This is a genomic window from Thioclava sp. F1Mire-8, from assembly GCF_002213165.1.
Classification (GTDB): Bacteria; Pseudomonadota; Alphaproteobacteria; order Rhodobacterales; family Rhodobacteraceae; genus Thioclava; species Thioclava nitratireducens.
Genome location: NZ_NBNY01000002.1, coordinates 387603 through 601085, shown reverse-complemented (window position 1 = coordinate 601085; position 213483 = coordinate 387603). Strand labels below are relative to the sequence as shown.

The window sequence follows — 213483 nt, the reverse complement described above, 5'->3', positions numbered from 1 at the left end:
ACGACGATGGAGACCGCGCGCATGGCCGACCTGCGCAACATCTACTCCGAGAAGGACGTCAGGAAGGCGGGCTTCGACGATTACGTTGCGGTCGGGCGGTAAGGAAGCGGCCGCGCCGGGATCGGCCCCGGGGAGGGGGCTCTGCCCCCGCCCTTCGGCCCCCGGGATATTTCTCCCAAGAGGAAGGGAAGGCCGCCTAGGCCACCTGCCCCGCCGCCCAGCCGGACGCCCAGGCCCACTGGAAGTTGTAGCCACCGAGCCAGCCGGTGACATCGACCACCTCGCCGATGAAATAGAGCCCTCGCACCTGCTTGGCTTCCATCGTCTTCGCGTGGAGCGCATCGGTGGACACGCCGCCCAGCGTGACCTCCGCCGTGCGATAGCCTTCCGACCCCACGGGCCGCACCTGCCAGCGATGAATCTGATCGTCGAGCTTGGCCAGATCCTTGTTCGATTGCTCGGCCAGCCGCCCCTTGAGCTTTGCCTCCGCCACCACAAATTGCGCGAGCTTCTCCGGCAGATGCCGCGCAAGCGCATTGTGCAGCGCCTGCCGGCCCGCCGCGTCGCGCTGCTCAGCCAGCGCCGCCGCGATGTCATCGCCTGGCGCGAGATCGACCCTGAGCGTGTCGCCCTCGCGCCAATAGCTGGATATCTGCAGGATTGCAGGGCCGGACAGCCCGCGATGGGTGAACAGCAGATCCTCGGCGAAATGCGTCTTGCCGAGCCGCAGATCGACGGGCCGCGCGAGGCCGGACAGCGGCGCGGTGCGCGCGAGATCCTGCTCGGCGAAGGTCAGGGGCACCAGAGCGGGGCGCGTCTCGACGATCTCGAGGCCGAAGCGCTGCGCGATCTCGTAGCCGAGGCTCGACGCCCCCATCTTCGGGATCGACTTGCCGCCCGTCGCCACAATCACCGAAGCCGCGCGGATCGGGCCTTGCGAGGTCGTCACAAGGAAACCGTCGCCCTCGCGCTCCACCCGCTCGATCGAGGTCTCGAGCGACAGCTCGCCCCCTGCCGCACGCAGATCGCGCAGCAGCAGGTCGATGATCTGCGTAGCCTTCCCGTCGCAGAACAGCTGGCCGAGATGTTTCTCGTGCCACGCGATCCCTGCCGCATCCAACCGCGCAATGAAATCCGCAGGCGTATAGCGCGACAGCGCCGAGAGAGCGAAGCGGGGATTGCGCGACAGGAAGCGTTCGGTCGCATTCTGCCGGGTCAGTAGCCGGTTGGTGAAGTTGCACCGCCCGCCGCCGGAGATTCGAATCTTCTCGCCCGGGCGCCGTGCGTGGTCGAGCACGCGCACCGACCGCCCGCGCCGCGCCGCCTCGATCCCGGCCATCAGCCCGGCAGCGCCCGCGCCGAGTATCACAACATCGCATTTTTCCATGCCGCCTCGCTTGCCGTAGCGGCGCATGACGCGCAATCGAAATTTGTCGGATTTTCCTCTTGAAGCCCCGCGCGAGCTTGGCTAGATAGCCCCCAAGTTGGGGCGTAGCCAAGTGGTAAGGCACCGGTTTTTGGTACCGCGCACCGTAGGTTCGAATCCTACCGCCCCAGCCACTCTCCTTTTTTTATAGCGAAACCAGCTAATTGCGGACCGGATCAGATTCGCGAACGTAACACTTTGGGGATCACGTTCCCGGACTATCAGGGCATTCATCCTCGTCGAGTCGAAGGATCGCTTTCGCCCACTCTACAGCCGCAAGCTCGGCCTCCATCTCCGCCATCTCTCGCTCAGCGCGCAGGAAAATCGGAAGATGGACTCGATGTTGTAGAAAGAGCGCAGCATGCGCCTCAGGCCATCCAACGTTACTCGGTCGTTCATTAGACTTCTCCTCTAACGAAAAGAGCGACGCCCTGAGGGCACGCCCTATGGATGCGGCCGCAAGGGACGGGCGATCAAGCAGAGCGCAGAACCTCACCCGCCCAAATTTCCCGGCAGCAATCGGGCATGACGCCCGCAGCCCCCAACGACACGAGCCGAACGTGAGGGCTCTCACTTCTGTTGCCCGCGCCAAGGGCTCGGTCGTTTTTGGGCGAGAGCAGACATTCGCTGCATTGACGGTGCTCATCTCAGGTCGATACTCGCCACGAAGTCCATGGCCAGCACTCAACCGAAGCTTGTCGCACTATCCAATAATGCCCTTTGTTTAAGCGCTCACGCTTTCCCTCACTTCTTCAGCTTCGCCTGTTCGAGGGACCAGTATTCCATGTCGAACAGCTCGCGCTCGGAAATCGGAGCGAAGCGCCCGAACTCTTCCGCCGCGTTCACGATACGCGCCGTCTGCTCCAGCAGATCGCCTGCGATGCGCGCCGCTTTCTCGTTCGCACCGACTGCAAAAAGCCCCTCGCCTGGCACAAGCACCGCGCGCGGCGCAGGATCGAGCATGGTCTTCGGCTCGGAAGCATGGGGCGCGTTGCGCTCGAAATAGGACTGATAGCGATCGGCGTAACCCGCGAGCTTACGCTCGATCGCCGCGACATCGTCCCCGACCTCCACGATCAGCGGGAAGGGTTTGATACGTATCACGTGGTCCGGGGTCGCTGTGCCACGCATTGCCAGCTCCGACAAATCCTCGCGCGAGAGATAGCGCCGGATCGCAGGTGTCGTGCGGAAGTCTACCACGGGCTCGGCGCCAAGCGCTCCCTGCGCGGCGAGGGCCCGGGTCAGCGCGGAGGCCAGATCATCGGGGACCGGCGCGTCATTGGACTGCGGACCCTCCACAGTGATCCCTTGCGACGCGAGAAACGCTTCGGCGGCGCTAACGAACTCGATCGTCAGCTCATAGCTCTCGCGCGCGGTCTCGGCGAAGGTGAACAGCCCGTGCTTCTCGAGCCAGAGGCCTTCCACATGCGGGTCGCGAGCAAGCGCATCCTTGCACGCATGGCTGAGCGCGTAGCCGGGCATGACGTAGGGCACGAAGCCGACCCGACCGTCATAGAGATCGCGCACCACCGTCTCCATGTTCTCTTGATCGGCCAGCGCGAGGATCGCCGTTGCATGGCAATGATCGACGAATGCCTGCGGCATATAGGCGTGCAGCAGCGCCTCTACCGAAGGATTCGGCGCGGTCGGGTCGAGCAGCTGGCTGCGCAGGAACGCCACCATCTCTTCGTCCGACATATACGGGATGGACCGCGTCTCCAGCAGCGGCTCCAATCGCATCGCCGGGAGGCCCGGCGCTGCGATATCGCCGAGGTCCCACCCCGACCCCTTCACATGAATGATCGCTCCGCCCGGCGCATCGGGAATCTTGACCGACGTATTACCACCGCCATGCAGCACCAGTTCGGGGTTCTGTCCGATCAGACGCGAGCTATAGACGCGCAGCCCCAGTGCCGCGGGTTGGCCTGCCGCTTCAGCAGCCTCAGCGAATGAATGGGCGTCGGCGTCGTTCCAGCGCGATTGCATGGGAGGCTCCTTTTTCAACATGTTTGCGAGGGCGCGTCGCCGCGCCCCCGCCAGGTGAGATCACGGGGGATCAGAAATCAAAGTTGTCGATATTATCCTTGGTGAACACGGTACGTTCGGGCAGCAAAACGATGCCGTTATCCTTGGCTTCATAATCGTAGCCCTGCACCGAGTTGGGCGAGACCTTCACTTCGCCGATGCCGGGCACATCCATCGTGTCACCGACCTGAAGCGGCCCGTTCTTGAGCACGTGATCGGCGACCGCCACCGAGATCGCACCCTGCTGGGTCACGTCCCACAGGCCGAAGCGCGCAACCGTTCCGCGCTTCACATAGGGGCGCATCACGTTGGGTGTCGAGAAGCCCACGATCGTCACTTTGCCAGCCTTGTCCAGATTTTCGGCAGCTTGGGCTGCGGCGGGAAGCGCGTTGGCATCGGGCGCGATGATCGCGTCGAGATCGGGATAGGCGCTGAGGATGCCCTCTGCGGTCTGAAGCGATTTCTGCGCGTCGTTATAGCCGTACTGCGTGGTCACGATTTCCCAGCCCGGATGCTCCTTCGCGATCTTCTCCTTCGCGGCCGCGACCCAAGCGTTCTGGTCGGTCACGGTCGGCGAGGAATAGAAGAAGGCGACCTTGGCCTTGTCCTTGCCGTTCAGCCCGTCGGATGCCATGTCCACCAGCATGCCGCCCAACTGCGCGGGCGTGCCCTGGTTGATGTAGTAGGAGCGGCAATCCGGGTTCACATCCGAGTCCCAGGTCATCACCAGCACGTCGCGCGCCATCGCTTGCTTGAGCGCCGGGCAAAGGCCATCGGGCGAGACCGAGGCGAGGATCACCGCCTTGTAGCCCTGATTGACGAAGTTGTTCACGAACTGCACCTGCCCTGACACGCTGGGTTCGGTCGGCCCGTCATAAGTGACGTTGTCGCCAAGCTTCTTGCCCATGTCGACAGCGCCCTTGCCGCCCGACGTGAAGTAGCCCACCCCGACAAGCTTCGGGATGAAGGCGATGTCCTCGGCCGCGGCCGAATTGGCCATCAGCATCCCTGCCGCAAGGGTGCCCATCACCCATTTGGTCGATTTACGCATTTCAGTTCTCCTCCTCTGAACTCTCTGGACGCGTCATTCTGACGGACGCGGCCGCACCGGAATGAACTCGCGCAGCAAGGACGCCCCGTGGCGCATTGCGACGACGACAACCAGCAGCGCTCCGGACAACGCGCTGGAAACCTGACTGGGAACACCGCTCATCTGCAGGCCCTGCTGCAGGTAACCGATGATGAAAGTGGCGATGATGGTGCCGATGACCGAGCCCTGACCGCCATAGATCGAGGCGCCTCCGAGAACGGCGGCGGTGATCGCGGGCAGCAGCGTCGCCTTGCCCAGATCGACCCGCGCCGAGCCGAAATAGGCCGACAGCAGCAGCCCCGCGAGCGCGGCGGCAAGCCCGGTAATGACATAGGTCAGCAGCTGCACCCGAGCGACGGGCATGCCCGCGTGGCGCGCGGCGGATTCGTTTTGGCCGATCTGGAACACCAGCCGGCCGAAGCGCGTGACGTGCAGCAGAACAAGCATCACGAGGGAGAAGGCGAGGAACACGAAAAGCGGCATCGGCAGGCCGAGGATCATCTGGTAGCCAAGCCCGGTGAAAGCCGCCGGGAAGCCGCCGATGCCGTCATAGCCGTTCGCGCCGACGATGCCGGAGAGCACCGTTGCCGCGCCCGAGAACATATAGAGCGCGCCAAGCGTCACCACGAGCGGTTGCAGCCGCGTGAGCCGGATGATCGTCGCGTTCAGCAGCCCCGCGAGCGCACCCGTCGCGAAGCCCACCGCAAGCGAAACCGGAAGCGGCATCCCGAAGAAATTGGCAATCCCGAAAGTGATCGCACAGAGCCCGACAGTGGAGGCGAAGCTCACGTCGATCCCGCCAGCGATGATGACGAGCGTCAGCGGCACCGCGACGATCCCGACATGCACGAAATCCGAGGTGCCATAGAGCAGCGAACTCAACTTGAGGAAGCGCGGGTTGATGGCGCCGAACACCACAAGCTCAAGGACCAGAAGCCCGAGCAACAGGACCTCCCAGCGCATCACGAGACGCTTCATGCCGCTTCCTCCAGATCACGGGTTTTGGGTGGGGGCGTTTCGCCTCGGCGGTAACGCGCCGCGCGGTCGCGCGCTTCCAGCGCGATCCGCAGTCGACCGTCGATCAGCAGCACGGCGAGCAGCATCGCTCCGCCGATGAGGTCGTTCCAGTAGGCCGGGATCTTGAGGAAGACGAGCGCGGTGTCGATCGAGGTGAAGAAGATCACGCCGATCACAACCCCGGCAACCGATCCGACGCCGCCGAGCAGGCTGATCCCGCCCAGCACGAGCGCCGCGATCGCGCGCAGTTCCATCCCCGAGCCAGCCTGATTGGGAACGAAGCCGATCTGCGCCGCAAAGGCGATACCCGCGATGGCATACATCGCGCCCGCCCAGACAAAGGCGAGAAACTCGATCCGGCGCACCGGCAGGCCCAGATGGCGCGCTGCCTCGCGGTTGTCACCTACCGCGAAGATCCAGCGCCCGCGCCGGGTGCGCAGCACCAACCAGACCGCCGCGATCAGCGCGAGCGCTACGACACCCACCGCCGACAGCCCAAGGAAGCCCTTGCCGGAGAGGTCTTTTACCCCTTGCGGCAGTTCCTCGATCCACTCGCCGCCGGTGGCGATCAGCATCACGCCGCGGAACAGGCCAAGCGTGCCAAGCGTGGCCACGATGGAGGGCACGCCAAGCAGCGCCACGAGCCCGCCATTGAGCGCGCCGGCTGCCACGCCCGCGCCAAGCGCGGTCGCGATCGCCACCGGGAGCGACGCTCCTGCGTTCACCGTCAGGCCCAGCGTCACCGCCGAGAGCCCGAGCACCGAGCCGCCCGAGACGTCGATATTGCGCGTCAGGATCACTGGAAAAATCCCCAGCGCCACGAGCATCAGCACCAGGCCGTTCGACCAGATGATCGAAGCGGTGCGCGCCGAGAGGAACCCGGGCGCCGCCGCACCGACAAGCAACAGCACGATCAGCGTGACGAGGAACAAGGTCGCGACACGTTCGCGGGCGATCCGTTCAAGCATGGACGGCCTCCTTGGATTCGAAGGCCAGTTCGGCGATCTCGTCGGTGCTGCTTCCACCCGGAAGCTCGCCGGCGAGATGCCCGCCCGCCATTACCGCGATCCGGTCCGACAGGCGCACGACCTCGTCGAAATCAGAAGAGATCAGCAACACCGCCGTGCCTGCGTCGGCCAGCTGTTCGATCAGTTCGTAAATATCGTTGCGCGCGCCCACATCGACGCCGCGCGTCGGCTCGTCGAGGATCAGAACCCGCGGCATTGCGGCGAGGCATTTCGACAGCAGAACCTTTTGCTGGTTTCCACCCGAAAGGCTGCGCACCGGCTGCTCCGCCGTCTCGCATTTGATTCCAAGCGTCTTGCGATAGTCTTCGAAGCGCGCGCGCTCTGTGCCAGGCCGCAGCAGGAAGGGCAGCAGATAATGCACGAGCGAAGAGGTATTCCAGTAAAGTGGCGCATCGAGAAAGAGCCCGTATTGCTGCCGGTCTTCGGACAGCAGCACGACATTCTCACGCACCGCGTCGCGCGGTGTCCGGGCGACGAAAGCGCGGCCCTCGAGTGCGACTTTACCGTCAGCAAGCGGCCGCAGCCCGACGAGGGTTTCAGCCAGTTCGGTGCGCCCTGCCCCGACGACCCCGGTCAGACCGAGAACTTCTCCGTGATGCACATCGAAAGAGATATCGACAAAGCCTTCGCCCCGTAGCCCCGCGACTTCGAGCGTCTTGCGCTCGGCGCGGGTCCTGTCGGCGCGGCGGTCGCGCAGGGCCGCGACACCGGGACTCATCGCGGCGAGAATCTCCGCATCGTTGCTTTCGGCCATCTTCGCGCTGTGCACGACATAGCCGTCGCGCAGCACCGTGATCCGGTCGCTGACGGCGCGCAACTCGTGCAGCTTGTGCGAAATGAAGACGAGCCCGTGACCTGTCGCGCGAAGCGCCCGCATTCGATCGAAGAGCGTGTCCACCTCATGCGGAGTAAGCGCCGAGGTCGGCTCGTCAAGGATCAGCACCTTCGCCTCGCGCACGAGGCCCCGCAGGATTTCCACGATCTGTCGGTCTGCGATCTCGAGGGTCGCGGCCTTGGCATCGGGCGACAGCGCGACGCCAAGATCCGCGATCAGCTCGCCAATGCGCGCGCGATAAGCCTCTGCCCGGCGCGGCAGGCCAATGCAGATATTCTCCAGAACGCTTTGATTGGGGAAGATATGCGCCTCTTGCGGCACCAGATACAGCCCCATCGCCTGCGCCTGCGCGGGCGTCGCGGGATGCAGTGGCGCTCCACCAATGGAGACCCGCCCTGCCGTCGGCGCGACCAGACCTGCGAGGATTTTCATCAAGGTGGACTTACCCGCACCATTGCCGCCCAGAAGCGCATGGATTTCCCCGGCACGAACCGCGAAATCCACGCCCTTAAGCACGGGCACGCCGCCGTAGCTTTTAGAAACCCGGCCAAGCTCGGCGAGCACAGATGTCATAGCGCCTCCCTCGATCAACATCCCGTCTCCTCGAATGTTCATCTGTTTGTCGTGATAACATCTGTTCATCCGATATACTCGCTGTCAACAATTTTTAGCTTATTTTTTATGCTGCGATGCGGCGTTTTTGAGTTATTGACTTGTTCATATGTTTTTGTAACGAGTTATTTGAACATTGCCCCACCACTTCGGAGGACCGATCGTCATGGAAGAGCTAGCGCCGAACGAAACGGACGAAGCCCTGCTCGCGCGGGTCGCTTGGCTCTATTACAATGACGGGCTCACGCAGAGCGAAGTCGGGCATCAGCTCAACCTCTCGCGCATCAAGGTATCGCGGTTGCTCGATGCGGGACGCGCCTCCGGGCTGATCGAAGTGCGGATAAATTCGCGCCAGCAAGGCTGCCTCGAGATCGAGACCCGTCTGCAGGAGCGATTCCGCCTCAAGGATTGCCGCGTGATCCCCGACAGCGCCGGATCGGATGTCGACGCGCGGATCGGACAGGCGGCGGCGAATTACCTCATGCAGAAACTCGCGCCCGGCGACAGTCTTGCGGTCGGCTGGGGCGCCACCGTGTCGAACGCCATCCGGGTGCTCGGCCATGTGGTGCAGGAGCGCCGCATCGAGCTGTTTTCGCTGACGGGCGGCGTGCAGACCTATGTGCAGGGGATGCGCGAGGCGCATTGGGACCGCACGCCGAACATCATCCCCGCGCCGCTCGTCGTCTCGACGCCGGAACTGGCCGCCGCCCTGCTGCGAGAGCCTGCGATCTCGTCCTTGCTCAACCAGGCGATCGCGGCCGATTACAAGCTGGTCGGGATAGGCGGCATCTCGGAACAGGCGACCGTGGTTGCGCAAGGCTATATTACCGCAGGCGAAATCGAGCCACTGCGCCGCAGCGGTGCACGTGGCGATGTGCTCTGTCGGTTCTACGACCGGACCGGGCAGGACATGGAGCTGCCGCTGCATGAGCGCGTGATCGGCGTCGATCTAGTCCAGCTCCGCGACTGCGAGCAGGTAATCGGCGCCGCCGGGGGCCCAAACAAGGTGACCCCGATCCTCGCCGCGCTGCGCGGCCAAATTCTCGACATTCTGGTGACCGATGAGGCGACCGCGCTGTCGCTCCTCGACGCCGCGGAGGACTGACATGCGCTATTTTCTCGCCTTCGACGCTGGCACCGGCAGCGGGCGGGCCGTCCTGTTCGACGAGACCGGCGCCGAGATCGCGACCGCCGGGCAGGAATGGTGGCACGCCAGCGACCCGCGCTATCCTGGCTCGATGGATTTCGACACGGAAGGCAACTGGGCAGCGCTGGCCCGCTGCTGCCGCGAGGTGATCGCGAAGTCCGGTGTCGATCCGAAGGATATCGTCTCGGTCAGCGCCACGGCGATGCGCGAGGCCTTCGTTCTGCATGACGAGAGCGGTGCGGAAATCTGGGCCTGTGCGAATGTCGATGCGCGCGCCGATGCCGAGGTCCGCGAACTCAAGCGGGACTATCCGGGGCTGGAGGAAGACATCTATGCGCGCTCGGGGCAAACCTACGCGCTTGGAGCCCTCCCCCGGCTGATCTGGCTGCGCCGGCACATGCCCGAGGTGCTCGACCGGGCCCGGGCCCTGACGATGCTGTCGGATTGGGTGCTCTATCGGCTTTCGGGAGAACTCACTTCCGAGCCGTCAAATGCCGGGACGACCGGGCTGATCGGCCTCGCAGATCGCAAGGTGCTTGGCGACGCGATGGAGAAACTGGGGCTGCGCAGCGACATCTTCCCGCGCGGCGTCGTGACCGGAGAATGCGTGGGCACGGTAACAGGCGCGGCGGCAGAGGAGACCGGGCTCGCGCCTGGTACGCTGGTCGTGGCGGGTGGCGGCGATTGCCAAACCGGGGGACTAGGGCTCGGGATTGTCGGGAATGGCGATTGCGCGGTGCTCGGCGGCACGTTCTGGCAGCAGGTGGTCAATGTCCCGCTGACCCTGACCGACCCGAGCATGAAACTCCGGATCAACCCGCATGTGGTCTCGCATCTCAATCAGGCCGAAGCGATCAGCTTCTTCACAGGGGCAGCGATGCGTTGGTTCCGCGACGCCTTCGGGCAGGGCAAGGGGTATTCCGAGCTGGAAGCCGCCTCGAAGGAGGTGCCGCCCGGCGCGCATGGGATCATCCCCATCTTGTCCGACGTGATGCGCTACAACGAATGGATCCACGCGGCCCCGTCGCTGCTCAACCTTTCGCTCGATCCCGAGAAATCCGGGCCCGCCGCGATCTTTCGCGCCTTGCAGGAGAATGCCGCCATCGTCGCGCATCGCAATCTCGAGGCGGTCTTCGCCCTGACCGGCGAGCGCCCCGCGCGCATCGTCTTTGCCGGAGGCGCATCGAAATCCCAGCATTGGGCGCAAATCCTTGCGGATGTTACCGGCCTGCCGGTCGCCACTTCGAAGGTGACGGAGGCCACCGCGCTTGGCTGCGCGGCAGCGGCCGCGACCGGGTCCGGCCAGTTCGGCTCGCTGAAGGACGCAGGCGCGGCATGGTCCTGCATCGAAGATGAATACCGACCGAACCGCGCGCTGCGCGACCTCTACGACGAGGCAAGCGACCGCTGGCAACGCGCCTATGCCGCGCAGCGCGCGCTGGTGGCCGAGGGCGTCACCCAATCCATGTGGCGTGCCCCGGGCACGTGAGACCTGCAAGAAAGGACTTCTGAATGCTGATCCAACTGGTGAATATCAAGGTGCAGCCGGGCACGCGCGAGACTTTCCTCGAAGCCTTCAAGATCAACTGCGACGGCACGCGCGAAGAACCGGGCAACCTGCGCTTCGACCTGCTGCACGACCCCGAGGACGAGAACAACTTCTTCGTCTATGAAATTTTTCAAAGCGATGATGCGTTGGAAGATCACCGAAAGACCGCGCATTACCAGAAATGCGTCTCGATGATCGACCCGATCACGATCGGCGGGCGCTCGAAGACCTATTTCGAGCCAGTACTCGTGCAGGGCGCTGCGGCAACCTCGGCATAACGCTCGATCCTATAAACCGAAGCCATCCCGGGCACTTCAGGCTTCGGTTTATGGAAATTCCGTCTTTGAGAATTGGATAACGCTTCCGTCACGCACGGCCGCCCGGGTTCATAAACTGCTTAAAGAAATTCTCGCAGAGCGACGAATTCCGAATTGAGTGGAAAGCGGTTACTAGCTGCGCTCGGGCCCAATGCCTGCTAAGCGCCCGAAGCCGCGATCCTCAACAACCAGCGCGCATTGGTCCATCTCTCGTTCGGACGACAGCTTTGCGCGCCCGGCCACTGCCTCTTACCGAGCCACCTCCCTTTTCTTTTGCGCATCGGCAGTCAGCGCGGCAAGGCGATAGAAGCCGTGCGCCATCTTGGAAAACGGTGTCAGCAGAAAGAATGCGAGCACGGCCCCAAGATGCAGGGCCAACATGGCCGGCATCAGCGGGGTTTGACCGAGCACATAAAGCGCCAATCCGCTCAAACCGACAAAGCCCAAGAGAGCAACAAAGCCGAATTCGCCGCTCGTCGCGCCCGAGGCACCGAGTTCGGGATCCGCCCGCAGCTTCAGACGGATCATCTCGATGCAACCCACGGTCAGCAGCAAGCCACCCGACAGGCCGAGAATCTTCGGCAGGGACCAGAGCGGGTAAGGGGCGCGCAGATCCAGCAGGTAATGCATCAACGTCGCCACACTCGTGGCGGCGAAACACAGAAGAAAGCCATACATCACGGCTTGATGCGCGAATCGGCGGCCTTGGGAAAAACGGTCCTCGTCCTCGAAATTGCAGCCATCTCCATGCCCGCCGTTGAGGTTGCGCATGTTCGCGGCGGCGGCAAAGCCTCCCCGAAGATCGGAGAAGCGAAGCGGACCGGCCCCGACCGCGCGCCAATACCGCCGCAAGCTGATCGCGAGGCTGAGCAGCGGGAACAGGAAGGCTGGCAGGAAGATCGCGACCATCGTGTTATGCGCCAGGACCGCGTAAAAACCCTCGCCCCCTGCGCTTGCGAGCGAGAGCATGGCCCAGATCAGGAGCGCAAAGCCCAGCACCGTCGCGAGCGCGATGCGCAGCCCGCTTTTCTGGAAGGCGTGACCCGCCGCGCGGGGAAACGCGAATTCTTCCCAGCTATCCTGCCGAACATTCGCCAGCGCCTGCGGCAGGTTGAGGGCAAACTCGTGCGGTGCCGTGTATTGGCAGGCGTAATAGCACCCGCGGCAATTGTGACAGAGATTGGCGAGCTGCGTCAGATCGCCGTCGCTGAAGGCGCGCTCGGCATGGAGCGCTGGAAAGACCGAGCAATATCCTTCGCAATACCGGCAGGCGTTGCAGATCTCGGCCTGACGGCGCGCCTCTTCGAGAAACTCAGTTTGCATGGGCGGCGGCCTCCTTGCCTGCAATACGTCCGAAAACGGTGCCGATCGTCATGCCGAAACCGGCGAGATACCCCTGCCCGAGAATTGAACCGGCCATGGTTTCGCCGGCAGCCCAGAGGTTCGAAACGGGGCGGTTTCCGATCGAGCATTGTGCGCGCTCGTCGACCTTCAATCCGAGATAGGTGAAGGTCACCCCTGTGCGCAGCGAGTATCCGTAAAAGGGCGGCTCGGTGATCGGACGCGCCCAGTTGGTCTTCGGCGGGGTGATTCCGGTGGTGGACACCCCATCCAGTTCTGTCGGGTGAAATCCGGATGTGTCGCCGCAGGCTGCGTTGAACTCGGCCACGGTCTCGGCCAAGGCTGAAGGCGGCAGTCCCATCTTGGTTGCCAGATCTTCGAGCGTATCGGCCTTGATCGGCGGAAAGACCGAAGGCATGAACAGTTCGAGCGACTTCGCGTCGATGATGACATAGCCCACCTGATCGGGCTGCGCCGCGACGAGACGGCCCCAGATCGCATAGCGCTTCGGCCATACGTCCTCCCCCTCGTCGTAAAACCGCTCGCCATTCTTGTTCACGACGATCGAGAACGGCACGCAATCGAGCCGCGTGACGATCCCGCCATCGAATTTCGGCGCGCGCCCGTCAATCGCGACCGCGTGGCATTGCGTCGGATCGCCGACCTGTTCGACCTTCTGCTCGAGAAGGTCCGCGAGCACGACGCCGCGATTGTAGGGCGTGCCCCGGATCAGGAAGTTCTTCGCGGCCGGCCCCCAGGCGCGGGCAAGCCAATCGGTATCCGCCTGAAAACCGCCCGACGCGACCACGACCGATTTCGGGCTGATGCGCCGCGTCTCGCCATTCTGCGTATAGTCGATATGCGTCACGCGATCGTCGTCGATCTCCAGATGGGTGACGGCCGCTTCGTATTCGACCTGAACCCCGAGCGCTTCCGCAGTGCGGTAATAGGCATTCACGAGGCCCTTGCCGCCACCGAGGAAGAATGCGTTTGTCCGCGCCAGCGAAAGCGTGCCCGACAGCGAGGGCTGAAAGCGAACGCCATGCGCCTCCATCCAGGGCAGGCATTCCTCGGAGCTTCGAATGGCGAGCCGCGCCAGACCTTCATCGGTCTTGCCGCCGGTGACCTTCATCAGATCGGCAAGGTATTCTTCCTCGGTATAGCTGTCGGTGAGCGGACCAAGCGGCCCGCGATGCATGCAGCGGAAGTTGCGCGTATGGCGAGAATTTCCGCCCCGATAGGGTTTCGGCGCGGCTTCGAGAATCAACACGCGCGCTCCGGCCTCTGCCGCGGTGATCGCGGCACAGAGGGCCGCGTTACCGCCGCCGATGACGGCAATGTCGGGTTGAGGTGAAGCAAGGGTCACAGCAGATCTCCGTCATAGCTGGGGGTCTGGCCGGGCTCGGAGCGCAAGGCACGCACGCGTACTCTCTGGGCCGCCTCGATGTGCGCGCGCATCGCGCTCTCGGCGAGTGCGCCGTCGCGCGCCTTGACGGCCTCGAGCACGGCGAAATGTTCTTCTACCGCCTTCACAGCCCGGTCCGGCTCGGTCAGCGTGGTGGGTCCGAGGATCATCAGCGCCTTTTGCAGCGAGCGGATCGAGCGGGTGAGGAACCGGTTCTTCGCTGCGTCGAGCAAGGCGGCGTGGAACTGCCGGTTGAGCGTGAAAGCCTCAGGGACATTGCCGATCTCGCCCAGCTGCCGGTTCATCTCGTAGAGTTCGTCGATCTCGATATCCGAAGCCGCCCGGGCCGCGAGCCGTGCCGCTGTGCCTTCGAGGACCGCGCGCATCTCGTAAAGCTCCATGACTTCGGCATAGTCGAGCCGCCGAATGCAGGCGCCCTGCCGCGCAATGTGACTGACGATGTTATCCGCTTCGAGCTTGCGGATCGCTTCCCGGACAGGGGTTCGCGACATGCCCAAGCGCTCCGCCAATTCGGTTTCCCGCAAGCGGTCGCCCGGGTTGAGCCGCCCTTCGCGCAATTCGGTCAGCAGGCGGTCGTAAGCAGCGTTTCCCTGCGGTGTGCTGCCGTCCTCATTTGCCATTTCGCCCTCCGCGTTCATCTTGTGTCCAGCTGGATACATTCGTATACAAGTTACGTCAAGACGAACAGGAGGCCAGTTTGCGCAAACATATTTTCGCGGGTGCCATGCGGCGGCGCGGCCTTACATTTCTCCTTGCAGCCTGTGGCACCGCGCTCTTCTGGGCGCTGGATCTGCCGCTTCCCTTCCTCTTCGGCCCGATGGCATTTTGCCTCGCCGGCGCGCTCGCGCATTTACCGCTTCAGGGCTTCGGCCAGATCTCTGTCGGCGCGCGCACGATCCTCGGCGTGGCGGTCGGCGCCTCGATCACGCCCGAGGTTATCGCGCAATTGCCGCGCATGGCGCTCTCGGTCTCTCTCGTCCCTGTCTTCATCGCGGTGATCGCGCTGATCGGCGTGCCCTTCTTCCGGAAGTTCTGGGGCTTCGATGCGCCCACCGCCTATTACGCCGCAATGCCAGGCGGGCTTCAGGACATGGTGATCTTCGGCACGGAAGCGGGCGGCAATCCCCGCGCGCTTTCGTTGGTGCACGCGACACGGGTTCTGATCATCGTGACCGTGGCGCCGTTTTTCCTGAGCCATTTCTACGGCGCCGAACTCAGCAACCCGATCGGCGCGCCGGTCGCGGATCTGCCGTGGTATGAGCTGGCGATCATGGCCGTCGCCGCGGTGCTCGGCTGGAAAGGCGGCGAGAGGCTCGGGCTGTTCGGCGCCTCGATTCTCGGCCCGATGATCGTCACGGCGACCCTGTCGCTCTCCGGGATCATCCATTTCCGCCCGCCTGCCGAGGCAATCCTCGCGGCCCAATTCTTCATTGGCTGCGGGATCGGCGTTCATTTCCTCGGGGTGACCTGGAAAGAACTCACCCGGATCGTGTCGGCAGGCATCGCCTACGTGCTCGTGCTGGCCGTGCTGGCCGCGGGGTTTTCCGGTCTTGTGACCGTGTTGGGTCTGGGCGAGCGGGTGCCAGCCTTTCTGGCCTTCGCGCCCGGCGGTCAGGCGGAGATGACGGTCCTCGCGATCGTGACCGGGGCGGATCTCGGCTTCGTCATTACCCATCACCTGACGCGCATCGTGCTCGTGATCGTCGGCGCGCCCGTGGTGGCGAGGATCCTCACCCGAAGGCGGACGGGTTGACCATGTGGATCGGGCTGCCCTCCGCATAAGCATTCACCTGCGCGAAGATGTCGGAGAACTGCTTGTCGAACTCGTCCTCGGTCACGTAGCCGATATGGGGCGTGGCGATGAGGTTCGGATGCGCGAGCAGCGGATCTGTCGCGTCGGTCTCTGGCTCGCGGTCGAAGACATCCACCGCAGCCTGCCCGGGATGTCCGGCCTCAAGCGCCGCCAGCAAGGCCCCCGGCACAATCAGCCCTGCGCGTGACGTGTTCACCAGCACCGAGCGCGGGGACATCTGCGCGAGATCCTCGGCGGTGACGATCCCGCGGGTCTCTGGCGTCAATCGCAGATGCAGGGAGACGATGTCGCTTTGCGCGAAGAAGGCGGCACGGCTCTCGGCAACGGTCTCCCCGTCGGCCAAGACACGCGCGCGCCCCGCCTCGGAGGCCCACCAGACGACCTGCATCCCGAAGGCCCGGGCATACTCCGCGACGACCCGCCCCAAACGCCCGTATCCGTAAAGGCCCAGCACCCGTCCGCGCAGGCTGCGCCCCACGCCCATCTGCCAGTTGCCGGCTTTGACGCTGGCCATCTGCTGCGGAAGCTGGCGCATCGCGGCGAGCATCAACGCGAAGGTCAGCTCTGCTGCCGCATAGTTCGCGCCATCGCCGCCCGTATTCGAACACAGCAGAACGCCTTGGTCGGTGCAGGCCTCCACATCAACATGCGGCCACGTGCCCCGCTGCGAAATCAGGCGCAGGTTGGGAAGCCGCTCGAGCAAGCCGCGCGTGATCTTCGTGCGTTCCCGAAAGAGAACCACGCATTCGGCCTCCGCGAGGCGGCGCGCAAGCGCCTCCTCATCGGGCTCGTGATCCGTCCAGACCGTCACCTCGTGCCCATCCAGCATGCGAAAACAGGGCAAGCTGCGGAGCGTGTCGAACCAGTCGTCGAGAATATGGACCTTCATTGCCTCTCCCTTGGCTAGCCTTGACCGGACAGCGCCTTGATCGCGCGACTGACCCGGTCGTGCAGGAGCACGTGATCGGGGGATTTGCCCTCGTCGCGGGCGATCTTCGCGACGATCTCCTTGCGAATGTCCTCGAGGTCCTGACGGACGCGGCTCAGCTTCTCGAAATGGGTCATGGCCTCCTCAATGCGACAACAGTACGGGAATTTTCGTGCGCGCAAGCACTTCCGAGGTCACGCCTCCAAGGAAATCTTCGCGAAACTTGGAATGCTCGAAGGCTCCGAGCACGAGAAGCGACGGATCATTGCGCCCGCACCAGCCGAGGAGCGTGTCCGCCACCGGTCGCGGCGTAGGCCAATCCTCGTGAATGGCCGCGACGCCGTGCCGCGAGAGGTGGGTTAGAAGGTCGTTGATAGCGCGGTCGTCATGTGGCCCAACGGTCAGAACGCTGACCCGTCCGTCATCCTCGAGCAGTCGCAGACTGTCGGAGAGCGCGCGCGCGGCGGCCCGCCCTCCATCCCATGCGAGCGCCGCATGGCTGTGCTTTGCGCCCGCATCGTAGCCCTCGGGAACCACGATCACCGGACGGCCCGACATCAGCGCGATACGATCGGGATGCAGGACCACATGGGCATCGCCATCGTCAGCCTGCGTGCCCACGATCAGCATGTCGTAATAGCGCGCCGCTTCGGACAGAACATTGTCCACGCGTCCAGCCACGACTTTCAACTCGAGATCACTGCCAAGCCCCAGGGCACGGCGCTCTTCCTCGAACCGCGCCTCGATCTCGCGCAGGATGTCGCCATTGGCCGCTTCAAGAAGCGCACGCGCTTCCTTCGGGATCCAGCGCGAGCGGCGGTCGATCACCTCGTGCGCCGCATGGGCCATTATCGCCGTCACATGAGCGCCACGCTGCGCCGCCATGGAGGCGGCATAGCGCAGGGCGGCGACCGACCCGCTCGATCCATTGAAGGCGACCAGAAGATTCATCATCGGCATGTCAGCGTCCTTTCCAAACCGAAGCGGGAACATAGACCCGGCCGTCGGCCAACTTGCGCGCGGTGCGCAGCAAACCTGCGGAGTTCAGCGTGAAGTGGTTGTTCATTTCGAAGTCGACGAGGACCTCGATCGTGCCGGACGCATGCTCCAGCACCACGCTCGCCGGGCTGGTGGTCGGTCGCTCCAGCAGACCGTCGGCCACAGTGCCGGGCGTGAGCGCGCAGGAGGCAAGACATTGCGCGCCGGTGACCGCCATCGACGGGTGCGTGTTCCACGGCATGAAATAGCGCGTCGCGATGGTTCCACCCGCCTTGGCAGGCGCAAGCAGGCCGAATTTCGGCGTCACCGATTTCGAGACGTCGCCCATCCCCATAGCCGCGCCCGCCTTGAGGCGCACGGCCTCCATGCGGGCGAAGAACTCGGTATTCGCGTCGAGCTCTGCCGCGCTTTCATAGCCGGTAAGGCCGAAGTCCTGCGCCCGCGCGATCACCATCGGCATCGCGACATCCATGCAGGTCACCTCGATACCGTCGAACTCGTCGCGCAGATGCCCGGTCGGAAGAAACGCTCCGGTCGAGGAGCCGACGACCCCCATGAAATTGAGCGCGATCGGCGCGGCCGTGCCGGGCACGCCGGCGATTTCCGCGTCACCGTCGTAGCGCATCGCCCCGCCCGGCGTCTGAACGCGCGCGAGGACTTTCGCCCCGGTATTGACTGCGCGGATCTTCACCTCGGTCTCGTCTCCCGTGGGGCGCACGAGACCCAGCTCGATCGCGGCCGGCCCCACCCCCGAGAGGATGTTGCCGCAGGTCGGTTTGAAGTCGACGAGCCGATCCTCGACCGAGACCTGCGCGAAGAAATAATCGACCTCCGCCCAGTCATCGTCCGAGGGCGAGAGCATCGCGACCTTGGTCGTCACCGCGACGCCCCCGCCGAGCCCGTCGATATTGTTCGCATGCCCCGAACCGAGCACCGCGATCAGAACCTCGGCCAGAGTCTCGCGATCGGCAGGCAGATCGGCGCGGTTGAAATAGGGGCCTCGCGAGGTGCCGCCGCGCATGAATACATAGGGAATGGCTGTCTGTTCCATCTCATTCGCTCCGTCGGATCATTTCAGGGGCCAAGGAAGATTGGCTGCGTGCTGCAGCAGGCCGGGCGGGAAATCGCGGTTCAGCGCGCCGGCCATGACGCACATCAGGGCGATGCCGCTGGCGGCGAGGATCAGCGTCTTGGGCCAGCTGGCCTGGGCGCGGATGCGCAGGAAGGTGACGAGGAATCCGGCCAGGGCGAGGATGAAGCCGACGACGTAAGTCGCCGCGATCAGCCCCGCGAACCACGCGAGCGTTCCCCACAGGCCGTAGGGCGCGTCCGCATCCTCTCCCGAGACTTCCTTGTCCGCGAAGATCACGTCACGCTCGGCGCGCAGGATCATCTGCACCAGCAGGATCACCAGCGCTGTCAGCGTGATGCCCCCAACCACGAGTGGCACGATCTTGTCGGTCATGTTGTAGTTCGGGATCAGGCTCGCGTTGACGAGCGCCGCAATCACGTAACCCATGACCACTAGCAGGAAGATCAGCGGCGCGCGCTTGGAGCCCGACTGGACATCACCCTCGGCCATGATCGACTTCGCCTGCCGCAGCCCGAGGAAGACCGACACCACCGTCACGATGAGCAAGACGATCACGATGGGCGAGAACAGGTAATCGACGCCCGCCGAGAAGGAATTGCGGAACCGGAAGGATGCGATCTGGAAGGCCTGGTTGGAGAATTTTTCGACAGGGTTCGACAGCACGAAGCCGATCAGGAACGCCGGGCGCGACCAGTCGAACCGGCGCAGGAAGATCCCGATCAGGCCGATCGCGAACAGGGCGAGGATGTCCTCGAAATTCTGCCCTGACTGGAAGGCCGCGAAGGAAATCAGCATGAACAGGAACGGCGCGAGATAGGTGAAGCGGATCGTGGTCAGCTTCGCGATCCCGCCCGAGGCCGCGATGCAGAGCACGGTGCCCACGACATTTGCCAGCGCTAGCAGCCAGACGATCGAATAGGTGATATCGAGATTGTCCCGCAGCATGTTGGGACCGACCTCGATATCGCCCGATCCCAGCAGGGCCAGCGCGCCGATGAAGATCGCCATCGAACCCGAGCCCGGGATACCGAAGAGCAGTGTCGGGACGAGGCCGCCGCCTTCCTTGGCGTTGTTCGAACTCTCCGGCCCGATCACGCCGCGGATTTCGCCCTTGCCGAAATTCGACTTGTCTTTTGTGGTCTGAACGGCGTGGCCGTAGGCGATCCAGTCGACGACCGACCCGCCGAGCCCGGGGATCACGCCGACGATCACGCCGATCAGCGAGCAGCGGACGGACAGCCATTTGTTGGCGACCCAGTCGCGCACGCCTTGGCTCCAGCCGGCGCCGAGCGTCGCGTCCTTGGCGATCGAGCTGTCCTGACGAAGCAGCGAGACGATTTCGGGCAAGGCGAAGATGCCGAGACCGACGATCACCAGCTGCAGCCCGTCCGTGAGATAGGGAATGTCATAGGTCGCCATGCGCAGGCTGCCGCCGGCATCGGCTTCGCCGATCGTGCCGATCAGCATGCCAAGCCCCGCGGCGGCGAGGCCCTTGAGCGCCACGCGCCCCGCGAGCACAGCGACCATCGAGAGGCCGAGGATCGAGATCATCAGCATCTCGGGCAGGCCGAAGGCCAGCACCAGCGGCCGGGCGACCATGATGAACATGGTCAGGAACAGCGCACCGACGAGACCGCCGAAGAGGGACGAAGTGAAGGCGGCCGAGAGCGCCCGCGCCGCCTGCCCTTTCTTGGCAAGCGGGAAGCCGTCGAGAACCGTCGCCTGGCTCGCCGAGGACCCGGGGATCCCCATCAGTACGGAGGCGAAGGTGTCCGAGGTCGGCACGACCGCGACCATGCCCACCATCAGGGCCAGCCCCAGCACCGGGTCCATGCCGAACATGAATGGCAGCAGGAGTGAGAGGCCGGCGATGCCGCCGAGACCGGGGAAGACCCCCACGGCCAAGCCCATGACGACCCCGAGCACCAGGTATCCCAGAACAACAGGTTGCAGAATCAGAGCCCATGCCTCGCCAAGCGCAGGCACGGCGGTTGCGAAGACATCCATCTCGCCCACCTCGAATTTTAGGATTATGAGAAAGTGAGCGGTCCGCGTCCCGCAGGAAGGGACCGCTCGAGGGTTTCGCTTAGTTCAGCGAAACGCCGTAGGCTTCTTGAAGCCAGTCGGTCACATAGGCTTTGGCTTCGGGAGATACGGTCGTGCCTTCCTTGGTCGCCTGCTCGGCGCCCTTGCCGACGAAGACGTCGTATTTACCAACCTGCTGTGCCGCGATTTTCTTGAAGTCCGGACGGTTGCGCACGGCGTCGAAGGCTTCGGTATAGGCTTCGACCACGTCATCGGGCGTGCCCTGCGGCAGGAACGCGATCTTCTGAACCGGGAAGCCCGCGATGAAGAACGCTTTCCACGAATCCCAGGCTTCGCCGGAGGTTTCGCAGCCATCGGTGGCTTCGCAAACTTCCTTGAAGGTCGGCAGATCGGGGAAGGTCGGATCGCGGACAATGTTGTTATTCTCGTCGAGCGCGCCCCAAGTCATCATCGGAACGGCCTTGCCATCCTCGACCATCGAGAGCGAGCCGCCGAGATAGCCGGTCGTCGTCTGGTAGTCGATCGTCGCCTCGCCGCGTTCGAACATCAGGCGACCGTCGCCGCGCCCCTTGATGCCGAAGACCGGCTCCACGTTCATGCCCAGCATCCGCCATGCGAGAAGCGGCACGAGGTCGAGACGGGTCGCACCCTGCGAACCGTAGATGAAGTTGAGATCCTTGAGGTTATTCGCAGACCCGTCGAATTTCTTGCCGGCCTCGGGATTGAGATAAGCCACGCCGCCCGTGCCCGATGCCATGACCGGGATCCAGTCGGAATACTCGTAGCGCACCCGCGGATCCCCCAGCAGATAGGGGAACTGCGTCGAGCCGGAGGTACCGAACAGCAGCGTGCCGTCCTCGTAGCGCTGCTCCTGGAACCAGTTCGCGCCCTTGGTCGAGCCTGCGCCCGGCATGAACTTCACGATCACGGTAGGTTTGCCCGGCAGCTCCTGCGCCAGCAGCGGCGCAAAGAAGTTGGCCCATTTCGCAGAGCCCCCCGTCTCCGAGAACGGAATGACCCATTCGATGGTCTTGCCGCTGAAGTCGACATCCGCGAGGGCCGGTGCCGACATGAAGGCGAGCGCCGCCGCAGAATATACGAATTGCTTGATGGTCATTAGTGTCCTCCCTTAGACCTTTCGAACCGGGCGGGCTCGAAGCCGGCCGGTATGTAGTTATTCTCCTCAAGGGACGAATCCCTCCTCCTACACCGGCAACATGTCGTCCTAACCTTGCGCGAAACTTGCGCAACATGACAAAGAAGTAACCATGCGCATCGCCGTCATCGAAGATAACGAGGCTCTGTCCCGCGCCATCGCCTTCCGCCTGCGGGATCGCGGCCATGCCGTGGACCTTCTGCATGACGGGCTCGAGGCCGACCGTTTCCTCGCGCAGGAAGGCGCGGATCTGATCGTTCTGGATCTGAACTTACCGGGGATGGACGGGATCGAGGTGTTGCGGGCGCTGCGCAGGCGCGGCGACGGGGCGCCGGTGATCCTGCTGACCGCGCGCTCTGAAACGGCCGAGCGGGTTGCCGGGCTGGATGCAGGGGCGGATGACTACCTCACCAAACCCTTCGAGATGGATGAATTGGAAGCCCGGTTGCGGGCGATGGCACGACGCAAGAACCTCGAATTCATGGAGCGCGACACGTTCGGTCCGCTCGTCTTCGACCGCACCAGCCGTCAGTTGATGCATGACGAAACTCCGCTCGAAATTCCGCGCAAGGAGATCGCCACGCTGGAATGTCTCCTCGAACGGCGCGGACGGATCGTCTCCAAATCGGCATTGATCACGCATGTCTACGGCACCGGCTCGGATGCCGAGGAAAGCGCGATCGAACCGCATGTCTCGCGACTGCGCAAACGACTTGAGCCATACGGAATCAAGATCAAGACGGCTCGAGGCCTGGGCTACATGCTCGAGGTGGAAGCTTCATGATCTCGCAGCCCAAGGCCATGTCCTTGCGGATGAGGCTGTTCCTCGTCATCCTCCCGCCGCTCTTGCTGGTCTCGATCCTGTTGGGGTGGTGGCGCTTCTCGGTGGGGCAACGAACCTCGGAAGAGCTCTTTGATCGTAGTCTCCTCGCCGCGGCACTGGCAATTTCGCGCGATGTCGCGATCTCTGAGGGCGATGCGCTTTCGCCGAGCACCCGGGATATCATTTCGGACGCAGGCGGCGGCGAAGTCTTTTACCACGTGACCGGACCGGGCGGGATATACGTGACCGGCTACGCCTATCCGCCGCGCCCCGAAACCGACGTGCCGCAGGAGAAGCCCTATTACTATATGGCGGAATATCGCGGCGAACTGGTGCGCGTCATGCGGATGCATGAACGTCGAACGATTGGCAACATGACCGGAGAAACCGTCGTCACGGTCTGGCAACGCGCGAGCGATCGCCGTGCCTTCGCTCGCCAGTTGGCCCAACGGGCGGCAGCCGTCATCGTCGTTCTGATGGTCGCGCTGAGTCTGCTGATCTGGTTCGGTGTCCAGATCGGTCTCCGGCCTCTCAACGATCTTCAGGCCGCGATCGAGAAACGCTCTCCCGATGATCTCGCCCGCATCAAACGCCCAGTGCCTAAAGAAGTCATGGGCATCGTTACGACTCTCAACAGGCTGCTGCTGCAGATGCGTCGAAGCATAGAAACCCATCAAGCCTTCATTTCCGATGCGGCCCATCAGCTTCGCAATCCTGCTTCCGCCCTCCTCGCACTGGCCGAGACTCTGCCGGGCGTGCGCGATCCAGCCGAACGCGAGGCGCGCCAGCAGGATCTAATCGAGGCGGCGCGCAACTCCGCCCGATTGGCGGACCAACTCCTCTCGCTCGAGCGGCTTCGCTACGAAGGCGGGGACACCATTGAGGCGTTCGACCTGAATACGGTCGTGGAAGAGGCCTGCCGCAGCTTTGGCTCCGCAGCGCTTTCGCGTGACATCGAATTCGAACTCGAAACGTCCCCCGAGCCCCTTCCCGTGAGCGGCGCCCCTGTTCTGATCGGTGAGGCGGTGCGGAACTTGCTGGAGAACGCCCTTCACCACGGCGGCCCGACAATGACCCGTATCGCGGTTAGAACGGAACAATTTGGGGGGGAAGCCATAATCACAGTGCAAGACGACGGAGTCGGCATCCCGCTCGATCAAGAAGAGACCGCATTTCGGCGCTTCTCACAGCTTAGGAACGGGCAAGGCACCGGTCTTGGTCTCGCGATCGTCGAACAGATTTTACACCGCCACAAAGGGGAGGTGAGACTAGCCCCCTGCGACCGCGGAACTCGTGTCCGACTGACGCTTCCGCTTGCCACGTGTCTCCCGGGCGACTGTTGAAGCGACCTCCGCAGAGGGCACTGCGAGTGTTAGGATGAGTGTCCGTTTGACGTTCGAAGCGGATGCTATCTCGCTGGAAACGCAAGGACCGCTTTGGGCCGAAGTGGCCCACCCAGCTCTGCGGTGCCCGTCAAGCACGCCGAGCTGTTGAAGCTACGTGGCCGTATTTTCGCGCCTGTGCAGTTGTTTCACCTTCCATAGATACCCTGCGCGTCCGAGAGAGAACGTTTGACGGCTGCCACTTTATCTTGGGAAGGCTGCACATCATTACCCTTGCTCGTCGGTAAAGAAGGGATCGTCGGCGTTCTTCAGGCTGCACACGTTGCCGTCCGGATCGATGAACGCGCCGGTCGTGCCCCAGTCGTGCATTTTGACTTCGACTGGCACGCCTTGAGCCTCCAGCAGGCTGGCCGCAGCCTTCACGTCTGAGACGTTGAAGCGCAACGCAACCGGGTTTTGAGAAATGTCTTTCCGGGTGACTTCGGCGCGTCCGCCGGTCTCGATCATCAAATATCCGTCGCCGAAGCGAAGGCAGGTCAGCCCTGGCTTTTCATACCAAAGCGGCAGACCGACCTTGGTTTGATAAAACTCTACGCAGGCCTCGTAGCGTTCGGTGAAGAGGATGAGGCCATGACATTCGATCATGTCTGTCAACTTGTTCGCGGGCGCGGTTTCGCTGTCGATTTCGATGGGCATTTCTGATCTCCTGTCAGTGCAATTCGTTATATCGCCTCGCGTCCGGCGGCGCGGGTGGTAGGCCAACGTCGCGCCGGATATGCGAGCAAAGGGTAGTCGTAGCGATCGATTTGGATCTCTGCCGTGACCGCAGCAACGCCCACAACAGCGCGCAAACGACAGACGTCGCTCTATGGCGGCGGAGCAAGCAATGAAGTTCATCGCGCAGCTGCAAAGCTTGCGGGTGCGCCTCTGGCGTCATGATGCGCTCCCAACGTTCAGCCGGTCTCGACTGCTTCCTACCTGTCCCGGCATGTGGAAAGCCTGCGACTTTTGAGCCGAAGGATAAGCGTGAATCTGTCGCATTGGTTTTCTCCGTTGACTGTCGAATGAGCGGCGTTCTAAAAGTTCAAGCTAACTTGAGGTCAATGCTGAAATTTGAGAAACGACCGGACCATGGAAACGACGCTGACCATCAATCAAATTTCACGCCGCAGCGGCATCGCCTCCTCGGCGCTGCGCTATTACGAGGAGCGCGGGCTCATTTCGTCCGAGCGGGCTGGCTCCGGGCACAGACGCTTCCCACGCCACGTTCTGCGGCGCCTCGCCTTTATCACTTTCGCTCAGACCCTCGGCATGACGCTTGAAGAGATCAAAACCGAACTCGACAAGCTGCCGACAGACCATGTTCCGACCGGGGAAGACTGGGCGGCGCTGTCAGAGAAGTGGACGCACCGGGTCGACGAGCAGATTGCCCAACTTCAGCGCCTGCGAAAGACTCTAACCGCTTGCATCGGCTGCGGCTGCCTCTCCTTGAAATCCTGCGAGATGTTCAATCCCAAGGATGAGCTGCGTCAGCGTGGAACGGGCCCGCGAAAGTGGATCGAGGATATCTGAGAGCGTGGCCAAGGCACGGCCGAAAATTAGTGCGATCATCTAAAAAATTTGGGTGAATTCGAAATAGACGTTAGTTTTCACAGCGACATCCCGCTTGACGCTGAACGATCTCACTGATCGTCGATATGCCGAACATCGGCATTAGGGTGTGCGTGAGATGTTGACGCTCGCGTTGCTCCTTGTGAGGCTTTGCGCCGGAAGTCAGGGCGTGTCGGGGGGCTAGGAATGGATAACGAGGTGCACGGAAAGTGCCAGTGTGGAGCCGTAAGGTTTCGCATATCGGGAGAGTTCGAGAGCTTCTTCCTGTGCCATTGCGGACGCTGCCGCAAAGATAGCGGCACGGCCCATTCCGCGAACCTGTTTTCATCGACTGCTGAGATCACCTGGATGTCCGGGGCGGAAAACATCAGGGTGTTTCGCGTTCCCGGGACACAGCATGTGAAGAGCTTCTGTGCAGACTGCGGGTCGGCGCTGCCGTTCTGTCAAGCGCATGATGGCTCGCTCGTCGTTCCAGCGGGCTCACTCGATAGCCCGCTCAAAATTCGACCCACCGCGCATATTTGCGTTTCCAGTCGCGCGAACTGGGACAATGACCTGGCCTCGATCGAAAGGCACGACGGGCTTCCCGGTCGATCCGAGTAGGTTGGGGGCCCGTCACGCACTGCATCCAGAGAGGGAAAAGCACCTCTCACTGCGTCCTTATATTCGTGCCGTTCTTGCCCCGCCTGAGCGACCGCGGCTGTGATTTCGTCCAAAATGGCCAAGGTCGTCGCCCTTCATAGCGCAATCGTCAGGGCCGTCGAAAACCGCGAGCCGGAGGCCGCAAAGAAAGCGATGAAAGCCGTCCTGGAGCGCTCCAGCGATGAATGTCTACGCTCCCGCGGGATGGGCTGAGCCCAGCTCCGCCCCGAGAAAATTGGACCGTTTGAAACTGGAATTTTCCGCTACGCTTCCTTGGCTGTAAGAGAAGTGCAATCGCAAGAAGGCGAGCAAAGCACGGCGCGACAGGCAACAAGGCCCCGATCACGCTGACGAAATCGGGGTGGCGTCACCAGCCCGCCACCCTGATCAAAGCCGGCGACATCCTCCTCTACCGCTGCGCGCGTCGCGTGGGTACAGAGCCAGCTCGGCATGCAACAGCTCCAAAAGAACGTGCCGTCGCCGATCTCAGCGCTGACCGAGCTCTGTAACGTCATGGCATCAGACGTAACCTCTTTCGCGTCCGAAGGTGCCCTTACCCAAGGGTGAGCCCCTTGCGCAGTGCGATCAGGTCAATGTCACGGGAGACGAAAACGGCGCCGGCCTCGAGCGCACGCTGATAGACCTCGTCGTCGGTGGTCAGGATGCCCGGCGGCAGGCCCGCGGCGCGGATGCGCGTGATCGCATCTAGCACCGCCGCAGTAGTCTCGGGGTGCGAAGGCTCGCCCGGGTGCCCAAGCGAGGCGGCCAGATCCGCAGGTCCGACGAAGATTCCGTCAACCCCGGGCACGGCCGCGATCTCTTCGAGATTGGAGAGGCCCTCGACACTCTCGATCTGTACGACAAGACAGATCTCTTCACGTGCGACCTTGTGATAGCCCGGGACCGTCGCGAAGCGCGTGGCGCGGTTCATGCCGGAGACCCCACGCATGCCCCGCGGCGGATATTCGACCGCCGCCACCGCAGCGCGCGCCATCTCTGCGTCGTGCACCATCGGCACGAGGATCGTCTGCGCGCCGAGGTCGAGGATTTTCTTGATCTCCGCCGCGTCGAGAGAGCCGGGCCGCACGATCGGCGAGAGAGGATACGGGGCCACCGCCTGCAGCAGCGGCAAAACACTGCGCGGGTCGAGCGCCGAATGCTCGGTGTCGAACATCATCCAGTCGTAACCGCAGCCGGCGATCAGCTCGGTGGCGAGCGGATCGCTCATCGTGCACCAACAGCCCCGCTGGACCTCGAAGGCTTTCAGCGCGGCTTTGAACGAATTCCTTGGCAGATCGACCATCGTGACTTTCTCTCTTGTTGACCTCGGCACGCGCGGGAGGGATGCCCGGGGCCGTCTTGAAAAGGTTGGTTCGGAGCTTATTCGAAACAGACGCGGGTCGCACTTCGCGAACAGCGATCCGCCGGGTTTGGATGACGTCCCGTCTCAGTCGAAGGCAATAGCGACGTTCCCGAAGGTGCCGAAATCGGCCTCGATCCGGGTCACGGGCGGGCACTCGACCGGCGCGATGAACGAGCCCGACAGGATCACCTGCCCCGCTTCGATCCGCTGGCCGTATTGGCCCATTCGCCGCGCGAGCCAGACCAGCCCCTGCACCGGATCGTCCAGCACTGCCGCGCCTAGCCCGGTAGTTTCGACCTCGCCATCCTTGCGAAGGATCGCACCGGTCCAGCGCAGGTCGACCTTGGCCGGCTCGTGGCGCGCCTCGCCCAGCACGATCCCCGCATTCGCCGCGTTGTCCGACACGGTATCGACAATCACACGCGCCTGCCCGGTCGCGGGATCGGCGCGCAGAATGCGGGTGTCGAGGATCTCCAGCGACGGGGCCACGTAATCGGTCGCCGCCAGCACCGCAGCGCGATCCGCCGTGGCATCGAGCGGCGCTTTCATCACGAAGGCGATCTCGGCCTCGATCCGCGGCTGGATGAAACGGCCCGCGGGCACGGTTGCGCCACTGGCGAACAGCATATCATCATAGAGCACGCCCGAATCCGGCGTCTCGATCTTCAGCGCGGCTTGCATCACCTTTGAGGTCAAACCGATCTTCCAGCCAAGGATCGACCGCCCCGCCGCCAGCTTGCGCGCCATCTGCGCCGACTGGATCGCATAGGCGTCGTCAAGCGTCATCTCCGGATGGCGCAGGCTCAGCAGCCCGATCTGTCTGCGCGCCTCTTCGGCGGCCAGCAACTCGTCGGCGGCCTGCGCGATCTGATCGGGGCTCAGCATGTTGGCTCATCCGCGACGGAGTTGCGCAGCAAGCCGATGCCTTCGGCCTCGACCTCGATCACGTCGCCCGGTTGCAGCCAGATCGGCGGATCGAACCGCGCTCCCGCCCCGGTCGGCGTGCCACACACGATCACGTCGCCTGGCGCCAGCGTCGTGAAGGTGGACACGTAATTCACGATATAGCGGAAATCGAAGATCATCCGGCCTGTGCGGTCTTTTTGCCTGATCTCGCCATTGACGCGGGTGGTCAGCTCGATGTCGTCCAGTTGCGCGGCCTCGCGGAACGGCACCAGCCACGGGCCCATCGCGCCGGAGCGGTCCCAGTTCTTGCCCTGGGTCACGTTGAATTTCGCATGGCGCACCCAGTCGCGGATCGTGCCCTCGTTGCACAGGGTCAGCGCGGCGATGTGATCGTAGGCGTCTTCCTTCGCGATCCGGCGACCCGCCTTGCCGATCACGATCGCCACCTCGCCCTCGTAATCTAGCTGCGGGCTTTCCGGCGGACGGATCAGCGGCTGGCCATGCCCGGTGAAGCTGCGCGGGAAGCGGATGAACATCGAGGGATAAGGCGGCGCGGCCTGCCCGTCCTTGTATTCCGCGTTGCGGTCGGGAAAGTTCACCCCGATGCAGATCAGCTTCTCTGGGGCGGCCATCGGGATCAGGAACTCGACCTCGTCGGCGCGATAATCAGGCGCGCGGCCCTCCGCCGCCGCGATCACCTCTTCCAGCGCGCCGGCCTCGACGACCTGCTGCAGGGTCGCGAACCGCGCGCCGAACTCCCGCGTCAGATCGACGATGCCGCCATCCTGCACCACGCCGTAGCGATCCGTGCCAACGGTGCGAAACGCCGCGATGCGCGGCAGTGTCAGCGTCATGACATTCCCTCCTGTGAAAGTCCCAGGCCATCGAGAATGGCGCTGTAGGCGATGTCGATATCGGCTTCGCGCATCGCGAAGGACCCGGCCTGGAAGCGGATCGCAAGCTGGCTGCCGACCCGCGTTTGGGTAAGGTAGATGCGCCCGTCATCATTGATCGCGCTCAGATGCGAGATCGTATCGTCGTCCGATGCGCCCGCGCGGCGAAACGAGAACAGCGACAGCACCGGGGCGGTCACGATCTCAACGCCCGGGGTTGCAGCCAGCCGGTCATGCAGCATCCCCGCCCAGCGAACGTGATCGCGGATCATCGCGCGCAGCCCCTCAAGCCCGTGAAAGCGCAGCAGGAACCACAGCTTGAGCGCGCGGAAACGGCGCCCCAGGGGGACGGACCATTCGGAATAGTTGACGACCCCATCGCGACCATGGGTCTTGAGATACTCGGGCTGGATCGCCAGCGTGCGCACCAGCATCTCGGGGTCGCGAATGAAATGGGCCGAGCAGTCGAAAGACGCGCCCAACCATTTATGCGGATTGAAGACGACGGAATCCGCACCCTCGATCCCGGCCCAAAGCGTGCGGAACTCGGGACAGATCATTGCGGAACCCGCCCAGGCCGCATCGACATGGATCAACAGATCGTGGGCATGCGCGACCGCAACCAGCTCGCCAATATCGTCGCAGGCCCCGGTGCTGGTCGCCCCGACGCAGCCGATTACCCCGGCGGGCTGATACCCGGCCGCCAGATCCGCGCGGATCGCCGCCTCCAGCGCTTCGGGCGGGAGCGCGCCACTACGCGGATCGGCGGGCAGTTTCACAAGGTTGTCCTGCCCGATCCCCGCGATCCAGATCGCCCGATCGATGGAGGAATGCACCTGATCCGAGCAATAGATCCGCAGGCGTAGCGCTTGACTGAGCCCCGCGCGATTTCCCTGCCAGCCCAACGTACGCTCGCGCATCATCAAGACCGCCGCCAGCGTCGCGGACGAGGCGCTGTCCTGAATGACGCCCGAGAACGCCTCGGGCAGCCCCAGCGCGTCGCGCAGCCATTCCATCATCCGGGTTTCCAGCTCGGTCGCGGCCGGAGAGGTCTGCCACAGCATGCATTGCGCGGCCATAGCGGTGACCAGATATTCCGCCACCACCGAGACAGGGGCAGCATTGCTGGGAAAGTAAGCGAAGAAGCGCGGATGCTGCCAATGGGTCATGCCCGGCTCGATCAGGCTCTCGAACTCGTCAAAGATCCGCTCCATTTCGCAGCCGTTCTCGGGCGGCCTGGGTGGGAGCGCGCGGTAGATCTCGCCGGGCGTCGTGCGCGCGCGCACCGGGCGGGCATCGAGTGTTTCGCGATATTTAACGCCCCATTCCGCCGCGCGCCGCGACCATGTCTCGAAATCCTGAGCATCCATCCTGTCTCTCCTGCAAGGGTCTCGTGTACGGGGCCCGCTCACGGCGCGATGATCGGAGTGGCCTTCATGTCGCTGGCGACCGGCTCGACATCCTGAAACCGCGAGCCATGCTCGAACCACGAGCGCGGAGCGGGCGCCCCCCACAGCGTCTGACGCTGCGGGTCCTTCAGATCCCAGCGGATCGCCTCGAGATCGGGATCGACGGTCTGATAATCCGAGCAGTAGATCTCGATCCGGTGACCATCGGGATCGAGGATATACAGGAAGAACGCGTTCGAAATGCCGTGGCGGCCCGGTCCGCGCTCGATATTGGCGACATAGCCGGTGGTCGACATCAGGTCGAGCAGATCGATGATGTTGAGCGGCGTCGGCACCCAGAACGCGGTGTGATGCAAACGCGGGCCAAGCCCATTCGTGAAGGCGATGTCATGCACTCCGCCCTTGCGATGGGTCCATGCCGCCCAAAGCCGCCCGCTCTCTTCGTCCTCGGTATATTCGGTGACGCGGAAACCGATGCGATTGTAAAACTCGACCGCCTTGTCGACATCGCTGGCAAAGCAGTTGAAATGGTCGATCCGGAGCGGTTTGACGCCGTGATAGAGGGCGTATTTCTGGTGGATCGGCTCCAGCCGGTCCATCCGGAAATAGAATTCGATCGGCATGCCGAAACAGTCATGGGTGCGCAGGGTGCGGCCTTGATAAGGGCGCTCGACCCATTCGACCGAATGCCCCTCGGACTTGAACCAGTCATGCGCCTTGTCCAGCTCGCCCTCGTCGAACAGCTTGAATGCGAGCGAGCGCACATTGGCCTCGGGCGTCTTGACCAGCACGACCGAGTGATGCCCGCGCTCTTCCATCGCACGCAGGAAGATATGACGATCGTCCTCGTCGGTCACCTGAAGCCCCAGCGTATCGACATAGAAGGCGCGGCTGGCGGCCAGATCGGTCACGCCGAAGACGACATGGCTGAGACGGATGATGTTGAACGGTGGATACAGGTTCGGGGCCGGAATGGGCATGTCTCGCTCCCTTGAGGAAAGATCGGGGCGGCCTCCTCCGACCGCCCTCTGTCGTTAGCCGAGGCGTGGCACGCGATGTGCCTGACGCGGGAAGGAAACGTTGACCGTCTCCATGTAGAAATCGAAGGACCAGTCGCCGCCATCGCGCCCGATGCCGCTAGCCTTCACGCCGCCGAACGGGCTGGGCAGATGGCGCACGTTCTCTGAATTCACCCAAATCATGCCCGCCTCCAGCGCGTCGGTCATCCGCATGGCGCGATCCAGATCGGCAGTCCACAGATAGGCGGCCAACCCGTAATCGACGTCATTGGCCAAGGCGAGCGCCTCATCCTCGTCGGCGAAGGGGATCGCGGTCAGCACCGGGCCGAAGATTTCCTCCTGCGCGATGGTCATGTCGTTGCGGGCTTGTGTGAACAGCGTGGGCGCGACGTAGCAGCCCTGATCTCCAACTTTCTCGCCGCCGGTCGCGATCGTCGCGCCTTCCTCGCGGGCGGTCTCGAAATAGGAGAGCACCTTGGCCTCGTGCTCGGGATGGATCAGCGGCCCCACCACCGTCTCCGGATCGAGCGGATGGCCGACCTTGATATTCGCCGCCACCTTGGCGACGCGCGTGCAGACCTCGTCGTAGATGTTCTCCTGCACCAGAAGCCGAGAGGACGAGGTGCAGCGTTCGCCGTTGAGAGAGTAGATCATAAAGCTCGCGGCATCGACGGCGCGGTCGATGTCAGCATCGTCGAACAGGATCACGGGGTTCTTCCCGCCGAGCTCGAAATGCACGCGCTTCAGCGTCGCCGCGCCCTGCGCCATGATCATCGAACCGGTGCGGCTTTCGCCCACGAACGCAATCGCCTTGATGTCGGGATGTTCGGTCAGCCGCTTGCCCGCATCCTCGCCGTAGCCGTTAACGAGGTTCAGAACCCCTCTCGGCAGCCCGGCCTCCTCGGCGATCTCGACCAGCAGCTTGGCGGTCATCGGCGAAAATTCGGCAGGCTTGTGCACCACCGTGCAGCCAGCTGCCAGCGCGGGGGCGATCTTCCAGGTGGATAGCATGAAGGGCGTGTTCCACGGGGTGATGACGCCCACGGGGCCGATCGGGCGGCGCGAGGTCACGTTCATCTGCGTCGCGTTGCGCAGAGCCTGACCATCCTCGGCCGCCGGTGCTTTGTCCGCAAAGAACCGGAAATTGGCCGCACCACGCAGTGCCGCTTTCGACATGAAGCGCAGCGCCTGTCCGGTGTCGAGGCATTCGGTAAAGGCGATGCGCTCGGCATTCGCCTCGATCGCCTCGGCGACTTTGATCAGGAGCTTGCGGCGGTCGGTCCCGGGCATCTTGCTCCAGGTCTTGAACGCCTCTTTCGCAGCGGCGACCGCGCGGTCGATATCCTCGACCCCGCCTTTCGCGACCTTTGCCAGCGGCTTCAGATCGACGGGCGACAGCGTGTCGAACGTGGCACCAGATGCGGCCGCGACGCTTTCGCCTCCGATGTGATTGCGCACGCCGGTTTGCGCGAAATGCGCGATATAGCCTTCGGCACGGCGCAGGTTTTCCGTCAGATCGGTCATCACTTACCCTTGGCTTGGCCCGACAGGCGGGCGTGGATCGGTGTCTGCTTCCAGCTCAGCTCCGGATCGATCACCCGGATTTCGAGCGAGAGCGCGAAATGTTCGGTGGCCAGCGGACCGGCAAGCGCGGTCTGGGCGGCGGCAAAAATCGCATCGCCCCCCGCGCGCAAGGTCGCCGTGTCCCGCCCTGCCCCCACCGAAAGTGTCAGCGCGGCGAAGTCATTCTCCGGCAATCCGTCGGCCACGACCGCATGATCGGCGCGGAAGGCGCGCACTCGGATTCCGGCCACCGGGAACAGACCACATTCGACCATCGCGGCATGCAGCGCATGGCAGACCGCCGACATATCGACGCGCTCCGCCAGCCCTGCGGAATATTCGATCTTGAGATGCGGCACGATTCTCCTCCCGCGCTTTTCATTAACATGTTAAGCTTATCCAGACTTGTCAACTGCTCCAAACCCACCGATTTTGCGCGCCACCTGACAGGAACGAGGTTTCGATGCCCCAAGACAGCGCCCCCCGACAGCGGCCCGACGGGTTCGAGTTGAACGCCCCGCGTCGCTCCTTGCCGATCGCCCTGCTGCGGGCGCGGGAATTGGTGATGGAGCGGTTCCGCCCGATGCTCAACGCGCACGACGTGACCGAGCAGCAATGGCGCGTGTTGCGGGTGCTGCGCGAGAGCGGACCGCTCGACGCCACGATGCTGGCCGAACGTGCCTGCGTGCTGGCCCCTTCGCTGACCCGGATGCTGCGCGCGCTCGAGACTCGTGGATTGATCGAAATCCGCCGCGACGGCGAAGACCGAAGACGGGCCCGCGTCGGCCTGAGCGAGGCCGGCACCGCCTTCCTTCGTGACGTCTCGCCGCAAAGCGCCGAGATCTATGCCAAGCTCGAGGCCGAAATCGGCGCAGAGCGGATCACCCGGCTTCTCGATGAGCTTGAAGCTTTCGTCGCCGCGCTGGAACATGACGAGCGCGCGTGAAACAGCCCGGATTGGCGCGCGCTTCGCGATCCCGCCCTCCAGTGCCGCGGCGCATCCCGAGGAAACCCCGCGTCAAGCGGTGAATGCGATGAATTGAAATCGCCCGGCCCAAAGCAGCCGACCGGGCGTTCTGCGATCAGACCGCCGCGAGACCCGCATCGAGGGCGTTGAGGATCGTCGCAATATTGCCGTCGGTCACGATCAACGAGGGCGACAGGATCACGTTGTTGCCCGACACCCGAACCATTGCGCCCGTTTCGTAGGCACCGCGGTGGACCTTGGCGATGCTGGCCTTGTCGATCGGCGCCTTGGTCGCGCGGTCCGAAACCAGCTCCAGCGCGCACATCAAGCCACGCCCGCCCCGCACATCGCCCACGATGTCGTGTTTCTCCTGAAGCGCCAAGAGCCCTTCGTGAAGCTGCGTTCCACGGGCTGCCGCGTTGTCCTTGACGTTGAGCGCCTGCGTTTCCTTCAGGCAGGCGATAGCCGCCGCCGCGCCGACCGGATGGCCCGAATAGGTGTAGCCCGACCCGATCGCCGCCTTGCCGCTGGTGTCGGATTCGAAGACTTCCGCGACGCGGCCCGAGATCATCACGGCGCCGAAGGGGAAATAGCCGTTGGTGATCGCCTTGGCGGTGGTCATCATGTCCGGCTGAACGCCCCAGAGCCGCGAACCCGACCATGCGCCAGTGCGACCGAAGGCGGTGATGACCTCGTCGGCGATCAGTAGAATGCCGTATTTGTCACAGATCGCGCGCACGCCGGGCATGAGGCTTTCGTGGGGAACGATCACACCGCCTGCGCCCAGGATCGGCTCCATGATCATCGCGGCGATTGTCTCCGCGCCCTGGAACTTGATCTCGTCTTCCAGCGCGGCGAGGCAAAGCTGGGCCAGCTTCTCGGGGCCGGTCTCGTTGAAGGGGTTGCGATAAGTATAGGGCGCGGGGATGTGGTAGCAGCCCGGCATCAGCGGTTCGTACTGGGTTCGGAAATTGGCGTTGCCGTTGACGCTCGCGCCCAACGTATGGGTGCCGTGATAGCCCTTCTTGAGCGAGAGGTATTTCACCCGCCCCGCCTCGCCGCGCACCTTGTGATATTGCCGCGCCAGACGCAGCGCGATCTCGACCGAATCCGAACCGCCCGAAGTGTAGAAGGCGCGCTCCAGCCCGTCGGGGGCGAAGAATTCGGCGAGCATCTCCCCCAGTTCGATCACCGCGTCATTCGTGGTGCCGCGAAAGATCGAGTAATAGGGCAGACGGTCGAGCTGCGCGGCAATGGCGTCCTTCACCGGCTGGCACGAGAACCCTAGATTGACGTTCCACAGCCCGCCCACGCCGTCGACCGTCTTGTGGCCATCGACATCGGTGATCGTCACACCGTCGCCGGCGACGATGATCTCGGGCAGGTTCTTCTGGCTATCCGCAGGGTGCGCCATCGGGTGCCAGATCGAACGGGCGTTACGCTCTTTCAGGAAATTCTCGTCTTTCATGTCGGTCCTCATCATAGGCCCAACAGGCGCAGCGCGGTGGCGTAGCCCTGGGCGGGAGATTGCACGTCGAAGTGAACGGGGATCATGCCGACAGCCTCGGCGCCGCGAATGTTGCGCAGCTGGTCATCGACGAAAACGCAGGCTTCGGCCGGAAGGCCGAGCGCGTCGAGCACACCTTGATAGGCGCGCGGATCGGGTTTCAGAATCTTGGTGTAAGTCGCGTCGATCACGGCGTCGAAGCGGCGCAGGAAGGGCAGCTTCTTGCGGAAGTCGGCGCCGTAGAACAGGTCGAGCTCGTTGGACAGGATAGCGAGGCGGCACCCTGCAGCCTCGGCCTTGTCGATCGCCGCGAGGAATTCCGGGCGGATCACGTCGGCAGGGCTCGCCCCGCGCGCCGCGCGCACGAAGTCGGACATGTCGCTCCAGTCGCATCCGACCAGGGCCGCCACCTCCTGCGTGCGCTGGCGCCAATAGTCGCGCTCCGAGATTTCATCTGCCTGCATCGCGCGCCAGAGCGGGTCGGTCTGAGGCTCGAACGGACCGCGCCAGTTCAAGCTCCCCAAAGCGAGCCCCAACGCAGCCTCGGTCAGATCATGCGTTTCGAAAAGCGTGCGTGAGATCACGCCACCGAAGTCGAGCACGAGCGCGCGCTCAGCCATGCGATACCTCGCGTTGTTGATAATCCGCAGGAAGCGAACCGCCCATGAGCTCGGACAGACGGGGCACCCATTTTCGCAGCGCCTCCACCATGGCTGCGCGTTTGTCGCCCACCGCGCGCGACGAAGGGACCGCGATCGAAACCGCGCCTATCACCGCGCCACCGAGCCCGAAAATCGGCCCCGCGAGGGAGGAAACCTCGTCGTCGAAGCCCTTCTCCACCCAGACGCTGCCATTGGCACGGCATTCCGCCAGCTTTTCGCGCAGACTATCGGGATCGACGACGGTCTGGGCGGTGAAGCTCTCGAGCGGCGCATCCAGAACCCGCGCCCGTAGATCGTCTCCGCCGAAGCAGAGCATCACCAAACCAGAGGCGGTCGCGTGCAGGGGCAGAAGCTGCGACTCGTCGAACGCGACCTGCGTCCCGTGCAGGCGCGGATCGTGATGCACGACCGGCGACAGCTGCTGGCCTTGCAACAGAGAGACATGGACCAGCTCGCCGACCTCCTGCGCCATCTCTTCGATGAACGGACGCAATACCGACCGCAGCGGCATATTCGCTTCGCGCACGCCATAGAGACGCAGAATCGCGGGGCCCAGCCGATAGCGACGCGTCTCCGGGTTCTGTTCCAGAAAGCCGCATTCGGCCAGTTCGACGAGATGGCGGTGCACGGTGGCCTTATCGCGCTGCGTGAGGCGAACATACTCGCCGAGCCCGATCTCGGGACGCTGAGTGGAAATATAATCCAGCAACTCCAATGCCTTTGTGATCGTTCCCATCGAGCCCTTTGGCAGCCTCCCGCAAAATTTCCGTTCGTTGCAACTGAAACGTTGACAGAAAAGAAAACCCGATGCAAGAATATTTGCTACCAACGGTTCAAATAATAAACCACTCAACAGGAGAGCTTCATGACGTCGACCTTCAAGCTGCTGGCAGGGGCGCTCGCCCTCGGCCTCCCGCTTGCCGCGGGCCTGCCCGCGCAGGCCGAGTATCCAGAGAAACCCGTCGAATTCGTCGTTCCGTTCCCGCCGGGCGATCTGGAAGACGTGCTGACCCGGATGATCGCGGACGAGTTCCAGAAGACCTATGGCGTTCCCGCTGCCGTGGTGAACAAGCCCGGCGGCGGCGGCGGTCCCTTCCCCGGAGCGGCCGAAGTCGCGCAGGCGCCCGCCGATGGCTACACGATCGGTTCTTTCGTGATCGACGTGCCGGTGGTCGGCCCTTCGGTCGGCATCCCCGCGCTCAGCCCCGATCCGTTCGAGCCGGTGGGCATCTTCCTGACCTACCCGTTCGTCATCGCGGCCTCCAAGGACGCGCCTTACGCGACGATCGATGAACTCGCGACCTACGCCAAGGACCACGATGTCGCCCTGGGGCATTTCGGTTCCTTCCTGATCCCGACGCAGGTGACCTTCGCGCTCGCAAAGAAGAAGGGTTTCGATTTCGGCTCCGAGGCTGCGTTCGACGCGCTGGACTGCAACACGCTGGCTTCGGGCGATGCGGACGTGATCAACACGACGCTGCAACTGATCCTGCCCTGCCTCGACGATGTGAACGTGATGGCCTCGATCGGAGAGAAGCGCATTCCGCTGACGCCCGACACGCCGACCGTCGGCGAGCTGGAACCGGATCTCGACCTGGCGCTGTGGGATGGCCTCTTCGTCAAGAAAGGCACCCCCGAAGACGTGCGCCAGAAGATCGCCGCTGTCGCCGAAAAGGTCATGAGTTCGGACAAGGCCAAGGAACTGGCCGATCAGACCGGTGCGCTGGTCTACTGGCAGGATGCGGCGACCGCGCAGCAGCGCATCGCGCATGACAGTGAAACCCTCGGCACGATCGACGGTCTCATCAATGGCGAATGAGCCGTCCTCCTCGGGTCCCGCGCGCAAGGAACCACCGCGCGCGGGTGCCCGCTCGGTCCGGGCGATCCGCACCAAGAACCTGGAAGATCTGTTCAAACGCTATCGCCGTCCCGGAGACATGGCCTTCGCCGTGCTGTTCTTCGCACTCTCGATCGGATTGCTGATCGCCCTGCCCTGGCAGACCGAATGGGTCAAGCGCACCAAGACCTACGCACAGCCCGCATTCTGGCCGATGGTCTCGATCTTCGCGATGGTCGTGTTCAGCATGTTTCACCTGCTCGGCTCGTTCGTCTCGGAGCGCATTCCCGGGCGCTGGCGCGAAGTCGCGCAATGGCTGCGCTCGCTCGAATATGCCGTGTGGTTCATGGTCTATGTCGCGCTGGTGCCGCTCATCGGCTACCTGCTCGCCACGATCCTATTCAGTTGCATGATGACGCTGCGCCTTGGCTATCGCGGCTGGCGCTGGATGCTGGTCTCCGTGCTGTTTTCCGTTGTCGTCGTGGTGCTTTTCAAAAGCTTCCTGCAAGTAAAAATTCCTGCCGGAATGATCTACGAGGCCGCGCCTGCGCCCTTCCGCGCAATTCTGATGACCTACTTCTAAGGAGCGTCCCTCATGGACATGCTGCTTTCCGGCGCAGAGATGCTGATGCGCCTCGACGTTATGGTCGCTCTCTTGATCGGCTCAATCGGCGGGGTGGTCATCGGTGCGATCCCCGGTGTCGGCCCTGCCGTCGCGATCGCCATCCTGCTGCCCGCGACCTTCGCAATGCCGCCGCTGGTCGGCTTGACCATGCTGCTGGGCATCTACGGCTCGTCGATGTTTGGCGGCTCGCTTCCCGCGATCCTGATCAACACGCCCGGCACGGCAGTCAACGCATTGACCACCTATGACGGCCACCCGATGACGAAGAAGGGCGAAGCGCTGCGCGCGCTCGGCCTCGCCTATGGTGCCTCGTTCTTCGGTGGCATCGCCTCGATCATCGCTCTGATCCTGCTCTCGCCGGTGCTGGCGAAGATCGCGCCGATGTTCGGCTCGCGCGAGATTTTCCTGGCCGCGCTGCTGGGCATCGTCCTGGTGATCCTCGCCCATCGCGGCCAGACTTTCGCGGCCGGCATGCTGGCGGCCTTCGGGATATTTCTGCAGACCGTAGGTCTGGAGCCCGTCAAATACACGATGCGCTTCACCTTTGGTTTCGACTTTCTCAACTCGGGCTTCGACCTGATCGTGGTGGTCCTCGGACTGTTCGCCCTAAGCCAGGCGTTCCTGCTGCTGATTGAGCCGGAATCCGCACCGCATGCGCAACGCATCGAAGGCTCGATGGGACGCGCGATGATGGGTGTGCTGCGCCACAAGCGGGTGGCGGGGTTTGCCGCGAGTTGCGGCGTGATAATGGGGATGATCCCCGGCGTCGGCGAGTTTACCGCGCAGTTTCTATCTTACACCTACGCGCAGAAGACCTCGAAGACGCCGGAGGAATTCGGCAAGGGCAGCCCTGAAGGCCTGATCGCCTCGGAGGCCGCAAATAACGCAGTGCCTGCCGCGGCAATGATCCCGCTTCTGGCGCTTGGCATTCCCGGTGAGGCCCTGACCGCGATGATGCTGTCGGTCTTCTACGTCCATAACGTGATCCCCGGCCCGCAGCTGTTCCAGAACAAGCTCGATTTCGTCTACGCGCTCTATATCGCGATGATCCTGCTCAACATCATCGTGGTGCTGTTCATGCTCGTCTCGTCGAACTGGCTGCTCAAGATCATCCAGATCCCGACGCGTTTCCTCGGCATGATGATCCTCGTGCTCAGCTTCGTGGGCGTCTATTCGTTGCGCAATTCGATCGTGGACTGCGCGATTGCTGCGGCGTTTGGCGTCCTCGGCCTGATCCTGAAACGGCAAAACCTGCCGATCGTGCCAATAGTTCTGGGCATGGTTCTGGGCGGCATCATGGAGACCAAGCTGCGGTCGTCGATGGCCCGCGTGCACGTGCCGATCGACTTCTTCGACCGCCCGATCGCGGCGATCCTTGGTCTGGCGATCTGCGGGCTTCTGATCGCCCATTTCGCGAGCCTCTACCGCGAGCGCCAGAACCGCGAGCCAGAGGGCGCGCACGACCACGACATGCACGACAGTTTCACGAGGTAAGCAATGCTCGATACCGACAAGATCGCCGCGCTGCGCAGCGCCGACGTTCCCCCTGCCCTGCATCTGATCGAGGGCGCGGCGCAGCCCGCCTCCGACGGTGGCACCCTGCCGGTGATCTCCCCGCTCGACGGGAAGGAACTCACCACGCTGGCGCGCGGCACGGCTGCCGATGCCGAAGCGGCAATTGCCAGTGCGCGGGCGGCTTTCGACGACGGGCGCTGGTCAGGGCTCGCCCCGGGCGCGCGCAAGGCGGTGATGTTGAAATGGGCCGCCCTGATCGAGGCGAACGCGCTCGAACTCGCCGTTCTGGGTGTGCGCGACAATGGCACCGAGATCGGCATGGCGCTGAAGGCCGAACCGTTCTCGGCTGCCGCGACGATCCGCTACTATGCCGAGGCGATCGACAAGATCTATGGCGAGATCGCCCCCACCGCGCCCGACGCGCTGGGGCTGGTGCATCGCGAACCCGTCGGCGTGGTCGGCGCGATCGTGCCGTGGAATTTCCCGCTGATGATTGGCGCATGGAAACTGGGTCCGGCGCTGGCGGCGGGCAATACGGTCGTGCTGAAACCGGCCGAGACCGCGTCGCTCACGCTGCGCCGGGTCGCCGATCTGGCGCTCGAGGCCGGGATACCCCCGGGCGTCTTCAACGTCGTACTGGGCGAAGGCGCGGTGGTCGGCGAAGCGATGGCGCTGTCGATGGAGATCGACGTGATGGTTTTCACCGGCTCCGCCCCGGTCGGTCGGCGTCTGCTGGAAAATGCCGCGAAGTCGAACCTCAAGCGCGTCTATCTGGAGTTGGGTGGCAAGTCCCCCAATATCGTCTTTGCCGACGCGCCCGATCTGGACACGGCGGTGAAGGTCGCCGCCAACGGCATCTTCCGCAATTCGGGGCAAGTCTGCATCGCCGGATCGCGACTGCTGGTCGAGCGGTCGATCCATGACGCGTTCGTCGAGAAGCTGCGCGCCTTTACCGAGACGATGCAGGTGGGCGACCCGCTTGATCCCGCGACGCAGGCCGGGGCGGTGAACTCCGCCCACCAGCTGGAGCAGAACCTGCGCTTCGTCAGCGAGGCCGAGGCCGCGGGGCGTCAGGTCTTCGGCGGCAAGCGCATCCGCGAGGAAACCGGCGGCTTCTTCATGGAGCCCACGATAGTCACCGGGGTCGCCCCCGAAGATCCGATCGCGCAGCGCGAAGTCTTCGGCCCGGTTCTGGCGGTTATCCCCTTCGATACCGAGGAAGAGGCCCTGCAAATCGCCAACGGCACCGATTACGGGCTCGCCGCGGCCGTCTGGACCGCAGATCTGAGCCGCGCGCACCGGATGATCCGGGGCATCCATGCGGGGCTCGTGCATGTGAACACCTATGGCGGATCCGACCTGACAGTGCCCCTGGGCGGCGTCAAGCAATCGGGCAACGGGCATGACAAGTCTCTGCATGCGTTCGACAAATATCTCGATCTGAAAACCGCTTGGATCAAACTGTGAGGGGGCGCCTATGACCGATCGTACCATTCTCGTTGTCGGCACTTACGACACCAAGGACGATGAACTGACCTATCTTCGCGAGGTGATCGAGGCACAGGGCGGGCGTGTCCTGCGCATGGATGTCTCGGTGCTGGGCGACCCCTCGACCCCGGTCGAATACAGCAAGCATCAGGTGGCCGAAGCGGGCGGCTCCTCTATCGAGGCCGCAATTGCGAGCGGCGACGAAAACCGGGCGATGCAGATCATGGCGCGCGGGGGCGCGACGCTGGTCGCTCAACTCCACGCCGATGGCGTCTTCGACGGAATGGTTGTGCTGGGCGGAACGATGGGCACCGATCTGGCGCTCGACCTATGTGCGGCGCTGCCGATCGGGGTGCCGAAATACATCGTCTCGACGGTCTCCTTTTCGCCGCTGCTGCCGCCCGAACGGATCGCGGCGGATGTGCAGATGATCCTCTGGGCGGGCGGGCTTTACGGGCTGAACTCGATCTGCAAAGCCTCGCTCAGCCAGGCGGCGGGCGCGGTTCTGGGCGCGGCCCGCGCGGTGGAACGGCCCGACCGGTCGAAACCGCTGATCGGGATGACATCCTTCGGGAAATCCTTCCTGAAATACATGGTGACTCTGAAACCCGAGCTGGAAGCGCGCGGCTACGAGGTCGCGGTGTTCCACGCCACCGGCATGGGCGGGCGTGCCTTCGAGAGCCTCGCGGCACAGGGCGCCTTCGCCTGCGTCTTCGACTTCGCGACGCAGGAAATCGGCAACCATCTGCATGGCTCCGCGATCAGCGCAGGCGCCGACCGGATGACCAACGCAGGCGCATCGGGCACGCCGCAGATCGTCGCCCCTGCCTGTCACGACCTCGTCGATATGATCGGCTGGCAGCCCCTGCCCGACAAATGGGCCGAACATCCGAGCCATGCACATAACCGGCTGCTGACCTCGGTCGTGCTCGATCATGCGGAGCGCAGGGCCGTGGCGCGTGCGCATTGCGAGAAATTGGCTGGGGCAAAGGGACCGACCGCGCTGCTGCTGCCCTTGGGCGGGGTGCACGAGCTGGACCGTCCCGGTCTTGATCTGCACGACTCCGAGGGGCTTGCGGGCTTCTTCGAGGAAATCCGCGCCTGTGCGCCCGACACCGTCGCGCTGCACGAGGTGGACGCGCATATCAACGACCCCGACTTCGCCGCAACCGCGCTCGCGATCTTCGATGCATGGCGCGAGGACGGGGTGATCAAGGGCTAAGCGACATCGGCCCGGCAGCAACCGGCCCATTCGGAGAGCAACGGCGCGACCTCCTCGGCCTCCGCAAAGCGTAGGTCGAACTATCCTCGCCGCATAGGCCCGCCTCAGTCGTCGAGATCCCTTGCTGCTTCCGCGATGTGGCGCAGCGTCGTGTCGGGATCGGCTGCCTCGTGTGCCTGCAACAGGACCAGCTTCGCCAGGAACAGTTCGCGCTGTGGTTGGGGTATCGCGTCCAGCTGTGTCGCGAGCGCCTCGTAGATGGTTTCGAGCTGTTCGGGTGTCATGGCTCATCTCCTCCGATGGACCGGTGCAGCGCCGCGCGAACGGCCTCCGGCGAGGCCTCGCGCCAGCGCGCAGCGATGTGGCCGTCGGGGCGGACGAGATAAGTCACGCCCGGACCGGTGCCAAGCGCGCTTTCCGCCTCGGTCTTTGCCTGAAGGACCACGATGGTAAGACCGTCCTTCGCCAGACCCTCGAGCTCCGGATTGAAGGTCAACAGGTTGAACCCCGGGCCCAGAAGGTCGGACAGGAACCCGTCACCCACCCGCGCTTCCGGCAAAGCCGCACCGGGCACGGGACCACCCTCGAAACCGCTCTCGTCGGGCAGCACGATCGGACTGTCGGCATAGGTGTAGGGCGTCATCTGCCGCGGATTTGCCAGCTCGCCGGCAAAGGGATGCGTCAGCGCGAGGCTGAGCGCCGCGTCGCGCATCAGCCGCCAACCCTCGGTCGGCGGCGTCATGAAACGGGCCGATTTCGACGCATTGGCGAAGACATCCAGCGTCGCCCCGCGCCGTTCGGGCGTGTAGCTGTCGAGCAGGCCCTCGGGCGCGCGCCCAGCGATCACCCGCGCCAGCTTCCAGGCGATGTTCTGCGCATCCGCCAGCCCGTTATTGAACCCGCGCACGCCGAAGATCGGCACGATATGCGCGCTGTCCCCGATGAAGAACACCCGGCCGTCGCGGTAGTCGTCCAGGGCCAGCGTGTTGGCGGAATAGACGCTCCACCATTCCAGCTCCCACGCGCCGTCATGGCCGAGATCGGCGAGTACGGCGGCGACGGAACGCCGTACCTCACCCTCGGCCATGGCGGCCTCGGTGCTTTCGTCGTCCCGCAGTTGATAGTCGATACGCCAGATATTGTCGGGTTGTTTGTGGACCAGCACGGTGCCGCCGCGTCGACAATCCGGGTCGAACAGCGCCCGCCGGATGGTCGGATAGTCATGGTTCATCTGGACGTCGGCGATCACATAGCGACCCTCGTAATTCTCGCCTTTCAGGCGCAGCCCGCGCATCTTGCGGGTCGGGCTGCGCGCCCCATCGGCGGCGAGAACCCAGTCGGCGGCCATGTCGTATCCCCCCTTAGGGTCGCGCACGGTGAGGGTGACACCGTCCGAGGTATCCTCGATCCCTGTCACTTCACTTTGCCAGCGTGCCTCGATCAGCGGTTCCCGCTCGATCGTCTCCCAGAGATACTGCTCGATGAACTGCTGCTGGATATTGTACATCGGGCGATATTTCTCGCGCGGGCTCTCGGGCATGTCGAATTCGAGGATTTGCCGCCCACGGTAGAAGCTGCGCCCCGTGGTCCATCCGAGCGCCTTTTCGCGAAACGGCGCAACCGCACCGATCCGGTCGAGAATGTAGAAACTCTGCCGTGCCACGCAGATCGCACGGCTGCCGTCGTTGAAGCTGGCCTTCGCGTCGAAGAGCACAGAGGCGATGCCCTCCTTTGCCAGGGCGAGCGCCGCCGTCATCCCCACCGGCCCCGCGCCGACGATGGCGACCCGTGCCCGGCGCGTGAGGCCAGCGCGATCGCTCGGCGGTTCGAAATGCGGGTAGTCGAAATAGAGCGACTCCGTCTCGCCGCGCCCGTCTGGTCTCATGCTTCAGTCCTCCCTTTGGCCCGGTGATAGTCAATCGCGCCGCACGCTGTCTGTCCCCTTTGTCGGGGGACATGCTATGAAGGCCCATGTCCTCCACCGCCCGCATGATCGATGCCTGCCTCGAGACGCTCGGCGCCGACGCGTTCGCGCCGGTTTTCGCGGATTTCGTCGAGACGCTGGGTGTCGATCAGCTGATGATCTTCGCGATCGAGACAGGGGCGGCACGCTGCCTGCTGTCGCGTCACTTCGCCAATGCGGCGCTCGCCGGAGAACTGGCGGCGGCCTATATCGCGGGCGGGTTCCGACGCGATCCCCTGCTTCCCGCCCTGGAAACAGCGGCTTCGGGGAGCGTTCAGCTGCACCGTCTGGAGGGCGTGGCCTCGGAGATGGACGACGGCTACCGCGAGCGGTTCTTCGACGCACCGGGCCTCAAGGCGAAAACGACGGTGCTCGCCGTAGGCGAGACATTGCGCCTCTTCGTCAGCTTCTATGCGGTCAAGGCGGAGGGCGACGTCTGCGATCCGGACCTCGCCCGCCTGGCCGCGCGGCTCGCCCTGCTGCATTTCGAGCGCGCCCTCGACACCGGTGTCCCGGCCCCGCTCACGGTGCTCAGCGACCGTGAGCGCGCCGTCTGCCTCGGCATCCTCTCTGGCCGCAAATCAGAGGCCATCGCGGCGGAGCTCGGCATCGCCCCCTCCAGCGTGATCACCTACCGCAAGCGCGCCTATGGCAAGCTGGGCATTTCCTCCCGCGCCGGCCTGTTCGCAATTTGCGCGGGATAGGAGCGACAATCTCGGCCGAAGTTTAGGTTCGTCGTCACGATGATCTACGTTCACTCGTAGAGCTGGCTGATGCGGTGAAATAAAAGCGCTTGGCCGGTCGGAGCGAATGGCAGGTAGCCAAGCTCGTCGGGGATCAGGAAATCGAAGCCACTCAAGCAAGCCCGCGGTGTGGCTCATCGTTCCGGGCATTTTCGGTCATCCGAGGCGAGATCATCTAGGAAGAATTCGACACCGAGCGCTGTCGCTTGGACCGCAGGTGACGCATACTCCCGGAAGGACCAAAGCTCGTGCGTTGCGTCGCGGGGGACAGCCTCCGCCTCACAAGGCAGCGGCGCCATCGAGGTGCTCAGCCTTCGGGTCGGTCGCAGAAATAGGGGGCTCGACTCGCGGCCGTGCGCGCCGTGACCCTCGCGCGCGATGCAGCTACCATGCAGCCGGGATATTTATTCCCGACCATTCAGCCGGATTCACGGATAGGCCGCCGGACGGAAACAACATCATCCACCTGACCGGAGCCCACCGGACGAACCGTCACAGGCCCGCGAGTGATGCCGCGAGGGTGCGCGCTGATGCCTTGCTCAAACGCGCGCCCGGCTCGCCCAGAACGGCTCCGCCGACCGACTGCCCCCAGCCGATCGCGTCTTCGACCGGATGCCCGAGGAGGCGGGCGGCGAGGTAGCCCGCATTGAAAGCATCGCCCGCGCCGGTCGTGTCGCGCAGCTCCGTCAGAACCGGGGTGTCGCAGCGACCGGTATGGCCTTCGGCCAAATGCCAGACCGGACGCGCGCCATCCTTCACGGCGATCTCCGCGAGCCCATGTCTGCGGAGACGCTCCAAAGTCAGTTCCGGGTTCGCATCACCCCAGAGCGCTGCTTCGTCGTCAAAACTGGGCAACGCGATATCGGTATGGGCGAGCATGCGCGTGATCGTATCCCGCGCCTCCGACGGCGAGGCCCAGAGCCGCGGTCGGTAGTTCGGATCGAAGGAGATACGCGCGCCCGCCTCGCGCGCATTGGCGACTGCATCGAACAGGGTGTCCCGCGCTTCGGGCGAGAGGATGGCCAGGGTGATCCCCGACACATGGACGAAATTTGCACTGGACAGAGCCTGGTCAAGCAGATCAGGATCATCCGCGAGACGACGGGCTGCCGAGTGCTGACGCCAGTAGTGGAAACTTCGCTCCGTCCCCTCGAGCTCAATCATGTAGAGCCCCATCTCGCGCTCGGGGTCGCGCTGGACGGCGGCGAGATCCAGCCCGTCGGCCGCCATCTCGGCGAGGAAACGGTCGGACAGCCTGTCCTCTCCGATCCGCGTCACAAAGCCCGCCCGGGCACGCGGCCCAAGGAGTTGCGCCGCATGCCAGAGGGTGTTGAACGTGTCGCCCGCATAGCCGAGCCGAAACGTGCCGCCCTCGACCGGAGCGAGCTCAAGCATCGCCTCCCCGATGGCGAGCATTTTCTTAGGAGTCTCTGTCATTCGCGCAGGCCTTTCGCGTCGAGGTCAAAGATGCGGCCGGTCAACCAATCGGGCCAGTCGCGCTCGAAGAAGGCGCGCGCACTCTCGTCGAAGCTTCGGTTTTTGCGGGTGGCGATCTTCAACTCCTCCCCCTCCAGACGGACCAGGATTTGCGTCTGCTTGTCGATCTCCCGCTCTGTCTTGAAACGGAACGCAGCCAGATCCGTATCGCGCGCCATCGGGATCGCCTCCCCGTCGTCAGAGCAGATCGCGCGCGCGCCGCGGCTGCCACCGCCTTGCGAGATATACTGGTCGAGCGCGGCAAGGACGGCTTCGGAGGCGAGTGCCATCTGCTGCCACTGGATCGCGCGCGCGCCGTCGCCCGACCGCTCCGGGGCGATGCCGTCGGCACGCAACTTCCGGTTCAACTCGCGCGCCGCTGCAAGCGCATCGGCGACGTCCGCGCCATTGCAGATCATCCCGGCATGGTCGCTCATCCGGGCCTGAACTTCGTCGCGGACCGACTTCACGGAATGCGCGCTGTCCGTGTTCAACCGTGCAAGCAGATCCGTCACAGCCGAAATGAGGGCCTCCGATCCGACAGCCTCCGGCGCATGGGCCGTGCGGCTCGCGCCGATATGCTCGCCCACCCGGGTGCCGAAGACCTGACCTGCATTGAGGGCCGATCCACCCGGACGCGTCACGCCATGCGTGCCCGCCGCCTCGCCCGCGGCATAGACACCGCACAGGTTCGAGCGCCCCCAGGGATCGACCGCGATCCCGCCGTTCATATGCTGGTTGTTTACCGCGAATTCGAGCGGCGCGGCGGCGATGTCCACCTTGTAGCGGCGGTACAGTTCGATCGCGAGCGGGTTCATGTGGCGCAGCCGGTCGATCGGTAGCTCCTGATCCGCCCCGGCGGTGCCGAGATAAGTCCGCACGTCTTCGTCGAGGCGGGTAAGATCGAAAGGCTTATCTCCGGGCACGGGAAGCGGATTGCGGTTGAAATCCATGAAGATCCGCCGCCCCGCGGCGCTCTCGCGCCAAATCGCCAGATCGACGAGGCTCGACGCGAAATCCAGCATCCGCGTGGCGTGGAACGGCCACTGATAGCCCTTGCGGAAGACGTTGGAGGCCAGTTCTTGCGTGGTGCGATAGTACCGCGCGAGGAAGTGATGCTCGCGCCCGTCGGCATCGACTGAATAGATATGCGGCAGGGATTGCACGTAAGTTCCCGACAGGTTCCAAGGGAACCCCTCGCGGCGCGTGCCGATGCCGAACTGGCTCTCGGTGAGGTTCACCAGTTCGATCCCCGCTTCGAGCGCGAGACCCAGCGTTCCGAAACAGCCATTGGGATAGACGCTGTCGCGATAGAGCTCGCCCGGCCCGCCCGCCGCGAGCACGGCATTCGGCGCGGCAAACAGCACGAGACCGTAGGGGTTGGCGGCGCTGCGGTCGGATTTACGGAACGCCAGCGCGCCGGCGACCCGGCGGTCATCCCCCTCCCCTTCGGTGAGCAGTTGCACGACCGTCGTGTGGTTGAAGATCGGCACGTCGAGCCGCAGCGCCTCTTCCGCCAGCACCTTGACCATCAGCCGCGAGGTTCGGGGGCCGCAGCTTGTCGCGCGCCCGGTCTCGTCATGGTCGGTCTTGTAGCGCAGCGTCGCGCCGAACCGGTCCTGCGGCAGCGGCAGGCCGAGATATTGCAACGAGGCCATCATGCGCGGCGAGCCGACCGCCTCGATATAGGCCGTGTCCTCGTCCATCGCGCCGCCAGCCCGGATCGCCCGCGCCATCGCCTGGAAATCATCGCCGTGATCGGCGGTATTCGCGGTGTGCAGTGTCTGCTTGTCGGAGCCCGAGCATGCGGAGGTTCCGCCCCACGCGCTCTGGCTCGCGACGATGACCTCGCCGCCGCGTCGCTTGAGTTCGACGGCGGCGCGAAGACCCGCGGCCCCGCTGCCGACCACGAGGCAGCCGGTGCGATAGACCGGAAGGGAGAGGCCCGCGATCTCGAGCATCTCCGGGACCGCCTCGTCGGCCCGCAGCCGCGGCATCTCGATATCGGTCAGGGCGTCGAGGATTTCCTGAGGGATTGCACTGTCCATGTCTTGGCTCCGTTTGCGGTCCGGTCAGCTTTGCGGAATATCGACCCAGGCACGTTGCCGGGACGAGCTCATGCAGGCGTCGACGATCTGGGTGATGTGATGGCCTGTCTCGAAGGTCGGCCACATCGCCTTGCCGGAGACGATGGAGCGGATGACCTCCGCCGCTTCGATGATCTTGGTCTCGTTATAGCCGAGCGCGAAATTCGGCAGCGGCAGGAAGGCCGCGTAGGTCGGATGCTCGGGCCCGACATCGATCTCGCGGTAGCCGCGGCGCCCGATCGGATCGGCATTGGTGTAGAAGCGCAGCCGGTTCACCTCGTCGAACGTATAGGCGAGGCTGCCTTTCGTGCCGTAGATCTCGTAGGTCTGCATGAATTTGCGCCCGGTCGCGACACGGCTGAAATCCACGATCCCGTTGGCGCCGTTCTCGAACGTGCACAGAATCTGGCTCGCGTCGGGGTTGGTGATGTCGGCCCATTCCTCGCTGCCGGTCAGCTCTGCCGTCTCACCGAGGCCCAGACCTTCGATCTTCGGACGGCGCGGCGTGACGATGATGTTGTTGGCAATCAGCGACGAGACGCGACCGACGAGGAATTCCATGAAGCTGAAGACATGGCTGCCGGTATCCCCGACGATCCCGGTCGGCGCGAGCGACCCATCGGCGCGCCACATATAGGGCACCATCGGGTCGCCATACATGTCGACATGCTGGCACCCTTTGAACATCGTGATCTCGCCGATTTCGCCCGCATCGATGATCTCCTTCGCAAGATCATGGACGGGGTTGCGCGGGAAGCCGTGACCGACGCGGGTGATAAGGCCGCGCGCCTTCGCGATATCGGCAAGCTCGCGCGCCTCCTCGGCGGACTCGGCAAGGGGCTTTTCGCAAAAGACATGCTTGCCCGCTTCGAGCGCGGCTTTCGCGACCTCGTAATGCAGGTTGTCGGGCAGGCAGATATCCACGAGATCGACCTCGGGATCGGCGATCACCTCGCGCCAGTCCTGAACGATCCGCGCACCGGGCACCCGCGCGGCAAGCTCCTGCGCTCGCGCGGGATTGCGATCGACGAGGGTGACGACGCGCGCCGTACCACCTTCAGTGCCGAAGAAATGCGGAAAGGTCTGATAGGCCATCGTGTGGACTTTGCCCATCCACCCCGAAGCGCCGAGCACGGCAACACGAATCTCTGTCATTTGAACACTCCTCTCCTGTCCGCGCCGGTGTCTCTCTGCGCGGTCTCGTCTCTGTTTCGTCCGAACGGGCGGGCCTCCCGTCTCCCTGTCGTCTCAGCCCGCAGGCGTCTCGCCACTCGAGCCACGAATGGCCAGCGAGACCGGCGTGCGGATTTCCGGCGGCGGCACCTTGTCGTTCTCGAGCCAGGCGAGGATCGTTTCGGCGACAAGCTTCCCGAAGCCGTCAATGTCGCAGCGCACCGAGCTGAGCGGGGGCCAGGAATGGGCTGCCTCCTCGATGTCATCGAAGCCCACGATGCGCAGATCGCGGCCGACATTGCGCCCGATCTCGGCGCAGCCCGAAATCATCCCGAGCGCGACCTGATCGTTGAAGCAGACCGCGCCATCCACCTCCGGATGGTCGTCGGCCAGCTCATGCGCCGCCTGCCTGCCGAAAGCGCGGCTCGCACTGCCGGTCAGGACATGGGGTTCGAGCCCGGCGCTCTCTATCGCAGTCAGATACCCTGCCATGCGCTCCTGCGTGACGGCCCGGCCCTCCAGACCACCGACGAAGGCGATCCGCTTCGCGCCTTGTTCGAGGAGATGCTCGGTCGCGATACGCGTCCCGTTCGGATAGTCCGGCGCGGCGAAGGGGAAAAGCTCGGTCCGCATCTCGACTTTGCGCAGCACCTGCATCGCCGGAATGCCCGCCCGCTGAAGCGCCTCGAAGCTCAGCGCCTCGTCGCCATAGGCGGGCGAGAGGATCATCGCGGAGACGCCGTGCTCGATCATCGCCTCGACCACCTGCGCCTGAAGCTGCGGGTCTTCGTCAGTATTGGCCACGACGGCCGCGTAGCCGCGGCTCGACAGCGCCATCTGCAACGACGTCGCGAACTCAGTGAAGAAAGGGTTGCGCAGGTCGTTGATCACCAGACCGACAAGCCCTGCCCCGGCGCTGCGCAAATTGGCTGCCGCGCGGTTATAGACATAGCCGATCTCGGCCATCGCAGCCTGCACCTGCTCGCGTGTTTTCTGCTTCACCAAGGGGCTGTTCTGGATCACGAGGCTGACTGTCGATTTCGACACCCCGGCCTTTCGGGCCACGTCGATGATCGTCGGTCTGCGGTCGCTCGGCGCCATGTCACGCCCCCTGCGACGGAGTTGCGATCTCGAAATCGAAGACAAGAATGCCGTCGATCCCGCCTTGAGCGTTGGCCACGAGCCTCGCCCCGAGCGCCCGGTGATCGGGATGTTCCTGGTAGGCGGCGAGCGCCTCCCAGTCGCGGAAATCGACGGTGAAGCCATGCATGTAACCGCGCTCGATCTTCTCGGGGCTCTCGGAGCGGCCCGCGCAGATTGCACCGAGGCCGTCGACCTTGCCTTCAATCGCGCGCAGCTCCTCCCAGAGCGGTGCGATCTCTTCCTCGCTCAGCCCGGGTTTGAATTTGACGAGAACGATGTGGCGCACTGTCATGTCAGCCTCCATGTGACGCGCGGATCATATCGGCGGCTTTCTCGCCGATCATGATTGCCGCAGCGTTGGTGTTGGACGAAATCACACGCGGCATAATCGAGTTGTCGACGACGCGCAGCCCCTCGATCCCGTTGAACCGCAATGTCGGGTCTACGACTGCACCCGCATCGGCGCCCATGCGACATGTCCCTGCGCAGTGATGCGAGGTTTTCGAATGGGTGCAGATGAAATCGAAATAGTCCTCGTCGGTCCGGACGTCGGGACCGGGAAGGCGCTCGGCGAGGATATATTTGCGCATCGGGGCTTGTGACAGGATTTCCTGCGTCAGCTTCAGTCCCCGGATGGACATTTCGCGATCGAGCGGGTCCTGCAGGTAGTTCGGATCGATCAACGGCGCGACCGCCGGATCGTCGCTTTGCAGGCGGACGCTGCCGCGCGAGCGCGGGCGCAGGTAACAGGAATTGAGCGTGATACCTCCCTGCGACATGGAAACCACGCCATGTTCAATGCCGGTCCCGAGTCCGAGATGGAACTGCAGATCCGGCGACCGTGCCTCGGGATCGGCATACCAGAAGCCACCGGTTTCGAACAAAGACGACGCAACCGGCCCCTTCCGTCCGAACAGATATTGCAGCCCCGCCAACGCCGCCCAATGCGGCTTCGCATAGCGGTCATAACTGTAGGGGCCGGAAAGCTCGCTGATGCAGTAGAGGTCGAGGTGATCCTGCAGATTGGACCCCACCTCCGGCTGGTCGAAGACGACATCGATCCCGAGCGAGGCCAGCTCATCCGCCGGTCCGATACCCGACAGCTGCAGCAGCCGCGGCGAGCCGATCGCCCCAGAACATAGCAGCACTTCACTTTCTGCCCGTAGACGCGTGCCATCGACAAGCTCGACCCCGGTCGCGCGGCCATTCTCGACCACGATCCGGCGCACCTGCGCACCCAGCTTCACCGTGAGGTTCTCGCGGTGACGGTTCGGCGCGACATAGGCCATCGCAGCCGAGGAGCGGCGCACATTGCGCTGGGTCAGCTGGTAATAGGCGACCCCGTCCTGCTTCTCACCGTTCACGTCGTAATTGCGCGGAATGCCGAGCTCGGCGGCCGCTTCGAAATAGGCCTCGCAGACCGGCAGGGGCGCGCGCGGATCGCTCACGCCGAGCGGGCCGCCCTTGCCGTGATAGCGGTTCTCGATGCTCGCGTTATCCTCGGCCTTGCGGAAATAGGGCAGCACATCTTCATAGCCCCAGCCGGTACACCCCATCTGGCGCCATTCGTCGTAATCGAGCGCATTGCCGCGGGTATAGACCTGAGCATTGATCGCGGAGCCGCCGCCGATCACCTTGGCCTGGGTGTAGCGAAAGACTTTGTTCTGCATGTGTCGCTGCGGAACCGTTTCCCAGCCCCAGCTGCCGATGCCCTTGGTCATCTTCGCGAAGCCCGCGGGCAGATGATAGAACGGGTGGCGATCGCTGCCGCCCGCCTCGAGCAGCAGGACGTCCGCCGACGGGTTCTCGGAGAGACGCCCGGCCAGTACCGAGCCCGCCGAACCGCCGCCGATAATTATGAAATCGTAAGTCGTCTTCATGCTGGCCTCCTTGGCCAAGTCTCTCGCCGCAGCCCGGTGGCTCAGGCGGCGAGCTCTGTCTGTGCGATATGCTCGGCCGCGCGCAGGGCGAGCGCCGCGACGGTAAGGGCGGGGTTCACGGCAGCCGAGGTCGGCAGGACGGACGCATCGGCGATGAACAGGTTCGGGTGATCATGGCTGCGGCAGAACGTGTCGACGACGCTCGACGCCGGATCGCTACCCATCCGCGCCGTCCCGCATTGATGTGACGGGGTCTGCCGGTCGAAGGGCCGCGCGAGCACGATCGGATAGCCCGCAGCGCGCAGCTTTCGGCGCAGCATGTCGACGAGTTCGAGATGGGTCTCCCAGTTGGAGCGCTTCCAATCGAGCCGGATCTTGCCCTCCTTCAGCGTCACGCGGCTCTCGGGATTGGGCAGGTCTTCAGACATCGCGTAGAGATCGACCGAGCGGTTGGCGATCCAGCTTGCCACCGGACGCGGCAGCGGCGAGGCCGAGGCGAGGATCGGACCGGAGATTTTGCCGAGCAGCTGGATATTGCCTAGCGGCGCGCCGTTCGTCCCGCCCGAGAGGTAGAAATCGTTGATAGCCAGCGTCTTCTGGTAGATTGCGCGGTTCCGGCGCAGCGGGTGCAGCGCCAGCACGGCCGAGCAATTGTGGTTCATGAAATTGCGCCCGACCTGATCGGAACCATTCGCCAGCCCGGTCGGATGGCGCTCAGTCGCAGAGGCCAGCAAAAGGGCCGCGCTTTGCACCGCCCCGGCGGAGAGCACCACGACCGACGCCGTGAGCGTCCGGACCTGCCCGTCTTTCTCGATCTCGACCCCGCTTATGCGGTTCTCGGCATCGACGATCAGACGCCGCGCCCGCGCGCCCGTCATCAGCTTGACATTCTGGGATTTCAGCGCAGTCGCCAGACCGACGCTTTCGGCATCCATCTTGCCGCCGCAGGTATCGGGGAACGCATCCCAAGGCGTCTGCCCATGCGCGAGCCAACGGTCGATATCGACCCCGAGCGGCAGGGAGGACGGGTGCAGCCCGACCGATTTCAGCCGCCGCCGGAGCGCCGCGATATCGGGCTCGTCCGGGACCGGAGGATGTGCGTAGAGGCCGGAATGGCGCGGCTCCGTCGGATCCTCTCCAAGCTGACCGCGCACCTGATAGAGCGCCTCGGCCCTCTGGTAGAACGGCTCGATCTCGTCATAGGCGATCGGCCAACCCGGCGTGGTCCCGCCTTGATGCTCCACTGGCGAGAAATCCGCCTTGCGATAGCGCATCAGAACGGCGCCGTAGAACTTCGAATTGCCGCCGACATTGTAGTAATTGCCGGGGCTGAACGGCACGCCATCGCCATCGAGCCAGGTTTCCTCGGGCCGGTAATGACCGCGCGCGAAGATCGCGTCGGGATCGCGCGCATCCGGCGTGTCGGGCAGGCGTTCGCCACGCTCGAGCACCAGCACGCGCCGTCCCGTCCCGGCCAGCGCCGCCGCCGTGGTGGCACCGCCCATGCCCGAACCGATGATGATGACGTCGGCATCGCTCATGGCTGGATGCGCTCTTCCGTCTTGGGATCGAAGGCCACCGCCTTGTCCATGTTGACGGCGAAATCGAAGACCTCGCCCGCCCGCACGGTCACATCGGCCCGCATCCGGGCGATGGCGTCGCGCCCGCCTAGCGTCATGGTCACGAAGGTGTCCGACCCGGCAGGTTCGGTTACGCCGATATGATTGCGCAGCGGCGCTATATGGGCGGCGTTGCGATCCGCGCCCTCCGGATCCGTAATCGTCTCCGGTCGGATGCCGAGAAGGATCTCGCGCTCGTCCCACTGGGCGAGATTGGCTTGCGGGAAGCGGAGCAGTTGCTCCCCCCCGTCATGGCCCGTCACGGCCGCGTGGGGCGCACCGTCCTTCACCACGATCCGCGCCGGAACCACGTTCATCGCGGGGCTGCCCATGAAGGTCGCCACGAACACATTCGACGGCGTGTCGTAGATTTCCTTCGGCGTGCCGAGCTGCTGCACATAGCCCTTGTTCATCACCGCGATCCGGGTCGAGAGCGTCATCGCCTCGATCTGATCGTGGGTCACGTAGACGATCGTGGTGCCAAGGCTCTGGTGCAGCTTCTTGATCTCGGTGCGCATGTCGACGCGCAGTTTCGCATCGAGGTTCGACAGCGGTTCGTCGAAGAGGAACACGTCCGGGTCCCGCACCAGCGCACGTCCCATCGCGACGCGTTGGCGCTGACCGCCCGAAAGCTGCCCCGGCTTGCGGTCGAGCAGATTGTCGATCTGCAGCATCTCCGCCACCCGGTTCATCGCCTCTTCGCGTTCGGGTTTGGGGGTGCCGTGCATCTCAAGGCCGAAGGTGATGTTCTGGCCGACGGTCATGTTCGGGTAGAGCGCGTAGGACTGGAACACCATCGCGATGTTGCGCTTCGACGGGTGCACACCGTTCATCGTGCGTCCCTTGATCGAAATCTCGCCGGAGGTGATCCCTTCCAGCCCCGCGATCATGCTCAGAAGCGTCGACTTGCCGCAGCCGGACGGGCCGACCAGCACGAGGAATTCACCTTCATCGACCGAGATGTCGACGCTGTGCAGCACTTCGACCGCGCCGTAGGACTTGGTGACGTTTGAAATATCGAGGAGACCCATTGGCATTACCCCTTGACTGAGCCCGCCATCAGGCCGCGCACGAAGAAGCGCCCCGAGACGATGTAGACGATGAGAGTGGGCAGCGCCGCAAGGATCGCACCCGCGAAGTGGACGTTGTAGGCCTTCACGCCGGTCGAGCTTTGAACGAGGTTGTTCAAGGCGACGGTCATCGGCTGGCTGGCCTGCCCGGCGAAGGACGACCCGAACAGGAAGTCGTTCCAGATATTGGTGAACTGCCAGATGATCGTGACCACGATGATCGGCCCCGACAGCGGCAGAAGGATGCGGTAGAAGATCCGGAAGAACCCGGCCCCGTCGATCTGCGCCGCGCGCACCAGCTCGGTCGGGAAGGCCGAGTAATAGTTGCGGAAATATAGCGTCGTGAAGCCAAGCCCGTAGACGACGTGGACGAGGATCAGCCCCGGCACCGAGCCTGCGAGCCCGATCATGCCCAGCACCCGCGCCATCGGGATCAGCACGATCTGGAACGGGATGAAGCAGGAAAACAGCAGCATCCCGAAGAGGATCGTGTCGCCGCGGAACCGCCACTTGGTCAGCACGTATCCGTTGAGCGCGCCCATGATGGTCGAGATCGCCACCGCCGGAACCACGATCAGGATCGAGTTGATGAAGTAGGGGCGCAGGCCGGTCGGCTGCACGCCGATCTGGGCCGAGGACCAGGCTTCGCGCCAGGGCTCGAAAGTCCAGACATCGGGCAGCGCCATCATGTTGCCGCCGGTGATCTCGCTCAGAGGTTTGACCGAGTTGATCAGCATCACCGCGAGCGGCAGCAGGTAGAACAGCGCGAACAGCAGCAGGAAAAGATAGATGAAGGTGCGGGTTACGCGATTTGTGCGGATCGCGACCCCGGTATCGACGGCGCCGGACATTACTTCGGCTCCTTCAGTTCGGCGTAGAGATAGGGGATCATGATCGCGGCGATGGTCATCAGCATGATAACCGCCGACGCTGCGCCCACGCCCATCTCGTTGCGGGTGAAAGTGTAGGAATACATGAAGGTCGCGGGCAACTCGGTGGCCCGGCCCGGGCCGCCACCGGTCAGCGCGATCACGAGGTCATACGATTTGACCGCGAGATGCGCGAGGATGACGAAGGCCGACAGGAACGCGGGCCGAAGCTGCGGAATGATGATGCGGCGATAGAGGTTCCAGTTGGAGGCGCCGTCCATCTGCGCCGCTTTCAGGATCTCGTTGTCGATCCCGCGGAGCCCGGCGAGGAACATTGCCATGACGAAGCCCGAGCTTTGCCAGACTGCGGCGATCACCACGGTGTAGATCGCCATGGACGAGCTTTTGATCCAGCCGAAATGGAAGCTCTCCCAGCCCCAAAGATGCAGCGTGTGCTCGATCCCGATGCCCGGATCGAGAAGCCATTTCCACGCCGTCCCCGTCACGATGAACGAGAGCGCCATCGGATAAAGGAAGATCGGGCGCAGAAGCCCCTCGCCGCGGATTTTCTGATCGAGAAAGATCGCGAGAGAAAGGCCGATCGCGATACAGATCGCGATGTAGAGAGAGGCGAAGATCGCGAGGTTCTGCACCGCGATCGTCCAGGTCGGCAATTGGAAGAGACGCCAGTAATTGTGCCACCCGACAAGGTCGAACGTTGGAAGAATTCGGCTGTTCGTGAACGACAGGTAGCCGGTGAAAACGATGAAGCCGTAGACGAAGATCAGCATCGACGCGACAGAGGGCGCGAGAACGATCTTGGGAATCCATTCCTGAAGCCGGGTACGCAAGTCTGACTGGACCGGACGGGCCATTGCTCTCTCCTTTAGGGAAATGAGACGGATCGGTGACGTACGGGCCGGTCTCAGAGACCGGCCCGAGGGCCTTTTACTGGGCCAGCGACACGGCCTTGACGAGTTCCTTGGCGGCGGTCTCGGCGTCATAGTCGCCGTTGAAATTCGCCGTCACCACGTCATAGATCGCGTTCTTCACCGAAGCCGGGTCAGCATGGCCATGCGCCATAGAGCCCAGAAGCGTGCCGTTCTGGCTCGCCGATTTCAGCTGAGCCATCGCCTTCTTGCCGCAAGCGTCGAACTCTTCGTCCGACACGTCGGTGCGCGAGGGAACAGAGCCTTTCACCGTGTTGAAGGCGATCTGGAACGAGGGCGACATCACGGCTTTCGCCATTGCGTCCTGTGCGGCCTGTGCGTCCTCGCCCACCTTGAACATCGCGAACTGGTCGGCGTTGAAGGTCACATCGTCCGCGGTGCCCGGGGTCCGGAAGCAGCCGAAATCGACCTCGGCCTCTTTGCCGGCCCGCAGGAATTCACCCTTGGCCCAGTCGCCCATCATCTGGAAGGCGGCCTCGCCATTGATGACCATCGCGGTCGCGAGGTTCCAGTCGCGGCCCGAGAAGTTCGGGTCGACGAAGCTGTGGAGCTGCTCCATGCGCTTGAAGGATTCGACCATCTGCGGACCGCCGAGCGCGTCGGGATCGAGATCGATGAAGGCCTTCTTATAGAAGTCGGGGCCACCGACCGAGAGCACGACGCCATCGAACATCGTCGCTTCCTGCCAGGGCTGGCCACCAGCGGCGAGCGCGATCTTCCCGGAATCCTTCACCTTCTGCATCGCAGCGATGAACTCATCCCAGGTCTTCGGCTCTTCGATCCCCAGATCGGCAAGCATCTTCTTGTTCGACCAGACCCAGTTGGTCGAGTGCACGTTCACCGGAACCGCGACCCAGTGACCGTCGTATTTCGAGAACTTCTGGAGCGCCTCGGGAACGACGGCATCCCAGTTGCCATCGGCCGCCACCTTGTCGAGCTGGGCCAAAGCGCCCTGCTGTGCCCAGTCGGAGATGTCGAAGCCGAGCATCTGGACCGCGGTCGGCGGATCACCGGAGGTGACGCGCGCACGCAGCACCGTCATCGCGCTCTGGCCGCCGCCACCGGCGACGGGCATGTCCTTCCAGCCGATCCCCTCCTTCTGCAGATCGTCCTTGAGAACGTTGAGAGCGGCCGCCTCGCCGCCCGACGTCCACCAGTGAAGGACCTCCACATCCTTCGCTTGCGCCGACCCTGCGACGAGCGCCAGAACGCTCGCCATTTTCAGTGTCCGTCCGATGTAACTACGCATTGATTTTCCTCCCTGTTGCGTTGTCGTTACACATCCCTCCCGCGCGACCCTTCAGGTCATTCGGGTCTCACCCAAGGCTCCCGCGTGCGACCGATGCGCATCACGAGCGTCTTGATCTCGAAGAACTCCTCCAGGCCATAGCGTCCGATCTCTCTCCCCTGACCGGATTGCTTGACTCCGCCGAAGCTCAATTCCGGAAAGCCGTCCATCCAAGTATTCGTCCAGACGGTCCCCGCCTGCGCCCGAGTCGAGAACTCGAGACAGGTGTGGACGTTCTCGCTCCAAACGCCCGCAGACAGACCGTAGCTTGCGTCGTTCGTTAGCGCTACAGCTTCGTCCATCGTGCGGAAGGTCAGCACCGAGAGAACCGGCCCGAACACCTCTTCTCGGGCGATCGCCATCTCCGGCGAAACGCCGCGCACGACTGTCGGCTGATAGAATTGCCCCTCGAGCCCCGGCACGGTCATCGGCCCGCCCCCCAGCGCGATCTCGGCCCCCTCGGTGACCGCGGCGCGGACGTAGTCGTCGATCTTGCCTTGATGCTGGACGGAGATGATCGCCCCGACCTGCGTGCGCGGGTCAAGCGGATCGCCGAAGGCCACGCGCTTCGACAGCTCCACGACGCGCTCGACCACCTCATCCACGATATCTTCATGGACGATGATCCGGCTGCTCGAATTGCAGCATTGCCCGGTATTGAAATAGACGCCGAAGGTGATCGCGTCGGCTGCGCTCTCGATATCGGCATCGGGGAACACGACCTGCGGATTCTTCCCGCCCAGCTCCAGTGCGACCTTTTTCAACGTGCTCGACGCGGCCGCCGAGATCGCCTTGCCGACCGCGGTCGAGCCGGTGAATGTTACCATGTCAACCGCCTCATGCGTCGTCATCAAGCTGCCCACGGACGCCCCGTAGCCCAGAACGATATTCACGACGCCCGGCGGCATCCCTGCCTCGACCAACAGCTCCCCGAGCATCACCGTGGTCGACGGCGTCAGCTCGGACGGTTTGATTACCGTGGTGCAGCCGGCGGCGAGCGCGAAGGGCAGCTTTTGGCTCAGGATCCAGAACGGGAAGTTCCACGGCGTGATCATCGACACGACACCGATTGGGTCTTTGACGACGACACCGAGGATGTCGGGCCCCAGCGTATTGTGGCTATCGCCATGCATCGTGCGCGCCAACGACGCCGCGTAGCGCCACAGATCGGCCGCGCCCGACACTTCGGCGCGCGATTGCGAGATCGGCTTGCCACTCTCGAGCGTCTCCAGCAGCGCCATCCGCTCGACATTGCCCTCGATCAGATCGGCGACGCGCAGCAGCACGGTCGCGCGCTCCTTGCCCGAGATCCGGCTCCAGACGCCGCTGTCGAACGCCTCGCTCGCCGCGACGATCGCGGCTTCCGCATCGGCTTCGGCGCCCAGCGCCGCGCGGCTGACGAGGCAACCATGCGCCGGGGACATCCGATCGTAAGTCTCGCCAGAGGCACTGTCGCGCCACTCGCCTGCGATCAGGTGACGACAGATGAAGGGCTCTGCGGGGAGCGCCGCATCGACGGCAGAGATCAGGTTCAGCTCGGTCATGTTCAAAGTCCCGAAAAATTAGGTTTGCGTTTCTCGCGGAAAGCCGTGACCCCTTCGGCGCGATCTTCGCTGGCCGAAATGGCGGCACTTCCGAGCGCCTCAGCCATGGCACCACGATCTTCGCCCGCCGCGACATGGATCATCGATTTCGTGATTTCGACGGCGCGGGGCGACAGCCCGAGCGCACGGTCGATCAGGGTCTGCGCTGCCGCGCGCGGATCGTCGGAGACCGCGGCCACGAAGCCGACCGCCAGCGCCCGGTCGGCCTTCACGCGGTGACCGAAAAGCGCCATCTCCTTCACCATTGGTTCGGGCAGCAGACGCATCAGCCGCTGCGTGCCCGACCAGCCGGGAACGATCCCGACGCCAGCTTCCGGGAGGGCAAGGCTGGCGCCGGGTGCCATGACCCGAAGGTCGCAGGCTGCGGCAAGTTCGAGACCGCCCCCGAAGGCGTGTCCGTTCAGCACCGCAATCGTCGGCTTCGAGAGGCGCGCGAGCCGGTCGAAAATCCGGTGTCCGTCGCGGACCCAATGCCGCGCGAACTCGGCCGGGCTCAGATCGCCCCATCCGTTGATATCCGCCCCGGTGCAGAAGGCCCGGTCGCCCTCGGCGCTCACCAGCACGCAGCGAATCTCGACGTCTCTTTCGATCCGATCGAGATGCGCCTCGAGCGCGCTCAGCATCTCGACCGTGAGGGCGTTCATCTTCGCCGGGTTGTCGAGACGCAGCTCTGCCACCGCGCCGTCGATGATCAGGTGAATGTCACTCATGGCGTCCACCCCATCGGGGCGTCGGCGAGAAGCTTCGTGGACATGGTGACGGCATTCTCCGCCACGCGCACACGCCCCTCGGAAGCGCCAACGATATCGCGCTCAGGATCGATCCCCGGCATGATTTCGGTGGCGATGAGCCCCTTGGCATCGAGCCGCATCACGCAGCGCTCGGTGATATAGAGCACCTCCTGCCCCTGCTCTCGCGCACGCTCCCCGGAGAAGGTCACATGTTCGACTCGGTCGACCATCTTGGTGAACTTGCCGGGTGCGCGGACGCGAATGCCAGCCTCGTCCATCTCCATCTGCGCGCCTGCCTCGAACCAGCCCGAGAAGACGATCTTGCGCGCATGGGCGGTGATATCGACGAAGCCGCCGCAGCCTGCGGTGAGGTAAGGTTTCTTGCCGAGCTTGGAGACATTCACATTCCCCTGCACATCGACCTCGAGGAAGGACAGGAAGGACATGTCGAACCCGGCGCCCTGGAAATAGATGAATTGCTGCGGCGAGGGCACGTAGCCATCGGCGTTCGACGCACAGCCGAAGGCAAATCCGGTCAAGGGCATCCCGCCCACTGCGCCTTGTTCGATCGCCCAGGTGACCGCATCATGGTGGCCCTCTTCGAGCAGGATGCGCGGCACCATCGCCGAAATCCCGAAACCGAGATTGGCGGTCATGCCGCCGCGAAGCTCCATTGCCGCGCGCCGTGCGATGACCTTCTCGATGCCATGTTCGGCCAATTCGAAGCTCGACCACGGACGCATCACTTGCCCCGAGATCGCCGGATCGTAGGGCGTCTCGCAGGTTTGTTTCTGATCCTCGTCCACGACCACGCAGTCCACAAGATGCCCCGGCACCCGGACATCGTGGGGGCGCAGGGAGCCCGCAGCCGTGACGCGCTCCACCTGCGCGATCACAAGCCCGCCATTGTTGCGGACGGCAATCGCCTGCTCGAGCCCGCCGAGATAGGCCCCCTCGTGCTCATAGGTCAGATTGCCGCGCTCATCCGCGGTGGTGGCGCGCAGGATGCAGACGTCGGGGTAGATGTTCGGAAAGTGCAGCCATGTATCGCCGTCGAATTCCACACGGCGCACGATAGGCGCACCTGCTGCACGATCGTTCATCGCACAGCCCTCGCGTTCGGGGTCGACGAAGGTCTTCAAGCCGACCTTGGTCATCACGCCCGGACGGCGCGCCGCCGCCTCGCGATGCATATCGAACAGGATGCCGGAGGGCACGTTATAGGCTGCCACCCGATCCTCAACGACCATCTTCCAGATTTCCGGCATCGGCAGGTTCGAGGAGCCCGACGGGTAGGATCCTGCCAGAACGGTATCGAGCAGACCATCCTTCGCGATGTGGTCGATGCCCTTCACCCCGTACATGTCCCCCGCGGCGATCGGGTGGATCGTGGTGATGTTTTTCGGATGCTGCTCCCGATCGAAGCGCTCGCCGATCGCCTTGAGCACGGAGTCGGGACACCCCAACGCCGAAGACGAGGAAACCGTGATGACAGCACCATCCGCAATCTTCCCTACCGCTTCCGACGCACTGACAATCGTGCCCATAGTCCGCTTCTCCCTGTTCAACCGCACGTTCGCCAAAACAATTTTAGGAACGTTCCAAAATTAATAGGAACGTTCCAATTTTTTGTCAAACGTCTTTTTCGAGTGCGGGACCCAAGGAGTGCCAAAAGGGATGGCTACAGCTAGGAAACGAAGGAGTTTCGGTGCCCTCCGTCACTCCGAAGCGTTCAGGCCACGAGGCCGAGCGCCTCGTCACTTGCGGCGCCGGAATACTTGTCGCGCGGCGGCCACGGCCGGTCCTGCCAAGGCGGGGTGAAGATGAAGCTCGAGACCGACCACCCGTCGAGGAGCGCCCCATTCCCTGCTCCGTGCGCGTAGTCGTAATAGAGTTTGACGATCTCTTCGCGGCTCACCTGCTCCGTCGCCTCGTGGGCCATGCAGGCTTCCCGCCACACGCGGCCCCGGTCATACCCGACACCCTCGGGCAACTGAAAACCTTCGTAATAGTCGAGGAACCAGAACCTCTTGAACATCGGAGTGGATACGGTCTCGACAAGCCCGAACTCATCGAACAGGTACGGCCCTTCGGGGCTGTGCTCGAGCAGGAACCCGTCGATGTCGCGATAGAGGGACAGGAGCTTCTCGGCCCAATCGTCGCGACGGTCGCGATCCTGGTTAAGCACGAACCGGTACCCTGTCATCGTGAACGCCCCCTCTCGCGCGCCCGGCAAGGGGCTTGGGGACGAGGCGATCATCACGGGTGGGTTCACCCGATCCGATCAACGACGTCGCGACCCTGAACATGCGCTCGGCCCCGTCGACCAGGGCAAGCATCGTCACCCGCCTCGCGGATGGGCAGAATCTGCGCAATCTCGGGGGTCGCATGGCAGAGGGGCGCCGTTGGTGCCAAGTTGCGACGCTCGCCGATCCTGGCTTCGAGGGCTGGGCTGCGGGAGAGTATTTGATCGAAGGCACCGGGACACCGACTCGAGCGGAGGCCGCCCCGAGTCCGAAACCGAAGATAGTGACAGGCTCAGGTCAGGAACGCGTGCGTTTCGCCTCAGGCAGTTCGGATGCGCGACTTCACGGGGGTCTCCAGCCCGGGAAATCGCGCCGTTACCTGCTCAACGCGCGGGACGGGCAGTATCTGAACCTTCGGGTGATGGTGCAGGAAGCCCCCCTCACCTACCGAATCTACAACCCCGACAAGAGCCCTCTCTTGGGCGACATGACGAAGAGCAAGGATTACCGCGGTCAGCTTTTCCAGTCGGGCGATCATGTGATCGAGGTGATCAACAGCACCAATGCGCCCTCGAGCTATGAGCGTCTCGTCGCGGTCAAGTAAGCCCGCGACGCAGCCCGCATGACACAGGCCACCGTCAAGCGCTTCCCACACAGGAAATACCGCGGTTAAGCGGCCCACGTCAGTCATCGGGGGGGAGGAGGAGGCGGTGACCTCAGGGAGGAGGAGAGAGGCCACCGCCAATTTCCGAGGCTCTGGGAGGAGGAGAGAGCCTCAGGAACTGGTGCAGCGAATTGCCCGCTGCGTTGGGATTGTTTTCGCACAGATGCTGCGGCGCAGAAATAGCTTATTCGACATAGCCGCGCTGCATCTTCCGCATAGCTGTCGCAAGGTCAGTATCCGTGCTGCGGCGCGCTGACCTCGGCCGACAGTCCCGGGGCCAGTCTCGCAGTCTGCGGCTGATCCGGGTCAATCGAGATGCGCACCGGCACGCGCTGCGCGATCTTGGTGAAGTTGCCGGTCGCATTGGAGCCCGACAGCAGGCTGAACTGCCCTGCCGTGGCAGGCGAGAACCGTTCGATATGGCCTCTGAACTCGGTCTTCCCCAGAGCGTCGACGGTGAAAGTCACCGGCTCACCGATGCGCAGCCCTGCCAGCTGGGTCTCCTTGTAATTCGCGATCAGCCAGAGGTCGGAGGGCACGAGCGAAACCAGCGTGCTCCCGGCGCTGACAAACTTGCCGACCCGAGCCGAAACCTGACCCAGTCGCCCATCCTGGGGCGCACGGATCACCGCATGATCGAGCGCCACCTGCGCCGCATCCAGCGACGCCTGCGCGGCATCGGTCTTCGCGGCGAGCGAGCGTTTGTTCAATTCCGCCGTCTGAACCGCTTGTTGGGCCACATCGATGGCGCTTTGCGCCTCTTGCACGCCCGCCTTCGCCTGATCGAGCGTAAGCTGCGCCTGATCGGCATCCGATTGCGAGACATAGCTTTTCTTCGTCAGCTTCGAGGCCCGATCGCGCGCGGTCTGCGCCGTGGCTTGGGCCGCTTTCGCCGAGGCGAGCGCGGCCTGTTTCGCCTCCAGCGTCGCCTTGGCCGAGTTCACCGCCTGCGCCCCGTTGGATTGCGCGGCCTTCGCCGTCTCAAGCGCGGCCTGCGCCTGTTCCACCGCCGCTTTCAACGCGCGATCGTCCAGCCGCACCAGCACATCGCCCTTCTTGACCTCCTCGAAGTCGCTGACAGGCACCGCCGTGACTTCGGCCGCGACCTGCGCGGAGATCGGCGTGACCTTGCCCTGCAGATAGGCATTGTCGGTCCATGCGACGTCGGAACGGAAAGGCGGAAGGCGCCATGCATAGAGCACGGTCGCGACACCGGCGAGCGCGATCAAAAGGATCAGGGCAGAAGCAATATAGCGGCGGGTCTGAGACATCGGATCAACTCGTGGAAACAGGGGTGGAGGGCGTAAGGCGCGGGAGCGGCCAGCTTCGGTGCAATGCGACATGGACGATCAGCCCGGCGAGCGCCGCCAGCGCGAACCAGAAGACCGCGCGGAACGCATCGTCATAAGCGAGGATCGCGGCCTGCTGCTGCACCGCGGAGGCGACGGAGGACAGCGCGCCCCCGGCCCGTGCGCCCGCATCCGCGGTCTGGCCACCAAGCGAAGCAGCACTCTGCGCGAGGGTCTGGCTCAACATCGGATTGTCGGGCGAAATCTGCGGCGAAAGCTGCGCCATGTGATAGGCGGTGCGGTCGACCACCAGCGAGCGGAACAGGCCGGAGCCGATGACCCCGCCGATGGATTGCGTGGCCAGGAACAGCACGACGAAGCTCAGCAGGTAATGCGGCCCCTTCGCGAAGGCCGCCCCCAGCCCTTTCGCCATCGCGGGCGGCAGAAACAGGATGCCCGCGAAACCGATCATCGCCTGGCTGAGATACATCTGCTCGGGCCCGGTGAGCGCGGTCGATTGCGAATCGAGCCACGCTCCAGCCGCGATCAGAACCAGTGCGATGCCGTGAAACAGCGGCGCACGCGCCCCGCTATTGGTCAGCATCAGCACGCCGGTCGCGGCGAGCATCGACAGCGCGATGATCCCAAACAGCAACTGCTCCTGCCCGGGCTGAAGCCCCATGGTGCGCAGGAAGCCGACCGCGCCCGCGCTCTGCTCGGCGAGCGCGATGCGGAACACTAGAAGCGTTCCCGCCAGATGCAGGATTGGCGGGCTCAGCAGCCAGTGGAAATCAATCAGCGGATTGGGGCGCTGCATCTCGATCAGCACCGCGCCCGCGACCATCCCGATGGCCGCCACGAGCGCCACGCCCAACCATTCGGTCTGCGTCCAGTAATCTAGCGCCCCGAACATGAAGACGCTGGTGAACGCCCCGAACCCGAACGCGAGCAGGCTGAAGGAGACGAAATCGAGCGGTTTGAGCACCTTTTGCAGAGGGCGCGGCGTCAGCGGCAGCGCGAAAATCAGCGCCAGCGCCACCAGCGCCATGCCCATCTGGAAAAGGCTCACCGCGTGCCAACTGGCATTCGCGGTGAGGTCCGGCAGCAGCACCCGCGCCAGAGGCCTGCCCACCATGATCATCGTCAGAACGGCGGGGATAGCCACCTTCAGACGCTGTGCAGCGGGTATGGCCTCCAGCATGTAGAGAAAGCCGAGGCTCGACAGCGGCGCGGCGGCGCAGCCACTCAGGAACGCCACGATCACTGCGGAATGCAGGTCGTCGACCCAGAGATTCAGCACCATCGCCAGCACGAAGCAAACGATCCCCACCTCGGCGAAGCGCCGCAGACCGAACTGGTCGCGGATACGGATCAGCATCAGCGGCATAGAGGCGCGCGGCGCCATGAAGGCCGCCATCACCCAATAGGTGTTGTTCGTGGTGGCGTGAAGATCGCCCGCCAGCTGCGGCAAGTTGGCCGAGACGAAACCGGTCGCGAGCGATTGCGACAGCGCCACGAAAACGGCTGCGCTGGCATAGACGACCCGCTTTGCACCGGAATGGTCGGGCTCTGGCGGAGCGGCGGGCTGCGGTGCGACGTCCGGCTCTGCGATCTCTGCCGCTGTGGCTTCGTCTTGCTTGACTTCACGCTCTGCGGCGGCCTCGGTTGCGGGTCGCGTCTCCGCCTCTTCAGACCGCGCGCGCTCGCGCAGCGTCCGCTCGTCCGGCGATACCGGTTCGGCGGCCGTCGGACGCGCATCCGGGCCGTTGAGATTGCGAATCTGGGAATTCATTGGCCGCGCATCCTTTCGAGGTTGGCCTGCATCCGCTCCATCGTCTTGCGGGCGCGGGCGACCTCGTCCGCGTCGAGTCCTTCGTAGAGCTGCGCGCGCAGCGCCTCGACGAAAGTCTCGATCTCGGAGGCGTTCGCACGGGCGTGATCGGTCAGGAAAATCTGGCGGACGCGTTTGTCCTTGGGATCGGCGCGCCGCTCCACGAAGCCGAGCTTCTCCAGCCCGTCGAGCGTGCGGTTCAGCGTCGGCGTCTCGATCACCAGCGTTTCCGCCAGTTGCCGCTGGCTCATCCCCTCGTCGCGCGAGATCGCAAGGATGGCCTGCGCCCGCGCGAAGGTCAGCCCCATGTCCCGCGCCTGTGCGTCGAACATCGCGCGCACCGAACGCGCCGTCAGCATCATCGTGCGCGTCAACTCGGCACGGTCGCGGCGGGCGGCTTCGCTGGGCACGGATAGTTCTGCGGCACGGTCGGACATGGGGGCCTCGGGAATAAAGTTAGCCTGCTAACGTTTTGTCCCATCCCACATATCTTCTGTGTCGCGAGGATCAACATGGGTCCCCTGCACAGGGGGCCGTGCGAAATTGCGAAACGGAGCGATCTGGCCGTGCATCCAGCGCGGGAGCTCAGGCGGCGAGCAAGCTCACAAGGCCGAGACCAGCCGCCACGAGCATCACCAGCGACAGCGTCACCGTCGCGATCACGCGCGGCCCGGCGGCTGCCACCGCCCGAGCATCGACGCCAAGCCCCAGCGCTGCCATCGCGATCACCGTCAGGATCGACGCCCCCTGCCCCATCGGCGCCAGCGCGACTTCCGGCAGCGCCCCGGCAGAGCGCAGCACGATCATCCCGAGAAACCCGAGGATGAAAAGCGGCGGCATGAGTCCACGCCGCACACGCCCTTCCGGCGCGGCAGTGCGTCCATCCGCCGGCAAGTGCGGCGCGAGAAACGACAGTACCACGGTGATCGGCCCCAGCATCAGGACCCGCACCAGCTTCACCAGCGTGCCGAGCTGGATCGCCCCGGCCCCCATCGGCGCCGCTGCAGCCAGAACTTGCGGCACCGCATAGACGGTGATCCCCGACAGGATCCCGTAACCGTTGACGCTCATTCCCGCCACATGGCCGACGACCGGCAGCAACAGAACCACCGCCACGCCGAGCACGGCGGTGAACGCGATCGCGGCACTGACATCGTCGCTGTCTGCGTCGATCACCGGGGCGACGGCGGCGATGGCGGAATTGCCGCAGATACCGTTGCCGCAGGCGATCAGCAATGCCATCCGGGCCGGCAGGCGCAAGGCCCGCCCCAGCAGATATGCGGTGGGCACCATGAGCGCGACCACGGCGACAATCCCGGCCAGCAAGCCCGGACCGACCGACAACAGGGTCTGTGCGCTCACCGAGGCGCCGAGCAGCACGATCGCGATCTCCAGCACCGTCTTGGCCGAGAAGCGGATACCGGCCTCGAAACGTGCAGGCGGAGCCCAGAGGGAGCGCACCACCGCCCCAATCAGGATCGCCAGCACCAACGGGTCCAGCCATTCCGCCCCGAACAGCGCGTGCTCTGCCATACCGCCCAACGCCGCGAGCGCTGCGACGCCGATGCTCAACCCGACCCCAGGAGCGTAAGCGCGAAGCGCGAGCTGCGGACGGGCGAAACGGCAGGGCAGGATCGAATGAAGCGGCAAGACGGTCTCCTCGGGGTCAGCACGTACCCTGTATTTGCCCGCCACAATTCATTCTTCAAACAAAATGTTTTTGTCGATATGATCGGTTAGGTCGATTAATTGAAGGGACGCAGGAATGACGCCTGAACAGCTCCGCGTATTTGTCGCGGTCGCGGAAGAGCAGCATATGACCCGCGCCGCGGCGCGGCTGAACATGACGCAATCCACCGCCTCCGCCGCCATCGCGGCCCTGGAGTCGCGTCATCAGATCGCCCTGTTCGACCGGATTGGGCGGGGAATTTCTCTGACCGAGGAAGGTCGCGCCTTTCTGCCCGAGGCGCGCGCGGTGCTGGCACGGCTCGCCGAGGCGGAGGCGATGCTCGCCGAGACCCGCGGGCTCGAACGAGGGCATATCCGTCTAGTCGCCAGTCAGACCATCGCGGGCTATTGGCTGCCGCCATATCTTGCCGCCTTCCGGCAGGCGCGCCCGGGGATCGAGGTGACGCTGGAAATCGGCAATACACAGGAAGCCGCAGACCGGCTGCGCGCGGGCCTGCACGATCTCGCGCTGGTCGAAGGCGATGTCGAGGATGCGAAGCTGGAGCGCGTTCAGATCGGCGCGGATCAGCTGATATTGGTCAGTGCGGCCCCGCCGCCCGGCAAACTGGATGCGCGCGCGTTGAGCGAAGCGAACTGGGTTCTGCGCGAACCCGGCTCGGGCACGCGTTCCACCGCCGAAGCCGCCCTCGCCGACCTGGGCGTCGCGCCCGGTGCGCTCTCGGCCGCGCTGGTTTTGCCATCGAACGAGGCGGTGCTGAGCGCGGTCGAGGCGGGGGCCGGGATCACCATTCTCTCGGCCCATGTCGTCGCGCGGGCGCTGAGCCTCGGCACGGTCAGAGATTGGGAGCTGCAACTCGCCCCGCGGCCCTTCTACGCGCTACGCCACCGCGACCACCATGTCAGCCACGCCGCGGGCGATCTTCTGGCGCGGATCGATCAGTCGCAGTTGGACGAATTCAATCAGATGGAATGAACCATTTCGCGAGCTTCGCTTCGATCTCGGACGGCATAGCGGGCTTCGGGCAGACCGCGGCACCGGGGTAGCGCTCGCGCAGCTGAGAGGCCTCCGCATGTCCGGAATGGAACAGGAGCGGCACCCCCGCTTCGTGGAGCCGGTCGGCCAGTTCGTAGACCTCGCCATCGGCCAGCATCACGTCGAGGATCGCGGCACCGGGCAGACGCTCGCGGACCAAGTCCAGACCCGCGCGAACCGTGGCGCAGGGTCCCCAGACCTCCATCCCGAGATCTTCCAGCATGAATTGAAGATCAAGCGCGACGACGGCTTCATCTTCGACAAGGAGCACCTCGCTCGGTGCTTTCTCAGTCAGCGTCGCCGTCGATTTCATGTGCGAAGATAATCCTGTTGCAACGGCTTTCCGGCGTCTGACGCGTGTCGACCCGCGCCGAAATCTGGCTGGCGGAAATATCGACCAACGTCGAGCCGAAGCCCTGTTTGTTCGTGTCGAGCTGCAACGCCTCACGGTAGCGCTCGTTCCACGAAAGTATCACAGTGTCGTCGTTTTCCTTCGACCAAGTGATCTCGAGATCGCCCTCGCGTGGCCCCAATACCCCGTATTTCGCGGCATTGGTGCTCCATTCGTGGAAAATCAACGCAAGTGCGGTCAGGTGATGCGTCGGAACATCGACCTCCGGCCCATCGATCAGGAACTTCGAGGGATCGTCATAGGGCGCGAGGGTCGTCTCGATAACCTCGCGGAGCGGAATAGCCGCGCCGCTCGTCCGGGTGCGCGCCAGATCGTGCGAGCGCGCGAGCGCGTTGATCCGCTGACCGACGTCATCGACCAGCTCTCGCGGGCTCGAGGCGGTACGTCCCGCGATGCGCAGCATGCCCGAAACGATGGAGAACAGGTTCTTCACCCGGTGGTTCATCTCGCGCAGCATCAATTCGCGCATCTGTGCGGCCTCTTCATCGGCGGTGATATCGACGCTGAGGCCCAACAGACGGCTTTCCTTGCCTTCGCCCATCATCCGGCCAGTGGCGCGCAGGTGGCGCTTCGTCCCGGAGGGAAGGTCGAGCTCGTGGTCGACCTCCATATCGACGCCCTTCTCGCGCGCTTCGCGCACCGCATGTTCTACGGCGTCCCGGTCATGCTCGGCCACGCGTTCGAAGAACCGCTCGAGCGGATAGGTGCCCGCAGCCTCGAGTTCGAAGAATGCGGCGACAGCCTCGTCGACCTCCACCTCGCCGCTAGGCTCGATGATCGACCAGATGCCGATCTGTGCGATTTCCAGCGCGAGTTGGAGCCGTTCGCCCTTCTGCGTGAGTTCGGTCTCGAGACGCAGCGCCTCGGTGATGTCGGTGAAGACGAGCGTCGCGCCTTCAACATTGCCGCGCGCATTCAGATAAGGCGTGGCGGCAAGCGACCAGACCTTGTCGAGCTCGGTGGATTTGACCCGACAGGGCCGCGGCAGCTCGCCCTCGAGCACCGCATCGATCAACTCGATCATGACTTCCGGCGTGTCGAGCATGTTCTTGATGTCGCCGAGCGGTCGGCCACGATCGCTGCCGCGCAGGCGGATCATCTCGCTCGCACCGTCGGTGAAGTTGCGCAGGCGTAGCTTGCGATCAACCGTCACCAGCGCATGAAGCTTGGAATCGAAGATATTGCGCAGGTCGGCATTCGCGGTCGAAAGCTCCTCGACCTTGGTCTTCAGCTCGTCATTGACCGTCGCGAGCTCTTCGTTGGTCGATTGCAACTCCTCGTTCATCGACATCATTTCCTCGTTGGAGGATTTGAGCTCTTCGTTAGCGGTTTCCAACTCTTCGACGGTGGTGCGGAGGCGGTTGCGGGTGGCGCGCAGCTCCGCTTCCAAGACCTGCACATGGCTCTCGGAGGGCGCGATCTCGTCGAAATCGTATTCGTCGAGCGCCTCGAACGGGCCACGGTCGCGGAACACGATCAGCAGCGTGTCGTCCGAGAGCGGATCGGCGAGCACGTCGACGCGCTGCCGCCCGGTTTCCGAGATCACCTCGACGTCGCGGACGATCTTGCGCGTCCCGAGTTCAGCCGACTCGTGGATGACGGCGGAAAGCGCCTCGCGCAGCCCCGCCCGTGCGAGCGATTGCGCATAGCCCTGCCCGGTCTCGGACGGATCGATCTCGAGATACTTGCCCAGGCGCCCGGTGGCGGCGAGGATCGCTCCATCGCGATCGACATTCAGCGTCGCGGGCGCATAAAGATCGAGGATACGATTGCTGGCCAAGGTCGTGTTCCAGTCTCTGGGTCTTCTATCAGTCGTTTTTGGTCGAAGCGGAGCAAGCCGCGTATGAGGGTCGGAGCGCATAGGCAGTTCGGTCGGGTAAGGTGAGCGTGGTCCAATGCTCCGGAAGATGCGCATCGCCCCGTCGATCGGCTCGAACAGCTCCTCGTGCCGCCCGATCGTCTCGGATGGGCCGAGGAAGAGAACGCCGCCCGGGTTGAGCGCGTAATGGAAGATCGGCAGCGCCCGCGCCTGCAGCTTGTCACCGAAATAGATCAGCAAGTTGCGGCAGGAGACCATGTCGAGACGCGAAAATGGCGGATCCTTGATCAGCGAATGTGGCGAGAAGCGCACCCGGTCGCGCAGCGCGACGGTGATCTGGAAATTGCCATCGCGTCCGACCGTATAGGTGTCGCGATACATTTCCGGCAGATCGAGCAGAACCGAGACCGGATAACGTCCCTCGCGTGCGATCGCGAGCATCCGTTCGTCGATATCGGTAGCGAAGATCTGGAAATCGATTTCCTTGCCGCTCGCATGGATCGCGCGATCGATGAGCATCGCCAGCGTGTAGGCCTCTTCGCCGCTCGAACAGCCGGGCACCCAGATGCGCAGCGCGCCGCCATCCTCGGCCTTCTCGACCATCGGCTTGATGGCTGCCTCGTTGAGCGCCTCGAAATGCTCGCTGTCGCGGAAGAAGCGGGTGACGTTGATCAAAAGATCGCCGAGCAGCGCCAGGGGCTCGTCTTCCTCTCGTTCGAGCCGTTCGAGATATTCGCGCGGATGAAGAATGCCCACGACCTGCATCCGGCGCTGGATCCTGCGCTCGAGCGTCGAGCGTTTATACTGCGAGAAATCATGCCCCGTCAGGCGATTCAGCGCAGAGCAGATCTCGTCCAGCGTGCCTGAAACCGGCGGCGCGGTATTGACCTGCTCGGGATCGACATTGCGGAATTCGGTGATCCGCGCGATCACGTCGGCAGGCGCGCTGACCACGTCGACCATCCCGGTCGCGACAGCCGAATTGGGCATCGAGTCGTAGCGCGCCGTGGCATCCTGCGCGATGCAGAACCCGCCGTGTTCCTTGACCGCGCGCAACCCGACCGAGCCATCCGTGCCTGTCCCCGACAGGATCACGCAGACTGCCCGACGCCCGAGATCCTGCCCCAGCGACACGAAGAAATCGTCGATCGGTCGGCGCAGACCGCGCGGCTGGGCGAATTCCGAAAGCTTCAGATGGCCGTTCTCTACCTCCAGCCCATAGCCCGGTGGGATCGTGTAGACGTGCCCAGCCTCCAGCTTGGCGCCATCTTCGGCCTGTAGCACTTCCAGCGAGGTCGACCGGCCGAGCAACTCGGCCAGCAGGGATTCGTGGTTCGGATCGAGGTGTTGGACGACGACATAGGCGCTCGGGTCGTCCGCACGCGCAGGCTCCAGCAGATCGCGAAGCGCTTCAAGCCCACCGGCGGAGGCGCCGATGCCGACAACATATAGATCCTCGGGGGTGTCGGTCACCTTATGGCCCGCCGATCCGCGCAGCGCGCGATCAAAAGGACGCGGCCCACGCGCCCTTCTCTATAGTTATCTTTGCAGTTCATCCGCAGATCGGTGTCACTGGTCTCAGAACCCTGCAATAACATTTGACATAGTGTCGAACACATAACCGTGGCCGCAGCCATTCTCAGCCCTCACGGTAGATGATCGTAGCCATGGTTGAAAGACTCTCCGAAAGGACCTTGGCGGAGCCGATCATCGCCAGGCCAAACCCGCGCGAGATCGCGGCGAGATCGTCGGCATTGCGCAGCAGGCTCGAGTCATTCGCCGCAAGATCAGCCTTCACGTTCTGACGTTCGGCGGCGGAGGTCAGGTCGAACTGCGACCCAAGAATCAACCGCGTTTCGCCATCGGGTTTGCGCAACCGCGTCATGAAGACGAAATTCTGGAAAGTCTCGCCATTCGCGCGGCTGTTGGTGACGCGAAAGCGACCCGCGGAAATCTCCTCGTCGTCGATGAACTCCCGCATCGCGGCGCGTTCTTCTTCAGTCGCGGCGCCTGCCTGCAGGAAGCGGCAGTTCTGCCCCAAAACCTCATCAGCGGAATACCCGGTCAGATTGAGAAACGCCTGATTCACGTAGACAAGCGGCACGTCCTCACGATCGACGGCGGCGATGGTCAGCGCGACATTCGACTTGTCGCAATAGCTGACGAGCGTGTCCGGTAATTCGTATTCAGTATAGACGGGCATTCAGCCTCCGCATTGTTCGAGGAGACAAGATTGATCACTGCGCGGAAAAGTCCAGCGCATGAGGCGAAATATCATCTATAACGGTTTTCAGGGGAGGATGGTACCGCCTCCCCGGCTTGAACGGGGGACCTCTGGATCCACAATCCAGCGCTCTAACCAACTGAGCTAAGGCGGCACTGGCGCGGGATTTAGCCCCCTCTCGCGCGGAATGCAAGTGTCCGATGACGAGAAATTCGCACCAAGTCTTGCCTGCGCACGTCGCGGGGGTTAGGTGCATTTTCCATCCAACCTCTCAGGAGTTTTCGATGAGCATCGACAAGGAAAGCGACATCTCCGCGAATCTGCAAATCGGCCCGACCTCGCTCGGGATGGTGCGGATCTATGTCGAGGGCGAAGGCATAGAGCTGCCGCTCGATTTCGATCCCGACGAGGCGATGGAAATCGCCGAAGAACTGCAAGCCGCTGCCGAAGCCGCGCGCGAGATGAGCAAGGGCGGCAAGGGCAAAGGCAAGAAGCGCTGAGCCCGGGCGTCAGACTCCGGGCGGATTCGCGCCCGGATCGTACAGCCTCTGCAACCGCCGCGCCGCCGCGCGCGCGAAATCGAGCGTCAGCGCCTTGCGCCGCGCTGGCGCGAGCTTGGAGAGTGGCGCCTCGCGGATCATCTCGGCACCGTAGCCATCCGCGATGAACAGTCCCGTTCCCTCGGGCAGCAGATCGGTCGGGAAATCCTGGTCCACTGCCCAGAAGTAGCGGTCGCACCATTCGAGATAGCCGTCCCATTTCCGGTCCGAAGTGAAATCGGCGCGACTAGACTTGCACTCCACGATCCAGATCTCTCCTTTCCGGTCGATTGCCATCAGATCGGCGCGCAGCCGCGGGCGCAGCACCATCTCCGGCACGCTGTCGAGGCCAAGCTCGGACAGCGCACGGGCCGTCCCACGCGCAAGCACCTGCCCCGGCTGCAGATCGGAAAGCGGAATTTGTGTCATGCGGAAACTATGAACGAAGTATGAACAAATGTCCAGCCGCCGCTGCGGCGCGCCCTGACCCTGCAGGCAATTCCGCCCGTGCGAGGCAGTCGTCCCCATGCGTCGTTCACCTCGTTGAATTCACCCCCTTGTCGGAACGCGTTTTCGCCCCTATCTCGGGGTCTGACGGTTACTGCTCTTTCCGTGAAAGACCCTTTTCCAGTGGCCTATACCATTCCTGAGGGAGCTGGCTCTGCCGGGGTCCTGGCCTCGGTATCTGGCGCCCACCTGACTTTTCAGGTCTCCGGGAACTCTCGTCTACACGTCTGCTGCGGTTTCCGTCACTTCGTTTCCCGCCAGATAGCAAAAAGCCCCGCCGGATCGGTCGGGGCTTTTGTCGTCTTGGGACGTGGACACGTTCAGCGACGCAGCTGCATCTGCCGGCGCGACTTGGGCGTATCGACGGGCACCGGGATCGCCAGTTGCTCGGCGGCCATATCGGTGGGGATACCGTCGCGCTTACCGCCGCCGGAACTGTCCTCATCCTCGGCCATGCGCATCACGGCGATCGCGAATTGCACACCGGAGAAGACGACCGTGTTGAAGACGATCAGCAGCGCCATCGCGATGTAACCGACATCCGAGGTGAAAATCAGGTGACGCAGATTGCCGACATTGAAGCCGAGAAGCAGGCCAACGAAGGCGAGCGCGATGAAGAAGCCGATGACGACGTTCTTGATGTAGAGCCGGACCAGTTCGGGCATGAAAAATCCTCCTGCTTACCTCACAATTTAGTGCATATTCCCAAGTTTCAAACGGGGAAACATGCCGTGACGGCGAGATCGGCGGGGGTTTGCCCGTGACATGGTGTCGCGAAGGGGCGGGGTGCGTTCGCTCAGAACGCGTCGGGCTGCAGCGCGCGCGCCATGTGATCGAGCACCGCGTTGACGAATTTCGGCTCTTTGCCCTCGGGGAAGAAGGCGCGCGCTACGTCGACAAACTCGGTGATGACGACGCGCGGCGGCGTCGCGGGGGTGATCAGCTCGGCCCCGGCGGCGCGGAACAGGGCGCGCAGCACCGGGTCGATCCGGTCGATCGGCCATTTCGCCACGAGCGCGCGATCGGTCGCCTGGTCAATCTTCGCCTGCCACGTCACCGCATCGTCGATCAGGCGACGGAACAGGTCGGGATTGCCCTCGGCCATCTCGGTACCGTCCTCGTCCACAGCGCCGAAGCGATAGGTCTCGAACTCCCGGCGCACCTTGTCCGCGCCCTGCCCAGCCGCTTCCATCTGAAAAAGCGCCTGAACCGCGTAAAGACGCGAGGCGGATTTCATCTGGCGCTTCTCCTCTTGAGTGAGCTTGCGCGGTTTCGGGGCGTCTTGGGGCGCGTCGGAGGAGGCGTCGTCGGTCATGCGTTATTCGATCCGTCAGTGTCGCCGGCGATACGGAAGGATTCGGCAGGCTTGAAGCCGATGCCCTTCGTCCGGCGCGCCCATTTGCGCGACAATGAGACAAGATGCAAGGCCGCAGCAGCCGCGCCGCCACCTTTGTTTTGATCGGCGGGATCGGCGCGCACGGCGGCCTGCTCGTAATTCTCGACCGTCAGGATACCGTTGCCGATGCAAATCCCCTCGAGCCCCATCAGCGTCAGCCCGCGCGAGCTGTCGTTGCAGACGGTCTCGTAATGGGTGGTCTCACCCCGGATTACGCAGCCAAGCGCGACGAAGCCGTCGTAATCGGCCATCCGCGCCGCCATCGCGATCGCGGTCGGAATTTCCAAGGCGCCGGGCACTTCGATCACGTCGACATGGGCGCCAGCTTCTTCGGCGGTGGCCTTCGCGCCCGCGATCAGGTTGTCCGCGATATCCTTGTAATAGGGCGCGACCACGATCAGCAGGCGCGGCGCGCTGTCGAATTTCGGCAGCTCGAGCGTGTAATGCGAAATTCCGGCCATGTCTTACTCCGTGATGGGTCGGGTGCCGACGATACGCAGGCCGTATGCGTCGATGCCTACATATTTCGTCTGCGGATTGTCGGTGAGAAGGATCAGGTCGTGAAGCCCCATGGAGGACAGGATCTGCGAGCCCAGACCGATCTGCTTGATCGTGCGCGGCCCCTGATCCTCTTCGCGCAGGAGGCGGTTCGACGGGTCGCGGAAGAGGCAGACCAGTCCGCGACCTTCGGCAGCCACGATCTCCATCGCGCGGCGCACCTCGTCGGCAGGACCGGGACCGATGCCCAGCACATCATCGAGGATGTTGAGCGAATGGGTGCGCACCAGAACCGGCTCGGGCGTCGAGATGTCGCCCTTCACCAGAACGATGTGGTCGACGCCTTCCGCCATATCCGTGAAGACGCGCATCTCCCAGTCGCCGCCATGGCTGGAACTTACCATCTGGCGCACGCCCTCGCGCACGAGATTGTCGTGACGGCGACGATAGGCGATCAGGTCACTGATCGTGCCGATCTTCAGTCCGTGCTTCTTGCCGAAGGCGATCAGCCCTGGCAGGCGCAGCATGTGGCCGTCATCGCCCATGATCTCGCAGATCACGCCAGCGGGCTTGAGCCCGGCCAGACGGGCCACGTCCACGGCAGCCTCGGTATGGCCAGCGCGCACCAGCACACCACCGTCGCGCGCGCGCAGCGGGAAGATGTGGCCGGGCGAGGCGATATCCTGCGGCCCCTTGCTCGGATCGATCGCTACCTTGATCGTCTGCGCCCGGTCATGGGCGGAAATCCCGGTGGTGATGTTCTCGCGCGCCTCGATCGAAACGGTGAAGGCGGTCTCATGGCGCATCGAATTGGCACGCACCATCGGCGCAAGGCCCAGTTGGTCGACGCGCTCTGCAGTGAGCGGCAGGCAGATCAGCCCGCGCCCATATGTCGCCATGAAGTTCACCGCTTCGGGGGTGCACTTCTCGGCGGGGATATACAGGTCGCCCTCGTTCTCGCGATCCTCGTGATCGACGAGGATCACCATGCGCCCGGCCTTTGCCTCGGCGATGATCTCTTCGGCAGGCGAGATAGCGTGGCGCAGGCTTTCCTCGACCTCGCCGGGCACGTCATGGGTGCCGGACTTGTCGACCGGGGTGAGGGGCTTTCCGTCGGAGGTCATGCGTTCCACTCCTGCAGCCGCGCGACGTAACGCGCGAGCGTGTCGATCTCGAGATTGATCCGGTCGCCTGCCTTGGCGTGGCCCCAGTTGGTGACCTGTTTGGTGTGCGGGATGATGTTCACGCCGAACGTCGCGCCGTCGACCTCGTTCACGGTGAGCGAGGTACCGTTCAGCGCAACCGAGCCTTTCGGCGCGATGTATTTCGCGAGGGCGTCAGGCGCGCGGAAGGTAAACCGCGTACTGTCGCCCTCATCCACCATCGCCACGATCTCGGCCACGCCATCGACATGGCCCGAGACGATATGACCGCCCAGCTCGTCGCCTACTTTCAGCGCGCGTTCGAGATTGATCTTCTGCCCGACCTGCCAGCCGCCGCTGGCGTCATTGCCGCGACCGCCGATATTGGTCTTGGCCTGGCTCTCGGCGGAGATCTCCACGTCGAACCAGTTTTTCGGCTCGGTGCCGGTGGCGATCACGGTCAGACAGCAGCCGTCGCAAGCGATCGACGCGCCCAGTTCGATGCTGCCCACGTCATAGCTTGTGCCGATCCGCGCGCGCAGATCGCCGCGCTGCTCCAGCTCGAGAATTTCTCCGATATCGGTCACGATCCCGGTGAACATGGCATATCCCCTCAGATTTCGGACCTTAGCTAGCCCGCAGGGCGCGCCTTCGCAAGAGATGAGCGCCCCGCCGTCCCGTCACGCTATGCGCAGCCCCGCACAGCGCCTGCCCTAAAATTGTCCAATATTTAAGGGATTACCCCACAAACTCCGTGACTTCGCGCGGATCCTGCGCAATCAGGGAGGCAGGCCAAGGACACATGACTGGATGAACCGCTTCGAAAATCGCCACTTCCTGATGCTGCAGGGGCCCCATGGTCCCTTCTTTCATCAGCTTGGCGCGATGCTGCGGCAGGCGGGGGCGACGGTTTGGCGCGTGGGGTTTAATCGCGGGGACGAAGTTTTCTGGTTCGACAGCGCCTCCTATCTGCGCTTCGACGCCCCGCCGGAGGAGTGGGTCGGTTACCTGCGCGCCCTGATCGCCGAGAAAGGCATCACCGATCTCGTGCTCTATGGCGACACCCGCCCGATCCATGCGCAGGCCGTCGAGGTCGCGAAGGCTATGGGCCTGTGCGTGCATGTCTTCGAAGAGGGCTACGTCCGCCCCTACTGGGTCACTTACGAGCGCGGCGGCTCGAACGGGCATTCCCGGCTGATGGAGATGTCGGTGGCGCAGATGCGCACCGCCCTCGCACAGTCCGAAATCGAGTTTCCCGACGCGCCACCCCGCTGGGGCGATATGCGCCACCACGTGTTCTACGGCGCGCTCTACCATTTCTTCGTGATGCTGCGCCCCGGCCCCTATCGCCGTTTCCGCCCGCATCGCGACATCACCGTGTTTCAGGAATTCCGGCTCTGGCTGCGCCGCCTGCTGCTGATGCCGCTTCATATGCTGGAGCGCAGACGCGCGACGCGGCGCATCCGGAATGGCGGCTTCCCCTATCATCTCGTACTGCTGCAGCTCGAACACGATTCCAGCTTCCGGATGCATTCGCCCTTCGCGAGCCAGACCGAGTTCATCGATCTGGTGATGGAGAATTTCGCGAAAGGCGCGCCGCCCCACCATCATCTCGTCTTCAAGGCCCATCCGCTCGAAGACGGGCGCGCGCCGATCCGCGACACGATCCGCAAGGCGGCCCGCGCGCATGGGCTGGCGTCGCGCGTGCATTTCGTGCGCGGCGGCAAGCTGGCGGGGCTGCTGGCGCAAGCGCGCTCTGCGGTCACGGTCAATTCCACCGCGGCGCAACAGGCGCTGTGGCGTGGGCTGCCGCTGAAATCGCTGGGCCGCGCGATCTTCGACAAGCCGGAATTCACTTCCGCCCAACCGCTCGAAGCCTTCTTCGCAAGCCCGGCCCGCCCCGACAGCCGCGCCTATCGCGACTACCGCCACTACCTGCTGGAAACGAGCCAGGTTCCGGGCGGGTTCTACTCCGCGAAAGGCCGCCGCGCCCTGCTGAGACAGGTGGTCGACATGATGCTGGCGGTCGAAGATCCCTATGATGCGCTGGTCGCGGGCAACGCGGCCCCACGGCAACAGTTGCAGGTGGTGCGATAATTTTTCTCGTTTTTTTCCCGGGGCTTCGGTAGCTTGATCACAAAATGATAAGCAGCATCCCGAACGAGGAGCTCGAGCAGTGACCATTACCCCTTCCCGCAGGGCCGTTTTGACGGGCCTTTCCGCCACTCTTTTGACTGCATCTTGTAGCCTTCCGCGCTCCGGCCCCAACAAGCGCGAACTCTTCGCAGGCTCCGTGATGCGCCAGGGCGACGCGTTCGTCGTCAAGGTGAACGATTTCGTCACCCGCGCAACCGCCGTGCAGCCGGCTCTCGGCTTCACCTCCGATTTCGTCAACGCGGGCCAGATCGGCTCCGACACAATCCGCCCGGGCGACACGCTTTCGCTGTCGATCTGGGAAAACGTCGATGACGGGCTTCTGGCCAGCAAAGGCGCCAACGCGACCCAGCTGCAGCAGGTGCAGGTCGACGGCGCGGGCTTCATCTTCGTGCCCTACGCGGGCCGCATCAAGGCCGCGGGCAACACGCCCGACGGGCTGCGTCGCATCATCACCACCAAGCTTGATGCGCAGACCCCGGACCCGCAGGTTCTGGTGTCCCGCGTGGCGGGTGACGGGGCGACCGTGTCGGTCATGGGCGCAATCAACGGTCAGGGCGTCTACCCGATCGAGCGGCCGACGCGCACGCTCTCGGCAATGATCGCGCGCGCCGGTGGTGTCGGCATCCCCGCCGAAGTCGCACGTGTCACCGTCAAACGGGGCAGCCGCTCGGAATCGGTCTGGCTGAAGGACCTCTACGAGAACCCGAAGATGGATATCGCGCTGCGCAATGGCGACGTGATTCTGGTCGAGAAAGACCAGCGCGCCTTCACCGCGCTCGGCGCGACAGGCACGCAATCGCGCGTCCCCTTCGAGACCCAGACCCTCTCGGCGCTCGAGGCGATCGCGACCGTGGGGGGGCTGCAGTCGAACCTCGCCGATCCGACCGGTGTCTTCGTCCTGCGCAACGAGCCTGCCGAGATCGCGGACAAGGTTCTGGGGCGCTCCGATCTGGTCGGTGATCAGCGCATGATCTACGTGCTCGACCTGACCCAGCCCAACGGCATGTTCATGGCGCGCGATTTCGCGATCCGCGACGGAGACACAGTCTACGTCACCGAGGCGCCCTTCGTGCAGTGGCAGAAGACGCTCTCGGCCCTTACCCAGCCGCTGGGAACGGTGAACACGCTCAACACGCTTGCCGGGAACTGATGCACCGCGACAGCGAACACGAGGCCGCCGGGACGATTCCCCGGCGGCTTTTTTTCTACAATGGCGGCGTGCTGCGACAGCCGCGCCTGCGCCAGATCTTGCGGGCGGCGGGCCACGCCCCGCGCCTTGGCATCCCCGGCCCCGAAGACGGCGTGATCGTCTGGGGCCGGTCGCCCTATGCGGCGCGCGGCGAGGCGGTGGCCGCAAAACGCGGTGTGCCGCTGATCCGGGTGGAGGATGCGTTCCTGCGCTCGATCCAGCCGGGCCGGACCGGCGCGCCGCCCTTGGGCCTGATCCTCGATCCGATGGGCGTGCACTTCGACAGCGCCCAGCCCTCGCGGCTCGAATATCTCCTTGCGACCGAGCCGCTCGACGATAGCGCCATCTTGCAGCGGGCCCGCGACGGGATCGCCCGGTTGAAGGCCTCAGACCTGTCGAAATATAACAATTTCGACCCGGACCTTCCCGTCCCCGATCCGGGCTACGTTCTGGTTATCGACCAGACGCGGAACGATGCTTCGATCGCCCATGGCGGGGCGACAGCGGCGACATTTCGGGAGATGCTGGCCTATGCTCGGATCGAAAACCCCGGCGCGCGCATCTTGATCAAGACCCACCCCGAAACCCGCGCCGGCCTTCGTCCGGGCCACTACAGCCCGGAGGATTGCGACGCGAATTCCGAGATTTACGACGCGCCCGTATCCCCTTGGCAGCTACTCGAGGGCGCCATCGCGGTCTATACCGTCTCGTCGCTGATGGGCTACGAGGCGATCCTCGCAGGCCACAAGCCCCGCGTCTTCGGGCAACCATTCTACGCAAGCTGGGGCCTCACGCAGGACGAAAACCCCGTGCCGCGCCGGTCGCGTAGCCTGACCCGCGCGCAAATCTTCGCAGTGTCGCATATCCTCGCGCCGATCTGGTTCGATCCTTGTCGCAAGCGCCAGTGCAGCTTTGAGGAAGCGGTGGATCAGCTTGAGGCCGAAACCCGGGCCTATCGCGAGGATCGGCGGGGCTATGTCGCGGGCGGCATGTCGATCTGGAAACGTCCGCATCTGCGCAAAATTTTCGGCCGCCACGGACCGCTGCGCTTTAGCGAGACGCCCGACCCTGCGCGTCCCTTCCTGTATTGGGCTTCGCGTGAGGCACCTGCCAACAGCACACCGATCCGTGTTGAAGACGGCTTCCTCCGCTCGCGGGGCCTCGGTGCAGAACTCGTGCCGCCGCTATCTTTGATCGCGGATCGGACCGGCATCTATTACGACCCGACCCGGTCCAGTGATCTGGAAGCGTTGATCGCCCGCGCCCTGCCCCCGGGCGGCGAGGCCCGCGCGCGCAAGCTCATCGACCGGATCACCGCGAACAAGCTGACGAAATACAATCTCGGCGGCGCGCTTCCCAATCTGCCAGAAGGCCACAAAATCTTGGTGCCGGGGCAAGTCGAAGACGACGCCTCGATCCGGCTCGGCGCGGGGGAGACTTGCACAAATGCGATGCTTCTCGAAAGAACTCGGGCCAAAAACGCCGAGGCAGTCATCCTTTTCAAACCTCATCCCGATGTCGCCGCCGGTCTGCGCCCCGGCGCGGTGCCCGACGATGTCGCCAAGACCTACGCCGACCTGATCCTGCCCGACGCCGACACCGCCGCGCTGATCGGAGCGGTGGACGAGGTCTGGACCATGACCTCCGGTCTCGGCTTCGAGGCGTTGCTGCGCGGCAAAGCCGTCACGACGCTCGGTGCGCCCTTCTATGCCGGGTGGGGGTTGACGCGCGATCTCGGGCCAGTGCCCGCGCGCAGAACGGCGCGCCCCGATCTGCTGCACCTCGCCCATGCCGCGCTGATCGCCTATCCGCGCTACCTCGACCCGGTGAGCGGCCTTCCCTGCCCGGTCGAGGTCGCTCTGGATCGCCTGAGCGAGGGCCGCGCCCTGCCCCGTGGACCGCTCAACCGGATCGGCGCGAAGCTGCAGGGGGTGTTCGCGTCCTACGCGTGGGTCTGGCGCCGCCAGCGATGAAGCAGGTCGTCGCCAATCGGGCGGCTCTCGACCAGCCGGTAGCGCGGTGCACAAGCCAGCTCACTCACCCCCATATCGCCAACCCCGGCGCGACCATCCGCGCCCAGCACCATGCCCGCCGTGAAGCCGATCAACTCGTCCACCAGCTCCGCATTGATCAAAGAGGCCGCGAACTTCCCACCGCCTTCGCAGAACACGCGGGTCAGGCCGAACCCGGCCAGAGCCTCCATCAGCGCCAGCGGATCGAGACCGCCGCCAACTGTCTCGGCCACTTCGATCAGTTCCGCCCCCGCATCGCGCCAGAAGGCTTTCGCCTCCTTGGGCGCCGCCCCTCCGTGGATCAGCCAGAGCGGCGCGGCGTCCAGTGACCCAGCAAGCCGGTTGCGCGGGAGATTGAGCCTTGCAGATGCCACGATCCGCAGCGGCTGGCGCAAGGGCGTGAAGCTGCGCACGTTCAGCAGCGGATCATCGGCCCGCGCGGTGCCGCCGCCCACCATGACCGCATCGAATTCTGCGCGCATGGCATGAACGAGCGCACGCGATTCTGGCCCGGTGATCCACTGGCTCTCACCTGTGAAGGTGGCGATACGTCCGTCGAAACTGCTGGCGAGCTTGAGCGCGAGCCACGGCCGGGCGCGCGTGACGCGTGACAGGAAGCCGGCTTGCAGCTCACGCGCCTCCGCCTCCATGAGCCCGGTCTCCACTGCGACTCCGGCGTCGCGCAACATCGTATGGCCGCCGCCCGAGACCCGCGGATCGGGGTCTTCCATCGCCGAGACGACCCGCGCCACGCCGGCCTCTGACAGAGCCAGCGCGCAGGGCGGCGTCTTTCCGTAATGGGCGCAAGGTTCCAGCGTGACATAGGCAGTCGCGCCGCGCGACGCCTCCCCCGCTTGCGCGAGCGCACGCACCTCCGCATGGGGCCGCCCGCCCGGTTGGGTCCAGCCGCGCCCTATGACGCGGCCATCCTTCACGATCACGCAGCCTACGGCCGGGTTCGGCCAGACATTGCCAAGGCCCCGGCGCGCGAGCGTCAGGGCCATGGACATGAACCGCCGGTCGTTCTGGGTCACTCCGGGTCGCCCGCCCCCGGCGGACGCAATTCGGAGACGAACTTGTCGAAATCGTCCGCTTCCTGGAAGTTCTTGTAAACGCTGGCGAACCGGACGTAGCCGACCGTGTCGATCCGCGCGAGCGTCTCCATCACGATTTCGCCGATCACCTTCGAGGAGATGTCGGTCTCGCCCATGCTTTCCAGACGCCGCACAATCCCGGAGATCATCTGGTCGATCCGCTCGGGTTCGACGGGGCGCTTCTGCATCGCGATCCGGATCGAGCGTTCGAGCTTGTCGCGGTCAAAATCCTCACGCTTGCCAGAGGTCTTGATCACCACGAGATCGCGCAGCTGAACGCGTTCGTAGGTGGTAAACCGACCGCCGCAGGCCGGGCAGAACCGACGTCGCCGGATCGCGACGTGATCTTCCGCCGGGCGGCTATCCTTCACCTGAGTATCGACATTTCCGCAAAATGGGCAGCGCATTCGCTTTCCCCCGTTCGTTGTCCCGCCTCACGATAGGGTCTGCATGCCCCCCTTATCCACAAGACCTTAGCCTAGCGTCGATCGTTTGGGTAGGAAAAATCTGCCGCCCCCAGATGTGGCGGCAGGCTGTGGCGAATGAGACTCAGCGCAGGAGCGCCATGACCTCGCGACGGTGCGCACGGCTTCGATGTTCGAAAAGGTAAATTCCCTGCCACGTACCGAGCGTCATACGCCCGGAAATGACGGGAATCTGCAAGCTTACGGGCAGAAGCACCGACTTGATATGCGCCGGCATATCGTCCGGGCCCTCATAGGTATGGGTGAGGTAGGACATGCTCGGGTCGGTCGAGGGCGGCACCAGCCGATGAAAGAATTCGGTCAGATCCGTGCGGACCTCCGGATCGGCATTCTCCTGGATCGCGAGGCTCGCCGAGGTGTGGCGGATGAACAGCGTGAGCAACGCCTCCTCCGCATCGGCCCGCGCGACCCAAGCCGCGACGTCGCGCGTGAACTCGTAAAGACCCGGGCCCGTCGTCGCGATCTCGAACCGATGATGCATCAGCTTTTCGGCGCCGGACGCGCCTCGGACCGATCGGTCGCGACGATCGCGAGGCATTCGGGATTGATTTTCATGATCTTGCGCTCCTTTGCCCAGACGGCGTCTGCCTCGGATGCACTGAGGCCGCGCTTGACCATGGACTTGGGCTGCGGCGTTCCATCCCCCACCCCGGACACCACCGAATAGGTGCCGCCACCCTCTTCCTGCACGTAGAGGAAACAGGTGCCCGCTTGATCCATGCGCGGCGCGCCCGGTTGCATCGTGCCGACCTGACACGCGGCGAGAACGAGAGGGGTAAGCAGAAGAAGGCGGCTCATGGGTGGCTCCGTCGACGTTTCATCAAGCCTAGCAATTGCTTGCGTGACGCGAAAGTGGCGATCACCCGACCCTGTCAGCTCAAGGCATGTACATCAAACCGTTCATGGTGCAGCCCAGCGGCGCGAGGTCGGCTTCGACTGCCGCCTTGTGCGTGTTGTATTCGACGTTATGAGCGTCGATCGCCGCTTGGCTCGGGGCGTGACCGGACTCGCGCTGCGCCTTGGTCTCGGTCTCGAGGCGCGCGGCCTCGGCCTGATGATCGCTGGCGAAAATCGCCTTGGCCTTTTCCCAATTCGCGTCGATTTCGTCTCGGCTATCCGCCTCGCAGGTAAAGAGATAGACCAGCTTCGCGGGCTTGTCCGGAATGTAGAATTGCGCGCGCTCGGCCGCATGAGCGGAACCGGCAGCCAGCAGCGCGGTCACGATAAACGTCATGAAGGTTTTCATACGCCCCTCCCCCGGATGACATGAAAACGCCCCCGAAATCGGGGGCGCTTCAAATTGGTTAGGCTTACTGGTCGAGGAACGAGCGCAGCTTGCGCGAGCGGCTCGGATGCTTGAGCTTGCGCAGTGCCTTTGCCTCGATCTGTCGGATACGTTCGCGAGTGACCGAGAACTGCTGGCCAACCTCTTCGAGCGTGTGGTCGGTGTTCATGCCGATGCCGAAGCGCATCCGCAGAACCCGCTCCTCGCGCGGGGTGAGCGAGGCCAGAACCCGCGTCGTCGTTTCCTTCAGGTTCTCCTGAATGGCACTGTCGAGCGGCAGAACAGCGTTCTTGTCCTCGATGAAATCGCCAAGCTGGCTGTCTTCCTCGTCGCCGATCGGCGTCTCGAGGGAGATCGGCTCCTTGGCGATCTTCATTACCTTGCGGACCTTCTCGAGCGGCATCTGCAGCTTGTCGGCCAGTTCCTCCGGCGTCGGCTCGCGGCCGATCTCGTGGAGCATCTGGCGACCGGTGCGGACCAGCTTGTTGATCGTCTCGATCATGTGGACCGGGATACGGATGGTGCGCGCCTGATCCGCGATCGAGCGGGTGATCGCCTGACGGATCCACCACGTCGCATAGGTCGAGAACTTGTAGCCGCGGCGGTATTCGAACTTGTCCACCGCCTTCATCAGGCCGATGTTACCTTCCTGGATCAGGTCGAGGAATTGCAGGCCGCGGTTGGTGTATTTCTTCGCGATCGAGATCACGAGACGAAGGTTCGCCTCGACCATCTCTTTCTTGGCCTGACGGGCTTCTTTCTCGCCCTTCTGGACCTGCTGCACGATACGGCGGAATTCGGAGATATCGACACCGACGTACTGACCGACCTGAGCCATCTCGGCGCGCAGCTCTTCGACCTTGTCGGCGGAGCGCTCGAACAGGGCCTGCCATGCGCGGCCCGACTTTGCCTGCATCCGCTCGGACCAGCTCGGGTCGAGCTCGTAGCCGCGATACTCTTCGATGAATTCGCGACGGTTGATGCGAGCCTGATCGGCGAGCTTCACCATTCCGCTGTCGATCGACATGATCTTGCGGTTGATACCGTAGAGCTGGTCGATCAGCGCTTCGATCCGGTTGTTGTGCAGGTGAAGCGAGTTCACCAGTTCGACGATCTCGGAGCGCAGTTTCTGATACGCAGCTTCCTCGGTGACCGAGAAGGAGCCATCCTCGTTCAGCGTCGCCGACATCCGCAGGTCCTGCATCTCGGCAAGCAGCGCGTAATCACCAGCGATCAGTTCGAGCGTCTCGAGAACGCGCGGCTTCAGCGCGGCTTCCATCGCGGCGAGCGACAGGTTCGCGCCTTCATCCTCGTCGTCATCGTCGGACTGGATCGGGTTGCCGTCGGCGTCGAGCTCGGGCTCCGACTTGCCGCTGTCGTCGTCCGATTTCGGCTCGCCCTCGACGGCGGGCCCTTCGATCTCTTCCTCTTCGCCTTCGACTCCTTCGAGCGAATTGCCGAAAGTGGTCTCGAGGTCGATCACGTCGCGCAGGAGAATTTCTTCGTTGAGAAGTTCATCGCGCCAGATCGTGATTGCCTGGAAGGTCAGCGGGCTTTCGCAAAGCCCCGCAATCATCGTGTTGCGGCCAGCCTCGATGCGCTTGGCGATGGCGATTTCGCCCTCGCGGGAGAGCAGCTCGACCGAGCCCATCTCGCGCAAATACATCCGTACCGGGTCATCGGTGCGATCGAGCGTTTCCGAGGTGGTGGTCGACACCGCGACTTCGCGCGAACCGGACCCGGTCGTCGCGACCTGGCCGCCCTGGCTGCTGCCCTCTTCCTCGTCGGCTTCTTCCGCCTCGATGACGTTGATGCCCATCTCCGAGAGCATCGACATCACATCCTCGATCTGGTCGCCGGAGACCTGATCTTGCGGCATCACCTTGTTGAGTTGGTCATAGGTGATGAACCCACGTTCCTTCGCCTCGGCGATCATCCGCTTCACGGCGGCCTGACTCATGTCGAAGGACGTCGCGTCGTCGCTCGGGGTGTCGGATTTATTGTCGTCGATGTCTTTGGCGGCCATGTGGGCTCCTCGGTCAGGGCTTGGTTGTGCTCAAGCTATGACGAAAGCGAATCATATCTCGTCTGTGTATCGAATCGCAGCGGCGAATCACAGGGGCGCGAGGGGCTGTGGACATAAAGTTGATACTGAATGTGTCCGCAACAATTCGCTTTCCCATAATCCGAAGGCCCGCTGCCATCCGGCTCATTGTTTCTTACGCCAGATTTCCCCGTCGATCATGGCCTGAAGCGTCGCGGACAGCGCCGCCTGATCTTCGCCCATATCGGAGGAGTCCTCCAATTTCGATCTCTCGGCGCGATGGCGCAGCGATGCTGCTTGCGCCAGACGCCATGTCACGCCTTCGTCGGCAAGCCCCGCCAGATCCTCCATAGCGTCGGCGACCTCTTCGCGCACGGCGCGAGCGGCGTCCAGCTTGGCCAATTCCTCGGTCAGGCACATGCGTGCCAAATCGAGGTTCTTGGCGTTGCGAACCGGGGGGGCAGAGCGCAAATGGGGCAGGTTCAACAGCTTTTCAAGGTCAGCCGCCATTTCCGCGTACAGGTTTTTCGCGATTTCCGGGGCGGGTGCGGCCACATGCATAAGCATCCGGTGTCGTAGCCGGTCATGTGTCTCATCGCGCAGTGGAATGGCTTCGAGTTCCGCTTCGAATTCCGCGATCAGGGCCGGATGCGTGACGCAGATGCCGAGGATCATCGCTTCGCGCAAATGCTCTGCCACGTCGTTCGGCGCTGTCGCGAGCAATGAGGAGCGCGTCTCGGGCAAGGCAGGCGGCGGCGCACCGAAACGGCCTTTGCCGCGCTTGCCGCCAGAGCCGAAACCGCCTGGGATAAAACCGCCACGCGAAGGCTGCGCCCCGCCCGGAGAATGCCCCTGTGGACCGCCTTGGGGACCGGTGCCAAACAGCTCCCAACGCAGGCGCTTTATTTCGTCGCCGTAATGGCCCCGGATCGAGGGATCCTGAATGCGCGAAATCGCGGCGCGCAGGCTCTTGTCCAAGGCAGCGCGGCGTTCGGGACTGTCGAAGACCTTGCCCTCGGTCTCGCGCTGCCACAGCAGCGAGACCATCGGCTTTGCCTCGGACAGGATCGTCTCCATCGCCTCGCGCCCCTGCTTGCGGATCACGTCGTCGGGGTCGAGCCCCGGCGGCATGATCGCGAAACGCACGCCCTTCCCGGCCTCCAGCAACGGCAGGGCGAGATCGATCACCCGCAGCGCCGCGCGCAGACCGGCCGAATCGCCATCGAGCGCGATGATCGGCTCGTCATGGATGCGCCACATCAGGCGCAACTGATCTTCGGTGATCGCGGTGCCCAGCGGTGCGACCGCCCCGCCGAAGCCACCCTCGACCATGGCGATCACATCCATATAGCCTTCGCAGACCACGAGCGGCGCGCCCTTGCCGCAGGCTTCGCGCGCGGGACCGTGGTTATAGAGCGAGCGCCCCTTGTCGAAGAGCGCGGTCTCGGGCGAATTGAGATATTTCGCCGGATCGTTCGGATCCATCGCGCGCCCGCCGAAGGCGATGCAGCGCCCGCGCGGATCGCGGATCGGGAAGATGATACGGTTGCGGAAGACGTCGAAGGGCTCGCGCCCCTTCTGACTCTCCTTCGCGAGGCCGGCGCCCTTGATCAGGTCGTCGGAAATTCCCTTCGCCTTGAGCGCATCGCGCAGCCCCTGCCAACCGGGCGGGGCGAAGCCGATCTCGAAACGGTCGATGGCGGGTTTGTTCAGGCTGCGACCGGCCAGATAGTCGCGCGCGGCGTTTCCGGCCTGCGTGTTCAGGTGAAGGCGGAAATACTTCACCGCCTCTTCCATCACGTTGGCCAGCTCAGTACGCAGATCGGCCTTCTCCTGCGCCATCGGATCGCGGGCGGGCATCTGCATCCCGGCCTCACGGGCGAGAATTTCCACCGCCTCCATGAAGCTGACATTCTCGGTCTCGCGCACGAAGCTCAGAGCGTCGCCCTTCGCGTGGCAGCCGAAGCAGTAGTAATAGCCCTTGCGATCATCGACATGGAACGAGGCCGATTTTTCCTGGTGGAACGGGCATGGCGCCCACATGTCGCCCTTCGCCTGGTTCGACTTGCGCATATCCCAAATGACCTTGCGCCCCACGACCTGAGCGATCGAGGAACGGCTGCGCAATTCGTCGAGAAATCCGGGCGGCAAACTCATGGCCTCTATATTGGCCCCAAGCCCGGCAGAGTCGAGAGGAGGCGCAGAGCTACCCACAGCTTTCGCGCCACTCGCGGCCATGAACTTTGCGTCAGCGAAAGCCGCAGACCGCATAATTTCAGACAAGTTAACCTAGTTTAAACGACTCGGTTCCAAAGACAGGGCTTGCCCTCTCAGGGCCGCGCGATTGGCCCACTTTTGGGAAACGGTGGCGCCCCGGAAGTCGCATTTCACAGTTAAAGCACAACAATTCCATGAAGTTAGACAAGGTTTTGCCTTAATTTCGCCGTAGGAATTACGGAGCTTAGTTCGGTGTTTTTTTTGCGAGTTTTCTCCGCTGGCGGCGAGGCCAACTGACATGGAGAAGGAGGTCTGGATGAGGGACAAATACGGACAGAACGGCTTGGCACGCCGTATCGAGAACACGCGCGCCCGAATGGGGCGGTTCGCGCAGGATGAAGATGGAGCGGTCTTCATCTTCAGTCTGCAGGTCCTAATCGTGCTGATGGTCATTGGCGGCATCGCGATCGACTTCGTGCGCCAGGACGAACGCCGTACGCTCATCCAAAGTTCGCTCGACCGGGCCGCTCTCGCGGCAGCCAATCTGGATCAGACGCTCGACCCTGCGCTCGTGGCAAAGGATTACCTTTCCACGAGCGGCCTCGACTATCTCAACATCCAACCCGAAGTCGAAGAGGGCGCGCAGAAGGAATATCGCCGCGTGTCGATGACCGCGCAGGATGACATGCCGACGATCTTCGGCGACCTGATCGGCTTCGGCGTCAAATCCTTCCGCTCGAACACCCACGCGCAAGCCGAGGAATCGATCGGCAATGTCGAGATTTCGATGGTGCTCGACGTGTCCGGTTCGATGGGCCAGACCGATTCCGGCTCCTATTACGGCGTGACGAAAATCGCATCGCTGCGCGATGCCGCGACGAATTTCACGAAGAAGATGTTTGACAACGTGCAACCGCCCGGGGCGCCCGCCGGACGCCTTTCCATCTCGATCGTGCCCTACAACCAGCAGGTCTCTCTCGGCCCCGATCTGGCCTCGGCCTATAATCTTTCGACCGATCACAGCTACAACACCTGCGCCGACGTGCAACTTCAGGGCTTCAACAGCGTGAGCCTGCCGACCTCCGGGTTGCAGCGCACCATGTATGGCTGGAGCTACGATTTCGTCGGCCAGAACATGTATGTCCAGAAGCGCATCAGCGATTCAGGCGAGAACTGCTACGAGCACAGCTACGGCGACATCATGGCATTCGAGGACAACCAGAGCGATATTCTCAACAAGATCTCTTCGCTGCGCGCAGGCGGCGACACCGCGATCGACATCGGGGCCCGCTGGGGCTTTGCGCTGCTCGACCCGTCGGCGAAACCGGCCGCCACGGCGCTGGTCGAGGCTGGAACGATTTCGTCTGACGTGGCCGACCGCCCCCTGCCCTATCCCGCCACCGGGCTGAGCGTCGACGAACGCTCGATGAAGGTGATGATTCTGATGACCGATGGTCAGAACACGCGCTCCTTCTCCACACGGATGCAGTATCGGACCGGCAATTCCGGCCTTTATTCGACGGTGAGTTCGACGTCGTTCAACGATGACTACACGACCATGTCGAAAATGTACTGGTTCTCTCAGGAACGTCAGGATCTGGGCGAAAAGCCTTATTACTCTTTCGCCGACCGCAATTGGTATGCGCCCGAGGAGATCGGCGATACGACCACGAAGTGGGTCTATGGACGCTATTGCACCACCGACTACTGGGGGCGCGAATCCTGCTCGTATGGCTGGTACCAGGAGAAACAGTTCGTTCACCGCGACCTGAACGCGATCGACTGGCGTACGATCTGGAGCAAGGGATGGTCGCTCCAATACGTAATTCAGACCTTCCTCCTGCCGCCGCGCCAGCGCCTCGATCCGGAGGAATCCGTGGCGTCGATTTACGATGAGATGGCTATCTCTTCGATGTTCTCGGAGAAGGACAAGAACCTGCACGACGTCTGCAAGGCCGCGAAAGACAAGGAAATCATCGTCTTTACCGTCGCCGTCGATGCCCCCCAGAGCGGCAAGACCGCACTTGCCGACTGCAGCTCCGGCCCGAGCTACCAATACGACGTCGACTCCGCCAATCTCGCGGATGCGTTTTCCTCGATCGCGACGCAGATCTCGACTCTGCGCCTGACCAACTGACCGGGGAACGCAGAGCATGGCATCGAGGCAGAGACATAAGCGAGCTTTCCTGAGGGCGGAGGACGGGGCGGTGACGATCCCCGCCCTGTTCTGGATCGTGTTCCTGATCTTCTTCATGTTCGCCGGGATCGAGCTGGGCGTGATCTTCATCAAGCAGACCCTGCTGACCCGCGCGACCGAAGCCACGAGCCGCATCGTCCGTATCGGCAACTACTCCAGCATCGACGAAAAGACGCTGCGCCATGAAATCTGCAAACAGGCAGGCTTCTTCGGCAGCACCTGCATGAATCGGGTTTCCGTCGAGATGTTTCAGGTGGACAAGACCGACTGGACGTCCTCCATCGCCAACCATCCGGTGCGCTGCGAGGATTTCTCGGACGTGACCAAGCCGCCACCTGCCGGCACGCTGGAGGCCGCCATTCCCGATCAGCTGATTCTCGTGCGGGTCTGTTTGCGCGAGAAACCGATGATGCTGGAAGACTTCATCGCCCAGGCTTTCCTGAAGGCATCGCCGGTCGGCGCGGATGGCGATTACGCTCTGGTTGCAACGACCGCGATCGTGATCGAACCGGCGGTCGCTTCAACCGCTGGCAGTGGAGGAACCTGAGCGATGCTGATGCCAAAGTTGCGCAATCTGCTCCACCGTTTCCGCAAGGACGAAGCCGGCTCCATCCCGATCGAGGGGCTTCTGGCCTTCATTATGCTGTCGGGCTGGCTGATCCTGTCGATCGAAATCTATGACGTATTCAAGATCCGCGGCGCCGCGACCCGGGCCAATGTGACGGTCTCGGACCTGATCTCGCGCGAGCGCGATCCGATCGGCCCAAAATATGTCGCGGGCATCAAGAAAGTGTTCGACTTCACGACCGGCAATAATGACCCGTCGCGCAGCTGGATTCGCGTGACGTTGGTGAGATGCTGGGACGATCCGCTGGATCTGGGCCACACCTGCAACGATCCTGCCGAAGGCAGCGACGCGAAGAAGGTACAGCTGGAAGATTCCTACGCGACCGGGTTGGCGCAAAGCTACACACAGGAGGCGCTCGACCTGGAAGCGGATCGCATTCCGATCCTCGCCGCGGGCGATCAGGCGTTGATCGTGGAGACCTCCTACGCCTACGACCTGCCGTTCAAGCTGTCCGAGGCCTACAAGGCCTATCTCGCATCGATCGGCAAAGACCCGAGCAAGCATTTCGTGGGCTTCCACGACGCGATCTCGTTCGACAATTTCATCGTAACCCGGCCGCGCGTCGCCCGCCTGACGTGGCTTGACGATCACTGAGGCGCTGCGCGACCGTGGCCCTCAGTGGTGGTCGCGCCAGCGATTGACGATCGGGTAGCGGCGATCCAGCCAGAAGGCCTTGCTCGAGAGACGCGTGCCCGGCGCGGACTGGTGACGCTTCCATTCCGAGATATAGAGCAGATGCTCGACCTTCTTGACGGTGTCGCGATCGTAGCCTTCGGCAACGAGATCGGCGACCGATGCGTCGCCCTCCACCAGTCCTTCGAGAATACCATCGAGTACCGGATAGGGCGGCAGGCTGTCCTCGTCCTTCTGGTCGGGGCGTAGTTCCGCGGAGGGCGGCTTGTCGATGATCGCGCGCGGGATCACCTCGCCCTCGGGGCCCTTCATCCAGTCGCGGTAATTGGCGTTGCGCCAGCGGCAGGTCTCGAAGACGCGGGTCTTGTAGAGATCCTTGATTGGATTGTAGCCGCCCGCCATGTCGCCGTAGATCGTCGCATAGCCCACGGCCATCTCGGACTTGTTGCCGGTGGTCAGAAGCATCTCGCCGAACTTGTTCGACAGTGCCATCAGCATGACCCCGCGCAGGCGTGACTGGATGTTTTCCTCGGTCACGTCGGGCTGAGTGCCCTCCATCAGATGGGCAAGCGCATCCGAGACCGCATCGCGCGCCCCGTCGATCCGCACCGTGTCGAGGCGCATCCCCTGCCGCGTCGCCAGATCGGCCGCGTGATCGAGCGATCCCTGCGAGGTGTATTCCGAGGGCAGCATCACGCAATGCACGGCCTCCGGCCCCAGCGCGTCCGCTGCGATTGTCGCGACCAGCGCGGAGTCGATCCCGCCCGACAGGCCGAGAACGACCTTGGAGAAGCCCGACTTGCGCAGGTAATCGCCAAGGCTTTCGACCATGGCGCGGTAGTCCTGCTCCCATTCCGAGGGCTGCGGATCGTCCCGGCCCGCGACGCAGGCCCAGCCCTCACCGTCACGCTCGAAATCGACATGGTCGATGATCTCGTCGAAAGGCGCGAATTGCGCGGCCAACTGGCCGTGACGGTTCAGCACGAAGCTCGCCCCGTCGAAGACCTGATCGTCCTGTCCGCCGACCGAGTTGAGATAGGCGAGCGGCAGCCCGGTCTCGACCACGCGCGCCACCATGTGGGTCATCCGTACGTCGAGCTTGTTGCGGTGATAGGGCGAACCGTTCGGCACGATCAGGATCTCGGCCCCGGTCTCGGCCAACGTCTCGGCCACATCCGGATGCCACGCATCCTCGCAGATCGGCGTCCCGATGCGCACGCCGTTGATCGCGTAGGGCCCGGAGATCTGGCCGGTATCGTAGATGCGATACTCGTCGAAAATCCCGTGATGCGGCAGATCGTGCTTGAGCATCCGCGCGACCAGCGCGCCGTCTTTCCAGACCCAGTAGGCGTTATACTGCCCCTGCTCCGTCCAGTAGGGCCCGCCGATGCCCAGCGCCGGGCCATCGGAAATCCGCGCGCCCAGCGCCTCCATCGCGGCGACCGCGTCGCGCACGAAGGCGGGCTTCGCGATCAGGTCCTGCGTCTGGTAGCCGGTCAGGAACATCTCGGGTAGCACGACCATGTCGGCGCCTGCGCGCTTGCCCTCCTGCCATGCGGCGAAGGCCTTCTCGGCATTGGCCTCCAGCGCGCCCACGGTGGGGTTGAGCTGGGCCATGGTGAGGCGGAAACGATCGGCCATAAGCGTCCTCGGGGCTGTTATCGCCCCCTCATTTAGCAGAAAACGATGGGGTGAAAAGGGGATGGCTGCCCTGCATTCGCCGCCCCTTCCCTTACGCGGCCCCGACACGACCGCCCTGCCCGCTTGTCAGGCTACCCCCGCGCAATTAACCTTTCCCCAAGCCCGGCAGAGCGCGAATCCACGCGCTCGCGAGACCGGGGCACAGGCAGCACCATCAGGGGGCACCATGGCAGGCGCGCAGCTTCGCATCGCGACATTGGCAGTTCTGATCGGATGCGCCGCGCAGATCGCGCCGGCGCAAGAGGTCATCACCAAGCAATACGACGACGGCGGCCTCTACAAGGGCACCTTCACCGATGGCAAGCAGGACGGCTACGGCAGCTACAAGCTCCCCTCGGGCTACGAATACGAAGGCCAATGGGTGATGGGCGAGATCAAGGGCGAGGGCCGCGCGCGCTTCCCCAACGGCTCGGTCTACGAGGGCCAGTTCGACCACGGCAAACCCAACGGCAAGGGCAAGATAACCTTCGCCGATGGCGGCACCTACGAGGGCGACTGGCTCAACGGTCAGATCACCGGCACCGGCACCGCGCATTACGCCAACGGCTCGGTCTATAAGGGCCAGTTCCGCAACGCGATGCATGACGGCAAGGGCACACTCGAGAGCGCGAACGGCTATCGCTACGAGGGCGACTGGCTAGGCGGCGTCAAGCAAGGCATGGGCAAGATCACCTATCCCGACGGCTCTACCTACGAGGGCCAGATGGCGCATGGCCAGCGCGACGGCACCGGCACGCTCACAATGGCGGACGGGCTGACCTATGTCGGCGAGTGGAAGGCCGGCCAGATGAACGGCCGCGGCACGCTCACCCAACCCAATGGCGACGTCTATGAAGGCCAGATGGTCAACGGCAAGCGTCACGGGACCGGCAAGGTCACCTATGCCAATGGCGACACTTACGAAGGCGAGTTCCTCCTCGACAAGCGCCACGGCACCGGCACCTTCCACGGCAAGGACGGCTACGTATACACGGGCCAGTGGAAGGAAGGCCGAATCGAAGGTCAGGGCAAGGTGAAATACCCTGACGGCTCGGTCTACGAGGGCAGCTTCAAGAACGACCTGCCCGACGGTCAGGGAAAGATCACCTATCCCGACGGCTCCAGCTACGAGGGCGGCTGGGCGCATGGCGTCATACAGGGCACCGGCACGGCGCGCTACGCGAACGGGCTCGTCTACGAGGGCGAGTTCAAGAACGCGCGCAATGACGGGAAGGGCAAGATGACCTACCCGGACGGCTACAGCTACGAGGGCGATTGGGTGAACGGGCAGCGCGAGGGTCAGGGCGTCGCGCGCTATGCCGACGGCACGACCTACGAGGGCGGTTTCAAGAACGGCCAGCGCGACGGAACCGGCAAGCTGACCATGCCCGACGGGTTCACTTATGAGGGCCAGTGGCGCAACGGTGCGATCGACGGGCAAGGCCGCGCAACCTATGCCAATGGCGACACCTACGAGGGCAGCTTCGCGAATGGCAAGCGCGAGGGGCAAGGCACGATGACCTACGCCTCCGGGAACGTCGCGAGCGGCGAGTGGTCGAATGACAAGCTCCAGGATACCAGCGCGCCTGCGACGCAGCCGACGCCCGATGCCAGTGCCGAGACACCACCAGCCCCGGCGAACGAAGCGGACGCGCAATCCGCTCCGTCTGCAAACTGATCCGGACGCGAGACCGGGCCGAGCGCCCTACAAGGCCTCGCCCCTGTCGAGCTTCTCCAGCAGCGCCTCCGCCGTCTTCAGCTTGGCCTCACGGGTCTCTGTCTTCTGCTTGTCCCAGTTGCGATAGACCAGCCCCATGCGCGGATTGCCCTCGAACCGGTCACGATGCCGGTCGAGGAAATGCCAGTAAAGGCTGTTGAACGGGCAAGCTTTTTCCCCGTCCTTCGCCTTCACGTCATAGGCGCAGCCGCCGCAGTAATCGGACATCTTGTCGATATAGGCGCCCGAGGAAATGTAAGGTTTCGAGGCCACCACTCCGCCATCGGCGAACTGGCTCATCCCCGCCGTGTTCGGCGCCTCCACCCATTCATAGGCGTCGATATAGACGGCGAGATACCAGTCCTGCACTTGGCGCGGGTCGATGCCTGCCAGCAGCGCGAAATTGCCCGTGACCATCAGCCGCTGGATATGATGCGCATAGGCCAGATAGCGGGTCTGCCCGATCGCGGCCTTCATGCAGGCCATCTCCGTCTCGCCCGACCAGTAGAACCACGGCAGATCGCGCTTGTGGTGCAGCGCGTTGCGCGAGGTGTAATCCGGCCCTTCGAGGAAATAAATGCCGCGCATGTATTCCCGCCAACCGAGAATCTGCCGGATGAACCCTTCCACCGAATTGATCGGCGCGTCCCCCGCCTTGTAGGCCTCTTCCGCGGCCTTGCAGACCTCCAGCGGCGAAAGCAGCCCGAGATTGATGCTCGACGACAGGATCGAGTGATGCAGCAGCCGGTCCCCGGCCAACATCGCGTCCTGATAGGTCCCGAAATCGTGCAGATTGTGGGCGATGAAATGCTCCAGCGCGCGTTCGGCCTGCGCGCGGCTGATCGGCCAGTTGAATTCGTCGAGCGATCCGAAATTATCGGGAAATTCCGCCTCGACCATCTCGAGCACCTCCTGCACGAGCGCATCCTTGCGGAAGGTCGGCGCGGGCTCGCGGAACAGGTCGGGCTGGGCGGGCTTGCGGTTCTCCTTGTCAAAATTCCATTCGCCGCCCGCCGGGTCGTCACCTTCCATCAAGAGCCCCGTTTCGCGACGCATCTCGCGGTAGAACCACTCCATCCGGAGCTCCTTGCGCCCCTCGGCCCACTCCGCGAAGCGCTTTTCAGAGCAGATAAAGCGATCGTCGGGCAGTTGCCGGATCTTGATCGGCGCGCTCTCGAAGGCCTGACGCAAGCGCCATTCGCCGGGGGCGAGTGTGATGACCTCGTCGGCCCCCTCTTCTTCGGCGCGGCGCGCGAATTCGCCAACCAACGAGCCCGCGTTGTCGTCATCGGTCAGCTTGGTGTAGCGGACCTGCCAGCCATCGCGCTCCAACTCGTCGGCGAAGCGGCGCATCGCGGCGAAGGTCAGCGCCAGCTTCTGCTTGTGATGGCCGGTATAGGTCGCTTCCTCGCGCACCTCGGCCATCACGACCACGTCCGCGCTCTTGTCGCCGCAGCGCAAAGCCGCGCCGTCATGGCTCAGCTGATCGCCCAGCACCGCGATCAGCTTAGTCATAGATCATCTTCCGGGTCATGCCGCCATCGACGACCAGCACCTGCCCCGTCACGAAGCCCGCATCCGCGAGGTAGAGCACGGCCTCGGCAATGTCTCTCGGCTCACCCACACGGCCCACGGGATGCTGCGCGTGATCCGCTTCGCCCAAGGGCTCGCCGCTCGAATTGATCCAGCCGGGCGCGATCGCGTTGACCCGCACCTCCGGCCCAAGGCTCACCGCCATCGCATGGGTCAGCGACGTGACGCCGCCCTTCGCCGCCGCATAGGCGAAGGTATCGGGCTCGGATTGCAGCGCGCGCGTCGAGGCCATGTTGACCACTGCCCCCCGGCCCTTGCGCAAGGCGGGCAAAGCCTCGCGCGCCATCAGGAACGTCCCGGTCAGATGCGGGTCGATCCACTTGTGCCACGCCTCCAGCGTCAGCTCCTCCAACGGTCCGCATTCGGGATCGGCCGGCCCACCATTGTTCAACAGCAGATCGAGCGTCTCGAACCCGGCCTCGGCGACCGCAGACCGAACATCGTCTTCGCTCCCCAAATCACAGCGGATCGCCTGCAAGCCTTCGCGTGCCTCCAGCGGGCCGATATCCAGATCGAGCGCCGCGACCTGCCAGCCGCGATCCAGCAGCGCCTCGGTGATGGCGCGACCAATGCCGCGCGCGGCGCCGGTGACGATGGCGTTTCGGGTTACCATGGAATCTCCTTGCCTGCGTAGTCGTAAAAGCCGCCCGATTGCGCGGGGGTCAGCGCGCCCAACACATCCAGCAACCGGCGCGCGGCGTCTTCGGGGGCGAGCTTGTCGCGCGGGTAATCGGCGGTAAAGGGGGTGTCTACCGTGCCCGGATGCAGCGCCGCGATCACGAGCTGCTTGTGAGAGCGCCCCAGCTCGATCGCCGCGCCATGCAGCAGCTGGTTCAGGGCCGCTTTCGAGGTCCGATAGCTATACCAACCGCCCAAACCGTTATCGCCGATCGAGCCGACCCGCGCCGAAAGCGCCGCGAACCGTGCGGGCTTGTCCCGGGGCAGAAGGCGGGCTGCATGTTTCAAGACCAGCGCCGGACCCATCGCGTTCACGGCGAACTGGCTCTGCAATTCCTCGGGGGTCAGATGCGACAAGGCCTTTTCCGGCGTACCGAGCGCGCCCGAGGCCACGAAGATCAGATCGACCGGCTCGTCGATCCCGCGCAGCCCCGCCTCGACCGCGCGTTCATCCGTGACATCGAACGCGTCGCGCGACCGCGACAGCCCCGTCACCGCGAAGCCGCGCGCCTCCAGCTCCGCCTGGATCGCCGCGCCGATCCCGCCCGTATCTCCGATCACGATTGCCTGACCTGCCACTGTCGCCTCCGTTATATGCGCCCAAAGGCTACGCGGCCCCGCCTCCAGCGGTTCCTTTTTTGCTTTTCATTTATCACTTGGCGCCTATAGTGCCCCTCATGACACGGGTTAAGCATATTCAACTCACCGCAGCCGGGGCGCTCGCCCAAGGCGCGATGCCCCGTGGTCTCCTTCTTCTTAGCAGCCTCTGAGCGTGCCTTCGGGCGCGAACGCTCAGGGGTAGCCAGCGCCCGGACAACTCCCGAAAGCCACCGCGCAATGCTGGCCTTCGGGCCCAAGTAACGCTAAGAGCCAAGACGAAAGAGACTAGCAGATGGCCCAGACCATGATCGACAAAAACCGCGTTCTGATTTTCGACACGACCCTGCGTGACGGCGAGCAATCGCCGGGTGCGACGATGACCCATGACGAGAAGCTCGAGATCGCCGATCTGCTCGACGAAATGGGCGTGGATATCATCGAGGCCGGCTTCCCGATCGCCTCCGAGGGCGATTTCGAAGCCGTCAGCGATATAGCGAAACGCGCAAAGTTCTCGACGATTTGCGGGCTCGCCCGCGCCAAGCTGCCCGATATCGACCGCTGCTGGGAAGCCGTGCAGCACGCGAAATCGCCGCGCATCCACACCTTCATCGGCACCTCGCCGCTGCACCGCGCGATCCCGAACCTGACGATGGACGAGATGGCCGACGTCATCCACGAGACCGTCAGCCACGCGCGCAACCTGTGCGACAACGTGCAGTGGTCGCCGATGGATGCGACCCGGACCGAGCATGACTATCTCTGCCGCGTCGTCGAGATCGCGATCAAGGCGGGCGCCACCACGATCAACATCCCCGACACGGTGGGCTATACCGCGCCGGTCGAATCCGCCGACCTGATCCGGATGCTGCTCGAGCGGGTGCCGGGCGCCGACGAGATCATCTTCGCGACGCACTGCCACAACGATCTGGGCATGGCGACGGCGAACGCGCTGGCCGCGGTCGATGCAGGCGCGCGCCAGATCGAATGCACGATAAACGGTCTGGGTGAGCGCGCGGGCAACACCGCGCTCGAAGAGGTGGTGATGGCGATGAAGGTTCGTCAGGACATCATGCCCTACCAGACCCATATAGACACGACGAAGATCATGAACATCTCGCGCCGCGTGGCGCAGGTGTCGGGCTTCCCGGTGCAGTTCAACAAGGCGATCGTCGGCAAGAACGCCTTCCTGCACGAAAGCGGCATCCACCAGGATGGCGTGCTGAAGAACGTCGAAACCTTCGAGATCATGAAGCCCGCCGATATCGGCCTCAACGAGGCGAATATCGCGATGGGCAAGCATTCGGGCCGCGCCGCGCTGCGCGCCAAACTCAAGGATCTCGGCTACGAGCTGGGCGATAACCAGCTCAAGGACGTCTTCGTCCGCTTCAAGGCGCTGGCCGACCGCAAGAAGGAAATCTACGACGAGGACCTGATCGCGCTGATGACCGACAGCGCCGCGAACACCGCCGACGACTACCTGCAGGTCAAATGGCTGCGCGTGGTCTGTGGCTCGGACGGTCAGGAAGCCGAGCTGAAGATGCTCGTCGATGGTGAGGAAAAATCCAGCAAGTGCCAGGGCGACGGCCCGGTCGACGCGGTCTTCAACTGCGTCAAGGAAATCTATCCGACGCACGCGAAGCTGAAGCTCTATCAGGTGCACGCGGTCACCGAAGGCACCGACGCGCAGGCGACCGTTTCGGTGCGCCTCGAGGAAGATGGGCGGATCGGCACCGGCGCCGCGTCGGACACCGACACGATCCTCGCGAGCGTGAAGGCCTATGTCGGCGCACTCAACCGCCTGCGCTTCCGCAGCCAGAAAACCGCGCCCGACGCGGACGTGAAAACGGTGAGCTACAAGCTCTGAGCCCACCGCCAGTTGCACAGCTTTCGGGCAGCCCGAGAACGGCTGCCCGTTTTCATGTCGACCCGGCGCGATTTTCCCGTTTTCAGCACGATTTCGTGACGCATCGCATATCTGCAATTTCAAGCGCATTTCCGCGGGGAAATCCGCCCGAAATGTTGAAAAAGGTCAATCGCTTGGCCTTACCTCAGCGGATAACCGCAAGGGGGCTTCGCCTACGGCGCAAATCCGCTTCCCCGTAAGGGCCGCTTTGACTATACGAGGCGCGGGCCGTGGCTTGGCGCGAGTCGCGGTATTTCTAAGAAATTTGGGATGGGACAGGCGTAATATGGTTGGTGGGATCTTCTCCTCGGACATGGCGATCGACCTCGGGACGGCGAACACGCTGGTCTATGTCAAAGGCAAAGGGATCGTGCTGAACGAGCCCTCGGTGGTCGCCTATCACGTCAAGGACGGCAAGAAGCAGGTGCTGGCGGTCGGTGAAGACGCCAAGCTGATGCTCGGCCGGACCCCCGGCTCTATCGAGGCGATCCGCCCGATGCGCGACGGCGTCATCGCGGATTTCGACAGCGCCGAGGAAATGATCAAGCATTTCATCCGCAAGGTGCACAAGCGCTCGACCTTCTCGAAGCCGAAGATCATCGTCTGCGTTCCGCATGGCGCGACCCCGGTGGAGAAGCGCGCGATCCGTCAGTCGGTTCTCTCGGCAGGTGCGCGCCGCGCCGGCCTGATTGCAGAGCCGATCGCGGCCGCCATCGGTGCGGGCATGCCGATCACCGACCCCACGGGTTCGATGGTGGTCGATATCGGCGGCGGCACGACCGAGGTCGCGGTCCTTTCGCTGGGCGACATCGTCTATGCGCGCTCGGTGCGCGTGGGCGGCGACCGTATGGACGAGGCGATCATCTCCTACCTGCGCCGCAACCAGAACCTTCTTGTGGGCGAATCCACCGCCGAGCGGATCAAGACCACGATCGGTACCGCGCGGATGCCCGATGACGGGCGCGGCATGAGCCTTCACGTGCGCGGCCGCGACTTGTTGAACGGCGTGCCGAAGGAAACCGAGATCACGCAGGCCCAGGTCGCCGAGGCGCTGTCCGAGCCGGTCCAGTCGATTTGCGACGCGGTGATGCAGGCGCTCGAAACCACCCCGCCCGACCTCGCCGCCGACATCGTCGACCGTGGCGTGATGCTGACGGGGGGCGGTGCGCTTCTGGGCGAACTGGATCTGGCGCTGCGCGAGCAGACCGGCCTTTCGATTTCGATCGCCGATCAGTCGCTCAACTGTGTTGCGCTCGGCACCGGCAAGGCGCTTGAATATGAAAAGCAGCTTCGCCACGTCATTGACTACGACAGCTGAGCCGGGCCCGGGATTGCACCACGCCCGGCCAGTGATCTGACCGGAGACGGATTTGGCCAGAAATCGCGACGATCAGGACTATATCGGACCGCTGCGCCGACTGGGCGTTGCGGTTCTTGTCGTCGTGCTACTGGCTCTCTTCCTGGTCTGGCGCATCGACAGCCCGCGGATGGAGCGGTTCCGCTCTGCCCTCGTGGATCGCTTCGTGCCCAGCTTCGATTGGGTGATGGCCCCGGTCACCAAGCTCACCGACATGGTCGAGGGCTTCCAGTCCTATTCCCGCATCTACGAGCAGAACCAGGAGTTGCGCCGCGAGCTGCAACAGATGAAGGCGTGGAAGGAAGCCGCCGTTCAGCTGGAGCAGCAGAACGCCAAGCTGCTTGCCCAGAACAAGGTGCGGCTCGACCCGAAACTCACCTCTGTGTCGGGGCGTGTGCTGGCCGATAGCGGCTCGCCGTTCCGGAAATCGGTGCTGCTGAATGTCGGCAAGCGCGACGGCATTGTTGATGGCTGGGCCACGATGGATGGGCTGGGCCTCGTGGGGCGAATCTCGGGCGTGGGCTCCTCGACCTCGCGGGTGCTGCTGCTGACCGACGCCTCGAGCCGCATCCCGGTTACGATCCCGGCCTCGGGGCAGAACGCGATCCTTGCGGGCGACAACTCCCCCTACCCGTTCGTGGATTTCCTCGAACATCCCGACCGCGTGCGCCCAGGCGACCGCGTGATCTCCTCGGGCGATGGCGGGGTCTTCCCGGCGGGGCTGCTGGTCGGTCAGGTCTTCCAGGGCCGCGACAAGCGGCTGCGCGTGCGCCTCGCCGCCGATTACGAACGGCTCGATTTCCTGCGCGTGTTGCGCTCGCACCCGGCCGAGCGGATCGAGAACGCGGGCGGGCTGATCGCGCCCGACCCGAAAGTCATCGAACAGGAAGCGGCCGAGAAGGCGCGCGCCGAGGCCGCCGCGGGCGCACTCGAACCCGATGGTGGGTCGGAGGGCGGAAACGGGGGCAGCCAATGATCGACCCCATCACCCGCCGCCGCGTCAGCTACCGCACGCTTTTCGTCGTGATCGGCCTCGTACTGATCTTCGTGCGCCTGATGCCGGTCGACCATTCGCCGGGCGGCCTGCCGGGCCCCGACCTAACCTTGGCGCTGACGCTGGCCTGGGTGCTGCGGCGTCCCGAATACGCCCCGGCCCTGCTGATCGTTCTGGTTTTTCTGCTTGAAGACATCATGTTCTGGCGGCCCATCGGACTTTGGACGCTGATCGTCCTCGGCGCGACCGAATTCCTGCGCCGCCGCGAACAAAGCCTGCGCGATCTGCCCTTCGCGCTGGAATGGGCGTTGGTCGCGGGCGTGCTGCTCGCTATGGTGTCGGTGAAGCGCATCGTCCTGCTTGTCACGATGGTCGATCAGCCAAGCCTCGGGCTGGAGCTGTTCCAGATGCTGGTGACGCTGGCCGCCTATCCGGTGGTTGTGCTGGTGTCGCGCGTGGCCTTCGGCCTGCGCCGCGCGGCGCCGGGCGAGGTCGACGCCTACGGACATCGAATGTGAGGGGGCCCAGAATGAGACGATCCCCGAAAGAGACCGAAGTCAGCACCCGCCGCATCACGCGGCGCGGCTTGCTCTTGGGCGGCGCGCAGGCGGCGGTCGTGGCCGTGCTCGCGGCGCGGATGCGCAAGATGCAGCTCGAAGACGCCAAGCAATACCGGCTGCTGGCCGAGGGCAACTCGGTGAAAATCCGGCTGATCCCGCCCGCGCGCGGGCTGATCTTCGACCGCAACGGTGTGCTTCTGGCCGGTAATGAGCAGAATTACCGCGTCACGATCACGCGCGAGGATACAGACGACGTCGATGCGACGCTCGCTGCGCTGCGCCGTCTGATCCCGATTACCGATGGCGATACGAAAGACATCCTGCACGATATCCGCCGCCGCCCGCCGACGACGCCGGTCACGGTGGCCGACCGCCTGACATGGGACGAGTTCTCGCGCGTCGCGGTGAACGGCCCCTCGCTGCCCGGTGTCAGCCCCGATGTCGGCCTGTCGCGCCTCTATCCGCGCCGCGAGGATTTTGGCCATGTGATCGGCTATGTCGGCCCGGTCTCGGATTACGATCTGAGCAAGATGGAAGACCCCGATCCGCTGCTGCTGATCCCGAAATTCCAGCTCGGCAAGACCGGCATCGAGTCGAAAGAGGAAAGCGTTCTGCGCGGTCAGGCCGGCCAGCGCCGCGTCGAGGTGAACTCCGCCGGGCGCGAGATGCGTGAACTCTCGCGCGAGCCCGGCAAGCCGGGCGAGAATCTGCAACTGACGCTCGACTATCGACTGCAGAACTACGCGCTGCAGCGGTTGGAGAACGAATCCGCCGCGACCGTGGTGATGGATGTGACCAATGGCGACGTGCTGGCCTGCGCCTCCGCGCCCAGCTTCGATCCCAACCTCTTCGTGCGCGGCATCTCCGTCGCAGATTACCAGCGCCTCACGCAGGACGACCATCGGCCGCTCGCCGACAAGACCGTCCAGGGTCTTTACCCTCCGGGCTCGACCTACAAGATGGTCACCGCACTTGCCGCGCTCGAGGCAGGGCTGGTGACGCCGGAGGAAACCATCTGGTGCCCCGGCTATGTCGAAATCGCGGGCCGTCGCTTCCACTGCTGGAAGGGCGCCGGCCACGGCCATGTGAACATGACCAAGAGCATGGAGCAGTCCTGCGACGTCTATTACTACGAGCTTTCGCAGCGCGTCGGCATCGACAAGATGAGCGACATGGCCAAGCGCCTGGGCGTGGGCGTCCGGCCCGACCTGCCGATGTCCGCGGTGAAAGAGGGCGTGGCCCCGACCAAGGAATGGAAGCAGGAGCGCTACGGCAAGGACTGGCTGATCGGCGACACCGCGAACGCGGCGATCGGTCAGGGCTATGTTCTGGCCTCGCCGATGCATCTCGCGATAATGGCGGCGCGCATCGCCTCGGGTCGGAAGGTAGAGCCGCGCCTGATCCGCGCCCGTGACGGGGTGGAGCAACCGATCCGCGTCACCGACGATCTCGGCGTGGAGAAAGCCTATCTCGACAGCGTGCGCAAAGGCATGACCGCAGTGGTGAACTCCTCGCGCGGCACCGCGCGCGGGTCGCGCATCGCGATGAAGGAATGGAAGATGGCGGGCAAGACCGGCACCTCCCAGGTCCGCAACATCACCAAGGCCGAGCGCGCCCGTGGCGTGATCCGCAACGACCAACTGCCGTGGAACCGCCGCGACCACGCGCTCTTCGTGGCCTTCGCCCCCGTCGACAATCCGCGCTACGCCGTCTCGGTTGTGGTGGAACACGGCTCGGGCGGTTCGACGGCAGCAGCCCCGATCGCGCGCGACGTGTTGCTGTTCGCGCTGGCGGGCGGCCTGCCCCCGGACGATGCCTATCCGTCCTTCGCCCGCGCGAAGGCCAAGGAGCTGAACGAAACGCTCGATCTCGTCGATCCCGACACCGTGCAGAAGCCGCAGGAGCGATCGCGCGCATGAGTTATCTCGAGAGCAACCTAAAGACCGTCCCGGTCGGCTGGCGCAAGATCTTCTACCTGAACTGGCCGCTGGTGATCCTGCTGACGGCGGTCGCCTGCGCCGGCTTCCTGATGCTCTACTCAGTTGCGGGTGGCAATATCCACACCTGGGCCGAACCGCAGATGAAGCGTTTCGCGCTCGGCATGATCGCGATGTTCACCGTGGCCTTCGTTCCAGTATGGTTCTGGCGCAACGTCTCGGCCTTGGCCTATTTCGTGGCGCTTCTGTTGCTGGTTGCGGTGGAATTCTTCGGCGCAATCGGTATGGGCGCACAGCGCTGGCTGGAGATCGGCCCGCTGCGCATCCAGCCTTCCGAGTTGATGAAGATCACCCTCGTGATGCTCCTCGCCGCCTATTACGATTGGCTGCCTGTCGAGAAGGTCTCGCGCCCGCTCTGGGTCTTCATCCCGGCGGTGATCATTCTCGCGCCCACCTTCCTCGTGCTTGCCCAGCCCGACCTCGGCACCGCCGTCATGCTGGTGCTGGGCGGGGCCTTCGTGATGTTCGCGGCCGGGGTGTCGTTTTGGTATTTTGGCACCGTAATCGCGCTGGTCGTGGGGTTGGTCTTCGGCGTGATGGAAAGCCGGGGCACGGAATACCAGCTACTGCACGACTACCAATACAAGCGCATCGACACCTTCCTCGATCCTGGCTCGGACCCGCTTGGCGCGGGCTACAACATCATGCAGGCGCAGATCGCGCTCGGCTCGGGTGGCTGGTCGGGGCGCGGCTTCATGCAGGGCACGCAATCGCGGCTGAACTTCCTGCCGGAGAAGCACACCGACTTCATCTTCACCACGCTCGCCGAGGAGTTCGGCTTCGTCGGCGCCTTCGGCTTGCTGATGCTTTACACCGGGATCATCGGCTTCGCCCTCTATACCGCGATGGCAACGAAGGACCGCTTCGCCTCACTCCTCAGTTTCGGGGTCGCGGGAACGTTCTTCTTCTTCTTCGCGATCAACATGGCGATGGTGATGGGGCTGATGCCCGTCGTGGGTGTGCCCCTGCCACTGGTGAGTTACGGCGGCACCGCGATGATGATCCTGCTTGCCGCCTTCGGGTTGGTGCAAAGCGCCCATATCCATAGACCGAGGCAAAGATGATCCGCGTCCTTTTCGCCGACAAGCCCGAGAACTGGGGCCGTTACGAAACCCCGCTGACCGAGGCGATCGCCGCGACCGGCGTCGAGGCGCAGATCGTGCAGCCCGACGAGAGCGACCCGGCTCAGATCGACTATGTCGTCTATTCACCGCAAGGCCCGGTGCAGGATTTCACCGCCTATACCGGCGCGAAAGCCGTACTGAATCTCTGGGCCGGGGTGGAGCGTGTCGTGGGCAACGACACCCTGACCCAGCCGCTGTGTCGGATGGTGGATGCGGGGCTGGAGCGCGGCATGGTCGAGTACGTGACCGGCCATGTGCTGCGCTATCACCTCGGAATTGACGCGACACTGGCCCAGCAGGACGGCGTCTGGCGTCATGACGACGGCGTGCCGCCCTTGGCGCGCGACCGCTCGGTGGTGATGCTGGGTTTGGGAGCGTTGGGCAAAGCCTGCGCCGAAGCGCTGGCGGGGCCGGGCTTTGCCGTCACGGGCTGGAGCCGGACGCGGAAGGACATCCCCGGGATAACCTGCCTGAGCGGCGACGATGGGCTAGCGGAGGCGCTGTCGCGCGCCGAGATTCTCGTCTCGATCCTGCCCGACACGCCCGAAACCACCAACCTTCTGAACGCGGACACGCTGGCGCAGATGCCGAAAGGCGCACGGCTCGTCAATCCGGGCCGCGGGACGCTGATCGACGATGACGCGCTGCTAGCGGCGCTGGATCGCGGCCAGATCGGCCACGCGACGCTCGATGTGTTCCGCGTCGAGCCTCTGCCCCCCGAGCACCCCTATTGGGCGCATCCGCAGGTGACGGTGACGCCCCATATCGCCGCCGAGAGCCGGGCCGAGACCGCCTCCGAGGTGATTGCCGAAAATATCCGGAGGGGCGAGGCGGGCGAGCCGTTCCTCTATCTCGTGGATCGCTCGCGCGGCTATTGAGCGCAGGGGGCGCTGCACCGCTCTCGTGCCCTTCGCGTGCGCTTCGGACGTTCGACAGGGCGTCCTTGCTGATCCCGACTCATCCCCCGGTATATTTACGCCAAGAAGAAGATCAGAGCGCGGGCGCGTCGAGACCGATCTGCTTCGCGAGATCCGCGAGGCGGGTTTCCTTGCCAGACCAGTCGGCGGCGCGCGATGCGAACAGCGTCGCCTGAGACTGGTGGATCAACCCGTCTGAGAGGATCTTCAGGTGGTTCGCGCGCAGCGTCTCACCGCTGGAGGTGATGTCGGCCACGGCCTCGGCAGTGAGGTTCGCGATGGTCCCCTCGGTCGCGCCTTGGCTGTCGACAAGCTGCCAGTCGGCTACGCCTTCGCGGGTCAGGAATTCACGCACCAGCCGGTGATATTTGGTGGCGATCCGCAGGCGGAAGCCGTGGGTGGCGCGGAAGCGGTGGGCGGCGGCGTCGAGGTCTTCGAGGCTGTCCACGTCCGACCAGCAGTCCGGCACCGCAATGATCAGATCGGCATGGCCGAAGCCCATCGGCGCGAGATCGGCGACCTGGCTTTCCCAATCGGCGAGCTTCTCGCGCACGAGATCGGAGCCGGTGACGCCCAGATGGATACGCCCCGCCGCCAGTTCGCGCGGAATCTCTCCGGCCGACAGGAGCACGAGTTGCACGCCGTCCGCCCCTTCGACCGCGCCGGCATATTCACGCTCGGACCCGGTGCGCTTTAGCGTGATGCCGCGCTCCGCGAACCAGTCGAAGGTCTTCTCCATCAGACGCCCTTTGGAGGGCACGCCGAGTTTGATCATGCTTGCGCCTCCAGATCGGCCATCAACCCTGCACGGATCACGCCGCCCACGGCGGGGATTTCGCGCCCCTGCCCCAATTGCCGGGTCAGCGCGTCGTAGCGTCCTCCGGAGGCGACCGGCGGAAGTGCCGGATCGGCGGCGGTGAAGGTAAAGACAAAGCCGTCGTAGTATTCCATGGTCGAGCGACCGTGGCTCGCGTCGAAATTGATCGCAGCGAGGTCGATGTCGCGGGTGGCAAGCGCGTCGAGCCGCTTTTCGAGCCGCGCGATGGCGGGTTCGATCGCTTGGATGCCGAGAGCGCGCAGCGCGGCAGGCGCCTGATCGGCGGCGCAGCGCAGCTCGGCGAGCTTGCCCATCGCGGCGACCGCGTCGGTCGGGATCGGCGCAGCAGCGGCATCGGCGGCGAGCGTGGCGATCCGCGCCTCCATCTCTTCGCGCGAGCGCAGCCCGATCCAAGGCGCGCCGGAGCGTTGGCCGCTCAGCAGATCGGCGCGGGCTTTGGGCACCTCGACCTGACCCGAATAACGCGCGAGCAGATGCTGGAACCGCTTGGGGCGCCAGATATGGCGGGCGAGCGCGGCCTTGCGCTCGGGCATCGTGTCCAGCCCGTCGACGGCGGCGCGCAGCAGCCCCATATCCCCGATCGTGGCAGACAGGTTCAGCTTGGCGAGAAGCCCCGAGAACAGCACGAAGACCTCGGCATCGGCAGCTTCCGGGTCGGCGCGGTCGAAAATCTCGAACCCGGCCTGAAAATACTCATGGGCGCGCGCGGCGCCGCGATGATCCTGACGGCGGAAAATCTCGCCCGCATAGGCGTAGCGCGCAGGCTCGGCGCCATTGGCCATATGCTCCTGCACGACCGGCACGGTGAAATCCGGGCGCAGCATCATCTCGCCGCGCAGCGGGTCGGCGGTGACATAGGCGCGGGCGCGGATATCCTCGCCGTAAAGGTCGAGAAGCGCCTCGGCGGGTTGCAGGATATCGGGCGTGACCTCGACCGCACCCGCTTTGAGGAATTGCTCCAGCAGACGGCCTGCCTGTGCCCGCGCTTGCGCCTTGTCCGCCATCACTCGGCCCCATAGCGCGCAAGAATTTCTTGCACTTTTGCGACCATTTCCCCGGTCGGAACCTCGAATTGCGCCGGTTGGGATTTCCATTCTTCAACCGTCGCGTCCTGCGCGATCTTCGCGCCGAGGATCAAATCCTTGATCTGGACGACGCCGCGCTCGGCCTCGTCCGAGCCTTGGATGATCGCCACCGGGCTTTCGCGTTTATCGGCATATTTCAACTGGTTGCCGAAGTTCTTCGGGTTGCCCAGATAGACCTCGGCGCGCAGCCCTGCCCCGCGCAGCGTCGACGCCAGCGCCATGTATTCTGCCATCCGGTCGCGATCCATCACGGTCACGACGACCGGGCCCTGAGCAGAGCCGCCGATGCGGCCCTTGGCGCGCAGCGCGGCCAGAAGGCGGTCGACGCCGATCGAGACGCCGGTGGCAGGAACGACCTGACCGGTGAAGCGCTTGACCAGATCGTCATAGCGCCCGCCACCTGCGACCGAGCCGAATTGCCGCGGTCGGCCCTTTTCGTCGGTGATCTCGAAGGTCAGTTCGGCTTCGAAAACCGGGCCGGTATAATAGCCCAGCCCCCTCACGACCGACGGATCGATCACGATGCGGTCGGGACCGTAGCCCTGCGCGTCGAGAAGCGACGCGATCTGCTCCAGTTCATCCACGCCTTCCGCACCCAGCGCAGAGCCTTCGACCAGCTCGCGCAGCCGCGCGACGGTGGTGGCGTTGTCTTTGCGCTTGGCCTCCATGAAGCCCATGACCGTATCGGCCTGTGCCTCGGACAGCCCCGCGCCCTTGGTGAAGTCGCCGGAGTCGTCCAGACGCCCCTCGCCCATCAGAAGGCGCACGCCCTCCTCGCCGAACTTGTCGAACTTGTCGATGGCCCGCAGAACGATGCCGCGCTCTTCCTCGAACTTGGCCGGATCGGCGGGGTCGAGAACGCCCGCCACTTCCATCACACCGTTCAGAACCTTGCGGTTATTCACGCGCACCACGTAGTCGCCGCGCGGAATGCCGACGGCTTCCAGCGCGTCCGAAAGCATCCCGCAAATCTCGGCATCGGCGGCCACCGAGGGCGCGCCCACGGTATCGGCATCGCATTGATAGAACTGGCGGAACCGGCCCGGGCCGGGCTTTTCGTTGCGCCAGACGGGCCCCATCGTGAAGCGACGATAGGGTGTCGGCAGATCGTTGCGGTATTGCGCCGCGACGCGGGCCAGCGGCGCCGTCATGTCGTAGCGCAGCGCCAGCCACTTGCCGTCGTCTTCCTCCTGCCAGGCGAAGACCCCCGCATTCGGGCGGTCCACATCGGGGAGATATTTGCCCAGTGCCTCGACCGTCTCGATGGCCGAGGTTTCCAGCGCCTCGAAGCCATGCGTGCGATAGACCTCCGCGATCTTCGCCAGCATATCGGCGCGCTCGGTCACCTCCGTGCCGAAATAGTCGCGGAAGCCCTTCGGGGTCTCGGCCTTGGGACGGGGCTGCTTTTTCTGTTTCGCCATCGGCTTGCACCTGATCTTATCTCGCGCGAGGGTGTAGCCCAAGGGGCAGGCCCCGGCAAGCAATAGGAACGGCAGATGCAGGAACGGCTCGAACGGGCGGAAGAACAGATCGCCTATCTGACGCAAACGGTGGACGAGTTGTCCGATGTCATCGTCGCGCAGGCCCGTCAGATCGAACGGCTGGAGCGGCATCTGGGCCTGCTGATGGAGCGCGAGGCCGAGCGCGAATATGACAGCGGCGGCTCTATCCCTCTGGCCGATCAGAAACCACCGCACTGGTAATGGACGCGGCGCTCTGGGGCCTGAACGGTGTTTTCGTGAGCGCGCAGGCGCTCATCTACACCGCTTTGCTGGTCTGGCCCCCGGGCATCGACCTCCGTTCGACGATCGATCGGTTCGAGCTGTGGCAGGGAAGCGGCATCCTCGCGATGCAGGTCTTCTTCGCCGTGCCGCTGATGAGCGCGCTGATCTGGCAGACGCGCGCCCATCGGCAGACGATGTTTCTGGTTTCGTTGAGTTTCCTCGCAACAGGGCTGCTGGGTGCGGCCGCGTGGCTGGAGATGGGCATGATCTCCGGTGCGGTGCGCGACGGGATCAACGAGCCCGATCTGCTGCGCGGCGTGGCACTGTTGCGCTGGGGCGAGTTCGCCACCGCCCTGGCCGCCGCGATCACGCTGCGGCTGGCATGGGTGGCGCGCAGCCTGTGAGGCTCAGACCTCTTCGACCTCGCTGACCCCGCGCAGGCTGCGCAGCGCTCCTTTCACCTGCGCATTGACCGGCGCCTCGGGCATCGCGGTGATCTTGTAGCGGCAGCCGCGCTCGTTGTCATAGACCATGAAGCTGATCGGCCCGCGCGAATGGACCTTCCCTTCGCGGGCGACCCGCTCGACGAGGCTCGCCACCGAGGCGACCGCATCATTGTCGTCGATATGCACCAGCAGCCCGGAGGAGCCCGCATCCGCCGTCGCCTTGTCCACGGTCTGCGCCGCGTTGGCGACCATGCGCACCGACTCGCCATCCACCTCGACCTTCACGGTCAGCACCAGAAGGTTACCGGTTTCCAGCACGTCGCGGCAGGCTTCCAGCGCCTCCGACCAGAAAGCCACCTCGTAGGGGCCCGAGGCATCCGACAGCGCGACGAAGGCGAAGCGGTTGCCCTTGGCGGATTTCTTCTCGCGCACCGAGGCGACCTCGCCCGCGATCTTGGTGACGAAGGGACCGCCCACGGCCTTTTGCTGCACCTCTTCCCAGCTCAGCACCTTCTTGCGCTTGAGCGCGGGCAGGTAATCCTCGATCGGGTGGCCCGAGAGGTAGAAGCCGATGGCTTTGTGTTCCTCGGCCAGACGCTCGCCCGGCAGCCAGTCGTCGGTATCGGCCAGACGCGGCGGCGGCAGATCGTCGCCCGCCTCGCCGAAGAGCGACACCTGCGCCGACTCGCGCGCCTCGATCACCGCGCCCGACCACGCCATCAGCGATTCCAGCGACTCGAAGACGCGCTTGCGGTTCGGATCGAGCAGATCGAAAGCCCCGGCCCGCGCCAGCATCTCGAGCGGGCGTTTACCGACGCGCTTCATGTCGACACGCCGCGCGAAATCGAACAGATCCTTGAACGGCTCGTCGCCGCGCGCGGTCACGATCATCTGCATCGCGTCCACGCCCACATTCTTCAGCGCGCCCAGCGCGTAGACCAGCTTCTGATCGACCACGTCAAAGGTCGAGAGCGAACGGTTCACGCAAGGCGGAATGATCTCGATCCCCAGCTTCTTCTGCACCTCGTCGGCATAGATCGCGAGCTTGTCGGTCAGATGAATATCGCAGTTCATCACGCCGCCCATGAACTCGACCGCGTGGTTCGCCTTCAGCCAGCCGGTGTAATAGGACACCACCGCATAAGCCGCTGCGTGGGATTTGTTGAAGCCGTAGTTGGCGAATTTCTCCAGAAGGTCGAACACCTCGGAGGCCTTTTTCTTGTCGACCCCGTTCTTGGCCGCGCCCGCCTCGAATTTCGGACGCTCGGCGTCCATCGCCTCCTTGATCTTCTTACCCATCGCGCGACGGAGAAGGTCCGCGCCGCCAAGCGAGTAACCCGCCATGACCTGCGCGATTTGCATCACCTGCTCCTGATAGACGATGATGCCCTGCGTCTCTTCGAGGATATGGTCGATGGTCGGATGCACCGAAGTGATCTCGCGCAGACCGTTCTTCACCTCGCAATAGACCGGGATGTTCTCCATCGGACCCGGGCGATAGAGCGCCACCAGCGCCACGATGTCCTCGATACAGGTAGGCTTCATCTGGCGCAGCGCCGATTTCATGCCCTCCGATTCCACCTGGAACACCGCGACAGTCTTCGCGTCCGCGTAAAGCTTGTAGGTCTTCGGATCATCCAGCGGGATCGCGTTGATGTGATTTTCCGCGCCCTCGGCGGGTTCGTAAAGCTGGTTGCCGGCGGCATCGACATGCAGCGGCCGGCCCGATTTGAAGATCAGTTCCATCGCCGAGCGGATCACCGTCAGCGTCTTCAGGCCGAGGAAGTCGAACTTCACCAGACCCGCCTGCTCGACCCATTTCATGTTGAACTGGGTCGCGGGCATGTCCGAGCGCGGATCCTGATAGAGCGGCACCAGCTCATCGATCGGACGGTCGCCGATCACGACGCCCGCCGCGTGGGTCGAGGCGTTGCGCAGCAGGCCTTCGATCGCCTTCGCGTAATCGAGAAGCCGCGCCACGACCTCTTCGTTGCGGGCCGCCTCGCGCAGACGCGGCTCATCGGCCAGCGCCTTCTCGATGCTGACGGGCTTCACGCCTTCGACCGGGATCAGCTTCGACAGCTTGTCGACCTGGCCGTAGGACATCTGCAACACGCGCCCCACGTCGCGCACGGCGGCCTTCGACAACAGCGCACCGAAGGTGATGATCTGGCCCACCTTCTCGCGCCCGTATTTCTTCTGCACGTATTGGATCACCTCCTCGCGGCGATCCATGCAGAAGTCGATATCGAAGTCCGGCATCGAAACACGTTCCGGGTTGAGGAAGCGTTCGAACAGCAGCGAATAGCGCAGCGGATCAAGGTCGGTGATGGTAAGAGCGTAGGCGACCAGCGAACCTGCACCCGAGCCGCGCCCCGGCCCGACCGGAATGTCGTGATCCTTGGCCCATTTGATGAAGTCGGCAACGATCAGGAAGTAGCCCGGGAAGCCCATCTGCTCGATGATGTCGAGTTCGAATTTCAGCCGCGCCTCGTAATCCTCGACCGGCGCTGCATGCGGGATCACGTCGAGGCGGTTGCGCAACCCGTCCCACGCCTGACGCCGCAGTTCCTCGACCTCGTCATCGGCGAATTTCGGCAGGATCGGTGCCCGCTTGTAGGTCGAGAAGGCGCAGCGTTTCGCGATCTCGACCGTGTTCTCCACCGCTTCGGGCAGATCGGCGAAGAGCGCGACCATCTCGCCTTCGGACTTGAAATAATGCTGCGGGGTCAGACGGCGGCGCGGCTCGATCTGATCGACATAGGCGCCCTCCGCGATACAGATCATCGCGTCATGGGCCTGGTAAATCTCGGGCTTCGGGAAATAGACGTCGTTGGTCGCGACCAGCGGCAGACCCAGCTCATAGGCCCATTCGACGAACGGCCGCTCGGTCGCGATCTCGGCCTCGGTCAGCGTGCCGCCCTCGCCCGGGTGGCGCTGTAATTCGACATAGAGCCGGTTCGGGTAGATGCCGGCGAGCTGTTGCAAAAGCGCCTTGGCGCGGTCCTTCGCGCCGTTCCGGATCAGCCGTCCAACCGGACCGTCGGGACCGCCAGAGAGACAGATCAGCCCCTCGGAATGGCGCTCCAGCTCCTCCAGAGTGACCTGAATCTGCGCCCCGTGCTTGTCGAGATAGAGGCACGAGTTCAGCTTCATCAGGTTCTCGTAGCCGCGCTCGGTCTGGGCCAGCAGAACGATCGGTGCAGGCAGGCGCGGACGCTCGCCCGGCTTGGCGGGATCGAATTCGAGCGATACCTGACAACCGACGATCGGCTGCAGCCCCGCCCCCGTCGCGGTCACGGAAAACTCGAGCGCCGCGAACATGTTGTTCGTGTCGGTCACGGCGACGGCGGGCATCCCCGCCGACTCGCACATCTTCACGAGTTTCTTCGCGGGCACGGCGCCTTCGAGCAGGGAATACTCGGTATGGACGCGCAGGTGAATGAATCGGGGGCTGGTCATGCCACCAGATTTAGCTGGTCGTGTCGCCCCGCGCCAGCCTCTCGCCGCGTCCTCCAGACGCTTCGCGTTCGACCGTTCGGCGTCGCTCGACGCCCAAATCTTGATCGTCGGATCAAGATTCGAGCAGCGCAGGATCGAGAATCCCTTGCCAAAGCCCGTCCGCATCGGCTTTGCTGGGCAGGTCCCGTTCTACGCCGCATCGAGGGGGACCGCAGGGACGACTGGTAAGGCGGCGGATTTTTCTTATGGAGATCACGTTTCTTCTCAATGGAGAAACCCGGACGGTGGCGATTACCGATCCGACGCAATCTGTGCTCGACTGGCTGCGCGCCGAAGGCCTGACCGGCACCAAGGAGGGCTGCAACGAGGGCGATTGCGGTGCCTGTTCGGTCATCGTGACCGACGCCAACGGGGCCAAACCGCTCAATGCCTGCCTGATGATGATGCCCCATATGCACGGGCGCGCGCTGCGCACCGTCGAGGGCGTCGCGGGGCCTAAGGGCGAATTGCACCCAGTTCAGCAGGCAATGGTCGACCATCACGGCTCGCAATGCGGTTTCTGCACGCCGGGCTTCATCGCCTCGATGGCGGCGGGTCATCTCAATGGACGCCGCGATCACGACGATCTGCTGGCGGGCAACCTTTGCCGCTGCACCGGCTACGCACCGATCATCCGCGCCGCCGAGGCGGCTCAGGACGCGCCCGTGCCCGCGTGGATGCACGACACGCCGCCCGATCTGACAGACGTCGCGCTTATGGCCGATCATGTCTTCCTTCCCGCAAGCGCGGATGCGCTGGCGGAGTGGTATCTCGCTCATCCGGACGCCACGCTGATCGCGGGCGCGACTGATGTGGGTCTCTGGGTCACCAAACAGCTGCGAGACCTGAAAGAAGTCGCTTTCCTGAACAACTGCAAAGACCTCCGGAACATCGAGGAAACCCACGACCGCTATATCGTCGGCGCGGGCATCACGCTCTCGACGTTGCGCGAGACGATCCGCGACACGCTCCCGAGCTTTGCCGAATTGCTCCGCCGTTTCGCCTCCGAACAGGTGCGTCAGGCGGCGACGATCGGTGGCAATATCGCGAACGGCTCGCCCATCGGTGACAGCCCGCCCGTCCTGATCGCGATGGGCGCGGAGCTGACGCTGCGCAAGGGTGACACGCGCCGCACGATCCCGCTGGAGAGTTTCTTCCTCGACTACGGCAAACAGGACCGCGCGCCCGGCGAATTCGTCGAAAGCGTCAGCTTCCCGAAATCCGTGCCCGATCTCGCCTGCTACAAACTCTCGAAGCGGTTCGATCAGGACATCTCCGCCGTCTGCGGCGCGCTGAATATCTCGCGCGAGGGCGACACGATCCGGTCCGCGCGCATCGCCTTTGGCGGCATGGCGGGTATCCCGAAACGCGCAACGGAATTGGAAGCGGCGCTTGAGGGCCAGCCCTTCACCGAGGAGGCGGTCACGGCCGCCCTGCCCGCGCTGGAGCAGGACTTCACGCCGCTCACCGACATGCGCGCCTCGGATGCCTACCGGATGGAGGCCGCCAAGGCGATGTTGATCCGCTATGTGCGCAACGCCCAAGGCGCCCCCTCCATTCTGGAGGTGAAACCATGAGCGTCGGCACGAAGAAACCCCACGATTCCGCGCAGTTGCACGTCACCGGAGCGGCGCGCTACGTCGATGACATCCCCTGCCCCGGCAACACGCTGCACCTCGCCTTCGGCCTCTCGACCGAAGCCCATGCCGAGATCGCCTCGCTCGATCTGAGCGCGGTGCGCAGCGCTCCGGGCGTCGTCGCGGTGCTCACCGCCGAAGACATGCCGTTCGCCAATAACGCCTCGCCCGCGCCCGAGCCCGAACCGGTTCTGGCCGAAGGTGTCGTGCATTATGTCGGTCAGCCGATCTTCGTGGTCGCCGCGACCAGCCACCATGCCGCGCGCAAAGCGGCGCGGCTCGCGAATGTCGACTACAAGCCGCGCCCGGCGATCCTGACCGTCGAACAGGCGCTCGAGGCCAACAGCCATTTCGAAGGCGGCCCGGTCACCTGGGCGCGCGGCGATACCGGCGCGGGCTTCGCGCAGGCAGAACATATCGTCGAAGGCAGCTTCGACATGGGCGGGCAGGAGCATTTCTACCTCGAAGGTCAGGCCGCCCTCGCGCTGCCCGACGATCAGGGGATGGTGATCCGCTGTTCCTCGCAGCACCCGTCGGAAATCCAGCACAAGGTGGCCGACGCGCTTGGCTGCGCGATGCATGACGTCCGCGTGGAGATGCGCCGGATGGGCGGCGGTTTCGGCGGCAAGGAGAGCCAGGGCAACGCGCTCGCCATCGCCTGCGCCGTCGTCGCGCGGGCCACCGGGCGGCCCTGCAAGATGCGCTACGACCGCGACGACGACATGATCATCACCGGCAAGCGCCATGATTTCCGGATCAAGTATCGGCTCGGCGCGGATGCCGAGGGCAAGATCGTCGCGGCCGAGTTCACCCATCTCGCCCGCTGCGGCTGGTCGCCCGACCTGAGCCTGCCGGTCTGCGATCGCGCGATGCTGCACACCGACAGTTCCTATTACCTGCCGAATGTGAAGATCGAGAGCCACCGGCTGCGCACCAACACCCAAAGCGCGACGGCCTTCCGGGGCTTCGGCGGCCCGCAGGGCATGATCGGAACGGAAGCCGCGCTCGATCACCTCGCGCATGTGATGGGGATCGACCCGCTCGATCTGCGCAAGCGCAACTACTACGACCCAGCGGGCGGGCAGAGCACGCATTACGGCCAGCCGGTCGAGGATTTCATCCTGCCCGAAATCACCGAGCGCTTGGAGCAATCCGCCGAGTTCGCGGCCCGCAAAGCCCGCGTGGCCGAATGGAACGCCGCCAACACGACGCTGAAGCGCGGCGTCTCGCTGACGCCGGTGAAGTTCGGCATCTCCTTCACGCTGACCCAGCTGAACCAGGCGGGCGCGCTGGTGCATATCTATGCCGACGGCTCGATACAGTTGAACCACGGCGGCACCGAGATGGGTCAGGGCCTGCACCGCAAGGTCTGTCAGGTCGCGGCCTCGGTCTTTGGCGTGACGGACGAGGACGTGCGCATCACCGCGACCGCCACCGACAAGGTGCCCAATACCTCCGCTACGGCGGCCTCTTCGGGGGCCGACCTGAACGGCATGGCGGTGAAGGCCGCCTGCGAGACGATCAAGGCGCGGCTCGCCGCGTTCATGGCCGAAAGCTCCGGCGCAGCCATCGAAGACGTGAGCTTCGCCAATGGCGAGGTGCGCGCGGGCGAGCATGCCCTGCCCTTCGCGAAGCTGGTGAAGCTGGCCTATGAGGCGCGGGTGTCGCTCTCCTCGACCGGCTTCTATGCCACGCCGAAGATCAGCTGGGACCGGATCAAGGGGCAGGGCCGACCGTTCTTCTACTTCGCCTATGGCGCGGCGGTGACAGAGGTGGTGATCGACACGCTGACCGGCGAGAACCGCATCCTGCGCACCGACATCCTGCATGATGCGGGCGCCTCGCTGAACCCGGCTATCGACATCGGCCAGATCGAAGGCGGCTACGTTCAGGGCGCGGGCTGGCTGACGACCGAGGAACTGGTCTGGGACGATAAAGGCCGACTGCGCACCCATGCGCCTTCGACCTACAAGATCCCCGCCTGCTCGGACCGCCCGCGTGTGTTCAACGTGGCGCTCTGGGACGAGCCGAACCGCGAGGACACGATCTATCGCTCCAAGGCGGTCGGCGAGCCGCCCTTCATGCTGGCGATCTCGGCCTTCCTCGCGCTGCAGGACGCGTGCAAATCCTGCGGTCCGAACTGGCCCGATCTGCAAGCGCCCGCGACGCCCGAGGCGGTTCTGGCTGCCGTGCACCGGGCAAGGGGTGACGCATGAGCCTGGATCCCGCAGCCCTCGCCCGCGCGGCGGAACGCGGACCGTTCACCCGCGTGGTGGTCGCGCGCGCCCAAGGCTCCACCCCGCGCGAAGACGGGGCGGAGATGCTGGTCTGGGCGGATCACGTCGAGGGCACGATCGGCGGCGGCGCGCTGGAATTCTCCGCCATCGCAAAGGCGCGGGGCGGGCTGACTGGGGTCGAGAAAATCCCGCTCGGCCCGGCCATGAACCAGTGTTGCGGCGGGGCCGTGGTGCTGGGCTACGAGCGGATGGACCGGAACACCGTCGCGCAGATTACAGGCGATTGGCACGCGCGCCCGCTGACGCCGGGCGCGCCCGAGCCGCTGGCCGTCACCCGCGCGCTGGCGCGCGCCCGCGATCGCGGCGAGGCACCGCCGCTGCTGGTGGAGACCTGGCTGATCGAGCGGGTCGCACCACCCGCCACCCCGGTCTGGATCTGGGGCGCGGGCCATGTCGGGCGCGCGCTGATCGGTGCGCTCGCCCCCCTGCCCGGCCTCGCACTTTTCTGGGCCGATAGCGGGTCCGAGCGGTTTCCCGAGACACTCCCCGAGGGCGTCACGCCACTGATCGCAGAGAACCCGGCTGATCTTGTCTCTCTAGCCCCGACCGAAGCGCGCCATTTCGTGCTGACCTATTCACATGCGCTCGACCTCGAACTCTGCCACCGGCTGCTCGCTCACGGGGTCGGCGGGCTCGGCCTGATCGGATCGGACAGCAAATGGGTCCGCTTCCGCAAACGTCTTGCCGCCCTCGGTCATTCTGATGCACAAATTTCACGCATTGCCTGCCCGATAGGCGATCCGACCTTGGGGAAGCATCCTCAAGCCATTGCTCTTGGGGTCGCGACCGGGCTAGTGAAGGAGCTGAACGCCGCGAAGGTGGCGACGGGGAAAGGGAAACGCGCCGGGTGACGGAGCTGCTCAAGATCGACGGGCTGACAAAAGCCTATCCTGGGGTCGTGGCCAACGATGGCGTCGGCTTCTCGGTGCGTCCGGGCGAAGTGCACGCCCTGCTGGGCGAGAACGGCGCCGGCAAATCGACGCTGGTGAAAATGATCTACGGGCTCGTGAAGCCTGATTCCGGCACGATGCATTTCGCCGGCCAACCCTTCGCGCCAGCCGATCCACGCGCGGCGCGGGCCGCAGGCGTCGCGATGGTGTTTCAGCATTTCTCGCTCTTCGAGGCGCTGAACGTCGCCGAGAACGTGGCGCTCGGCATGGAAAACCCGCCGCCGATGCGCCAACTCGCCAAGCGTATCCGCGAGATTTCCACCGCCTATGGCCTGCCGCTGGACCCTGCCCGTCTGGTCGGAGACCTCTCCGCGGGCGAGCGTCAGCGCGTCGAGATCGTGCGCTGCCTGCTGCAGGACCCGAAGCTTCTGATCATGGACGAGCCGACCTCGGTTCTGACGCCGCAGGAGGTGGAAATCCTGTTCCACACGCTGCGCAAGCTCTCCGCCGAGGGCACCGCGATCCTCTATATCAGCCACAAGCTCGAGGAAATCCGCACGCTTTGCGAAGGCGCGACCATCCTGCGCGGCGGCAAGGTGGTGGCAAGCTGCAACCCGAGCGAAAAGACCGCGCGCGAACTGGCCGAGCTGATGGTCGGTGCGGAGTTGAAAGTGACCGACCGAGCCGAGCGCAAACTGGGCGATGTGGTGCTGAAGGTCGATGGGCTGTCGCTGGCGCCGATGTCGCAATTCGGTCCGTCGCTGAAGGATCTCAGCTTCGAGCTGCGCGCGGGCGAGGTGCTTGGCATCGGCGGCGTCGCAGGCAACGGTCAGGAAGAATTGCTGGCGACCCTGTCGGGAGAGCGGCCCTCCGCCCCCGGCACCGTCAGCCTGATGGGCGAAGATATCTCCGGCCTCGGGCCGAATCCACGCCGCGCGAAGGGGATGCTGGCGGCCCCTGAGGAGAGGCTCGGCCATGCCGCCGTTCCCGCGATGAGCCTGACGGAGAATGCGATTCTCACCGGGACGATGCGCAAGCCGCTGACCCGCAACGGCTTCGTAGATCAGGGTGCGGCGAAGACCTTCGCCGACGAGATCATTCAAGCCTTCGACGTGCGCACCCCCGGCGCGCATGTGGCCGCCCGGGCGCTGTCGGGCGGAAACCTGCAGAAATACGTGATCGGCCGCGAAGTGCTGCAAAACCCCGCCGTGTTGGTCGTGAACCAGCCGACATGGGGTGTCGATGCCGCCGCCGCAGCGTCGATTCGGCAAGCGCTGCTCGATCTGGCCGCGAAAGGGGCTGCGGTGATCGCGATCAGCCAGGACCTCGATGAGCTTATGGAAATCTCCGACCGCTTCTCGGCACTGAACGAAGGCCGCCTGAGCGCCTCGCGCCCGACGCAGGGGCTGACGATCGAAGAGATCGGCATGATGCTCGGTGGCGCGCACGGGATGCAGGAGGCTGCGGTATGATCACTCTCGTCCGGCGCCCCACCCCGTCTCGCTTCTGGTCCTACGCCACACCGATCCTCGCCGTGATCGCCACCATGATTGCGGGCGGCATCCTGTTCGCGATGCTCGGCAAGCACCCGGTCGAGGCGATCCGCGTAATCTTCTGGGACCCGCTTTTCGGCGGCAACGCGGCCTATTTCCGTGGCCAGTTGCTCGTCAAGGCCGGGCCGCTGATCCTGATCGCCTGCGGGCTCGCCGTGGGCTTTCGCGCGGGCATCTGGAACATCGGCGCGGAGGGGCAATACATCATGGGCGCGCTGTTCTCGGCGTGGCTGGCGCTGAAGATGTACCCGGCCGAAAGCCACTGGCTGTTCCCGGTGATGATCGTGCTCGGCGCGCTTGGCGGCTTCCTCTGGGCAATGATCCCCGCGGTGCTGAAAGTGTTGTTCGGCACCTCTGAAATTCTCGTCTCGCTGATGCTGGTCTACGTGGCCGAGAACTTGCTGGCCTACATGGCCTTCGGGCCGCTCAAGAACCCCGAAGGCTTCGGCTTTCCCGGATCGCGCAACCTGCAGGACTACCCCTCTGCCTTCAACCACGAGCTGATCGCGGGCACAGGCATGCATTGGGGCGTCGTCGCGGCACTGATCGCGGTGATCTTTACCTATGGGCTGATGCACCGCCACATCACCGGTTTCCGTATCCGCGTCGCAGGCGAGGCCCCGCGCGCCGCCCGCTTCGCAGGCGTGATGCCGGCGCGGCTGGTGATCCTCGGGCTTGGCATGGGCGGCGCCTTCGCGGGCCTCGCGGGCATGTTCGAAGTCTCCGGTCCCTCGGGTCAGATCACCGACAGCTTCAACGTGGGCTATGGCTTCACCGCAATCATCGTGGCCTTCTTGGGGCGCCTGCACCCGATCGGCATCCTGCTGGCGGGTCTGCTGATGGCGCTGACCTATATCGGCGGCGACATGGCGCAGTTGATGCTCGGCCTGCCCTCGGCGGCGATCCAGGTGTTTCAAGGGATGCTGCTGTTCTTCCTGCTGGCCTTCGATGTGCTGACCAACTTCCGCATCCGTTTCGGGAGGGTCGCGGCATGACGGGCAAACTCCCCTCGCTGCGCCTGGCGGTCATCTTTCTCGGCGGCGTCGTGATGGGGCTAGGCCTGTACTATCTGCTCGCCGTGGCGCAGGCATTCTGGGCCTTCGTCGTGATCGGAGTGGTTATGATGGTGGTTTTCGAACTGGCGGTTGGCGCGTCGCGGGCGGTGATCTACCGCATCGGCGCGCGCCCCGACAGCGAAGAGCCCCGCCGCCCCACCCTGCGCGGACGCGAGCGTTACGCCTCGATGGCCGGGCTCGTCATCGGCCTCGTCGGGGGCTATCTGGCCTGGGGGCCGGTTCTGTTCTGGGGACATGGAGGCACGCTATGATCGTGGGCGGCATCGACATCATCACCCTGACGGCGACTCTGATGGGCGCGTCGACCCCGGTTTTGCTAGCGGCCACCGGAGAATTGGTAGCCGAGAAATCGGGCGTGCTGAACCTCGGCGTCGAGGGGATGATGATCATGGGCGCGGTCGCGGGCTTTGCTGCCGCCGTCGCCACCGGAAGCCCGGTTCTGGGCTTCCTGATGGGGGCGATTGCCGGCGCTTTGCTGGCGACGCTCTTCGCCTTTCTGACGCAGAAGCTGCTGTCGAACCAGGTCGCGACCGGCCTTGCACTGACGCTGTTCGGACTTGGCCTGAGCGCGCTGATCGGAAAGGGCTATGAGGGCGTGCGGCCGCCCGCGACGCCGAAGATCGATTTCGGGCCGCTCTCGGATATTCCGGTGCTGGGCCGCATCCTGTTCTCGCATGACTGGATCGTTTATCTCTCGCTGATCCTCGTCGCCGTGGTCTGGTACGTGCTGCGCTCAACCCGCATGGGGCTGATCCTGCGCGCGGTGGGCGAAAGTCATGACGCAGCACACGCGTTGGGATACCGCGTCGTCGCCGTCCGCTTTGCCGCGTTGGCCTTCGGCGGGGCGCTGGCCGGTCTGGGCGGTGCCTATCTCAGCCTCGTGCGCGTGCCGCAATGGACCGAAGGCATGACCGCTGGCGCGGGCTGGATCGCGCTCGCCATCGTGGTCTTCGCAAGCTGGCGGCCGTGGCGCGTGCTGCTCGGCGCCTATCTCTTCGGCGGCATCACCGCGCTGCAATTGCAGCTGCAGGCCGCGGGCTACGCGATCCCGGTGCATATCCTGTCGATGGCCCCCTACGTCATCACCATCGTGGTGCTGGTCATCCTCTCCGCCATCCACCGCCACGGCGTGCAGGCCGCCCCTGCCAGCCTCGGCAAGTCTTTCCACGCCTCGAGCTGAGGCATATCTCGAAGGGCCCCATCAAGAGGCCCGCCACCCAACTTGGAGTAACGCGATGAACCGCAGATCCTTTTTGAAAACCACCGCCGCCACGGCCGTTGTCGCGGGCGCAGGCGTCCCGGCTTTCGCCGCTGACGAGCCGCTGAAAGTCGGCTTCATCTATGTCGGCCCCGTCGGCGACATGGGGTGGTCCTACCAGCACGACCAGGGTCGTCAGGCGATCGAAGAGAAATACGGCGACAAGGTGAAAACCTCGTTCATCGAGAACGTGCCGGAAGGTCCCGATGCCGAGCGCGCGCTGACCCAGCTTGCGCTGGACGGCAACAAGCTGATCTTCGCGACCTCCTTCGGCTTCATGGACGCGGTCGTGAACGTCGCCAAGAAATTCCCCGACGTGAAATTCGAGCACGCCACCGGCTACAAGCTCGCCGACAACCTCGCGACCTATGACGCGAAGTTCTACCAAGGTCGCGCCATTCAGGGCACGATCGGCGGTCGCATGACCAAGACCAACAAGATCGGCTATATCGGCTCCTTCCCGATCCCAGAGGTCTATCAGGGCATCAACGCCGCCTACCTCGCGGCGAAGAAGGTGAACCCGGACGTCGAGATGAAAGTCGTCTGGGCCTATTCGTGGTTCGACCCGGCGAAAGAGGCCGACGCGGCCGCAGCCCTGATCGCCGATGGGGTGGACGTGCTGCTGCAGCATACCGACTCGACCGCGCCGCAGGCGAAAGCTCAGGAAGCGGGCAACGTCATCACCTTCGGTCAGGCCTCGGACATGTCGTCCTTCGCGCCGATGCCGCGCGTCTCCTCGACCATCGACAACTGGGCGCCCTATTACATCGAACGCGTCGGCGCCGTCATGGACGGCACCTGGAAATCGGAAGCCACCTGGGGCGGCATCGACAGCGGCATGGTGAAGATCGGCGAGATCTCCTCGGCGGTGCCGGACGACGTCAAGAAAGAGGCGCTGCAGCTCAAGGACGACATCGCCTCGGGCAAGGTCCATCCCTTCGCGGGTCCGCTCAACAAGCAGGACGGCAGCGAATTCCTCAAGGCAGGCGATGTCGCGACCGACGACCAGCTTCATTCGATGACCTTCTATGTCGAGGGCATTACCGCGGAACCGCCGAAGTAAGCGATTGCACGAACGAAAAGACGAAAGGGTCGGCCAGGCGCCGGCCCTTTTTTCATGCTCGCGCCGCCTCTACCCCCCTTCTCATTGACCGTCATCGTTGCCGCCCCCAGGATTCAGGCTCAAAATTTGAAGTGTCGAGCAACTTGACACATTCAATAATTTGCATCTATCGGTAGATAGAGCGGTTGACGTTAGGGAGTGGGAGGAAGGCAATGGCACATATCGTGGTACTTGGCGCGGGTCTTGGCGGCGCCATCATGGCTTATGAATTGCGTGACCAGGTCCGCAAGGAAGACGAGATCACCGTCATCACCAAGGACCCGAAGTATCACTTCGTGCCCTCGAACCCCTGGGTCGCCGTCGGTTGGCGCGACCGCAAGGACATCACCGTCGATCTCGAACCGACGATGAAGAAAAAGAACATCAAGTTCATCCCGGTCGCGGCCAAGCGCCTGCATCCCGATGACAACAAGGTCGAGCTGGAGGATGGCCGCGAGATTTCCTACGATTACATCGTCCTCGCCACCGGCCCGGAACTGGCCTTCGACGAGATCGAGGGGCTCGGCCCTGACGGCTTCACGCATTCGGTCTGTCACATCGATCACGCCGAGGAGGCCGGCACCGCCTTCAAACGCTTCTGCGAAAACCCCGGCCCGATCATCGTGGGCGCGGTGCAGGGTGCCTCGTGCTTCGGCCCGGCCTATGAATTCGCCTTCATCCTCGACACTGCGCTGCGGCGCGCGAAGATCCGCGATCAGGTGCCGATCACCTTCGTCACCTCCGAGCCCTATGTCGGCCATCTCGGTCTTGATGGCGTGGGCGACACCAAGGGCCTTCTCGAATCCGAAATGCGCAACAAGCACATGAAGTGGATGGTCTCGAGCCGTGTGAAGAAGGTCGAGGACGGCGTGATGCATGTCGAGGAAATCGCCGATGACGGCTCGATCAAGGCCGCCCACGAATTGCCGTTCAAATACGCGATGATGCTGCCACCCTTCCGTGGCATCCCGGCGGTCATGGGGCTGGACGGTCTCGTCAATCCGCGCGGCTTCGTCATCGTCGACAAGCACCAGCGCAACCCGAAATATCCGAACGTCTTCGGCATCGGCGTCGGCATCGCGATCCCGCCCATGGGGCCGACCCCGGTACCCTGCGGCGTGCCGAAAACCGGCTTCATGATCGAGTCGATGGTCACCGCCACCGCGCATAACCTAGGCAATATCGTGCGCGGCAAAGAACCCGACGAGACCGGCACCTGGAACGCGATCTGTCTGGCCGATTTCGGCGACAGTGGCATCGCTTTCGTGGCCCAGCCTCAGCTTCCGCCGCGAAACGTCAACTGGTCGAGCCAGGGCAAATGGGTCCATCTCGCCAAGATCGGGTTCGAGAAATATTTCCTGCGCAAGCTGCGCAAGGGCACCTCGGAGCCGTTCTACGAGAAGACCGCGATGAAGATGCTCGGCATCGACAAGTTGAAGGCGGTGAAGAAGACTCACTGAGCCGGGTCGGCAACCATTTCTGTTTTCAATTCACGGGGCGGGCCTGCAGGCTCGCCCCGCGCTGATTCACGCCGATGGTGGTGACGCGCCGGAACACACGCCTCCGTGAAACGTTTGGTCCCCCGATACACGGCCAGATGCCGTATGAAAGGGAGACGACATGAAGACGTTGAAGACGACCACTGCGCTCGTTGCCGGCCTTGCCGCGCTGAGCCCGGCGATCCTGCCGTTCAGTGCGCTTGCCCAGGACAGTAACACCACCGCTGCGGAATGCGTTGCGAAAGCAGTCGCAGACGGCACCCCGATGGAGCAGGCGAAAGCCGATTGCGAGGCCAATGCGGCGAATGCCGACGGCTCCGCTGAAGCCGCCGCAGGCACCGATCCGGCGAATGCAGATGCGCCGATGTCCGACAGCGAAGCCGATCAGGCTGCGAAAGCGGCGATCGAAGGCGCAGCCCCGCCCTCCGAACAGGACCCGGCCGCGAGCAGTGACGCCCCCGACGCCAGCGCGAAAGCCGCAGTCGAAGGCGGCGCGGATGTGACCACTCAATCCGGGACCACGGGCACCGATGCCAACGCCGACGCGGCCGCTGCCGCGACGACCGATACCGATACGGCCACGAATGCAGATACGTCTGCCGAGCCCGACGCCGCCGCATCGACCGATGCGCAGCCCGAGGCCGCGGCGCCCGCCGAGACCGACGGGGCCGCGACCGCGAACGGCGAGGGCACGACTTCAGCCGATACGACCACGAAGACCGACGGGTCCGCGACCGCCGCGACCGATGGCTCGACCGGCGCGACGGCTGACGGTACAACCGACGCCACCGCTGACGGTTCGACTGCTGCAGAAGGCCAGACGAATGCCGAGGCGACGGACACCATGAGCCCCGACACCACCTCGCAGGACGCCCCTGCCCCGGTGACCGACACCACAGAAAACGCCATGCAGAACTCGGCGGCTCAGCCGGAGAGCACCGCGACGGCTGAACCCGAGGCGAAACCCGCTGGCGAGACCTCGACCGATACCACCTCCGACACTCAGGTCGTGCAGGAGGGCAATGGCGGATCGGGTTCCGACGTCGAGCCGAAGGTGGTCCAGCCGAAAGAGGCGACGACCGCAGATTCGACGAACGCCGACGCGAACACCACCGATGCGGCGAGTGCTGACGCGAGTGCCGAGGCGCAAACGGATCAACAGGCGAACACGCAGGACAGCTCGACCGCCGAGGCGACGAAGCTGCTCGAGAACGCGCTGACAGACACCAAGGCCGCGATCCAGGGCGAGGCTGTGCAGAACGAGGCGCTCAACGCACCGGCCGACAGCACCGACACCACCAATGCCACCGAAGAAACGGTGACCGAGGACACTGCGCGCAGCGCCTCGGAAGACTTCTCGACCACGGTCGACGCCAAGCCCGACGCACAGGCGCAGGCCACGGCCCAGACCGATTCGACGAAGAAGAAAAAGGACGGCCTGAGCACGCTCGAAACCGCAGCGCTCTCCGGTCTCGGTGCGCTCGCCGTGGGAGCGATCCTGAACAACGGTTCGAAAGTAGCCGTGAATTCGGGCGACCGCGTCGTGGTGCAGCAGCCCGACGGATCCTATCAGTTGGTGAAGGACGATAACGCGCTTCTGCGTCAGCCCGGGTCGAAGATTCGCACGCAGGACTACGCGGACGGCTCGTCGCGCACGATCGTGACCAAGCCGGACGGCAGCCAGATTGTCACCGTCTATGACGCGCAGCGCCGAATCCTCAAGCGGACGCTGGTCCAGCCCGACGGGACGCAATACCTGCTGGTCAATGACGCGCAGGGCGCAGACCCTGTAGATGTCTCGGCGCTCCCCAAGCCCAAGCCCGTCGCGACGGTGTCTTCCAGCAACGAACAGGCACTGCGCGAAGCGCTGACCCGCCAGAGTGGCGTCGACCGTACCTTCACGCTTTCGCAGGTGCGCAACATCACCCCGGTCCGCGAACTCGCGCCCGCAATTACGGTCGAGAACATCAACTTCGAGACTGGTTCGGCAGCGATCCAGCCGGATCAAGCGCAGGCCCTCTCGGCTCTGGGACAGGCGATCCAACAGCGCATCGACGAGAACCCGCGTGAGTTGTTCCTCGTGGAAGGCCATACCGACGCCGTCGGCAGCGCCGCCTACAACCTTGCGCTCTCGGACCGTCGCGCGGAATCGGTCGCGCTGGCACTGAGCGAGTATTTCGACGTGCCCGCCGAGAACCTCGTGGTGCAGGGCTATGGCGAACAGGACCTGAAAGTGCAGACCGAAGGCCCCTCGGAAGCCAACCGCCGTGCCGTCGTGCGCCGGATCACCGATCTTCTGCGCACCGCCTCGAACTGAGGTTGAGCCAGAGACAAAAGCAAAGGGCGCCCCGCGGGGCGCCCTTTTCGCATCTCTCCCGAAAGAGGGGAGTAGTGGTGGCGAGGGGGGGACTTGAACCCCCGACCCCACGATTATGAGTCGTGTGCTCTAACCAGCTGAGCTACCTAGCCACTGGGGGGCTAACTAGGCAAAGCGGATCGTCCAGTCAAGGACGTTTTGCGGGAAAATTGCCCCCATTTCGCTGCGGCATATTGGGAATTGGCGAAGCCGTGCGCAAAGGCTAGGCAGGAGGAGAAAAGGAGAGACCATGCACGCCGCCCCTGCCCTGCCCCTCACACGCGATATCGTTCTGATCGGGGGCGGTCATACCCACGCGCTGGTGCTGCGGATGTGGGGGATGAAGCCGCTTCCGGGCGTGCGGCTGACAGTGATCAACCCCGCGCCTTCCGCCGCCTATTCGGGGATGCTGCCGGGCCATGTGGCGGGGCATTATACCCGCGACGAGTTGCAGCTCGATCTGGTGAAGCTCGCAAGACATGCTGGCGCGCGGCTGGTTCTGGGGCGCGCGACGGGAATCGATCGGGCCCGGCGGCTGATCGAGGTGCCGGGGCGTGCGCCGATCGCCTACGACGTGGCCTCGATCGATATCGGGATCACGGCAGAGATGCCGCAGCTGCCGGGATTTCGCGAGCATGTCGTGCCCGCGAAACCGCTCGACGCTTTCGCCGATGCCTGGGACGCCTTCGCCGCCAATCCGCCCGAGTCGCCAAAGATCGCCGTGGTCGGCGGCGGCGTGGCGGGGGTGGAGCTTGCAATGGCGTGTGCACACCGTCTGCCACAGGCCCAGGTAACGGTCTATGAGGCCGCCCCCGAGGCGTTGCGCGCGCTCGGCACCGGCGCCCGGAATGCGATGCTGAAACACTGCGCACGGCTCGGCGTGAAGATCGAGACCGACGCGGCGCTGATCGGGGCGGGAAAAGGGCGGCTCCTTCTGGAAGGCGACCGCACAGCCGAGGCCGATTTCATCATCGGTACGGGGTCGACGAAACCCGCCGACTGGCTACCCGAAACCGGACTCGATCTGACCGACGGTTTCGTCACGGTCGGCCCGACGCTGCAAAGCTCGGACCCCGCGATCTTCGCCGCAGGCGACATCGCCCATCTCAGCCACGCGCCGCGTCCCAAGGCAGGGGTCTATGCGGTGCGCGAGGCCAAGCCGCTGTTCGCAAACCTTCGCGCTGCCGCTTCGGGCGGAGAGATGAAGACCTACCAGCCGCAGCGCGATTATCTGAAACTGATCTCCGCAGGCGGCAAGCTGGCGGTGGCCGATAAATGGGGGTTGCCGTTGAACGGCGCGTGGCTCTGGCGCTGGAAGAACCGGATTGACCGCAAGTTCATGACGAAGGTCCACGATCTGCCCGCGATGCCGACACCCCCCCTGCCACGCGAGCACGCGCAGGGAATCGCGGAGGTGCTGGGCAGCAAACCGATGTGCGGCGGCTGCGGCGCGAAGCTGGGCGGTCAGGCGCTGCGCGAGGCGCTATCTGACTTGCCCGCACCTGCGCGAACGGATGTGCTGAGCGGTCCGGGCGACGATGCCGCCGTTCTGTCCTGCGGCTCGCAAGCACAGGTCTTCACCACCGATCACGTCCGCGCCTTCACCGAAGATCCGTGGCTTCTGGGCCGGATCGTCGCGCTGCATGCGATGAGCGACGCCTGGGCGATGGGCGCGGCACCGCAGGCGGCCTTGGCGCAGGTCACACTGCCTCGCCAGTCGGAGGAACTGGGCGCGCGGGCCCTGCGCGAGATGCTGGGTGCCGCGTCGGAGGCGTTCCGCGAAGCGGGCTGCGATCTCGTCGGCGGGCATACCTCGATGGGCGCGGAGCTGACACTCGGCTTCACCGTGACCGGGCTGGCAGAGCGACCGCTGGGCCAAGACCGAGCGCGTCCGGGTGAGGCACTGATCCTGACCAAGGCGCTTGGAACGGGCGTGATCCTCGCCGCCGAGATGGCGAAGCACGCTCCCGGCGACGTGGTGGCAGGCGCGCTGGAGAGCATGACCCGCAGTTCCGCCGACGCCTCCGCGATCCTCGCGCCCGTGGCCTCTGCGATGACGGATGTAACGGGGTTTGGTCTCGCAGGGCATCTGCTGGGACTATGCGAGGCGTCGGCTGTCTCGGCAGAGCTGGACCTTGACGCGATCCCGCTGCTGGAGGGCGCCGAAGCTTTGGCGGAAGCGGGCGAACACTCGACGCTCCTGCCGCAAAACATCGCCAATTGCGCGGGCCGGATGACCGCGCCGCCGGGGCCGCGTACGGAGTTGTTGCACGATCCGCAGACCTCGGGTGGCTTGCTGGCGAGCGTGCCGGAGGCGCAGACGGCGGAGGTGTTGGCAAAGCTGGAAGCGGCAGGCTACCGCGCCGCGCGGATCGGGTCGATTGCGGACGGCCCGGCGTTCCTGCGGGTGCGGTGAGAGACGGGACGCGCCCGACCCTTGGGGGGCGCTTTGACCGGCAGATGGCTTGGCGCTTTATCTCGCAAGCCCGGAAGACATGCCTACTCGCGATGACATTGCCAATGTGCCCTCCTGGGGGGAGGGTCGGGCGCGGCCCAGGCTGGTCGCCCGTGCCAAGGGCTCACGCCCCTTAGCGCTCCGCCATCTCCTGCGCCTCTCTTACCACCTGCGCAGCTATCCCCTCGATCGCCTCCGGCGCGAGACTCTCAGCCTCGATCACCCGCTCCAGCTCCACATGACGCGCGCGGTGTTTCTCGTAGCGCGGATCATAATGGTCGCGCATCAATTCGCCCGCCAGCGCCGCATATTCACCGGCCTGCGCCTGTACCTGCCATGCCGCGACCCGCTCGGCGGGCTGGAAGGGCCGCAACTGATCGAGCACCCCAAGCAGACGATCCGGGTCCGCCGTGATATCCGCATAGGCCCGCGCCAGATACCCCGCGCGCTCCGCCAGCGGCGCCCTGATCCGCACACGCGGCGCGTCCTTGATCGCAGCCCAGATCCCGCTCGGCAGTTGGAGATCGCCAATCTTTGAGCTTTCCGCCTCCAGCAGCACCGGTCGCGCCGGGTCGAGCGCCGCGATCTCCATGATCAGCCTGGTCTCGAAATCCTTCTGGCTCGACTGCCCGCCCTCCATCGCCCCGAAGAGAGAACCGCGATGATTGGCCAGCCCCTCCAGATCGATCACCTGCGCGCCCTGTGCCCGTGCCGCTTTCAGAATGTCGGTCTTCGCGGTTCCGGTATTGCCGTCGAGTACGACCACCGGACAGGGCATCGCCGCCTGTCCAGCCTCCACCACCAGCGACCGGAACGCCTTGTAGCCGCCCTCGACCAGCTCCACGCGCCAGCCGACCTGCTTCAGGATCGTCGCGAAAGAGCCCGAGCGCTGTCCGCCGCGCCAGCAATAGACCAGCGGACGCCAGCCGCCTTCCTTGTCGGCCAGCGGACCCTGCAAATGTTTGGCTGCATTCTGCGCCACCAGCGCCGCACCGATCTTGCGCGCGTCGAAGGGCGCGACCTGTTTGTAGATCGTGCCGACGCGGGCGCGCTCCTCATCGTCGAGCACGGGCAGGTTGATGGCGCCGGGGATATGATCCTCGGCGAATTCCGAAGGCGAGCGCACATCGATGATCATGTCGAAATCGAGCGCGGCGACCTCGGCAATCGAGGTAAGTTTCATCAGTAGACAGTAACCTGCGTGCCGACGGGAACGCTGTTGAACAGCTCGATGACGTGATCGTTCACCATCCGGATGCAGCCGTTCGAGACCGCATGCCCGATCGACCGCGGCTCGGTCGTGCCGTGGATGCGGATCGCCGTGTCATGCCCATTCTGATAGAGATACATCGCCCGCGCGCCGAGCGGGTTCTCCGGCCCACCTTTCATGCCGTCGGCGTATTTCTTGTAGGCCGGGTTACGCTCGATCATCTCTGGCGTCGGGGTCCAGCTCGGCCATTTGACCTTGCGCGCTACCGTCGCCTTGCCGCGGAATGTCAGTTCCGCCTTGCCGACCGCCACGCCGTATCGCATCGCAACGCCCGGCGCGATGATGTGATAGAGGAAGAACTTGTCGGAAACGATGATGATCGAGCCCACCGGCAGATCCGGCTTCACCGCCACTTTCGTCGGGTAATATTGCGAGCCGATCGGCCAGCGCTTGGCCGGTCCGGTCTCGACGCTTTGCGCGGGTTCGGTTGCGGCAAAGGCGGGCAGGCTTGCGAAGGGCAAGGCGGCCAACGAAAGAAGAAAGGCGCGGCGATCCATCTCAAACTCCTGCAAATCCCGTGGCTTCATTCAAGAAAAGCCAAGGGCGAGGCTAGCAAAGCCGCCCCACCCTCTCAAGATTTGGTCTCGGGTCCGGAAAAGACCAGCGCCAATCGTTGCCGCTTTGTCGATTACTTACCGAAAGCGCAGCCCGATTTGACACCGAACTTGCCGAAGATCATTGCAGCCGGGCAGAAACCGGTGAAGGCCGATTGCAGCAGGTTCGCGCCGATGAAGGCAGTAAACCAGAGCCAATACATCGAGACATAAACGGCCAGCAGCAGCGAGATCAGGATCATCACGCCAGCAAAGGCAAAAATCGCACGGTCGAGGTTCATTCGAGGGTACTCCACGAAAAGGTTACGTTGAGACAGAATATAGCATCTCCTCAAGACAAATTCAATTGCTTGCATATGTCTAGCGACGCTTGACCGCAGCCCCGCGCGGGATCAGATAACGTCCCATGAGCGAAGCCACTTTCATAATCGACGCCATGCATTGCGGGGCCTGCACCGGTCGGGTCGAACGCGCGCTGATGGCACAACCCGGCGTTCAAAACGCCTCGGCCAACCTGATGGCGCGCAGCGCCCATGTCGAATTCGACGGGCCCGCCGACCTCGAGAGCCTCAAAACTGCGCTCGATCAGGCCGGCTATCCGGGCCGTCTGAAAGAGGAGATGGCCAGTGGCCCCAGCGCCGCCGAACGCCAATTGCAGGAGGCGCGCCAGCTCCGGCGGCAGTTCCTGACCGCGCTCGCGCTGACCGCCCCGGTCTTCGTGCTCGCGATGGGCGCGCATATGATTCCCGGCATGCATCACCTGATCGCCAGCACGATCGGGATCGAAGCAAGCTGGTGGGTGCAGATGATCCTTACCGCGCTGGTGCTGGCCTTCCCAGGCCTCGTCTTCCTGCGCATCGGCGTCCCCGCCCTGCTGCGCGGCGCGCCCGAGATGAATTCGCTCGTGGCGATGGGCTCGCTCGCCGCGTTTGTCTATTCCGCCCTCGTCACGCTTGCCCCCGGCCTTCTGCCGGAGGCCGCGCGCGGCGTCTATTTCGAGGCGGCGGCGACCATCGTCACGCTGATCCTGCTGGGTCGCTGGCTTGAGGCGCGCGCCAAGGGCCGGGCCGGCGAGGCGATCTCGCGGCTGATCGGTCTGCAACCCAAGACCGCGCGTGTGCAGACCGAAAACGGGGTGGAGGAACGGCCGATCGAGGAACTCGTGCCCGGCGACATTCTTCTGCTTGCACCCGGCGAACGGGTCGCGCTCGACGGGGTAATCGCCGAAGGCGCGGGGCATATCGACGAGAGCATGCTGACGGGCGAGCCCGTGCCCGTCGCAAAATCCGAAGGCGATCCGATCACCGGCGGAACGGTGAATGGCGAATCCGCGCTGAGCTACCGCGTCACCGCAACCGGCGGCGACACCGTCCTGTCGCGGATCATCGCGATGGTCGAAGCTGCGCAGGGCGCGAAACTGCCGGTGCAGGCACTGGTCGACAAAGTCACCCGCGTCTTCGTGCCCGTGGTGATGGCGCTGTCGCTCCTGACCTTCGCGATCTGGATGATCGCCGGGATGGGTTTCTCGCACGCCTTCGTCGCCGCAATCTCGGTGATGATCATCGCCTGCCCCTGCGCGATGGGGCTGGCGACACCGGTCTCGATCCTCGTGGGCACCGGACGCGGCGCCGAGCTGGGCCTGCTCTTCCGCCGTGGCGACGCGCTGCAACGCCTCTCGGAAGTCGCGGTCGTGGGCTTCGACAAGACCGGGACGCTGACCGAAGGCCACCCCGCCCTGACCGATCTCGAGCCGCTCGCCGACCTGCCCGAGGCGGAAATCCTCGCGCTCGCGGCAGGCGCCGAGGTGCGCTCGGAACATCCGCTGGCCCGGGCGATCCTCGCCGAGGCCGAAGCGCGCGGTATTACCCATGCCCCGGTCAAACGCGTCAAGGCGCTGGCCGGCAAGGGGCTGCGCGCGCAGGCCGAAGGCGCGAAGCTCTGGATCGGCAATGCCGGCGCGATGGCAGAGGCCGGAGCCGATATCACGCCCTATGCCGAACGTGCGAAGGCGCTGGCCGCGAAAGGCCGCACCCCGGTGTGGATGTCGCTCGACGACCGGCCAGTCGCGCTGATGGCGCTGTCGGACCCGATCAAGACAGAGGCGCGCGAAGCGATCGACGCTCTGCACAAGGCGGGCAAACAGGTGGCAATGGTCACCGGCGACACGCGCGTCACCGCGGAAGCCGTGGGCCACGATCTTGGCATAGACCGGATCGAGGCCGAGGTGCTGCCCGACGGCAAGCGCGATGCGGTCGAGAGCCTGCGCCAGATCGGACCGGTCGCCTTCGTGGGCGACGGCATCAATGACGCCCCTGCGCTGGCGGCCGCCGATGTGGGCCTCGCGATCGGCACCGGCACCGATGTCGCCATCGAGGCCGCCGAGGTCGTGCTGATGCGCGGCGATCCGAACGGCGTCGCGATGGCGCTGGAACTGTCGCGCGCGGTGATGCGCAATATCCGGCAGAACCTGTTCTGGGCATTCGCCTATAACGTCGCGCTGATCCCGGTCGCGATGGGCATCCTCGTGCCCTTCGGCGGACCCGGCCTGTCCCCGATGCTGGCGGCGGGCGCGATGGCCTTCTCCTCGGTCTTCGTGGTCACCAACGCGCTGCGCCTGCGCCGCGCCCTGCGGTGATCCGGGCGTGGATCGGCAAGAGCGCGCCGAGGCCGGAACTCCACCCTTCCCAAGCGGCAAGGAGGGCGCTTAGCTGCGGAAGACCTCGATTGGAGCGCCCGCATGCTGACTCGTCGCCTCTTCATTCTCTCGCTGAGCGCCCTCGCAGCTTGCGGCGGCTCGCCGCGGCCGATGCCGAAACCGGCCTATGCGCTGCCGCTCCACCGCAACGAGACGCCGGAAATCCGCGCCCTGATCAACCGCTATTCGGACCACTACGGCGTTCCGCGCACCCTGACCCACCGAGTCATCCAGCGCGAGAGCCGTTACCGCGCCGATGCCCGCAATGGCCCCTATTACGGGCTGATGCAGATCCTGCCGCAAACCGCGCGCGGCATGGGCTTTCGCGGCAAGCCGCATGACCTGCTCGACCCTTCGACGAACCTGAAATACGCAGTGAAATACCTGCGCGGCGCGTGGCTGGTCTCGGACGGCTCTGAAGATCGCGCTGTGAAATGGTATTCGCGCGGCTATTATTACGAGGCCAAGCGGCGCGGCCTGCTCCGGGAAACCGGACTGCGCTGACCCGCAACCTGCGCGGCCTCAAACTGAGGGACGCTCCGCGGGGGATATTTGCGCCAAGGCGAAGCAAAACGCTCTCTCTTCGGCTTGGCCGAAATATCCCCGCCGGAGGCATCCGGCCTTTCCACGCAAAGCTGCCCTCACTCAGGCGCGCGCAACACCCCGGCAGGCCGGGCCGCAAGCGGGCGCAAAGCGAAGACCAGACCCGCGAGCAGCGTCGCGATCACACCGCCCGCCACGATCAGAAGCGCTGGCATCGGGGCGAAATGGAACTCCGCGCCCATCACCAGATGAACCACGGCCCAGCCGGCGAGCCCACCGAACAGGATCGCGACCAGCCCCGCCGCCGCGCCCATCAGCGCAGAGCGCAGCGCGAAGCTCGCTAGGATCGCGCCGCGCGTGGCGCCGAGCGTCTTGAGCATCGCAGCCTCCCAGGCCCGCTCGCGCTCGCCCGCCGCTGCCGCCCCGATCAGGACGACGAAGCCGGTAAGCAGCGTCACGCCCGCCGCCAGCGAGGTCGCCCGCGCGATGGCCGAGAGCGCATCAGTCACGCGCTGCAAGGCATCGCGCACGCGGATCGCGGTGATATTGGGGAAGCGTTCCGCCAGATCGCGCATCACCTGCGCCTCGGCGCTTGGCGGCGCGTAGATCGTGGCGAGCCATGTATGGGGCGCACCGCGCAGCGCCGCGGGATCGAGCGTGAGGACGAAACCGATCCCGCCGGTCGAGAAATCCACATCGCGGAACGAGGTCACCTTCGCGGTGATGTCGCGCCCGAGGATGTTCACCGTGATCGTATCGCCGAGCTTCAGGCCGATCTCCTGCGCCTCCTTGGCCGAGAAGCTGGCCAGCGGCGGACCGTTATAGTCCTTCGGCCACCACTCGCCCGCGGTGATCTTCTCGCGCGGGGTCTCGGCATAGGTCACGCCGCGATCGCCGCGCAGCACCCAATGCTCGCCATGCGTCTTGCGCGCATCCTCGCCGTTGATCTTGGTGATCACGCCGCGCAACATCGGCACGCTCTCGACCTTCGTGACTGCAGGCATGTCAGCCAGCAGGTCGGTGAAGGGCTGGATCTGGTCGGGCTGGATATCGATCACGAAATAGGCCGGCGCGACCTTCGGCAGATCGCGGTCGATCGCACCGCGCAAGCCGCTGTCGACCTGCCCAACGGCCGCCAGTACCGAGAGACCGAGGCCGAGCGACAGGATGACGGAGCGCGCTTCGGAGCGCGGCCCGCCGATAGCGGCAAGGGCTGCGCGCAGCACCGGGCGGCCCCGGGCACGGTGCTGGGCGCGACGCGCGAGCCAGCGGATCAGGCTGGCGGAGAGCGTCAGGATCAGAAGCGCCACGGCGATGCCGCCGAGGCTAGCCAGCGTCAGCGTCCAGAGACCCGAGAACCACGCCGAGACGGTGACGATGATCGTCAGAAGCGCTGCGGTCAGCAGAAGTGTGGGCCAGCCCGGCAGGCGGCGGCCTGCGCCGGTATCGCGGTAAAGCGTCGCCGCGCGCATCTTCGACATGCGCGAGAGCGGCCAGAGCGCAAACAGCATCGCGACCAATGCGCCGTAGAGCGCGGCCTCGCCCAGCGGGCCGGGATCGAGGCCGATCTCGACCGGCAGTGGCAGCGAGCGTTCGATCAGCCCGGATGCGCCGAGTACGAGACCGGCGCCAAGGACGAGCCCGGCGAGAATGCCCGCGAGGCCGAGGGCTGCGAGCTGCAGCAGAAACGCCGCGCGGATCGTGCCTCCGGTCGCGCCGAGCGCGCGCAGGGTCGCGATGGTGGGCGCCTTGCGTTCGATCCACGCAGCGACCGTGGCGGAGATGCCGACCCCGCCTACGGCCAGCCCGGCAAGCCCGACCAGCACGAGGAAAGAGCCCAGCCGCTGCACGAAACGCTCCGCCCCCGGCGCGGCCCGGCGGCGGTCGGACCAGCGCATACCTGCACCGTCGAACCGGGTCTCGGCCTGCTGTTTCAGCGTGGCGAGGTCGGTGTCTGGCGGTAGCGTCGCGCGGTATTCCGTCTCGAAGAGCGAGCCGGGCGACAGCAGCGGCGTGTTCTCGATGGCCGACAGAGAGACGATGGAATGCGGACCGAGGCCCATCCCCGTCCCGGTCGAATCCGGCTCGCGCACGATCCGCGCCATCATCACGAAATCCTGCCCGCCCAGCTGCACCTTATCACCGGGGCTCAGGCCCAGACGGTCGGCGAGGATCGGATCGAGGAAAATCCCCGGCAAGCCGCCCTGCCCCGTCAACGCGTCAGGCGCGACGGGCGGATCAAGCTGCAGCTTGCCGGTCAGCGGATAGGCCCCGTCCACCGCTTTCACCTGCGTCAAAGCGCGGTCGGCGGGATCGGTGCCGGTCGACAGCATCGAGCGGAAGTCGATCACCTCCGAGACCGCCGTGGCGCGGTCGGTGATCCATTGCATCTCCTCGGGCTTGGCGCGGCGATAGGTGAATTCGTATTGCGCGTCGCCCCCCAGCAGAACCGCGCCCTGATCCGACAGCGCACGTTCGATCGCGGAGCGCACCAGCCCCACGGAGGCGATCGCCGCCACGCCCAGCATCAGGCAGAGCAACATCACCCAGAAGCCGCGAATGCCGCCGCGCAGCTCGCGCCGGGCGATGGAGAGCGCGAGGCTCATGCGGGGGTGCCCGTTGCAATGTGATCGCCCACGACTTCTCCATCACGCAGCTCCACGATCCGGTCGCAGCGCGAGGCCAGTTCAGGCGCGTGGGTCACCAGCACCAACGTCGCGCCGTGTTTCTCCTGCAGGCCGAAAAGCAGCTCGATGATCGTCTCGCCCGTGGCGCTGTCGAGATTGCCGGTGGGTTCATCCGCCAGCAGGATCGCAGGTCGCGGCGCGACCGCGCGGGCCAGCGCCACGCGCTGCTGCTCGCCGCCCGACATCTGGCTGGGATAATGGTCGAGCCTATGCGCCAGCCCGACGGCCTCCAGCTCTGCCGCGGCGCGCTCGAACGGGCGCTCCACGCCTGCGATTTCCAGCGGCATCGCGACGTTTTCCAGCGCCGTCATCGTCGGGATGAGGTGGAAGCTTTGGAAAACCACCCCCATATTACCCCGACGAAACCGCGCCAGCGCATCCTCGGACAGCTTCGAGAGATCGTGACCCAAAGCGGTGACAGACCCCGAGGTGGCGCGTTCCAGCCCACCCATCAGCATGAGGAGCGACGATTTGCCCGATCCAGACGGCCCCGTAAGCCCGACGCTTTCCCCTTTCGCGATGCTGAGGTCGATCCCGTTGAGGATCTCGACCGGGCCGGTATTGCCGTCGAGCGCGAGCCGCGCGTCTTTCAACTCAAGGATCGTTTCACTCATGCGCCGTCTTTCTTTTGCTTCAAAGGGATATGGGCCGCGCATGGGGATACGCAAGCGGATCGCGGCCGGTTTTATCGCCGCAGGGCTGGCTCTGAGCGCTGTGCCCGCGATGGCGGAGGTGTCGATCCTCGCGCTCGGGGACTCGCTGACCCAAGGCTACGGGCTCGATAATCCGACCGACGGGCTGGTCCCGCAGCTGCAAGGCTGGCTGCGCGATCACGGGCAGGATGTCAGCGTCATCAATGGCGGCGTCTCCGGCGATACGACGGCGGGCGGGCTGTCGCGGATCGACTGGCTCCTGACGCCGCAGCCCGATGCGGTGATCGTGGCTCTGGGCGGCAACGACCTGCTGCGGGGGTTGCCCCCGGAACAGGCTCGCGCGAACCTCGACGGCATCCTCGCGAAACTGCAGGCGAAGGACATTCCGGCACTGCTGGCAGGCCTTCCCGCACCGGGGAATTTCGGCCCGAAATACCAGAAGGATTTCGACGCGATCTATCCCGACCTGGCGAAGAAATACGATGCGGTTCTGGCGCCCAACCTTCTCGCCCCGATCACGGAGACTTCGATCGAGGAGCGCGCGAAGGCCAACCTGATGCAGCCCGACAATATCCATCCCTCGCCTGCCGGCGTGAAAAAGGTGGTGGCGGCGCTGGGGCCGAAGGTGCTGGAGCTTCTGGCGAAGGTGAAGCCAGGGAGCTGAGCGCTCAGCTCTCCTCTTCTGGATAAGCCGCCTTGCAGGCTGCGATCTGCGCCTCGGCGGCCTTCGACAGTTCCGCCTGCCGCTTCAACAGAGCCTCAAGTTTGCGCTTTTCGATTACCGGATCTATCGGGATCGGTCGCTGGCGCGTCACAGTGTAATCCTCGAGGCACATGCGCGGCTTCTGGATCACCTTGTCGCCCTTGGTGATCGTGTCGTAGCCACAGATTTCCCACCGGCTCGACGTGGTCTCGTAGCTCTGCCACGCATAGCCGCGCGCGAGATTGCCCTGCACCTCGCTGACCAGATCGGTGACGCGGCGCAGTTCGGTCGTGGATTGCCGGATACAGCGCTCCTGCGGGGTGCCGCAGGCGGCGAGCAGGACGAGCGGGATCAGCATCAGGGCGTGGCGCATGGGCGGTCTCCTTCGCGTTCAGCCTACGCCCGCTTCCGCCCGCGATCAATCGCGCCCTTCCCGCACCCGCCCACGCCTGCTAAGGATCACGCCAGAGATTTGGGAGGCCCGACGCATGACAGACACGGTTGAGGATTTCGACGCCCGCAAGGGCCGCGCGAGCCAATGGTTCTCGGACCTGCGCGACCGGATCGTGGCGGCGTTCGAGGGGCTGGAGGACAGTCATACCGAAGGTCCGCTGTCCGAGCAGGCGCCGGGTCGCTTCGAAGTCACCCCGACCGAGCGCAAGGGCCCCGCGGGCGAGGACCACGGCGGCGGCAAGATGAGCGTGATGCGCGGCGGTCGCGTCTTCGAAAAGGTCGGCGTGAACATCTCCACCGTCTGGGGCGAACTGGCCCCCCGCGCGCAAAAGGCGATGGCTGCGCGCGGCGTGCCGGGGATGGAGGAAGACCCGCGTTTCTGGGCCGCAGGCATTTCGCTGGTCGCGCATATGCAGAACCCGCATTGCCCCGCCGTGCACATGAATACCCGGATGTTCTGGACGCCCGGCGCGTGGTGGTTCGGCGGCGGCGCGGACCTCAATCCGTGTCTTGAGTATGACGAGGACACCGCGCATTTCCACGCCGAGATGCAGGCCGCCTGCGACGCTCATGACAAGACCTATTACGACCATTTCAAAGCCTGGGCGGACGAGTATTTCTTCATCCCCCATCGCGGCCGCGCGCGTGGCGTCGGCGGCATCTTCTACGACGATCTGAACACCGATGAGTGGGAGGACGATTTCGCCTTCACCCAATCGGTGGGCGCGGCCTTCCTGCCCGCCTTCCAGCCGCTGATCGAGAAACGCCGCGTGCAGGACTGGTCCGAAGAGGACCGCGAAGCCCAGCTGCGTCATCGCGGGCTCTATGCCGAATATAACCTCGTCTATGATCGGGGCACGAAATTCGGGTTGGAAACCGGCCACAATGCGGATGCGGTCCTGATGAGCCTGCCGCCCGTCGCGAAGTGGTATTGAAGGGCTGATGGCCTCATGGGCGCGAGGTGGAGGGGCGCTGCCCCACCCGCGCGCAGGCACGTAAACGGAAAGAAAAGAGGGGCGCTGCCCCTCTTCGCTTACGCGAATTCACCCCGGGATATTTTTGCCAAGAGGAAGAGATAGTTGCGCGCCCGAATACTCGGACGCGCGCGCTCTCGGTCGAAATCGCGTGTCAACCGTTGCGGATCGTCTCGACCATCAGCGCCACGTTCTCCGGATCGGCATCGGGAGTGATCCCGTGACCGAGATTGAAGATATGCGGCCCCTTGCTGAAGGCCTGCACCACGTGGCGGGTCTCGTCGATCAGCGCCTGACCTCCGGTGACCATATGCGAGGATGCGAGGTTGCCCTGTACGCAGCCCGACACCTGGACATGCTCTGCACCCCATTCCGGTGTCACCGAATTGTCAAGAGCGACGCAATCGGCGCCGGTCTTCTGATGGAAGCCGATATAGCCCTCGCCCGCCTCGCGCGGGAAGGCGATGACCGGCAGACCCGGGAAACGCGCTTTCATCTCGGCGATGATCTTGCGCGCCGGTTCGACGGCGAAGTCCTCGAAATCCTGGCCCTTGAGCGAGCCCGCCCAGCTGTCGAAGATCTTCACGACTTCGGCCCCGGCCTCGACCTGTTTCGAAAGGTATTCGATGGTCGAGACGGTCAGCAGGTCGATGATTTTCACGAAGGTCTCGCGGTCTTCGGCCTTCAGCGCATGCGCCGGACCCTGATCCTTCGTGCCACGCCCCGCGATCATGTAGGTCGCGACGGTCCACGGTGCGCCGGCGAAACCGATCAGAGTGGTCTCTTTCGGCAGTTCTTCCGAGAGGATCGAGACCGTCTCATAGACCGGATTCAGCGTCTCATGGATGTCGTCCTTGGTCTTGAGCTTGGCGAAATCGTCGGCCCCGGTAATCGTCGAGAGGCGCGGGCCCTCGCCTGTCACGAACCACAGATCGGCGCCCAGAGCCTGCGGCAGGAGCAGGATGTCGGCGAACAGGATCGCCGCGTCGAAGCCGTAGCGGCGGATCGGCTGCAACGTCACTTCGGCGGCCAGTTCGGGGGTGTAGCACAGCGACAGGAAATCGCCCGCCTTCGCCCGCGTCGCGCGATATTCCGGCAGGTAGCGCCCCGCCTGCCGCATCATCCAGACCGGAGGGGTCGGCAGCACTTCGCCTTTCAAAGCTCGCAGGATCGTCTTGTCGGTCATTCTGGCGCCTCCTCTTTGCCCCCTTCGACGCGACCTGTGGCGTCATGTCAAGCGCGGGGCTTCTTGCAAGGTCCATCTGTCGCGGATATTCCGGGGCCATGACACAGATGCCCGATGCGAAATCCCCGCTCAAGATCGGCACCCGCGGCTCGCCGCTGGCGCTGGCGCAGGCCTATGAGACCCGTGACCGGCTGATGGCCGCGCATGGCCTGCCCGAAGACGCTTTCGAGGTCGTGGTGATCAAGACCACGGGCGACGACCGGGCGATGATCGCAGCGGACAAACCGCTCAAGGAGATCGGCAACAAGGGCCTGTTCACGAAGGAAATCGAAGAGGCGATGGTCGATGGCCGCATCGATATCGCCGTGCATTCGATGAAGGACATGCCGACCGAACAGCCCGAGGGGCTGGTGCTCGATTGCTATCTGCCGCGCGAAGACGTGCGCGATGCCTTCGTCAGCTTGGAATACGACTCGATCATGGCCCTGCCCGAAGGGGCGACGGTCGGCACCTCCAGCCTGCGTCGCCGGGCGCAGCTTGCCCACGTGCGACCCGATCTGAAGCTGGTCGAGTTTCGCGGCAATGTGCAGACCCGGCTGAAGAAGCTGGCGGACGGTGTCGCGGCTGCGAGCTTCCTCGCCTATGCGGGGCTGCGGCGTCTGGGGATGGAGGACTCGGCGCGCGGGCCCATCGCCCCCGAGGAGATGCTGCCGGCTGTCGCACAGGGCGCGATCGGGATCGAGCGCCGGATGGCCGATGCTCGCGCCGAGGCCCTTCTGGCCCCGATCCATGATCTGGTGACCGAGCAGCGCCTGCTGGCGGAACGCGCCTTCCTCGCGACGCTGGACGGCTCCTGCGAGACACCGATTGCCGGGCTCGCACTGATCGAGGGCAACCGGCTCTGGCTGCGCGGTCAGATCCTACGTCCCGACGGCTCCGAGGCGCTCGCGGGCGAGCGCTGGGGCAATATCGACGAGGGCGCCGCGATGGGCGAACACCTCGCGCGCGATCTGCTGTCTCAGGCGGGCGAAGGGTTCTTCGACTGGCGCTGAGCACTCAGCACAGAAGCTGACCCGCCGCGCGGCGCTCGAGCGCCCGCTCCATCTCGGGGATTTCGCCATCGCCGAAGCCGCGCAAGGCGAGGCGTTCCAGCGGGCTGATATCGCACCAGAGGTTTTTCAGCACCTTGTCGCGGCGCTTGCGCGGCACCTCGGCCAGACGCATTTCATAGATCTCGTCGGCCGCCGCCAGAAGACGCGGATGCAGGTTCTCGAGCAGCGGTTCGAAAGCGATGCGGGCGGATTTGGCGTTGCGGAGCCGCAGGATCGCCCCCTCGCCGACGGTCATCGTCTGGATCAGAGTCCAGTCCAGCACATCGGCTGCCCGGTGCGGCGGGATCGGGGCGTGACCGCTAAGGCCATAGGTCAGACAGAGCACATCGCGCTCGTCCCGTGGCATCGCCAGCACGACGCGGGCGCAATCCTGTTCCAAGGCAGTTTCGGCATCCTCCAGCCGCCCGAGGCGCGGTGTCGACACCTGCGATGGCGGCACCTCCGCGCGGACGAAGATATTGCGGATCACATTATCGAACTTCAGTGCGATATGACGCGAGAGCATGACACTTCCTTTTACATATACAACCTCTCCGCCCTGTCTTCTGAACGAGCTTTGCGGCACCGCCGTTCCCTCCCGAGAGCGGTTTTCCGCCGGGCTTTTCGCTAAGTCTTTGTAGGTCCACGAGGAAGGCTTGATGCCTCCCTCTTGCACTTGGTCGCCCGAAAGCGCAAAGCGGCGCCATGCTGCGCCCGATCCGCCTCGTCCTGTCCGATCCCGCCCTGCGCCTCGCCGCCGTGCTGCTCGTGCTGTTCGGCGCCCATGCGGCGACGATGGGGCCCTATGTCTCGGCGCTGGCGATCAAGGTGTTCGGCCTGTCGGATCGCGCCTATTCGGGAGTGCTGATGGTCGCCTCGGTGCTGTCGGTCTCGGCCTCGGTCGGACTTGGCATCCTCGCCGATCAGCGCGCGAACCGCCGGGCCATCGCACTTAGCACCTCGGCGATGCTGATCGCGGGCTCTGGGCTGGTGCTGGCGGGCGACAACTGGGTGGTCTTCGTGATCGCCAACGCGCTGATCCTGCCGCTCTCGGCGTCGATCTTCGGGCAGCTTTTCGCGCTGTCCCGTCTAGCGGCCTCGACCCATCCGGCAGAGGACCGACCCGCGATCCTCTCGACCCTGCGGGCACTTTTCGCGCTGCCCTGGGTCGTGGTGCTGCCGATCTGGTCGGTGATCTTCGATCAGGGGGCGGAGCTGACCTCGATCTACCCGGTGACGCTGACCCTCGGGGCCACAATCCTCGCGCTGACCTTCCTCTTCTGGCCGCGTGACGGGGCGACGCGCTGGCCCGACCCGAAATCCGGGCTGACCTTCCGGCAATCCTTACGCGAGATGGCGAACCTGCCGATCCTCGCCCGCGTCGTGGCGCTTGGCACAATCAACGGGGCGGTGATGCTCTATCTCGTGGTGATGGGCTTGGTCTTCGAGGCGACGCCGGGCCGTGGGGCCGCCGATACCGCGCTCTATGCTGGCCTGATGGCGGGGCTGGAAGTGCCCTTCATGCTGGCGCTGCCGCTTGTTCTGGGACGGATCGAGCGGACGACGATGATCTGGGCGGGAGCCGCGCTTTACGCGACCCATCTGGGACTGATCCCGGTGCTGGCTGCAACGCCCTATGTCTGGTTTCTCGCCCTGCCCGGCGCGATCGGCGGCGCGGTCGTCCTGACCCAACCGATGGCCTATCTACAGGACCTGCTGTCGAACCGGCCCGGCGCAGGAGCCTCGCTGATGGCGCTGCAAAAGTTGGCAGGCGATGGATTCTCCGCGGCAATCTTTGCCATCGGCACGGCTATTGCGGGTTATGAGCTGGCCGCGGCGGCAGGTGCGCTTCTGGGCGTTGCAGGCGCGGGCGCGCTTTGGGCGATGGACCGGCGCGCGGCGCGGTCCTGACCCCTTAGAAGGCCGGAACCTGCACGCGGTCCAGAAGGCTGCGTCCGCCGTCGACATTGATGATCTGCCCGGTGACGAAGCTCGCCCCCGAGGACGCCAGATACTGCACGGTCTCGGCCAGTTCCGACGGCGGTGCGATCCGGCCCAGCGGCGTGCCTTCGCAGATCGCCTCGCGCCAGTCGTCGTTTTCCTTCAGAGCATCCTGCAGCGAACGGCTCATCACCGAGGCGAAGCTGACACCGTTCACCCTAATCCGCTTCGGCGCGAGCGCCACGGCGAGCGAGCGGATCGCCTGATCTTGCGCCGCGCAGGCGATCGAATAGGCCATCAGTTCGGGCTGGGTGCGGTTCGAGGCCAGCGTCGAGACATTGATGATCGAGCCGATCTCACCCTCGGTGCGACCCTCTTCCTCGGCCTGCTTGATCATCCGCTTCGCGGTCATCTGGCTGACCCGCAAAGCCGATTTCATGTTCTGCGACAACATCGAGTCGAGCACGTCCACCGACGGTTCGAGCGGGTCGCAGGGCGCGAAGGTGCGTGCGCAATTCACCAGGATGTCGATCCGGTCGAACGCGTCCACCGTGGCCGAGAGCAGGTTCTTCACCGCCAGCTTCTCGCACAGGTCGCCCGAGAAATAGCGCACCGGCCCTTCGGTCTTGGCGGTGTCGCCCAGTTCGGCGGCAAGCTTTTCTTCATCGATATCGGCGAACATCACCTGCGCGCCGCGATCGACGAAATGGCGCGCGATGGCCTGACCGATACCGTGGGCTGCGCCCGTGACGATGACGGTCTTGCCGGAAACAGAAAGGGACATTGGGTGTCTCCTCGTGGATGTTGAGGCAGGTTAGGCGAGCTTAGCGCCGCTTGCGAGGGGCAAGGGTACGTTTCGGCTCGGCTGTGGCGCGCATGCCCGCAGATTTCCCCGGGGTCTTTCCGGCCGGGATCGGCTTGGCTGCGCGGATGATACGAAAACGGGTGGAGGGGCCGCTGGGCGGCGTGATCTCTTCGATCTCGTGGAACGCGGTGGCGAGCGCGTCGGCATAGGGCAAATGGCGGTTCGCGACCATCCAGAGCGTGCCCGACAGCGACAGCATACCACGCGCAGCCTGAATGAAGGCCAGCCCCAGCGCCGGGTCTGCGCCGCGTGCAGCCCCGTGGAAGGGCGGGTTCATCACGACGGCAGTGTAGCGCTCTTCCGGCGCATGGCGCGTGGCATCCGCCCAAAGGAACTGTGCGCGCGGATCGGAAATGTTGCGTTTCGCGCAGTCCAGGGCGACCGCATCCGATTCCACCAGATCGAGACGCTCGACGCCCTTACGTGCAAGAATCTGCGCCGAGAGCCAGCCCCAGCCGGCGCCGAGATCGGCTACCTTCGCGGGCAGCGTCTCGGGCAGGCATTCGGCCAGAAGCGCTGAACCCTCGTCCACCGCATCCGCGGAAAACACACCCGGACGGGTCACGAAACCTTCGACAGGATGGATATCCTGCGCCGCCCAGTCGCTCAGCAGATCTGGGTCTGCCGCGAACCATGCGATCTTGCCATGGGCCTTCGCGATCGGCGCGGACAGGTCCACCCGTCCCCGCAATTCCTTGAGCAGCGAGTCGATCCCTTCGGTCTTCACCCCGTCGACATAGATCGGCCCGCCAGGAGCCACACGCTGGCACGCATCGGCGATCAGGGCGCGGGCCTCCGCCTTGGCGCGAGGGGCGAAGATGATCGCGGCGGCATAGCTGCCTTCGGCGCTCGGCGAGACGCGGAGGCCGCGCTGTGAGAGAACGTCGTGATCGGGTTTCTCGGGCTGGATCGCGACGAGGCGATCAACCGGCAGGCCGCCAAGGTCCAGCGTGCCCACGGGCGAAAACAGCGCAATGTCTCCCTCGGGCGGAAGCGCCTCGGGCATCTCGAGAGCGAGCGAAAGTCGCGGATGGCTCATGCAGGGAACCCTCTGAAAGAAACGAGCCCGCCAGATAGGCGGGCGCGACTGAATTTGCAAGGAACCGCTTTGGCGGCGTTTATTCCTTCTCCATCGTGCATTGCAGCGGGTGCTGGTGGCGGCGCGCGAAATCCATCACCTGCGCCACCTTCGTCTCGGCCACCTCGAAAGAGAACACGCCGACCACAGCGAGACCCTTCTTGTGCACGGTCAGCATGATCTCGAACGCCTGTGCGTGGTTCAGCCCAAAGAACCGCTCGAGGATATGCACGACGAATTCCATCGGCGTGTAATCGTCGTTGAGCAGCATCACCTTGTACATCGGCGGGCGCTGCGTCTTCGGCCGCGTCTTGGTCGCGAGGGACGCATCGTGATCGCTGTCGTCCTGGTCGTCGTCGGACATCATGTAGAGAGGCTCGGTCAAGGGCGCTCCGGCATCAGGATTCGTTGAGGGGCTCTGGCGGAATATAGGGTCTTCGTGACATATGAAAAGTCCCTCAACACCTCCAGCGAGAAAGGCGGGACGATGCAGCTGACGGCGATTGGCTTCGATGCGGATGACACGCTTTGGCACAACGAGCGTTTCTTCAAACTCACGCAGGGGCGCTTCACCGAATTGCTGCGCGAGCACGCCGAACCCGATCATCTGGCCGAGCGGCTGATCGCGGCGGAACGTCGCAACATCACGCATTATGGCTTTGGCGTCAAAGGCTTCACCCTGTCGATGATCGAAACCGCAATCGAGGTGAGCGAGGGTCGCGTGCCCGCCACGATCCTGTCGGAGATCCTCGCCGCCGGGCGCGAGATGCTCTCGCATCCGATCGAGTTGCTGCCGCACGCGCGCGCGACGATCGAGGCGCTGTCGGACGACTACCGCATCCTGCTGGTGACGAAGGGCGACCTGATTGACCAGGAGCGAAAGCTGGCGCAGTCGGGCCTCGGCGATCTGTTCGACGCGGTCGAGATCGTCTCGGACAAGAAGCCCCCGGTCTATGCCGAGATTTTCGCGCGCCACGCCGAAGGCGCGGAGCACGGGCTGATGGCGGGGAATTCGCTGAAATCCGACGTGATCCCGATGATCGAGGCAGGCGGCTGGGGCGTGCATGTGCCCCATGAATTGACATGGGCCTTCGAGCATGCGGAGGCTCCGTCAGCGCATCCGCGCTTCGCGGAATTGCCGGACCTCGGCGCGCTGCCGGACCTGATCGCAAAAATCACGAATTGAGCCCTGCTTTGCGTGGCGTCACGCTCCGCTAACCTCACGCTTTCGTGCGCCTCCAGCACCACAGATAGACGAATTTCCGCGAAGACCCCACCACATATTGTGGTATTGCATGAATGTCGCAGTGAAAGTGCTTGAAAATAGGGAGTTTTCAGCCTGATACAGCCGTGCTACGCTTCTCGCTAATACAAACCCCGGAAACCGGCCGAAGATCGGTACCACCACAAGGGGTCAAATTGAGGCAGTGAAATAGGTGAAGCCGTGACCACGCTGATGCGCTGGGTCCGTGATGGGCTATTCGTAATCCTTCTGACACTCATTGCGCCGATCGCTGCGCAGGCCGCCCCTTACGCGGCGATGGTCATGGACATGCGATCGGGCGAAGTTCTCTACTCCAAAAACGCCGATACGCCACTGCATCCGGCCTCTCTGACGAAGATGATGACGCTCTACATCACCTTCCAGGCTATCGAGCATGGCGAGTTCAGTCTCGACTCGATCGTTACCGTCACCAAGCACGCCGCCAGCCAGCCGCCCTCGCGACTCGGCCTGCGCCCCGGCCAGAAGATCGCCGTACGCTACCTGATCCGCGCCGCCGCAATCAAATCGGCCAATGACGCCGCCGCAGCTCTCGGCGATTACATCGGCGGCTCGGAGGAAGGCTTCGCCGCGCGGATGAACCGCACCGCTCGGCAGCTGGGCATGAAGAACACCCATTTCGTCAACGCCAACGGCCTGACCCGCAAGGGCCACCTGTCCTCGGCGCATGACATGACGATCATGGGCCGCCACCTGTTCTTCGACTTCCCGCAATATTACAACATCTTCTCGCGCCGCTCGGCGGATGCGAAAGTGCGCACCGTCTATTCGACGAACCGCAAGTTCCTCGCTGCCTACAAGGGCGCGGACGGGATCAAGACCGGCTACACCTCGGCCTCGGGCTTCAACCTGACCGCCTCCGCGAAGCGTGGCGACAAGCGCATCATCGCGACCGTCTTCGGCGGCACTTCGACCGCGCAGCGCAACGCGAAAATGGCCGATCTGCTGGATCTGGGCTTCAAGCGCGCGCCGACCCACGCGCGCACGATCCGCCCTGCGATCCCGCAATACATCGCCCCTGCGCAATCGCCGATGCTGATGGTGAATCTCGCGCCGAAGAAGAGCCCGCGTCCCGATATCCGTCCGACCGTGCCCAATGCGGATAGCGATGCAATCTCGACCGCGCTCGCCGCTGCGGTGCAGGCCGATCAGGTGGACGAAGTGACCGATATCCCCGAGGACGTGGCCGAAGGCGCTCAGGACGGCGCGGCAGGCGCGGAGGACGTGGTCGTCGCCGATGCCGGCACGCTCGGGATCGGCGCGGAGATCACCGCAAGCCCCCGCCCGCAGCGCAACCCGCGCGACATCCAGATCGCGGACGTGACCAAGTCGCTGCCCGCCGAAGTGACCAAGGCCACGCCGCTGGCGCAGGCACAGGCGCATGACGCCGCTGTCGCTGCAGACAAGGCGGGCCAGGACGGCACCGAAAAGCCGAGCGACGTGCAGCTAGCCTCCTACGATCCCGGCGCATCGGACGGTCCGAAATTCGTTCAGTCCACCAAACCGCAGCCCGAGACGGTCGAGCTGGCCGAGGCGCATACGCTCGACCTCGACGGAAACGGCAAGGCCAACGGCGCCAAGGCCCCGTCCAGCTTCGTGCAGTCGACGGATCCGCAGCCCGAGACCGCGCAGATGGCCGCAGCTCCCGAGAAGCGCAAGAGCGAGATCATCCTCGCCGCGCTCACCCCTCCGGCCCCCGGCCCGGCGCAGAAGCCGCGCGTGGTAGCGCGCGTGTCCAGCTCGGGCGGGCGCAACTGGGGCGTCAGCCTCGGCCTGTTCGGTTCGCGCTTCGCGGCGGAGCGTCACATGCTGACCACCGCGCTGATGGAAAGCGACACGCTAGGCGAGGCGCTGCGCAAGGTCGCGACGCGCAAGACCGGATACGAGGCGAATTTCGTGGGAATGACCCAGGACATGGCGCAACTGGCCTGTGCAAGGCTCGAAGCACGCGCTATGGACTGCAAAGTGGTCGGTCCCTGAGATTCTTCCTCCCTCGGGGACAAAGAGAGAAAGCCGCGCCTGGTCAGCGCGGCTTTTTCTTATCCGGGGCCTCATGCGGTCCGCCGCGTGGAGCGCCACGGGGGAGCCTCCGGCGGGGATATTTGAACCAAGGCGAAGGGGGCGCAAGTCTGTCGGGATGCCCCTGCCCTTCTCCGAGCCCTTCGGGCACTCAATCCTGCTTCGGGCGGTCGTCGAACTCGTCGGACAGGATGCGCTCGGCATCGCCTTTCGGGTCGTCATACTGATTGGTCTTGAGCGACCAGAAAAACGCCCCGAGGCCAATCCCGCCGAGCAGTAGGGAAATCGGAATCGAATAGAGAAGAACCTCCATGCGGGGCTCCTTTCAGCGCAGGCGTAGTGAGTTGAGCGACACCGTGATCGAACTGGCCGACATGGCGAGCGCCGCCATCAGCGGCGTCGCAAGCCCGGTCAGCGCGAGCGGCACGGCGAAGATATTGTAGACGATGGAGATGCCGAAGTTCTGCTTGATCCGGCGACGCGCGCGCACCGAGATCGAGGCGGCGTCGGAAACCGGCGCGAGGTCCTTGCCCAGCAGCACGATATCCGAAGCCGTCCGCGCCGCGTCGAGCGCGGAGGCAGGCGAGACCGAGACATGGGCCGCGGCCAGCGCGGCGGTGTCGTTCAGCCCGTCGCCCACCATCAGCACGCGGTGGCCCTGTTGGGTGAGATCGTTTACCAGCTGCGCTTTCTCGGCAGGCAAGGCGCCGGCGCGGTAGGCCTCGATCCCGAGGCGCGCGGCGAGATCGCTCACCGCCCCTTCGACATCGCCCGAGACCAGCCAGACTTGCTTGCCCTGCGCCTTCAGACCGGCCACGGCCTCTTCGGCGCCGGTGCGCAGCGTGTCAGCGAAGCGGATCGAGATCGGGGTCGCATCGCCGATCTTGAGATGGGTCGCGGTGGTCGTGCCGTCCTCGGCACCGACCCAGTTCGCACGGCCGAGCCGCACGCGCTGCCCCTGCCAGACGCCCTCGACGCCGTAGCCCGGAACTTCGCGCAGATCGGTGAGCGTGGCGGGGACGCCCCCCTGCCCTGCCGCGGCCTCGTGCAGCGCGCGGGCGAGCGGGTGGCTCGACCCTTCGGCCAGCGCCATCGCGACGGAGAGCGCCTCGGGCGACAGATCGGAGAGGTTCTGCGGACGCGGCGCGCCCATGGTCAGCGTACCGGTCTTGTCGAAGACGACCGTGTCGATCTCGGCCAAACGCTCCAGCGCGGTGCCGTCCTTGATCAGCAGCCCCTTGCGGAACAGCTTGCCCGATGCGGCGGTCACCACCGCAGGCACGGCGAGCCCCAGCGCACAGGGGCAGGTGATGATCAGCACGGCAGCGGCAATATTGACCGCCAGACGGAAGTCACCGCCGGTGATCCACGCCCAGGCGCAGAAGGCGGTGAAGGACAGGATATGCACGATCGGTGCATAGGCTCGCGCTGCCCGTTCGGCGAGCGAGGTGTATTTGGTCTTCGCACTCTCGGCCATCGCGACGAGATCGGCCATGCGGTGCAGCGAACTGTCGCGCCCGGCTGCCGTCACGCGCAGGGTCAGCGGCCCGGTCAGGTTCACTTCGCCGGCGGAGAGCGCCATTCCGGGCAGCACCTGAACGGGAAGGCTTTCACCCGTCAGGAGCGAGCGGTCGCTCTCGGATTGGCCGTCGGTCACTTCGCCATCGGCAGGGATGCGGCCACCGGGGCGCACCCGGATCAGGTCGCCCACAGCCAGTTCGCCCACGGGCACGATGACTTCCTCGCCGTCGCGCAGAACGGTCGCGCGCGGTACTTCCAGCGCGGCCAGTTCCTCGGCCGCCGAACGGGCCACGGCCCGCGTGCGGTAATCGAGATAGCGCCCTACGAGCAGGAAGAAGGTGAGCATCGTCGCCGCTTCGAAATAGGCATGCGCGCCGGAATGCATCGTCTCGAACAGCGAAATCCCGAGCGCGAGCAGGATCGCGAGCGAGATCGGCACATCCATTCCCAGACGCCCGCCGCGCAGGGAAGACCAGGCATTGGCGAAGAACGGCTGGCCCGCGAAGATCGTGGTGGGCAGCGCAATCGCCGCCGAAATCCAGTGGAAGAGGTCGCGCGTCGAATCCTCGGCCCCCGACCAGACCGCGATCGAGAGCATCATGATGTTCATCATCGCGAAACCCGACACGCCGATCCGCATCAGCAGGTCGCGCCCGCGCTTGTCGGCCTCGGTCGCAGACAGCATGCCGGGATCAAGCTCGTGCGCCTCATAGCCGATCTTGTCGAGCGCCGCGATCAGCCCCGCCGGTTCGACATCGCCCGCCGCATCGACGGAGGCGCGCTTCAGCGTCAGGTTGACCCGGGCCGACTTCACGCCCGGTTGTTTCATCAACTCGCGCTCGACATCGGTGATGCAGACCGCGCAATGCGCCGTGGGAAGCGAGAGCATGATCCGCGCGCCCTTGACGTCACCCGATTTCGCCATCTGCTCCGCCGAGGGGGCCGCGATGCAGGCCGGACAGGCCGAGGCCGAGACGCGCTCGTCTTCGAACGGTTCGTTGCGTGTGGGCGAAGCGGGCGACACCGACATCGGTTCAGCCTTTCACGAAGAGGTCGATCCGCTGACGGAACTCCGTGCCGTCTGCGGCTTTCGCGTCGAGATGCACCAGCCAGACGCCCGGAGCAAGGTCGACCTTGGAGGTGAAGATGCCACCGACATAGTCGAAATCGGGGGTCATGTCCTCGCGGACATGGGTCGTCCGCCCGACCAGCGCCTTGAACTCGGCCACCCGCGCGGGCAACCCGTTCTCGTCGCGGATGACGAAGCTGAGCTTGCCGTCGGAATAGTCCGGCGACACAGTCCAGCCAAGCGCATCCTGCGCGCGTTTTTCTTCGTTGAAGGACTGCGAGGCGACATAGGAATTGTCGACCTCGAGGCCGGGAAACGTGCTGATCGCCTGCCACGCCATGACAAAGTTGACCGCGATGATCACCCCGAAGGAGCCCACCGCGATCATCAGCACTTTTCTTCCGGTCAGCGGTTTCGCCATCTCGGTCATTGTACCCTTCCGTTGAATACGGTCGTTTCCGACACGCGGTCAGTATTGGTCATGTCCTCGATCCACATCGTCAGTTCGGTGCGTTCGCTGGTGGCGATGGACGAACCGGGATCGGCGACAATATAGACCCTTTGGGTCATGGTTTCATCCGCGGGCACCGTCACGGTGGTCCCGTCCTGGCCTTCGAGCAACACGCTCAGCGTGCTCTGGTCGGCCGGATCGGGCGCCTTGACGGAGACCTTGAACTCGGTCGCCTCGCCCGCCTTGTTGCGCAGCCGCAGCGTGTAGATGTTCCGGATCGCGCCCGACGGTTCCACCACGAAGAGCGGATCGCGGTTCGGCGTCACGTTGAAATCGATGGGCGAGCGCATGAACAGCGCGACCACGAGGCCGACCCCGATCAGCGACCACATCGCGAAATAGAGGATGGTGCGCGGGCGCAGGATGTGCTTCCAGACGTTGACGACCGGGTTGCCAGAACGCTCGTTCGCTTCGTCCTTCAGGGCCATGTAGCCGATCAGGCCGCGAGGTTTGCCGATCTTGTCCATGACCTCGTTGCAGGCGTCGATGCACAACCCGCAGGTGATGCATTCGAGCTGTTGGCCATCGCGGATATCGATGCCCATCGGGCAGACGTTGAAACAAGCCATGCAGTCGATGCAATCGCCCTGCGTCGGGTCGTGCTGACCCTTCTTGAGCTTGCCGCGCGGCTCGCCCCGCCATTCGCGATAGGCGATCGTGATCGTGTCTTCGTCCATCATCGCGGCCTGAATGCGCGGCCACGGACAGGCGTAGATGCAAATCTGTTCGCGCGCGAAGCCGCCGAAAGCGAAGGTCGTGAGCGTTGCCACCGCGATCGTCGTGTATGCGATCGGCGAGGCGCTGCCGGTGAACAGATCGTGCAGCAGCGTCGGCGCATCGGTGAAATAGAACACCCAGGCCCCGCCCGTCGCGACACCGATCAGAAGCCAGAGCACCCATTTGGTGATCCGCTTGCGGACCTTCTCGGCGTTCCATTTCTGGCGCAGCAGGCGGATACGTGCGTTGCGGTCGCCCTCGACCCAGCGCTCGACGAGGATGAACAGATCGGTCCAGACGGTCTGCGGGCAGGCATAGCCGCACCAGACGCGCCCCAGCGCCGAGGTGAACAGGAACAGCCCCAGACCGGCCATGATCAGCAGACCCGCGACGAAGTAGAATTCATGCGGCCAGATTTCGATCATGAAGAAGAAGAAGCGACGGTTCGCGAGGTCCAGAAGCACCGCTTGATCGGGCAGCTCCGGCCCACGATCCCAGCGAATCCACGGCGTGATGTAATAGATGCCGAGCATCGCCGCCATCAACACCCATTTCAAGTTGCGAAACTGGCCATGCACACGGCGCGGGAAAATCGGCTCGCGGGCGGCGTAGAGCGGCGGGGGATCGACTGGTTCGGTGGAGCTCACGACTCTCTCCGTTCATAAATCATTCTGCGTCAACGGTTCTTCTGGTATGACACAGTCGTGAAGACTTTGACCTGCGTCAAAAAGACAGGTCTCCCATACAGGAAATCGTCACTGGTTGGTGTTTTCACTCGTCATCGGCATATGCTGCCTGCTTGAAAAGCCACGACATCAGGTGGCGTTGCGCCGGTCGCCTCACGCCCGGTCGCGTTCCCGTGTAATAGCGCTTTTGCGCGCTGTCTTCAAACGGAAGCCGCACCGCCCGGCCGCGACATTTCGTTCGCCCCGGACCAACGTGGTCGCACCCCCGCCGGCCTCCCCGGTCCGCCACCCAGCGCTTCGCGCAGAAGTATCCCGGGCATCGCGGCGAGGTCACAACGGCGTGCAACGGCTGGCACGGCGCTTGTTTTGCCCGGGAACGCCCCCCAACTTAGGCGGCAGGTAACCCTCGACAAACGAGAGGGCCCGCGAAGGGGCCCTCTGGAATTGGGCACCGGCACCCCCAGGAAACGCGCGAACAGGACGGGGTGCCGGTGCGGCCCGCCAGACCGAAGCCCCGCGGGATCTCTCTTGTTTTCGACCGTTACTGGCCGCCGCCCAAGCTGTGAACGTAGGCCGCGACGGCGCGGATATCCGCTTCCGAGAGACGCTCGTTCCAGTTCGGCATCACGCCGAAGCGGGCATTGGTGACCGTGTAGGTCAGCGTGTCGACGTCACCGCCATAGAGCCAGACGGCATCGGTGAGGTTCGGCGCACCCATGGTGTTGTCGCCTTTGCCATTCTCACCGTGACAGGCTGCGCAGTTATCCGCGAAGATCGTCTCGCCTTCCGCAGCCATCGCCTCGTCATGCTCCTGGTCCGAAATCTTGCGGACATATTGCACGACCTGGTCGATCTGCTCGGGCTCGAGAAGACCATCTTTCCCGAAGGCCGGCATCTGCGAGAACCGCGCCTCGCCTTCCGGGTCCGTCTCGTTGCGGATGCCATGGGTCACGGTGAAATGGATGTCCTCCATCGTGCCGCCCCACAGCCATGCGCTGTCGAGAAGGTTCGGATAGCCGTGCTTCGGGTTGCCGCCCGCGCCCGCACCGTGACATTGCGCGCACCAGGTGCGGAACACCGCGGCGCCCGCGTTCTGGGTGTAGTTCTTCAGCTCGGGATCGCTCGAAATCTCGTTGAGATCGACCGAGACGAGCTTCTCCTGGATCGGCTTGTTCGCCGCGGCGACCTTGTCGATCTCGGCCTGCACGTTCGCGCGGGTCGAGGAGCCCAGAATCCCCGGCGTCGCGCCGGATTTGAAGATCGGCCATGCCGGCATCGCGATCGAGTAACCGATCCCCCAGATGACGCAGGCATAGAAGGTCCACAGCCACCATTTGGGCAGCGGGTTGTTGTATTCCTCGATGCCGTCCCACGAGTGTCCCGTGGTCTCGACCTCGTGCTTTTGCTTGCTTGGTCTCTTGCTCATGTTTTCCACGCCTCCTTACAACGTGGCGCCGTCAGTCCTTGGAGGACCGGCTCTCGCCGGCCTCCGAGGCATTGGCGGGTTTGTCTTCGTACCGGAAGGGAATCTCGGACGTATCTTCGTAGGTCTTGCGCGCGCCGGGCCGGAAGACCCAGACGACGACGGCCAGGAAGAAGACGAACATGAAGATCAGAAACCAGCTGTCCGCGAATTCCCTGAAGATATGATAGTCCATTGATCAGCCCCCCTTACCGGCTGGCCACGGGTTCGAAGGTCGAGAAGTCGACCATGGTGCCGAGCACCTGCAGATAGGCCACCAGCGCGTCCATCTCGGAAATGCCCGGGCGACCGTCGAAGTTGCGGACGTTCACCGCGTTGGGATAGCGCTCCAGCAGACCGTCGGTGTCGCTGTTCGGATCGGCCTGGGCCGCGAAGTCCGCCTTGGCGTTCTCGATCATGTCCGACGTGTAGGGCACACCCACCATCGCATCGGTCGCGATCCGCTCGTCGATATGCTTGGAATCGACCATGCGATTGAGCAGGAAGCCGTATTTCGGCATCACCGATTCCGGCACGACCGACTGCGGGTTGGTCAGGTGATCCACATGCCAGGCGTCCGAGTAGCGGCCGCCGACGCGGGCGAGGTCAGGCCCCGTCCGCTTCGAACCCCACTGGAACGGGTGGTCGTATTGCGACTCCGCTGCCAGCGAGTAATGGCCGTAACGCTCCACTTCGTCGCGCATCGGGCGGATCATCTGCGAGTGGCAGACATAGCAGCCCTCACGGATGTAGATGTCGCGCCCGGTAAGCTCCAGCGGGGTGTAGGGACGCATGCCGTCCACGTCCTCGATGGTGTTTTCGAGGTAGAAGAGCGGCGCGATCTCCACGATGCCGCCGATCGTGACGACCAGGAAGGCAAAGATCAGCAGGAGCGTGGCGTTCTTTTCAAGGACGCCGTGTTTGTCGAGAAGTCCCATTGATCTCCTCCTTATTCAGCCGGCACGGCGGCAACCGAACGCGATTCCACGCGCGGCTGACGAGCGACGGTCATCCACAGATTGTAGGCCATGATGATGCCACCCGTGAGGTAGAGCACACCACCCAGACCACGGACCACGAACATCGGATGCATGGCGGCCACGGTGTCGGCGAAGGCGTTCACGAGGAAGCCCTGGCTGTCCGTTTCGCGCCACATCAGGCCCTGCATGATCCCGGCGACCCACATCGACGCGGCATAGAGCACGATCCCGATGGTGGAGAGCCAGAAGTGCCAGCTGACCAGTTTCAGCGAGTAGAGCCCTTCACGCGCCCACAGACGCGGCACGAGGAAGTAGAGCGTGCCGAAGGTGATCATGCCGTTCCAGCCGAGCGCGCCCGAGTGCACGTGACCGATCGTCCAGTCGGTGTAGTGCGACAGCGAGTTCACCGCCTTGATCGACATCATCGGGCCTTCGAAGGTCGACATGCCGTAGAAGCCGACCGACACCACCATCATGCGGATGATCGGATCGGTGCGCAGCTTGTCCCATGCGCCCGAGAGCGTCATCAGACCGTTGATCATGCCACCCCAGGAAGGCATCCACAGGATCACCGAGAAGGTCATGCCCAGCGTCGAGGCCCAGTCGGGCAGCGCCGTGTAGTGCAGGTGGTGCGGACCGGCCCAGATGTACAGGAAGATCAGCGCCCAGAAGTGCACGATCGACAGCTTGTAGGAATAGACCGGACGTTCAGCCTGCTTCGGGACGAAGTAATACATCATGCCGAGGAAGCCCGCGGTCAGGAAGAAGCCCACCGCATTGTGGCCGTACCACCACTGCGTCATCGCGTCCTGCACGCCCGAGAAGACCTGCACCGACTTCGATCCGAAGAGCGAGACCGGGATCGACAGGTTGTTCACGATATGCAGCATCGCGATGGTCACGATGAAGGACAGGTAGAACCAGTTGGCGACGTAGATATGGGGTTCCTTGCGCTTGAAGATCGTGCCGAGGAAGACAACCAGATAGGCGACCCAGACGATCGTCAGCCAGATATCGACATACCATTCCGGCTCGGCATATTCCTTCGACTGCGTTGCGCCGAGGATGTAGCCGGACGCGGCGAGCACGATGAACAGGTTATAGCCCCAGAACACGAACCAGCCGAGCGCGTTGCCGCCGAACAGCCGCGCTGCCGAGGTGCGCTGCACCACGTAGAACGACGATGCGATCAGCGCGTTGCCACCGAAGGCGAAGATCACCGCCGAGGTGTGCAACGGGCGCAGCTTGCCGAAGTTCAGGTAGCCTTGCGCCCATTCGAAGTTGAGCGCCGGATAGGCCAGCTGGAAAGCGATGATGACGGCGACCAGGAAGCCCACGACACCCCAGAAGGTCGTCGCGATAACCCCGGCGCGAACCACGCCGTCGAAATACTCGTTGTGAGCCACCGGCTGGCGGCTCCCCATGGTGCGAAGCACCCAGATGAACGCGATGGCCGCGGCCAGCATGACCTCGACAGCATTCACCTGATAGGCAAGATCGCGCGCGTAGCCGGCCGCAATGGCGGCCAGAACCGCCACAAGACCAAGCGCGATCAGCTTGATATAATCCCACATTTTGTGCGTCCCTTCGTCTGGTCTGCCCCTGCGGCACTCTCTTGAACCGAGAATCCTCCTGGGCCTGACTGGAGTCCTTGTGGTCCGAGGGTATGCACGATGCCTTGATCTGCATCAAATGCTCGCGATCGAACTGCGCCATTCGGTCGCAGTTCTGTGATCTGACAATCACGTCTCTTGATCCGAGTCAAAGTGCGGCCGATCTCTTCGGGTTAGGCTTTGGTCTCACATGCTTAATCGCTTATGGCGCAAGGACAGGACCCATGGCTTACAAGACACTTCTCACGATCGTCACGGATCCCAAGGCGGCCGCGACACAAATCGACACGGCCGTGGCCGTCGCCCGACGGCGCGACGCCCACCTAGACGTGCTCTGCCTCGGTGTGGATCGCACGCAGACCGGATATTACTACGCGGGGGCGACCGCCTTCGTACAACAGGAAACGATGGATCGCGCGCAAGACGACGCACGCAACGCGGAAGCCGCGGTGCGCGCGCGCCTCGAAGCCGAAGACATTCGCTGGGGCGTCGATGCGGTCGTCTCGCAGATCGGGGCGATGGCTACCGTCGTCGGGCAGCGCGCCCGCTTTGCCGATCTGGTCGTGATGGGCCGCCCCTATGGCGAGGGCCGCGGCCCGGAGATCGAGGCCGCAGTCGAAGCCGCGCTCTTCGAGGGCCAGGTTCCGGTCGCGATCGTACCCGACGGGTATAACGGCGACATGCCTGCCAAGCGCGTCGTGATCGCGTGGAACCAGTCGCACGAAGCGATGCGCGCCGTGCGGGCCGCCCTGCCCGTCCTGAAATCCGCCGATCTGGTCGACATCACCGTGATCGACCCGCCCGCGCATGGGCCCGAGCGCTCGGATCCGGGCGGCCAACTCAGCCAGATGCTCTCGCGTCACGGCGTCCACGCCGAGGTGTCGGTGCTCGCCAAGACGATGCCGCGCGTGTCGGACGTGCTCAACCGCCATATCAGCGACAGCGACGCCGATGCGGTGGTGATGGGGGCTTACGGCCATTCGCGATTCCGCGAAGCGATCCTGGGCGGCGCGACGCGCCACATGCTCGAGATGGCCGAGGTTCCGGTGATCATGGCGCATTGAGCGCGCCGCCTTTCAAGACTGTCGACGGCGCCTCTCGGGGCGCCGTTTTTCGTCACTCGGGACCGATCCCGACGCCCTTCCCGTTGCCCGCACGGCGTCGGACATGCTTTCGCGGATGTCGTGAAACAGACCCGAGCATTGCGCCATTCTCTGCAATACGGTTGGCAACACTCGGGCCCGGGGCGACAACGAGAAAGACACAAGTAAACGGGATACGCATAACCCTTCCCCGCTGCAGCCTCCTTCTGTTTACCTTACGACAATGTCCAAACCGCGACGGAACGCGTGCGAAATAACGACCTCCTCGCGACATCTGTGTCCGGCACGGAACTCCGGCCGCGCTGGCGGGTTGGCTGGCTGACGAAAGACCGGAGCCCCCAATGACCCGCCATATCATTCCCGCCCTTCTCGCCAGCCTCGCCCTGCTGTCTGCCTGTCAGGAGATGACGCCGAAACAGGACGGGACGATGCCGAAGACACTGCCGGAGGGGATGGTCGGACGCTGGGGGCTGACAAAGGCCGATTGCGACGCCTCACGCGATGACAACAAAGGCCTGATGGTGGTCCAGCCGGACAGCCTGAAATTCTACGAGTCACAAGCCAAGCTCGCTGAGATCGACAGCGCGACCGATCGCGTGGTTCGGGCCACGTGGAATTTCACCGGCGAAGGGCAGAAATGGCAGCGCGATATCGTGCTCACCCTGTCGAGCACCGGCATCTACCTATCGCGTCAGGACATCACGCAGGGCGGAATGAAGCCACTCACCTATCGGCAGTGCGTATCCCCCTGACCGGACGTATGCTCAGATAAGGAAACCGCCGTCGCTGTCATCGCCCGCCTCAAGCAGCAGCCGATCCATGTCCGGCACGGTGACGTGGCGCTTACCCTGCAGCTCGATCACCCCGTCGCGTTTCAGCGCGGACATCTGACGACTCACCGTCTCTAGCGTGAGGCCAAGGTAATCGGCCATCGCTTCGCGCGTCAGTGGCAGATCGAACACCATCTGCCGGGCGCTGGGGCTCATGTTGATCGAGGCATCACGCCGCGCCACGATCGACAGGAGCGAGGCGATCTTCTCGCGCGCGGTCTTGCGGCCCAGTAGCAGCATCCATTCGCGCGCGGCGTCCAGTTCGTCGAGCGTCATCTGCAACAGGCGCTGCGCGATATGGGGCGTGCGCTCCATCATTTCCTCGAAGGGCTTGCGGCGGAAACAGCACATCAGGATGTCGGTCGTCGCGGTCACGTTATACGCGGCACGGGTGCGCCCGGGTCGCCCCACGAAATCCGAGGGCAGCAACAGGCCCACCATCTGCGTACGCCCGTCTTCGAGCGTCTGCGTCAGCGTCGCGATCCCTGAGACCACCGAGGCCACGAAATCCATCTGGTCGCCCGCCCATATGATCGTCTGCCCCGCTTCGAAGCTTCGGTAATATTTGATCTTCTCAAGCTGCTCAAGCTCCTCCGCGTCACATCGCGCACAGACCGCGCGATGTTGGATCGGGCAGTCTCCGCATGCGAGCGAAGCAGGCTGAACGTCATCATGTGCCATATGGATATTGCTTGATCTGGGTCAAATTCTGTCGCGCGTGTTATCTCTAAAGATACGCGCATGGAACAGGAATCGCAACTTACCCGACTCGGACTCTTCGACGCACGGGTGCCCCGCTATACGAGCTACCCCACCGCCCCCCATTTCGCGGGCGATGTCGGCCCCATGGAATTCGCGCATTGGATCGAGGCGATCCCCGAAGGCGCGTCGATTTCGCTCTACATGCACGTGCCGTTTTGTCGTCGGCTCTGCTGGTTCTGCGCCTGCCGCACGCAAGGCACGCAAAGCGAGGAACCGGTCCGCGCCTATGCCGAGACGCTGCTGGCCGAGCTGCGCCTCTTCAAGGAGCGCCTGGCGCCCGGCGTCACGCTGTCGCGTCTGCATTGGGGCGGCGGCACGCCGACGCTGATGCCCCCGGACATGATGCGCCGCCTCGCCGATGCGGTCTTCGACGTGGTACCGATGGGCGAAGGCGCGGAATTCTCGGTCGAGATCGACCCCAACGAAATCGACGCCGCCCGCCTCGACGCGCTCGCCGCGTCGGGTATGAACCGCGCCTCGATCGGGGTGCAGGATTTCGACCCGCAGATTCAGGGCGTGATCGGGCGCGACCAGAGCTATGAGGTAACCAAAGCTGCGGTCGACATGATTCGCGAACGCGATGTCGCGAGCCTCAACGCCGATATCCTCTACGGTCTGCCTTACCAGACACCGACGAAAATCGCGGCCTCGGTGCAAAAGCTGCTGTCGCTCGGCCCCGATCGCGTGGCGCTCTACGGCTACGCGCATGTGCCGTGGATGGCGCGCCGCCAAACGATGATCCCATCAGACCATCTGCCCACCCCGCAAGAGCGCCTGAAGCTGTTCGAGGTGGCGCGCGAGTTGTTCGTGGCCGATGGTTATGACGAGATCGGAATCGACCATTTCGCGCTGCCGACCGACGGGCTCTCGACCGCTCAGAAGGGAGGTCAGTTGCGGCGCAATTTCCAAGGCTATACCGACGATCAGGCCGAGGCGCTGGTCGGGCTCGGAGCGTCCTCGATCTCGCGCTTCCCGCAAGGCTATGCACAGAACGCGCCAGCTACTTCAGCCCATACAGCTGCGATCCGGGCGGATCGCTTCTCGACCTCGCGCGGGCACCGCTTCACTGCGGATGACAAGATGCGCGCGCGGCTGATCGAGGCGTTGATGTGCGATTTCGAAGTGAAAGCGGCAGAGCTGGTGCGGGATTACGGCGCCGATCCGAAGGAACTCGCCGCAATGTTCGCCGCCTGCGCGGAGCATTTCGGCGACATGGTTCAGGTGAACGCGGACGGGCTGCGCATTCCGGCGAAGGCGCGCCCGCTCACCCGCATGATCGCGCGCCATTTCGATGCTTACGATCTGTCGAAAGCCGGGCATAGTTCGGCGATCTGATCGCCGTGAAAGACGGACGAGGGAGGGGTCGCCGCGCGCGGCCCCTTTTCATTTGGCCGGCGGTCATCCGGCCACGCGTCCACCGCGTATCGAATTGCATGAAGATGCGCCGCAAATCCGACCTGCCGACAAAGCTCTGCGCCAGCTGTGGCCGCCCCTTCGCGTGGCGCAAAAAGTGGGCCCGTGACTGGGAGAGCGTGCGCTACTGTTCCGATCGCTGCCGCCGCTCGGCAAAGGCCGCACTGGCGAGGGGGGACATTCGCGGCGGTTGATTTTACATACCGTATGGTATATTAATTCTATATGAGCGTTACCCCAGCCCCCGCGCGCCGCGGCCGCCCGCGCCGCAAGCCCGAGGATCAGGACGCCCGCAAGGCGCTGATCCAGGCAGGGCTCGCCCAATTGACCGAGCGCGGCTACGCAAGCGTCGCTCTCGAAGAGATCACCGCCGCTGCCGGTGTCACCAAGGGCAGCTTCTACCACTACTTCCCGACGAAAGCGGCGTTTGGCGCGGCGCTCATCGACGCCTATGACGCCTATTTCGAAGACAAGCTGCGCCGCGCCTTCAACCGCACGGACATCACCCCACTCTCCCGGCTCACCGCCTTCACCGAAGAAGCGGAGGCGGGCATGGCGCGGTTCGACTTCCGCCGTGGCTGCCTGATCGGCAATCTCGGTCAGGAGATGGGCAGCCTGCCCGAAGAGTTCCGCAGCCGCCTGATCGCGGTGTTCGAGCGCTGGCAAAACCTTACCGTATCGTGCCTGCGTGACGCGCAGATGGCCGGCGAAATCGGCGCCGATCACGACCCCGAAGCACTCGCAGAACTGTTCTGGACCGGCTGGGAAGGCGCGGTTCTGCGCACGAAACTTCAACGCAACCCCGAGCCGCTGCGCCGTTTCACCGACGGCTTCCTGCGGCTCGCCCGAAGCTGAAAGGATACCCCATGGTCAAAGCCATCCTGATCGAGAAACCCGAAGAGACTCAGAGCGCCGCGCTCAAGGATATCGACCTGCCCGATCTGGCAGAGGGCGAGGTGGCGGTCGACGTCGCCTACTCGACGATGAACTACAAGGACGCACTCGCGATCACCGGCGCGGGCCCCGTGGTGCGCAGCTTCCCGATGGTGCCGGGCATCGACTGCTCCGGCATCGTCGCGACCAGCAAGCATCCCGATTTCGCCAAGGGCGACCGGGTCGTGCTCAACGGCTGGGGCGTGGGCGAGAAACACTGGGGCGGGCTGGCAGAGCGCGCCCATCTGAAAGGCGAGTGGCTGGTGAAACTGCCCGACGGTATCTCTTTGCGTCAGGCAATGGCGATCGGCACTGCGGGCTACACGGCGATACTCTGCGTGATGGCGCTCGAGGCGCATGGCGTGACGCCCGAGAGCGGCGAGATCGTCGTTACCGGTGCGACCGGCGGCGTGGGTAGCGTCGCGATCGCTCTTCTGGGCAAACTCGGCTATAAAGTGGCTGCCGTTACCGGGCGCCCGGAAGAGGAAGACTACCTCAAGCGCCTCGGCGCATCGTCGATCGTTCCGCGCGAGGACGTCTCTGGCAAGCCGCGCCCGCTGAACAAGGAACGCTGGGCCGGTGCGGTCGACGTGGTCGGCGGTGAGGTGTTGGCCAATGTTCTGTCGATGATGGCCTATCGCGGCACCGTCGCAGCCTGTGGTCTCGCGGGTTCGATGAACCTGCCGACCTCGGTCGCGCCCTTCATCCTGCGCGGCGTGACGCTCGCAGGCGTCGACAGCGTGATGTGCCCGATCGAGGATCGCGTCGAAGCATGGCGTCGTCTGGCTGCCGATCTCGACATGGAGAAGCTCGCCGCTATGGAGATGGAAGTCGCCCTGGACGAAGTGATTGCAACCGCGCCGAAATTCCTCGATGGAAAGGTTCGCGGGCGGATCGTCGTTCCGGTCGCACCTGACCTCGGCTGACTACGGTAAGAAATGCTATCCTTCCTGATCCTCGCGCTCGCCGGTCTCGCGGCGGGCGCTTTGAATGCGGTCGCGGGCGGCGGGACGTTCCTGTCCTTCCCCGCGCTTGTCTGGACCGGCGTGCCGCCGATCACCGCCAATGCCACCGCGACGCTGGCGGCCCTGCCCGGCTATCTGTCGAGCGCCTGGGCCTTCCGCCACGAGCTGCGCCACAAGGGGCCGATGGCGCTGCGCACGATCCTGATCGCCGCCGTCGCGGGCGGGTTCCTCGGCGCCCTCCTGCTGCTGATCACGCCCGAAAAACTGTTCGCCGGCGTGGTGCCGTGGCTTCTGCTGCTGGCGACCGCGGCGTTTGCCTTCGGGCCGATGCTGCTGAAGGCGCTGCAACGCTCTGGCCGCACGATGGGCGCCGTGTCCGCCTTCGCCCTGCTACTCGCGGTGACGATCTACGGCGGCTATTTCAACGGCGGACTCGGGATCATGCTGCTCGCCGCGCTCGGCTTGATTGGCTTCACCGATCTGCATGCGATGAACGGCCTGAAGAACCTCGTCTCGGCCGTGCTGTCGCTGGTCTCGGTCGTAACCTACGCGGTGGCCGGACTAATCGACTGGCAGGCGGTTCTGGTTCTGGGCATCGCGAGCGCCGTCGGCGGCTACCTGGGCGCGCATCTGTCAAAGCGGATCACCAATATGGCGCTGCTGCGCGGCTTCATCATTGCGGTCGGGCTGGTGATGGCGGCGGTTTTCTTCGTACGCGGCTAACCCAGCCAGAGCGCCGAGCCGAACATCTTGCGCAACAGTCCCGTCTGACCGCTGACCCCGGCGCGGGCATAGATCTGCTTTGAGGTCGAGCGCGCGGTCTCCAGCGTCCAGCCAAGCCGCTCGGCCGCCTCGCGCAGGCTCGCCCCATCGCATAGAAGCGCCGCGAGCCGCGCCTCGGACCGGTTGAGATCTAGCGCCCCCGCGACACGCGCAACCGGCAGCGCCTCAGCCAGCGGCATGGCGCGCAGATGTCCGATCAGTGCAGGACTGCCCCGCCATCGCCCCGGCGCGAGCCGGAGCACGCCCTGCGCCTCGGGGCCAAGCGGGATCGGCCGGACGACCGCCCCGCCTTCCCCGAGTTTCGCGAGGCTCTGCCGAAAGCGCAGCGCGGCGTCGGGGTCGGCGAATTCCGGGCGCGCGCCGATGCGCAGCCGCAGCCAACCTCCCGCATCGAATTCCGCCGCTACGCGCGGATCGAATTCCAGCACCGTACCCGCGGGCGTCAGGACCAACCACCCCGCGCCGAGCGCCGCCGTGGCCTCGGCATCGCGCGCGGCTCGCGCCCGCTCGCCGCCCAGCGCCTCGCGTATCATCACCGCCTGCCCCAGATGCGGCGCGAGCGTCGAGAGGGCCAACGCCTCCGCCGCGCGGAAATCCCGGTTCGAGCGCGCGATCATCAGCACCACGCGCCCCGCCCCCCCTGCCGCGACCTTCAGCGCCCGGAGCGGTTCGGGCCACGCCACTTCACCCGGCAGGTCGATCTGCGAATAGACACGATCCAGTCGCATCGGGTGGAGTCGCGCGGCGTCCGGCAAGGCGATCCTGCCGACCTGCCAGCCCGCGCCCTCCCCCTCGGGTGCGAGAATCTGCACCGCCGCACCCTCGGCATGGGCGACCGAACAGAGCCGCTCGAGAAAGCGCACCCAGCCAGCCTTTCCCGCCTCGCTCGCCGCGGCGAAGAGCGCGTTGATCAACAGTGTGTTCTCGGACTGCCCCAACATAAGCCGTATTTACCCCCCATTTGGGGGGTTATCCAGCAAAACCCGCCGCCTATATCTCGGAAAACCGCGATCAGACAGAGATCTCCCGCATGAACAAGACCCTGACTCACCTGCAGCGGCTCGAAGCCGAAAGCATTCACATCCTGCGCGAAGTCGTGGCCGAAGCCGACAATCCGGTCATGCTCTATTCGGTCGGCAAGGACAGCGCGGTGATGCTGCATCTCGCGAAGAAGGCCTTCTACCCGTCGCCGCCGCCCTTCCCGCTGATGCATGTCGACACGACGTGGAAATTCCAGGCGATGTACAACCTGCGCGACAAGGCCGCGAAGGATGCGGGGATGGAGCTGATCGTGCACCAGAACCCCGAGGCGAAGGCCAAGGGGATCAACCCGTTCGATCACGGCTCGCTGCATACCGACATGTGGAAGACAGAAGGTCTGAAACAGGCTCTGGACAAGCACGGCTTCGACGTGGCCTTCGGCGGCGCGCGCCGCGACGAGGAGAAATCCCGCGCGAAGGAACGCGTGTTCTCGTTCCGCTCGGCCAATCATCGCTGGGATCCGAAGAACCAGCGCCCCGAGCTCTGGCGTCTCTACAACGCCAAGAAAGCGAAGGGCGAGAGCGTCCGCGTCTTCCCGATCTCGAACTGGACCGAGCTGGACATCTGGCAATATATCCACCTCGAAGGGATCGAGATCGTCCCGCTCTATTTCTCGGCCCCGCGCCCGACAGTCGAGCGCGACGGGCTGATCCTGATGGTGGACGACGACCGCTTCCCGCTGCGCGACGGCGAGGAGCCGGTGATGCGCTCGGTCCGCTTCCGCACTCTGGGCTGCTACCCGCTGACCGGCGCCGTCGAGAGCGAGGCGCAGACCCTTCCGGAAGTCATTCAGGAAATGCTGCTGACCACCACCTCCGAGCGTCAGGGCCGCGCGATCGACCACGATCAGAGCGCCTCGATGGAGAAGAAAAAGCAGGAAGGCTATTTCTGAGCCCTCCCCTCCCGAGCCGCACGCGCGCCTTCATTTCCACCCTATCAGGTGAGCCGACATGACGACCAACGATCCGATCTACAAGACCGACGCGCTGATTGCGCAGGATATCGACGCCTATCTCGAGGCGCATCAACACAAGACCATGCTGCGCTTCATCACCTGCGGCTCGGTCGATGACGGGAAATCGACGCTGATCGGGCGGCTGCTCTATGACAGCAAGATGATCTTCGAGGATCAGCTGGCCGCGCTGGAGGCCGACTCCAAGCGCGTCGGCACCCAAGGCCAGGAGATCGACTTCGCACTGCTGGTCGACGGGCTCGCTGCCGAGCGCGAACAGGGCATCACGATCGACGTGGCCTACCGCTTCTTCGCGACCGAGAAGCGCAAGTTCATCGTCGCGGACACCCCCGGCCACGAACAGTATACCCGCAACATGGTCACCGGTGCCTCGACCGCCGATCTGGCGGTGATCCTGATCGATGCGCGCAAGGGCGTACTGACCCAAACGCGGCGCCACTCCTACCTCGTCCACCAGCTCGGCATCCGCCATATCGTGCTGGCGGTGAACAAGATGGATCTGGTGGACTACGATCAGGCGACCTTCAACGAGATCGTGGCCGATTACCAAACCTTCGCCGACAGCATCGGCATCGAAGGCTTCACCGCGATCCCGATCTCGGGCTTCAAGGGCGATAACATCACAGGCCCGAGCGAGAATACCCCATGGTACAAGGGGCCGTCGCTCCTACCCTATCTCGAAGCGGTCGAGGTGGACGTGACCTCCGATCAGGAGCGCCCCTTCCGGATGCCCGTGCAATGGGTAAACCGCCCCAACCTCGACTTCCGCGGCTTCTCGGGGCTGATCGCGTCGGGCACCGTGCGTCCGGGCGACGAGGTGCGCGTGCTGCCCTCGGGCAAAACCTCGAAAGTGGCGCGGATCGTCAGCTTGGAGGGCGACCGCGACATGGCGGTGGCGGGCGAATCCATCACGATCACGCTGGTCGACGAGATCGACTGCTCGCGCGGGCAGGTCATCGTCTCCGCGAAAGAACCGCTGGAAGTGGCCGACCAGTTCGAGACCACCATCGTCTGGATGGACGAGAACGAACTGCTGCCAGGCCGCGCCTATTGGCTTAAAATCGGCACGCAGACCGTCTCGGCGACCGTGCAGGAGCCGAAATACGAGGTGAACGTCAACACGCAGGAGCATCTGGCGACGAAGACGCTGGACCTGAACGCGATCGGCGTGGCCAACATCACCACCGACCGCGAGATCCCCTTCGCCCCCTATGCCGAGAACCGCGATCTGGGCGGGTTCATCCTGATCGACAAGATGACCAACCAGACTGCGGCTGCGGGCATGATCAACTTCGCGCTGCGCCGGGCCCAGAACATCCACTGGCAGGCGACCGATATCGGGCGCGAGCATCATGCCAACATGAAGCACCAGAAGCCGGCGGTGGTCTGGCTCACGGGCCTGTCGGGCTCGGGCAAATCCACGATCGCCAACATGGTCGAGAAGAAGCTGGCGCGGATGAACCGCCACACTTTCCTGCTCGATGGCGACAACGTGCGCCACGGCCTGAACAAGGATCTGGGCTTCACCGAGGCCGACCGCGTGGAAAACATCCGCCGCGTCGGCGAGGTCGCGAAGCTGATGACCGACGCGGGCCTCATCGTGGTCACGGCCTTCATCTCGCCCTTCCGCTCGGAGCGCGACATGGTGCGCGCAATGATGCAGCCGGGCGAATTCCTCGAAGTCTTCGTGGATACGCCGCTCGAAGTGGCCGAGGCGCGCGACGTGAAAGGGCTCTATGCCAAGGCGCGATCCGGCCAGCTGAAGAACTTCACCGGCATCGACTCGCCCTACGAGGCACCCGAGAACCCCGAGATGCGGATCGACACCACCGCGATCAGCCCCGAGGAAGCGGCGGAATTGATCCTCGCTCGGCTCATTCCGTAAGCGACGACAACGACTGCACCATTTCACGCGAACGTGCGGCCCTCCCGGGGGTTGCACGTTTTCGTTTTGGCCTTGACCTTGCTCGGGGGCGCGCCCCAACCTGCCCGAAATACCGCCAGCAGAAAGAAGCCCGAATGCCGATCGAAAACGTGCACTTCAGCGAACTCGAATTTTCCCGTCGGATCGCGCTCGTACGCGCGGCAATGGCGCAGCGCGAGATCGACATTCTCTTCATCACCAACCCGTCTAACCAGTTCTGGCTGACAGGTTATGACGGCTGGTCCTTCTACACCCATCAGGGCGTGATCCTGCCGATGGAGGGCGCCCCCTATTGGTGGGGCCGCTTCATGGATTCCAACGGCGCGCGCCGCACCGTCTGGATGGAGGAGGAAAACATCCTCCATTACAACGACGCGATGGTGCAATCCGACATCATGCACCCGATGGAAGACCTCGCCTCTCACCTGCGGATCATGGGCTACGGCAAGGCCCGGATCGGCGTCGAGATGGAGACCTATTTCTACACCGCGAAAGCGCATGCAGTCCTCTTCGAAGGTCTGCCCGAAGCGACGCTGCTCGATGCCTCTGTGCTGGTGAACTGGCAGCGCCTGATCAAATCCGACGAGGAGCTGCGTTTCATGCGCCGTGCCGCACGGATCTCCGAACTGGTGATCCAGCGTGCGGTGGAACTGGCCGAGCCGGGGCTGCGCAAGCATGATCTGGTCGGCGAATTGTACAAGACCGCCGTGCAGGGCGAGGAAGACAGCTGGGGCGATTATCCGGCCATCGTGCCGATGCTGCCCTCGGGCCCGGATGCCTCCGCGCCGCACCTGACATGGAACGGCGAGGCACTGAAAGCTGGCGAAGCGACCTTCGTCGAGCAATCCGGCTGCTACCGTCGCTATCACGCGCCGCTCTCGCGCACGATCTTTCTGGGCAAGCCCCCGCAGCATGTCCTCGATGCGAGCGAAGCGCTAACCGAAGGCCTCAACGCCGGGATCGAAGTCGCGCGTGCCGGGAACCGCGCCTGTGACATCGCCCGCGCACTGAACGTCGAGCTGGCCAAGGTCGGCATCGAACGCCCGAACCGCGCGGGTTACGCGGTGGGCTGCTCCTACCCGCCGGATTGGGGCGAGCATACCGTCTCGATCCGCGACACCGACGAGACGATCCTCGAGCCCGGCATGACCTTCCACTTCATGCCCGGCCTCTGGATGGATGACTGGGGGATGGAGACGACCGAGACCATCCTCATCACCGAGGACGGCCCCGCCGAGCCGCTGTGCAACATCGAGCGCAAACTGTTCGTCAAGGACTGAGCCGATGCGGATCGACACCACCCGCGCGATCCTATCGGACCTGATCGCCTATCCGACGATATCGACCGACAGCAACCTGCCGATCATCCACTACATTGCGGACCGGCTGGAAACCGTCGGCGCGGCGGTAGAGGTCATGGTCGACGAGAGCGGCCACAAGGCGAACCTTTTCGCGACGCTGGGCGAGGCAGGCGATGGCGGGCTGGTGCTGTCGGGCCATTCGGACGTGGTACCGGTCACCGATCAGGACTGGACCAGCGATCCTTTCACCATGACCGAGCGCGACGGCAAGCTCTACGGGCGCGGCGCCTGCGACATGAAAGGCTTCATCGCCGCCTGTCTCGGCTCGCTCGATCTGCTGGCCGAGGCCGCGAAAACCCGCCCGATCCATTTCGCCTTCACCCATGACGAGGAAGTCGGCTGTCTGGGCGCGCAGGAACTGGTGAAGCTGCTGGCGAAACGCCCGGTCAGACCGGCGCTGTGCATCATCGGAGAGCCGACTTCGATGCAGGTCTTCGACGGCAACAAGGGCTGCTGCGAATATACCGTGCGCTTCGAGGGGCTGCCGGGCCATAGCTCCGCGCCTGAGAAGGGCGTGAACGCGGTCGAATACGCTGTGCGCTACATCAACCGCCTGTTCGAGCTGCGCGCCGAGCTGATCAAACGCTGCCCCGAAGGCTCGCGCTTCGATCCGCCGCAGACGACGCTCAACGTAGGCGCGCTGAAAGGCGGCATTTCTCATAACGTGATCGCGCCGCGCGCCGAACTGGCCTGGGAGATGCGCCCGATCAATGCCGCTGACATGGATTTCGTCAAAGCCGAGATCGCGAGCTACGTCGAAGACACGCTGCTGCCCGAGATGCGCGCCATCGCGCCGGAAGCCGCGATCTCCACCGAGACCATCGGCGAGGTCGTGGGGCTCGAGCCGATGGACGACAACGCCGCGCGCGATCTGGTCTTCGCGCTGACCGGGCAGAACCACGCAGGCTGCGTTGCTTTCAACACCGAGGCCGGGCTGTTCCAGTCGCTCGGAATGGACGCGGTGATCTGCGGGCCCGGCTCGATCGAGCAGGCCCATAAGGCCGACGAGTTCGTCTCGCTCGAGCAGATGGATCAGGCGCTTACGATGTTGGGCAAGCTCGCCAGCGCCCGGAACTGAGTGCGCCTGACCGCCTCTCCGATCAGTTCAGGCGCTTGCCGGTTTTCGGATCGAAGAGATGCAGATCCTCGGCGTTCACCGACAGCCGCACCTGCCCCACCGCCTGCTTCTCCATATGCACGCCCGGCAGCGCTGCGGTCATCGGCTCGCCGCGCTCTTCCAGCGTTCCGTGCAGAAGCGTATTCGCCCCTAGCGGTTCGGACAGGGTAACATTCAGCGTCAGCGGGCCGTTGTCATCGGGATGCAGATGTTCGGGCCGAATCCCGAGGCTGACGGGGCGATCGGGCAGATCGGTCGGCCCGAGCGTCACATGGCCCAGCATCACCCGCCCTCCGCGCACCTCGGCATCGATGACGTTCATCGACGGGCTGCCGATGAACTGCGCCGCGAAGATGGTCACGGGGCGCTCATAGACTTCGAGCGGGGTGCCGATCTGCTCGGCCACGCCGCCGTTCATCACGATCATCCGGTCGGCCATGGTCATCGCCTCGACCTGATCGTGGGTCACGTAAAGCGCGGTCACGCCGAGCTTGCGCTGCAGCTCGCGGATTTCGACGCGCATCTGCACCCGCAGCTTGGCGTCGAGGTTGGACAGCGGTTCGTCGAACAGGAAGACCGACGGCTCGCGCACGATGGCGCGGCCCATCGCGACCCGCTGACGCTGCCCGCCGGACAGTTCGCGCGGCTTTCGCTCGAGATAGTCCGACAGCTGCAACAGCTTCGCGGCCTCATCGACGCGGCGCTTGATCTCGGACTTCGACATGCCCGCGATCTTCAGCCCGTAGCCCATGTTCTGGCGCACCGACATATGCGGGTAGAGCGCGTAGTTCTGGAACACCATCGCGATATCGCGGTCCATCGGCTCGCGCTCGTTCACGCGGGCCTCGCCGATGCGGATCTCACCCTCTGAGATACTCTCCAGCCCCGCGACCATGCGCAACAGCGTCGATTTCCCGCAGCCGGAGGGACCGACGATGACGATGAATTCGCCGTCCTGGATGTCGATCGAGACCCCGTGCAGCACCTCGGTCTTGCCGAAACGTTTCTTGATATTTTCGAGTTCAACGGTCGCCATTGTCTGCCCTTATTTCTCGCTGTCCACGAGGCCGCGAATGAAGAGTTTCTGCATCGAGATCACCACGATCACCGGCGGGATCATCGCGAGGATGGAGGTCGCCATGATGACCGGCCAATCGGCGATATCGTCGCCCGACGGGAACATCTGCTTGAGCCCCATGACGATCGTGTTCATCTCGGGATTGGTGGTGATGAGGAGCGGCCAGAGATACTGGTTCCAGCCGTAAATGAAGAGGATCACGAAGAGCGCCGCGATATTCGTGCGGCTCATCGGCAGCAGGATATCGAAGAAGAAGCGCATCGGACGCGCGCCGTCGACTCGGGCGGCCTCTGCCAGCTCGTCCGGCACCGTCAGAAAGAACTGCCGGAACAGGAAGGTCGCCGTCGCCGACGCGATCAGAGGCAGGATCAGGCCGGAATAGCTGTTGAGCATCCCGAAGCCCGCGACCACCTCGTAGGTCGGCACGATCCGCACCTCGACCGGCAGCATCAGCGTGATGAAGATCATCCAGAAGAAGAAGCGCCGTCCCGGGAAGCGGAAATAGACGATCGCGAAGGCCGACAGGAGCGAGATCGCGATCTTTCCGAGCGCGATCCCCAACGCCATCACCAGCGAGTTCACCAGCATCGTCGCGACCGGCACATTCACCCCGGAGAACAGCGCATCCGAGTAGTTCTCGATCAGGTGCGAGCCCGGCATCACCGGCATCGGCGCCTGCGCGATCTCCTGCTGGGTATGGGTCGAGGCCACGAAGGCCAGCCAGATCGGGAAGAAGATCACCAGTACGCCCGCGATCATCAGCACATGGGTCAGCCACAGGCCGGAGCCGCGTTTTTCCACCATGCCCGGGGGCGGTTCGTTGTGCATGTCAGCCATCAGTAATGCACCCGCTTCTCGACGAATTTGAATTGCAGCACCGTCAGGAAGCCCACGACCACCAGCAGCACCACGGATTGCGCGGCAGAGCTTCCGAGATCCTGACCCACGAAGCCATCGGCGTAGACCTTGTAGACCAGGATCGTGGTCGCCTGTTGCGGCCCGCCGGAGGTGATCGTGTGGATCACGCCGAAGGTCTCGAAGAAGGCGTAGACGATATTGACGACCAGCAGAAAGAAGGTCGTGGGCGACAGGAGCGGCAGCACGATCGTGAAGAAGCGCCGCCAGAACCGCGCCCCGTCGATCGCCGCCGCCTCGATCACCGATTTCGGCACCGCTTGCAGCGCCGCGAAATAGAACAGGAAGTTATAGCTGATGCGGCCCCATGCCGACGCCACGACGACGAGGCCCATCGCCTCGTTCTCGTTGAGCACATGGTTCCAGTCATAACCCATCTGGTTGAGATAGAAGGCGACCACACCGATCCGCGTGTTGAACATGAAGAGCCATAGCACACCGGCCACCGCGGGCGCGACCGCGTAGGGCCAGATCAGAAGCGTGCGGTAAGTTCCCGCCCCTTTCACCAGCCGATCCGCCAGCACCGCGAGGAACAGCGCCGGGATCATCGAGACCAGTGTCACAAGGGTCGAGAACACCGCCGTCGTCACAAAAGACGCGCGATAATAGGGGTCGTTGAACAGGTATTCGAAATTGCCGAGGCCCACATATTGCATCGACAGGCCGAACGGATCGGGGATGAACAGCGATTGCCACACCGCCTCGCCCGCCGGGTAGAAGAAGAACACGGCCGAGATGATCAACTGCGGCGCGAGCAGCAGCATCGGCAAGAGCCAGCCCTTGAAGGTTACGCGTTTTTCCATATCGGGATCGGGGCCTTAGAATAGAAATAGCCGCGGGCAGGGTTCTCCCCGCCCGCGGCTGGATTTGGGTTAGCGGTTGGCTTGCTCGAAGCGGCGCAGCAGCTGGTTGCCACGCTCCACCGCGTTGTCGAGCGCGTCTTGCGCGGTCTTGTCACCGGCCCAGACAGCCTCCAGTTCCTCGTCGATGATGCCGCGGATCTGGTCGAAGTTGCCCAGACGGATGCCCTTCGAATTCTCGGTCGGCGCATTCGCGGTCATCTGCTTCACGGCCACGTCAGTGCCGGGGTTCTTTTCGTAGAAGCCCTGCTCACGGGTCAGCTCGGCCGCGGCCTTGGTGATCGGCAGGTAGCCGGTATCCTGGTGCCACTTCGCCTGCACTTCCGGCGACGAGAGGTAGTTCAGGAATTCAGCGACGCCCTTGTAGTGGTCGTCATCCTTGCCAGCCATGACCCAGAGCGAGGCGCCCCCGATGATTGTGTTCTGCGGCGCGCCGTCGACGTCACCCCAATAGGGCAGCGGATGCACTTCGAAGTTGAACTTGGCTTCGGACTTGATGCCCGCGTAACCGGCCGAGCTCTCGGTGAAGAGCGCGCAGGTGCCGGCACGGAAATCGGCACCGCCTTCGTTGCGGCGGCCCTTGTAGACGAACTCGCCCTTCTTGGCCCAGTCACCCAGCGTCTGGATGTGCTTGACCTGAACGGGGCCGTTGAACTCCAGCTTCGCGTCGAGACCGGCGAAGCCGTTCTCCTGGCTCGCGAAGGGCACGTTGTGATAGGCCGAGAGGTTCTCGAGCTGGATCCAGCTCTGCCAGGCGGTGGTCATCGGGCAATCGACGCCCGCTTCCTTCAGCTGGTCGAGCACCTTGCCGACATCTTCCCAGGTAGTCAGCGGCGCATCCTTGGCGACGCCTGCCTTGTCGAGCATGTCGCGGTTGACCCAGAGAACCGGCGTCGAGGAGTTGAAGGGCAGCGACAGCATCTTGCCGTCGGTGGTGGTGTAGTAGCCCTTCACCGCGCCGATGTAATCGTCGGGATTGAAGTCCACGCCGGCATCTTCCATCACCTGGTAGACCGGCTTGATCGCGCCCTTGGCGGCCATCATCGTCGCCGTGCCGACCTCGAACACCATCAGGATGTCGGGCTGTTCCCCGGCGCGGAACGCGGCGATCCCGGCGTTCAGCGTTTCCGAGTAGTTGCCCTTGTTGGTCGCCACGACCTCATACTGGTCCTGGCTGGCATTGAAGTCCTTGACCTGCTGATCGACGAGCTCGCCGAGACGGCCGGTAAAGGCGTGCCAGAACTGGATTTCCGTTGCTGCATTGGCCGTGAAGGGCGCAATGAGCGAGGCCGACGCAAGCGCCGCACCGAGTGCAAAATTCTTCATGTCTTCCTCCCATATGTAGCGGGATTCATTGTTGGATGGATCTGAGGCCCCGTGCGAAGCCTCCGCGCTACGCGGCGTAGTGTGCGGATGTAACAGGAACAAAACAAGAGAGTGATTTCGGTTTCGCTTTGCCTCTCGGTCGCGCGATCCAGCGCGGTACGGCGGCTTCTCAGCCCTTTCCTGCTAAGCTTTTTCGAGATTCCTCGAAGTTTTGCATGACGCTAGATCACGACTTTGTGAAGCGCATTTTTGCGCGATTCGATCGAAACCGAACAAAAACCGACAGTCGCGCGAAACACCCGATTACGATCAGCTTTCCTCGCGGCGCTTTCCCGAATCCCTTAGATTTGCCAAATCATTGAAATGGTTCAACTCGGTCCGGATCATCGTTCGCAGCCTGATCGACTGCCTCACCTTCTTCTACGAGATGCGCCTGAGGGAGATGGACCGTATCGCGCAGGCCAATCAACCGCCGTATCGAAAATCACGCACATGCGCGGGCATCTCGACACCGTCGAGATTACGCGGATCGGGGATCGGGTCGCCCACCTCCATACGGATCGGGATTACCCCGGCCCAGATCGGCAGCGCGTAATCCTCCTCGTCGTCACTCGGCCCGCCGGTGCGGATCTTCGCCGCGCCCTCGGTGATCTCCATCCCCAGCACGGTCGTCGCCTTCAGATCCTGTTCGTGGTCTGGGCGCAGCGTCTCGTAGCGGCCCGGATAGAGATGGTTCACGAAATTTCCGAGCTTTTGCAGCTTCTCCGCCGGGTCCTCCACCTTGAACGCAACACCAAAGAGCATGACCGAGCGCGTGTTCAGCGAATGATGCATGCCAGAGCGCGCCAGAACCAAACCATCGAGGATCGAGACCGTCAGACAGACCTCTGTCTCCTTTTGACTGCGCAGCGCGCGGCTCGCGGAAGAGCCATGCCAATAGACGTGATCGCCTTCGCGCCATTGCATCGTCGGCGTCACGTAGGGCTTGCCGTCCCGGACATAGCCCACATGGCACATCGGCTGCGCGTCGAGGATCGTGTTGATGCTGTCGCGATCGAAATGGCCGCGCTCATGCAGGCGGCGAAGGCGGGAACGCTCGGTTACAGGGAGGGTCTCGGTCATGGTCTGCCTCATGTCTGACTTGTGCCCTCAGCGATAGCGGCCTACTGGATCGGAAAACATGTCCAGTTTCGCAAAAATGCAGCAGTCCAATTTAAACACCGCCCTGTTTGGTCTTTCGCTGGATCGAAACTCCGGTCTGCCGCTGCATGCGCAACTGACCCATGTCCTGCGCGAGATGCTGCGCGCCGATCCCGCCGCAGCCGGAGAGCGCCTGCCGCCAAGCCGCGCATTGGCCGAGGAGCTGTCGGTCTCGCGCATGACAGTGACCACCGCCTATGATCAGCTGATCGCCGAGGGCTACCTGAGCACCCGCCCCGGCGGCGGCACCTATGTCGCCGAGGATCTGCCCCATCTCGCCCCTCCGACCCCGCGAAAAGCATCAAGGGCCGCGCAAGGGGCGCCTCCGCCAGCTTGGCTGCCCTTCCAGCCCGGCCAGCCCGATCAGGCGCTGTTCCCGCGCAGGCTTTGGGCGCGCCACCTCGAGCGCGCGTGGCGCACCCCCGATCCCACCCTTCTGGACCGGCCCGACCCGTTCGGCTGGCCGCCGCTGCGGCTGGCGATCCGCGACCACCTCGCGGCGTGGCGCGGCCTCGATTGCGCGCCGGAACAAGTGGTGATTACCGGCGGCGCATGGGACGGGTTCGACCTGATCGCGCGTAGTGCGATCGCCCCCGGCGGGCTGATCGCGACCGAGGATCCCGGCTGGGCGACGATGGGCCATGTGCTGGCCTCCAGCGGCCTCAACGAGCACCCGGTGCGGATCGACGCCGAAGGGCTGGACCCGGTACATCTGCCGACCGGCACCCGCGCCGTCATCATCACCCCCTCGCGCCATTTCCCGACCGGGGCGGCGATGCCGCTCACGCGCAGGCTGACGCTTCTTGACTGGGCGCGTGCCCATGATGCGCTGATCGTCGAGGATGATTATGACAGCGAATTCCGTTATCGCGGCCAGCCCCTGCCCGCGCTGGCGGGGCTCGACGGGCTGCAGCGCGTGATCTACATGGGCAGCTTCTCGAAACTGCTCAGCCCGGCGCTGCGGATCGGCTATATCGTGCTGCCCGAGCGGCTTGTCGGGCCGATGCGGGCGGCGATCGACGCGACGGGGCCGCGGGTTTCGATGGTACCGCAACCGGCGCTGGCGAGCTTCATGGCGAGCGGCGAATTCGCGACCCATCTACGGCGGATGCGGCGCCATTACGCGAAACGGCAGCGCCACCTTCTGAACGCGCTGACAGGGCTTGAGGAGTATCTCCGGCTCCAGCCCGATCCGTCGGGAATGCATCTCTGCGCGGGTCTCGGCCCGGCCCTCGTGCCCGCCGGCGACCGCGCGATATCCGAGCGCGCGAAGGCGGCCGGTCTTACCCTGCGCGCTCTGTCGTCGCACGCACGCCTGCCAGACCCGCCGCAAGGCGTCCTGCTTGGGTACGCGGGTTTCGACGAACCGACGCTAAGCGCCGCAGCAGAGAAGCTGCGGGCACTTCTGACGTCGCTTCCATGACCGCCGACCTCGCAACTCACAACAGGGTGACCTTACGTCGAGAAAGCACTCGCCCTCTTGGCAAGCCCGCGCCGTTTGCCAAAACTAACGCGCGAGTAAAAAAACGGGCGCGTGACTTGATCCAAGCGCACGGGAGCGGAGGACAGGATGCGCGGATGGAAAGCGGTGCTCGGCGGGATTGGCCTGCTTGTCATGGCGGCTGTGATTTACGCGATCATCGTGCCTCCGGAACTGCTACGCGTCGGCGCGGGCTATAGCGCGAAGATTACCTGCTCGGCGCTGGTCCTGCAGGACCGCGACCCCGACGAGGTTCTCGAAACCGATGTGCAGGCGCCAGGCAATCCGCTGCTGCGCGCCTTCTGGGTCAGCCCCGATCGCCGGGCGGGCCGCGTCTGGGCGGCTTTCGCCGGGATCATCGCGCCCACGACAGCGGAGCAACGCATGGGCCTCGGTTGCGCGACCTTCCCCGACGGCGATCTGGCCGACGCCCCCGAACAGGCCGCCCCGCCCGCGCCGGGACCGAGCAAGAGCGTCGCCCTCTGGCCCGCGGGATCGAAGACCGAACTGACGGGACAAGGCCGCTTTGCCGATGTCTTGCAAAACGATGCGCTGACCGGGCCGGGGATGCGCGCGGTGGTAGTGATCAAGGACGGTCAGCTCGTGGCCGAGCGCTACGGCGATGGCTTCGATGCGAAGACACCGCTTCTGGGCTGGTCGATGACGAAGACCGTCACCGCCGCCCTTGTCGGCACCGCGATCGAGGCGGGCAAGCTGCGGATGGATCAAAGCGATCTACTGCCCGAATGGCAGGGCGACGACCGGGCGAAGATCACTGTCGCGCAGCTGATGTCGATGTCGAGCGGGCTGCATTTCAACGAGGATTACGGTGACGTCTCGGACGTGACGCGGATGCTCTATCTCGAGCCGGACATGGCGAAGTTCGCAGCGTCGCAGCCGCTCGATCATCCGCCCGGTACGCATTTCAGCTATTCCAGCGGCACTGCAGTCCTGCTGTCGCGCATCTGGCAAAACGCGGTGGGCGACGCCTCCACCGCACTCGCTTGGCCGCGCCGCAAGCTGTTCGGTCCGCTCGGGATGAACTCGGCCACGCTCGAGACCGACGCCTCCGGAACCTTCGTCGGCAGCTCCTACCTCTACGCGACCGCGCGGGACTGGGCGCGGTTCGGACAGTTTCTGCTTCAGGACGGCCAATGGGAGGGGCGGCAATTGCTGTCCGCCGCGTTCGTAAAGCGGATGCATGCGCCCGCGCCGACCGACGGGGTCTATGCACAGGGCATGATCTGGCTCGCCGGGCCGAGCGATCAGCAGAAAGCGGGCGACGACGCGCGGTTCGGCCTGCCCGCCGACACCTATTGGCTCGAGGGGCATGACGGGCAGACTGTCACCGTGATCCCCTCGGCCGATATGGTCGTGGTGCGGATGGGGCTGACGCCGTCGGACCTGAACTACCGCCCGCAGAAGCTGGTGGCAGCATTGCTGGAGGCGGCAAAGACCACCACTCAGGCCTCGTCGAACATCCCTTCGAACAGCGCCGAAGACAGGTAACGCTCGCCCGAATCCGGCAGCACGACGACGATGGTCTTGCCCGCATTCTCCGGTTCGCGCGCAAGGCGGAGGGCTGCCGCAGCCGCCGCGCCGCAGGAGATCCCTGCCAATATGCCCTCTTCGCGCGCCAGCCGCCGGGCGGTCTCGATAGCCTCATCATTGCTGACCTGCTCGATCCGGTCCACGAGATCCATGTCGAGCACCTTTGGCACGAAGCCTGCGCCGATGCCCTGAATCTTGTGAGGACCGGGGTGCAGCGCTTCGCCCGCGCGAGCCTGCGTCAGAACCGGGCTCGCCTCGGGCTCGACCGCGACCGAGATCAGCGGCAGACCCTTTTCCTTTTTCAGATAACGCGAGACACCAGTGATCGTGCCGCCCGTGCCGACGCCCGCGACGAAGATATCGACCACGCCATCGGTATCCTCGAAGATCTCCGGGCCGGTAGTCTTCTCGTGAATCTCGGGGTTCGCGGGGTTGTTGAACTGCTGCAGCAACACGTAGCGGTCGGGATCGGAGGCCGCGATCTCCTCGGCCTTGGCGATCGCCCCCTTCATGCCCTGCGCGCCTTCGGTGAGCACCAGCTTCGCGCCATAGGCCAGCAGAAGCTTGCGCCGCTCGATGCTCATCGTGTCGGGCATGGTCAGCGTGATCGGGATACCGCGCGACGCGGCGACGAAGGCCAGCGCAATCCCCGTGTTGCCCGAGGTCGGCTCGACGATCTCCTTGCCGGGGCCGAGCACGCCGCGCTCCTCCGCGTCCCAGATCATGTTCGCCCCAACGCGACACTTCACCGACCACGCCGGGTTGCGCCCTTCGATCTTGGCCAGAACGGTCGCGCCCGCGCCCTCCGTCATGCGGTTGAGCCGCACCAGCGGCGTGTTTCCGATGCTGAGCGAGTTATCCTCGTAAATCCGTGCCATGCGCGCGCTCCCTTTCAGCCTGCTGCCGTCCCATCAGATAACCAAAGGCGGTCGAGGGAAAGGCGAAAGAGACCCGCGCGGCGACGTGCCCTTTCACTGGAGAGCGCGCAGAGACGTCAGGACGTCGTAATTCGGGCAATCCGTCGGGATGGCCTGCGGCCCCTCACCTTTCTCGGCCAGAACAGCGAGGCAGAATTCGGTGCGCCCGCAGGTCGCACAGGTTGTGATCATCTCGGCAAAGTCGGCTTGTGTGAGAAAGCCGTCACGCATCGCTTCGGAAATGTTCACTCCGAGACGCCGCGCCATGCCGCGCGTCACCCAGAAGTTCAGATCGACATCGCTTTGCATTCCCATCATTCCACTCCTTCGGGTTCAGCCCCAATGGTCGCGCGCAGCCGCGTCATCATCAGGCGGTTTTCGCAATAGGCGGGAGGTGCTTTCGCGGGGTTCATTTGCGGATCGTGCTCGGCCAGCCAGAGCAGGCAGGCCCCGGCTTCGCGGCACTTGGTGCAGCGGATCAGCGCGTCCTTCCACGCTTCGCCGCTGAGCCGCCCGGCGGCCATCTCCATGCTGAGATCGCCGCCCATCTGCTGGGCCATGCGGTTCATCATCGACGCATGGCGATTGAGGTGCTTGGCAGCGGTCATGGCAGCCTCCCTTGAAACAGTCATCCCGGTGATGGGCCGACTCTGCCGCAGGGGCCGTGATTTCGATATGATTCAGATCAAGCGTCGCGTTCCGCTCTGTCGCTGTCGAGGTCATGGCCGACGTCACAGTCCAGATCGGGAGCAAAGCGCGCGGCCAGCGCCTGCGCTTCCTCCGCGATAACCGCGCGGTCGCGCCTCAAGGTCATCGCGGATTGCGAATGGGCGGCTGCGCGCAGCGCCTGATGGGCGGCGGGACGGCCGAAATGAGCGGGATGCATCTCGGCCAGAGCTTCCAGCACCTCCTGCTGGCGCAGCGCGACCTCCAGATGCCCGGCTCCGTCGCGCGCGATCGCGGCGAACGCGTCCTCGGTATACTGCTCGGGCGTCACCGCGCGCACATAGACGCGGTCGAAGACGCAATCGGGGCTCTTCGGTGGATGCCAATCGGCCAGCACCCGCACCAGACGCCCGAGAATATCGATACCGGTTCCGGGGTCGTTGATCGCCGGCGAAAGCGCGCGCGAGGCAATCTCGGCCAGCGCGATCAGGCCGAATTGCGGATCCTGGTCGAAATCGCGCGCGTGATCGATGGTGAAGGCGTCGCGCGCGGCCTCCTCGATCGCCTCGCGGGTCTCGGCGTCGCCCGGCAGCGCGTCGCATCGCACCAGATCGGATGCGCCGTGGACGAATTCGCCAGTCCGTCCGCAAAGCCAGATGTGGCAGTCATGCGTCTCGGCCACCTTTTGCAGCGCCCCCATGTCGACATGTTGCACATGGCCGGTCCGCGTCGACGTGATCCCGAAGACCCCGGGGGGCGGGTCTTCCCATTCCTTGCCGCCGAGCCACGGCCGCTCGCAGCGCGCCTTCAGCGCCGTGCTCGCAGCGTCCTCGACCCGGCTGATCACATCGCCGAGCCGACCGAACTCGCTCAGATGCTGCACCCAGCGCAACAGCGATATCACCACCATCGCCACCACGCCGAGCGTGACGACCAGCAGGATGAATCGCCCGGAGTCGTCATAGACATCCGTCTCGAGCGCGATGATCCCGACCAGCGAAAAGACGAAAGAGCCGATGAAGCTCGCCAGCACGTTCTGGGTCACGCGGTCGGTCTGCATCAGCTTGATCGCGCGCGGCGTGGCTCCGGTCTGGGCCGAGCTGAACGCGGTGATCATGATCTGCAGCGAAAACGTCGTGACAGTCAGCATCGCGGTGGCGATGATCTTCAGGATCGGCTCCACCGAGCCCGCGCCCATCTTGTAGCCGATATCCGCGGGTACGAGGTAGCCGAAGCCCGCCGATCCCAGCGCGGTCGCGATCCCCAGCACGCCGAAGGCCGTCACTCGCACCCAGATCTCGCGCAGGATAACCCTCAGCCGCCAGCGCAGTCGCGAAAAGATTGTCATAGGTTCTTCGTCCCCGTCCCCTGTTCCCGCGTCCCGGACCCGCCTTTCCCGGCGGCCTCTCTCTCAAATCTCAAGCCCGCAGACCTTGGGCGGGTTCCTCAGCTGCCCGCCGGGATCTTGCCCGCGCGCAGTTGGGCAACGGTATTTCGCACCACGTCGAAGCGCAGCTGGTTGGGCGGGTGAGAACCCAGCATCTTGTCGCCCGGGTCCGGCAACCGCAGGAAGAACTGCGCGCCCTTGAGCGGGTCGTAGCCCGCATCCCAGGTGATGATCGTACCGAGCCGGTCGGCCTCAAGCTCGTAATCCTTGGAATAGAGTCGCGAGCCGATTTCGGCCCCGATGCGCCGCGCGCGCTGGATCGTGAGCGGATCGGCGCCCTGTGCCTGCACCGCACGCCCCAGATAAGCCGCCCCCACCGCCGCATCGCGTTCGCGCGCCGCGATATGGCCCGCGATGTGATGCGCGGCCTCGTGGCCGATCACGAAGGCCAGCTCGTCGGCATTGCGCACCTCGGCGATCATCGCGAGTGTCACCCCGATCACCGGACGACCCGAACGATCCATGGTCTGGAAGGCGTTCGCGTCGAGATCGAGCCGGTCATCGACCACGAAAAGGTAGTCGCAATTGAGGTTCCGCGTGCGCTTGCGACATTCCGACTCGATCTGCGGCTCCATGCGCTCGCCGACATCGACCAGCCGCGTCACCGCCACCTCGGCACGCTTCTTGGCTTCGGGCGAGAGCTCGCTCTCCGGGACGGGCTGCATCGGCGCCATGGTCGGCACGCAGCCCGACAGCAGCGTCGCGGCGAGCGAGAGGGTCACGAGAAGGAAACGGGCGGAAGGCATCGACGGGAAAACACCCCAGAGACAGGATTTGTCCCAGCTTAACGACTTGGCCCGCAGCCGCCTAGTGTCCTCCACGTACTCTCCCGCAAGCGGCGGCGTGATTTCGCTTTTTCGGATCGGCAAGCCGCGCTAGCATGACGTCATGTTTACCATCGAACACGAATTCGACGCGACCGTGATCACCCTTGTCGACGAAGGGGCGGATCCGCGCGATTATTTGCAGGAAGACATCACGATCAGCTCTTTCGAGGATTGCGTGGTGGTCGAACAGCTCGACGAGCAGACCGAGCAGGTGCAGACGATCACCTTCAGCCATGCCCAGCTGCGGGAGCTGGCGGCGGCGCTCAACCTGCCCGAAGGCGTCTATCGCCTGAAGCAGACCGACAGCACCGCCGAGGACGGCTGAGGGGCCTGCCCGGCCCCGCGCGCCCGCTCAATCGAGACGGAACACCTTGTCGCGCGCGGTCTCGCCCCGGATCAGCGTCAGCCGCGACTTCGCCACACCTAGCGCCTTTGCCAGCAATTTGACGACCGCCGCATTGGCCTTGCCGTTCTCCGGAACGACCGTGACATAGGCCCGAAGCCCCTCTTCCCCGACCCGTATCTCGTTGCGCGACGCTTTTGGCGTCACGCGCAGGGCGATTTCGTTGCCAGGAATTGCGAGGTGGCTGAGATCCGTCATCGTCGCGCAGCATAGGCGCTGCACGATCGCATACAAGACAGTTGCCCATGCTGCGGTTGCAATCACATGCCGAGCGCCCGATATCTGGCGCAACAGACGGAGATTTTCATGACTGAACTGCCCGAAGTGAACCCGGCCGAGCGCAATGACGCGGCGATGGCTTTCCTTCTGACCCGCCGGTCGCGCCCGGCGAAAACCCTCAAGGCTCCTGCCCCCGACGAGGCCGCGCTGCGCGAGATCCTGACGGCCGCCGCGCGCACTCCCGATCACGGCAAGCTGGAGCCGTGGCGCTTCATCACCATCACGCGCGAGGCCGCGCAGCGGCTGGGTGCCGAAGCCGAGGCGCGCGCCAAAGCACAGGGCCTTCCCGATGAGAAGATCGCGAAGGCCGGCAAGCAGTTCCATGACAGCCAACTTTGCGTCGCGGTAGTGTCCTCGCCCAAGGAGAGCGAGAAGGTTCCGCAGGTCGAGCAACTCTATTCGGCGGGCGCGGTTTGCCTCTCGCTTCTGAACGCGGCACTCGCGGCGGGCTGGGGCGCGAACTGGCTGACCGGCTGGGCCGCGCATGACGAGGCCTTCGGGCGCGAGATGCTGGGCCTCAAGGACGGCGAAAGCGTCGCGGGCTTCATCCACTTGGGTACCGAAGGCGTGACGCCGCCCGAACGCCCCCGTCCCGACCTCGACGCGATCACCACGCGGATTTCGGAATGATCATTTCAAGCTATCTGAAAGCCTGGACCGACCTGCTGCGGCCCGGCGCGATGAAAGTCGTGGGCTTCGGCGTGGCGCTGTCGCTGGGCCTTCTCGTCGCGATCTATGTCGCGATGGTGATGCTGATCGGCTGGCTGATCCCAGACAGCTTTTCGCTGCCCTTCATCGGCGAGATCGGCCATATCGACACCGCGCTTTCGATCGTCTCGGCGGGGGTGATCCTCTTTGCGTCGGTTTTCCTGATGGTGCCCGTGGCCTCCGCCTTCACCGGTTTCTTCCTCGAAGACGTGGCGGAGATGGTGGAGGACGTCCACTACCCGACGCTGCCGCCGGTGCGCAAACTCACCTTCGCGGAAGGGATGCGCGACACCGTACGCTTCTTCGGCGTGATCCTTGCGGCCAACATCATCGCGCTGATGATCTACCCCTTCGTGATCCCGCTTGCGCCGCTGATGTTCTTCGGGCTCAACGGCTACCTTCTGGGGCGTGAATACTTCCAGATGGCAGCTTTCCGGCGGATGGAACGCGAGGCGGCGCTCGAACTTTACGAACGCAACAAGGTCACGATCTGGGCCGCGGGCGCGCTGATGGCGGTGCCGCTGTCGATCCCGCTGGTGAACCTGTTCGTGCCGGTGCTGGGAGCCGCAGGCTTCACCCACCTCTTCCACGCGATCACCGGTCGCCGTGGATAAGGGGCGGCGCCGAGGCGCCGCTCACATCTCTTCCTTGATGCCCTTGCGGATCAGCAGCCAGTTCACCGGGTAGGCGGTCACGAAACCGGCCATCATCGCGATCTGCATGGCGAACCAGAATTCCGGGTCGGCGGCGTTGATCTCCGCGCCCCAGAGCCCTTTGAACACGGCGAAATGGAAGATCGCCATCATACCGTACATGCCGATCTGCCACGAGGTGAGCGAAGCCACATCGGCCTTCGCCGCCTCCTTGAGTCCCTCGCCAAGCCCGAGCCCGCGCATCGGGGCGATCGAGAAATACTGGAACACGATCCCGATCGCGAGGGCGAAGACGTAATCGAGCCCCCAGACCGCAAAGATCTTGTGCCCCCAGAAATCCGGCCAGCCGAACGCGACCAGAATCACTGGAACGGCGAGCGCGAGGTTCTCGGCCAGAATGTCACCCAAGGTGCAGCCCGCGCCGCAATGCAGTGTCCCCTTCGCGACCGAGACCGGGAAGGGCGCATTGCCATGGCCCGGAAAGCGACTGTGCAACCAGATTACTAGTGGTCCGCCAAACAGCCCGCAAATCGGCCAGACCCACGCCATGATGGCCATGTGAGGCGGGTTTCGACGCACCTGCACGAGAAGATAGATGAACGAGAGCACGCCTACAGCAAGCGATAACCAGCTCAGAACGGTAAACCAGTTTGGTGTCATGGGAGGCTCCTTTCAGCCCCCCAACCCGGCTGATCAGATACGGTTCCCGGCGCGGTCAGCGGCGCAACTGCCCGAAGAAGTCGATATCTTCCAAAGTGATGATCCCCGACAGCAGCACTGCCGCGATGACCGCCCAGAGCACGATGGTGACAACGGTGGTGATCTTCACCTTCGCGCCCAGATGCGCCTCGTGCGGTGCGCCTGCGGGAGTGCCCGGCACGACCTCGTCCACATCGCCTTGCGTTTTCAGACGAACCGGCAGGACCATGAAGAAGATCATGAACCAGATCACCGCGAAGAGAATGATGCCGCCCGTGAGACTCATCAGACCTGCTCCAGTTCGATCAGGCAGCCGTTGAAATCTTTCGGGTGCAGGAACAGCACGGGCTTGCCATGCGCACCGATCTTCGGCTCACCGCTGCCCAGAACCCGCGCGCCGTCCGCCTTGAGCTTGTCGCGGGCCTCGAGGATGTCTTCCACCTCGAAACACATGTGATGGATGCCGCCCGCGGGGTTCTTTTCCAGAAAGCCGTTGATCGGACTGTCCTCGCCCAGCGGGTAGAGCAGTTCGATCTTGGTGTTGGGCAGCTCGATGAAGACGACCGTGACGCCGTGATCGGGCTCGTCCTGCGGCGCGCCAACATTGGCGCCCAGCGTGTCGCGATACTTGGCCGAGGCCGCCTCGAGGTCAGGCACGGCAATGGCGACATGATTCAGGCGTCCGATCATCTGGGTCTCCTCCGGTGATATGGATCAAGGGGTAGCGGGGCGCATCGGTTCGCGCAAGCCTGGATGCCCCTGTTCGCGTTAACACGGTGTTAGGCACTTTGCCCCTTACTGGAGAGGACCTGCCGAATCTCGAGAATCCGACGATTTCCATATCGACTGGGGGCCGCCATGAGCGACACGATACCGAACCCGACCCGCACTCCGACGCCGGAGCGTCCGCTGACTGGACTGACGGTGCTGTTGGTGGAGGACAGCCGCTTCGCCTCCGAAGCGGTGCGCCTCCTGTGTCTGCGCTCGGGCGCACGAATCCGTCGCGCCGATTGCCTCGCCTCGGCGGACCGCCACCTCAAGACCTACCGCCCTTCGATCGCGATCGTGGATATGGGCCTGCCCGACGGATCAGGCGGCGATCTCATCGCCGAAATCCGAGGGTTGCGCGGCCCGCATCCGGTGATCCTCGGCACCTCGGGCGATACCGCGCTGAAGGAGGCCGCTCTTGCCGCGGGGGCGAACGGGTTCCTCGACAAACCGATCGAGAGCCTTGCGCTATTTCAGGACACGATCCTCTCCGCCCTTCCCGAAGAGATGCGCCCGCTCGGGTGGCGCCCGCTCGCCGATCTCGTGGTCGAACCGGACCCGCTCGCGCTGCGTGACGACCTGCAACGCCTATCGAACCTCCTGCACGCGGTCGGGGTGGGCATGCCGCTCCCCGCCCTGCCCTATGCGGCGCATTTCCTGTCGAGCGTCGCCCGCTCGGCGCATGACGCGGCACTTGGAGACGCGGCGCAAAGGCTCGGCCGCCGCGGCGGCCCATCGCGCGACGACATGACCCGGGTCACGGAATTGCTCGACGAGCGGATCGCGGCGGCCGGGGCATTCTGACGCGGTCGAGGAACCGCCCGCAAGACTTCGCGTTGCCAAAACGAGTTGAAGCAACCGGAGGACCGCCAGATGAGCTCGATCTACGACGCCATCAAGCAAGATCACGAAAACCACCGCGCCCTGATGAAGAAGATCGCCGATACGTCCGGCGACAGCGCCGCGCGCACCGAAGCGTGGAAAGAGTTCTATTACGACATCAAGTCCCACGCAGCCGCCGAGGAAGAGACCTTCTATTCCAAGCTGATGACCAAGACCTGGGGCCAGGATTCCGCGCGCCACTCGGTCGAGGAACATGCCGAGCTCGACGATCTGCTCGAAGAACTCAACGAAATGGACATGGCGAGCCCCGGTTGGCTCAACAAGTTCCACAAGCTGGAGCATGATTACAACCACCACATGGACGAGGAAGAGGACGAAATCTTCGGCCGCGCCAAAGAAGTGATCGACGACAGCGAGATCGAGGATTACGGCGAGAAATTCGTCGCGCGTAAGAAGAAGGAGATGAAGCTGGTCGACGAGAAGCGGAACGACGACCCTGAAGGCTGATCGGGCTTCGACCTGAGGCTGGCACGGCACCCGCCGCAAAACATTCCGCTGCGGCTGCATCTTTCCTCCGACGCGAATAGAAAAAGGCCCCGCTCGATCCCGAGCGGGGCCTTTTAGATTCGGACGATAGCGCCGGGATCAGTCTTCTTGAGGAAGAACCCGCAGGCGCAGCTCGCGCAGCTGTTCGTTCATCGGCTCCGACGGCGCGCCCATCATCAGGTCTTCTGCGCGCTGGTTCATCGGGAACATGATGACTTCGCGGATATTTGCGGTATCGGCGAGGATCATCACGATCCGGTCGATGCCGGCGGCGCAACCACCGTGCGGCGGGGCGCCGTATTTGAACGCCTTGACCATACCGCCGAAGCGCTTCTCGACCTCGGAGGCCGGGTAGCCCGCGATCTCGAACGCCTTGTACATCGTCTCGAGCTTGTGGTTCCGGATCGCGCCGGAAAGGATCTCGTAACCGTTGCAGGCGAGGTCATACTGGTAGCCTTTGACCTGCAGCGGGTCGCCTTCCAGCGCTTCCATGCCGCCCTGCGGCATCGAGAACGGGTTGTGCGAGAAGTCGATATTGCCCTCGTCGTCTTCCTCGTACATCGGGAAGTCGACGACCCAGGCGAACTTGAACTTGGTCTTGTCGGTCAGGCCCAGCTCTTCGCCGATTACGTTGCGCGCACGACCGGCGACGCCCTCGAAACTCGACGGCGCGCCGCCGAGGAAGAAGGCCGCATCGCCTTCGCCCAGACCCAGCTGCGCGCGGATCGCCTCGGTCCGCTCGGGGCCGATGTTCTTCGCCAGCGGGCCTGCGCCTTCGAGCGAGCCATCCTCTCCCTTGCGCCAGAAGATGTAGCCCATTCCCGGCAGGCCCTGCTCCTGCGCGAATTTGTTCATCCGGTCGCAGAATTTGCGCGAACCGCCCGTGGGGGCCGGGATCGCGCGGATCTCGGTGCCGTCCTGCTCCAGCAGCTTGGCGAAGATGGCGAAGCCCGAGTCGCGGAAGTGATCCGAGACCACCTGCATCTCGATCGGGTTGCGCAGGTCGGGCTTGTCCGAGCCGTATTTCAGCATCGCCTCGGCATAGGGGATGCGGGGCCAGTTCGGATCGACGGTGCGGTCGTCGCCGAATTCCTCGAACACGCCCTGGATCACCGGCTGCATCACGTTGAAGATGTCTTCCTGCTCGACGAAGCTCATCTCGACGTCCAGCTGGTAGAAGTCGGTGGGCGAACGGTCGGCGCGCGGGTCTTCGTCACGGAAGCACGGTGCGATCTGGAAATACTTGTCGAAGCCGCCGACCATGATCAGCTGCTTGAACTGCTGCGGCGCCTGCGGCAGCGCGTAGAACTTGCCCGGATGGAGACGCGAGGGCACGAGGAAGTCGCGCGCGCCTTCGGGCGACGAGGCGGTGATGATCGGCGTCTGGAACTCGTTGAAATCGGCGTCCCACATGCGTTTGCGCATGGATTTCACGACATTCGAACGCAGGATCATCTTGTCATGCAGGCTCTCGCGGCGCAGGTCGAGGAAGCGATAGGACAGACGGGTCTCTTCGGGATATTCCAGCTCGCCGAAGACCGGCAGCGGCAGTTCCTCGGCCTCACCCAGGATTTCGATGTCGCGAACATAGACCTCGATCTCGCCGGTCGGAATCTTCGGGTTGATCAGGCTCTCGTCGCGCAGTTTCACGGTGCCGTCGATGCGGATCACCCATTCCGAGCGCACTTTCTCCATCGTCTTGAACGCCGGGCTGTCGCCGTCGCACAAAACCTGCGTCATCCCGTAATGGTCGCGCAAATCGATGAAGAGCACGCCTCCGTGATCGCGCACGCGATGGACCCAGCCCGCAAGGCGGACGGTCTCACCGGCGTTGGCGGCGCTCAGATCGGCGCAGGTATGGCTGCGAAAGGCATGCATGGGAGGCTCCCGGATCGAGAATTGCGTATAGTCGCGCCGATACACCCGTTGAGAGCGCAAAAGTCAAGCTGTGCGGAGGAACACAGGCACGTCTCGAGCCGATCACGCGCGCGTGGCTCGAAAAAGAGTAAATTTTCGGTTAACTTCAGTGAGAACGGGAACTTTGGTAATTTCACAAAGGTTACCGTCGTGAAGACACACGCTGGAGCCTGCCAGCCCCGGCACGATCCGGAGAGACCGCATGAGAGCTTGGGACTCGCTTCTCGACCGTATGTTGCGCCACCTGATCCGCAGGGGCACACTCGAACTCGTCTATCCTGACGAAACCCTCATACGCTATGGCGACGGCACCGGGAATCCGGTCCGCGTTACCATGAGCAACCCGGAACTGACGAAGAAGATCGTGCTGCGGCCCGACCTCGGTGTCGGCGAAGGCTACATGAACGGCGACTATACGATTGCCGATGACGACCTGCGCGGATTTCTCGCGCTCGCAATCCGCAACCAGACCGGCTCGGGCATGCCATGGTTCGAGAAGCCGCGCGAGGCGAGCCGCTTTTTCGGTCGCCGTTTCGCGCAGTTCAATCCGGTCAACAAGGCCCGCACCAACGTGGCGCATCACTATGACCTTTCGGGCGAACTCTACGATCTCTTCCTCGACGAGGATCGGCAATATAGCTGCGCCTATTTCGAGCGCCCCGACATGACGCTGGAGGAGGCGCAGGAGGCCAAAAAACGCCATATCGCCAAGAAGCTGCTGATCGAACCGGGGATGACCATTCTTGACATCGGCTGCGGTTGGGGCGGCATGGCGATGACGCTGGCGCGCGATTTCGGCGCGAAAGTGGTGGGCGTGACGCTCTCGACCGAACAGCACGCGCTGGCCCGCAAGCGGGTGAAGGAGGCCGGGCTCGAAGACAAGATCGACATCCGTCTGACAGATTATCGCGACGTGACCGACAAGTTCGACCGCATCGTCTCGGTCGGCATGTTCGAGCATGTCGGCGTGCCCCATTACCGGGAATATTTCGCGAAGGTACGCGAGTTGCTGAAACCGGGTGGCATCTCGCTGATCCATTTCATCGGACGTTCAGGCCCCGGTGGCGCGACGGCCGATTTCATCACCAAATACATCTTCCCCGGCGGCTATTGCCCCGCCATGTCCGAAGCGTCGAACGCGGTCGAACACGAAGGGCTCATCACCACCGATCTCGAAGTGTGGCGGCTGCATTACGCGGAAACGCTGCGCCATTGGTGCGATCGGTTCGAGGCGAATATCGACAAGGCGGTCGCGCTCTATGACGAGCGGTTCTGCCGGATGTGGCGCTTCTACCTCGTGGCCTCGGAGATGGCCTTCCGCCATGGCGGACAGGTCGTGTTCCAGTACCAGCTGGCCCATGAGGTCGGCGACGTGCCGCTGACCCGCGATTACCTCTATCGGGACGACGACGAACAGGAACACAGGCTGGCTGCCGAATAGGCGGGTATCCCCTCACCGGGCCGAAATCGGGTCGCGCCCTCGCCGCGCGCGGCCTTGGCGGGGTTGGGCCCGCGCCTTCGCGTCATCCCGCAACCCGGCTATCGCGTCCTGACCCTCTTGCGACGCCTGACCCTTTGCGTATAAAGCGCCTCAATTTGCGCAGCGACCAGAGGGGATTCCCATGCCGAAGAGAACAGACATCACGTCAATCCTCATTATCGGCGCCGGGCCCATTGTGATCGGGCAAGCCTGCGAGTTCGACTATTCGGGTGCCCAGGCCTGCAAAGCCCTCCGCGAAGAAGGCTACCGCGTCATCCTCGTCAACTCCAACCCCGCGACGATCATGACCGATCCGGGTCTGGCCGACGCCACCTATATCGAACCGATCACGCCGGAAGTCGTGGCCAAGATCATCGAGGCTGAGCGCCCCGACGCGGTGCTGCCGACGATGGGCGGGCAGACCGGCCTCAACACGGCGCTTGCTCTCGCCGATATGGGCGTGCTGGAGAAATTCGGCGTCGAGCTGATCGGTGCGAACCGTGACGCGATCGAGATGGCCGAAGACCGGAAGCTTTTCCGCGAGGCGATGGACCGGATCGGCCTCGAGAACCCGAAAGCGACCATCGTATCCTCGCCCAAGCGTGAGAACGGCACCTATGACGTCAACGAGGGTGTGCGTCAGGCGCTGGTCGAGCTGGAGCATATCGGCCTGCCCGCGATCATCCGCCCCGCCTTCACGCTGGGCGGCACCGGCGGCGGCGTGGCCTATAACCGCGAAGACTACGAGCGCATTTGCCGCTCGGGCCTCGACGCCTCTCCCGTCTCCCAGATCCTCGTCGACGAGTCGCTGCTGGGCTGGAAGGAATTCGAGATGGAGGTCGTACGCGACCGCGCCGACAACGCCATCATCGTCTGCGCCATCGAGAACGTCGACCCGATGGGCGTCCATACCGGTGACTCGATCACCGTGGCGCCCGCGCTGACGCTGACCGACAAGGAATACCAGATCATGCGCAACGGCTCGATCGCCGTGCTGCGCGAGATCGGCGTCGAGACCGGCGGATCGAACGTGCAATGGGCGATCAACCCCGAAGATGGCCGCATGGTCGTGATCGAGATGAACCCGCGCGTATCGCGTTCCTCGGCGCTAGCCTCCAAGGCCACCGGCTTCCCGATCGCCAAGATCGCGGCAAAGCTCGCCGTGGGCTACACGCTGGACGAGCTCGACAACGACATCACCAAGGTCACGCCCGCCAGCTTCGAGCCGACCATCGACTATGTCGTCACCAAGATCCCGCGCTTCGCCTTCGAGAAATTCGCAGGCTCCAAGCCGGAACTGACGACGGCGATGAAATCGGTGGGTGAGGCGATGGCGATCGGCCGGACCTTCCACGAATCCGTGCAGAAGGCGCTCGCCTCGATGGAGACGGGCCTCAGCGGCTTCGACGAGATCGAGATCGACGGCGCGCCGGAGAAGGCCGCCGTCATCAAGGCGATCTCGCAGCAGACGCCCGACCGGATGCGCCTGATCGCGCAGGCGATGCGCCACGGGTTGAGCAATGAGGAAATCCAGCACGCGACCGCGTTCGATCCGTGGTTCCTCGCCCGCATCCGCGAAATCGTCGAGGCCGAGAACGAGATTCGCAAGAAGGGCCTGCCGCTCGACGAAAAGGGTCTTCGCAATCTCAAGATGATGGGCTTCACGGACGCGCGTCTCGCCAAGCTGACTGGCCGCGACGAAGCGCAGGTCCGCCGCGCCCGCCGCAACCTTGGCGTCACCGCGGTCTTCAAGCGCATCGACACCTGCGCCGCCGAATTCGAGGCGCAGACGCCCTACATGTACTCGACCTACGAGGCCCCCGCGATGGGCGAGGTCGAATGCGAGGCGCGTCCCTCCGACCGCAAGAAAGTGGTCATCCTCGGTGGCGGTCCGAACCGGATCGGCCAGGGGATCGAGTTCGACTATTGCTGCTGCCACGCCTGTTTCGCGCTGACCGACGCGGGTTACGAGACCATCATGGTCAACTGTAACCCCGAGACCGTATCGACCGACTACGACACCTCGGATCGCCTGTATTTCGAGCCGCTCACGCTGGAGCACGTCCTCGAAATCCTGCGGGTGGAGCGTGACAACGGCACGCTGCACGGCGTGATCGTGCAATTCGGCGGCCAGACGCCCCTGAAACTCGCAAACGCGCTGGAGGCCGAAGGCATCCCGATCCTCGGCACCACGCCCGACGCGATCGACCTTGCCGAGGACCGCGAGCGGTTCCAGGACCTGCTCAACCGGCTGGGCCTGAAGCAACCGGTCAACGGCATTGCCAGCTCCGACGAGCAGGCCTTCGAGATCGCGGGCCGCGTCGGCTATCCGCTGGTGATCCGTCCCTCCTATGTGCTGGGCGGCCGCGCGATGGAAATCGTGCGCGACCTCGACCACCTCAAGCGCTACATCAAAGAGGCGGTGGTGGTCTCGGGCGACAACCCGGTGCTGCTCGACAGCTATCTGGCGGGCGCCATCGAGGTGGACGTGGATGCGCTCTGCGATGGCGAAAGCGTCCATGTTGCGGGCATCATGCAGCATATCGAGGAAGCCGGCGTCCACTCGGGCGACTCCGCCTGCTCGCTGCCGCCCTACTCGCTGAGCCCCGAGATCGTGGCCGAGCTGAAGGTGCAGACCGAGAAGATGGCCAAGGGCCTCAACGTGGTCGGCCTGATGAACGTGCAATTCGCGATCAAGGACGGCGAGATCTATGTGCTCGAAGTGAACCCGCGCGCCTCGCGCACCGTGCCCTTCGTCGCGAAAGCCACAGACTCGGCCATCGCCTCGATCGCGGCGCGCCTGATGGCGGGCGAGAAGCTGTCGGCCTTCCCGGCGCGCCCGCCCTACCCCGAAGGCGTCGGCCCCGACACGCCGCTGCCCTTCGCCGATCCGCTGACGCTGGCCGATCCGCAAACGCCGTGGTTCTCGGTCAAGGAAGCCGTGCTGCCCTTTGCCCGCTTCCCGGGTGTCGACACGCTTCTCGGCCCGGAAATGCGCTCCACCGGCGAGGTGATGGGCTGGGATCGCGACTTCCCGTCGGCCTTCTGGAAAGCCCAGCTCGGCGCGGGCACCGTGCTGCCTGAAAGCGGTCGCGTGTTCTTCTCGATCAAGGATTCCAACAAGACCGACGATCTGGCCGAGGCCGCCGCCACGCTGATCTCGATGGGCTTCACCATCGTCGCGACCGGCGGCACCGCCGCTTGGCTCGCCGAGTATGGCGTGGAAAGCGAGAAGGTGCTGAAGGTCTATGAGGGCCGCCCGAACATCGTCGACCGGCTGAAGAACGACGAGATCGACCTCGTCTTCAACACCACCGATGGCAGTCAGGCGATCTCGGACAGCCGCGACATCCGCGCGGTCGCGCTCTATGACAAGATCCCCTACTTCACCACCGCCGCCGCTTCGATCGCCGCCGTCGCAGCGATCAAGAGCCGCAAAGAGGGCGAAGTCCACGTCCGCTCGCTACAGTAAGCGACCGCGCCAGTTCAGAAAGACATGTGTCCTCCGAAGCACAAGCTTCGGAGGACATTCATTTTTCACATTCCGGATGTTCTACACGCTCAATGACCGGATCGAGTTCAACGCGAGCCTCGACAACTTCAACGTCTCGTACCTCAACACCAACCGCGTGTCATTCGGGATGGATTACCGTGTGAACGACGCCTTCACGCTGAAGGGCACTGTCGGCCACCTCGACATGGGCTATGGCGGGGCTTCGGACTTCATCTCCATCGGCGCGAAATTCACCTTCGGTCCGAACAAAGGCGCGACATTCGAGCAGCGCGACCTTTTGCGCTATCTGCCTGGACAAGGTAACTCTGCTGCCTGACCGGTCGGACGGCTTATACTCATGACAAGGGCGGCTCCAAGTCGCCCTTTTTCATCCCCGCTGCCCGCGAGGTGCCCCCGTCACGCCCGCTGCGCCCGCCGGGCGAGCCAGCTTTGCCACGCGCCCGGAGACCCCGCGAAAGCGTTCATGTCCACCGTTCCGGGCACGCCGGGCACGACGCCCGTGCCGCTATATTGCCAGAAGCTCCAATCGGCGCCGGGGTAGCGCTCCATCGGGTGCGCGGTGACCGAGCGCAGCCACATCTCGTAGCCCGAGAAACGCGACAGGTCGTTGTCGCGCCAGAAGTCGATCGTCGTGTAGATGACCGGTTTCGTGCCGTAATGACGCGTCAAAGCAGCGAGGAAGCGGTGCATCTCGGCGCGGGTGACGTGGGCCGCGGGGCGGCGCTGGCAGGTGCGCGAGGTATGGTTCCACTCGATATCCAGCACAGGCGGCAGATCCCCCCGCCGGCGCGGCACGTTGCGGATATACCAATCCGCCTGCTCTTCGGGGGAACGGCAGAAATAATAGAAGTGATACGCCCCCACCGGCACGCCCGCTGCCCGCGCGCGGGTCGCGTTGATGTGGAAACCGGGATCGGAGTGATCGCCGCCCTCGGTCGCCTTGAGCCACGCGAAGGACACGCCAGCCGCGCGCGCCCGTCGCCAGTCGATCTCGCCCTGATAGCGCGCGGCGTCGATCCCGTGGACCGGCAACCGCGCTGGCGCCAGACCTTCCCAGTCATGCGGATCGGTATCGCCGAAGCGCGCGGGGATGCCGCTCGCCCGGTAGTTCGAGGCGGACAACACGGCCGGACGCATCAGCTTGGCCTGTTTGCCGCCCGGCCCGCCGCCGCAGCCCGCCAAGGCCAAGGCCGCGCCCGAGACGAAGAACCTGCGTGAAATCCCCATGCTCACTCCCCCGTGATTTTTTCCCAGCCTCTCATGCAAACGCCCGCCTGTCATCGCTGACAGGCGGGCGTCTTTTGACATCGGCGAGGCTTCGCCTAACGGGTCCGGGTCAGGTCCGTGGGCCGAAATCGGCGCTAGTCAGCACGCCGTCCCCGTTGCGATCGCGCATCGCGAACCACCGATCAGTACCGCCCACGAACTCCACGCGCGAGATTACCCTGTCACCATTCGCATCAAAGGCCCGCAGCCCTTCGGCGGCCGGGACATCGTGCCCCGAGCGCATCGCACGGCCCTGACCCTGACGCTTGCCGGGCCCCTGCCCCATACCTTCTGGCATCTGATGCCCCGGGCCTTTGCCGGCCGCGCGGTCCATTGCCTTATGCTCGTCGATCATGGCGATCTCCGCTGCGGAATAGGCGTCATCCTCGTTCTCGTCGAACATCGTGAAGATGTCGCCGCGCCGCTCGCGGGCTTCGGACAGCGTGACGCCACCATCGCCATCGAGATCCCATTGCAGGAGGAATTCTTGCCCCGGCACCGGGGCAGTCTGCGCGAAGCCCGGAGCGGCGCCGATCAGGAGGGCCGCGGCGAGGGGCGCGGCAAGAGGGGCGAACCGTTTCATCTGTCTGTCCTTTACAATGTGATGTCGAAAATAAAACGAAACGGCCCGCACCTTTCCGGCGCGGGCCTGACAACATGTCGCAGAGGAGAAGCCTCAGCCTTTCGCGGCGGCCAGCTCGTCCCAGCACGCCAGCGCGTGACCGGCATACATCACACCCGGGCCACCGCCCATCTGGATCGCCATGGCAAGCACGTCGCCCAGCTCCTCGCGCGTGCCGCCCGCTTTCATCAACGCCTCTACATGGAACATGATGCAGGGCTCGCAACGCAGCACGACCGCCATGCCGAGGGCGATGAATTCCTTGGTCTTCACATCGAGCGGCCCGTTCTCCTTCACCGCTTTCGACAGCACACCAAAGCCGCCGACTGCGTCGGGGATCGTCTTGTTCATCACGCGTAGCTCGTTGCGCATCTCGTCGATTTTCGCCTTGTAGCTCATCGCAGGTCTCCTTCGCATTTCGTCCCTCGCGGCGTGACACGGGGCGCGGGCGAAATCCTTGACCTGCGTCAATACATTGGCGTGAGCGGGTAACGGCTGATAGCGAGGGGGCTCCGCCCCCGGCGCGGGACACGCGCCTCCCCCGGGATATTTCTCAAGCCCGAAGAGGCGCAAAGCGTCGTCCTCTTCGCCTTGGCGCAAATATCCCCGGGGGTAAATTCGCGCAGCGAAAAGGGGGGCAGCGCCCCCCTTCTGCGATCTCCATCGAGAGACAGGCTCAGCCGTCGACGCGGATGCGTGCGTTAGTCGGATCGTGCGGGCTGTCCTCGGTCACTTCCGCCGGATAATCGGCACCGAGGATGCGCACGCTCAGCTTGGTGCCCGGCTCGGCCAGATCGGGGCGCACATAGCCCATGCCGATCTGCTTGCCGAAGGCCACCGACCAGCCGCCCGAGGTCAGACGCCCGACCTTCTCGCCGTCCCGCTTGATGACTTCCTTGCCCCATGGATCGGCATCGTCCGGCCCGTCGATCAGAAGCGTCACGCATTTCGAGCGGATGCCGGTGTCGAGCATCGCCTGCTTACCGGTAAACTCCTTCTCGAGGTCGATGAAGCGGTCGAGACCGGCTTCCTGCGGGGTCGCGTCGCGGCCCAGCTCGTTGCCGAAGGCGCGATAGCTCTTCTCCTGACGGAGCCAGTTCTGGGCGCGCGCGCCGACGAGCTTCATCCCGTGCTTCTCGCCCGCCTCGACCAGCAGATCCCAGAGGTAGCGGCCGAATTCGACCGGGTGATGCAGTTCCCACCCCAACTCGCCGGTATAGGCCACGCGCACGGCACGGACCGGACACATGCCCAGCTCGATATTGCGCATCGAAAGCCACGGGAAGCGCTTGTTCGAAAGAACCGTCTCCGGATAGGCGTCCTTGACGACCTCCTGCAGAATCTTGCGGGCATTGGGGCCTGCGAGCGCGAAGACGCCCCATTGGGTGGTCACGTCGTGGCAATCGACATAGTCGCCTCCCGCCGCGCGGAAATCCTCGATCGATTTGCGCAGGAAGTCGCCGTCGTAATCGGTCCAGGCGCCCGCCGAGATCAGGTAGTATTCATCCTCGGCCAGCCGCACGATCGTGTATTCGGTGCGGGTCGTGCCCGCTTCGGTCAGGGCGTAGGTCAGGTTGATCCGACCCACTTTCGGCAACTTGTTGCAGGTGAACGCATCGAGGAAGGCGGTCGCGCCGGGGCCGCGCACCATGTGTTTAGTGAAGGCGGAGGCATCGATAAGGCCGGCGGTGTCGCGCAGCGCCTCGGCCTCGGCCTTGGCATATTGCCACCATTCGCCGCGCCGGAACGATCGGCTGTCATGGTCGAAGCTCGAAGGCGCATCCTTGGGCCCGTAGTAGTTCGGACGCTCCCAGCCGTTGGTCTGGCCCATCTGCGCGCCCGCCGCGATCTGGCGATCATAGGCGGGGGCGGTGCGCAGCGGGCGGCAGGCTTCGCGCTCTTCATCGGGGTGGTGCAGGATGAAGACGTGCTCATAGGCCTCTTCGTTCTTGCGCGCCGCGTATTCGGTGGTCATCCAGCTGCCGTAGCGCTTGGGGTCGAGCGAGGCCATGTCGATCTCGGCCTCGCCTTCGACCATCATTTGCGCGAGGTAATAGCCGGTGCCGCCCGCGGCAGTGATACCGAAGGAGAAGCCTTCCGCCAGCCACATGTTGCGCAGGCCCGGCGCCGGGCCGACCAGCGGGTTGCCATCGGGGGTGTAGCAGATCGGGCCGTTGAAATCGTCCTTCAGGCCGACTTCCTCGGAACTCGGCAAGCGATGGATCATCGACATGTATTCTTCTTCGATACGCTCCAGATCGAGCTGGAACAGATCGGCGCGGAAACTCTCCGGCACGTCGTAGAGGAAGCGCGCGGGCGCGTTGCGCTCATAGGGGCCCAAGATCCAGCCGCCGCGCTCTTCGCGGACATACCATTTCGCATCCGCATCTCGCAGCACCGGGTGCTCGGGGTTGCCCTCGGCGCGCCATTTGACGAGCGCCGGATCGGCATCGGTCACGATGAACTGGTGCTCGACGGGAATGGCGGGGATTTTGATGCCCAGCAGGCGCGCGGTGCGCTGCGCGTGGTTGCCGGTGCAGGTCACGACATGCTCGGCGCGGATCTCGATCTCTTCGCCGGAGCCGACAAGGTTGCCGCCCTTCTCGACCATCTTCTCGAGCGTCACGACCCATTCCGAACCGGTCCAGCGATAAGCGTTGACCTGCAGCTTGCGCGCGATCTCGGCACCGTGCTGGCGCGCGCCCTTGGCCATCGCCTGCGTCACGTCGGCGGGATTGATATAGCCGTCCTGCGGGTGGAACAGCGCCCCCACGAGGTCTTCGGTGTTCAGAAGCGGCCAACGCTCCTTCATCTGCGCAGGCGTGAGGAACTCGTGATAGACGTCCGCGGTCTCGGCCACGGAAGAATAGAGCTTGTACTCGTCCATCCGTTCCTGCGTCTGCGCCATGCGCAGGTTGCCCACGATCGCAAAACCCGCATTCAGCCCGGTCTCGGCTTCGAGCGTCTTGTAGAAATCGACCGAGTATTTGTGGATGTGGGTCGTCGCGTAGCTCATGTTGAACAGCGGCAACAGACCCGCGGCGTGCCAGGTCGAGCCCGAGGTCAGTTCGTCGCGCTCGATCAGCAGCGTGTCCCAGCCCGCCTTGGCGAGATGATAGGCGACACCGCACCCGACCGCGCCGCCACCGACGACCAGAGCTTTCACATGGGTTTTCATCGCGGGGCCTCCTTGCCGATACGGACGTAGGGGCAGATTGACCCTCATATTCGCGAACGCAATCCGATCCGGGCGACATTCGCGCGACAAAAACGACAAAACCGCACACGCCACGCTTTGGGCGCGCGGCGCCAGCCCGCCATAGCCCGTTCATGAAAGCCCAAGCCTCGTTGGACGGCCCAGAACCGAGCGATGACATGGTCGTGATGCGAGTCGCGAATTCGTGTTTAGTTCCCGCAAAAAGTAAAAATTTTTCCCTTGCATGCACAGGAACTGTGCGCGGGTTCACCAGTTTTCAGTGCATCAGAGGCGGCGGTGACGGAAAGCAAAGCCGACCCGCCTCGCCTAATTCGAAAGGGAGACGAGATATGAAGAAGCTCATCACCACTACCGCAATCGGCCTGATGCTTGCCCTGCCCGCACATGCCGAAGACAAAGCGAATGCCAACGCCAAGGCGGAAGCCAACGCGAACGCTTCGGCCAGCATGTCGGGCGACATGTTCATGAAGTCGATTCCGGATTCCTTCAACGCCTCGGGCCTCATGGGCAAGCGCGTGTACATCTCGAAGGACAAGGTCGACGCCAAGACCGCGGTCAACGAGGCGCAGGACAACTGGGATGACGTCGGCGAAGTCAGCGACGTCGTGCTCGGCACCGATGGTAAGGTCGATGCCGTACTCGTCGATGTTGGCGGATTCCTCGGCATCGGCGAGAAGACCGTCGCGATCTCGATGGATTCGCTGAACCTGGTTCCCGATGGCGACACCGAAAATTCCTATTTCGTCGTCGCTCAGGGCAGCAAGGACCAGCTGGACCAAGCCCCGAAATACGACGCCGAAATGCAGACCGCGTTCAGCTCGGACACGAAGGGCGAGATGAACGGCAACGACAACGGCGAAGACATGCAGAACGCCGATGCGTCGCAGTCGCAGGATTCGGACATGGACGGCGACAAGATGGAAAACGCCGACGCGTCGCAGAAGATGGATAAGGCTGGCGACAACGCGGAAGCCGCTGCCACCGCGACCGCCGCTGCCGCTGGCGCCGCTGCGAACGAAGCTGCCGACAAGACCGCCAAAGCTGCCGATAACGCAGGCGAAGCGATGGACAACGCTGCCGAGAACACTGCCGACGCTGCTCAGAACGCCGCGCAGGACACCGAGCAGGCGATGAACAACGCCGCCGACAAGACCCAAGAGATGGCGAAAGACGCCGCTCAGAACACCAAGGAAGCCGCGAACGCGACCGGCCAAGCCGTCGAGAACGCTGCTGACAACGCTGGCGAAGCGACCAAGGAAGCCGCGAACGAAACCGGGAGCGCGATCGACGACGCCGTCGACAGCACCGCTGCCGCCGTGGGCACCATGGGGCAAGCCGACAAGGAGAGCGGCCAGAAGGTCGACGTGGCTTCGGTCGATCCCGACACGCTGCGTGGTGAAGGCGTCTATGGCCCGAACGACGACAAGGTCGGCGACGTGTCCGAACTGGTTCAGGGCAAAGACGGTAAAGTCTCGGGCGTCGTGATCGACGTGGGAGGCTTCCTCGGCATCGGCGCCAAGCCGGTCGAGATCAAGGCCAGCGAGCTGACCGTTCTGAAGAACGACACTTCGATCACCGTGCATACGGGTCTGACCGAAGAGCAACTGAAGAAGCTTCCGAAATACGAAGCGAAGTAATCTTCGGATGATGTGACGGAGAGCGGGGGCAGCCCCTGCTCCCAGCGAAGGCCCCGGGACTGTCCCGGGGCCTTTCGTCATTTCGGGCACATTTCGACCTCGGGGTCGCCTGCCGCAAAAGAAAAGGCCCCGGTTCACACTGACGCATTCCGCGTGGTGGGAGGTTTGATGAGGTATCTCATCGGCGACAAGAGGGACCGAGCGCAGTAGAACTCGTTGGCCATAGCAAGTAGGCGGCGATTTCATCGTCGCCTATTTCTTTAGCCATGTCTCGAAAGCGTGTTGGGCAGGTCGGCTCACGACCAGTTTCATCTGCGGCTTCAGCCGAAGCGGCGGAAAAGACTGAACTGGAAGGACTGGCTTTTGCCCGAGGGAGTCTGATGCAGGTGGTGGCGATGCGCCACGAGTTCGAAGCTTTCTCCAAGCAACTGGGCGAGGTCGTTTGGACTATATCGGGCGACCGGGAGGCCACTACATTTCTCCGGCCCGTCTGGCGCAAAGGTGGCAATGATCGCATGGCCGCCGATGTTCACCGCGCGCGCGAGGTTTTCCAGATAGGCCGCCCGCTCCGCCGCATCGACGAGGAAGTGGAACACTGCCCTGTCGTGCCACAGGTCGTAATGGCGATCAGGAGCCCAAGTGGTGATGTCTACTGAGATCCATTTCACTGTTTCACCGGCTTGTCCCAGCCGGTCTCGGGCTACATCCAGGGCGACCTGCGATAGATCGAGGACTGTGATATCGCGAAGTCCCATCGCGACGAGAGCGCCCGCAAGGCGGGAGGTTCCTCCGCCAATGTCGATGATTGATGAATTCGCAGTTGCGCCAGCCATCTCGATCAGTTCGAGCGAGACCCGTGGATCATCCTGATGCCAACTCCACTGGGCCTCGGACTTCTCGCCATAGACGGTGTCCCAGTGTGCCTTTCTGTCGACCGTCATGTCTCCACGCCCTCCCAACTCATTGCGGCGAAAGCACCCTTCGAAAGACTGCTCCGCCGTCCATCTTCGACCGGAGTAGAAACCAACGCAGGTAACGCCCCAGACACTTCGACACCGGACCTTTGAAGGGCCCCATGAAGTCGTTGTAGCGAGAGTGTAATGCGTTCACATTCTGGGAGTGAAATGCTTTCTGCGTGGCCTGTTTGCCTGGCTTGTTCTTCTTGGTGAGGAGAACGGCGCGCGGCTTGAAGTCGATACGGATGCTCGTCCGGGAATTTTGCCGCATGCGAAGGTCAAGCTTGTGGCCGAGGGATATTGGCTATATTTATAAAATCGGATGAATAAATGTCTGAAATCACTGATTTTTCTTCATTCACGCAGGCGAATGATGCCGCCGAGAAAAAAGTCTCGGATTTACGACATCTTTTTTTAGGAACCTGACGCGGCATTTTCCTTAGAAATAATAAAGACCTGCCGTGAGTATCACGACAGGCCCGATCTTTTGGGCCTCCCACCACGCGGAATGCGTCAGGATCGCACCGGGGCCTTTTCTCTGCCACCTGAGGATCAGATCATCGACGGCACGACGAGATCCGGTGGCCGGTGACCGTCGGCGAAGGTCTTGATATTGACCAGTACCTTCTCGCCCATCTCAACACGTCCTTCGACCGTGGCCGAGCCCATATGGGGCAGCAGCACCACGTTCGGCAGCTCACGCAGACGCGGATTGACGTCCGCGCCATGCTCGAACACGTCGAGCCCGGCCCCGGCCAGCTCGCCCGCCCGCAACGCCCGTGTCAGCGCGTTTTCGTCGATCACCTCGCCCCGCGACGTATTCACGATCACCGCCTCGCGCTTGAGCATCTTCAGCCGCCGCGCATTGAGCAGGTGGAAGGTAGACGGCGTGTGCGGACAGTTCACCGAGATCACATCCATCCGGCTCACCATCTGGTCGAGGCTGTCCCAATAGGTCGCCTCCAGCTCCTCCTCGATATCGGGGTGAACCTTGGTGCGGTTGTGATAGTGGATCTGCATCCCGAAGGCCTTGGCGCGCCGCGCCACCGCCTGACCGATCCGGCCCATGCCGAGAATGCCCAGCCGCTTTCCGCCAATCCGATGGCCCATGAAGGCGGTGGGGGCCCAGCCCTTCCAGTCGCCCGCCTGCATATGCGCGAGCCCCTCGGGAATGCGTCGTGTCACCGCCAGCATCAGCGCGATCGTCATATCCGCCGTATCATCGGTGACGACACCGGGCGTGTTCGACACCAGCACCCCGCGCTGACGCGCCGAGGACACGTCGATATGATCGACCCCGGCGCCGTAATTCGCGATCAGTTTCAGGCGCTCGCCAGCCTGCGAGATCATCGACGCATCGATCCGATCGGTCACGCAAGGCACGAGAACATCGGCGCGCTTCATCGCCTCGACAAGGTCCTCCCGGCTCATCTTGCGATCGTCGTGATTGAGCTCGACCTCGAACAATTCCTTCATCCGGGTCTCGACGACCTCGGGCAGGCGTCGCGTCACGACAACACTCAGGCGCGGTGCAGGCATCTCGGTCCTCTCCTCTCTTCCATCGCGGGGCGGTTGGATGCAAACTGCCCCTCAACGCGGGCAGGCACAAGGCCCGGCAAGAGGAGTAATGGCCGAAATCGACACGCGAGCGCAATTTTATTGCGCACCGGATGTCGCAGACCCGCGGATCAGCCGACGGGCGGGCCGGGATATGAGGCGGATGATGACGGGCAGCAAAATCCTCGCGGCGGTATCCTCAATTGCGATTCTGGTGGGTGCGGTCTGGAGCGTGTCGGGCAATGCCTCCGGCGCGCAATCGAAACCCGACGCGGCACCCTCTCAGACGGCTGCAAGCAGCCAGACCAACAAGCCCCAAGCGAAGCCCGCGGCCGAACCCGATGGCAATGGCCCCGACGTGCAACTGTCGAAACCGCAACATCGCGGCCCCGTCACCCACCTGCCGATCCCGCGCTACGTCTCGCTCAAGGGCTCGAAGGGAAATGTGCGCCGCGGCCCGTCCCTGTCGCACCGGATCGACTGGGTCTTCACCCACCCGGGCATGCCGCTGAAAGTCACCGCAGAATTCGGCCACTGGCGGCGCGTCGAGGATAACGAAGGGCAAGGCGGCTGGATTCACTACACGCTGATCTCGGGCGTCCGGAACGTGATCGTCATGCAGGACATGGTCTCGCTCCATGCCCGTCCCGATCCGAAATCCGCGGTCACTGCCAAGGCGCAGGCCGGAGCGATCGCGCAGCTGGGGGCCTGCACCCACGATTGGTGCGAAATCTCGGGTTCGGGCGCGGATGGCTGGTTACCCAAGACGGAAATCTGGGGCGTCGACCCCGACGAGACCCGTGACTGAGACGCTCTCCTGCGCTAGAGCAACGGCGCAAAGGTAGAGGCGGCGGCGATGGCCTATAGCGAAAACGAACACCGGATGAACACCTCGGCGGGTCTGGCCTCGGTCGGCACCGCCGCGCTGCTCGTCGCGATAAAGGCCTGGGCGCTCTGGCAGACCGGGGCGCTCTCCGTGGGCGCCTCGCTGGCCGATAGCGCGGTGGACCTGCTGATCTCGGGCGCGGGGCTGCTGGCGATCCTCTATGCCGCGAAACCCGCCGATGACGATCACGCTTTCGGACACAGCTCGGCCGAAGACCTCGCGGCCCTCGGTCAGGCGCTGATAGTGCTGGGCGCAGGCGCCACGATCGGCATCACCGGGATACGGCGGCTGATGGCGCCTTAGCCCCCGCCGCTCGCCGCAGAGGGGCTTGGGATCGCGGTGATGGTCGCCTCTGCGGTGATCACCTTCGGCCTGATCTGGTGGCAGGGCCGCGTGGCAAAGGCGACCGGCAACAAGGTCGTCGCCGCCGACCGGCTGCACTATGTGGGCGACCTGCTGCCGACACTGGGCGCGATCCTCGCGCTCTGGCTCTCGCATGCCTTTGGCTGGGGCGACGTGGACAGCATCGTCGCCCTGATCGCCGCCGCGATCATGCTAGCCGGCGCGGCGAAGATCTTCATTGGCGCATGGCACGCCCTGATGGACCGCGCAGCCCCTGACGACGTGATCGAAGGCATCGCCAAGATCGCCCGCGACTGGCCCGATGTGCGCGGCTTTCACGATCTTAAAACCCGCACCGCCGGCGCGCAGATCTTCGTAAACCTGCATATCGAACTCGACGGGGATCAGACGCTGGAGGAAGCGCACGACATCGGCGCCGCGCTCAAACGCGCCATTGTCGCGGCCTATCCGCAGGCCGACGTCATCATCCACAAGGATGTCTATCGGGGCTGAGCGCGGAGGGGGCGCTGCCCCCACGGCTTGCGCCGCCCCCCGGGATATTTTGGCCAAGAGGAAGGCAGATCGTCCTGCTTCCAACTGCCTCAAATATCCCCGCCGGGGGCTCCGACATCACCACCCGCTCAGGCGGCCGGATCGAGCAGCCCGCGACCCTTCAGCAGAGGCTCGACCCCCGGCATCTTGCCCCGGAACTCGGTATAAAGTTCTTCCGGCGGCCGCGAATTGCCCGCAGACAGAACGAAGCGTTCGAGTTTCGCCGCCGTTTCCGGGTCGAACACGTCGCCCGCTTCCTCGAAGGCTTCGAACGCATCGGCATCCATCACCTCGGACCACATGTAGCTGTAATAGCCCGCCGAATAGCCGTCGCCCGAGAAGACATGCGAGAAATGCGGCGTCGCGTGGCGCATCCGGATCGCGTGGGGCATGCCGATCTCGCGAAGCACCTCGGCTTGTTTCGCCATCGGATCTTCCGGGGCCGCACCCTCGTGGAAGGCCAGATCGACCAGCGCCGAACCGAGATATTCCACCGTCGAGAAGCCCTGGTCGAAAGTGGCAGCCCCCTTCAGCTTCTCGCGCAGCTCCGTCGGCATCGGCTCGCCCGTCTTGTAGTGGCGCGCGTGTTTTTCGAGCGTCTCGGGCACGTCGAGCCAATGCTCGTACAGCTGGCTCGGCAGCTCCACGAAATCGCGTGCGACCGAGGTGCCTGATAGGAACTGATAGGTCACGTTGGACAGCATCTGGTGCAGCGCATGGCCGAATTCGTGGAACAGCGTGCGTGCGTCGTCATGCGACAGAAGCGCCGGATCGCCCTTGGCGAAATTGCACACATTCACCACGATCGGCACCGGCGCGCCGCCCAGCTTGCGCTGCGAGCGCATCGCCGAGCACCACGCGCCAGACCGCTTCGAACCGCGCGCGAAATAGTCGCCGAGGAACACGGCCAGAACCTTGCCACCGCGCGACACTTCCCAGCCACGCACGTCCGCATGATAGAACGGCCCGTCGATCTCCTTGAACTTCAGCCCGAAGAGCCGGTTCGCCGTATCGAAGGCCGCACCGATCATCGCGTCGAGCGAGAGATAGGGCTTGATCTGCCCCTCGTCGAAATCATGCTCTGCCACGCGGCGCTTCTCGGCATAGTAGCGCCAGTCCCACGGCTCCAGATCGCCATTGATCCCGTCGGCGTGCATCATCTCGGCCAGCTTCGCGGCATCGGCCTCGGCGGCGGCCTTCGCAGGTGCCCAGACCCGCATCAAAAGACCGCGCACCGCTTCGGGCGTCTTGGCCATCTCGGGCTCCAGCTTGTAGGCGGCGAAGCTCTCGTAACCCAGCAGCTTCGCGCGTTCCTCGCGCAGCTTGAGCACCTCGGCGGCGATCTCGCGATTGTCGGTCTCGCCGCCATTCGCGCCGCGCGCGGCCCAGGCCTCGTAGGCGATCCGGCGAAGCTCGCGATTGGGCGAGAATTGCAGGAAGGGCACGATCAGAGAGCGCGAGAGCGTCAGCACCGGCCCGTCCTGCCCACGCTCCTTGCCCGCCGCGCGGGCGGTATCGACGACAAAATCGGGGAGCCCTTCCAGGTCATCCTCGGCCAGCGGGCGGAACCACCCGCTTTCATCGGCCAGCAGGTTCTGGCTGAACTGCGTGGTGATCGAGGCGAAGCGCTGCTTGATCTCGCGCATCCGCTCGGCCTCGGCCCCTTCCAGCGCCGCGCCGGAACGGGTGAACATCTGATAATATTGCTCCAGAAGCCGCGCCTGCTCCGGGCCAAGTCCGAGGCTCTCGCGGTCCTGCCAAAGCTGGTCGATCCGCGCAAATAGCGCCTTGTTCATCGTGATCTCGGAGGAAAACGCCGCGAGCTTCGGCGCCAGATCGCGCATCAACTCCTGCCGCGCGGGCGTCGCATCGGCGCCGGCGAGGTTGTAGAACACGCCCGCGACCTTTTCGAGCGCCTCTTCAGCCAGTTCCATCGCCTCGATCGTATTGGCGAATGTCGGGGCGTCGGGCGAGTCCGCGATTGCCGCGATATTGGCGCGCGCCTCGGCCAGCGCAGCATCGAAAGCAGGCGCGAAATCGGCATCTGAAATCTCGGTGAAGGGCGGCAGTTCGTAGGGGCCGGTCCAGTCGGCGAGAAGCGGGTTGGTCATGGCGTGTCTCCTTTGCATCGCAAGCTAGGACGCACGCTCAGGATTGACCATCCCCCGCGCCGCGCCCTTCGCCGCAAACCGCGCAATCGGCGCGCCGCTTCACGCCGAACTGACGGCTCTCGCCCCAGAGGGCGTCGTAGATCATCAACCGCCCGCGTGCGGATTGGCCCGCGCCGGTGATCTCCTTGATCGCCTCGGTCGCCATCATCGAGCCCACAACGCCCGGCAACGCGCCGACCACCCCCGCTTCGGCGCAGGTGGGCGCAAGACCCGCCGCCGGTGCCTCGGGGAAAACACAGGCGTAACAGGGCGCACCCTTCGCTGGATCATAGAGCGAGAGCTGCCCTTCCCATTGCGTGATCGCGCCAGAAATCAACGGCGTGCCTGTCGCCACGCAGGCCGCGTTCACCAGATAGCGGGTGTCGAAATTGTCGGTCCCGTCGAGGACGAGGTCATATTCTGCAACCAGCCCTTCGGCATCCGCGGCGCTCAGGCGGCAGTTATAGGGCAGCACCTCGATATGCGGGTTGAGCGCCAGCATCGCTTTCTGTGCGGAGAAGACCTTGGGCATCCCGAGATCGGCGTCGCTGTGGATC

At 64.3% G+C, this 213483-nt stretch carries 190 protein-coding genes, 3 tRNA genes and 2 pseudogenes (1 of these 195 cut by a window edge); 77 read left to right on the top strand and 118 right to left on the bottom strand.

All coding sequences use genetic code 11. The features are described 5' to 3' along the window. Positions 1-196: 196 nt before the first annotated feature. The gene (locus tag B6V75_RS11350) at positions 197-1387 is read right to left on the bottom strand and encodes an NAD(P)/FAD-dependent oxidoreductase (protein ID WP_088719780.1); all 1191 of its coding nucleotides are present in this window, start codon (positions 1385-1387) and stop codon (positions 197-199) included. Between the two features lie 98 nt (positions 1388-1485). Between B6V75_RS11350 and B6V75_RS11345 the strand changes: the two genes are divergently transcribed. Continuing rightward, positions 1486-1560 (top strand) — tRNA-Gln (locus B6V75_RS11345). A gap of 610 nt (positions 1561-2170) precedes the next feature. On the opposite strand, the gene B6V75_RS11340 is transcribed toward B6V75_RS11345, so the two are convergent. From B6V75_RS11340 to lsrA, 5 genes are all read right to left on the bottom strand, one after another. Then, complete coding sequence (locus B6V75_RS11340) at positions 2171-3412, bottom strand: class II aldolase/adducin family protein (protein ID WP_088719748.1); 1242 nt, start codon at positions 3410-3412, stop codon at positions 2171-2173. Between the two features lie 70 nt (positions 3413-3482). After that, the gene (gene lsrB, locus B6V75_RS11335; protein ID WP_088719747.1) at positions 3483-4502 is read right to left on the bottom strand and encodes an autoinducer 2 ABC transporter substrate-binding protein LsrB; all 1020 of its coding nucleotides are present in this window, start codon (positions 4500-4502) and stop codon (positions 3483-3485) included. A gap of 33 nt (positions 4503-4535) precedes the next feature. Then, positions 4536-5519 (bottom strand): autoinducer 2 import system permease LsrD, encoded by a 984-nt coding sequence (locus B6V75_RS11330; protein WP_088719746.1) that lies wholly within the window; start codon positions 5517-5519, stop codon positions 4536-4538. After that, complete coding sequence (locus B6V75_RS11325; RefSeq protein WP_088719745.1) at positions 5516-6526, bottom strand: hypothetical protein; 1011 nt, start codon at positions 6524-6526, stop codon at positions 5516-5518. Before B6V75_RS11325 ends, B6V75_RS11330 begins: the two co-directional genes overlap by 4 nt. Beyond that, entirely contained in the window at positions 6519-7994 is a 1476-nt protein-coding gene (lsrA, locus tag B6V75_RS11320) for an autoinducer 2 ABC transporter ATP-binding protein LsrA (RefSeq protein WP_088719779.1), read from the bottom strand. Before lsrA ends, B6V75_RS11325 begins: the two co-directional genes overlap by 8 nt. A gap of 205 nt (positions 7995-8199) precedes the next feature. On the opposite strand from lsrA, the gene B6V75_RS11315 reads away from it, so the two are divergent. From B6V75_RS11315 to B6V75_RS11305, 3 genes are read left to right on the top strand one after another with little or no spacing between them, the layout of a single operon-like run. Next, a complete protein-coding gene (locus tag B6V75_RS11315) occupies positions 8200-9138 on the top strand; it encodes a sugar-binding transcriptional regulator (protein WP_088719744.1) in 939 nt (312 codons plus the stop codon). 1 nt (position 9139) lies between these two features. Continuing rightward, the gene (gene lsrK, locus B6V75_RS11310) at positions 9140-10669 is read left to right on the top strand and encodes an autoinducer-2 kinase (protein ID WP_088719743.1); all 1530 of its coding nucleotides are present in this window, start codon (positions 9140-9142) and stop codon (positions 10667-10669) included. A 23-nt stretch (positions 10670-10692) separates the two neighbouring features. Continuing rightward, positions 10693-11007, top strand: a complete 315-nt coding sequence (locus tag B6V75_RS11305; protein WP_075774274.1) for an antibiotic biosynthesis monooxygenase — start codon at positions 10693-10695, stop codon at positions 11005-11007. A gap of 288 nt (positions 11008-11295) precedes the next feature. Here B6V75_RS11305 and tcuB read toward each other — a convergent pair whose 3' ends face one another. The 3 genes from tcuB to B6V75_RS11290 are packed head-to-tail and all read right to left on the bottom strand — an operon-like array spanning position 11296 to position 14433. Continuing rightward, complete coding sequence (gene tcuB / locus B6V75_RS11300) at positions 11296-12369, bottom strand: tricarballylate utilization 4Fe-4S protein TcuB (protein WP_088719742.1); 1074 nt, start codon at positions 12367-12369, stop codon at positions 11296-11298. Beyond that, positions 12359-13753 carry an FAD-dependent tricarballylate dehydrogenase TcuA gene (gene tcuA / locus B6V75_RS11295; RefSeq protein ID WP_088719741.1) on the bottom strand — a complete coding sequence of 465 codons (1395 nt, stop codon included), beginning with the start codon at positions 13751-13753 and terminating at the stop codon, positions 12359-12361. Before tcuA ends, tcuB begins: the two co-directional genes overlap by 11 nt. Beyond that, positions 13750-14433: a GntR family transcriptional regulator gene (locus B6V75_RS11290; RefSeq protein WP_075774271.1), complete on the bottom strand. Its 684-nt coding sequence runs from the start codon at positions 14431-14433 to the stop codon at positions 13750-13752. The genes tcuA and B6V75_RS11290 overlap by 4 nt, the downstream gene beginning before the upstream one ends. Before the next feature lie 104 nt (positions 14434-14537). Here B6V75_RS11290 and B6V75_RS11285 point away from each other — a divergent pair, with 104 nt between their 5' ends. Further along, positions 14538-15566: an AbrB family transcriptional regulator gene (locus tag B6V75_RS11285; RefSeq protein ID WP_075774350.1), complete on the top strand. Its 1029-nt coding sequence runs from the start codon at positions 14538-14540 to the stop codon at positions 15564-15566. On the opposite strand, the gene B6V75_RS11280 is transcribed toward B6V75_RS11285, so the two are convergent. From B6V75_RS11280 to B6V75_RS11260, 6 genes are all read right to left on the bottom strand, one after another. Next, positions 15544-16515, bottom strand: a complete 972-nt coding sequence (locus B6V75_RS11280) for a D-2-hydroxyacid dehydrogenase family protein (protein ID WP_088719740.1) — start codon at positions 16513-16515, stop codon at positions 15544-15546. The genes B6V75_RS11285 and B6V75_RS11280 overlap by 23 nt on opposite strands. 14 nt (positions 16516-16529) lie before the next feature. Continuing rightward, the gene (locus B6V75_RS18695; RefSeq protein ID WP_167733399.1) at positions 16530-16691 is read right to left on the bottom strand and encodes a hypothetical protein; all 162 of its coding nucleotides are present in this window, start codon (positions 16689-16691) and stop codon (positions 16530-16532) included. Between the two features lie 7 nt (positions 16692-16698). Further along, complete coding sequence (locus tag B6V75_RS11275) at positions 16699-17514, bottom strand: universal stress protein (RefSeq protein ID WP_075774269.1); 816 nt, start codon at positions 17512-17514, stop codon at positions 16699-16701. 1 nt (position 17515) lies between these two features. Beyond that, positions 17516-18604: a 4-oxalomesaconate tautomerase gene (locus tag B6V75_RS11270; RefSeq protein WP_088719739.1), complete on the bottom strand. Its 1089-nt coding sequence runs from the start codon at positions 18602-18604 to the stop codon at positions 17516-17518. Between the two features lie 18 nt (positions 18605-18622). Then, positions 18623-20653, bottom strand: coding sequence for a tripartite tricarboxylate transporter permease (locus tag B6V75_RS11265; protein WP_075774267.1), 2031 nt, complete (start codon positions 20651-20653; stop codon positions 18623-18625). A gap of 79 nt (positions 20654-20732) precedes the next feature. Continuing rightward, entirely contained in the window at positions 20733-21809 is a 1077-nt protein-coding gene (locus B6V75_RS11260; RefSeq protein ID WP_075774266.1) for a tricarboxylate transporter, read from the bottom strand. A gap of 151 nt (positions 21810-21960) precedes the next feature. Here B6V75_RS11260 and B6V75_RS11255 point away from each other — a divergent pair, with 151 nt between their 5' ends. After that, a complete protein-coding gene (locus B6V75_RS11255; protein WP_075774265.1) occupies positions 21961-22632 on the top strand; it encodes a response regulator transcription factor in 672 nt (223 codons plus the stop codon). Continuing rightward, positions 22629-24014 (top strand): sensor histidine kinase, encoded by a 1386-nt coding sequence (locus B6V75_RS11250; RefSeq protein WP_240496949.1) that lies wholly within the window; start codon positions 22629-22631, stop codon positions 24012-24014. The genes B6V75_RS11255 and B6V75_RS11250 overlap by 4 nt, the downstream gene beginning before the upstream one ends. A 267-nt stretch (positions 24015-24281) precedes the next feature. Here B6V75_RS11250 and B6V75_RS11245 read toward each other — a convergent pair whose 3' ends face one another. Then, a complete protein-coding gene (locus B6V75_RS11245) occupies positions 24282-24710 on the bottom strand; it encodes a VOC family protein (RefSeq protein WP_240496948.1) in 429 nt (142 codons plus the stop codon). Between the two features lie 435 nt (positions 24711-25145). Between B6V75_RS11245 and soxR the strand changes: the two genes are divergently transcribed. Continuing rightward, positions 25146-25586 carry a redox-sensitive transcriptional activator SoxR gene (gene soxR / locus B6V75_RS11240; RefSeq protein ID WP_075774263.1) on the top strand — a complete coding sequence of 147 codons (441 nt, stop codon included), beginning with the start codon at positions 25146-25148 and terminating at the stop codon, positions 25584-25586. Positions 25587-26820: 1234 nt separating this feature from the next. On the opposite strand, the gene B6V75_RS11230 is transcribed toward soxR, so the two are convergent. The 7 genes from B6V75_RS11230 to B6V75_RS11200 all read right to left on the bottom strand — a co-directional run bounded on the left by B6V75_RS11230 (position 26821) and on the right by B6V75_RS11200 (position 33779). Then, positions 26821-27570 (bottom strand): aldolase/citrate lyase family protein, encoded by a 750-nt coding sequence (locus tag B6V75_RS11230; RefSeq protein WP_088719737.1) that lies wholly within the window; start codon positions 27568-27570, stop codon positions 26821-26823. Positions 27571-27714: 144 nt separating this feature from the next. Continuing rightward, complete coding sequence (locus tag B6V75_RS11225; RefSeq protein ID WP_206198489.1) at positions 27715-28512, bottom strand: 2-oxo-hepta-3-ene-1,7-dioic acid hydratase; 798 nt, start codon at positions 28510-28512, stop codon at positions 27715-27717. Then, positions 28509-29390: a fumarylacetoacetate hydrolase family protein gene (locus B6V75_RS11220; RefSeq protein ID WP_088719735.1), complete on the bottom strand. Its 882-nt coding sequence runs from the start codon at positions 29388-29390 to the stop codon at positions 28509-28511. The genes B6V75_RS11225 and B6V75_RS11220 overlap by 4 nt, the downstream gene beginning before the upstream one ends. Further along, positions 29387-30799 carry a pyridoxal-dependent decarboxylase gene (locus B6V75_RS11215; RefSeq protein ID WP_088719734.1) on the bottom strand — a complete coding sequence of 471 codons (1413 nt, stop codon included), beginning with the start codon at positions 30797-30799 and terminating at the stop codon, positions 29387-29389. Before B6V75_RS11215 ends, B6V75_RS11220 begins: the two co-directional genes overlap by 4 nt. A gap of 38 nt (positions 30800-30837) precedes the next feature. Continuing rightward, the gene (gene hpaD, locus B6V75_RS11210; RefSeq protein WP_088719733.1) at positions 30838-31818 is read right to left on the bottom strand and encodes a 3,4-dihydroxyphenylacetate 2,3-dioxygenase; all 981 of its coding nucleotides are present in this window, start codon (positions 31816-31818) and stop codon (positions 30838-30840) included. 54 nt (positions 31819-31872) lie between these two features. Next, entirely contained in the window at positions 31873-33381 is a 1509-nt protein-coding gene (gene hpaE / locus B6V75_RS11205; RefSeq protein ID WP_088719732.1) for a 5-carboxymethyl-2-hydroxymuconate semialdehyde dehydrogenase, read from the bottom strand. Further along, positions 33381-33779, bottom strand: coding sequence for a 5-carboxymethyl-2-hydroxymuconate Delta-isomerase (locus B6V75_RS11200; protein ID WP_075774255.1), 399 nt, complete (start codon positions 33777-33779; stop codon positions 33381-33383). Before B6V75_RS11200 ends, hpaE begins: the two co-directional genes overlap by 1 nt. A gap of 104 nt (positions 33780-33883) precedes the next feature. Here B6V75_RS11200 and hpaR point away from each other — a divergent pair, with 104 nt between their 5' ends. Further along, the gene (gene hpaR, locus B6V75_RS11195) at positions 33884-34366 is read left to right on the top strand and encodes a homoprotocatechuate degradation operon regulator HpaR (RefSeq protein ID WP_075774254.1); all 483 of its coding nucleotides are present in this window, start codon (positions 33884-33886) and stop codon (positions 34364-34366) included. 136 nt (positions 34367-34502) lie between these two features. On the opposite strand, the gene B6V75_RS11190 is transcribed toward hpaR, so the two are convergent. Genes B6V75_RS11190 through B6V75_RS11180 form a run of 3 tightly spaced genes read right to left on the bottom strand, consistent with a single transcriptional unit; the run spans position 34503 to position 37409 of the window. Next, entirely contained in the window at positions 34503-35855 is a 1353-nt protein-coding gene (locus tag B6V75_RS11190; protein WP_088719731.1) for an aminotransferase class III-fold pyridoxal phosphate-dependent enzyme, read from the bottom strand. Positions 35856-35866: 11 nt separating this feature from the next. Then, entirely contained in the window at positions 35867-36514 is a 648-nt protein-coding gene (locus B6V75_RS11185; RefSeq protein ID WP_088719730.1) for an HAD-IA family hydrolase, read from the bottom strand. Continuing rightward, positions 36507-37409 carry an IclR family transcriptional regulator gene (locus tag B6V75_RS11180; protein ID WP_240496947.1) on the bottom strand — a complete coding sequence of 301 codons (903 nt, stop codon included), beginning with the start codon at positions 37407-37409 and terminating at the stop codon, positions 36507-36509. Before B6V75_RS11180 ends, B6V75_RS11185 begins: the two co-directional genes overlap by 8 nt. Before the next feature lie 12 nt (positions 37410-37421). Between B6V75_RS11180 and B6V75_RS11175 the strand changes: the two genes are divergently transcribed. Genes B6V75_RS11175 through B6V75_RS11155 form a run of 5 tightly spaced genes read left to right on the top strand, consistent with a single transcriptional unit; the run spans position 37422 to position 43243 of the window. Beyond that, positions 37422-38375, top strand: coding sequence for a tripartite tricarboxylate transporter substrate binding protein (locus B6V75_RS11175; RefSeq protein ID WP_088719728.1), 954 nt, complete (start codon positions 37422-37424; stop codon positions 38373-38375). Beyond that, positions 38365-38976 (top strand): tripartite tricarboxylate transporter TctB family protein, encoded by a 612-nt coding sequence (locus B6V75_RS11170; protein ID WP_088719727.1) that lies wholly within the window; start codon positions 38365-38367, stop codon positions 38974-38976. The genes B6V75_RS11175 and B6V75_RS11170 overlap by 11 nt, the downstream gene beginning before the upstream one ends. Before the next feature lie 12 nt (positions 38977-38988). Beyond that, positions 38989-40512 (top strand): tripartite tricarboxylate transporter permease, encoded by a 1524-nt coding sequence (locus tag B6V75_RS11165; RefSeq protein WP_088719726.1) that lies wholly within the window; start codon positions 38989-38991, stop codon positions 40510-40512. A 3-nt stretch (positions 40513-40515) separates the two neighbouring features. Continuing rightward, the gene (locus B6V75_RS11160; RefSeq protein ID WP_088719725.1) at positions 40516-42000 is read left to right on the top strand and encodes an aldehyde dehydrogenase; all 1485 of its coding nucleotides are present in this window, start codon (positions 40516-40518) and stop codon (positions 41998-42000) included. A gap of 10 nt (positions 42001-42010) precedes the next feature. Continuing rightward, entirely contained in the window at positions 42011-43243 is a 1233-nt protein-coding gene (locus B6V75_RS11155; RefSeq protein WP_088719724.1) for a Tm-1-like ATP-binding domain-containing protein, read from the top strand. A 104-nt stretch (positions 43244-43347) separates the two neighbouring features. Here B6V75_RS11155 and B6V75_RS11150 read toward each other — a convergent pair whose 3' ends face one another. Further along, a complete protein-coding gene (locus B6V75_RS11150) occupies positions 43348-43527 on the bottom strand; it encodes a DUF2783 domain-containing protein (RefSeq protein ID WP_088719723.1) in 180 nt (59 codons plus the stop codon). Then, on the bottom strand, positions 43524-45128 hold the full coding sequence (locus B6V75_RS11145) for an FAD-dependent monooxygenase (protein ID WP_088719722.1): 1605 nt from the start codon (positions 45126-45128) through the stop codon (positions 43524-43526). The genes B6V75_RS11150 and B6V75_RS11145 overlap by 4 nt, the downstream gene beginning before the upstream one ends. Before the next feature lie 86 nt (positions 45129-45214). On the opposite strand from B6V75_RS11145, the gene B6V75_RS11140 reads away from it, so the two are divergent. Continuing rightward, positions 45215-45910, top strand: a complete 696-nt coding sequence (locus B6V75_RS11140) for a helix-turn-helix transcriptional regulator (RefSeq protein WP_088719721.1) — start codon at positions 45215-45217, stop codon at positions 45908-45910. Between the two features lie 53 nt (positions 45911-45963). Here B6V75_RS11140 and B6V75_RS18475 read toward each other — a convergent pair. The 16 genes and pseudogenes from B6V75_RS18475 to B6V75_RS11065 all read right to left on the bottom strand — a co-directional run. Continuing rightward, positions 45964-46053: pseudogene (locus tag B6V75_RS18475) on the bottom strand (ATPase); the annotation flags it as partial. 388 nt (positions 46054-46441) lie between these two features. After that, entirely contained in the window at positions 46442-47386 is a 945-nt protein-coding gene (locus B6V75_RS11135) for a sugar kinase (protein WP_088719720.1), read from the bottom strand. After that, a complete protein-coding gene (locus B6V75_RS11130; protein WP_088719719.1) occupies positions 47383-49473 on the bottom strand; it encodes an FAD-binding protein in 2091 nt (696 codons plus the stop codon). The genes B6V75_RS11135 and B6V75_RS11130 overlap by 4 nt, the downstream gene beginning before the upstream one ends. Before the next feature lie 24 nt (positions 49474-49497). After that, the gene (locus B6V75_RS11125) at positions 49498-50667 is read right to left on the bottom strand and encodes a Gfo/Idh/MocA family oxidoreductase (RefSeq protein ID WP_078522170.1); all 1170 of its coding nucleotides are present in this window, start codon (positions 50665-50667) and stop codon (positions 49498-49500) included. A gap of 93 nt (positions 50668-50760) precedes the next feature. Further along, the gene (locus B6V75_RS11120; protein ID WP_075774240.1) at positions 50761-51786 is read right to left on the bottom strand and encodes a LacI family DNA-binding transcriptional regulator; all 1026 of its coding nucleotides are present in this window, start codon (positions 51784-51786) and stop codon (positions 50761-50763) included. A gap of 1 nt (position 51787) precedes the next feature. Next, the gene (locus tag B6V75_RS11115; protein WP_088719718.1) at positions 51788-52120 is read right to left on the bottom strand and encodes a Dabb family protein; all 333 of its coding nucleotides are present in this window, start codon (positions 52118-52120) and stop codon (positions 51788-51790) included. Between the two features lies 1 nt (position 52121). Further along, positions 52122-53708, bottom strand: coding sequence for a GMC family oxidoreductase N-terminal domain-containing protein (locus B6V75_RS11110; protein WP_088719717.1), 1587 nt, complete (start codon positions 53706-53708; stop codon positions 52122-52124). A gap of 41 nt (positions 53709-53749) precedes the next feature. After that, positions 53750-55249, bottom strand: a complete 1500-nt coding sequence (locus tag B6V75_RS11105) for a GMC family oxidoreductase (RefSeq protein ID WP_088719716.1) — start codon at positions 55247-55249, stop codon at positions 53750-53752. Next, positions 55246-56358 (bottom strand): sn-glycerol-3-phosphate ABC transporter ATP-binding protein UgpC, encoded by a 1113-nt coding sequence (gene ugpC / locus B6V75_RS11100; protein ID WP_088719715.1) that lies wholly within the window; start codon positions 56356-56358, stop codon positions 55246-55248. Before ugpC (B6V75_RS11100) ends, B6V75_RS11105 begins: the two co-directional genes overlap by 4 nt. A gap of 5 nt (positions 56359-56363) precedes the next feature. After that, positions 56364-57248 (bottom strand): carbohydrate ABC transporter permease, encoded by an 885-nt coding sequence (locus B6V75_RS11095; RefSeq protein ID WP_078541537.1) that lies wholly within the window; start codon positions 57246-57248, stop codon positions 56364-56366. Continuing rightward, positions 57248-58141, bottom strand: a complete 894-nt coding sequence (locus B6V75_RS11090) for a sugar ABC transporter permease (RefSeq protein WP_075774234.1) — start codon at positions 58139-58141, stop codon at positions 57248-57250. Before B6V75_RS11090 ends, B6V75_RS11095 begins: the two co-directional genes overlap by 1 nt. 73 nt (positions 58142-58214) lie before the next feature. Continuing rightward, positions 58215-59465 carry an ABC transporter substrate-binding protein gene (locus tag B6V75_RS11085; RefSeq protein WP_075774233.1) on the bottom strand — a complete coding sequence of 417 codons (1251 nt, stop codon included), beginning with the start codon at positions 59463-59465 and terminating at the stop codon, positions 58215-58217. A gap of 56 nt (positions 59466-59521) precedes the next feature. Further along, positions 59522-61048 carry an aldehyde dehydrogenase family protein gene (locus B6V75_RS11080; RefSeq protein WP_088719714.1) on the bottom strand — a complete coding sequence of 509 codons (1527 nt, stop codon included), beginning with the start codon at positions 61046-61048 and terminating at the stop codon, positions 59522-59524. A 2-nt stretch (positions 61049-61050) separates the two neighbouring features. Continuing rightward, a complete protein-coding gene (locus B6V75_RS11075; protein ID WP_088719713.1) occupies positions 61051-61818 on the bottom strand; it encodes an enoyl-CoA hydratase/isomerase family protein in 768 nt (255 codons plus the stop codon). After that, positions 61815-63386: a CoA-transferase gene (locus tag B6V75_RS11070; protein ID WP_088719712.1), complete on the bottom strand. Its 1572-nt coding sequence runs from the start codon at positions 63384-63386 to the stop codon at positions 61815-61817. Before B6V75_RS11070 ends, B6V75_RS11075 begins: the two co-directional genes overlap by 4 nt. A gap of 185 nt (positions 63387-63571) precedes the next feature. After that, positions 63572-64045 carry a hypothetical protein gene (locus B6V75_RS11065; protein ID WP_206198487.1) on the bottom strand — a complete coding sequence of 158 codons (474 nt, stop codon included), beginning with the start codon at positions 64043-64045 and terminating at the stop codon, positions 63572-63574. 59 nt (positions 64046-64104) lie between these two features. On the opposite strand from B6V75_RS11065, the gene B6V75_RS11060 reads away from it, so the two are divergent. Then, positions 64105-64689, top strand: coding sequence for an SH3 domain-containing protein (locus tag B6V75_RS11060; RefSeq protein WP_088719711.1), 585 nt, complete (start codon positions 64105-64107; stop codon positions 64687-64689). A gap of 290 nt (positions 64690-64979) precedes the next feature. Here B6V75_RS11060 and B6V75_RS11055 read toward each other — a convergent pair whose 3' ends face one another. The 4 genes from B6V75_RS11055 to B6V75_RS11040 form a co-directional block, all read right to left on the bottom strand. Continuing rightward, entirely contained in the window at positions 64980-66020 is a 1041-nt protein-coding gene (locus B6V75_RS11055; protein ID WP_088719710.1) for an HlyD family secretion protein, read from the bottom strand. Positions 66021-66024: 4 nt separating this feature from the next. Next, positions 66025-67830: an MFS transporter gene (locus B6V75_RS11050; protein WP_088719709.1), complete on the bottom strand. Its 1806-nt coding sequence runs from the start codon at positions 67828-67830 to the stop codon at positions 66025-66027. Further along, entirely contained in the window at positions 67827-68306 is a 480-nt protein-coding gene (locus B6V75_RS11045; RefSeq protein WP_077701293.1) for a MarR family transcriptional regulator, read from the bottom strand. The genes B6V75_RS11050 and B6V75_RS11045 overlap by 4 nt, the downstream gene beginning before the upstream one ends. 148 nt (positions 68307-68454) lie before the next feature. After that, entirely contained in the window at positions 68455-69519 is a 1065-nt protein-coding gene (locus B6V75_RS11040) for a putative sulfate exporter family transporter (RefSeq protein WP_206198486.1), read from the bottom strand. 115 nt (positions 69520-69634) lie between these two features. Between B6V75_RS11040 and B6V75_RS11035 the strand changes: the two genes are divergently transcribed. After that, entirely contained in the window at positions 69635-70531 is an 897-nt protein-coding gene (locus tag B6V75_RS11035) for a LysR substrate-binding domain-containing protein (RefSeq protein WP_088719708.1), read from the top strand. Here the strand turns inward: B6V75_RS11035 and B6V75_RS11030 are convergent. From B6V75_RS11030 to B6V75_RS11015, 4 genes are all read right to left on the bottom strand, one after another. After that, positions 70515-70904 (bottom strand): response regulator, encoded by a 390-nt coding sequence (locus tag B6V75_RS11030; protein WP_075774227.1) that lies wholly within the window; start codon positions 70902-70904, stop codon positions 70515-70517. The two genes, B6V75_RS11035 and B6V75_RS11030, sit on opposite strands and share 17 nt — an antisense overlap. Next, positions 70879-74295 (bottom strand): CheR family methyltransferase, encoded by a 3417-nt coding sequence (locus tag B6V75_RS11025; protein WP_088719707.1) that lies wholly within the window; start codon positions 74293-74295, stop codon positions 70879-70881. Before B6V75_RS11025 ends, B6V75_RS11030 begins: the two co-directional genes overlap by 26 nt. A 166-nt stretch (positions 74296-74461) precedes the next feature. Beyond that, positions 74462-75025: a PAS domain-containing protein gene (locus B6V75_RS11020; RefSeq protein ID WP_088719706.1), complete on the bottom strand. Its 564-nt coding sequence runs from the start codon at positions 75023-75025 to the stop codon at positions 74462-74464. A 98-nt stretch (positions 75026-75123) separates the two neighbouring features. Continuing rightward, positions 75124-75200 (bottom strand) — tRNA-His (locus B6V75_RS11015). A 130-nt stretch (positions 75201-75330) separates the two neighbouring features. Here B6V75_RS11015 and B6V75_RS11010 point away from each other — a divergent pair. After that, complete coding sequence (locus tag B6V75_RS11010; RefSeq protein ID WP_088719705.1) at positions 75331-75546, top strand: DUF6324 family protein; 216 nt, start codon at positions 75331-75333, stop codon at positions 75544-75546. Positions 75547-75555: 9 nt separating this feature from the next. Here B6V75_RS11010 and B6V75_RS11005 read toward each other — a convergent pair whose 3' ends face one another. The 6 genes from B6V75_RS11005 to B6V75_RS10980 form a co-directional block, all read right to left on the bottom strand. Next, a complete protein-coding gene (locus tag B6V75_RS11005) occupies positions 75556-76014 on the bottom strand; it encodes an MmcB family DNA repair protein (protein ID WP_075774342.1) in 459 nt (152 codons plus the stop codon). 398 nt (positions 76015-76412) lie between these two features. After that, positions 76413-76757, bottom strand: a complete 345-nt coding sequence (locus B6V75_RS11000) for a hypothetical protein (protein WP_088719704.1) — start codon at positions 76755-76757, stop codon at positions 76413-76415. 131 nt (positions 76758-76888) lie between these two features. Next, positions 76889-77407, bottom strand: coding sequence for a transcription antitermination factor NusB (gene nusB, locus B6V75_RS10995; RefSeq protein WP_075774222.1), 519 nt, complete (start codon positions 77405-77407; stop codon positions 76889-76891). Next, positions 77404-77949, bottom strand: a complete 546-nt coding sequence (locus tag B6V75_RS10990; RefSeq protein ID WP_075774221.1) for a 6,7-dimethyl-8-ribityllumazine synthase — start codon at positions 77947-77949, stop codon at positions 77404-77406. The genes nusB and B6V75_RS10990 overlap by 4 nt, the downstream gene beginning before the upstream one ends. Positions 77950-77952: 3 nt before the next feature. Further along, positions 77953-79110 carry a 3,4-dihydroxy-2-butanone-4-phosphate synthase gene (gene ribB, locus B6V75_RS10985; RefSeq protein WP_075774220.1) on the bottom strand — a complete coding sequence of 386 codons (1158 nt, stop codon included), beginning with the start codon at positions 79108-79110 and terminating at the stop codon, positions 77953-77955. Beyond that, positions 79107-79730 (bottom strand): riboflavin synthase, encoded by a 624-nt coding sequence (locus B6V75_RS10980; protein ID WP_075774219.1) that lies wholly within the window; start codon positions 79728-79730, stop codon positions 79107-79109. The genes ribB and B6V75_RS10980 overlap by 4 nt, the downstream gene beginning before the upstream one ends. 208 nt (positions 79731-79938) lie before the next feature. On the opposite strand from B6V75_RS10980, the gene B6V75_RS10975 reads away from it, so the two are divergent. The 3 genes from B6V75_RS10975 to B6V75_RS10965 all read left to right on the top strand — a co-directional run bounded on the left by B6V75_RS10975 (position 79939) and on the right by B6V75_RS10965 (position 84447). Then, positions 79939-81225 carry a capsular biosynthesis protein gene (locus tag B6V75_RS10975; RefSeq protein ID WP_088719703.1) on the top strand — a complete coding sequence of 429 codons (1287 nt, stop codon included), beginning with the start codon at positions 79939-79941 and terminating at the stop codon, positions 81223-81225. Between the two features lie 199 nt (positions 81226-81424). Further along, on the top strand, positions 81425-82435 hold the full coding sequence (locus tag B6V75_RS10970; RefSeq protein WP_088719702.1) for a polysaccharide biosynthesis/export family protein: 1011 nt from the start codon (positions 81425-81427) through the stop codon (positions 82433-82435). Further along, entirely contained in the window at positions 82435-84447 is a 2013-nt protein-coding gene (locus tag B6V75_RS10965) for a capsular polysaccharide biosynthesis protein (protein ID WP_088719701.1), read from the top strand. Before B6V75_RS10970 ends, B6V75_RS10965 begins: the two co-directional genes overlap by 1 nt. Here the strand turns inward: B6V75_RS10965 and ribD are convergent. The 7 genes from ribD to dnaG form a co-directional block, all read right to left on the bottom strand. Next, a complete protein-coding gene (gene ribD / locus B6V75_RS10960) occupies positions 84417-85520 on the bottom strand; it encodes a bifunctional diaminohydroxyphosphoribosylaminopyrimidine deaminase/5-amino-6-(5-phosphoribosylamino)uracil reductase RibD (protein ID WP_088719700.1) in 1104 nt (367 codons plus the stop codon). The genes B6V75_RS10965 and ribD overlap by 31 nt on opposite strands. Then, positions 85517-85987 (bottom strand): transcriptional regulator NrdR, encoded by a 471-nt coding sequence (nrdR, locus tag B6V75_RS10955; protein ID WP_075774214.1) that lies wholly within the window; start codon positions 85985-85987, stop codon positions 85517-85519. The genes ribD and nrdR overlap by 4 nt, the downstream gene beginning before the upstream one ends. Positions 85988-86129: 142 nt before the next feature. Further along, positions 86130-86546, bottom strand: a complete 417-nt coding sequence (locus B6V75_RS10950; RefSeq protein ID WP_088719699.1) for a secondary thiamine-phosphate synthase enzyme YjbQ — start codon at positions 86544-86546, stop codon at positions 86130-86132. Continuing rightward, on the bottom strand, positions 86546-86863 hold the full coding sequence (locus B6V75_RS10945) for a hypothetical protein (protein ID WP_088719698.1): 318 nt from the start codon (positions 86861-86863) through the stop codon (positions 86546-86548). Before B6V75_RS10945 ends, B6V75_RS10950 begins: the two co-directional genes overlap by 1 nt. A 79-nt stretch (positions 86864-86942) precedes the next feature. After that, entirely contained in the window at positions 86943-87311 is a 369-nt protein-coding gene (locus B6V75_RS10940; RefSeq protein WP_088719697.1) for a hypothetical protein, read from the bottom strand. A gap of 64 nt (positions 87312-87375) precedes the next feature. Then, entirely contained in the window at positions 87376-89376 is a 2001-nt protein-coding gene (rpoD, locus tag B6V75_RS10935) for an RNA polymerase sigma factor RpoD (protein WP_088719696.1), read from the bottom strand. A 183-nt stretch (positions 89377-89559) separates the two neighbouring features. Next, positions 89560-91551 carry a DNA primase gene (gene dnaG / locus B6V75_RS10930; protein WP_088719695.1) on the bottom strand — a complete coding sequence of 664 codons (1992 nt, stop codon included), beginning with the start codon at positions 91549-91551 and terminating at the stop codon, positions 89560-89562. 376 nt (positions 91552-91927) lie between these two features. Here dnaG and B6V75_RS10925 point away from each other — a divergent pair, with 376 nt between their 5' ends. The 3 genes from B6V75_RS10925 (at position 91928) to B6V75_RS10915 (ending at position 95030) form a co-directional block, all read left to right on the top strand. Beyond that, a complete protein-coding gene (locus B6V75_RS10925; RefSeq protein WP_168174470.1) occupies positions 91928-93748 on the top strand; it encodes a TadE/TadG family type IV pilus assembly protein in 1821 nt (606 codons plus the stop codon). Between the two features lie 70 nt (positions 93749-93818). Further along, complete coding sequence (locus B6V75_RS10920; protein WP_088719693.1) at positions 93819-94355, top strand: hypothetical protein; 537 nt, start codon at positions 93819-93821, stop codon at positions 94353-94355. Between the two features lie 3 nt (positions 94356-94358). Next, the gene (locus B6V75_RS10915) at positions 94359-95030 is read left to right on the top strand and encodes a hypothetical protein (RefSeq protein ID WP_075774206.1); all 672 of its coding nucleotides are present in this window, start codon (positions 94359-94361) and stop codon (positions 95028-95030) included. 21 nt (positions 95031-95051) lie between these two features. Here the strand turns inward: B6V75_RS10915 and B6V75_RS10910 are convergent, their stop codons facing one another. Continuing rightward, complete coding sequence (locus B6V75_RS10910) at positions 95052-96710, bottom strand: NAD+ synthase (protein WP_088719692.1); 1659 nt, start codon at positions 96708-96710, stop codon at positions 95052-95054. A 226-nt stretch (positions 96711-96936) separates the two neighbouring features. Here B6V75_RS10910 and B6V75_RS10905 point away from each other — a divergent pair, with 226 nt between their 5' ends. Further along, a complete protein-coding gene (locus B6V75_RS10905) occupies positions 96937-98427 on the top strand; it encodes a 2-isopropylmalate synthase (protein WP_088719691.1) in 1491 nt (496 codons plus the stop codon). Between the two features lie 27 nt (positions 98428-98454). On the opposite strand, the gene B6V75_RS10900 is transcribed toward B6V75_RS10905, so the two are convergent. From B6V75_RS10900 to B6V75_RS10890, 3 genes are read right to left on the bottom strand one after another with little or no spacing between them, the layout of a single operon-like run. Next, on the bottom strand, positions 98455-99981 hold the full coding sequence (locus B6V75_RS10900; protein ID WP_088719690.1) for a cryptochrome/photolyase family protein: 1527 nt from the start codon (positions 99979-99981) through the stop codon (positions 98455-98457). Beyond that, positions 99974-100672, bottom strand: coding sequence for an SDR family oxidoreductase (locus tag B6V75_RS10895; RefSeq protein WP_088719689.1), 699 nt, complete (start codon positions 100670-100672; stop codon positions 99974-99976). Before B6V75_RS10895 ends, B6V75_RS10900 begins: the two co-directional genes overlap by 8 nt. Then, a complete protein-coding gene (locus tag B6V75_RS10890; protein ID WP_088719688.1) occupies positions 100666-101316 on the bottom strand; it encodes an SDR family NAD(P)-dependent oxidoreductase in 651 nt (216 codons plus the stop codon). The genes B6V75_RS10895 and B6V75_RS10890 overlap by 7 nt, the downstream gene beginning before the upstream one ends. Positions 101317-101641: 325 nt before the next feature. Here B6V75_RS10890 and B6V75_RS10885 point away from each other — a divergent pair, with 325 nt between their 5' ends. The 7 genes from B6V75_RS10885 (at position 101642) to B6V75_RS10855 (ending at position 110150) form a co-directional block, all read left to right on the top strand. Next, positions 101642-103201, top strand: a complete 1560-nt coding sequence (locus B6V75_RS10885; RefSeq protein ID WP_088719774.1) for a 2-isopropylmalate synthase — start codon at positions 101642-101644, stop codon at positions 103199-103201. Positions 103202-103526: 325 nt separating this feature from the next. Further along, positions 103527-104558 carry a rod shape-determining protein gene (locus B6V75_RS10880; protein WP_038064670.1) on the top strand — a complete coding sequence of 344 codons (1032 nt, stop codon included), beginning with the start codon at positions 103527-103529 and terminating at the stop codon, positions 104556-104558. A 52-nt stretch (positions 104559-104610) separates the two neighbouring features. Then, positions 104611-105573 (top strand): rod shape-determining protein MreC, encoded by a 963-nt coding sequence (mreC, locus tag B6V75_RS10875; protein ID WP_075774201.1) that lies wholly within the window; start codon positions 104611-104613, stop codon positions 105571-105573. Next, positions 105570-106109, top strand: a complete 540-nt coding sequence (locus B6V75_RS10870; RefSeq protein WP_075774200.1) for a hypothetical protein — start codon at positions 105570-105572, stop codon at positions 106107-106109. Before mreC ends, B6V75_RS10870 begins: the two co-directional genes overlap by 4 nt. Before the next feature lie 11 nt (positions 106110-106120). Beyond that, positions 106121-108070 carry a penicillin-binding protein 2 gene (mrdA, locus tag B6V75_RS10865; protein ID WP_075774199.1) on the top strand — a complete coding sequence of 650 codons (1950 nt, stop codon included), beginning with the start codon at positions 106121-106123 and terminating at the stop codon, positions 108068-108070. Then, positions 108067-109212 carry a rod shape-determining protein RodA gene (rodA, locus tag B6V75_RS10860; protein ID WP_088719687.1) on the top strand — a complete coding sequence of 382 codons (1146 nt, stop codon included), beginning with the start codon at positions 108067-108069 and terminating at the stop codon, positions 109210-109212. The genes mrdA and rodA overlap by 4 nt, the downstream gene beginning before the upstream one ends. Continuing rightward, positions 109209-110150 carry a glyoxylate/hydroxypyruvate reductase A gene (locus B6V75_RS10855; RefSeq protein WP_088719686.1) on the top strand — a complete coding sequence of 314 codons (942 nt, stop codon included), beginning with the start codon at positions 109209-109211 and terminating at the stop codon, positions 110148-110150. Before rodA ends, B6V75_RS10855 begins: the two co-directional genes overlap by 4 nt. 112 nt (positions 110151-110262) lie before the next feature. Here B6V75_RS10855 and hisG read toward each other — a convergent pair whose 3' ends face one another. Genes hisG through hisS form a run of 3 tightly spaced genes read right to left on the bottom strand, consistent with a single transcriptional unit; the run spans position 110263 to position 113533 of the window. Continuing rightward, entirely contained in the window at positions 110263-110964 is a 702-nt protein-coding gene (gene hisG / locus B6V75_RS10850) for an ATP phosphoribosyltransferase (protein WP_088719685.1), read from the bottom strand. Then, on the bottom strand, positions 110961-112031 hold the full coding sequence (locus B6V75_RS10845; protein ID WP_088719684.1) for an ATP phosphoribosyltransferase regulatory subunit: 1071 nt from the start codon (positions 112029-112031) through the stop codon (positions 110961-110963). Before B6V75_RS10845 ends, hisG begins: the two co-directional genes overlap by 4 nt. After that, complete coding sequence (gene hisS / locus B6V75_RS10840; protein ID WP_088719683.1) at positions 112031-113533, bottom strand: histidine--tRNA ligase; 1503 nt, start codon at positions 113531-113533, stop codon at positions 112031-112033. Before hisS ends, B6V75_RS10845 begins: the two co-directional genes overlap by 1 nt. A gap of 75 nt (positions 113534-113608) precedes the next feature. On the opposite strand from hisS, the gene B6V75_RS10835 reads away from it, so the two are divergent. Together B6V75_RS10835 and B6V75_RS10830 are read left to right on the top strand one after the other, a co-directional pair. Further along, positions 113609-113815 carry a SlyX family protein gene (locus B6V75_RS10835; protein WP_075774193.1) on the top strand — a complete coding sequence of 69 codons (207 nt, stop codon included), beginning with the start codon at positions 113609-113611 and terminating at the stop codon, positions 113813-113815. Further along, the gene (locus B6V75_RS10830) at positions 113815-114240 is read left to right on the top strand and encodes a hypothetical protein (RefSeq protein WP_075774192.1); all 426 of its coding nucleotides are present in this window, start codon (positions 113815-113817) and stop codon (positions 114238-114240) included. The genes B6V75_RS10835 and B6V75_RS10830 overlap by 1 nt, the downstream gene beginning before the upstream one ends. A 3-nt stretch (positions 114241-114243) precedes the next feature. Here the strand turns inward: B6V75_RS10830 and dnaE are convergent, their stop codons facing one another. Continuing rightward, on the bottom strand, positions 114244-117744 hold the full coding sequence (dnaE, locus tag B6V75_RS10825; RefSeq protein WP_088719773.1) for a DNA polymerase III subunit alpha: 3501 nt from the start codon (positions 117742-117744) through the stop codon (positions 114244-114246). 245 nt (positions 117745-117989) lie between these two features. On the opposite strand from dnaE, the gene xdhA reads away from it, so the two are divergent. From xdhA to B6V75_RS10775, 10 genes are all read left to right on the top strand, one after another. Beyond that, complete coding sequence (gene xdhA / locus B6V75_RS10820; protein ID WP_088719682.1) at positions 117990-119360, top strand: xanthine dehydrogenase small subunit; 1371 nt, start codon at positions 117990-117992, stop codon at positions 119358-119360. Beyond that, entirely contained in the window at positions 119357-121636 is a 2280-nt protein-coding gene (gene xdhB / locus B6V75_RS10815) for a xanthine dehydrogenase molybdopterin binding subunit (RefSeq protein ID WP_088719681.1), read from the top strand. The genes xdhA and xdhB overlap by 4 nt, the downstream gene beginning before the upstream one ends. After that, entirely contained in the window at positions 121633-122568 is a 936-nt protein-coding gene (xdhC, locus tag B6V75_RS10810; RefSeq protein WP_075774189.1) for a xanthine dehydrogenase accessory protein XdhC, read from the top strand. The genes xdhB and xdhC overlap by 4 nt, the downstream gene beginning before the upstream one ends. Beyond that, positions 122565-124079 carry an ABC transporter ATP-binding protein gene (locus tag B6V75_RS10805; protein WP_075774188.1) on the top strand — a complete coding sequence of 505 codons (1515 nt, stop codon included), beginning with the start codon at positions 122565-122567 and terminating at the stop codon, positions 124077-124079. Before xdhC ends, B6V75_RS10805 begins: the two co-directional genes overlap by 4 nt. Beyond that, positions 124076-125155 (top strand): ABC transporter permease, encoded by a 1080-nt coding sequence (locus B6V75_RS10800; RefSeq protein WP_075774187.1) that lies wholly within the window; start codon positions 124076-124078, stop codon positions 125153-125155. The genes B6V75_RS10805 and B6V75_RS10800 overlap by 4 nt, the downstream gene beginning before the upstream one ends. Next, entirely contained in the window at positions 125152-125487 is a 336-nt protein-coding gene (locus B6V75_RS10795) for a hypothetical protein (protein ID WP_088719680.1), read from the top strand. Before B6V75_RS10800 ends, B6V75_RS10795 begins: the two co-directional genes overlap by 4 nt. Next, positions 125484-126416 (top strand): ABC transporter permease, encoded by a 933-nt coding sequence (locus B6V75_RS10790; protein WP_088719679.1) that lies wholly within the window; start codon positions 125484-125486, stop codon positions 126414-126416. The genes B6V75_RS10795 and B6V75_RS10790 overlap by 4 nt, the downstream gene beginning before the upstream one ends. A 55-nt stretch (positions 126417-126471) precedes the next feature. Next, on the top strand, positions 126472-127557 hold the full coding sequence (locus B6V75_RS10785) for a BMP family ABC transporter substrate-binding protein (protein ID WP_075774184.1): 1086 nt from the start codon (positions 126472-126474) through the stop codon (positions 127555-127557). 212 nt (positions 127558-127769) lie between these two features. Continuing rightward, positions 127770-129056, top strand: a complete 1287-nt coding sequence (locus tag B6V75_RS10780) for an FAD/NAD(P)-binding oxidoreductase (protein WP_075774183.1) — start codon at positions 127770-127772, stop codon at positions 129054-129056. 160 nt (positions 129057-129216) lie between these two features. Beyond that, positions 129217-131412: an OmpA family protein gene (locus B6V75_RS10775; protein WP_088719678.1), complete on the top strand. Its 2196-nt coding sequence runs from the start codon at positions 129217-129219 to the stop codon at positions 131410-131412. A gap of 75 nt (positions 131413-131487) precedes the next feature. Here the strand turns inward: B6V75_RS10775 and B6V75_RS10770 are convergent. Further along, positions 131488-131564: transfer RNA gene (locus B6V75_RS10770), tRNA-Met, on the bottom strand. Positions 131565-131701: 137 nt separating this feature from the next. On the opposite strand from B6V75_RS10770, the gene selD reads away from it, so the two are divergent. Beyond that, on the top strand, positions 131702-133867 hold the full coding sequence (gene selD, locus B6V75_RS10765) for a selenide, water dikinase SelD (protein WP_088719677.1): 2166 nt from the start codon (positions 131702-131704) through the stop codon (positions 133865-133867). A gap of 172 nt (positions 133868-134039) precedes the next feature. On the opposite strand, the gene mnmH is transcribed toward selD, so the two are convergent. From mnmH to B6V75_RS10750, 3 genes are all read right to left on the bottom strand, one after another. Then, positions 134040-135089, bottom strand: a complete 1050-nt coding sequence (mnmH, locus tag B6V75_RS10760; RefSeq protein ID WP_088719676.1) for a tRNA 2-selenouridine(34) synthase MnmH — start codon at positions 135087-135089, stop codon at positions 134040-134042. Then, complete coding sequence (locus B6V75_RS10755) at positions 135089-135673, bottom strand: L,D-transpeptidase (protein ID WP_075774179.1); 585 nt, start codon at positions 135671-135673, stop codon at positions 135089-135091. Before B6V75_RS10755 ends, mnmH begins: the two co-directional genes overlap by 1 nt. 131 nt (positions 135674-135804) lie before the next feature. After that, positions 135805-136011, bottom strand: coding sequence for a DUF2892 domain-containing protein (locus tag B6V75_RS10750; protein ID WP_075774178.1), 207 nt, complete (start codon positions 136009-136011; stop codon positions 135805-135807). Positions 136012-136136: 125 nt separating this feature from the next. On the opposite strand from B6V75_RS10750, the gene B6V75_RS10745 reads away from it, so the two are divergent. Then, positions 136137-138365 (top strand): heavy metal translocating P-type ATPase, encoded by a 2229-nt coding sequence (locus tag B6V75_RS10745; RefSeq protein ID WP_088719675.1) that lies wholly within the window; start codon positions 136137-136139, stop codon positions 138363-138365. A gap of 102 nt (positions 138366-138467) precedes the next feature. Next, positions 138468-138929, top strand: coding sequence for a transglycosylase SLT domain-containing protein (locus B6V75_RS10740; protein ID WP_088719674.1), 462 nt, complete (start codon positions 138468-138470; stop codon positions 138927-138929). 137 nt (positions 138930-139066) lie between these two features. Here B6V75_RS10740 and B6V75_RS10735 read toward each other — a convergent pair whose 3' ends face one another. Next, the gene (locus B6V75_RS10735) at positions 139067-141574 is read right to left on the bottom strand and encodes an FtsX-like permease family protein (RefSeq protein WP_088719673.1); all 2508 of its coding nucleotides are present in this window, start codon (positions 141572-141574) and stop codon (positions 139067-139069) included. Beyond that, positions 141571-142269: an ABC transporter ATP-binding protein gene (locus B6V75_RS10730; RefSeq protein WP_075774174.1), complete on the bottom strand. Its 699-nt coding sequence runs from the start codon at positions 142267-142269 to the stop codon at positions 141571-141573. Before B6V75_RS10730 ends, B6V75_RS10735 begins: the two co-directional genes overlap by 4 nt. Before the next feature lie 40 nt (positions 142270-142309). Between B6V75_RS10730 and B6V75_RS10725 the strand changes: the two genes are divergently transcribed. Continuing rightward, positions 142310-142972 (top strand): arylesterase, encoded by a 663-nt coding sequence (locus tag B6V75_RS10725; protein ID WP_240496946.1) that lies wholly within the window; start codon positions 142310-142312, stop codon positions 142970-142972. 4 nt (positions 142973-142976) lie between these two features. Here B6V75_RS10725 and B6V75_RS10720 read toward each other — a convergent pair whose 3' ends face one another. Beyond that, entirely contained in the window at positions 142977-143384 is a 408-nt protein-coding gene (locus B6V75_RS10720; RefSeq protein ID WP_088719671.1) for a hypothetical protein, read from the bottom strand. Between the two features lie 115 nt (positions 143385-143499). Here B6V75_RS10720 and hemF point away from each other — a divergent pair, with 115 nt between their 5' ends. Continuing rightward, the gene (hemF, locus tag B6V75_RS10715; protein WP_088719670.1) at positions 143500-144399 is read left to right on the top strand and encodes an oxygen-dependent coproporphyrinogen oxidase; all 900 of its coding nucleotides are present in this window, start codon (positions 143500-143502) and stop codon (positions 144397-144399) included. A gap of 193 nt (positions 144400-144592) precedes the next feature. Here hemF and hemE read toward each other — a convergent pair whose 3' ends face one another. Further along, positions 144593-145624 (bottom strand): uroporphyrinogen decarboxylase, encoded by a 1032-nt coding sequence (gene hemE, locus B6V75_RS10710; RefSeq protein ID WP_088719669.1) that lies wholly within the window; start codon positions 145622-145624, stop codon positions 144593-144595. A gap of 98 nt (positions 145625-145722) precedes the next feature. On the opposite strand from hemE, the gene hemC reads away from it, so the two are divergent. Continuing rightward, positions 145723-146676, top strand: coding sequence for a hydroxymethylbilane synthase (gene hemC, locus B6V75_RS10705; RefSeq protein WP_088719668.1), 954 nt, complete (start codon positions 145723-145725; stop codon positions 146674-146676). A 4-nt stretch (positions 146677-146680) separates the two neighbouring features. Here hemC and B6V75_RS10700 read toward each other — a convergent pair whose 3' ends face one another. After that, a complete protein-coding gene (locus tag B6V75_RS10700) occupies positions 146681-147241 on the bottom strand; it encodes a hypothetical protein (RefSeq protein WP_075774168.1) in 561 nt (186 codons plus the stop codon). Between the two features lie 179 nt (positions 147242-147420). On the opposite strand from B6V75_RS10700, the gene B6V75_RS10695 reads away from it, so the two are divergent. Next, the gene (locus B6V75_RS10695; RefSeq protein ID WP_088719667.1) at positions 147421-148626 is read left to right on the top strand and encodes a hypothetical protein; all 1206 of its coding nucleotides are present in this window, start codon (positions 147421-147423) and stop codon (positions 148624-148626) included. 4 nt (positions 148627-148630) lie between these two features. Here B6V75_RS10695 and B6V75_RS10690 read toward each other — a convergent pair whose 3' ends face one another. From B6V75_RS10690 to clpS, 3 genes are all read right to left on the bottom strand, one after another. Further along, entirely contained in the window at positions 148631-149440 is an 810-nt protein-coding gene (locus tag B6V75_RS10690) for an SDR family oxidoreductase (protein WP_075774166.1), read from the bottom strand. Between the two features lie 40 nt (positions 149441-149480). Next, complete coding sequence (locus tag B6V75_RS10685) at positions 149481-150560, bottom strand: class I SAM-dependent methyltransferase (RefSeq protein ID WP_088719666.1); 1080 nt, start codon at positions 150558-150560, stop codon at positions 149481-149483. A 79-nt stretch (positions 150561-150639) separates the two neighbouring features. Beyond that, positions 150640-150966, bottom strand: a complete 327-nt coding sequence (clpS, locus tag B6V75_RS10680) for an ATP-dependent Clp protease adapter ClpS (RefSeq protein WP_088719772.1) — start codon at positions 150964-150966, stop codon at positions 150640-150642. Between the two features lie 120 nt (positions 150967-151086). Between clpS and B6V75_RS10675 the strand changes: the two genes are divergently transcribed. Further along, complete coding sequence (locus tag B6V75_RS10675) at positions 151087-151785, top strand: HAD family hydrolase (RefSeq protein ID WP_088719665.1); 699 nt, start codon at positions 151087-151089, stop codon at positions 151783-151785. A gap of 270 nt (positions 151786-152055) precedes the next feature. Beyond that, entirely contained in the window at positions 152056-153861 is a 1806-nt protein-coding gene (locus B6V75_RS10670) for a D-alanyl-D-alanine carboxypeptidase family protein (RefSeq protein ID WP_088719771.1), read from the top strand. Positions 153862-154051: 190 nt separating this feature from the next. Here B6V75_RS10670 and ccoS read toward each other — a convergent pair whose 3' ends face one another. The 8 genes from ccoS to ccoN all read right to left on the bottom strand — a co-directional run bounded on the left by ccoS (position 154052) and on the right by ccoN (position 162420). After that, the gene (gene ccoS, locus B6V75_RS10665; protein ID WP_075774163.1) at positions 154052-154213 is read right to left on the bottom strand and encodes a cbb3-type cytochrome oxidase assembly protein CcoS; all 162 of its coding nucleotides are present in this window, start codon (positions 154211-154213) and stop codon (positions 154052-154054) included. A gap of 12 nt (positions 154214-154225) precedes the next feature. Beyond that, positions 154226-156451, bottom strand: coding sequence for a cation-translocating P-type ATPase (locus B6V75_RS10660; protein WP_088719664.1), 2226 nt, complete (start codon positions 156449-156451; stop codon positions 154226-154228). A 4-nt stretch (positions 156452-156455) separates the two neighbouring features. After that, on the bottom strand, positions 156456-156920 hold the full coding sequence (locus B6V75_RS10655) for a FixH family protein (protein ID WP_075774161.1): 465 nt from the start codon (positions 156918-156920) through the stop codon (positions 156456-156458). After that, a complete protein-coding gene (gene ccoG / locus B6V75_RS10650) occupies positions 156917-158365 on the bottom strand; it encodes a cytochrome c oxidase accessory protein CcoG (RefSeq protein ID WP_088719663.1) in 1449 nt (482 codons plus the stop codon). The genes B6V75_RS10655 and ccoG overlap by 4 nt, the downstream gene beginning before the upstream one ends. Positions 158366-158945: 580 nt before the next feature. Continuing rightward, positions 158946-159830 carry a cytochrome-c oxidase, cbb3-type subunit III gene (gene ccoP, locus B6V75_RS10645; protein WP_088719662.1) on the bottom strand — a complete coding sequence of 295 codons (885 nt, stop codon included), beginning with the start codon at positions 159828-159830 and terminating at the stop codon, positions 158946-158948. A gap of 31 nt (positions 159831-159861) precedes the next feature. Then, complete coding sequence (locus B6V75_RS10640; RefSeq protein ID WP_075774158.1) at positions 159862-160062, bottom strand: cbb3-type cytochrome c oxidase subunit 3; 201 nt, start codon at positions 160060-160062, stop codon at positions 159862-159864. A gap of 13 nt (positions 160063-160075) precedes the next feature. Continuing rightward, positions 160076-160804 (bottom strand): cytochrome-c oxidase, cbb3-type subunit II, encoded by a 729-nt coding sequence (gene ccoO / locus B6V75_RS10635; RefSeq protein WP_075774157.1) that lies wholly within the window; start codon positions 160802-160804, stop codon positions 160076-160078. 11 nt (positions 160805-160815) lie between these two features. Further along, positions 160816-162420 (bottom strand): cytochrome-c oxidase, cbb3-type subunit I, encoded by a 1605-nt coding sequence (ccoN, locus tag B6V75_RS10630; protein ID WP_075774156.1) that lies wholly within the window; start codon positions 162418-162420, stop codon positions 160816-160818. 263 nt (positions 162421-162683) lie between these two features. On the opposite strand from ccoN, the gene B6V75_RS10625 reads away from it, so the two are divergent. Both B6V75_RS10625 and B6V75_RS10620 read left to right on the top strand, forming a co-directional pair. Further along, the gene (locus tag B6V75_RS10625) at positions 162684-163523 is read left to right on the top strand and encodes a universal stress protein (protein ID WP_075774155.1); all 840 of its coding nucleotides are present in this window, start codon (positions 162684-162686) and stop codon (positions 163521-163523) included. 380 nt (positions 163524-163903) lie between these two features. Further along, a complete protein-coding gene (locus B6V75_RS10620; protein WP_088719661.1) occupies positions 163904-164314 on the top strand; it encodes a hypothetical protein in 411 nt (136 codons plus the stop codon). A gap of 12 nt (positions 164315-164326) precedes the next feature. On the opposite strand, the gene B6V75_RS10615 is transcribed toward B6V75_RS10620, so the two are convergent. Continuing rightward, positions 164327-165073, bottom strand: coding sequence for a Crp/Fnr family transcriptional regulator (locus B6V75_RS10615; RefSeq protein WP_075774153.1), 747 nt, complete (start codon positions 165071-165073; stop codon positions 164327-164329). Between the two features lie 60 nt (positions 165074-165133). On the opposite strand from B6V75_RS10615, the gene hemN reads away from it, so the two are divergent. The 5 genes from hemN to B6V75_RS10590 all read left to right on the top strand — a co-directional run bounded on the left by hemN (position 165134) and on the right by B6V75_RS10590 (position 169188). Further along, positions 165134-166489, top strand: coding sequence for an oxygen-independent coproporphyrinogen III oxidase (hemN, locus tag B6V75_RS10610; RefSeq protein WP_088719660.1), 1356 nt, complete (start codon positions 165134-165136; stop codon positions 166487-166489). A 98-nt stretch (positions 166490-166587) separates the two neighbouring features. Continuing rightward, positions 166588-166761 carry a DUF2256 domain-containing protein gene (locus B6V75_RS10605; protein ID WP_206184202.1) on the top strand — a complete coding sequence of 58 codons (174 nt, stop codon included), beginning with the start codon at positions 166588-166590 and terminating at the stop codon, positions 166759-166761. A gap of 31 nt (positions 166762-166792) precedes the next feature. Next, a complete protein-coding gene (locus tag B6V75_RS10600) occupies positions 166793-167422 on the top strand; it encodes a TetR/AcrR family transcriptional regulator (protein WP_088719659.1) in 630 nt (209 codons plus the stop codon). Between the two features lie 11 nt (positions 167423-167433). Beyond that, positions 167434-168426 carry an MDR family oxidoreductase gene (locus B6V75_RS10595; protein WP_088719658.1) on the top strand — a complete coding sequence of 331 codons (993 nt, stop codon included), beginning with the start codon at positions 167434-167436 and terminating at the stop codon, positions 168424-168426. A gap of 12 nt (positions 168427-168438) precedes the next feature. Beyond that, the gene (locus tag B6V75_RS10590; protein ID WP_075774149.1) at positions 168439-169188 is read left to right on the top strand and encodes a sulfite exporter TauE/SafE family protein; all 750 of its coding nucleotides are present in this window, start codon (positions 168439-168441) and stop codon (positions 169186-169188) included. On the opposite strand, the gene B6V75_RS10585 is transcribed toward B6V75_RS10590, so the two are convergent. Next, the gene (locus B6V75_RS10585) at positions 169185-170162 is read right to left on the bottom strand and encodes a helix-turn-helix transcriptional regulator (RefSeq protein ID WP_088719657.1); all 978 of its coding nucleotides are present in this window, start codon (positions 170160-170162) and stop codon (positions 169185-169187) included. The genes B6V75_RS10590 and B6V75_RS10585 overlap by 4 nt on opposite strands. A gap of 80 nt (positions 170163-170242) precedes the next feature. Between B6V75_RS10585 and cysD the strand changes: the two genes are divergently transcribed. The 4 genes from cysD (at position 170243) to argE (ending at position 175625) form a co-directional block, all read left to right on the top strand. Further along, positions 170243-171181 carry a sulfate adenylyltransferase subunit CysD gene (gene cysD, locus B6V75_RS10580; protein ID WP_276206181.1) on the top strand — a complete coding sequence of 313 codons (939 nt, stop codon included), beginning with the start codon at positions 170243-170245 and terminating at the stop codon, positions 171179-171181. Between the two features lie 58 nt (positions 171182-171239). Beyond that, complete coding sequence (gene cysN / locus B6V75_RS10575) at positions 171240-173147, top strand: sulfate adenylyltransferase subunit CysN (RefSeq protein WP_088719656.1); 1908 nt, start codon at positions 171240-171242, stop codon at positions 173145-173147. A 134-nt stretch (positions 173148-173281) separates the two neighbouring features. Continuing rightward, on the top strand, positions 173282-174466 hold the full coding sequence (locus tag B6V75_RS10570) for a M24 family metallopeptidase (RefSeq protein ID WP_075774146.1): 1185 nt from the start codon (positions 173282-173284) through the stop codon (positions 174464-174466). 4 nt (positions 174467-174470) lie between these two features. Beyond that, positions 174471-175625, top strand: a complete 1155-nt coding sequence (gene argE / locus B6V75_RS10565) for an acetylornithine deacetylase (protein ID WP_088719655.1) — start codon at positions 174471-174473, stop codon at positions 175623-175625. 22 nt (positions 175626-175647) lie between these two features. On the opposite strand, the gene ugpC (B6V75_RS10560) is transcribed toward argE, so the two are convergent. The 5 genes from ugpC (B6V75_RS10560) to B6V75_RS10540 form a co-directional block, all read right to left on the bottom strand. After that, positions 175648-176700, bottom strand: a complete 1053-nt coding sequence (ugpC, locus tag B6V75_RS10560) for a sn-glycerol-3-phosphate ABC transporter ATP-binding protein UgpC (RefSeq protein WP_088719654.1) — start codon at positions 176698-176700, stop codon at positions 175648-175650. A gap of 9 nt (positions 176701-176709) precedes the next feature. Continuing rightward, a complete protein-coding gene (gene ugpE / locus B6V75_RS10555; protein ID WP_075774334.1) occupies positions 176710-177546 on the bottom strand; it encodes a sn-glycerol-3-phosphate ABC transporter permease UgpE in 837 nt (278 codons plus the stop codon). A 32-nt stretch (positions 177547-177578) separates the two neighbouring features. Beyond that, positions 177579-178460, bottom strand: coding sequence for a sn-glycerol-3-phosphate ABC transporter permease UgpA (gene ugpA, locus B6V75_RS10550; RefSeq protein ID WP_088719653.1), 882 nt, complete (start codon positions 178458-178460; stop codon positions 177579-177581). A gap of 69 nt (positions 178461-178529) precedes the next feature. Then, entirely contained in the window at positions 178530-179843 is a 1314-nt protein-coding gene (gene ugpB / locus B6V75_RS10545) for a sn-glycerol-3-phosphate ABC transporter substrate-binding protein UgpB (protein WP_075774142.1), read from the bottom strand. A 465-nt stretch (positions 179844-180308) separates the two neighbouring features. Further along, a complete protein-coding gene (locus tag B6V75_RS10540; protein WP_206198485.1) occupies positions 180309-180965 on the bottom strand; it encodes a pyridoxamine 5'-phosphate oxidase family protein in 657 nt (218 codons plus the stop codon). Positions 180966-181023: 58 nt separating this feature from the next. On the opposite strand from B6V75_RS10540, the gene B6V75_RS10535 reads away from it, so the two are divergent. After that, a complete protein-coding gene (locus tag B6V75_RS10535) occupies positions 181024-182466 on the top strand; it encodes a PLP-dependent aminotransferase family protein (RefSeq protein WP_088719651.1) in 1443 nt (480 codons plus the stop codon). A 147-nt stretch (positions 182467-182613) separates the two neighbouring features. Next, positions 182614-184032: a serine hydrolase gene (locus tag B6V75_RS10530; protein ID WP_088719650.1), complete on the top strand. Its 1419-nt coding sequence runs from the start codon at positions 182614-182616 to the stop codon at positions 184030-184032. Here the strand turns inward: B6V75_RS10530 and cysK are convergent. From cysK to B6V75_RS10505, 5 genes are all read right to left on the bottom strand, one after another. Next, on the bottom strand, positions 183987-184952 hold the full coding sequence (gene cysK, locus B6V75_RS10525) for a cysteine synthase A (RefSeq protein ID WP_088719649.1): 966 nt from the start codon (positions 184950-184952) through the stop codon (positions 183987-183989). The two genes, B6V75_RS10530 and cysK, sit on opposite strands and share 46 nt — an antisense overlap. 93 nt (positions 184953-185045) lie before the next feature. Then, positions 185046-185306: a DUF6455 family protein gene (locus B6V75_RS10520; RefSeq protein WP_088719648.1), complete on the bottom strand. Its 261-nt coding sequence runs from the start codon at positions 185304-185306 to the stop codon at positions 185046-185048. Beyond that, entirely contained in the window at positions 185306-185599 is a 294-nt protein-coding gene (locus tag B6V75_RS10515) for a DUF6455 family protein (RefSeq protein ID WP_075774134.1), read from the bottom strand. Before B6V75_RS10515 ends, B6V75_RS10520 begins: the two co-directional genes overlap by 1 nt. Positions 185600-185676: 77 nt before the next feature. Further along, positions 185677-187005, bottom strand: coding sequence for a DUF2254 domain-containing protein (locus B6V75_RS10510; protein WP_075774133.1), 1329 nt, complete (start codon positions 187003-187005; stop codon positions 185677-185679). A 98-nt stretch (positions 187006-187103) separates the two neighbouring features. Next, a complete protein-coding gene (locus tag B6V75_RS10505; RefSeq protein ID WP_233242985.1) occupies positions 187104-187925 on the bottom strand; it encodes a M48 family metallopeptidase in 822 nt (273 codons plus the stop codon). Between the two features lie 67 nt (positions 187926-187992). Here B6V75_RS10505 and B6V75_RS10500 point away from each other — a divergent pair, with 67 nt between their 5' ends. Beyond that, the gene (locus B6V75_RS10500) at positions 187993-188256 is read left to right on the top strand and encodes a hypothetical protein (protein WP_088719646.1); all 264 of its coding nucleotides are present in this window, start codon (positions 187993-187995) and stop codon (positions 188254-188256) included. Positions 188257-188283: 27 nt separating this feature from the next. Here B6V75_RS10500 and B6V75_RS10495 read toward each other — a convergent pair whose 3' ends face one another. Continuing rightward, a complete protein-coding gene (locus B6V75_RS10495; protein ID WP_075774333.1) occupies positions 188284-188532 on the bottom strand; it encodes a DUF167 domain-containing protein in 249 nt (82 codons plus the stop codon). 108 nt (positions 188533-188640) lie between these two features. On the opposite strand from B6V75_RS10495, the gene B6V75_RS10490 reads away from it, so the two are divergent. Together B6V75_RS10490 and B6V75_RS10485 are read left to right on the top strand one after the other, a co-directional pair. Next, entirely contained in the window at positions 188641-189243 is a 603-nt protein-coding gene (locus B6V75_RS10490) for a nitroreductase (RefSeq protein ID WP_088719770.1), read from the top strand. After that, complete coding sequence (locus B6V75_RS10485; RefSeq protein WP_088719645.1) at positions 189240-189935, top strand: EI24 domain-containing protein; 696 nt, start codon at positions 189240-189242, stop codon at positions 189933-189935. Before B6V75_RS10490 ends, B6V75_RS10485 begins: the two co-directional genes overlap by 4 nt. Before the next feature lie 21 nt (positions 189936-189956). Here the strand turns inward: B6V75_RS10485 and B6V75_RS10480 are convergent, their stop codons facing one another. The 3 genes from B6V75_RS10480 to mce are packed head-to-tail and all read right to left on the bottom strand — an operon-like array spanning position 189957 to position 191363. Then, on the bottom strand, positions 189957-190634 hold the full coding sequence (locus B6V75_RS10480) for a DUF4396 domain-containing protein (RefSeq protein WP_075774128.1): 678 nt from the start codon (positions 190632-190634) through the stop codon (positions 189957-189959). Between the two features lie 55 nt (positions 190635-190689). Beyond that, the gene (locus tag B6V75_RS10475; RefSeq protein WP_075774127.1) at positions 190690-190959 is read right to left on the bottom strand and encodes a DUF1467 family protein; all 270 of its coding nucleotides are present in this window, start codon (positions 190957-190959) and stop codon (positions 190690-190692) included. Continuing rightward, positions 190959-191363 carry a methylmalonyl-CoA epimerase gene (mce, locus tag B6V75_RS10470; RefSeq protein ID WP_075774126.1) on the bottom strand — a complete coding sequence of 135 codons (405 nt, stop codon included), beginning with the start codon at positions 191361-191363 and terminating at the stop codon, positions 190959-190961. Before mce ends, B6V75_RS10475 begins: the two co-directional genes overlap by 1 nt. Before the next feature lie 168 nt (positions 191364-191531). Between mce and B6V75_RS10465 the strand changes: the two genes are divergently transcribed. Together B6V75_RS10465 and B6V75_RS10460 are read left to right on the top strand one after the other, a co-directional pair. Continuing rightward, positions 191532-192245 carry a response regulator gene (locus B6V75_RS10465; protein WP_088719644.1) on the top strand — a complete coding sequence of 238 codons (714 nt, stop codon included), beginning with the start codon at positions 191532-191534 and terminating at the stop codon, positions 192243-192245. A gap of 69 nt (positions 192246-192314) precedes the next feature. Then, positions 192315-192791, top strand: coding sequence for a hemerythrin domain-containing protein (locus B6V75_RS10460; protein ID WP_075774124.1), 477 nt, complete (start codon positions 192315-192317; stop codon positions 192789-192791). Positions 192792-192929: 138 nt separating this feature from the next. On the opposite strand, the gene aspS is transcribed toward B6V75_RS10460, so the two are convergent. Next, positions 192930-194708, bottom strand: a complete 1779-nt coding sequence (gene aspS / locus B6V75_RS10455) for an aspartate--tRNA ligase (protein ID WP_088719643.1) — start codon at positions 194706-194708, stop codon at positions 192930-192932. A gap of 241 nt (positions 194709-194949) precedes the next feature. On the opposite strand from aspS, the gene B6V75_RS10450 reads away from it, so the two are divergent. The 3 genes from B6V75_RS10450 (at position 194950) to B6V75_RS10440 (ending at position 200057) form a co-directional block, all read left to right on the top strand. Continuing rightward, complete coding sequence (locus tag B6V75_RS10450; protein WP_075774122.1) at positions 194950-196188, top strand: cyclopropane-fatty-acyl-phospholipid synthase family protein; 1239 nt, start codon at positions 194950-194952, stop codon at positions 196186-196188. Positions 196189-196369: 181 nt separating this feature from the next. After that, complete coding sequence (gene carB, locus B6V75_RS10445; RefSeq protein ID WP_088719642.1) at positions 196370-199699, top strand: carbamoyl-phosphate synthase large subunit; 3330 nt, start codon at positions 196370-196372, stop codon at positions 199697-199699. 76 nt (positions 199700-199775) lie between these two features. After that, positions 199776-200057, top strand: a complete 282-nt coding sequence (locus B6V75_RS10440) for a hypothetical protein (protein ID WP_088719641.1) — start codon at positions 199776-199778, stop codon at positions 200055-200057. 80 nt (positions 200058-200137) lie between these two features. Here B6V75_RS10440 and B6V75_RS10435 read toward each other — a convergent pair whose 3' ends face one another. The 4 genes from B6V75_RS10435 to B6V75_RS10420 form a co-directional block, all read right to left on the bottom strand. Next, positions 200138-200878 (bottom strand): GH25 family lysozyme, encoded by a 741-nt coding sequence (locus tag B6V75_RS10435; RefSeq protein ID WP_088719769.1) that lies wholly within the window; start codon positions 200876-200878, stop codon positions 200138-200140. A 199-nt stretch (positions 200879-201077) separates the two neighbouring features. After that, positions 201078-201590: a calcium-binding protein gene (locus B6V75_RS10430; RefSeq protein ID WP_088719640.1), complete on the bottom strand. Its 513-nt coding sequence runs from the start codon at positions 201588-201590 to the stop codon at positions 201078-201080. A 93-nt stretch (positions 201591-201683) separates the two neighbouring features. Continuing rightward, on the bottom strand, positions 201684-202028 hold the full coding sequence (locus B6V75_RS10425; RefSeq protein ID WP_075774118.1) for a carboxymuconolactone decarboxylase family protein: 345 nt from the start codon (positions 202026-202028) through the stop codon (positions 201684-201686). 277 nt (positions 202029-202305) lie between these two features. After that, positions 202306-204807 (bottom strand): FAD-dependent oxidoreductase, encoded by a 2502-nt coding sequence (locus B6V75_RS10420; RefSeq protein WP_088719639.1) that lies wholly within the window; start codon positions 204805-204807, stop codon positions 202306-202308. Positions 204808-205175: 368 nt separating this feature from the next. Here B6V75_RS10420 and B6V75_RS18470 point away from each other — a divergent pair, with 368 nt between their 5' ends. Beyond that, positions 205176-206483: a PRC-barrel domain-containing protein gene (locus B6V75_RS18470; RefSeq protein ID WP_075774116.1), complete on the top strand. Its 1308-nt coding sequence runs from the start codon at positions 205176-205178 to the stop codon at positions 206481-206483. A gap of 320 nt (positions 206484-206803) precedes the next feature. Here the strand turns inward: B6V75_RS18470 and B6V75_RS10410 are convergent, their stop codons facing one another. Together B6V75_RS10410 and B6V75_RS10405 are read right to left on the bottom strand one after the other, a co-directional pair. Continuing rightward, the gene (locus B6V75_RS10410; protein WP_088719638.1) at positions 206804-207424 is read right to left on the bottom strand and encodes a class I SAM-dependent methyltransferase; all 621 of its coding nucleotides are present in this window, start codon (positions 207422-207424) and stop codon (positions 206804-206806) included. A 567-nt stretch (positions 207425-207991) separates the two neighbouring features. Next, the gene (locus tag B6V75_RS10405; RefSeq protein WP_075774114.1) at positions 207992-208978 is read right to left on the bottom strand and encodes a D-glycerate dehydrogenase; all 987 of its coding nucleotides are present in this window, start codon (positions 208976-208978) and stop codon (positions 207992-207994) included. 184 nt (positions 208979-209162) lie between these two features. On the opposite strand from B6V75_RS10405, the gene B6V75_RS10400 reads away from it, so the two are divergent. Both B6V75_RS10400 and B6V75_RS10395 read left to right on the top strand, forming a co-directional pair. Next, positions 209163-209804, top strand: coding sequence for an SH3 domain-containing protein (locus tag B6V75_RS10400; RefSeq protein ID WP_077701392.1), 642 nt, complete (start codon positions 209163-209165; stop codon positions 209802-209804). Positions 209805-209852: 48 nt separating this feature from the next. After that, a pseudogene (locus B6V75_RS10395) lies at positions 209853-210737 on the top strand (cation diffusion facilitator family transporter). Between the two features lie 128 nt (positions 210738-210865). On the opposite strand, the gene B6V75_RS10390 reads toward B6V75_RS10395, so the two are convergent. Together B6V75_RS10390 and B6V75_RS10385 are read right to left on the bottom strand one after the other, a co-directional pair. Next, the gene (locus B6V75_RS10390) at positions 210866-212887 is read right to left on the bottom strand and encodes a M3 family metallopeptidase (RefSeq protein ID WP_088719637.1); all 2022 of its coding nucleotides are present in this window, start codon (positions 212885-212887) and stop codon (positions 210866-210868) included. Positions 212888-212924: 37 nt separating this feature from the next. Next, positions 212925-213483: the 3' portion of a HesA/MoeB/ThiF family protein gene (locus B6V75_RS10385; RefSeq protein WP_088719636.1), read on the bottom strand. It continues 506 nt past the right edge of the window; the window shows 559 of its 1065 coding nt (coding positions 507-1065); its start codon lies beyond the right edge, outside the window; its stop codon occupies positions 212925-212927.

Coding starts and splice junctions, on each gene's coding strand:
- B6V75_RS11350 (WP_088719780.1), bottom strand. CDS start 1,387: ATGGAAAAATGCGATGTTGTGATACTCGGCGCGGGCGCTGCCGGGCTG.
- B6V75_RS11340 (WP_088719748.1), bottom strand. CDS start 3,412: ATGCAATCGCGCTGGAACGACGCCGACGCCCATTCATTCGCTGAGGCT.
- lsrB (WP_088719747.1), bottom strand. CDS start 4,502: ATGCGTAAATCGACCAAATGGGTGATGGGCACCCTTGCGGCAGGGATG.
- B6V75_RS11330 (WP_088719746.1), bottom strand. CDS start 5,519: ATGAAGCGTCTCGTGATGCGCTGGGAGGTCCTGTTGCTCGGGCTTCTG.
- B6V75_RS11325 (WP_088719745.1), bottom strand. CDS start 6,526: ATGCTTGAACGGATCGCCCGCGAACGTGTCGCGACCTTGTTCCTCGTC.
- lsrA (WP_088719779.1), bottom strand. CDS start 7,994: ATGACATCTGTGCTCGCCGAGCTTGGCCGGGTTTCTAAAAGCTACGGC.
- B6V75_RS11315 (WP_088719744.1), top strand. CDS start 8,200: ATGGAAGAGCTAGCGCCGAACGAAACGGACGAAGCCCTGCTCGCGCGG.
- lsrK (WP_088719743.1), top strand. CDS start 9,140: ATGCGCTATTTTCTCGCCTTCGACGCTGGCACCGGCAGCGGGCGGGCC.
- B6V75_RS11305 (WP_075774274.1), top strand. CDS start 10,693: ATGCTGATCCAACTGGTGAATATCAAGGTGCAGCCGGGCACGCGCGAG.
- tcuB (WP_088719742.1), bottom strand. CDS start 12,369: ATGCAAACTGAGTTTCTCGAAGAGGCGCGCCGTCAGGCCGAGATCTGC.
- B6V75_RS11290 (WP_075774271.1), bottom strand. CDS start 14,433: ATGGCAAATGAGGACGGCAGCACACCGCAGGGAAACGCTGCTTACGAC.
- B6V75_RS11285 (WP_075774350.1), top strand. CDS start 14,538: ATGCGGCGGCGCGGCCTTACATTTCTCCTTGCAGCCTGTGGCACCGCG.
- B6V75_RS11280 (WP_088719740.1), bottom strand. CDS start 16,515: ATGAAGGTCCATATTCTCGACGACTGGTTCGACACGCTCCGCAGCTTG.
- B6V75_RS18695 (WP_167733399.1), bottom strand. CDS start 16,691: ATGACCCATTTCGAGAAGCTGAGCCGCGTCCGTCAGGACCTCGAGGAC.
- B6V75_RS11275 (WP_075774269.1), bottom strand. CDS start 17,514: ATGCCGATGATGAATCTTCTGGTCGCCTTCAATGGATCGAGCGGGTCG.
- B6V75_RS11270 (WP_088719739.1), bottom strand. CDS start 18,604: ATGGAACAGACAGCCATTCCCTATGTATTCATGCGCGGCGGCACCTCG.
- B6V75_RS11265 (WP_075774267.1), bottom strand. CDS start 20,653: ATGGATGTCTTCGCAACCGCCGTGCCTGCGCTTGGCGAGGCATGGGCT.
- B6V75_RS11260 (WP_075774266.1), bottom strand. CDS start 21,809: ATGACCATCAAGCAATTCGTATATTCTGCGGCGGCGCTCGCCTTCATG.
- B6V75_RS11255 (WP_075774265.1), top strand. CDS start 21,961: ATGCGCATCGCCGTCATCGAAGATAACGAGGCTCTGTCCCGCGCCATC.
- B6V75_RS11250 (WP_240496949.1), top strand. CDS start 22,629: ATGATCTCGCAGCCCAAGGCCATGTCCTTGCGGATGAGGCTGTTCCTC.
- B6V75_RS11245 (WP_240496948.1), bottom strand. CDS start 24,710: ATGCCCATCGAAATCGACAGCGAAACCGCGCCCGCGAACAAGTTGACA.
- soxR (WP_075774263.1), top strand. CDS start 25,146: ATGGAAACGACGCTGACCATCAATCAAATTTCACGCCGCAGCGGCATC.
- B6V75_RS11230 (WP_088719737.1), bottom strand. CDS start 27,570: ATGGTCGATCTGCCAAGGAATTCGTTCAAAGCCGCGCTGAAAGCCTTC.
- B6V75_RS11220 (WP_088719735.1), bottom strand. CDS start 29,390: ATGACGCTGACACTGCCGCGCATCGCGGCGTTTCGCACCGTTGGCACG.
- B6V75_RS11215 (WP_088719734.1), bottom strand. CDS start 30,799: ATGGATGCTCAGGATTTCGAGACATGGTCGCGGCGCGCGGCGGAATGG.
- hpaD (WP_088719733.1), bottom strand. CDS start 31,818: ATGCCCATTCCGGCCCCGAACCTGTATCCACCGTTCAACATCATCCGT.
- hpaE (WP_088719732.1), bottom strand. CDS start 33,381: ATGACCGATCTGACGGAAAACCTGCGCCGTGCCGAAGGCTATATCGCG.
- hpaR (WP_075774254.1), top strand. CDS start 33,884: ATGCCCCAAGACAGCGCCCCCCGACAGCGGCCCGACGGGTTCGAGTTG.
- B6V75_RS11190 (WP_088719731.1), bottom strand. CDS start 35,855: ATGAAAGACGAGAATTTCCTGAAAGAGCGTAACGCCCGTTCGATCTGG.
- B6V75_RS11185 (WP_088719730.1), bottom strand. CDS start 36,514: ATGGCTGAGCGCGCGCTCGTGCTCGACTTCGGTGGCGTGATCTCACGC.
- B6V75_RS11175 (WP_088719728.1), top strand. CDS start 37,422: ATGACGTCGACCTTCAAGCTGCTGGCAGGGGCGCTCGCCCTCGGCCTC.
- B6V75_RS11170 (WP_088719727.1), top strand. CDS start 38,365: ATGGCGAATGAGCCGTCCTCCTCGGGTCCCGCGCGCAAGGAACCACCG.
- B6V75_RS11165 (WP_088719726.1), top strand. CDS start 38,989: ATGGACATGCTGCTTTCCGGCGCAGAGATGCTGATGCGCCTCGACGTT.
- B6V75_RS11160 (WP_088719725.1), top strand. CDS start 40,516: ATGCTCGATACCGACAAGATCGCCGCGCTGCGCAGCGCCGACGTTCCC.
- B6V75_RS11155 (WP_088719724.1), top strand. CDS start 42,011: ATGACCGATCGTACCATTCTCGTTGTCGGCACTTACGACACCAAGGAC.
- B6V75_RS11150 (WP_088719723.1), bottom strand. CDS start 43,527: ATGACACCCGAACAGCTCGAAACCATCTACGAGGCGCTCGCGACACAG.
- B6V75_RS11145 (WP_088719722.1), bottom strand. CDS start 45,128: ATGAGACCAGACGGGCGCGGCGAGACGGAGTCGCTCTATTTCGACTAC.
- B6V75_RS11140 (WP_088719721.1), top strand. CDS start 45,215: ATGTCCTCCACCGCCCGCATGATCGATGCCTGCCTCGAGACGCTCGGC.
- B6V75_RS11135 (WP_088719720.1), bottom strand. CDS start 47,386: ATGACAGAGACTCCTAAGAAAATGCTCGCCATCGGGGAGGCGATGCTT.
- B6V75_RS11130 (WP_088719719.1), bottom strand. CDS start 49,473: ATGGACAGTGCAATCCCTCAGGAAATCCTCGACGCCCTGACCGATATC.
- B6V75_RS11125 (WP_078522170.1), bottom strand. CDS start 50,667: ATGACAGAGATTCGTGTTGCCGTGCTCGGCGCTTCGGGGTGGATGGGC.
- B6V75_RS11120 (WP_075774240.1), bottom strand. CDS start 51,786: ATGGCGCCGAGCGACCGCAGACCGACGATCATCGACGTGGCCCGAAAG.
- B6V75_RS11115 (WP_088719718.1), bottom strand. CDS start 52,120: ATGACAGTGCGCCACATCGTTCTCGTCAAATTCAAACCCGGGCTGAGC.
- B6V75_RS11110 (WP_088719717.1), bottom strand. CDS start 53,708: ATGAAGACGACTTACGATTTCATAATTATCGGCGGCGGTTCGGCGGGC.
- B6V75_RS11105 (WP_088719716.1), bottom strand. CDS start 55,249: ATGAGCGATGCCGACGTCATCATCATCGGTTCGGGCATGGGCGGTGCC.
- ugpC (WP_088719715.1), bottom strand. CDS start 56,358: ATGGGTCTCCTCGATATTTCAAACGTCACCAAGTCCTACGGCGCGGTC.
- B6V75_RS11095 (WP_078541537.1), bottom strand. CDS start 57,248: ATGTCCGGCGCCGTCGATACCGGGGTCGCGATCCGCACAAATCGCGTA.
- B6V75_RS11090 (WP_075774234.1), bottom strand. CDS start 58,141: ATGGCCCGTCCGGTCCAGTCAGACTTGCGTACCCGGCTTCAGGAATGG.
- B6V75_RS11085 (WP_075774233.1), bottom strand. CDS start 59,465: ATGCGTAGTTACATCGGACGGACACTGAAAATGGCGAGCGTTCTGGCG.
- B6V75_RS11080 (WP_088719714.1), bottom strand. CDS start 61,048: ATGACCGAGCTGAACCTGATCTCTGCCGTCGATGCGGCGCTCCCCGCA.
- B6V75_RS11075 (WP_088719713.1), bottom strand. CDS start 61,818: ATGAGTGACATTCACCTGATCATCGACGGCGCGGTGGCAGAGCTGCGT.
- B6V75_RS11070 (WP_088719712.1), bottom strand. CDS start 63,386: ATGGGCACGATTGTCAGTGCGTCGGAAGCGGTAGGGAAGATTGCGGAT.
- B6V75_RS11065 (WP_206198487.1), bottom strand. CDS start 64,045: ATGACAGGGTACCGGTTCGTGCTTAACCAGGATCGCGACCGTCGCGAC.
- B6V75_RS11055 (WP_088719710.1), bottom strand. CDS start 66,020: ATGTCTCAGACCCGCCGCTATATTGCTTCTGCCCTGATCCTTTTGATC.
- B6V75_RS11050 (WP_088719709.1), bottom strand. CDS start 67,830: ATGAATTCCCAGATTCGCAATCTCAACGGCCCGGATGCGCGTCCGACG.
- B6V75_RS11045 (WP_077701293.1), bottom strand. CDS start 68,306: ATGTCCGACCGTGCCGCAGAACTATCCGTGCCCAGCGAAGCCGCCCGC.
- B6V75_RS11035 (WP_088719708.1), top strand. CDS start 69,635: ATGACGCCTGAACAGCTCCGCGTATTTGTCGCGGTCGCGGAAGAGCAG.
- B6V75_RS11030 (WP_075774227.1), bottom strand. CDS start 70,904: ATGAAATCGACGGCGACGCTGACTGAGAAAGCACCGAGCGAGGTGCTC.
- B6V75_RS11020 (WP_088719706.1), bottom strand. CDS start 75,025: ATGCCCGTCTATACTGAATACGAATTACCGGACACGCTCGTCAGCTAT.
- B6V75_RS11010 (WP_088719705.1), top strand. CDS start 75,331: ATGAGCATCGACAAGGAAAGCGACATCTCCGCGAATCTGCAAATCGGC.
- B6V75_RS11005 (WP_075774342.1), bottom strand. CDS start 76,014: ATGACACAAATTCCGCTTTCCGATCTGCAGCCGGGGCAGGTGCTTGCG.
- B6V75_RS11000 (WP_088719704.1), bottom strand. CDS start 76,757: ATGCCCGAACTGGTCCGGCTCTACATCAAGAACGTCGTCATCGGCTTC.
- nusB (WP_075774222.1), bottom strand. CDS start 77,407: ATGACCGACGACGCCTCCTCCGACGCGCCCCAAGACGCCCCGAAACCG.
- B6V75_RS10990 (WP_075774221.1), bottom strand. CDS start 77,949: ATGGCCGGAATTTCGCATTACACGCTCGAGCTGCCGAAATTCGACAGC.
- ribB (WP_075774220.1), bottom strand. CDS start 79,110: ATGACCTCCGACGGAAAGCCCCTCACCCCGGTCGACAAGTCCGGCACC.
- B6V75_RS10980 (WP_075774219.1), bottom strand. CDS start 79,730: ATGTTCACCGGGATCGTGACCGATATCGGAGAAATTCTCGAGCTGGAG.
- B6V75_RS10975 (WP_088719703.1), top strand. CDS start 79,939: ATGAACCGCTTCGAAAATCGCCACTTCCTGATGCTGCAGGGGCCCCAT.
- B6V75_RS10970 (WP_088719702.1), top strand. CDS start 81,425: ATGCGCCAGGGCGACGCGTTCGTCGTCAAGGTGAACGATTTCGTCACC.
- B6V75_RS10965 (WP_088719701.1), top strand. CDS start 82,435: ATGCACCGCGACAGCGAACACGAGGCCGCCGGGACGATTCCCCGGCGG.
- nrdR (WP_075774214.1), bottom strand. CDS start 85,987: ATGCGCTGCCCATTTTGCGGAAATGTCGATACTCAGGTGAAGGATAGC.
- B6V75_RS10950 (WP_088719699.1), bottom strand. CDS start 86,546: ATGCATCATCGGTTCGAGATCGCGACGACGGGCCCGGGTCTTTACGAG.
- B6V75_RS10945 (WP_088719698.1), bottom strand. CDS start 86,863: ATGAGCCGCCTTCTTCTGCTTACCCCTCTCGTTCTCGCCGCGTGTCAG.
- B6V75_RS10940 (WP_088719697.1), bottom strand. CDS start 87,311: ATGAAAACCTTCATGACGTTTATCGTGACCGCGCTGCTGGCTGCCGGT.
- rpoD (WP_088719696.1), bottom strand. CDS start 89,376: ATGGCCGCCAAAGACATCGACGACAATAAATCCGACACCCCGAGCGAC.
- dnaG (WP_088719695.1), bottom strand. CDS start 91,551: ATGAGTTTGCCGCCCGGATTTCTCGACGAATTGCGCAGCCGTTCCTCG.
- B6V75_RS10925 (WP_168174470.1), top strand. CDS start 91,928: ATGAGGGACAAATACGGACAGAACGGCTTGGCACGCCGTATCGAGAAC.
- B6V75_RS10915 (WP_075774206.1), top strand. CDS start 94,359: ATGCTGATGCCAAAGTTGCGCAATCTGCTCCACCGTTTCCGCAAGGAC.
- B6V75_RS10910 (WP_088719692.1), bottom strand. CDS start 96,710: ATGGCCGATCGTTTCCGCCTCACCATGGCCCAGCTCAACCCCACCGTG.
- B6V75_RS10905 (WP_088719691.1), top strand. CDS start 96,937: ATGGCAGGCGCGCAGCTTCGCATCGCGACATTGGCAGTTCTGATCGGA.
- B6V75_RS10900 (WP_088719690.1), bottom strand. CDS start 99,981: ATGACTAAGCTGATCGCGGTGCTGGGCGATCAGCTGAGCCATGACGGC.
- B6V75_RS10895 (WP_088719689.1), bottom strand. CDS start 100,672: ATGGTAACCCGAAACGCCATCGTCACCGGCGCCGCGCGCGGCATTGGT.
- B6V75_RS10885 (WP_088719774.1), top strand. CDS start 101,642: ATGATCGACAAAAACCGCGTTCTGATTTTCGACACGACCCTGCGTGAC.
- B6V75_RS10880 (WP_038064670.1), top strand. CDS start 103,527: ATGGTTGGTGGGATCTTCTCCTCGGACATGGCGATCGACCTCGGGACG.
- B6V75_RS10870 (WP_075774200.1), top strand. CDS start 105,570: ATGATCGACCCCATCACCCGCCGCCGCGTCAGCTACCGCACGCTTTTC.
- mrdA (WP_075774199.1), top strand. CDS start 106,121: ATGAGACGATCCCCGAAAGAGACCGAAGTCAGCACCCGCCGCATCACG.
- rodA (WP_088719687.1), top strand. CDS start 108,067: ATGAGTTATCTCGAGAGCAACCTAAAGACCGTCCCGGTCGGCTGGCGC.
- B6V75_RS10855 (WP_088719686.1), top strand. CDS start 109,209: ATGATCCGCGTCCTTTTCGCCGACAAGCCCGAGAACTGGGGCCGTTAC.
- hisG (WP_088719685.1), bottom strand. CDS start 110,964: ATGATCAAACTCGGCGTGCCCTCCAAAGGGCGTCTGATGGAGAAGACC.
- B6V75_RS10845 (WP_088719684.1), bottom strand. CDS start 112,031: ATGGCGGACAAGGCGCAAGCGCGGGCACAGGCAGGCCGTCTGCTGGAG.
- hisS (WP_088719683.1), bottom strand. CDS start 113,533: ATGGCGAAACAGAAAAAGCAGCCCCGTCCCAAGGCCGAGACCCCGAAG.
- B6V75_RS10835 (WP_075774193.1), top strand. CDS start 113,609: ATGCAGGAACGGCTCGAACGGGCGGAAGAACAGATCGCCTATCTGACG.
- B6V75_RS10830 (WP_075774192.1), top strand. CDS start 113,815: ATGGACGCGGCGCTCTGGGGCCTGAACGGTGTTTTCGTGAGCGCGCAG.
- dnaE (WP_088719773.1), bottom strand. CDS start 117,744: ATGACCAGCCCCCGATTCATTCACCTGCGCGTCCATACCGAGTATTCC.
- xdhA (WP_088719682.1), top strand. CDS start 117,990: ATGGAGATCACGTTTCTTCTCAATGGAGAAACCCGGACGGTGGCGATT.
- xdhB (WP_088719681.1), top strand. CDS start 119,357: ATGAGCGTCGGCACGAAGAAACCCCACGATTCCGCGCAGTTGCACGTC.
- xdhC (WP_075774189.1), top strand. CDS start 121,633: ATGAGCCTGGATCCCGCAGCCCTCGCCCGCGCGGCGGAACGCGGACCG.
- B6V75_RS10800 (WP_075774187.1), top strand. CDS start 124,076: ATGATCACTCTCGTCCGGCGCCCCACCCCGTCTCGCTTCTGGTCCTAC.
- B6V75_RS10795 (WP_088719680.1), top strand. CDS start 125,152: ATGACGGGCAAACTCCCCTCGCTGCGCCTGGCGGTCATCTTTCTCGGC.
- B6V75_RS10790 (WP_088719679.1), top strand. CDS start 125,484: ATGATCGTGGGCGGCATCGACATCATCACCCTGACGGCGACTCTGATG.
- B6V75_RS10785 (WP_075774184.1), top strand. CDS start 126,472: ATGAACCGCAGATCCTTTTTGAAAACCACCGCCGCCACGGCCGTTGTC.
- B6V75_RS10780 (WP_075774183.1), top strand. CDS start 127,770: ATGGCACATATCGTGGTACTTGGCGCGGGTCTTGGCGGCGCCATCATG.
- B6V75_RS10775 (WP_088719678.1), top strand. CDS start 129,217: ATGAAGACGTTGAAGACGACCACTGCGCTCGTTGCCGGCCTTGCCGCG.
- selD (WP_088719677.1), top strand. CDS start 131,702: ATGCACGCCGCCCCTGCCCTGCCCCTCACACGCGATATCGTTCTGATC.
- mnmH (WP_088719676.1), bottom strand. CDS start 135,089: ATGAAACTTACCTCGATTGCCGAGGTCGCCGCGCTCGATTTCGACATG.
- B6V75_RS10755 (WP_075774179.1), bottom strand. CDS start 135,673: ATGGATCGCCGCGCCTTTCTTCTTTCGTTGGCCGCCTTGCCCTTCGCA.
- B6V75_RS10750 (WP_075774178.1), bottom strand. CDS start 136,011: ATGAACCTCGACCGTGCGATTTTTGCCTTTGCTGGCGTGATGATCCTG.
- B6V75_RS10745 (WP_088719675.1), top strand. CDS start 136,137: ATGAGCGAAGCCACTTTCATAATCGACGCCATGCATTGCGGGGCCTGC.
- B6V75_RS10740 (WP_088719674.1), top strand. CDS start 138,468: ATGCTGACTCGTCGCCTCTTCATTCTCTCGCTGAGCGCCCTCGCAGCT.
- B6V75_RS10735 (WP_088719673.1), bottom strand. CDS start 141,574: ATGAGCCTCGCGCTCTCCATCGCCCGGCGCGAGCTGCGCGGCGGCATT.
- B6V75_RS10730 (WP_075774174.1), bottom strand. CDS start 142,269: ATGAGTGAAACGATCCTTGAGTTGAAAGACGCGCGGCTCGCGCTCGAC.
- B6V75_RS10725 (WP_240496946.1), top strand. CDS start 142,310: ATGGGGATACGCAAGCGGATCGCGGCCGGTTTTATCGCCGCAGGGCTG.
- B6V75_RS10720 (WP_088719671.1), bottom strand. CDS start 143,384: ATGCGCCACGCCCTGATGCTGATCCCGCTCGTCCTGCTCGCCGCCTGC.
- hemF (WP_088719670.1), top strand. CDS start 143,500: ATGACAGACACGGTTGAGGATTTCGACGCCCGCAAGGGCCGCGCGAGC.
- hemE (WP_088719669.1), bottom strand. CDS start 145,624: ATGACCGACAAGACGATCCTGCGAGCTTTGAAAGGCGAAGTGCTGCCG.
- hemC (WP_088719668.1), top strand. CDS start 145,723: ATGACACAGATGCCCGATGCGAAATCCCCGCTCAAGATCGGCACCCGC.
- B6V75_RS10700 (WP_075774168.1), bottom strand. CDS start 147,241: ATGCTCTCGCGTCATATCGCACTGAAGTTCGATAATGTGATCCGCAAT.
- B6V75_RS10695 (WP_088719667.1), top strand. CDS start 147,421: ATGCTGCGCCCGATCCGCCTCGTCCTGTCCGATCCCGCCCTGCGCCTC.
- B6V75_RS10690 (WP_075774166.1), bottom strand. CDS start 149,440: ATGTCCCTTTCTGTTTCCGGCAAGACCGTCATCGTCACGGGCGCAGCC.
- B6V75_RS10685 (WP_088719666.1), bottom strand. CDS start 150,560: ATGAGCCATCCGCGACTTTCGCTCGCTCTCGAGATGCCCGAGGCGCTT.
- clpS (WP_088719772.1), bottom strand. CDS start 150,966: ATGATGTCCGACGACGACCAGGACGACAGCGATCACGATGCGTCCCTC.
- B6V75_RS10675 (WP_088719665.1), top strand. CDS start 151,087: ATGCAGCTGACGGCGATTGGCTTCGATGCGGATGACACGCTTTGGCAC.
- B6V75_RS10670 (WP_088719771.1), top strand. CDS start 152,056: ATGCGCTGGGTCCGTGATGGGCTATTCGTAATCCTTCTGACACTCATT.
- ccoS (WP_075774163.1), bottom strand. CDS start 154,213: ATGGAGGTTCTTCTCTATTCGATTCCGATTTCCCTACTGCTCGGCGGG.
- B6V75_RS10660 (WP_088719664.1), bottom strand. CDS start 156,451: ATGTCGGTGTCGCCCGCTTCGCCCACACGCAACGAACCGTTCGAAGAC.
- B6V75_RS10655 (WP_075774161.1), bottom strand. CDS start 156,920: ATGACCGAGATGGCGAAACCGCTGACCGGAAGAAAAGTGCTGATGATC.
- ccoP (WP_088719662.1), bottom strand. CDS start 159,830: ATGAGCAAGAGACCAAGCAAGCAAAAGCACGAGGTCGAGACCACGGGA.
- B6V75_RS10640 (WP_075774158.1), bottom strand. CDS start 160,062: ATGGACTATCATATCTTCAGGGAATTCGCGGACAGCTGGTTTCTGATC.
- ccoO (WP_075774157.1), bottom strand. CDS start 160,804: ATGGGACTTCTCGACAAACACGGCGTCCTTGAAAAGAACGCCACGCTC.
- ccoN (WP_075774156.1), bottom strand. CDS start 162,420: ATGTGGGATTATATCAAGCTGATCGCGCTTGGTCTTGTGGCGGTTCTG.
- B6V75_RS10625 (WP_075774155.1), top strand. CDS start 162,684: ATGGCTTACAAGACACTTCTCACGATCGTCACGGATCCCAAGGCGGCC.
- B6V75_RS10620 (WP_088719661.1), top strand. CDS start 163,904: ATGACCCGCCATATCATTCCCGCCCTTCTCGCCAGCCTCGCCCTGCTG.
- B6V75_RS10615 (WP_075774153.1), bottom strand. CDS start 165,073: ATGGCACATGATGACGTTCAGCCTGCTTCGCTCGCATGCGGAGACTGC.
- hemN (WP_088719660.1), top strand. CDS start 165,134: ATGGAACAGGAATCGCAACTTACCCGACTCGGACTCTTCGACGCACGG.
- B6V75_RS10605 (WP_206184202.1), top strand. CDS start 166,588: ATGAAGATGCGCCGCAAATCCGACCTGCCGACAAAGCTCTGCGCCAGC.
- B6V75_RS10600 (WP_088719659.1), top strand. CDS start 166,793: ATGAGCGTTACCCCAGCCCCCGCGCGCCGCGGCCGCCCGCGCCGCAAG.
- B6V75_RS10595 (WP_088719658.1), top strand. CDS start 167,434: ATGGTCAAAGCCATCCTGATCGAGAAACCCGAAGAGACTCAGAGCGCC.
- B6V75_RS10590 (WP_075774149.1), top strand. CDS start 168,439: ATGCTATCCTTCCTGATCCTCGCGCTCGCCGGTCTCGCGGCGGGCGCT.
- cysN (WP_088719656.1), top strand. CDS start 171,240: ATGACGACCAACGATCCGATCTACAAGACCGACGCGCTGATTGCGCAG.
- B6V75_RS10570 (WP_075774146.1), top strand. CDS start 173,282: ATGCCGATCGAAAACGTGCACTTCAGCGAACTCGAATTTTCCCGTCGG.
- argE (WP_088719655.1), top strand. CDS start 174,471: ATGCGGATCGACACCACCCGCGCGATCCTATCGGACCTGATCGCCTAT.
- ugpC (WP_088719654.1), bottom strand. CDS start 176,700: ATGGCGACCGTTGAACTCGAAAATATCAAGAAACGTTTCGGCAAGACC.
- ugpE (WP_075774334.1), bottom strand. CDS start 177,546: ATGGTGGAAAAACGCGGCTCCGGCCTGTGGCTGACCCATGTGCTGATG.
- ugpA (WP_088719653.1), bottom strand. CDS start 178,460: ATGGAAAAACGCGTAACCTTCAAGGGCTGGCTCTTGCCGATGCTGCTG.
- ugpB (WP_075774142.1), bottom strand. CDS start 179,843: ATGAAGAATTTTGCACTCGGTGCGGCGCTTGCGTCGGCCTCGCTCATT.
- B6V75_RS10540 (WP_206198485.1), bottom strand. CDS start 180,965: ATGACCGAGACCCTCCCTGTAACCGAGCGTTCCCGCCTTCGCCGCCTG.
- B6V75_RS10535 (WP_088719651.1), top strand. CDS start 181,024: ATGTCCAGTTTCGCAAAAATGCAGCAGTCCAATTTAAACACCGCCCTG.
- B6V75_RS10530 (WP_088719650.1), top strand. CDS start 182,614: ATGCGCGGATGGAAAGCGGTGCTCGGCGGGATTGGCCTGCTTGTCATG.
- cysK (WP_088719649.1), bottom strand. CDS start 184,952: ATGGCACGGATTTACGAGGATAACTCGCTCAGCATCGGAAACACGCCG.
- B6V75_RS10520 (WP_088719648.1), bottom strand. CDS start 185,306: ATGGGAATGCAAAGCGATGTCGATCTGAACTTCTGGGTGACGCGCGGC.
- B6V75_RS10515 (WP_075774134.1), bottom strand. CDS start 185,599: ATGACCGCTGCCAAGCACCTCAATCGCCATGCGTCGATGATGAACCGC.
- B6V75_RS10510 (WP_075774133.1), bottom strand. CDS start 187,005: ATGACAATCTTTTCGCGACTGCGCTGGCGGCTGAGGGTTATCCTGCGC.
- B6V75_RS10500 (WP_088719646.1), top strand. CDS start 187,993: ATGTTTACCATCGAACACGAATTCGACGCGACCGTGATCACCCTTGTC.
- B6V75_RS10495 (WP_075774333.1), bottom strand. CDS start 188,532: ATGACGGATCTCAGCCACCTCGCAATTCCTGGCAACGAAATCGCCCTG.
- B6V75_RS10490 (WP_088719770.1), top strand. CDS start 188,641: ATGACTGAACTGCCCGAAGTGAACCCGGCCGAGCGCAATGACGCGGCG.
- B6V75_RS10485 (WP_088719645.1), top strand. CDS start 189,240: ATGATCATTTCAAGCTATCTGAAAGCCTGGACCGACCTGCTGCGGCCC.
- B6V75_RS10480 (WP_075774128.1), bottom strand. CDS start 190,634: ATGACACCAAACTGGTTTACCGTTCTGAGCTGGTTATCGCTTGCTGTA.
- B6V75_RS10475 (WP_075774127.1), bottom strand. CDS start 190,959: ATGAGTCTCACGGGCGGCATCATTCTCTTCGCGGTGATCTGGTTCATG.
- mce (WP_075774126.1), bottom strand. CDS start 191,363: ATGATCGGACGCCTGAATCATGTCGCCATTGCCGTGCCTGACCTCGAG.
- B6V75_RS10465 (WP_088719644.1), top strand. CDS start 191,532: ATGAGCGACACGATACCGAACCCGACCCGCACTCCGACGCCGGAGCGT.
- B6V75_RS10460 (WP_075774124.1), top strand. CDS start 192,315: ATGAGCTCGATCTACGACGCCATCAAGCAAGATCACGAAAACCACCGC.
- aspS (WP_088719643.1), bottom strand. CDS start 194,708: ATGCATGCCTTTCGCAGCCATACCTGCGCCGATCTGAGCGCCGCCAAC.
- B6V75_RS10450 (WP_075774122.1), top strand. CDS start 194,950: ATGAGAGCTTGGGACTCGCTTCTCGACCGTATGTTGCGCCACCTGATC.
- carB (WP_088719642.1), top strand. CDS start 196,370: ATGCCGAAGAGAACAGACATCACGTCAATCCTCATTATCGGCGCCGGG.
- B6V75_RS10440 (WP_088719641.1), top strand. CDS start 199,776: ATGTTCTACACGCTCAATGACCGGATCGAGTTCAACGCGAGCCTCGAC.
- B6V75_RS10435 (WP_088719769.1), bottom strand. CDS start 200,878: ATGCGTCCGGCCGTGTTGTCCGCCTCGAACTACCGGGCGAGCGGCATC.
- B6V75_RS10430 (WP_088719640.1), bottom strand. CDS start 201,590: ATGAAACGGTTCGCCCCTCTTGCCGCGCCCCTCGCCGCGGCCCTCCTG.
- B6V75_RS10425 (WP_075774118.1), bottom strand. CDS start 202,028: ATGAGCTACAAGGCGAAAATCGACGAGATGCGCAACGAGCTACGCGTG.
- B6V75_RS10420 (WP_088719639.1), bottom strand. CDS start 204,807: ATGAAAACCCATGTGAAAGCTCTGGTCGTCGGTGGCGGCGCGGTCGGG.
- B6V75_RS18470 (WP_075774116.1), top strand. CDS start 205,176: ATGAAGAAGCTCATCACCACTACCGCAATCGGCCTGATGCTTGCCCTG.
- B6V75_RS10410 (WP_088719638.1), bottom strand. CDS start 207,424: ATGACGGTCGACAGAAAGGCACACTGGGACACCGTCTATGGCGAGAAG.
- B6V75_RS10405 (WP_075774114.1), bottom strand. CDS start 208,978: ATGCCTGCACCGCGCCTGAGTGTTGTCGTGACGCGACGCCTGCCCGAG.
- B6V75_RS10400 (WP_077701392.1), top strand. CDS start 209,163: ATGACGGGCAGCAAAATCCTCGCGGCGGTATCCTCAATTGCGATTCTG.
- B6V75_RS10390 (WP_088719637.1), bottom strand. CDS start 212,887: ATGACCAACCCGCTTCTCGCCGACTGGACCGGCCCCTACGAACTGCCG.